Annotated in this window: 206 protein-coding genes, 2 tRNA genes, 1 pseudogene and 2 riboswitches (2 of these 211 running past the window's edge); of the genes and pseudogenes, 74 read left to right on the top strand and 135 right to left on the bottom strand. The window is 63.9% G+C overall.

Annotated features, from left to right (window positions below; translation table 11 throughout):
* Nucleotides 1–1,419, top strand: the 3' portion of a protein-coding gene (gene pepN / locus BJ994_RS07095) for an aminopeptidase N (protein WP_167992878.1). It extends 1,206 nt beyond the left edge of the window; 1,419 of the gene's 2,625 nt are visible here — the last part of the coding sequence; the start codon falls outside the window, past its left edge; it ends in the stop codon at nt 1,417–1,419.
* Between the two features lie 11 nt (nt 1,420–1,430).
* Here the strand turns inward: pepN and lplAB are convergent, their stop codons facing one another.
* The 5 genes from lplAB to BJ994_RS07070 form a co-directional block, all read right to left on the bottom strand.
* Nucleotides 1,431–2,504, bottom strand: a complete 1,074-nt coding sequence (gene lplAB / locus BJ994_RS07090) for a lipoate-protein ligase LplAB (protein ID WP_167992877.1) — start codon at nt 2,502–2,504, stop codon at nt 1,431–1,433.
* Nucleotides 2,505–2,620: 116 nt separating this feature from the next.
* On the bottom strand, nt 2,621–2,875 hold the full coding sequence (locus BJ994_RS07085) for a type B 50S ribosomal protein L31 (RefSeq protein WP_167992875.1): 255 nt from the start codon (nt 2,873–2,875) through the stop codon (nt 2,621–2,623).
* A gap of 133 nt (nt 2,876–3,008) precedes the next feature.
* Nucleotides 3,009–3,818, bottom strand: coding sequence for a TrmH family RNA methyltransferase (locus tag BJ994_RS07080; protein ID WP_167992874.1), 810 nt, complete (start codon nt 3,816–3,818; stop codon nt 3,009–3,011).
* Between the two features lies 1 nt (nt 3,819).
* Nucleotides 3,820–4,596 carry a TSUP family transporter gene (locus tag BJ994_RS07075; RefSeq protein ID WP_167992873.1) on the bottom strand — a complete coding sequence of 259 codons (777 nt, stop codon included), beginning with the start codon at nt 4,594–4,596 and terminating at the stop codon, nt 3,820–3,822.
* Between the two features lie 17 nt (nt 4,597–4,613).
* Nucleotides 4,614–5,402, bottom strand: coding sequence for an ABC transporter ATP-binding protein (locus BJ994_RS07070; protein ID WP_167992872.1), 789 nt, complete (start codon nt 5,400–5,402; stop codon nt 4,614–4,616).
* 167 nt (nt 5,403–5,569) lie between these two features.
* Between BJ994_RS07070 and serB the strand changes: the two genes are divergently transcribed.
* The gene (serB, locus tag BJ994_RS07065) at nt 5,570–6,451 is read left to right on the top strand and encodes a phosphoserine phosphatase SerB (RefSeq protein WP_167992871.1); all 882 of its coding nucleotides are present in this window, start codon (nt 5,570–5,572) and stop codon (nt 6,449–6,451) included.
* Between the two features lie 83 nt (nt 6,452–6,534).
* Here serB and BJ994_RS07060 read toward each other — a convergent pair whose 3' ends face one another.
* Both BJ994_RS07060 and fabG read right to left on the bottom strand, forming a co-directional pair.
* Nucleotides 6,535–7,278: an SDR family oxidoreductase gene (locus BJ994_RS07060; protein ID WP_167992870.1), complete on the bottom strand. Its 744-nt coding sequence runs from the start codon at nt 7,276–7,278 to the stop codon at nt 6,535–6,537.
* 69 nt (nt 7,279–7,347) lie between these two features.
* Complete coding sequence (gene fabG / locus BJ994_RS07055; protein WP_167992868.1) at nt 7,348–8,091, bottom strand: 3-oxoacyl-ACP reductase FabG; 744 nt, start codon at nt 8,089–8,091, stop codon at nt 7,348–7,350.
* A 122-nt stretch (nt 8,092–8,213) separates the two neighbouring features.
* Between fabG and BJ994_RS07050 the strand changes: the two genes are divergently transcribed.
* From BJ994_RS07050 to BJ994_RS07040, 3 genes are read left to right on the top strand one after another with little or no spacing between them, the layout of a single operon-like run.
* Nucleotides 8,214–8,654, top strand: a complete 441-nt coding sequence (locus tag BJ994_RS07050) for a DUF3099 domain-containing protein (RefSeq protein ID WP_167992866.1) — start codon at nt 8,214–8,216, stop codon at nt 8,652–8,654.
* Entirely contained in the window at nt 8,651–8,896 is a 246-nt protein-coding gene (locus tag BJ994_RS07045; protein ID WP_167992864.1) for a hypothetical protein, read from the top strand. Before BJ994_RS07050 ends, BJ994_RS07045 begins: the two co-directional genes overlap by 4 nt.
* Nucleotide 8,897: 1 nt before the next feature.
* Complete coding sequence (locus tag BJ994_RS07040; protein WP_167992863.1) at nt 8,898–9,728, top strand: SURF1 family cytochrome oxidase biogenesis protein; 831 nt, start codon at nt 8,898–8,900, stop codon at nt 9,726–9,728.
* 10 nt (nt 9,729–9,738) lie between these two features.
* Here the strand turns inward: BJ994_RS07040 and BJ994_RS07035 are convergent, their stop codons facing one another.
* The gene (locus tag BJ994_RS07035; protein ID WP_167992862.1) at nt 9,739–11,337 is read right to left on the bottom strand and encodes an ATP-binding cassette domain-containing protein; all 1,599 of its coding nucleotides are present in this window, start codon (nt 11,335–11,337) and stop codon (nt 9,739–9,741) included.
* Nucleotides 11,338–11,513: 176 nt separating this feature from the next.
* On the opposite strand from BJ994_RS07035, the gene BJ994_RS07030 reads away from it, so the two are divergent.
* Genes BJ994_RS07030 through BJ994_RS07020 form a run of 3 tightly spaced genes read left to right on the top strand, consistent with a single transcriptional unit; the run spans nt 11,514 to nt 13,512 of the window.
* A complete protein-coding gene (locus tag BJ994_RS07030) occupies nt 11,514–12,149 on the top strand; it encodes a biotin transporter BioY (protein WP_167992861.1) in 636 nt (211 codons plus the stop codon).
* A complete protein-coding gene (locus tag BJ994_RS07025) occupies nt 12,146–12,856 on the top strand; it encodes an energy-coupling factor ABC transporter ATP-binding protein (RefSeq protein ID WP_167992860.1) in 711 nt (236 codons plus the stop codon). The genes BJ994_RS07030 and BJ994_RS07025 overlap by 4 nt, the downstream gene beginning before the upstream one ends.
* Before the next feature lie 8 nt (nt 12,857–12,864).
* Nucleotides 12,865–13,512, top strand: a complete 648-nt coding sequence (locus tag BJ994_RS07020; protein ID WP_342450313.1) for an energy-coupling factor transporter transmembrane component T family protein — start codon at nt 12,865–12,867, stop codon at nt 13,510–13,512.
* A gap of 12 nt (nt 13,513–13,524) precedes the next feature.
* On the opposite strand, the gene BJ994_RS07015 is transcribed toward BJ994_RS07020, so the two are convergent.
* Nucleotides 13,525–14,697: a thiolase family protein gene (locus BJ994_RS07015; RefSeq protein WP_167992857.1), complete on the bottom strand. Its 1,173-nt coding sequence runs from the start codon at nt 14,695–14,697 to the stop codon at nt 13,525–13,527.
* Nucleotides 14,681–16,072 carry an AMP-binding protein gene (locus tag BJ994_RS07010; RefSeq protein WP_167992855.1) on the bottom strand — a complete coding sequence of 464 codons (1,392 nt, stop codon included), beginning with the start codon at nt 16,070–16,072 and terminating at the stop codon, nt 14,681–14,683. The genes BJ994_RS07015 and BJ994_RS07010 overlap by 17 nt, the downstream gene beginning before the upstream one ends.
* A gap of 103 nt (nt 16,073–16,175) precedes the next feature.
* On the opposite strand from BJ994_RS07010, the gene BJ994_RS07005 reads away from it, so the two are divergent.
* A complete protein-coding gene (locus BJ994_RS07005; protein WP_167992852.1) occupies nt 16,176–16,703 on the top strand; it encodes an O-acetyl-ADP-ribose deacetylase in 528 nt (175 codons plus the stop codon).
* A 55-nt stretch (nt 16,704–16,758) separates the two neighbouring features.
* On the opposite strand, the gene BJ994_RS07000 is transcribed toward BJ994_RS07005, so the two are convergent.
* The 6 genes from BJ994_RS07000 to BJ994_RS06975 all read right to left on the bottom strand — a co-directional run bounded on the left by BJ994_RS07000 (nt 16,759) and on the right by BJ994_RS06975 (nt 21,953).
* Nucleotides 16,759–17,088: a metal-sulfur cluster assembly factor gene (locus BJ994_RS07000; RefSeq protein WP_167992850.1), complete on the bottom strand. Its 330-nt coding sequence runs from the start codon at nt 17,086–17,088 to the stop codon at nt 16,759–16,761.
* 28 nt (nt 17,089–17,116) lie between these two features.
* A complete protein-coding gene (sufC, locus tag BJ994_RS06995; RefSeq protein WP_167992849.1) occupies nt 17,117–17,902 on the bottom strand; it encodes a Fe-S cluster assembly ATPase SufC in 786 nt (261 codons plus the stop codon).
* Nucleotides 17,903–17,981: 79 nt separating this feature from the next.
* Nucleotides 17,982–18,350, bottom strand: coding sequence for a non-heme iron oxygenase ferredoxin subunit (locus BJ994_RS06990; protein WP_167992847.1), 369 nt, complete (start codon nt 18,348–18,350; stop codon nt 17,982–17,984).
* Nucleotides 18,350–19,648 carry a Fe-S cluster assembly protein SufD gene (sufD, locus tag BJ994_RS06985; RefSeq protein ID WP_167992844.1) on the bottom strand — a complete coding sequence of 433 codons (1,299 nt, stop codon included), beginning with the start codon at nt 19,646–19,648 and terminating at the stop codon, nt 18,350–18,352. The genes BJ994_RS06990 and sufD overlap by 1 nt, the downstream gene beginning before the upstream one ends.
* A complete protein-coding gene (gene sufB / locus BJ994_RS06980; protein ID WP_167992842.1) occupies nt 19,648–21,123 on the bottom strand; it encodes a Fe-S cluster assembly protein SufB in 1,476 nt (491 codons plus the stop codon). The genes sufD and sufB overlap by 1 nt, the downstream gene beginning before the upstream one ends.
* A complete protein-coding gene (locus BJ994_RS06975) occupies nt 21,123–21,953 on the bottom strand; it encodes a helix-turn-helix transcriptional regulator (RefSeq protein WP_167992839.1) in 831 nt (276 codons plus the stop codon). The genes sufB and BJ994_RS06975 overlap by 1 nt, the downstream gene beginning before the upstream one ends.
* 215 nt (nt 21,954–22,168) lie before the next feature.
* On the opposite strand from BJ994_RS06975, the gene BJ994_RS06970 reads away from it, so the two are divergent.
* Genes BJ994_RS06970 through BJ994_RS06960 form a run of 3 tightly spaced genes read left to right on the top strand, consistent with a single transcriptional unit; the run spans nt 22,169 to nt 24,796 of the window.
* Nucleotides 22,169–23,116, top strand: a complete 948-nt coding sequence (locus tag BJ994_RS06970; protein WP_342450312.1) for an ABC transporter ATP-binding protein — start codon at nt 22,169–22,171, stop codon at nt 23,114–23,116.
* Nucleotides 23,113–23,853: an ABC transporter permease gene (locus tag BJ994_RS06965; RefSeq protein WP_167992836.1), complete on the top strand. Its 741-nt coding sequence runs from the start codon at nt 23,113–23,115 to the stop codon at nt 23,851–23,853. The genes BJ994_RS06970 and BJ994_RS06965 overlap by 4 nt, the downstream gene beginning before the upstream one ends.
* A gap of 4 nt (nt 23,854–23,857) precedes the next feature.
* Nucleotides 23,858–24,796 carry a COX15/CtaA family protein gene (locus tag BJ994_RS06960; protein ID WP_167992834.1) on the top strand — a complete coding sequence of 313 codons (939 nt, stop codon included), beginning with the start codon at nt 23,858–23,860 and terminating at the stop codon, nt 24,794–24,796.
* Here the strand turns inward: BJ994_RS06960 and BJ994_RS06955 are convergent.
* On the bottom strand, nt 24,789–25,691 hold the full coding sequence (locus BJ994_RS06955; protein ID WP_167992831.1) for a dihydrodipicolinate synthase family protein: 903 nt from the start codon (nt 25,689–25,691) through the stop codon (nt 24,789–24,791). The two genes, BJ994_RS06960 and BJ994_RS06955, sit on opposite strands and share 8 nt — an antisense overlap.
* A gap of 30 nt (nt 25,692–25,721) precedes the next feature.
* Nucleotides 25,722–26,717, bottom strand: coding sequence for a heme o synthase (locus BJ994_RS06950; RefSeq protein WP_167995905.1), 996 nt, complete (start codon nt 26,715–26,717; stop codon nt 25,722–25,724).
* Between the two features lie 360 nt (nt 26,718–27,077).
* Between BJ994_RS06950 and tkt the strand changes: the two genes are divergently transcribed.
* Genes tkt through pgl form a run of 6 tightly spaced genes read left to right on the top strand, consistent with a single transcriptional unit; the run spans nt 27,078 to nt 35,352 of the window.
* Nucleotides 27,078–29,249: a transketolase gene (tkt, locus tag BJ994_RS06945; protein ID WP_167995904.1), complete on the top strand. Its 2,172-nt coding sequence runs from the start codon at nt 27,078–27,080 to the stop codon at nt 29,247–29,249.
* A 47-nt stretch (nt 29,250–29,296) separates the two neighbouring features.
* Nucleotides 29,297–30,409, top strand: coding sequence for a transaldolase (tal, locus tag BJ994_RS06940; RefSeq protein WP_167992829.1), 1,113 nt, complete (start codon nt 29,297–29,299; stop codon nt 30,407–30,409).
* 6 nt (nt 30,410–30,415) lie between these two features.
* Nucleotides 30,416–32,053, top strand: coding sequence for a glucose-6-phosphate isomerase (locus BJ994_RS06935; protein ID WP_167992827.1), 1,638 nt, complete (start codon nt 30,416–30,418; stop codon nt 32,051–32,053).
* Nucleotides 32,053–33,594, top strand: coding sequence for a glucose-6-phosphate dehydrogenase (gene zwf, locus BJ994_RS06930; protein WP_167992825.1), 1,542 nt, complete (start codon nt 32,053–32,055; stop codon nt 33,592–33,594). Before BJ994_RS06935 ends, zwf begins: the two co-directional genes overlap by 1 nt.
* A complete protein-coding gene (locus BJ994_RS06925) occupies nt 33,591–34,532 on the top strand; it encodes a glucose-6-phosphate dehydrogenase assembly protein OpcA (protein ID WP_167992823.1) in 942 nt (313 codons plus the stop codon). Before zwf ends, BJ994_RS06925 begins: the two co-directional genes overlap by 4 nt.
* Nucleotides 34,522–35,352 (top strand): 6-phosphogluconolactonase, encoded by an 831-nt coding sequence (gene pgl / locus BJ994_RS06920; protein WP_167992820.1) that lies wholly within the window; start codon nt 34,522–34,524, stop codon nt 35,350–35,352. Before BJ994_RS06925 ends, pgl begins: the two co-directional genes overlap by 11 nt.
* Nucleotides 35,353–35,378: 26 nt before the next feature.
* Here pgl and BJ994_RS06915 read toward each other — a convergent pair whose 3' ends face one another.
* From BJ994_RS06915 to BJ994_RS06850, 14 genes are all read right to left on the bottom strand, one after another.
* Nucleotides 35,379–35,753, bottom strand: a complete 375-nt coding sequence (locus BJ994_RS06915) for an RNA polymerase-binding protein RbpA (protein WP_167992817.1) — start codon at nt 35,751–35,753, stop codon at nt 35,379–35,381.
* A 116-nt stretch (nt 35,754–35,869) separates the two neighbouring features.
* Nucleotides 35,870–36,121: a preprotein translocase subunit SecG gene (gene secG, locus BJ994_RS06910; RefSeq protein WP_167992815.1), complete on the bottom strand. Its 252-nt coding sequence runs from the start codon at nt 36,119–36,121 to the stop codon at nt 35,870–35,872.
* A gap of 19 nt (nt 36,122–36,140) precedes the next feature.
* Nucleotides 36,141–36,956 carry a triose-phosphate isomerase gene (tpiA, locus tag BJ994_RS06905; RefSeq protein ID WP_167992813.1) on the bottom strand — a complete coding sequence of 272 codons (816 nt, stop codon included), beginning with the start codon at nt 36,954–36,956 and terminating at the stop codon, nt 36,141–36,143.
* A 36-nt stretch (nt 36,957–36,992) separates the two neighbouring features.
* Nucleotides 36,993–38,240, bottom strand: coding sequence for a phosphoglycerate kinase (locus BJ994_RS06900; protein ID WP_167992811.1), 1,248 nt, complete (start codon nt 38,238–38,240; stop codon nt 36,993–36,995).
* A gap of 6 nt (nt 38,241–38,246) precedes the next feature.
* The gene (gene gap / locus BJ994_RS06895) at nt 38,247–39,257 is read right to left on the bottom strand and encodes a type I glyceraldehyde-3-phosphate dehydrogenase (protein ID WP_167992808.1); all 1,011 of its coding nucleotides are present in this window, start codon (nt 39,255–39,257) and stop codon (nt 38,247–38,249) included.
* A gap of 228 nt (nt 39,258–39,485) precedes the next feature.
* Nucleotides 39,486–40,112, bottom strand: coding sequence for a Fe-Mn family superoxide dismutase (locus BJ994_RS06890; RefSeq protein WP_167992805.1), 627 nt, complete (start codon nt 40,110–40,112; stop codon nt 39,486–39,488).
* 135 nt (nt 40,113–40,247) lie between these two features.
* Nucleotides 40,248–41,228 (bottom strand): DNA-binding protein WhiA, encoded by a 981-nt coding sequence (gene whiA, locus BJ994_RS06885; protein WP_167992802.1) that lies wholly within the window; start codon nt 41,226–41,228, stop codon nt 40,248–40,250.
* A 10-nt stretch (nt 41,229–41,238) separates the two neighbouring features.
* Entirely contained in the window at nt 41,239–42,270 is a 1,032-nt protein-coding gene (locus tag BJ994_RS06880) for a uridine diphosphate-N-acetylglucosamine-binding protein YvcK (protein WP_167992799.1), read from the bottom strand.
* On the bottom strand, nt 42,270–43,184 hold the full coding sequence (gene rapZ, locus BJ994_RS06875; RefSeq protein WP_167992798.1) for an RNase adapter RapZ: 915 nt from the start codon (nt 43,182–43,184) through the stop codon (nt 42,270–42,272). Before rapZ ends, BJ994_RS06880 begins: the two co-directional genes overlap by 1 nt.
* A gap of 149 nt (nt 43,185–43,333) precedes the next feature.
* A complete protein-coding gene (gene uvrC / locus BJ994_RS06870) occupies nt 43,334–45,334 on the bottom strand; it encodes an excinuclease ABC subunit UvrC (protein WP_167992797.1) in 2,001 nt (666 codons plus the stop codon).
* A gap of 43 nt (nt 45,335–45,377) precedes the next feature.
* The gene (locus BJ994_RS06865) at nt 45,378–46,043 is read right to left on the bottom strand and encodes a lysophospholipid acyltransferase family protein (protein ID WP_167992796.1); all 666 of its coding nucleotides are present in this window, start codon (nt 46,041–46,043) and stop codon (nt 45,378–45,380) included.
* Complete coding sequence (locus BJ994_RS06860; RefSeq protein WP_342450310.1) at nt 46,030–46,737, bottom strand: HAD hydrolase-like protein; 708 nt, start codon at nt 46,735–46,737, stop codon at nt 46,030–46,032. The genes BJ994_RS06865 and BJ994_RS06860 overlap by 14 nt, the downstream gene beginning before the upstream one ends.
* Before the next feature lie 63 nt (nt 46,738–46,800).
* Nucleotides 46,801–49,707, bottom strand: a complete 2,907-nt coding sequence (uvrA, locus tag BJ994_RS06855) for an excinuclease ABC subunit UvrA (RefSeq protein ID WP_167992795.1) — start codon at nt 49,705–49,707, stop codon at nt 46,801–46,803.
* 71 nt (nt 49,708–49,778) lie between these two features.
* Nucleotides 49,779–50,156: a GntR family transcriptional regulator gene (locus BJ994_RS06850; protein ID WP_167992794.1), complete on the bottom strand. Its 378-nt coding sequence runs from the start codon at nt 50,154–50,156 to the stop codon at nt 49,779–49,781.
* A 109-nt stretch (nt 50,157–50,265) separates the two neighbouring features.
* On the opposite strand from BJ994_RS06850, the gene BJ994_RS06845 reads away from it, so the two are divergent.
* On the top strand, nt 50,266–50,904 hold the full coding sequence (locus tag BJ994_RS06845; protein WP_167992793.1) for an MBL fold metallo-hydrolase: 639 nt from the start codon (nt 50,266–50,268) through the stop codon (nt 50,902–50,904).
* Here BJ994_RS06845 and BJ994_RS06840 read toward each other — a convergent pair.
* A complete protein-coding gene (locus BJ994_RS06840) occupies nt 50,890–51,675 on the bottom strand; it encodes a trans-aconitate 2-methyltransferase (protein WP_167992790.1) in 786 nt (261 codons plus the stop codon). The genes BJ994_RS06845 and BJ994_RS06840 overlap by 15 nt on opposite strands.
* Nucleotides 51,676–51,821: 146 nt before the next feature.
* On the opposite strand from BJ994_RS06840, the gene BJ994_RS06835 reads away from it, so the two are divergent.
* The 3 genes from BJ994_RS06835 to BJ994_RS06825 are packed head-to-tail and all read left to right on the top strand — an operon-like array spanning nt 51,822 to nt 56,167.
* Nucleotides 51,822–54,356 carry a DEAD/DEAH box helicase gene (locus BJ994_RS06835; RefSeq protein WP_167992788.1) on the top strand — a complete coding sequence of 845 codons (2,535 nt, stop codon included), beginning with the start codon at nt 51,822–51,824 and terminating at the stop codon, nt 54,354–54,356.
* A 24-nt stretch (nt 54,357–54,380) separates the two neighbouring features.
* The gene (locus BJ994_RS06830; protein WP_167992786.1) at nt 54,381–54,860 is read left to right on the top strand and encodes a GNAT family N-acetyltransferase; all 480 of its coding nucleotides are present in this window, start codon (nt 54,381–54,383) and stop codon (nt 54,858–54,860) included.
* A gap of 38 nt (nt 54,861–54,898) precedes the next feature.
* Nucleotides 54,899–56,167, top strand: coding sequence for an alpha/beta fold hydrolase (locus BJ994_RS06825; protein WP_425339404.1), 1,269 nt, complete (start codon nt 54,899–54,901; stop codon nt 56,165–56,167).
* 96 nt (nt 56,168–56,263) lie between these two features.
* Here the strand turns inward: BJ994_RS06825 and BJ994_RS06820 are convergent, their stop codons facing one another.
* The 4 genes from BJ994_RS06820 to coaE all read right to left on the bottom strand — a co-directional run bounded on the left by BJ994_RS06820 (nt 56,264) and on the right by coaE (nt 62,625).
* Entirely contained in the window at nt 56,264–57,298 is a 1,035-nt protein-coding gene (locus BJ994_RS06820; RefSeq protein ID WP_167992782.1) for a TerC/Alx family metal homeostasis membrane protein, read from the bottom strand.
* 178 nt (nt 57,299–57,476) lie between these two features.
* On the bottom strand, nt 57,477–59,249 hold the full coding sequence (locus BJ994_RS06815; RefSeq protein ID WP_167992780.1) for a hypothetical protein: 1,773 nt from the start codon (nt 59,247–59,249) through the stop codon (nt 57,477–57,479).
* A gap of 3 nt (nt 59,250–59,252) precedes the next feature.
* On the bottom strand, nt 59,253–61,334 hold the full coding sequence (gene uvrB, locus BJ994_RS06810) for an excinuclease ABC subunit UvrB (protein WP_167992777.1): 2,082 nt from the start codon (nt 61,332–61,334) through the stop codon (nt 59,253–59,255).
* A gap of 76 nt (nt 61,335–61,410) precedes the next feature.
* On the bottom strand, nt 61,411–62,625 hold the full coding sequence (gene coaE, locus BJ994_RS06805; RefSeq protein ID WP_167992775.1) for a dephospho-CoA kinase: 1,215 nt from the start codon (nt 62,623–62,625) through the stop codon (nt 61,411–61,413).
* A gap of 91 nt (nt 62,626–62,716) precedes the next feature.
* On the opposite strand from coaE, the gene BJ994_RS06800 reads away from it, so the two are divergent.
* On the top strand, nt 62,717–63,868 hold the full coding sequence (locus tag BJ994_RS06800; RefSeq protein ID WP_167992772.1) for a methyltransferase: 1,152 nt from the start codon (nt 62,717–62,719) through the stop codon (nt 63,866–63,868).
* Nucleotides 63,869–64,009: 141 nt separating this feature from the next.
* Here the strand turns inward: BJ994_RS06800 and rpsA are convergent, their stop codons facing one another.
* The 3 genes from rpsA to polA all read right to left on the bottom strand — a co-directional run bounded on the left by rpsA (nt 64,010) and on the right by polA (nt 69,785).
* The gene (gene rpsA, locus BJ994_RS06795) at nt 64,010–65,491 is read right to left on the bottom strand and encodes a 30S ribosomal protein S1 (protein WP_167992769.1); all 1,482 of its coding nucleotides are present in this window, start codon (nt 65,489–65,491) and stop codon (nt 64,010–64,012) included.
* Between the two features lie 305 nt (nt 65,492–65,796).
* A complete protein-coding gene (locus BJ994_RS06790) occupies nt 65,797–67,089 on the bottom strand; it encodes a GNAT family N-acetyltransferase (RefSeq protein ID WP_342450309.1) in 1,293 nt (430 codons plus the stop codon).
* A 62-nt stretch (nt 67,090–67,151) separates the two neighbouring features.
* The gene (polA, locus tag BJ994_RS06785; protein WP_245192461.1) at nt 67,152–69,785 is read right to left on the bottom strand and encodes a DNA polymerase I; all 2,634 of its coding nucleotides are present in this window, start codon (nt 69,783–69,785) and stop codon (nt 67,152–67,154) included.
* Nucleotides 69,786–69,921: 136 nt separating this feature from the next.
* Here polA and BJ994_RS06780 point away from each other — a divergent pair, with 136 nt between their 5' ends.
* Together BJ994_RS06780 and BJ994_RS06775 are read left to right on the top strand one after the other, a co-directional pair.
* The gene (locus BJ994_RS06780) at nt 69,922–70,401 is read left to right on the top strand and encodes a PaaI family thioesterase (RefSeq protein ID WP_167992762.1); all 480 of its coding nucleotides are present in this window, start codon (nt 69,922–69,924) and stop codon (nt 70,399–70,401) included.
* A 43-nt stretch (nt 70,402–70,444) separates the two neighbouring features.
* Nucleotides 70,445–71,065 carry an L-threonylcarbamoyladenylate synthase gene (locus BJ994_RS06775; RefSeq protein WP_167992760.1) on the top strand — a complete coding sequence of 207 codons (621 nt, stop codon included), beginning with the start codon at nt 70,445–70,447 and terminating at the stop codon, nt 71,063–71,065.
* Between the two features lie 66 nt (nt 71,066–71,131).
* On the opposite strand, the gene BJ994_RS06770 is transcribed toward BJ994_RS06775, so the two are convergent.
* Nucleotides 71,132–71,213: transfer RNA gene (locus BJ994_RS06770), tRNA-Leu, on the bottom strand.
* A 166-nt stretch (nt 71,214–71,379) separates the two neighbouring features.
* On the opposite strand from BJ994_RS06770, the gene BJ994_RS06765 reads away from it, so the two are divergent.
* Complete coding sequence (locus BJ994_RS06765; RefSeq protein WP_167992757.1) at nt 71,380–71,982, top strand: response regulator; 603 nt, start codon at nt 71,380–71,382, stop codon at nt 71,980–71,982.
* 98 nt (nt 71,983–72,080) lie between these two features.
* Here the strand turns inward: BJ994_RS06765 and pyk are convergent, their stop codons facing one another.
* The 11 genes from pyk to hisI form a co-directional block, all read right to left on the bottom strand.
* The gene (gene pyk / locus BJ994_RS06760; RefSeq protein WP_167992754.1) at nt 72,081–73,574 is read right to left on the bottom strand and encodes a pyruvate kinase; all 1,494 of its coding nucleotides are present in this window, start codon (nt 73,572–73,574) and stop codon (nt 72,081–72,083) included.
* 57 nt (nt 73,575–73,631) lie between these two features.
* A complete protein-coding gene (locus BJ994_RS06755) occupies nt 73,632–75,089 on the bottom strand; it encodes a glutamate synthase small subunit (RefSeq protein ID WP_167992752.1) in 1,458 nt (485 codons plus the stop codon).
* A complete protein-coding gene (gene gltB / locus BJ994_RS06750) occupies nt 75,082–79,695 on the bottom strand; it encodes a glutamate synthase large subunit (RefSeq protein ID WP_167992751.1) in 4,614 nt (1,537 codons plus the stop codon). The genes BJ994_RS06755 and gltB overlap by 8 nt, the downstream gene beginning before the upstream one ends.
* Before the next feature lie 271 nt (nt 79,696–79,966).
* Nucleotides 79,967–81,157: a prolipoprotein diacylglyceryl transferase gene (gene lgt / locus BJ994_RS06745; RefSeq protein ID WP_167992750.1), complete on the bottom strand. Its 1,191-nt coding sequence runs from the start codon at nt 81,155–81,157 to the stop codon at nt 79,967–79,969.
* A 2-nt stretch (nt 81,158–81,159) separates the two neighbouring features.
* Nucleotides 81,160–81,960 (bottom strand): tryptophan synthase subunit alpha, encoded by an 801-nt coding sequence (trpA, locus tag BJ994_RS06740; protein ID WP_342450308.1) that lies wholly within the window; start codon nt 81,958–81,960, stop codon nt 81,160–81,162.
* Nucleotides 81,957–83,285 carry a tryptophan synthase subunit beta gene (gene trpB, locus BJ994_RS06735; RefSeq protein WP_167992748.1) on the bottom strand — a complete coding sequence of 443 codons (1,329 nt, stop codon included), beginning with the start codon at nt 83,283–83,285 and terminating at the stop codon, nt 81,957–81,959. Before trpB ends, trpA begins: the two co-directional genes overlap by 4 nt.
* Nucleotides 83,286–83,335: 50 nt before the next feature.
* Nucleotides 83,336–84,136, bottom strand: a complete 801-nt coding sequence (trpC, locus tag BJ994_RS06730; RefSeq protein ID WP_167992745.1) for an indole-3-glycerol phosphate synthase TrpC — start codon at nt 84,134–84,136, stop codon at nt 83,336–83,338.
* Entirely contained in the window at nt 84,137–84,448 is a 312-nt protein-coding gene (locus tag BJ994_RS06725) for an HGxxPAAW family protein (protein WP_425339370.1), read from the bottom strand. It abuts the gene before it with no gap.
* Between the two features lie 86 nt (nt 84,449–84,534).
* On the bottom strand, nt 84,535–85,146 hold the full coding sequence (locus tag BJ994_RS06720) for a Trp biosynthesis-associated membrane protein (RefSeq protein ID WP_167992743.1): 612 nt from the start codon (nt 85,144–85,146) through the stop codon (nt 84,535–84,537).
* Nucleotides 85,143–86,711: an anthranilate synthase component I gene (locus BJ994_RS06715; protein WP_167992741.1), complete on the bottom strand. Its 1,569-nt coding sequence runs from the start codon at nt 86,709–86,711 to the stop codon at nt 85,143–85,145. The genes BJ994_RS06720 and BJ994_RS06715 overlap by 4 nt, the downstream gene beginning before the upstream one ends.
* A 107-nt stretch (nt 86,712–86,818) precedes the next feature.
* Nucleotides 86,819–87,220, bottom strand: a complete 402-nt coding sequence (gene hisI / locus BJ994_RS06710) for a phosphoribosyl-AMP cyclohydrolase (RefSeq protein ID WP_167992740.1) — start codon at nt 87,218–87,220, stop codon at nt 86,819–86,821.
* A gap of 137 nt (nt 87,221–87,357) precedes the next feature.
* On the opposite strand from hisI, the gene BJ994_RS06705 reads away from it, so the two are divergent.
* Complete coding sequence (locus BJ994_RS06705) at nt 87,358–88,002, top strand: TIGR03085 family metal-binding protein (RefSeq protein ID WP_167995901.1); 645 nt, start codon at nt 87,358–87,360, stop codon at nt 88,000–88,002.
* A 27-nt stretch (nt 88,003–88,029) separates the two neighbouring features.
* Here BJ994_RS06705 and hisF read toward each other — a convergent pair whose 3' ends face one another.
* The 10 genes from hisF to aspS form a co-directional block, all read right to left on the bottom strand.
* Nucleotides 88,030–88,800: an imidazole glycerol phosphate synthase subunit HisF gene (hisF, locus tag BJ994_RS06700; RefSeq protein WP_167992739.1), complete on the bottom strand. Its 771-nt coding sequence runs from the start codon at nt 88,798–88,800 to the stop codon at nt 88,030–88,032.
* A gap of 13 nt (nt 88,801–88,813) precedes the next feature.
* Complete coding sequence (gene hisG, locus BJ994_RS06695; RefSeq protein ID WP_167992738.1) at nt 88,814–89,656, bottom strand: ATP phosphoribosyltransferase; 843 nt, start codon at nt 89,654–89,656, stop codon at nt 88,814–88,816.
* A gap of 83 nt (nt 89,657–89,739) precedes the next feature.
* The gene (locus BJ994_RS06690; RefSeq protein ID WP_167992737.1) at nt 89,740–90,003 is read right to left on the bottom strand and encodes a phosphoribosyl-ATP diphosphatase; all 264 of its coding nucleotides are present in this window, start codon (nt 90,001–90,003) and stop codon (nt 89,740–89,742) included.
* Nucleotides 90,004–90,066: 63 nt separating this feature from the next.
* The gene (ribH, locus tag BJ994_RS06685; protein WP_167992736.1) at nt 90,067–90,555 is read right to left on the bottom strand and encodes a 6,7-dimethyl-8-ribityllumazine synthase; all 489 of its coding nucleotides are present in this window, start codon (nt 90,553–90,555) and stop codon (nt 90,067–90,069) included.
* A gap of 40 nt (nt 90,556–90,595) precedes the next feature.
* On the bottom strand, nt 90,596–91,240 hold the full coding sequence (gene ribA, locus BJ994_RS06680) for a GTP cyclohydrolase II (protein ID WP_167992735.1): 645 nt from the start codon (nt 91,238–91,240) through the stop codon (nt 90,596–90,598).
* Nucleotides 91,237–91,935, bottom strand: a complete 699-nt coding sequence (gene ribB, locus BJ994_RS06675; protein ID WP_167992733.1) for a 3,4-dihydroxy-2-butanone-4-phosphate synthase — start codon at nt 91,933–91,935, stop codon at nt 91,237–91,239. The genes ribA and ribB overlap by 4 nt, the downstream gene beginning before the upstream one ends.
* Nucleotides 91,932–92,555 carry a riboflavin synthase gene (locus BJ994_RS06670; protein ID WP_167992730.1) on the bottom strand — a complete coding sequence of 208 codons (624 nt, stop codon included), beginning with the start codon at nt 92,553–92,555 and terminating at the stop codon, nt 91,932–91,934. The genes ribB and BJ994_RS06670 overlap by 4 nt, the downstream gene beginning before the upstream one ends.
* Nucleotides 92,556–93,629, bottom strand: a complete 1,074-nt coding sequence (gene ribD, locus BJ994_RS06665) for a bifunctional diaminohydroxyphosphoribosylaminopyrimidine deaminase/5-amino-6-(5-phosphoribosylamino)uracil reductase RibD (RefSeq protein ID WP_167992727.1) — start codon at nt 93,627–93,629, stop codon at nt 92,556–92,558.
* Nucleotides 93,626–94,312: a nicotinamide riboside transporter PnuC gene (gene pnuC, locus BJ994_RS06660; RefSeq protein WP_167992725.1), complete on the bottom strand. Its 687-nt coding sequence runs from the start codon at nt 94,310–94,312 to the stop codon at nt 93,626–93,628. The genes ribD and pnuC overlap by 4 nt, the downstream gene beginning before the upstream one ends.
* A 108-nt stretch (nt 94,313–94,420) precedes the next feature.
* A riboswitch (FMN riboswitch) is annotated at nt 94,421–94,557 on the bottom strand.
* Nucleotides 94,558–94,702: 145 nt separating this feature from the next.
* The gene (gene aspS, locus BJ994_RS06655; protein ID WP_167992722.1) at nt 94,703–96,511 is read right to left on the bottom strand and encodes an aspartate--tRNA ligase; all 1,809 of its coding nucleotides are present in this window, start codon (nt 96,509–96,511) and stop codon (nt 94,703–94,705) included.
* Between the two features lie 114 nt (nt 96,512–96,625).
* Here aspS and BJ994_RS06650 point away from each other — a divergent pair, with 114 nt between their 5' ends.
* Nucleotides 96,626–97,873: an APC family permease gene (locus BJ994_RS06650; RefSeq protein ID WP_167992721.1), complete on the top strand. Its 1,248-nt coding sequence runs from the start codon at nt 96,626–96,628 to the stop codon at nt 97,871–97,873.
* Between the two features lie 7 nt (nt 97,874–97,880).
* On the opposite strand, the gene hisS is transcribed toward BJ994_RS06650, so the two are convergent.
* Complete coding sequence (hisS, locus tag BJ994_RS06645) at nt 97,881–99,215, bottom strand: histidine--tRNA ligase (protein WP_167992720.1); 1,335 nt, start codon at nt 99,213–99,215, stop codon at nt 97,881–97,883.
* A 185-nt stretch (nt 99,216–99,400) separates the two neighbouring features.
* Here hisS and BJ994_RS06640 point away from each other — a divergent pair, with 185 nt between their 5' ends.
* The 3 genes from BJ994_RS06640 (at nt 99,401) to BJ994_RS06630 (ending at nt 102,724) form a co-directional block, all read left to right on the top strand.
* Entirely contained in the window at nt 99,401–100,186 is a 786-nt protein-coding gene (locus BJ994_RS06640) for a peptidylprolyl isomerase (RefSeq protein ID WP_342450307.1), read from the top strand.
* A 217-nt stretch (nt 100,187–100,403) separates the two neighbouring features.
* Nucleotides 100,404–101,996 (top strand): DUF349 domain-containing protein, encoded by a 1,593-nt coding sequence (locus BJ994_RS06635; protein WP_425339403.1) that lies wholly within the window; start codon nt 100,404–100,406, stop codon nt 101,994–101,996.
* Between the two features lie 98 nt (nt 101,997–102,094).
* A complete protein-coding gene (locus BJ994_RS06630; protein WP_167992719.1) occupies nt 102,095–102,724 on the top strand; it encodes a hypothetical protein in 630 nt (209 codons plus the stop codon).
* Nucleotide 102,725: 1 nt separating this feature from the next.
* Here BJ994_RS06630 and BJ994_RS06625 read toward each other — a convergent pair whose 3' ends face one another.
* On the bottom strand, nt 102,726–104,945 hold the full coding sequence (locus BJ994_RS06625) for a RelA/SpoT family protein (protein WP_209067674.1): 2,220 nt from the start codon (nt 104,943–104,945) through the stop codon (nt 102,726–102,728).
* A 260-nt stretch (nt 104,946–105,205) separates the two neighbouring features.
* On the opposite strand from BJ994_RS06625, the gene BJ994_RS06620 reads away from it, so the two are divergent.
* The gene (locus BJ994_RS06620) at nt 105,206–105,358 is read left to right on the top strand and encodes a hypothetical protein (RefSeq protein WP_167992718.1); all 153 of its coding nucleotides are present in this window, start codon (nt 105,206–105,208) and stop codon (nt 105,356–105,358) included.
* 13 nt (nt 105,359–105,371) lie between these two features.
* Here BJ994_RS06620 and secF read toward each other — a convergent pair whose 3' ends face one another.
* The 8 genes from secF to pdxT form a co-directional block, all read right to left on the bottom strand.
* On the bottom strand, nt 105,372–106,388 hold the full coding sequence (secF, locus tag BJ994_RS06615) for a protein translocase subunit SecF (RefSeq protein ID WP_167992717.1): 1,017 nt from the start codon (nt 106,386–106,388) through the stop codon (nt 105,372–105,374).
* Complete coding sequence (gene secD, locus BJ994_RS06610) at nt 106,385–108,181, bottom strand: protein translocase subunit SecD (protein WP_167992716.1); 1,797 nt, start codon at nt 108,179–108,181, stop codon at nt 106,385–106,387. Before secD ends, secF begins: the two co-directional genes overlap by 4 nt.
* A 73-nt stretch (nt 108,182–108,254) precedes the next feature.
* Nucleotides 108,255–108,728, bottom strand: coding sequence for a preprotein translocase subunit YajC (locus BJ994_RS06605; RefSeq protein WP_167992713.1), 474 nt, complete (start codon nt 108,726–108,728; stop codon nt 108,255–108,257).
* A 221-nt stretch (nt 108,729–108,949) separates the two neighbouring features.
* Entirely contained in the window at nt 108,950–110,065 is a 1,116-nt protein-coding gene (ruvB, locus tag BJ994_RS06600; RefSeq protein WP_167992711.1) for a Holliday junction branch migration DNA helicase RuvB, read from the bottom strand.
* An 8-nt stretch (nt 110,066–110,073) separates the two neighbouring features.
* Complete coding sequence (gene ruvA / locus BJ994_RS06595) at nt 110,074–110,694, bottom strand: Holliday junction branch migration protein RuvA (protein ID WP_167992708.1); 621 nt, start codon at nt 110,692–110,694, stop codon at nt 110,074–110,076.
* Between the two features lie 110 nt (nt 110,695–110,804).
* Entirely contained in the window at nt 110,805–111,380 is a 576-nt protein-coding gene (gene ruvC, locus BJ994_RS06590) for a crossover junction endodeoxyribonuclease RuvC (RefSeq protein WP_167992706.1), read from the bottom strand.
* 44 nt (nt 111,381–111,424) lie between these two features.
* Nucleotides 111,425–112,183, bottom strand: a complete 759-nt coding sequence (locus tag BJ994_RS06585; RefSeq protein ID WP_167992704.1) for a YebC/PmpR family DNA-binding transcriptional regulator — start codon at nt 112,181–112,183, stop codon at nt 111,425–111,427.
* On the bottom strand, nt 112,167–112,880 hold the full coding sequence (gene pdxT / locus BJ994_RS06580) for a pyridoxal 5'-phosphate synthase glutaminase subunit PdxT (protein ID WP_167992701.1): 714 nt from the start codon (nt 112,878–112,880) through the stop codon (nt 112,167–112,169). The genes BJ994_RS06585 and pdxT overlap by 17 nt, the downstream gene beginning before the upstream one ends.
* A 138-nt stretch (nt 112,881–113,018) precedes the next feature.
* On the opposite strand from pdxT, the gene BJ994_RS06575 reads away from it, so the two are divergent.
* Together BJ994_RS06575 and BJ994_RS06570 are read left to right on the top strand one after the other, a co-directional pair.
* On the top strand, nt 113,019–114,290 hold the full coding sequence (locus BJ994_RS06575; protein WP_209067669.1) for a Mur ligase family protein: 1,272 nt from the start codon (nt 113,019–113,021) through the stop codon (nt 114,288–114,290).
* On the top strand, nt 114,287–115,042 hold the full coding sequence (locus tag BJ994_RS06570; protein WP_167992696.1) for a type 1 glutamine amidotransferase: 756 nt from the start codon (nt 114,287–114,289) through the stop codon (nt 115,040–115,042). Before BJ994_RS06575 ends, BJ994_RS06570 begins: the two co-directional genes overlap by 4 nt.
* A 16-nt stretch (nt 115,043–115,058) precedes the next feature.
* Here BJ994_RS06570 and BJ994_RS06565 read toward each other — a convergent pair whose 3' ends face one another.
* Complete coding sequence (locus tag BJ994_RS06565; RefSeq protein ID WP_245192263.1) at nt 115,059–116,408, bottom strand: CapA family protein; 1,350 nt, start codon at nt 116,406–116,408, stop codon at nt 115,059–115,061.
* On the opposite strand from BJ994_RS06565, the gene BJ994_RS06560 reads away from it, so the two are divergent.
* The gene (locus BJ994_RS06560) at nt 116,407–118,425 is read left to right on the top strand and encodes a M3 family metallopeptidase (protein ID WP_167992694.1); all 2,019 of its coding nucleotides are present in this window, start codon (nt 116,407–116,409) and stop codon (nt 118,423–118,425) included. The two genes, BJ994_RS06565 and BJ994_RS06560, sit on opposite strands and share 2 nt — an antisense overlap.
* Nucleotides 118,422–119,138, top strand: a complete 717-nt coding sequence (locus tag BJ994_RS06555; protein ID WP_167992691.1) for a GNAT family N-acetyltransferase — start codon at nt 118,422–118,424, stop codon at nt 119,136–119,138. Before BJ994_RS06560 ends, BJ994_RS06555 begins: the two co-directional genes overlap by 4 nt.
* Nucleotides 119,139–119,160: 22 nt before the next feature.
* Here BJ994_RS06555 and BJ994_RS06550 read toward each other — a convergent pair whose 3' ends face one another.
* The 6 genes from BJ994_RS06550 to BJ994_RS06525 form a co-directional block, all read right to left on the bottom strand.
* Nucleotides 119,161–120,417 carry a CapA family protein gene (locus BJ994_RS06550; RefSeq protein ID WP_342450306.1) on the bottom strand — a complete coding sequence of 419 codons (1,257 nt, stop codon included), beginning with the start codon at nt 120,415–120,417 and terminating at the stop codon, nt 119,161–119,163.
* A gap of 107 nt (nt 120,418–120,524) precedes the next feature.
* Entirely contained in the window at nt 120,525–121,439 is a 915-nt protein-coding gene (pdxS, locus tag BJ994_RS06545; protein WP_167992689.1) for a pyridoxal 5'-phosphate synthase lyase subunit PdxS, read from the bottom strand.
* Nucleotides 121,440–121,575: 136 nt separating this feature from the next.
* Nucleotides 121,576–122,181, bottom strand: a complete 606-nt coding sequence (gene pgsA, locus BJ994_RS06540) for a phosphatidylinositol phosphate synthase (RefSeq protein ID WP_167992687.1) — start codon at nt 122,179–122,181, stop codon at nt 121,576–121,578.
* The gene (locus BJ994_RS06535; RefSeq protein ID WP_167992686.1) at nt 122,171–122,794 is read right to left on the bottom strand and encodes an HIT family protein; all 624 of its coding nucleotides are present in this window, start codon (nt 122,792–122,794) and stop codon (nt 122,171–122,173) included. The genes pgsA and BJ994_RS06535 overlap by 11 nt, the downstream gene beginning before the upstream one ends.
* 6 nt (nt 122,795–122,800) lie before the next feature.
* Nucleotides 122,801–124,855, bottom strand: coding sequence for a threonine--tRNA ligase (gene thrS / locus BJ994_RS06530; RefSeq protein WP_167992684.1), 2,055 nt, complete (start codon nt 124,853–124,855; stop codon nt 122,801–122,803).
* A gap of 163 nt (nt 124,856–125,018) precedes the next feature.
* Nucleotides 125,019–125,342, bottom strand: coding sequence for a chorismate mutase (locus BJ994_RS06525; protein WP_167992681.1), 324 nt, complete (start codon nt 125,340–125,342; stop codon nt 125,019–125,021).
* Nucleotides 125,343–125,503: 161 nt separating this feature from the next.
* On the opposite strand from BJ994_RS06525, the gene BJ994_RS06520 reads away from it, so the two are divergent.
* From BJ994_RS06520 to BJ994_RS06510, 3 genes are all read left to right on the top strand, one after another.
* Nucleotides 125,504–125,761 (top strand): mycoredoxin, encoded by a 258-nt coding sequence (locus tag BJ994_RS06520; protein ID WP_167992679.1) that lies wholly within the window; start codon nt 125,504–125,506, stop codon nt 125,759–125,761.
* Nucleotides 125,762–125,854: 93 nt separating this feature from the next.
* Nucleotides 125,855–126,940, top strand: a complete 1,086-nt coding sequence (locus BJ994_RS06515) for an S-(hydroxymethyl)mycothiol dehydrogenase (RefSeq protein ID WP_167992677.1) — start codon at nt 125,855–125,857, stop codon at nt 126,938–126,940.
* Nucleotides 126,940–127,569, top strand: a complete 630-nt coding sequence (locus tag BJ994_RS06510) for an MBL fold metallo-hydrolase (RefSeq protein ID WP_167992675.1) — start codon at nt 126,940–126,942, stop codon at nt 127,567–127,569. Before BJ994_RS06515 ends, BJ994_RS06510 begins: the two co-directional genes overlap by 1 nt.
* Nucleotides 127,570–127,584: 15 nt before the next feature.
* On the opposite strand, the gene BJ994_RS06505 is transcribed toward BJ994_RS06510, so the two are convergent.
* The 4 genes from BJ994_RS06505 to BJ994_RS06490 all read right to left on the bottom strand — a co-directional run bounded on the left by BJ994_RS06505 (nt 127,585) and on the right by BJ994_RS06490 (nt 130,603).
* Nucleotides 127,585–128,334 (bottom strand): lipoate--protein ligase family protein, encoded by a 750-nt coding sequence (locus tag BJ994_RS06505; protein WP_245192262.1) that lies wholly within the window; start codon nt 128,332–128,334, stop codon nt 127,585–127,587.
* Nucleotides 128,335–128,384: 50 nt separating this feature from the next.
* Nucleotides 128,385–129,413, bottom strand: a complete 1,029-nt coding sequence (locus BJ994_RS06500) for an aldo/keto reductase (protein WP_167992673.1) — start codon at nt 129,411–129,413, stop codon at nt 128,385–128,387.
* Between the two features lie 24 nt (nt 129,414–129,437).
* Nucleotides 129,438–129,722, bottom strand: coding sequence for a DUF427 domain-containing protein (locus BJ994_RS06495; protein ID WP_167992671.1), 285 nt, complete (start codon nt 129,720–129,722; stop codon nt 129,438–129,440).
* Between the two features lie 101 nt (nt 129,723–129,823).
* Entirely contained in the window at nt 129,824–130,603 is a 780-nt protein-coding gene (locus BJ994_RS06490; RefSeq protein WP_167992669.1) for a thioesterase family protein, read from the bottom strand.
* A 209-nt stretch (nt 130,604–130,812) separates the two neighbouring features.
* On the opposite strand from BJ994_RS06490, the gene BJ994_RS06485 reads away from it, so the two are divergent.
* A complete protein-coding gene (locus BJ994_RS06485) occupies nt 130,813–131,187 on the top strand; it encodes an ArsR/SmtB family transcription factor (RefSeq protein WP_167992667.1) in 375 nt (124 codons plus the stop codon).
* A 3-nt stretch (nt 131,188–131,190) separates the two neighbouring features.
* Here BJ994_RS06485 and BJ994_RS06480 read toward each other — a convergent pair whose 3' ends face one another.
* The 4 genes from BJ994_RS06480 to BJ994_RS06465 all read right to left on the bottom strand — a co-directional run bounded on the left by BJ994_RS06480 (nt 131,191) and on the right by BJ994_RS06465 (nt 136,264).
* Entirely contained in the window at nt 131,191–132,654 is a 1,464-nt protein-coding gene (locus tag BJ994_RS06480; RefSeq protein ID WP_167992665.1) for a protein adenylyltransferase SelO family protein, read from the bottom strand.
* A 107-nt stretch (nt 132,655–132,761) separates the two neighbouring features.
* On the bottom strand, nt 132,762–133,439 hold the full coding sequence (locus tag BJ994_RS06475) for a DUF305 domain-containing protein (protein ID WP_167992662.1): 678 nt from the start codon (nt 133,437–133,439) through the stop codon (nt 132,762–132,764).
* An 81-nt stretch (nt 133,440–133,520) separates the two neighbouring features.
* Nucleotides 133,521–134,024, bottom strand: a complete 504-nt coding sequence (locus BJ994_RS06470) for a hypothetical protein (RefSeq protein WP_167992660.1) — start codon at nt 134,022–134,024, stop codon at nt 133,521–133,523.
* 83 nt (nt 134,025–134,107) lie between these two features.
* Nucleotides 134,108–136,264 carry a heavy metal translocating P-type ATPase gene (locus tag BJ994_RS06465; RefSeq protein ID WP_167992658.1) on the bottom strand — a complete coding sequence of 719 codons (2,157 nt, stop codon included), beginning with the start codon at nt 136,262–136,264 and terminating at the stop codon, nt 134,108–134,110.
* A gap of 286 nt (nt 136,265–136,550) precedes the next feature.
* Here BJ994_RS06465 and BJ994_RS06460 point away from each other — a divergent pair, with 286 nt between their 5' ends.
* Nucleotides 136,551–136,751 carry a hypothetical protein gene (locus BJ994_RS06460; RefSeq protein ID WP_167992656.1) on the top strand — a complete coding sequence of 67 codons (201 nt, stop codon included), beginning with the start codon at nt 136,551–136,553 and terminating at the stop codon, nt 136,749–136,751.
* A gap of 60 nt (nt 136,752–136,811) precedes the next feature.
* Here BJ994_RS06460 and BJ994_RS06455 read toward each other — a convergent pair whose 3' ends face one another.
* Entirely contained in the window at nt 136,812–139,778 is a 2,967-nt protein-coding gene (locus BJ994_RS06455) for a Tn3 family transposase (RefSeq protein WP_167992653.1), read from the bottom strand.
* Nucleotides 139,779–139,850: 72 nt separating this feature from the next.
* Nucleotides 139,851–140,423 carry a recombinase family protein gene (locus BJ994_RS06450; RefSeq protein WP_167992651.1) on the bottom strand — a complete coding sequence of 191 codons (573 nt, stop codon included), beginning with the start codon at nt 140,421–140,423 and terminating at the stop codon, nt 139,851–139,853.
* 601 nt (nt 140,424–141,024) lie between these two features.
* Here BJ994_RS06450 and BJ994_RS06445 point away from each other — a divergent pair.
* Nucleotides 141,025–141,774 (top strand): ABC transporter permease, encoded by a 750-nt coding sequence (locus BJ994_RS06445; protein ID WP_167992649.1) that lies wholly within the window; start codon nt 141,025–141,027, stop codon nt 141,772–141,774.
* A gap of 153 nt (nt 141,775–141,927) precedes the next feature.
* Here the strand turns inward: BJ994_RS06445 and BJ994_RS06440 are convergent, their stop codons facing one another.
* Together BJ994_RS06440 and BJ994_RS06435 are read right to left on the bottom strand one after the other, a co-directional pair.
* Nucleotides 141,928–142,146, bottom strand: coding sequence for a DUF378 domain-containing protein (locus BJ994_RS06440; RefSeq protein WP_167992648.1), 219 nt, complete (start codon nt 142,144–142,146; stop codon nt 141,928–141,930).
* A gap of 21 nt (nt 142,147–142,167) precedes the next feature.
* The gene (locus tag BJ994_RS06435; protein ID WP_209066653.1) at nt 142,168–143,172 is read right to left on the bottom strand and encodes a DUF1259 domain-containing protein; all 1,005 of its coding nucleotides are present in this window, start codon (nt 143,170–143,172) and stop codon (nt 142,168–142,170) included.
* A 138-nt stretch (nt 143,173–143,310) separates the two neighbouring features.
* Here BJ994_RS06435 and BJ994_RS06430 point away from each other — a divergent pair, with 138 nt between their 5' ends.
* From BJ994_RS06430 to BJ994_RS06410, 5 genes are all read left to right on the top strand, one after another.
* Entirely contained in the window at nt 143,311–143,799 is a 489-nt protein-coding gene (locus BJ994_RS06430) for a Chromate resistance protein ChrB (protein WP_342450305.1), read from the top strand.
* On the top strand, nt 143,796–144,227 hold the full coding sequence (locus BJ994_RS06425) for a chromate resistance protein ChrB domain-containing protein (RefSeq protein WP_167992646.1): 432 nt from the start codon (nt 143,796–143,798) through the stop codon (nt 144,225–144,227). The genes BJ994_RS06430 and BJ994_RS06425 overlap by 4 nt, the downstream gene beginning before the upstream one ends.
* Nucleotides 144,224–145,582 (top strand): chromate efflux transporter, encoded by a 1,359-nt coding sequence (gene chrA / locus BJ994_RS06420; RefSeq protein ID WP_167992645.1) that lies wholly within the window; start codon nt 144,224–144,226, stop codon nt 145,580–145,582. The genes BJ994_RS06425 and chrA overlap by 4 nt, the downstream gene beginning before the upstream one ends.
* Before the next feature lie 41 nt (nt 145,583–145,623).
* The gene (locus tag BJ994_RS06415; protein ID WP_167992644.1) at nt 145,624–147,117 is read left to right on the top strand and encodes a malate:quinone oxidoreductase; all 1,494 of its coding nucleotides are present in this window, start codon (nt 145,624–145,626) and stop codon (nt 147,115–147,117) included.
* A 361-nt stretch (nt 147,118–147,478) separates the two neighbouring features.
* Nucleotides 147,479–147,742 carry a hypothetical protein gene (locus BJ994_RS06410; protein ID WP_167992643.1) on the top strand — a complete coding sequence of 88 codons (264 nt, stop codon included), beginning with the start codon at nt 147,479–147,481 and terminating at the stop codon, nt 147,740–147,742.
* A gap of 203 nt (nt 147,743–147,945) precedes the next feature.
* On the opposite strand, the gene BJ994_RS06405 is transcribed toward BJ994_RS06410, so the two are convergent.
* Complete coding sequence (locus BJ994_RS06405) at nt 147,946–148,662, bottom strand: VOC family protein (RefSeq protein ID WP_167992641.1); 717 nt, start codon at nt 148,660–148,662, stop codon at nt 147,946–147,948.
* Between BJ994_RS06405 and BJ994_RS06400 the strand changes: the two genes are divergently transcribed.
* The 4 genes from BJ994_RS06400 to BJ994_RS06385 are packed head-to-tail and all read left to right on the top strand — an operon-like array spanning nt 148,661 to nt 150,871.
* Nucleotides 148,661–148,807, top strand: a complete 147-nt coding sequence (locus BJ994_RS06400; protein ID WP_167992638.1) for a hypothetical protein — start codon at nt 148,661–148,663, stop codon at nt 148,805–148,807. The two genes, BJ994_RS06405 and BJ994_RS06400, sit on opposite strands and share 2 nt — an antisense overlap.
* Before the next feature lie 19 nt (nt 148,808–148,826).
* Nucleotides 148,827–149,546, top strand: coding sequence for an MSMEG_4193 family putative phosphomutase (locus tag BJ994_RS06395; RefSeq protein WP_167992636.1), 720 nt, complete (start codon nt 148,827–148,829; stop codon nt 149,544–149,546).
* Between the two features lie 9 nt (nt 149,547–149,555).
* On the top strand, nt 149,556–150,104 hold the full coding sequence (locus BJ994_RS06390; protein ID WP_167992634.1) for a DUF3090 domain-containing protein: 549 nt from the start codon (nt 149,556–149,558) through the stop codon (nt 150,102–150,104).
* Nucleotides 150,104–150,871, top strand: a complete 768-nt coding sequence (locus BJ994_RS06385; protein ID WP_167992631.1) for an SCO1664 family protein — start codon at nt 150,104–150,106, stop codon at nt 150,869–150,871. Before BJ994_RS06390 ends, BJ994_RS06385 begins: the two co-directional genes overlap by 1 nt.
* 17 nt (nt 150,872–150,888) lie before the next feature.
* Here the strand turns inward: BJ994_RS06385 and nrdF are convergent, their stop codons facing one another.
* The 5 genes from nrdF to nrdH are packed head-to-tail and all read right to left on the bottom strand — an operon-like array spanning nt 150,889 to nt 155,586.
* Nucleotides 150,889–151,863, bottom strand: a complete 975-nt coding sequence (gene nrdF, locus BJ994_RS06380) for a class 1b ribonucleoside-diphosphate reductase subunit beta (protein WP_167992629.1) — start codon at nt 151,861–151,863, stop codon at nt 150,889–150,891.
* Entirely contained in the window at nt 151,863–152,651 is a 789-nt protein-coding gene (locus BJ994_RS06375) for an NUMOD3 domain-containing DNA-binding protein (protein ID WP_167992626.1), read from the bottom strand. Before BJ994_RS06375 ends, nrdF begins: the two co-directional genes overlap by 1 nt.
* Before the next feature lie 37 nt (nt 152,652–152,688).
* The gene (nrdE, locus tag BJ994_RS06370; protein ID WP_167992624.1) at nt 152,689–154,839 is read right to left on the bottom strand and encodes a class 1b ribonucleoside-diphosphate reductase subunit alpha; all 2,151 of its coding nucleotides are present in this window, start codon (nt 154,837–154,839) and stop codon (nt 152,689–152,691) included.
* The gene (nrdI, locus tag BJ994_RS06365; RefSeq protein ID WP_167992621.1) at nt 154,836–155,294 is read right to left on the bottom strand and encodes a class Ib ribonucleoside-diphosphate reductase assembly flavoprotein NrdI; all 459 of its coding nucleotides are present in this window, start codon (nt 155,292–155,294) and stop codon (nt 154,836–154,838) included. Before nrdI ends, nrdE begins: the two co-directional genes overlap by 4 nt.
* Before the next feature lie 46 nt (nt 155,295–155,340).
* Nucleotides 155,341–155,586, bottom strand: a complete 246-nt coding sequence (nrdH, locus tag BJ994_RS06360; protein WP_167992619.1) for a glutaredoxin-like protein NrdH — start codon at nt 155,584–155,586, stop codon at nt 155,341–155,343.
* A gap of 400 nt (nt 155,587–155,986) precedes the next feature.
* Between nrdH and BJ994_RS06355 the strand changes: the two genes are divergently transcribed.
* On the top strand, nt 155,987–156,565 hold the full coding sequence (locus BJ994_RS06355; RefSeq protein WP_342450304.1) for a GIY-YIG nuclease family protein: 579 nt from the start codon (nt 155,987–155,989) through the stop codon (nt 156,563–156,565).
* 26 nt (nt 156,566–156,591) lie between these two features.
* Here the strand turns inward: BJ994_RS06355 and BJ994_RS06350 are convergent, their stop codons facing one another.
* Genes BJ994_RS06350 through BJ994_RS06335 form a run of 4 tightly spaced genes read right to left on the bottom strand, consistent with a single transcriptional unit; the run spans nt 156,592 to nt 161,246 of the window.
* A complete protein-coding gene (locus BJ994_RS06350) occupies nt 156,592–157,827 on the bottom strand; it encodes a class I SAM-dependent methyltransferase (RefSeq protein ID WP_167995892.1) in 1,236 nt (411 codons plus the stop codon).
* 58 nt (nt 157,828–157,885) lie between these two features.
* Nucleotides 157,886–159,181 (bottom strand): SAM-dependent methyltransferase, encoded by a 1,296-nt coding sequence (locus tag BJ994_RS06345; RefSeq protein ID WP_167992616.1) that lies wholly within the window; start codon nt 159,179–159,181, stop codon nt 157,886–157,888.
* Nucleotides 159,178–159,900 (bottom strand): DUF1365 domain-containing protein, encoded by a 723-nt coding sequence (locus BJ994_RS06340; RefSeq protein ID WP_167992614.1) that lies wholly within the window; start codon nt 159,898–159,900, stop codon nt 159,178–159,180. The genes BJ994_RS06345 and BJ994_RS06340 overlap by 4 nt, the downstream gene beginning before the upstream one ends.
* Complete coding sequence (locus BJ994_RS06335) at nt 159,897–161,246, bottom strand: NAD(P)/FAD-dependent oxidoreductase (RefSeq protein ID WP_167992612.1); 1,350 nt, start codon at nt 161,244–161,246, stop codon at nt 159,897–159,899. Before BJ994_RS06335 ends, BJ994_RS06340 begins: the two co-directional genes overlap by 4 nt.
* Before the next feature lie 153 nt (nt 161,247–161,399).
* Between BJ994_RS06335 and BJ994_RS06330 the strand changes: the two genes are divergently transcribed.
* Nucleotides 161,400–162,335, top strand: a complete 936-nt coding sequence (locus BJ994_RS06330) for a LysR substrate-binding domain-containing protein (protein WP_167992609.1) — start codon at nt 161,400–161,402, stop codon at nt 162,333–162,335.
* Nucleotides 162,336–162,422: 87 nt separating this feature from the next.
* On the opposite strand, the gene metE is transcribed toward BJ994_RS06330, so the two are convergent.
* Nucleotides 162,423–164,750 carry a 5-methyltetrahydropteroyltriglutamate--homocysteine S-methyltransferase gene (gene metE, locus BJ994_RS06325; protein WP_167992607.1) on the bottom strand — a complete coding sequence of 776 codons (2,328 nt, stop codon included), beginning with the start codon at nt 164,748–164,750 and terminating at the stop codon, nt 162,423–162,425.
* Nucleotides 164,751–164,786: 36 nt separating this feature from the next.
* Nucleotides 164,787–165,731, bottom strand: coding sequence for a methylenetetrahydrofolate reductase (locus BJ994_RS06320; RefSeq protein ID WP_167992604.1), 945 nt, complete (start codon nt 165,729–165,731; stop codon nt 164,787–164,789).
* Between the two features lie 350 nt (nt 165,732–166,081).
* Between BJ994_RS06320 and BJ994_RS06315 the strand changes: the two genes are divergently transcribed.
* Genes BJ994_RS06315 through BJ994_RS06305 form a run of 3 tightly spaced genes read left to right on the top strand, consistent with a single transcriptional unit; the run spans nt 166,082 to nt 168,852 of the window.
* Nucleotides 166,082–167,167 (top strand): aromatic acid exporter family protein, encoded by a 1,086-nt coding sequence (locus BJ994_RS06315; protein ID WP_167992602.1) that lies wholly within the window; start codon nt 166,082–166,084, stop codon nt 167,165–167,167.
* A 9-nt stretch (nt 167,168–167,176) separates the two neighbouring features.
* Nucleotides 167,177–167,959 carry an oxygenase MpaB family protein gene (locus BJ994_RS06310; protein WP_167992599.1) on the top strand — a complete coding sequence of 261 codons (783 nt, stop codon included), beginning with the start codon at nt 167,177–167,179 and terminating at the stop codon, nt 167,957–167,959.
* Nucleotides 167,956–168,852, top strand: coding sequence for a DUF817 family protein (locus tag BJ994_RS06305; RefSeq protein ID WP_167992597.1), 897 nt, complete (start codon nt 167,956–167,958; stop codon nt 168,850–168,852). Before BJ994_RS06310 ends, BJ994_RS06305 begins: the two co-directional genes overlap by 4 nt.
* Nucleotides 168,853–168,868: 16 nt before the next feature.
* Here BJ994_RS06305 and BJ994_RS06300 read toward each other — a convergent pair whose 3' ends face one another.
* The gene (locus BJ994_RS06300) at nt 168,869–169,978 is read right to left on the bottom strand and encodes an App1 family protein phosphatidate phosphatase (RefSeq protein WP_167992594.1); all 1,110 of its coding nucleotides are present in this window, start codon (nt 169,976–169,978) and stop codon (nt 168,869–168,871) included.
* Nucleotides 169,979–170,347: 369 nt separating this feature from the next.
* Here BJ994_RS06300 and BJ994_RS06295 point away from each other — a divergent pair, with 369 nt between their 5' ends.
* Nucleotides 170,348–171,295, top strand: a complete 948-nt coding sequence (locus BJ994_RS06295; protein ID WP_342450302.1) for a 5'-3' exonuclease — start codon at nt 170,348–170,350, stop codon at nt 171,293–171,295.
* Between the two features lie 4 nt (nt 171,296–171,299).
* Here the strand turns inward: BJ994_RS06295 and BJ994_RS06290 are convergent, their stop codons facing one another.
* Together BJ994_RS06290 and BJ994_RS06285 are read right to left on the bottom strand one after the other, a co-directional pair.
* The gene (locus tag BJ994_RS06290) at nt 171,300–172,001 is read right to left on the bottom strand and encodes a sortase domain-bontaining protein (protein ID WP_167992592.1); all 702 of its coding nucleotides are present in this window, start codon (nt 171,999–172,001) and stop codon (nt 171,300–171,302) included.
* A gap of 97 nt (nt 172,002–172,098) precedes the next feature.
* The gene (locus tag BJ994_RS06285; RefSeq protein WP_167992590.1) at nt 172,099–173,337 is read right to left on the bottom strand and encodes a hypothetical protein; all 1,239 of its coding nucleotides are present in this window, start codon (nt 173,335–173,337) and stop codon (nt 172,099–172,101) included.
* 224 nt (nt 173,338–173,561) lie between these two features.
* Between BJ994_RS06285 and BJ994_RS06280 the strand changes: the two genes are divergently transcribed.
* On the top strand, nt 173,562–174,227 hold the full coding sequence (locus BJ994_RS06280) for a LuxR C-terminal-related transcriptional regulator (RefSeq protein WP_167992587.1): 666 nt from the start codon (nt 173,562–173,564) through the stop codon (nt 174,225–174,227).
* An 86-nt stretch (nt 174,228–174,313) separates the two neighbouring features.
* Nucleotides 174,314–174,715, top strand: coding sequence for a helix-turn-helix domain containing protein (locus BJ994_RS06275; RefSeq protein ID WP_167992584.1), 402 nt, complete (start codon nt 174,314–174,316; stop codon nt 174,713–174,715).
* Here the strand turns inward: BJ994_RS06275 and BJ994_RS06270 are convergent.
* From BJ994_RS06270 to BJ994_RS06260, 3 genes are all read right to left on the bottom strand, one after another.
* On the bottom strand, nt 174,704–175,111 hold the full coding sequence (locus tag BJ994_RS06270) for a hypothetical protein (RefSeq protein WP_167992582.1): 408 nt from the start codon (nt 175,109–175,111) through the stop codon (nt 174,704–174,706). The two genes, BJ994_RS06275 and BJ994_RS06270, sit on opposite strands and share 12 nt — an antisense overlap.
* Nucleotides 175,108–175,308: a hypothetical protein gene (locus tag BJ994_RS06265; protein WP_167992580.1), complete on the bottom strand. Its 201-nt coding sequence runs from the start codon at nt 175,306–175,308 to the stop codon at nt 175,108–175,110. Before BJ994_RS06265 ends, BJ994_RS06270 begins: the two co-directional genes overlap by 4 nt.
* Before the next feature lie 774 nt (nt 175,309–176,082).
* A complete protein-coding gene (locus BJ994_RS06260; protein ID WP_167992577.1) occupies nt 176,083–176,340 on the bottom strand; it encodes a hypothetical protein in 258 nt (85 codons plus the stop codon).
* A gap of 365 nt (nt 176,341–176,705) precedes the next feature.
* Between BJ994_RS06260 and BJ994_RS06255 the strand changes: the two genes are divergently transcribed.
* The 10 genes and pseudogenes from BJ994_RS06255 (at nt 176,706) to BJ994_RS06210 (ending at nt 196,847) form a co-directional block, all read left to right on the top strand.
* A complete protein-coding gene (locus BJ994_RS06255; protein ID WP_167992574.1) occupies nt 176,706–186,134 on the top strand; it encodes a type I polyketide synthase in 9,429 nt (3,142 codons plus the stop codon).
* The gene (locus BJ994_RS06250; RefSeq protein WP_167992572.1) at nt 186,127–189,996 is read left to right on the top strand and encodes a thioester reductase domain-containing protein; all 3,870 of its coding nucleotides are present in this window, start codon (nt 186,127–186,129) and stop codon (nt 189,994–189,996) included. The genes BJ994_RS06255 and BJ994_RS06250 overlap by 8 nt, the downstream gene beginning before the upstream one ends.
* A 23-nt stretch (nt 189,997–190,019) precedes the next feature.
* Nucleotides 190,020–191,234 (top strand): cytochrome P450, encoded by a 1,215-nt coding sequence (locus tag BJ994_RS06245; RefSeq protein WP_167992570.1) that lies wholly within the window; start codon nt 190,020–190,022, stop codon nt 191,232–191,234.
* A complete protein-coding gene (locus tag BJ994_RS06240; protein WP_167992569.1) occupies nt 191,231–192,778 on the top strand; it encodes a GMC family oxidoreductase N-terminal domain-containing protein in 1,548 nt (515 codons plus the stop codon). Before BJ994_RS06245 ends, BJ994_RS06240 begins: the two co-directional genes overlap by 4 nt.
* Before the next feature lie 38 nt (nt 192,779–192,816).
* Entirely contained in the window at nt 192,817–193,731 is a 915-nt protein-coding gene (locus BJ994_RS06235; RefSeq protein WP_167992568.1) for an SDR family NAD(P)-dependent oxidoreductase, read from the top strand.
* Entirely contained in the window at nt 193,724–194,533 is an 810-nt protein-coding gene (locus BJ994_RS06230; RefSeq protein ID WP_167992567.1) for a 4'-phosphopantetheinyl transferase family protein, read from the top strand. The genes BJ994_RS06235 and BJ994_RS06230 overlap by 8 nt, the downstream gene beginning before the upstream one ends.
* Nucleotides 194,530–195,150 carry a TetR/AcrR family transcriptional regulator gene (locus tag BJ994_RS06225; protein WP_167992566.1) on the top strand — a complete coding sequence of 207 codons (621 nt, stop codon included), beginning with the start codon at nt 194,530–194,532 and terminating at the stop codon, nt 195,148–195,150. The genes BJ994_RS06230 and BJ994_RS06225 overlap by 4 nt, the downstream gene beginning before the upstream one ends.
* 232 nt (nt 195,151–195,382) lie before the next feature.
* A complete protein-coding gene (locus BJ994_RS06220) occupies nt 195,383–196,090 on the top strand; it encodes a recombinase family protein (RefSeq protein WP_209066651.1) in 708 nt (235 codons plus the stop codon).
* Between the two features lie 69 nt (nt 196,091–196,159).
* Nucleotides 196,160–196,318 (top strand): annotated as a pseudogene (locus BJ994_RS18530) (recombinase family protein); the annotation flags it as partial.
* A 70-nt stretch (nt 196,319–196,388) separates the two neighbouring features.
* Complete coding sequence (locus tag BJ994_RS06210; protein WP_167995890.1) at nt 196,389–196,847, top strand: hypothetical protein; 459 nt, start codon at nt 196,389–196,391, stop codon at nt 196,845–196,847.
* 164 nt (nt 196,848–197,011) lie between these two features.
* Here the strand turns inward: BJ994_RS06210 and BJ994_RS06205 are convergent.
* The 13 genes from BJ994_RS06205 to BJ994_RS06145 form a co-directional block, all read right to left on the bottom strand.
* A tRNA-Ala gene (locus BJ994_RS06205) sits at nt 197,012–197,087 on the bottom strand.
* A 94-nt stretch (nt 197,088–197,181) separates the two neighbouring features.
* Nucleotides 197,182–197,880, bottom strand: a complete 699-nt coding sequence (locus tag BJ994_RS06200) for a histidine phosphatase family protein (protein ID WP_167992562.1) — start codon at nt 197,878–197,880, stop codon at nt 197,182–197,184.
* Complete coding sequence (gene rsfS / locus BJ994_RS06195; RefSeq protein ID WP_167992559.1) at nt 197,877–198,269, bottom strand: ribosome silencing factor; 393 nt, start codon at nt 198,267–198,269, stop codon at nt 197,877–197,879. The genes BJ994_RS06200 and rsfS overlap by 4 nt, the downstream gene beginning before the upstream one ends.
* Nucleotides 198,270–198,287: 18 nt before the next feature.
* Nucleotides 198,288–199,469 (bottom strand): hypothetical protein, encoded by a 1,182-nt coding sequence (locus BJ994_RS06190; RefSeq protein WP_167992548.1) that lies wholly within the window; start codon nt 199,467–199,469, stop codon nt 198,288–198,290.
* A gap of 21 nt (nt 199,470–199,490) precedes the next feature.
* Nucleotides 199,491–200,150, bottom strand: a complete 660-nt coding sequence (gene nadD / locus BJ994_RS06185) for a nicotinate-nucleotide adenylyltransferase (RefSeq protein ID WP_167995889.1) — start codon at nt 200,148–200,150, stop codon at nt 199,491–199,493.
* A 41-nt stretch (nt 200,151–200,191) separates the two neighbouring features.
* Nucleotides 200,192–200,428, bottom strand: coding sequence for a hypothetical protein (locus tag BJ994_RS06180; protein ID WP_167992546.1), 237 nt, complete (start codon nt 200,426–200,428; stop codon nt 200,192–200,194).
* Between the two features lie 127 nt (nt 200,429–200,555).
* Entirely contained in the window at nt 200,556–201,893 is a 1,338-nt protein-coding gene (locus BJ994_RS06175) for a glutamate-5-semialdehyde dehydrogenase (RefSeq protein WP_167992543.1), read from the bottom strand.
* A 41-nt stretch (nt 201,894–201,934) separates the two neighbouring features.
* Nucleotides 201,935–203,083 carry a glutamate 5-kinase gene (gene proB, locus BJ994_RS06170; RefSeq protein ID WP_167992541.1) on the bottom strand — a complete coding sequence of 383 codons (1,149 nt, stop codon included), beginning with the start codon at nt 203,081–203,083 and terminating at the stop codon, nt 201,935–201,937.
* 53 nt (nt 203,084–203,136) lie between these two features.
* Nucleotides 203,137–204,726, bottom strand: a complete 1,590-nt coding sequence (obgE, locus tag BJ994_RS06165; protein ID WP_167992538.1) for a GTPase ObgE — start codon at nt 204,724–204,726, stop codon at nt 203,137–203,139.
* A gap of 132 nt (nt 204,727–204,858) precedes the next feature.
* A complete protein-coding gene (gene rpmA, locus BJ994_RS06160) occupies nt 204,859–205,119 on the bottom strand; it encodes a 50S ribosomal protein L27 (RefSeq protein WP_026545518.1) in 261 nt (86 codons plus the stop codon).
* Between the two features lie 57 nt (nt 205,120–205,176).
* Complete coding sequence (rplU, locus tag BJ994_RS06155) at nt 205,177–205,485, bottom strand: 50S ribosomal protein L21 (protein WP_167995888.1); 309 nt, start codon at nt 205,483–205,485, stop codon at nt 205,177–205,179.
* A 153-nt stretch (nt 205,486–205,638) separates the two neighbouring features.
* Nucleotides 205,639–207,198, bottom strand: a complete 1,560-nt coding sequence (gene thiD, locus BJ994_RS06150; protein ID WP_425339369.1) for a bifunctional hydroxymethylpyrimidine kinase/phosphomethylpyrimidine kinase — start codon at nt 207,196–207,198, stop codon at nt 205,639–205,641.
* Nucleotides 207,190–207,307, bottom strand: a riboswitch (TPP riboswitch). (Overlaps the previous gene by 9 nt.)
* 131 nt (nt 207,308–207,438) lie before the next feature.
* Nucleotides 207,439–210,876 carry a ribonuclease E/G gene (locus tag BJ994_RS06145; RefSeq protein WP_167992536.1) on the bottom strand — a complete coding sequence of 1,146 codons (3,438 nt, stop codon included), beginning with the start codon at nt 210,874–210,876 and terminating at the stop codon, nt 207,439–207,441.
* Nucleotides 210,877–211,255: 379 nt separating this feature from the next.
* Between BJ994_RS06145 and BJ994_RS06140 the strand changes: the two genes are divergently transcribed.
* On the top strand, nt 211,256–211,489 hold the full coding sequence (locus BJ994_RS06140) for a hypothetical protein (RefSeq protein WP_167992534.1): 234 nt from the start codon (nt 211,256–211,258) through the stop codon (nt 211,487–211,489).
* A gap of 12 nt (nt 211,490–211,501) precedes the next feature.
* Here BJ994_RS06140 and dxs read toward each other — a convergent pair whose 3' ends face one another.
* From dxs to BJ994_RS06120, 4 genes are all read right to left on the bottom strand, one after another.
* The gene (dxs, locus tag BJ994_RS06135; RefSeq protein ID WP_167992532.1) at nt 211,502–213,475 is read right to left on the bottom strand and encodes a 1-deoxy-D-xylulose-5-phosphate synthase; all 1,974 of its coding nucleotides are present in this window, start codon (nt 213,473–213,475) and stop codon (nt 211,502–211,504) included.
* Nucleotides 213,476–213,672: 197 nt separating this feature from the next.
* Complete coding sequence (gene acnA, locus BJ994_RS06130; RefSeq protein WP_167992529.1) at nt 213,673–216,468, bottom strand: aconitate hydratase AcnA; 2,796 nt, start codon at nt 216,466–216,468, stop codon at nt 213,673–213,675.
* Nucleotides 216,469–216,623: 155 nt separating this feature from the next.
* A complete protein-coding gene (locus BJ994_RS06125; RefSeq protein WP_342450301.1) occupies nt 216,624–217,946 on the bottom strand; it encodes a class I SAM-dependent RNA methyltransferase in 1,323 nt (440 codons plus the stop codon).
* Entirely contained in the window at nt 217,943–219,919 is a 1,977-nt protein-coding gene (locus BJ994_RS06120; RefSeq protein WP_167992524.1) for an amino acid permease, read from the bottom strand. Before BJ994_RS06120 ends, BJ994_RS06125 begins: the two co-directional genes overlap by 4 nt.
* 109 nt (nt 219,920–220,028) lie before the next feature.
* Between BJ994_RS06120 and BJ994_RS06115 the strand changes: the two genes are divergently transcribed.
* Both BJ994_RS06115 and BJ994_RS06110 read left to right on the top strand, forming a co-directional pair.
* Nucleotides 220,029–220,703, top strand: a complete 675-nt coding sequence (locus BJ994_RS06115) for an NAD-binding protein (RefSeq protein ID WP_167992521.1) — start codon at nt 220,029–220,031, stop codon at nt 220,701–220,703.
* Nucleotides 220,700–221,413 carry an NAD-binding protein gene (locus tag BJ994_RS06110; RefSeq protein ID WP_167992518.1) on the top strand — a complete coding sequence of 238 codons (714 nt, stop codon included), beginning with the start codon at nt 220,700–220,702 and terminating at the stop codon, nt 221,411–221,413. Before BJ994_RS06115 ends, BJ994_RS06110 begins: the two co-directional genes overlap by 4 nt.
* Before the next feature lie 3 nt (nt 221,414–221,416).
* Here the strand turns inward: BJ994_RS06110 and BJ994_RS06105 are convergent, their stop codons facing one another.
* The 4 genes from BJ994_RS06105 to dut all read right to left on the bottom strand — a co-directional run bounded on the left by BJ994_RS06105 (nt 221,417) and on the right by dut (nt 223,830).
* Nucleotides 221,417–222,079 carry a DUF3159 domain-containing protein gene (locus BJ994_RS06105; RefSeq protein WP_167995886.1) on the bottom strand — a complete coding sequence of 221 codons (663 nt, stop codon included), beginning with the start codon at nt 222,077–222,079 and terminating at the stop codon, nt 221,417–221,419.
* Between the two features lie 77 nt (nt 222,080–222,156).
* On the bottom strand, nt 222,157–222,432 hold the full coding sequence (locus BJ994_RS06100; protein ID WP_167992515.1) for a single stranded DNA-binding domain-containing protein: 276 nt from the start codon (nt 222,430–222,432) through the stop codon (nt 222,157–222,159).
* A gap of 85 nt (nt 222,433–222,517) precedes the next feature.
* Complete coding sequence (locus BJ994_RS06095; protein ID WP_167992513.1) at nt 222,518–223,282, bottom strand: DUF3710 domain-containing protein; 765 nt, start codon at nt 223,280–223,282, stop codon at nt 222,518–222,520.
* A gap of 68 nt (nt 223,283–223,350) precedes the next feature.
* Nucleotides 223,351–223,830, bottom strand: coding sequence for a dUTP diphosphatase (dut, locus tag BJ994_RS06090; protein WP_425339368.1), 480 nt, complete (start codon nt 223,828–223,830; stop codon nt 223,351–223,353).
* Nucleotides 223,831–224,033: 203 nt separating this feature from the next.
* Between dut and BJ994_RS06085 the strand changes: the two genes are divergently transcribed.
* Entirely contained in the window at nt 224,034–224,495 is a 462-nt protein-coding gene (locus BJ994_RS06085) for a DUF3093 domain-containing protein (RefSeq protein WP_167992512.1), read from the top strand.
* Nucleotides 224,496–224,520: 25 nt separating this feature from the next.
* Here the strand turns inward: BJ994_RS06085 and BJ994_RS06080 are convergent, their stop codons facing one another.
* Nucleotides 224,521–224,820 carry a DUF4193 domain-containing protein gene (locus BJ994_RS06080; protein ID WP_167992509.1) on the bottom strand — a complete coding sequence of 100 codons (300 nt, stop codon included), beginning with the start codon at nt 224,818–224,820 and terminating at the stop codon, nt 224,521–224,523.
* A 321-nt stretch (nt 224,821–225,141) separates the two neighbouring features.
* On the opposite strand from BJ994_RS06080, the gene sepH reads away from it, so the two are divergent.
* Nucleotides 225,142–226,389, top strand: a complete 1,248-nt coding sequence (gene sepH, locus BJ994_RS06075; RefSeq protein ID WP_167992507.1) for a septation protein SepH — start codon at nt 225,142–225,144, stop codon at nt 226,387–226,389.
* A gap of 48 nt (nt 226,390–226,437) precedes the next feature.
* Here the strand turns inward: sepH and BJ994_RS06070 are convergent, their stop codons facing one another.
* The 4 genes in view from BJ994_RS06070 to BJ994_RS06055 are tightly spaced (at most 60 nt apart) and all read right to left on the bottom strand, a layout consistent with a single transcriptional unit that may run on beyond the window.
* Nucleotides 226,438–227,169, bottom strand: a complete 732-nt coding sequence (locus BJ994_RS06070) for a thymidine kinase (RefSeq protein ID WP_167992506.1) — start codon at nt 227,167–227,169, stop codon at nt 226,438–226,440.
* A 3-nt stretch (nt 227,170–227,172) separates the two neighbouring features.
* Nucleotides 227,173–228,366, bottom strand: coding sequence for an alkaline phosphatase family protein (locus BJ994_RS06065; protein WP_167992504.1), 1,194 nt, complete (start codon nt 228,364–228,366; stop codon nt 227,173–227,175).
* Nucleotides 228,367–228,374: 8 nt separating this feature from the next.
* Nucleotides 228,375–229,052, bottom strand: a complete 678-nt coding sequence (locus tag BJ994_RS06060) for a DUF5998 family protein (protein WP_167992501.1) — start codon at nt 229,050–229,052, stop codon at nt 228,375–228,377.
* Between the two features lie 60 nt (nt 229,053–229,112).
* Nucleotides 229,113–230,686, bottom strand: the 3' portion of a protein-coding gene (locus BJ994_RS06055; RefSeq protein WP_167992499.1) for a bifunctional acetate--CoA ligase family protein/GNAT family N-acetyltransferase. It continues 1,105 nt past the right edge of the window; 1,574 of the gene's 2,679 nt are visible here — the last part of the coding sequence; its start codon lies beyond the right edge, outside the window; the stop codon is at nt 229,113–229,115.

The following is a 230,686-nucleotide window of genomic DNA, read 5'->3' as shown; positions in this document are numbered from 1 at the left end:
AAGCAACTGGTCGCCTACGCCGGTTTCGACGCCTTTACCACCGCAGCGCGGTCCTACTTCCGCGACCACGCGTTCTCGAACACCACGCTCGACGACCTCCTCGGGGCGCTGACCGCCGCCTCGGGAAGGGACATGTCCGACTGGGCGCAGCGCTGGCTGCAGACCTCCGGTGTGCCGCAGCTGACTGCAGAGGTCACGACCGACGACGACGGCGCCTACACCTCAGTCTCGATCCTCCAGCAGGCGGTCGATCCGGTCACCGGTCACCAGGCTCCCCGGCCGCACAGCATCCGGCTCGGGCTGTACTCTTTCGACGAGAACGGCAGGTTGTTGCGCACGGCTTCCCACGAGCTGGTCGTCGACGGCGACCGCACCAAGGTTCCGGCCCTCACCGGACACGTCCAACCGGATCTTCTGCTCATCAACGACGACGACCTCACCTACGCCAAGCTGGTCTTCGACGAGCGCTCTGTTGCCACCCTGCTTTCATCTGCCGACAGGCTCGAGGAGCCACTCGCACGCGCCATCTGCCTTGCTGCGCTGTGGTCCTCAACCCGCGATGCGCTACTGAACGCCGAAGACTATCTCGGTGCCGTCGAGCGCGTTGCTCCAAGGGAACAGGGCGTGGGCGTCCTCACCCAGCTGCTGCAGAACGCTCGCCACGCCGTCGAGCAGTATGCGCCGGCGCATGACCGTAGTGAGCTGCGCGAGCGGCTTGCTGATTGTCTGGTTCGCGGGCTGGAGGAAGCCGAGCCGGGAACAGATCATCAGCTCGTGTGGGCCCGTGCGCTGGCGTCAACGTCGCGGAAAACCCGTACGCATTCGGGATTGCTGCGCGGACTGCTTGACGGGACGCGCGTCCTCAATGGCCTGGTCATCGACGACGAGCTGGGCTGGCAGCTGTGGCAGGGACTGGCTGCACAGAACCTGGCAACCATCGACGAGCTGGAAGCCGCCCTGCAACGCGACCACACAGCCTCGGGACGAACCGGATTCACTACCGCCTGCACAGCCGTCCCCGATGAGACAGTCAAGGCCAAGGCCTGGAAGGAAGTGATCTTCGGCGACCGCCTGTCAAACGAACTCCTCAGCGCCACCATCTCCGGTTTCCGCGAAGGACCGGCGGAACTGCACGAACCGTATCTACGTCCCTACTTCGATGAGATCCAGCGGGTGTGGACCAGTTTTCCGATCGAGATGTCCGCGCGCATCGTACGAGGTCTTTACCCGGGCGAACAGGATCTGGAGCAGGGCGCTGTTCCTGAGAACAACTCCGTGATTGCGATGACCGATTCATGGCTCAGCGAACACGCCGACGCCCCGCTCTCCCTGCGACGCATCGTGATCGAGGAGCGGGACCACCTGTTGCGCGCGCTGCGCGCGCAAGCCGCCGCCATGAAACCGGCCGAGGTGGGATAAGTGACAGGTTGTCAGGGGACCCGGTAGAGCCACTCGGGCGTTCCGAACTTGCTGCCTACCAGCGCTTCAGCGGCGGATAATTCCTCGGAACTGAACGTTCCATCCACCGCGCCGTAGCGTTCCCGGAACGTATCGCTGAGGACCCGGATGATCTCCTCGCGGGAGAGGCCTGTCTGGCGGCGCAACGGATCCACCCGCTTCTTCGCGCTTTTGATGCCCTTGTCGGAAAGTTTTTCGCGGCCGATCCGCAGCACCTGCAGCATCTTGTCCGCGTCGATGTCGTAGGACATGGTGACGTGGTGAAGCAGGCCGCCATTACTCAGCCGCTTCTGTGCCGCACCACCGATCTTGCCGAGGTCCGTCGCAATGTCGTTCAGCGGCTGATACCAAGCCGTGATGCCGAGCTTCTTCAATCCTTCCATCACCCACTCGTCGAGGAAAGGATACGAATCCGCAAAGCTCAGCCCGTCTACCAGGGACTGCGGAACGTACAGCGAGTAGGTGATGGCGTTGCCGTGTTCCATGAACATCGCTCCCCCGCCGCTGATGCGACGGACCACGCTCACGCCGTGGCGGAGGACGCCGTCGTCGTCGACCTCGTTGCGCACGGACTGGAAACTGCCGATGACGACCGACGGGCTCTCCCACTCCCAGAAGCGCAGGGTGGGACTGCGGCGTCCCTCACCCACCTCGCGGGTGAGGACTTCGTCCATCGCCACGTGCATGGCGGTGGACAAGGGAGTTGGGCCAATGATCTCCCAGCGGTGGTCCGTCCAGGCGGATGCCTTGCCTAACGCGCGCCGGACGGCGGTCGCCACTGATTCCGGCGAAAATCCGAGCATCTGAGCATCCGGGCGCAGCCGGTTCCGGATAGACCCGGTTAGTTCGCTGTGCGACGCCTCGGCAGGCAGACCCTGGATGGCGGCATTGATATCGTCGAGGGCCTCATCGGGTTCAAGGAAGAAATCACCGTTCACCGAAACGTTGGTGAACCTGCCATCAACGACGTCGACGTCGGCCACCACCAACTTTCCTCCCGGCACCTTGTACTCGCCATGACGCTGTGCTGCTGCCTCCTGCTCCATGCGCTACCTCCGTATCCGCTGCGCTGCTTGAACCCGCTCGATCACTCTGTTGCCTTAAACCACTGAACCCGAACCGGCATTCCGGTTCGGGTTCAGCAAAAGAACTGCGGCCTGGACTACTTCTTGCCGAAGCCCTTGAAGCGCTGGTTGAAGCGCTCAACGCGGCCAGCGGAGTCCATGATGCGCTGCTTGCCGGTGTAGAACGGGTGCGACTCCGAAGAGATTTCCACCTCTACCAGCGGGTAGGTGTTGCCGTCTTCCCACTCCACAGTCTTATTCGACGTGACGGTGGACCGGGTGAGGAACGACTTCTCAGAGGCGAGGTCGCGGAAAACGACTGCCGAGTACTTGGGGTGGATATCAGACTTCACAGTATTACCTTCTGTAGTTGCCTGGATTTTGCCAGGCACCGGGAGCTTGAAAGTTTTCGGCCCGCAGGCCAGCAACCAACTCTATCGCAACGATACCGAATGCGCTAAAACTGACGTCCCGGTCCGCTGGCTTTCAGCGGCGTAGTCGGCACTCCCAGAAGGCAACTGCACCGGCGGCCGCGACGTTGAGCGAATCCACTACGGGACTCATCGGAATCCGGACGGTGAGGTCGGCACGCTCCAGGGTGGCCGGCAACAGGCCGTCGCCCTCCGTGCCCAGGATCAGCGCAAGGTGGTCGGGATTCCGCCCGGACAATTCCTGCAGGTCAACACCTCCGGGCTCCAGCGCCAGTGCCGCAACGAGAAATCCGTGCGCCTGAAGTACCCCGATAGCTTCGGGCCAGGACTCCAGCCGGACCCACGGCACTTGGAACACAGTGCCCATGCTCACCCTGATCGACCGCCGGTACAGCGGGTCCGCGCAGCGCGGCGTCACCAGGACGGCGTCAACGCCGAGCGCCGCTGCTGAGCGGAAAACTGCGCCAAGGTTCGTGTGATCAACCATGTCCTCAAGGACAGCAACGCGGCGGGCGCTGCGCAGTACCTCCTCCAGTTGGACCGGCGCGGGTCGGTTCATTGCAGCCAGCGCACCCCTGTGCAGGTGGAACCCTGTTATCTGTTCAAGGACGGCTTCCGTTCCGATGTAGGCGGGGACATCCGGGAAGCGGGCGAAGATGTCCTCAAGGTCCGGTAGCCACTTGTCGGTGAGGAAGAAGGACCGCGGGGTGTGTCCGGCGTCGACCGCCCGGCGGAGGACCTTGGTGCTTTCGGCAATGTACAAACCCTGCGCCGGCTCAAGCCTCCGCCGAAGCTGGGTGTCGGTGAGGCGGGTGTAATCACCCACCCGCGGATCCGCCGCTGTTCTCAGCCACTCAATCGCCACTTCAGCCCACCAGTCGGGCAATCATCGTGTACAAGGCCACCAGTCCAAGAATCACGATCACGGTCCGGAGAACAACCGGGGAGAGGCGCCTGCCCACCGACGACCCGATGAACCCGCCGGCGAGGGAGCCCAGTGCGATCAGCAGGACAACCCACCAGTCGATCCTGTCGAAGGCGAAAATCATGTAGGAGACCGCCGCGATCAGGTTCACCGCAAGCGCCAACACATTCTTCATGGCGTTGGCGGCCTGCATGGAACCGTGAAGGAAGACACCGAGGATTCCGACCAACAGAATCCCCTGGGCCGCAACGAAGTACCCGCCGTACACTCCAGCAAGGAATACAAGGACGGTCAGCGCTATGGGATGGGACCTTGTTGTGGGTTTCTCCTCCGCTCTGCGACGTACCCAGCGCTGGAGCTTCGGCTGAAAGATGACGAACCCGAGGGCGACCACGATGAGGAAGGGCGCCACGATCCCGAAGACGCTTTCGGGCAGATTCAGCAGCAACGCCGCTCCGGCCATGCCGCCAAGAATTGAAGCAGGCAAGAGTCTGGCGAGTGTCCGCCCGTTGCCTTTAAGTTCCTTCCGGTACCCCCAGGCACCCGATACACCGCCTGCCACCAACCCCATTGCATTGCTGATGGTGGCGGTCACGGGTGCATAGCCGAGTGCCAGCAGGATGGGGAAAGTGACAAGGGTTCCGGAGCCGACAATGGTGTTGATCGTTCCAGCCCATAGCCCACCCAGCAGGATGAGCGCATCGCGCAGCAAGTCCACAGTGTTACAGCCGGCGGCTACTGGGCACGTGCGACGGCGCTGTAGCGGCCATCACGCAGCGTTACCTCAAGCGGTGTATCGAAAGCGGCGCTCAGGTGTTCTTCAACGAGTACTTCCCCGATCGGTCCTGCAGCCACCACTGCCCCGTCCTTCAGGAGCATGGCGTGCGTGAAGCCAGGCGGGACTTCCTCAAGGTGGTGGGTCACCAGGACGATCGCCGGCGATTCCTCATCCGCTGCAAGTTCGCTCAACCGCGCGATGAGGTCTTCCCTGCCGGCCAGGTCGAGGCCCGCTGCCGGTTCATCGAGGAGGAGCAGTTCCGGATCCGCCATGAGTGCACGCGCGATCTGCACGCGCTTTCGCTCGCCCTCACTCAGCGACGCGAAGGGCCTGTTCATGAAGGTGGCTACGCCCCAGGCGTCGAGGAGCCGGAAGGCCCGGCGCTCATCAAGCCTTTCGTACTGCTCGCGCCAGCGCCCGGTTACGCCATAGGACGCCGTCACCACTACGTTGAGAACCGTCTCATGCTCAGGAATCTGGGACGCCAGCGACGCCGACGCCAGGCCGATCCGGGGACGCAGCTCGAAAACATCCACAGCGCCCATGACTTCGTCGAGGATGCCCGCTACCCCCTGGGTGGGATGGATGCGCGCCCCGGCGATCTGCAGGAGAGTAGTTTTGCCCGCACCGTTGGGGCCCATGACCACCCAGCGCTCGCCCTCGGCGACTTGCCAGTCAACGCCGTCCAGCAGTGTTTTTCCACCGCGGACGATGCTCACCCCGGAGAGTTCCAGAACATCACTCATGACACTAGACATTAGGCCAAGAGCTGCCTTCGACGTTAACCAGAACATCAGGCGGAAGCGTGCGGCAGCGGACGATGTTGCGGGCCCTGTCACGCGTTTCCCGCGGCGTGGATCGGACACCCATAATGGGCAGGTGACTGGTGGATCGAGGAAAGGCTCAACGGCACGTGACTGAGACATTCAGGGTGGTCAGTTTCGGCGCCCGGTCGGAGGATACCCGCCGTAAGGAAGTTCGCCGCGCACTTGGGGAGGCTGGCGCCGTCGTCGTCCGTGAGGAAACGCACGACGACGACCGCTACTCTGTCGCAAACCTCACCGTCAGCTTTGACGGCGCCTTAGAGGAGCTTCGCCGGGCGGTCGCTCCGCTCGTCAGCGAGCATACGGGGATCGCCGTTGTCCCTCCTTCCCTTCTGGGAAAGGAAACCAAGCTGCTCATCATGGATGTCGACTCAACGTTGATCAAGCAGGAAGTCATTGAGTTGCTGGCTGCCCATGCCGGTCGGGAAGCGGAAGTCGCTGCCGTCACGGAATCAGCGATGCGCGGCGAGCTGGACTTCGCGCAGAGCCTGCATGCGCGAGTCGCCGTGCTGGCGGGACTTGAGGAAGAGGTGATCAGCGATGTGGGGACGCGAATCGAGCTCAGCGACGGAGCGGAGCACCTTGTTGAGGCGTTCCTGGAGTCCGGTCACGTCGTTGCGGTGGTGTCGGGCGGATTCAGCCAGATCCTCGAACCACTGGCGGCGCGGCTGCAGTTGACGCATTCCAAGGCAAACCTTCTCGGTGTCGATGCCGGCACTCTGACGGGAACGGTGATCGGCCCAGTGGTGGACCGGGCTGAGAAGGCGAGGTGCCTGCGGGCCTGGGCGGAAGCCGCCGGGATTCCCCTGGACCGGACGATCGCCGTCGGAGATGGAGCGAATGACCTCGACATGCTGGCCGCGGCCGGCCTCGGTGTTGCGTTCAATGCCAAGCCCGCCGTGCGTTCGGCCGCGGATGTCGCCGTCGACTTTCAGTACCTGGACGTTGTGCGGCACTTCGTCACGCTTTAGCGTTCAGTCAGTGACAGCATTCAGGATCTCGAGCATTCAGGTAGTTTGGGCGCAACCGCGATCGGCCCAACCAGATGAACCCGTCAGCGGGTGAAGTGTTCTGCCCCGCCGACGTACTCGGTGTGGCCCGTCGGTACGTCCGCGCTGACCATCTTGAAGATCTCGGCAGCGAACTCCTCGACGGAATACAGCCGGCCGGCTTCCTGCCTCCGTGCCTCGATGGCGCCCGGAGCAGCACGATCCAGGAGGGTTGCGGTCACGGTTCCCTCGATCATGTCACCCGAGACGACAACGAAGCTGATACCGCGCTCGGTCAGGGCCGGGATCAATTCTCTCAGCGCGTCTTCACCCGCACGCTTGCTTCGCGCGACCGGCTCGTAGGCATCCATGGTTTCCACGGAGTTAATGAAGTGCGCCTGGTGGCTCGTGATGAAGACCACGCGTGAGCCGGCAGGCATTACCTCGATGGCGGCGTTCAGCATGCCGACCTGGGCGTCCCGATTGAGCTTCAGCGCGTAATCGTCACCCAATCCGGCTTCCATCCCGCCGGACGCGTTGAGCACGAGCAGGTTCAGGCCCCCGAAGTTCTCAACGGCCGCGTCCACGAGCGCCTTGGTGCCCTCCGGGGCTGTCAGATCAGCGCCCACGGCGAGCGCTTGCCCACCGGCAGCCTCGATCCCGGCGACCACCCTATTGGCGCGCGGCGCCTTCTGGCGGTAATTGACGACGACGGCGGCGCCGTCCTCCGCCAGTAGACGCGCCACCTCCGCTCCGATTCCGCGCGATGAGCCCGTGACGATTGCCTTTGTGCCATCCAGTGCACCCATAGAAAGTTTTCTCCTCAGATTGTTCTAGCTCAATACCGGGTCAGGACCGGTGATAGGTTGCGGGGCCGGTCAGTGGCCCATGCCGAGGCCGCCGTCGACCGGGATCACGGCTCCCGAGATGTACGCCGCTTCGTCGCTGGCGACCCAGCGCACGACGTTGGCTACCTCGGTGGCTTCTGCGAACCGTCCGGCCGGGATGGACGAGAGGTAGTTTTTCTGCGTCTCCTCCGGGAGGGCAGCCGTCATGTCTGTGTTGATGAACCCAGGAGCCACGACGTTGGCCGTAATACCCCGCGAGCCGAGCTCCCTGGTCAGGGAGCGGGCGATTCCGACCAGTCCTGCCTTGGATGCGGAGTAGTTGATCTGGCCCGGTGAACCATAAAGTCCCGTCACTGACGAGATCAGAATGACCCGTCCCTTGCGCAGGCGGAGCATTCCACGGGATGCCCGCTTGATGACCCTGAAAGATCCGGTCAGGTTCGTGTCGATGACGTCGGTGAAATCTTCTTCGCTCATCCGCAGGAGCAGGGTGTCGCGTGTGATGCCCGCGTTGGCCACGAGTACCTCCACAGGGCCGTGAGCCTCCTCAACCTCACGGAACGCCGTGTCGATCTCTTCGGAACTAGTGACGTCCGCCCGGACACCGAGCATCCCCTCGGGTACCTCGCCGCTGCGGTATGTGATGGCTACCTTGTCGCCCGCAGCAAGGAACGACTGCGCGATGGCAAGACCAATTCCCCGGTTGCCGCCGGTGACCAGGACGCTACGGCCTGCCGTCGTTGTAGGTGTAGCCGCGGTGTTCTGATCCTGCACGAATGTTCCTTTAGTTGTTCCGGTCGTTTCCCCTGTTCGATCCTATCGGTCTTGCCGTGGCAGCCCGTGAACTTTAACAACGGGAGGCTGAGTGAGACAATGGAAGAGTCCCTTGGAGAGTGATGATCAAGCTGAACCATCAGTCGAAACGCCGCCCGGAAATCCATAACATCAGTGATGCCCGTGAGGCGCACAGCGATGAGATGCGCCAGCGGATGATCAAGTACTCACTGTCGATGGGGATCCGCATGGTCTGCCTCATCCTGGTGTTCGTGGTTGAGGGCTGGCTGCAGTGGGTCATGATCGCCGGGGCAGTTTTTCTGCCGTATTTCGCGGTGATCATCGCCAACGGAGGTAGTGACACCAGTAACCTCGCGCACAGCGAAGCTCTGTTGGACCGGGCACCCGCTCCCGAACTGGAAGCGCCCGTCGCCGGGACCCGGGAGGATGGCCCGGTCACGCTGCAGGGCGAGGTAGTCCAGGAGCAGGAGACGCAGGAACCAGACATGCAGCAGACGCAACCCGGAACGCATACCGGACAGGACGGAAAGGAGCAATCGTGAGTATCTTCGACCAGCTCTCTGGTACGGCACCTGCTCCGGGCCCGGAACAACCCATGTGTTCGCGAAAGGCCTGCCGGCAAAACGCCTCCTGGCAACTGCTGTGGAACAATCCCCGAATTCATACGCCTGACCGCCGAAAGGTGTGGCTCGCGTGCGCGGAACACCGCGGCTGGTTGGAGGACTACCTCACTACACGCGGCCTCTGGAAGCAGACCGTGCCGCTGGAAGGTGTCCGGAAGTAACGTGGTACTCCTCAAATATCTCGCGACGCCGCGCTGGTTCGGCTGGTTGGCGCTGGTTCTCGTCCTGGCAGCCGCCTGCTCTGCCCTTGGCTTATGGCAGCTGGACCGCCGCGATCAGGCTGCTGCGACGGTGAACACCGTGCAGGCGAATTACGACCAGCCGCCCATTCCCTACACGCCCGGGTTGTTCAACTCCTTCGAGGAGGCCAGGGAGTGGACGCCTGTCACGCTGACCGGGGTCTACGACTCCGCCAACCAGCGCATCGTCCGCAATCGCCCCCTCAACGGTCGGCCGGGATATGAGGTCCTGGTTCCGCTGATGCTGGGCGACGGGACCGCCGTCGTCATCAATCGCGGGTGGCTTCCCATCGGCAATGAAGAGGCGGGACGCCCGGACACCGTTCCGCCGGCTCCCGAGGGCGAGGTTACGGTCACCGCGCGCATCCGGCCGGGAGAACCGGCTCTGGACCGTTCCGCGCCATCCGGGCAGCTCGCGTCGATCAACCTTCCGGCCTATCAGGAGCAGGTCGGCTATCCCCTCCAGAGTGCTGCCTACGGCCTGCTGGCAAGTGAAACACCCGCGCCGGCAACAGCGCCGGTCGCTCCCGCAAAACCTACGATCGATCTGGGCCCGCACCTGTCCTACTCGATGCAGTGGTTTGCCTTCGGAGTGCTGCTCTTCGTGGGACTCGGGTATGCCGCGCGCCAGCAGTACCGCATTGACCATCTGGAGGAGGGGCAGAGCATCCACGATGCTCGCCCAGAACGCGTGCGCCGTCGCCCAACAGCCGAGCAGGAAGAAGACGCCATCCTCGACGCCCAGGGTCTCTAGGGCGAAGGGGTCAGGCCAGCGTTACCAGTTCCAGGTAATCGTCGTTCCAGAGATCCTCGACGCCATCGGGCAGCAGGACCACACGCTCGGGGTTGAGCGCGTCGACAGCGCCTTCGTCATGGCTGACCAGTACGACGGCGCCGGAGTAGTTCCGGAGCGCGCCCAGGATCTCCTCGCGGCTGGCAGGGTCCAGGTTGTTCGTGGGCTCATCGAGCAGCAGGACGTTGGCCGACGAAGCAACGATCGTCGCCAGGGCAAGCCTCGTCTTCTCGCCGCCGGAGAGGACCCCGGCAGGCTTGTCGACGTCATCCCCCGAGAACAGGAAGGACCCGAGGACGCCACGGACCTCGGCATCGCGCATGTCCGGAGCTGCCGAGCGCATGTTTTCCAGGACTGTGCGCTCCGTGTCCAGTGTTTCGTGTTCCTGGGCGTAGTAACCGACTTTGAGGCCGTGACCGGGAACGATCCGCCCGGTGTCGGGTGAGTCGACTCCCGCCAGCATCCTCAGTAGCGTGGTTTTGCCCGCGCCGTTCAGTCCAAGGATGACAACCTTCGAACCACGATCTATCGCAAGGTCCACATCCGTGAAGATCTCCAGCGATCCATAGGACTTGCTCAGGCCCTCAGCCGTCATCGGGGTACGGCCACACGGGGCAGGTTCCGGGAAACGAAGTGCAGCTACCCTGTCCTGGGCACGCACGGCATCAAGACCCGAAAGCATGCGCTCAGCGCGCTTGGCCATGTTCTGGGCAGCTACTGCTTTAGTGGCCTTCGCCCGCATCTTGTTGGCCTGGTCCATGAGAACCTGGGCCTTCTTCTCGGTGTTCGCGCGCTCGCGCTTGCGGGCCCGTTCGTCGGTCTCGCGCTGCTGAATGTACCGTTTCCAACCCATGTTGTAGAGATCGATGGTGGTCCGGTTGGCGTCCAGGTGGAACACCTTGTTCACGGTCGCCTCGAGGAGCTCTACATCGTGGCTGATGACGATCAGGCCGCCCTGGTGATTCTTCAGGAAGTCCCTCAGCCAGGTGATGGAGTCGGCGTCGAGGTGGTTGGTCGGCTCGTCAAGGAGCATCGTCTCGGCACCGGAGTAGAGGATGCGGGCCAGCTCCACACGCCGCCGCTGGCCCCCGGACAGGGTTTTGAGCGGCTGGTTCAGTATGCGCTCGGGAAGCGCGAGGTTCGAGGAGATGGCTGCCGCCTCGGCTTCCGCGGCGTACCCGCCGTGGGCGAGGAACTCGGCCTCGAGCCGGTCATAGCGGCCCATTGCCTTGTCGCGTACTGCAGGATCATCGCTCGCCATCAGCTCCTGTGTCTCGCGCAGCTTCCCGACGACGACGTCAAGATTGCGTGCGGAGAGAATCCGATCGCGTGCAAGCTGATCCATGTTCGGCGTGCGCGGGTCCTGGGGGAGGTAGCCGATCTCTCCGTTGCTGCTGACCGTGCCGGACGCAGGGAGTCCCTCACCTGCCAGGACGCGGGTCAGCGTCGTCTTACCTGCACCGTTGCGCCCGACGAGCCCTATTTTGTCCCCACGGTCGATCCGGAAGGACACCTCGTCCATAAGCAGCCTCGCGCCCGCGCGCAATTCAAGATTCGACACGGAAATCACGTGGCTCGGCCTTTCCCATTCTTTGGCATCTTCTTCGGATGTGGACGGCACCTGATGCCGAACGTCCCTAACGGAGGTCAATGTTGTAGGAAACCTACAAAGGACTTCACTTCTTTCCGCACTAATCTCGGAAGGTAGCAGCCCACCGTTGTATAGATCTAACAGAAAGCTTCACGATGCAGCAGACGAACCAGATTCCGCGGTCCTCCCCCACCGAGACTGTGAAGTCTGCCCGCAGGTCCTGGAACGCAACCGATCTCTCGCTGATCGCGGTCTTCGCGGCCGTCGTGGCCACCAGTGCCATCCTACCCGCTATCCCAGTGGGTCAGGTCGGGGTGCCCATAACCCTGCAAACGCTGGCGATCATGGTGACCGGAATCGTCCTGGGGCCCTGGCGCGCGGGTGCAGCACTCGGACTCTACGTCGCCGTCGGACTCGCCGGGCTCCCCATCTTCAGCCAGTTTCGTGGCGGCATCGGAATCCTGTTTGGACCGTCGGCCGGATACATCATCGCTTTCCCCCTTGCGGCCATGGCTATAGGTTTCCTGGCCCGCCTCATCTTCCGCAGGATCGGACGCCTGAAGTTCCTCGCCCTTTTTGTAGCTTGCACCGTCACCAGCCTGCTGATCACCCATCCTCTGGGGATCGTCGGAATGATGGTGAACGCGAAACTCGATCTACCGGCTGCCGTCGCCGCCGACGTCGTTTTTCTGCCCGGCGACATCCTCAAGAACCTGGCAGCCGCGGCTATCGGCTTGAGCGTTGTGAAGGCGTTCCCCCGGCTCCAGGGCCGCGCCGCCGGTACGCGATGATCGAGTTTGACGACGCCACCGTTCAGGCCGACGAGCCGGCGTTACGCACTATCCTTCACCCGCTGCAGCTCGCGCTTACCGAACGCCGCATCAGCGTGATCGGGGCCAACGGATCCGGAAAATCCACTCTGTTGAAACTGATCAATGGGCTGGTACTTCCCAGCGCCGGACGGGTCCGCGTTGACGGGCTGGATACGGGCCGTCGCGGCTCGGCTGTGCGCGCCCGGGTTGGGTTCATGTTCACCGATCCCCTCTCCCAGCTGATCATGCCGACCGGGCGGGAAGACATCGAACTCTCCCTTCGCCGTCGTCATCGTCAGCCGGCCGAGCGGCGGGCTGCGGCGGAGGAGGTGTTGGGCAGGTTCAACCTGGGCCATCTTGCCGACCAGAGTGTTTATGACCTCTCCGGCGGTGAACGGCAACTCCTTGGGCTCGCCACGGTGCTTGCATGTGACCCGAGTGTCCTTGTCGCCGATGAACCAACCACCCTGCTCGACCTTCGCAATGAAGACCGCGTGCGGCAGCTTTTCCGCCAGCTCGACCAACAGGTCATTTTCACCACCCATTCGCTCGATTTCGCCCTCGACGCGGATCGGACACTGGTGGTCGACGCCGGACGGATCGTGTACGACGGCGCGCCCTCCGATGCCGTAGCCGCCTACCGGGAACTCAGCCTGAGCAGCTCCGCAGCGGACGGGCGGCAGTGAGGGGGCACGTGAGCCTGCTGGGCTCGTACGTCCAGCGGCGTTCGCTCCTTCATGCTGCCCCGCTCTGGGGCAAGTTCCTTGCCGTTGCCGCGCTGTCCGTAACGGTGCTGGTGCTGAACGCATGGTGGATGACCCTCGCTGCCCTGGGAATCGTAACTGTGGCCTACACAGCGGGCGCGCGCCTCTCGCTCAAACTTATGCTCGGTCCGCTTGCAAGGATGTGGCCGCTGATCCTCATCCTCGGAGCATTCCAGGTGGTCACCGCCGGGGCGCTCGCGGCCTTCCTCGTGGTGGGAAACATCGTTGTCTGCGTACTCGCTGCCCTGCTGATCACCCTTACCACCGAGAGTCACCGCATCCTGGACGGCCTGGTCTCCCTGGCGCGGCCGCTACGGTTCCTCGGCGCGGATCCGGAACGGTTCGGCCTCACCGTCTCCCTGATGCTCCGGAGTATTCCCGTTCTGGTGGGGTCGGCCGGGGACGCCCGCGACGCAGCACGCGCCAGGGGGCTTGAACGAAATCCCCGTGCATTGATCCTGCCCGTTTTCATCGGCGCGGTCGCCTACGCGCAGCAGACCGGCGAGGCGCTGGCGGCGCGCGGTCTTGGCGACGCAAAGTCCGAGTACGACGACGACGACGAAGGCGATACGCGCTAGTTGCCTCCGGTGCTAGAGCCGGACAGTGCGGAACGCCGCAGCGGTTCCCACCCCGCCGGCCGCACTGACAGCGGCGACCGACCAGCCGTCGTCGTACTCGCTCTGGGCTCTCTGGCGCAGGAGGTTGGCGACCAGCATCGCCCCGGACGCTCCGTACGGGTGACCATAAGCGAGCGCCCCTCCATTCCGGTTGAGGAACTGCGGCCCCACCTGCATCAGCTGCGCCGACGCCAGTACCTGCGCGGCGAAAGCCTCATTGAACTCCCACGTTGATACATCCGCCGGTTCCAGTCGGAGGGCAGGGAGCAGCTTCCCTACAGCGTGGGCGCCGGCGGTGCCGAAGAGAGCCGTCTCCCCACCCGCCGCGGCAGACCCGGCGAACTCCAGCACGGTCTCGAACCCGCGAGCCCGTGCCACTTCAAGGGTGGTGACCGTGATGACAACCGCGCCGTCGGCGTCGGCGCAGGAATTGCCCGCGGTTACGCTGCCCACCGGATCGAAAGCGGGCATGAACCGGGACAAAAATGCTGCGGTCATGTTGCGACGGGGCGTTTCGTCAGTGCTGTGGCCCGCCACGGGGACAATTTCCGCCGCCATGGCTCCCCTTGCGGCTGCAGTACGGTTGTGGCTCTGCAGGGCGTAGCGATCCTGGGAGGCGCGGTCGACGCCGTAGCGATTTGCGACATTCTCGGCTGCCTGGCCCGCGTCGGGGTCGCCGTGGGAATCGGGAGCGAGCCGCGCCCGGGCGTAGAAGTCCGGCGCGCCAGCCGCGGACGTCAGACGCCTCGCCCGCAAGGGTGCAGTGCTGCAACTCTCCACGCCGCCGGCCAGGAACCAGGTTCCCGCGCCCGCTTCCACTAACCTGCAGGCGAGCACCACCGCATCCAGGCCGGAGGCACATTGCCGGTCCACGGTGAGTCCGGGAACGCTGGCGGGAAAGCCGGCCGTGAGCGCAGCGAGACGGGCAACGTTCCCGCCGCCGCCGGTTGCGTTCCCGATGATGACGTCATCCACCTCATGCGGCTCCACTCCCGACTCCCGGGCCGATGCAGCCAGCACCGGCGCCAACAGATCATGCGCCTCGAGGTTCCGGAACGCCCCGGCCAGTCGGCCAAACGGTGACCGCCGTGCGAGAACGACGACGGCGCGGCGCGACTCCGGCCGGGCGCTATCGGATGCGTTCAAGGGCACCGTCCCCCGCGAGAATCAGGTTGCGCAGGCCGACACGGTCCGGTTTGCCGGCCGCCGTCACGGGGATGCGGGCGGTTCGGTACAGCGCGCGCGGCACCTTGGCTGCCGAAAGTGTGGCCCGCAGCTGCTCGCGGATCCTCGCGCCGTCGATCGACGTATCGGTGCCCACCTCGATCACTGCGGCAATCGATGAGCCGCGCTGCGGGTCCGGCACTCCGAATGCGACGGCAAGGGGATACCCGGCTGCGGCCAGAGCCAGCTCCACCTCTGTGGGGTAGACATTCGTGCCCGCGCTCACCACCATGTCGGCGCGCCGGCCAGTCAGGTGCAACGCACCGGCGTCATCAATCCAGCCCTGATCGCCTACCGTGACCCAGTCCCCTTTGCGCTGAAAGGCGAGCCCGTCATCACCGGACAGGTAGCCCTCGATCGCCGTATCGGTCCGCACCCACACGGTCCCGTGCTCGTCCGTCCCGCTGTCCTGAATCCTCAGCTGAACGCCGGGAAACGGCATCCCGACGTCATTGGTGCGCAGCGCTCCGAGCCGCTTCGCCGTCACGAGGCTCAGTTCGGAGGCACCGTAATACTCGAAGATTCGGGCTTGCGGCGCGGCCTCGCGGATCAAGGCTGTCTCCGCATCGGACAGCTTGGATCCGCCGGATACGACACACTGCAGGTCAGGAAGGGCACCCGCAGCGCGCTGCAACCCGAGCCGCAGCGCTGCCGGAACGCCCACGAAGTGCTCGATGCGTTCGGACCGGAGTACCTCCCCCATGCGTGCACCGGTCAGCGGCTCCGGTCTGCTGTCCAGTGCGTGAAAAGTGGCACCGGCGAACAGCGACTCGGCCAGTGCGTACAGGCTGAGACTCGCGGACAAGGGACCCGGAGCGAAGACCCGGGAGCCCGGCGCGAGACCGAAGTATGCCACGCTGCGTTCAAGCGAACGCGACCAGGATCCGACCGTCCGGACAAACGCTTTCGGTACACCGGTAGTCCCGGACGTGAACCCGCAGTAGAACAGTGAATCCTCGGCCCCGTCAGCAAGCGCGGTTCCGGCGCTCGCTTGCCCCGGGCCTGCCAGCGAAGCATCGCCAAGCTGCAACTCCGTCAGAATCCGCATACGCACAGCTGCAGGCCACGCCGGGTCAAGGACTACCGCACACCGGCCGCGGCCCACAACGGCGGCCAGCGCAACGGCAAAGACGATGGGGTCAGCAGGTTCCAGGGCGATCATCGGGACCTCGGGCGGGGAATACTCCGCTGCCCTTGCCGCCAGTTCGCCGTAGGAAAGCGTGCGTTCACCCACAACGACGGCGGGACGCACGGGCTCGGCGTCCGCCCAGGACAGGAGGCGGTTGATGAAGGGCATGGCGGCTTTCTCTTCTGGCGGTACGTCCAATGTACTAACCTGTGCGAATGATTTCAGCGCCGGTCCAGTTCTGTTTCCAGCCAGCATCCGGACGGCGGATGCCATGAGCGCGCCCAATATCAGAATCATTGAAGGCGATATCACCGCTATGGACGTGGATGCCATTGTCAACGCCGCCAATTCGTCGCTGCTGGGCGGCGGCGGCGTTGACGGCGCCATTCATGCGGCGGCAGGTCCGGAATTACTGAAGGCGTGCCGGTCAATTCGCGAAGACGCGCTACCGGACGGCCTTCCGGTAGGCGAGGCTGTCGCCACGCCCGGCTTTGAGCTTCGGACAGCCTGGGTCATTCATACCGTCGGACCCAACCGGCACGCCGGGCAGACGGAGCCGGCGCTGCTGGAGTCATGCTTCCGGCGCAGCCTGGCCATCGCGGACGACGTCGGTGCCAGGTCAGTCGCCTTCCCGGCAATCAGCGCGGGGATCTACGGGTGGGACCCGGAGACGGTTGCCCGGCTTGGGCTCGGTGCTGTGCGGAAGTACGACGGCGGCGTCCGGGAGGTCACGTTCGTCCTGTTCTCGGAGCGGTTGGCTGAGATTTTCCAGCGCGTCCATGATGAGATCCGCACGTGAACCCGCACATGGAAAAGGCGGCAGGCACTGTGCCTGCCGCCTTCTCTCGTGAACGCTAGATGTTGAAGCCGAGCGCCCGCATCTGGTCACGGCCGTCTTCGGTGATCTTCTCCGGGCCCCACGGGGGCATCCAGACCCAATTCAGCCGCCAGTCGTCCACGAGGCCGTCGAGCGACTGGCCGACCTGCTCCTCGATCACGTCGGTGAGCGGGCAGGCTGCCGTGGTCAAGGTCATGTCGATCAGGAGCGCGCCGTCGTCGGCGTACTTCAGCCCGTACAGCAGGCCGAGGTCGACGATATTCACGCCGAGCTCCGGGTCGATGACATCCTTCAGCGACTCTTCGACGTCGTCCAGGGACGTCTGCGCTGTGTTTGTATCGCTCATCTCAGGTGCCTCTCTTCCGCCGGAGGTGCTACGCGCCGGCAGCGGCCGGTGCCGACGCCGCGCCGGGGAGGAGGAAGCGGTCGTAACCTTCTTCTTCGAGCCGGTCGGCGAGCTCCGGGCCGCCTTCTTCTGCAATCCGCCCATCGATGAACACATGGACGAAGTCGGGCTTGATGTAGCGGAGGATACGCGTGTAGTGCGTGATGAGCATGGTGCCCATCTCGCCCTTGCTGTGCTCCCGGTTGACGCCCTCGGAAACAACCTTCAACGCATCGACGTCGAGGCCGGAATCGGTCTCGTCGAGGATGGCGAACTTTGGCTTGAACAGCTCGAGCTGCAGGATCTCGACGCGCTTCTTCTCGCCGCCGGAGAAGCCCTCGTTGACGTTGCGCTGTGCGAAGTCAGCGTCGATGCGCAGCTGCGACATCGCTTCCTTCACATCCTTGGTCCAGTGACGGATGCTCGGGGCTTCGCCGTCAAGCGCCGTTTTGGCGGTGCGGAGGAAGTTAGTCATCGTGACGCCGGGTACTTCCACCGGGTACTGCATGGCGAGGAAGAGGCCGGCGCGGGCGCGCTCGTCGACGCTCATGTCGAGAACGTTCTCGCCGTCAAGAGTGATGGAACCGCTGTCGACGGTGTACCGCGGGTGGCCCGCGATGGTGGAGGCCAGCGTCGACTTGCCCGACCCGTTGGGGCCCATGATGGCGTGGGTTTCACCCGTGTTGATGGTCAGGCTGACGCCTTTGAGGATGGGCTTGGTGCCCTGGTCAGTTTCGATGCTGACGTGGAGGTCCTTGATCTCAAGGGTGGACATCTGTGGGTTCTCCTTTTGCATCCTGCCGCTGCAGGTTTGCTTCGTGTGGAATTGGGCGGCTGGGAGTTGTGCTAACTCTCTAGTCCTGGGCGGGTACTGGGGCGGAGTTGGTCACCGTGGTGATGTCCACATAGACCTCCCCGTCATGGATCTCGAGCGCGAAAACCGGAACCGGCTCGTAGGCTGGCAGCTGGAGCGGCATCCCGCTCCGGAGGTCGAACTGGGAGCCGTGTCCCCAGCACTCGATCTTGCAGCCTTCGACATCGCCCTCCGACAACGAGATATCCGCGTGCGAGCAGGTGTCGCCGATAGCGTGGATGCCGCCGTCGGAGTCCTTGACGATAGCAACCGGGTAATCGTCAATCAGGATCCGTAGTGCCTGCTTCACCTCAATATCATTGACATTGCAGACCAGTTCGCCGCGGGGCGCTTCCAATGCTTCGGTCATCAGAGGTTCCCTGCAGCCAGTTCACGCTCCACCGCTTCGGTGAGGCGCTCTTCGAGGACAGGAACCTTGATCTGCTGGATCACCTCGTTGAGGAATCCGCGCACCACCAGACGCCGTGCCGTCTTCTCATCAATTCCGCGGGCCATGAGGTAGAACAGGTGCTCATCGTCAAACCGGCCGGTGGCGCTGGCGTGGCCCGCGCCCTCGATGAGTCCGGTTTCGATCTCAAGGTTCGGAACGGAATCGGACCGGGCGCCGTCGGTCAGCACCAGGTTCCGGTTGACCTCGTAGGTATCCGTTCCTTCGGCTTCCTTGCGGATAAGGACGTCGCCAACCCAGACGGTGTGTGCGTCCTGACCCTGTAGTGCGCCCTTGTAGGTGACCCGTGACTTGCAGTTGGGAACGGCGTGGTCAACGAGCAAGCGCTGCTCCAGGTGCTGTCCGGCGTCAGCGAAGTAAAGACCGTACATCTCCACCTCGGAGCCGGGGGCGGTGAAGAACGACGACGGCGTAAGGCGCACGAGGTCACCGCCAAGGCTGACGACAACGTGCTTGAAGCGCGCGTCGCGGCCCACCTTCGCCTGCTGCGAGGAGACGTGGACGGCGTCGTCGTCCCATTCCTGCACACTCACGACGGTGAGGTCCGCGCCGTCGCCCACGAGAATCTCAACGTTCTGCGCGAGGGTGGTGCTGCCCTGGTGATCGAGGACCACCACCGCCTTCGAGAACCTGCGCGCCTCGATGATGAGGTGCTGCGCCGCCACTGCGCTATCCGTTCCGCGGACGGCTACCGTGACTTCGCAATCAGCGACAGTCTCTTCAGGGATGGTGACGACGGTTGCAGTCCTCACTGCTTCCCACGCTGCGGCCGAGACACGGTCCTCAGGAACCGCGGCGGATCCGAAGCGGGCGTCAGTGCGCTCAACCGTCTCGACCGTGACGTTGGACGCGCCGGACACCGTAACCTCGGGCCCTTCACCGGTCAGCGCATCAGTATGCAATCCGCGGAGGCGCTTCAGCGGAGTGAACCGCCAGTCCTCCTCACGGCCGGTCAGGGGCGCAAAGTCTGCGAGTTTGTAGGACTTGAGGCGTTCGCCGCGGGACGCCTCCGGGACAACGCGCTCGTCGCCGTGGCTATGCCTGCGTGCACCGTGCTGTTCGGTGCCGGTATTCAGCGGGGAAAGGTTCTCGCCTTCCTCGGTGAAACCGTCGATTGCGATTTTCTCTTCGCCGGACGGGGCGCCGAGGCGGGCCTTCTCGTCGGTCAACTCAGGGTTCAACTGTGAGGTTTCGGCCATTAGCCTACGGCTCCTTCCATCTGGAGTTCGATCAAGCGGTTCAGTTCCAGCGCGTACTCCATGGGAAGTTCGCGGGCGATCGGTTCAATGAAGCCGCGCACGATCATTGCCATCGCCTCGTCTTCGGGCATACCGCGCGACATCAGGTAGAACAGCTGCTCTTCACTGACGCGCGAAACGGTGGCCTCGTGGCCCATGGTTACATCGTCCTCGCGGATGTCCACGTAGGGATACGTGTCCGAACGCGAAATGGTGTCGACCAGCAGCGCATCGCAGCGGACCGTGTTCGCCGAGTGCGTTGCCCCTTCCCGCACCTGCACCAGGCCGCGGTAGGCAGCACGCCCTCCCCCGCGTGCCACAGACTTGGAGATGATCGAGGACTTCGTGTTCGGGGCGATGTGAACCATCTTCGAACCGGTGTCCTGATGCTGGCCTTCACCCGCGAAGGCAATGGACAGGGTCTCACCCTTGGCGTGCTCGCCCACCAGGTAGACCGCCGGGTACTTCATAGTCACCTTGGAACCGATGTTGCCGTCGACCCACTCCATGGTGGCGCCCTCATGCGCAATGGCGCGCTTCGTCACCAGGTTGTACACGTTGTTGGACCAGTTCTGGATGGTGGTGTACCGGACGCGGGCGTTCTTCTTGACCACAATTTCCACAACAGCCGAGTGCAGGGAATCCGACGTGTAGATCGGAGCCGTGCAGCCCTCGATGTAGTGAACATAGGAGCCCTCGTCCGCAATGATGAGCGTGCGCTCGAACTGGCCCATGTTCTCGGTGTTGATCCGGAAGTAAGCCTGCAGGGGGATCTCCACGTGGACCCCGGGAGGCACGTAGACGAAAGATCCACCGGACCACACTGCGGTATTCAGGGAAGCGAACTTGTTGTCGCCCACGGGAATGACCGATCCGAAGTACTCTTCGAAGAACTCAGGATGCTCACGCAACGCGGTATCGGTATCCATGAAGATGACACCCTGGCGCTCGAGTTCCTCGTTGATCTGGTGGTACACCACCTCGGACTCGTACTGCGCCGCGACGCCGGAAACCAGGCGGTTCCGCTCAGCCTCGGGGATTCCGAGCTTCTCGTAGGTGTTCTTGATGTCGTCCGGCAGGTCTTCCCAGCTGTTGGCCTGCTTCTCCGTGGAACGCACGAAATACTTAATGTTGTCGAAGTCGATACCCGACAGGTCCGCACCCCACGCAGGCATGGGCTTCCGGTCGAAGTACTTCAGCCCTTTCAGCCGCATGTCCAGCATCCACTCGGGCTCGCTCTTCTTCGCGGAGATGTCGCGGACCACGTCCTCGTCGAGACCGCGCCGCGCATTCGCGCCGACGTCGTTCTTGTCGGCCCAGCCATACTCGTAGGTCCCGATGCCGTGCAGCTCCGGATTCCTCTCGAGGATGTCGCTGATCACTCCTGCCGGCACGGTGTCGGGAACCAATGCCTTCTGATCTGTCTGATCCGTCATCACGGCCTTCCTTGCTGATGGTTGGAGTTCTCTGAAATCTGTAGTGGTTGCGGCAGTTCCGCAGGCAAACTGCGTGATGATGCCGCCTGGCTCCCCCGCCCCACGGGAATGTGGGTGGTGCATACGTGTCCGCCGCTCGCGAGCGTTGAAAGTCTTCGCACATCGACGCCCAGCAGTCTCGCGAACACGTCGGTTTCCTGCTCACAGAAGTCCGGAAACTCCGCGGCGAGTTCTTGAATGGGGCAGTGACCCTGACACAGCTGCACGCTGAGCATAGCGGCTTGAGGGGCGTTACGGCCGACCACCCGGGTTGACCCCACGAAGCCGTCATTGGTGAGGGCGTCAGCCAGTGCAATCGCCTTCTCCTCCAGCCGGTCACCCGCCGCCTCGACCACAGGACGGTACCGCTCCTCCATTGAGGCGAAGCGGCTTGCGGCGAACTGACGAACTGCGTCCGGACCCGCTACCTCCTGCAGCTGCCCGAGCGCCGCCTGCGCGATGTGCAGGTAGTCGTTCCCGAGGCGCGTCTGTCCGCGCTGACTGAGTACGTATCGCCGTGCGGGACGGCCCGCGCCCGCGGATGCGTTGCTGATGAGCTTCACCTCGATCAACCCGTCCCGCGAGAGGGCGTCGAGGTGGCGACGGACTGCTGCCGGCGTGTAACCGAGCCTCTCCCCGAGCTCTGCGGCACTGACGGGACCATGCTCCAGGACGGCGGACAGAACCTTGTCCCGGGTGCGTTCATCTGCGGTGCGCCGCGACTCCGCCTCAGCGCGCTCAGCGTTGATCACAGCGGGTCCGGCAGGACGAGGTGCAGCGGAATGGGACATCGCTGGCCTCCTCTGTCTGGTAGGTACGTGGCGCTGGCTAATGATGTGGCTTGCGGAGCTTCTGGACTAACTTATTTCTGGACTAACTTATGGTGTCTGCCTAATAGAAAACAGAACCATGACCTAATCTATTCCATTGGAGAACCCGCATCCAGTAAGGCGAGGCTATCCACCGCCCATAACGCGCCAGCTACTACGTGTCGTAGAATTGTTCGGTGCCACACTCCCCTGCCGCCCTTGAAGTACGTGGGCTCGTCAAGGATTTCGGCCCGGTTGCAGCCCTGGACGGGAAGATGATCCGGGTCCTCGACGGCGTCGACATTACCGCGCACAAGGGCCGCGTCACCGCATTGCTTGGTGCCAATGGCGCCGGCAAGACCACAACGCTTGAATGTGCCCAAGGTCTGCAGCGGCCAAGCGGAGGCAGCGTCCGCCTGCTTGGCCAGGACCCCTGGCGCGCTGGGGCGGGGCTTCGCAGCAGGGTGGGCATCATGCTGCAGGAAGGCGGTTTGCCGCCGGCGCTCCGCCCGCTCCCCCTGCTCCGGCACGTCGCAAGCATGTATACGGCGGCGCGCGGGCTGGATGACCTTGTCCTGCGCCTGGGCATCGACGGCTTCGCTTCGACCACCATCCGAAGGCTTTCCGGTGGCCAGAAGCAGCGTCTCGCGCTCGCTTGCGCACTGGTCGGAAATCCGGACGTACTGTTTCTCGACGAGCCTAGCGCGGGGCTGGACCCGCAGTCGCGGCACATCGTATTCGACCTGATCAACGAACTTCGCGCCGAGGGCCTCGCGATCATCCTCACCACGCATCTCCTCGACGACGCACAGCGTCTGGCTGACTACGTGTACATCATTGACCAGGGGCGGACGGTCCGGGAAGGTACTGTCGCGGAACTCACCGCTCACGCGAAGGATGCCGTGAGGGAAATTCGCTTCGAGGCTCCGCCTGGCCTTGAATTGCCGGTATCCCGCTTTCCGCACCTCGAGGCCGGTGAGCAGACTCCCGGAAACTACCGCGTGACCGGCCCGCTGACGCCCGAGGATCTCGCAACTATTGCCCGGTGGTGGGCGGATAACAACGTTTTGCCCGCGTCCATTGTCCTTACCGCGCGTTCGTTGGAAGACGTGTTCCTCGACATCTCGGGCAGGGGCGTCCGATGAGCGCAACCCGCTTGCCCTTCAGGGTCCTGCGGCACGGCGGATACGAAACTGCCGCGATGCTCCGCAACGGCGAGCAGCTCGTCCTCGCTATAGCGTTGCCGGTCCTGGCGCTCACCGCAATCGCATTGACCCCGCTCTTTGATGTTCTCGGAGCGCCACGGCTCGAATCGGGCACACCGGGAGTCATCGCCCTATGCGTGCTTTCAACGGCATTCACAGGCCAGGGAATCGCCACCGGCTTCGACCGCCGCTACGGAGTGCTTCGCTTTCTGTCCACAACGCCGCTCGGCCGTGGCGGGCTCATCCTGGGCAAAGTCGTTGCCGTGGGCGCAGTGCTGGTGATCCAGCTCGCTGTGATCGGGACTGCCGCCGTCCTGTTCGGCTGGCAGCCCGCCATGGAAGGGATTCTTCCGGCGCTTGTCATGCTGATTCCAGGCATCGCCGCGTTTACGGCGCTTGGACTTCTCATAGCGGGAACTCTGCGGCCCGAGGCGACACTCGCCGTCACCAACCTCCTCTGGATCCTGCTCGCTGCGGCCGGCGGAACCGTCATCCCGCGCAGCAGCCTTCCCGAAGCAGCGCAACCGCTTGTCGGTCTCCTGCCCTCGTCCGCCCTCGGTGACGGTCTGCGCGCCGCGCTCCAGACAGGCACCTTCGATCCGGCGTCCTTCGCCCTACTATGCGGCTGGGCGGCAGTCGCCGGACTCGCCGCTGTCCGCTGGTTCAAATGGAGTTAGGAACATGACGCAACTCTCCCTCGCCACGATGATGAACCGACTCCCCACCGCCGTCACGCCTGCGGTCCGGGGGCTCGCGTTGGCCTCCCTTGTGTCGCAGATCCTCATTGTTGTCACCGGCGGCGCAGTGCGCCTGACCGCATCCGGCCTTGGTTGTCCTGAGTGGCCCCGCTGCACCGCTGATTCGATGATCGCGACCCAGGAGATGGGGATCCATGGCGTCATCGAGTTCGGAAACCGTCTCCTCACGTTCGTGCTGACGGCGATCGCCGTCGCAATGCTGGCCTCCATCTGGCGCCTGCGCGCCGAACGCCCTGATCTTTTCCTTCCGGCAGTGCTGCTCCTCGCCGGAATCCCGTTGCAGGCGGTGATCGGCGGCATCTCGGTTTGGACCAGGCTCAATCCCTGGGTGGTCGGTTGGCACTTCGTCATCTCGATGCTCCTGATCACGATCGCCACGGTACTTCTCAACCGCACACGGCTCACACCTGCTGAGGCAGCGGCTGATCGCGAACCGCGTGCAACGCCGCTCCTGCGCCAGCTCCTCGTGGCAGCCGCCGCGCTGGTCGCGGTCGCGGTACTGCTCGGCGTCGTCGTGACCGGTTCCGGCCCGCACGCCGGCGATGCGGGTGCCGCCCGGAACAACCTCGACCCTGATCTGATGACGCGGATCCACGCGGCCCCGGTGTACCTTTTGGTTCTTACCGTGCTGATCCTTGTGGTGGTCGCGTACCGCACGGGCGTTGCCCGCCGGCTGCGCATCGCCGTCGTGCTGCTCGCCGTCGTCGTGCTGACGCAAGGGGCAATCGGGTACCTGCAGCATTTCCTGCACCTGCCGGTCGCGCTGGTCGCCCTCCACATGCTCGGTGCGTCCGTCCTGACGGCCGCTGCGGCGCATGCCGTCTACATAGGGTTTACGCGACGATCCGTCCCTACTAGCTGACGGACTCTTCCTGGTCATCAAACGCGTCGGCCAGGCGTGCCAACTCCCGTTGGTCGCTGCCCGCGATGGGCAGCAGCGGCGGCCGGGGATCACCGGCATCAATACCGCATGCTTTGGCGAGGGCGTGCAATCCGCTGAGTTTGCGCAGGCGTTGGACGGCATTGACCACGGGCAGCAGGCGCGAGCGTTCAAGGGCGATCCGGGCGTCGTCTCCGGAAACAACCGCGAGGCGGAAGTTGCGGTAGCTGACCGGTAGAAGTGCGGCCAGTCCGGTGTGCCAGGCATCGCCGGACACTTCACCCGTGACGATGAGGGTGTCGCCGCTGGCACCGTGGCTGAGCGGGGCATCCACCAGGTCCCGCAGCATGCGCACGCGGTCCGCGAACCCGTCCGGCGAAGCGGCGGTGTCCTTGAAACCGGTGACAGTCTCAATGGCAGCGAGCCGTGCCACCAGCTCCAGCCCGAAAGAAAACTGGGTGGTCGTGGGATTGTTATAGAGGCAGATCGGCAGGTTGGTGACTGCGGCAACTTCCTCAACGAGCGCTGCCACTTCATCGTCGGTCAACGGCAGGTAGGAGACCGGCGAGAGTACGAGCCCAGCCGCGCCGTTCCGCTGGGCCGCCTTGGCGCCGACCACCACCTCACGCGTGGCAACCGCGCTGATCCCGGCGGCAACCGGAATACGACCGGCGGCCGCCTCCACTGCCTCAGCGAGCACCCGTTCGCGTTCAGCCGCATCGAGGTAGGCAAAGCTGCCTGAGGAGCCAAGGACAGTTACCGTATCCACACCGGAATCAGCGAGCCCGCCAATGAGGAGCTTCAGTTCAGGAAAGCTGACTGCGCCATCAGCGTCGAACGGGGTCACGGGATAGGCAACAACGCCGGTAAAGACCATGACCACAATCCTAGGTGGTCCGCAAGCCCACTACGCGCCGAAAATCGGCCCGCCCACGAACGGGTCAATGGCAAGCGCAAGGAAAAGTACGGTCAGATAGCTGATGGATCCGTGGAAGACCTTCATGGCTACCTTGCCGGTGACCGCACCGGACCGTGCAGCAGAGTGCAGCTTGTGCGATTCAACGAGGAACCAGCCCCCACCGGCGACCGCCGCGACTGTGTATACCCATCCCGCACCACCGACGGGAACGAGCAGCAGTGAACAGACCACCGTTGCCCACGCGTACAGAACAACCTGGACTGAAACTACTGATGCCCCGGCGATCGCTCCCAGCATGGGCACGTTCGCCGCGTTGTAATCGTCGCTGTACTTCATGGACAGCGGCCAGTAATGCGGTGGCGTCCACAGGAAGATCACCAGGAAGAGTACGACAGCCGGCCACTGCACTGTTTCGGTCACCGCGGCCCACGCGATCAGCACGGGCATGCAACCTGCGGCGCCGCCCCACACGATGTTCTGCGCTGTACGGCGCTTCAGGATGAGCGTGTAGACGACGACGTAGAAGAAGATAGCGGCCACGCCCAGCCATGCCGCGAGCGGGTTTGCGCCGAACCAAAGAATGACGATCGCGGCAACACCCAGTGCCCAGGCGAAAACCAGCGCCTCCCGTGGTGTGACCTCCCCGGTCACGAGCGGCCGGTTTCCGGTGCGGTGCATGACCTTGTCAATATCGCGGTCGATGTAGCAGTTGAATGCCCCTGCGCTGCCCGCCGCGAATGCCCCACCCACCATGGTTGCCAGAACGAGACCCAGTGATGGAAAGCCGCCCTGGGCAAAGATCATCGTGGGAAGCGTTGTCACCAGGAGCAGCTCAATGACCCGTGGTTTGGTCAGCGCCAGGTATGCCCGTAGCTTGCGGGAAAGGCCACTGCCGGCCTGATGCACGCTGGGCGCGGCTGCGGCCTGGTCGATGTTCACTGGAGGATGCTCTGCTTCTGAAGTGAGGATAAAGTCCTTGGCCATCATACCCGCATCCACCGTCACTTTTACAGCGCGTAGAAGAAGCGCGGCCACTTGCGCTGGAACTCACCCGGGCTCTTTCGTTTCGTTGTGTGACCCTTCACAATCTGTCGACCACAGCCCATTCCGGCCTGAAAGCGCTAAGGTTGCATGTATCGCCTGGATCACGCCCGTGTCGACGGATGTTTGCTTCAATCCGTTGTACGCACGGGGATCTAGTCTGGGTCAGACGCAACAGTATTCAAGTTTTCAACGGTGAACGGCCGGCTGGCCTCGGGGACTTTGGCCTCCGCAGCGCAGCCTCACTCGGCGCCGCGGCGCTGGCCGTGACGTAAAGAGAGGGGCCCGGTAAACGTGCCACAGCTGGAAAAGCAGGAACTGGACTGGAACGAACTGGACGACCGCGCGGTTGATGCCGTCCGCGTACTCGCGGCGGACGCCGTGGAGAAAGTGGGGAACGGACATCCGGGTACGGCCATGAGCCTGGCTCCCGCCGCGTACCTGATCTTCCAGAAACTCATGCGGCATGATCCAACTGACCCGGAGTGGACCGGACGGGACCGCTTCGTGCTCTCCCCCGGACACACGTCCCTCACCCTCTACATTCAGCTCTTCCTTTCCGGCTACGGCCTTGAGCTTGATGATCTGAAGGCTCTGCGCACCTGGGGCTCGAAGACTCCCGGCCACCCGGAATACCGGCACACCGCCGGCGTCGAGATCACCACGGGGCCGCTTGGACAGGGGCTGGCGTCCTCTGTCGGCTTCGCGTACGCCCAGCGCCGGATGCGCGGCCTTTTCGATCCCGAAGCGCCCGAGGGACAGAGTCCGTTCGACCACACCGTCTGGGTCATCGCGTCCGACGGCGACCTGCAGGAAGGCGTCACCTCGGAAGCCTCGTCCCTCGCTGGACACCAGGAACTGGGCAACCTCGTTGTTCTTTACGACGAGAACCACATTTCGATCGAGGACAACACCGACATTGCGTTCACCGAGGACGTGCTCAAGCGCTACGAGGCGTATGGCTGGCACACCCAGCGCGTCGACTGGACCAAGACCGGCGAATACGTCGAGGACGTTGCGGAACTGTACCGCGCCCTGACGGCAGCGAAGGCCGAAACGTCTCGGCCGTCGATCGTATCCCTGCGCACCATCATCGGTTGGCCGGCCCCGAACAAGCAGAACACAGGCAAGATCCATGGCTCCGCTCTTGGCAAGGACGAAGTGGCAGCGCTGAAGGAAATCCTCGGCCTCGACCCGGAGAAGCATTTCCAGGTGGACGATGCGGTGCTTGCTCACGCACGCAAGGTCGTTGACCGCGGACAGGACACCCGCAGCGCCTGGGAACAGGGTTTCGAAGCCTGGAAGCAGGCCAATCCGGACAGTGCGGCGACCCTGGACCGCATCGCTGCCCGCGAACTGCCTCAAGGATGGGAAGCCAGTCTTCCTGAGTTCGAGGCGGGCAAGGACGTGTCCACCCGTGCGGCGTCGGGCAAGGTCCTGAGTGCCATCGGCCCGGTTCTTCCCGAGCTGTGGGGCGGCTCCGCGGATCTCGCCGAGTCGAACAACACCACCATCGAGGGATCGCCGTCGTTCGTCCCCGCCTCTAAGCAGACCGAAGCGTGGTCCGGCAACCCTTACGGCCGGGTACTGCACTTCGGTATCCGCGAACATGCGGCAGCCGCCATCGTCAACGGCATCGTGATGCACAGCAGCACGCGGGCCTTTTCCGGCACGTTCCTCATCTTCAGCGATTACCAGCGTCCGGCGATCCGGCTGGGCGCGCTCATGGGCGTACCTGCCATCTATGTCTGGACCCACGATTCAATCGGCCTGGGTGAAGACGGGCCCACCCACCAGCCGGTGGAGCAACTCGCGTCGTTGCGCGCCATTCCAGGGCTCGACGTCGTCCGCCCGGGTGACGCAAATGAGGTCGCCGTGGCGTGGCGCACCATCCTGGAGAACACATCGAATCCGGCGGGCATCGTGCTCACACGGCAGAACATTCCCACGTGGGAACGCGGACCAGGCCAGGCAACAGGTGACACCTTCGGATCGGCGGAGGGTGTTGCGCAGGGTGGCTATGTGCTTGCGGAAGCTCCCGACGGCGAACCCGACGTGATCCTGATCGCGACCGGTTCCGAAGTCCAGCTCGCAGTCGAGGCCCGCTCCACGCTGCAGAAGGAAGGCATCGCGGCGCGCGTCGTATCGCTGCCCTGCCTGGAGTGGTTCAACCAGCAGGACGAGTCTTACCGCGAGGCTGTACTTCCTTCGAACATCCGTGCCCGCGTCTCGGTCGAGGCCGGCGTGGCGCTGGGCTGGCGTGAACTGGTCGGCGACGCCGGCCGGTCCGTCTCCCTGGAGCACTTCGGCGCTTCGGCCGACTACAAGACCCTGTTCCGGGAGTTCGGCATCACCGCGGAGGCAGTGGTCGAGGCAGCACGGGACTCGATTGCGGCAGCCGATACGCGCAACGCTCCGGACGGCACCTCAGCGGCCGCAGGAGCGTCAGCTTCCACCACCGGCGACCGCCGGTAGTCCGCCCACAGATCAGCACAATCCACCTGGTTCAAGGAGAAAAACCAATGACTCCCACCCCCACCGCGGCCCTTTCCGACGCCGGCGTGTCCATCTGGCTGGACGACCTCTCCCGTGAGCGGATCACCTCAGGCACCCTGAAGGCGCTCATCACCGAGCGCGACGTCGTCGGCGTCACGACGAACCCGAGCATCTTCGCAGCAGCCCTGAAGAACGGCGAGTCCTACTCTGCGCAGGTGAAGCAGCTCGCTGCAGCCGGGGCCGACGTCGACACCGCAGTTTTCGAGATCACCACCACCGATGTGGCGCAGGCGTGCGACGTATTCGCGCCAGTTGCCGAGAAGACCGGAGGCGTTGACGGCAGGGTCTCGATCGAGGTCGATCCACGTCTTGCCCGCGACACTCAGGGCACAATCGCGGAGGCACGCCGTCTCTTCGACGCCGTTGAACGCACCAACGTCCACATCAAGATCCCGGCAACCGTTGAGGGTCTCGAAGCCATCTCGACAACTCTCGCCGCGGGAATCAGCGTCAACGTCACGCTGATCTTCTCACTTGAACGCTACCGTGCCGTGATCAACGCCTTCATGCTCGGGCTCGAGCAGGCGAAGGAGAACGGCCACGACCTCTCAACTATCCATTCCGTTGCCTCGTTCTTTGTTTCGCGGGTGGATGCCGAGATCGACAAGCGCCTAGATGCCCTCGGCACCGACGAGGCCGCCGGACTGCGCGGCAAGGCAGGCCTGGCAAATGCACGCCTCGCCTACCAGGTGTACGAGGAAGCCTTCAGCTCTGAGCGGTGGCAGGTCCTTGCCGCCGGGGGTGCCCGCCCGCAGCGTCCGCTCTGGGCTTCGACCGGTGTGAAGGACCCTGCGTACCCCGACACCCTGTACGTAACCGGCCTGGTCGCTGACGGCGTTGTGAATACCATGCCGGAAAAGACACTTGAGGCCACCGCTGACCACGGCGAGGTCACCGGGGACACCATAACCGGCGCGTACGACGAGTCGAACGAACTCCTGAACCGCCTCGAGAACCTCGGGATTTCCTACAAGGAGGTTGTCGAACTGCTCGAGGAAGAGGGCCTGGACAAGTTCGTCGTCAGCTGGAACGAGCTTCTGGAAACCGTCACCACGGCGCTCGAATCGGCGAAGGGCTAGGCGTCCATGGCAACCCTCTACGTCAACGCATCCGGGGCGGCCGCCGAAGCAATTGAACGTGCTACCCCTGAGCTCGTACAGGACCAGGTGGCCTCGCGCATCATGGCCAAGGACCAAACACTCTGGGGTCCCGAAGCAGAAGAGGAAGCAGCGATCCGGCTCGGCTGGGTTGACCTCATCGAAGCCTCCCGCGCCTTGCTGCCTTCCATTGAGCGGCTCCGCACCGACCTCTCAGCCGACGGCGTGAATCACCTGGTGCTGTGCGGCATGGGCGGTTCCTCGCTCGCGCCCGAGGTCATCACCAGGACAGCCGGGGTGGAACTTACGGTCCTGGATTCAACCGATCCGGATCAGATCGTCAAGGTGCTGGCCGACCGGCTGGAAACAACGGCAATCGTGGTTTCGTCGAAGTCCGGTTCCACCGTGGAGACGGACTCCCAGCGGCGGATCTTCGAGCAGGCCTTCACCGACGCCGGCGTGGACGCGCGCAGCCGCATCATTATCGTGACCGATCCAGGTTCACCGCTGGATGAGTCTGCGCGCGCGGCAGGCTATCGGGCTGTGTTCAACGCCGACCCGAACGTTGGCGGCCGTTATTCGGCCCTCACCGCCTTCGGTCTGGTTCCTTCCGGCCTCGCCGGTGCGGATATCTCGGCGTTGCTCGACGACGCTGAGTCCATCAGTGAGTTTCTTGGCGATGACGACGCCGGCAACGTCGGTCTCCGCCTCGGAGCGGTACTGGGCGCAACCCTCCCGCTGCGCGACAAGATCGTCTTCGTAGACGAGGGTTCCGGAATTGCCGGACTCGGTGACTGGGTGGAGCAACTCATCGCCGAGTCCACCGGGAAGCTTGGAACCGGTGTGCTTCCCGTGGTCGTCGAAGAGGATGCACCCGAGCTGTCCTCGGGCGCTCCCGACGTCCTCGCGGTCCACCTGGTCTCGCCGGACGCGAACGCGGAACCGGTTGGTGACGCCGTAGCGGTCGGGGGAAGCCTCGGTAGCCACCTGCTGGTATGGGAGTTCGCGACCGCCGTCGCCGGCCGGCTTCTCGGAATCAACCCGTTCGACCAGCCCGATGTTGAAGCAGCGAAAAAGGCGGCCCGTGGGCTCCTTGATGCCCAACCGGAAGCCGAGGCGCCCAACTTCGTTGACGGCGCCGTCGAGGTTCGTGGCGGTGCGGCGCTGCTCGGAACAGCGCACACGCTGGGCGAAGCGCTTGAGGCGCTGTTCGGCGCGTTGGAGCCCGGCGGCTACCTGGCCGTTCAGGCCTACCTCGACCGGATCGGTGAAGCTGCGCTGGCGGATATTCGTCCGGAGCTCGCAAGGACAACCGGACGCCCGGTGACCTTTGGTTGGGGTCCGCGGTTCCTGCATTCGACCGGCCAATTCCACAAGGGCGGCTCTGCTGTGGGTGCCTATCTCCAGATCACAGGCGCTCCGCAGGAGGATCTTTCTATCCCGGAAAGGCCGTTCACCTTCGGCGAGCTCATTTCCGCACAGGCTGCAGGAGACGCCCAGGTCCTTGAAGATGCCGGACGTCCGGTGCTTCGCCTGCACCTCGCCGATCGTGCTGCCGGAGTGAAGCAGTTGCGCGAGGTCATTGAACACCTGTCCGGTACTGCAGCTAAAGACGGAAACGGGTAATGCCGGAGAACAACAGCAGAATCAGGAATCCCCTCCGCGACCCGAGGGACCGGCGGCTCAACCGGATCGCAGGTCCGTCATCGCTTGTCCTGTTCGGTGTGACGGGCGACCTTGCCCGCAAAAAGCTCATGCCGGCTGTGTATGATCTCGCGAACCGCGGACTGCTTCCACCGAGTTTCGCGCTCGTTGGCTTCGGCCGACGCGACTGGAGCGACGAGCAGTTTGCGGAGGAGGTCCGCTCCTCGGTGAAGCAGTATGCGCGCACGCCCTTCAACGACACCGTCTGGGAGCAGCTGTCCGCCGGTATCCGTTTTGTGCAGGGCAACTTCGACGACGACGACGCCTTCGTCGAGCTGAAGAAGACCGTCGAAGAACTTGACGCCACCAGGGGCACCCGCGGCAATCACGCGTTCTACCTGTCCATCCCGCCCAAGGCGTTCGAACTCGTCTGTCAGAAACTCTCCGAGCACGGCCTCGCGCAGGCCGAGGAGGGTAAGTGGCGCCGGGTTGTCATCGAGAAGCCCTTCGGCCACAACCTGGAATCGGCGCGGGAGCTCAACAGCATCGTCGAGCAGGTCTTTCCACCGGACGCGGTGTTCCGGATTGACCATTATCTGGGCAAGGAAACCGTCCAGAATATCCTTGCGCTCCGGTTCGCGAACCAGCTCTTCGAACCACTCTGGAACGCAAACTATGTTGACCACGTCCAGATCACCATGGCCGAGGACATCGGCATTGGAGGGCGAGCCGGCTATTACGACGGCGTTGGTGCCGCCCGCGACGTCATCCAGAACCACTTGCTGCAGCTACTTGCATTGACGGCCATGGAGGAGCCAATTTCCTTCAATGCCGAGGACCTGCGCGCGGAAAAAGAGAAGGTACTCGCAGCAGTCAAGCTGCCCGAGGACCTCTCGACCCATTCCGCCCGCGGCCAGTACGACGGCGGTTGGCAAGGCGGTGAGCTGGTCAACGCTTTCCTCGACGAGGACGGCATTCCTACCCGGTCCACCACCGAGACCTACGCAGCCATCCGACTCGATATCAATACCAGGCGGTGGAGCGGCGTACCGTTCTACCTGCGCGCGGGAAAGCGCCTGGGACGCAGGGTGACGGAGATCGCCGTCGTCTTCAAGCGCGCACCGAACCTTCTGTTCCGTGACCACGGTGAAGGGGACTTCGGACAGAACGCCGTCGTCATCCGCGTTCAGCCGGATGAGGGCGCGACCATCCGATTCGGGTCAAAGGTGCCCGGCACGCAGATGGAAGTACGCGATGTCACCATGGACTTCGGGTACGGCCATTCGTTTACCGAATCCAGTCCGGAAGCATATGAGCGGCTCATCCTCGACGTGCTGCTCGGCGAGCCGCCCCTCTTCCCGCGTCACCAGGAAGTGGAACTGTCGTGGAAGATTCTCGATCCGTTCGAGGAGTACTGGGCAACACTGGCGTCTGCCCCGGAAAAGTACGTTCCCGGCAGCTGGGGTCCGGCATCGGCTGATGAACTGCTGGAACGCGACGGAAGGACCTGGAGGCGGCCATGATCGTCGATCTTCCTGATACAACAACATCGAAGGTTTCCAAGGAAATCATGACCATGCGCGACAAGGGCGGAGTGGTTGCCCTTGGGCGTGTGCTCACCCTCGTGGTCATCACGCGATCGGGTCATGAGGAGGAAGCGATCCTCGCTGCCAATGAGGCCAGCCGCGAGCACCCATGCCGCATCATCGTCCTGGCTGAGGGAGCCTCGACGGAGCAGACGCGCCTGGATGCACAAATCCGGGTAGGCGGTGACGCCGGAGCTTCGGAAGTAATCGTCCTCAAGGGCTACGGACAGCTCGCGAGTGAAAGTGAGTCGCTTGTCTCGGCGCTCCTGTTGCCCGATGCGCCGATTGTGGCCTGGTGGCCGCATGGTGTTCCGGAAGCCGCGTCGCGAACCTCAATCGGAAGCATCGCCCACCGCAGGATTACCGATTCCGCCAACGAATCAGATCCGACGGCAGCGCTGTTCAACATTCGCCGGACATACGCGGCCGGCGATACCGACCTTGCCTGGACCCGCCTGACCAACTGGCGTATCCAACTGGCCGCGGTGATGGAACAGTTGGATGGTTCGCCGATCACCTCAGTCACTGTGGAAGGTGCGTCAGACTCCCCCAGTACGGTGCTGCTTGCCGCTTGGCTTACGCTGGCCCTCAATACGCCCGTCACCATCGCGGCCGGACCGCCAGGGACCGGACTGCACCGGGTGAGGCTTAGCCGCGCAACGGGCGACGTCGAGTTGAACCGACCCCACCGCTCCGTTGCCGAGCTCTACCAGCCGGATCAGCCGGTGCAACGAATTTCCCTGCCACGTCGCAGCCTGCAAGACTGTCTCGCGGAGGAGCTGCGGAGGCTGGATCCGGACGACGTGTTCGGAGAAGTCATCACCGAGGGGCTCGCACGGACGAACTTAAGGAGCGTACGAACCAGTGAACGCTGAACCGAAAGTCAGTGTCCATCCCGATTCCGGCCTGCTGGCAGCGTCAGTCGCGGCGCGTCTGGTCACCCGCCTCGTGGATGTCCAGAACGAACGGGGTACTGCCACCGTCGTGCTGACGGGTGGAACGCTGGGTATCGGTGCTTTGCGTGCGGTGGCCGAATCCCCCGCACGTTCGGCGGTCAACTGGAGTGCGGTTGACTTTTGGTGGGGAGATGAACGATTCCTCCCAGCTGATCACTCCGACCGAAACGCCGTGCAGGCACGTGCTGCCCTTCTTGATGAGCTGAAGATTTCCCCGAACCGTGTCCACGAATTCGGAGCGGCCGGGGACTTCGAGAACCAGGACGATGCCGCGGTCGATTACGCCAGAAGGCTCCAGGAAGCCGCGGACAAGGATGCCGCAGCAGAGGTCGAGCTTCGCGACCCACGCCTGCCCCGTTTCGACATACTTCTCCTCGGGGTAGGGCCTGACGCGCATATCGCCTCACTGTTCCCGGAAATGGCCGGCATCCGGGCCAAAGGGCAGACCGTCATCGGCGTCACAGGTTCACCGAAACCGCCGCCCGAACGTGTCAGCCTTACTCTTGAGGCGATCAACTCGGCAGAAGAAATCTGGTTGGCAGTGGCCGGACAGGATAAGGCCGGCGCAGTCGGGCTGGCCCTGGCAGGTGCGGGTCCGGTGCAGGTTCCGGCCGCTGGCGCACGCGGCCATAAAAAGACGCTGTGGCTGATTGATCAGGAAGCTGCCAGTCAGCTGCCGGGGCGACTGATCGGTTCGGAAGAAGCTTCCGAAGATGGTTCTGGAAACCCCGAACGCTAACACCAGTCGGCTAGCCTGACCTGCCCTTATAGGGCGTGCCGCTCCCGAAGTTGCCGGAGCGCGTCTTCGAGGACCTTCATCGCTTCGGCTTCTGTCCGCCGCTCCTTCGCGTACTGCAAGTGACTCTTGAAGGGCTCGTCACCGTCAATACTTAGATCCACGCCCGGTGATCTGCCTGCGGGGCGGCCGCACCGACCGCACTCCCAGACCTCCGGAATTTCCGGATCGCTGAGCTTGGCGAAAGTCGGCCTGGTTTCATGACCTTCCATGCACCAATAGCTGACCACGATCCGGTCCACCGAGGCAGACTTCCTCTCGGCATCGAGGTGCCTGCCCGACGCTCCCGAACTGTACTCGGTGCCTATTCTCGTGCCCTTAAAAGCGTGTCCCGCGTTCACCATGGATTACTCCCATCAGTACCGCACACGACCTGCGATGAGGTTCAGTGTACGCCTAACGGTGGTGACGCGGGATGGCTTGGATCGGGTGCGAATCCCGATCCCGTGAAGCGCTGGGGTCAGGAATCGCCGGAAAAACGCTGGATCAGGCCGAGGGCGATAATTACAACGCCCCAGGCCAAGCCGAGCGCGACGGTGAAGCGGTTGAGGTTTCGCTCGGCGACACCGGAGGAGCCCATGCTGGTGGTCATGCCGCCGCCGAACATATCGGACATGCCGCCGCCGCGCCCCTTATGGAGCAGGATCAGCAGCGTGAGCAGCAGGCTGGTGATGCCCAGCAGTACCAACAGGATGATACGGAGAATTTCCACAGTGGCCTTTCAGTGTGACCTAGTCGGTCACCAGATGGTGCTCGAACCTGACAATGTTAGCAAACTCGGACACGTCAAGACTCGCTCCACCGACCAGCACGCCGTCGACATCGCGCTCCTTCAGGATCGACGCGGCGTTCGAGGCCTTCACGGAACCGCCGTAGAGAAGCCGGGTACGAGCCGCTACGGACTCATCAAACAGCGAGGAGAGCTCGGCCCGAATGGCAGCGCACATTTCCTGGGCGTCGTCGGGACCGGCCACTTCTCCGGTACCGATAGCCCACACCGGTTCATACGCGACTACCAGTTCGGCCGCCTGGTCCGCGCTGAGGCCGCGGACGCCCTGTCGGAGCTGGTCGAGGCTGTGCTCCACATGCCGGCCGGACTGTCGAATCTCAAGCCCTTCTCCGACACAGAGAACGGGAACAAGATTGTGCCGGTAGGCTGCCTGCACCTTTTGGTTCAGCACCTCGTCACTTTCCTGGTGGACCGTCCTGCGCTCGGAGTGTCCAACGAGGGCGTAGCTGCAGCCCAATTTCTCCAGGAACTGGCCGGAGATGTCCCCGGTATAGGCGCCGGAATCATGCGGTGAGAGATCCTGGCCCCCATACACCACGTGAAGGTCGTCGCCCTTGACCAGAGTCTGCACTCCACGCAGATCGGTGAACGGCGGGAAAACCGCCACTTCAACGCGACCGTAGTCATGGTTGGCATCGTCAAGCGTCCAAGCAAGTTTCTGCAGGAGTGTGATGCCCTGGACATGATCGAGATTCATTTTCCAGTTGCCGGCGATCAGCGGACGGCGGTCAAACTTACCGTTCGTCGAGGAGGTCATTCGTGCTCCAGTTCTAAAGATGGTGCCAGTGGGTTGTCAGCGCTGCAGGGCGGTAAGCCCGGGAAGTTCCTTGCCTTCCAGGTATTCCAGGCTCGCCCCGCCGCCGGTGGAAATGTGCCCGAAGCTGGCTTCATCGAAGCCGAGCGCACGAACCGCTGCTGCCGAGTCTCCTCCGCCGACTACGGTGAGCGCGCCCGAAGCAGTTGCCTCCGCCAGGGCCTGGGCAACCGCCCGGGTCCCCGCTGCAAAGGCATCGAATTCGAAGACTCCCATGGGCCCGTTCCAGAACACCGTCCGGGCGCTGGAAATCTGCTCGGCGAAGAGTGCCCCGGAGTCAGGTCCAATATCCAGCCCAATACCGGAGTCGCCGAAGCGGGTAGTCTCCATCCGTTCCGCGGTCACCGTTTCATGAGCGGCGTCAGGAGCGAACTTTTCCGCAACCACGATGTCGGTTGGCAGAACAATCTCGGTGCCGGCCTCCGCCGCACGGGCGAGGTAGCCGCGTACAGTGTCCAACTGGTCTTTCTCGAGCAGACTGGACCCTACCGAGTGCCCCTGGGCAGCAAGGAAAGTGAACACCATGCCGCCGCCGATCAGCAACCGGTCGGCGGTACCGATCAGGTTCTCGATGACGGCCAGCTTGTCCGAAACCTTCGAACCGCCGAGAACCACCACGAATGGCCGCTCAGGCTCCTTGGTGAGCCGCTGCAGCACATCCACCTCCGCCTTCACGAGGTCACCCTGGTAGGCAGGCAGACGGTGCGCGATGTCATACACGCTCGCATGCTTCCGGTGGACTGCCCCGAAAGCGTCATCGACATAGGCACCGTCCGGGCCAGCAAGCTGTGCCAACTCGTCTGCGAACAGTCCACGCGCGGCATCGTCCTTGCTGGTTTCCCGTGCATCGAAGCGCACGTTCTCCAGTACGAGGACTTCGCCGCCAACGAGACCCGCCGCGTGTTCGCGGGCGCTGTCGCCCGTGACGTCTCCAGCAAGCGTCACGTTGAAATCCGCAAGCTCCGCGAGACGGTCCACAGCGGGTTTCAGCGAGTACTTCTCCTCCGGAGCGCCCTTGGGACGGCCGAGGTGTGCGAGAACGATCACGCTCGCACCGGCCTGCGTCAGCTTCTCCAGAACGGGAAGCGATGCGCGGATCCGACCGTCGTCCGTGACCCGCAGGTTCGGGACGTCGCCGTCGAGAGGGACGTTCAGGTCCGACCGGACCAGAACACGCCTTCCACTGACGCCGTCAGCCAGCAATTCATCCAGCGATGCGAATCCCATGTTCGCCTAGGAGAGCTTGGCGGCGACGAGCTCGGTGAGGTCTACCAGCCGGTTGGAGTAGCCCCACTCGTTGTCATACCAACCCACAACCTTCACCTGGTTGCCGATGACCTTGGTCAGCCCGGCGTCGAAGATGCACGAAGCGGGATCGGTGGTGATGTCGGAGGATACGATCGGCGCCTCGGTGTACGTGAGGTAACCCTTGAGCACGCCTTCGGCAGCTGCAGCCTTGTACGCGGCGTTGACTTCCTCGGCCGATACCTCCCGGCCCACCGTTACGGTGAGATCGGTGGCGGAGCCGGTGGGGACCGGAACACGGATAGCGTAGCCGTCCAGCTTGCCCTTCAGCTCAGGCAGCACAAGGCCGATCGCCTTGGCAGCTCCGGTGGACGTGGGCACCATGTTGATGGCTGCGGCGCGCGCTCGGCGGAGGTCCTTGTGGGGACCGTCCTGCAGGTTCTGGTCCGCAGTGTAGGCGTGGATCGTGGTCATCAGGCCACGCTCGATTCCAAAGCTGTCGTTCAGAACCTTCGCGAGCGGTCCGAGGCAATTGGTAGTGCACGAAGCATTCGAAATGATGTTGTGGTTCTCGGGGTCATAGAGGTCGTCATTAACACCGAGGACAATCGTGATGTCTTCGTCCGAGGCCGGAGCGGAGATGAGAACTTTCCTGGCACCCGCGTCGATGTGCTTCTGCGCATCAGAGGCTTTGGTGAAGAAGCCGGTGGACTCGACCACGATGTCCACGCCCAGCTCGCCCCAGGGCAGGTTCGCGGGATCACGCTCGGCGAGCACCTTGATGGTCTTTCCATCGACAACCAGGGCGCCGTCGGCGACCTCCACACTTGCGGCCAGGCGGCCCGTGACGGAGTCGTACTTCAACAGGTGCGCCAGGGTTTCGGGGCTTGTGAGGTCATTGACTGCGACGATCTCAAGATCGGCACCCTGTTCCAGGGCTGCGCGGAAGTAGTTGCGTCCAATGCGGCCGAACCCATTGATTCCTACACGAGTAGTCACTGTTGCTATCTCCTTGATAGGGGTTGTTGCCGGCGGCTGTCGTCCTCACGGAAGGCGGACCGTCCGGCGTCTGAAATACATTGCACCGCACTGTGCGCGTTTTGAAGCGTGGGGGAAGTCGCGGGTCCGTGTCTGCTGTGACGCACGCGACAGTGATCATCTTACGCACCGGGAACCTTCCCTGCCCGACTGGGCAGGAAAGGTTACGCCGGGATACGGCGGGCCGGATCAGGAGAGCGTGATGAGTCCGGTCGCGTGGGTGCGTGCAGCGTCGAAGCGCCGGGCGACGTCGGCCCAGTTGACGATATTCCAGAATGCCTTCACGTAGTCGGCCTTGACGTTGACGTAGTCAAGGTAGAAGGCGTGCTCCCACATGTCGAGCATCAGCAGCGGTGTAGTACCGACCGCAACATTGCCCTGCTGATCGTAGAGCTGCTCAATGACGAGGTTGCCGCCGATCGGCTCGTAGGCAAGGAAGGCCCAGCCCGAGCCCTGGAGGCTCAACGCTGCCGCAGTGAATTGGCCGCGGAATGTGTCGAACGAACCGAACGCGTCATCAAGTGCCGCCGCCAGTTCGCCCTCTGGCTTGTCGCCCCCCTCAGGCGAGAGATTGTTCCAGAAGACCGAATGGTTCACATGCCCGCCGGTGTGGAAAGCGAGATCCTTGGACAGCTTGGGGATGTTGGTGAAGTCCCCTTTCTCACGGGCTTCGGCAAGCTGCGCCAGGGCATCATTCGCGCCCTTGACGTAGGCGGCATGGTGCTTGCTGTGGTGCAGCTCCATGATCCGCGCGGAGATGTGCGGCTCCAGGGCCGCGTAGTCATAGTTCAATTCAGGCAATACGTATTCGCTCACGAAATCCTCCATGTCCTGTGTTGCTGTTGCGGGGTTGAATCCCAGCTTGCGCGGTGATCCCAAAGGGACCGTTACCCATCCCGGCGGGTAGCACTGCTTCCTGCGGAGGGCCGCTTCTCCATCCTATGCACGGATTCATTCTTCCAACATGTCGGCGGTCACATTGGCTTCCGTGCCAGGGATACCCAGATCCGCTGCCCGTTTATCAGCCATAGCGAGCAACCGCCGGATCCGGCCGGCAATAGCGTCCTTGGTCATCGGCGGGTCCGCGATCCGCCCGAGTTCATCGAGGCTTGCCTGCTTGTGCGCCACGCGCAACTCCCCCGCATACTTCAAGTGCTCGGGCACCTCTTCACCGAGAATCTCCAGGGCCCGCTCCACGCGTGCTCCTGCCGCAACGGCGGCCTGGGCTGAGCGGCGCAGGTTTGCGTCGTCGAAATTGGCTAGGCGGTTGGCGGTGGCGCGTACTTCCTTTCGCATCCGCCGCTCCTCCCAGACCATGAGCGCATCGTGGGCACCCATCCGGGTCAGCAGGACCGCGATGGTGTCCCCGTCACGGATCACCACGCGGTCGACGCCGCGGACTTCACGCGCCTTGGCAGTAATTCCAAGCCTTCGCGCGGCCCCCACCAGTGCCAGTGCGGATTCAGGGCCGGGACACGTGACTTCCAGGGCCGAGGACCTGCCGGGTTCAGTGAGCGAGCCGTGTGCGAGGAAGGCTCCGCGCCAGACAGCTTCAGCATCCGCGGCGGAGCCGTTGACGACGGCGGAGGGAAGCCCACGAACGGGCCTGCCGCGGTTGTCCAGGAGCCCGGTCTGCCGGGCGAGGGATTCGCCGTCCCGCACGACGCGCACGACGTACCGGTTGCCGCGTCTCAGTCCGTTGCCGGACACCACGATGATTTCGCTGTTGTGTCCGTATACGTCCGCGATGGCGCTCCGCAACCGTCGTGCCGTTGAGGCGAGATCGACCTCTGCCTCTATGACGATGCGCCCCGAAATGATGTGAAGCCCGCCGGCAAAGCGAAGGAGAGAAGAGACTTCGGCTTTACGCACCGACGATTTCTTGACGTCGAGGTGCGAAAGCTCCTCTTTAACATCCGCGGTCAGCGCCACAGACACCCTCCTAGAATTCGCCGAACATGTCGTGGTAAGCCGTTGCCAGACGCAAGGCGTCATGAACGGGTCCGCCGCTTGAAGAGCCTACTTTACCCAAGATCGTCCGGCCGCCCATTTCCTTCACTGCGGCCTCGAACTCTGCCCTGTCAGCCACCACCGACGGATCCGCGATTACCGCGTCCACCCTGAAATCAGGGGCGTAGCGCCGGATTACGCCCAGGTGGTCGACGGCGGTCATGCCCTGGGTTTCCTTTGTGTCATTGCTGAGGTTCATCGTCAGGCAGCGACGCGCCGTGGTGGTGCACAGGGCGTCGCGCAGTTCGGGCAACAGGAGGTGCGGAAGTACGGAGGTGTACCAGGAACCCGGCCCGAGGATGACCCAGTCCGCCAGCTCGATCGCATTCAGCGCATCCACGCACGCCGTCGCGTCCTCGGGCAGGAGACGAACCCTACTGACGTTTCCCGCGCTGCCCGCAACCGCGAGTTCGGCCTGTCCGGAGACCGTACGCAACTGGAGCCGGCCGTCCTTCTCGGAAAGCACATCCCCCTCGATCGTCAAGGGAACACTGGCCATCGGGAGGACCCGTCCGCGGGCACCAAGCAGCGCCCCGGCCCACTGCAGACCTGCGACCGGATCGCCGAGAAGCTCCCAGAGCGTGACGATCAGCAGGTTGCCCAGAGCATGGTTGTTCAGGGAGCCCTCGACGCCGTCGCGCGAGGTGAAGCGGTGCTGCATCACGTCTCGCCAGGTCCTGCCCCAGTCTGTATCGTCACACAGTGCCGCAAGCGCCATCCGGAGGTCTCCGGGGGGAAGCACGCCAAGCTCACGGCGCAGGCGCCCGGAGGAGCCGCCGTCGTCGGCCACTGTCACGACCGCCGTCAACTCCGAGGTGAGCAGGCGCAGCGCCGACAGCGACGCCGACAACCCATGTCCGCCACCCAGTGCAACGACCGACGGCGCGCTGTCCTGCGCGCCGGGACCGGAACGGGAGGTCGACGTAGCCGGAATGAGCGGCAGCGAACCGGTCAGGATTGCCACTATTCCCGCCCGAGATCGCGGTGGTGCGCCATCACCTGCAGCCTCGGCAGTTGTGCCAGGCGCTGGGCAATCTCTTCGGTTACCGCGACCGAGCGATGCTTTCCGCCGGTACAGCCCACGGCGATGGTGGCGTAATGCTTGTTCTCGCGGCGATACCCCTCAAGGACGGGCTCGAGCGCGCTGACATAGCGGTCGACGAACTCGGATGCACCGTTCGCGGTGAGCACGTAATCCCGCACCGGCCCGTCCAAGCCAGTCTGCGGACGGAGAACCGGCACCCAGTGCGGGTTCGGTATGAAGCGGACGTCCGCAACAAAGTTCGCGTCCACCGGCAGCCCGTATTTGAAACCGAAGCTCATGACGTTCAGGCGCAGCACGATAGGCCCTGAATCCGAGAACAGCTCGGTGATCTGGGTCGCCAGAGCGTGGACGTTCAGCTGGGTGGTGTCCACGACCAGGTCCGAAGCGTGCTTGAGCTCCTTCAGGACGTCCCGCTCAGCGGAAATCCCATCGAGGATGCGGCCGTCTCCCTGCAGCGGGTGTGGGCGCCTCCCCTGCTCGAACCGGCGGACAAGCGTGTCATCGGCGGCGTCCAGGAACAGCACCCGATACGTGATACCCGCGGCCCGCAGGGAAGCGAGTGACCCCTGCACATCCTGGAACAACTCCTTGCTGCGCACATCGATGACGACGGCGAGCTTGGGAATCGATTCCGGCGTCCTGGAGACAATCTCGGTCAGGGTGCTGAGCATCTGGGGCGGAAGGTTCTCAACGACGTACCAGCCGTGGTCCTCCAGCGCGTTGGCGGCCGTACTACGCCCGGCACCGGACATGCCGGTGACGACAAGCAGTTCGGATTCGGCAGGTTTGACCGGCGTCAGTCCGTCAGCCTCGTTCATATTCTTCGATTCCATCCCACCGTTGCACCCGAATTACACCGCGCCGTTCTTCGCCCGAGATCCGCTGGGACCGGGCGGTGTGCGGCCGCGCCTCCAGCTTCTACCCTAACGCGTCCGGACGTCCCCAGACTCGCTTCGCTCGTCTGGCGACCCCTCGTTGCCAGCTAGGATTCCAGTATCTCGCCGGTCGTCATATTGACCGCCGTGGGCGGGGCGTCGCTGCCGTTCCCGGAACCTTCCTTCGCAAGCTGGCCGCGGATTACCGCTGCCAATGCCGGCCCCACTCCCTGCACCTGCTGGAGCTCCTCGACGCTCGCGTTACGCAGTTTGCGGACCGAACCGAAGTGCTTCAGTAGTGAACGGCGCTTCGCCGGGCCAAGGCCCGGCACGTCGTCAAGCACAGATACCGTCATGGACTTTCCGCGCTTCTGCCGATGGTAGGCGATCGCGAAACGGTGCGCCTCGTCACGAATCCGCTGCAGCAGGAAGAGCCCTTCCGAGGCCCGCGGCAGAATGACCGGGAACTCACCCTCCGGCAGCCACACCTCCTCCAGGCGCTTGGCAAGCCCGACGACGAACACGTCGTCGATGCCCAGGTCGCCGAGCGCCCGTGCAGCTGCCCGGACCTGGGGTTGGCCGCCGTCTACCACGACGAGGTTAGGCGGGTACGCAAATTTCTGGCGCGCCACCGGACGGGTGGAATCGGCAACCGGCCCGCCGCCGTCGTCGTTCCCTTCTCCCGGCAGGGAATCCAGGGAGTTCTGCTCCGCCAGGTAGTTGCGGAACCTGCGGGAGATGACGTCGTACATGGATGCGGTGTCATCCCGCGCGGCATCCCCGGTGATCGAGAAGCGGCGGTAATCGGCCTTGCGGGGCAGCCCGTCCTCCACCACAACCATGGAAGCGACCACGTTGGTTCCCTGCACATGCGAGATGTCGAAGCATTCGATGCGCATGAGCGGCTGGGGAAGGTCCAGTGCTTCCTGTAGCTGCTGTAGTGCTGCAGAGCGGGTGGTGATGTCCCCGGCGCGGCGGCTCTTGTGCAGCCGCAGGGAATCGGCGGCGTTCTGCTCGACGGTCCCACGCAGAGTTGCCTTGTCACCGCGCTGCGGTACCCGGATGTCCACCCGCGCCCCGCGCAGACCGCGTAGCCATTCACGCATCTGTTCTTCGTTGCTTGGAAGCACGGGCACAAGGACCTCGCGGGGGATGCGGTTGTTGCTGCTGCTTCCCTCGCCGTAAACCTGCTGCAGCAGATGTTCCACCAGGTCTGCGGTGCTCATGTCCTCGACCTTCTCAACCACCCAGCCCCGCTGGCCGCGGATCCGGCCGCCGCGCACGTGAAAAACCTGGGCGGCTGCCTCCAGCTCATCCTCCGCCAGGGCAAATACGTCGGCGTCGGTATCCTCGCTCAGTACCACCGTATTGCGCTCGAAGACCCGCTTGAGCGCGGCGATGTCGTCGCGGATCCTCGCCGCCGCCTCATAATCCAGTTCCGCTACGGCAGCCGCCATCCGCTGCTCCAGGTCCCGGATGAATCGGCCGGCCTGACCGGACATGAAGTCGCAGAACTGTATTGCCAGCTCCCGGTGCTCGTCCGCGGAAACCCGGCCAACACAGGGTGCGGAGCACTTGTCGATGTAACCAAGGAGGCATGGGCGGCCTGAGCGCTCTGCGCGCTTGAACACGCCGGAGCTGCAGGTTCGTACGGGGAATACCCTCAGTAGCGTGTCAACGGTTTCGCGGATTGCCTTGGCCGGATAGAACGGTCCGAAGTACCGGGTGTCCTTCCTCCGGTCCCCACGCATCACCTGGACCCTCGGGTACTTCTCCCCGAGTGTCACCGCCAGATAGGGGTAGGACTTGTCATCCCGGAACATGACGTTGAAACGGGGATTGAACTCCTTGATCCAGGTGTATTCGAGCTGGAGGGCTTCGAGCTCGCTGCCGACGACTGTCCACTCCACGCTTGCGGCGGTGTGCACCATGGCGCGCGTACGCGGCATCAGAGACTGCGGGTTGGCGAAATAGGAGTTCAGCCGTGACCTGAGGTTCTTGGCCTTGCCCACGTAGACGACCCGCTGGTGCTGATCCCGGAACCTGTAGACCCCCGGATCCTGCGGAATCTCGCCGGTTTTGGGCCGGTATGTTGCTGGATCTGCCACCTGTTCATCCTACCGGCGGCAGACGGGCTAACCGTGACGGGGCCTACTCCACCGCGCTCTTGTTGTATCCGGTAGCTCGTTGCTGGCCCGTCAGCTCCGCAATGGCATCCATGATGGCGTCCGTCACCTGACGCCGGGCTGGCAGGGAATGGTTCGGTCCTGTTTTGTCGAAGTACAGCGGTTCACCGATCTTCATGGTGAAATGCTGCGGCCGGATCCACCGCCTGTCCGCAGGCTGCAGCCGGTCAGTTCCGAGAAGGCCGACAGGGACCACCGGAGCTCCGGTGGTCAGCGCGAGCCAGCCGACGCCGGTTCTCCCGCGGTAGAGCAGTCCGTCGCGGGAGCGCGATCCTTCCGGGTAGATTCCGACGCCGTCCCCTGCCTCGAGCATCCCCAGAAGCGTTTTGAGGGCCTGCACACTTGCCGCCTGCTGGCCGCGCTCCACCGGGATGGAACCCACACCCTGGAAGAAGGAGCGCATGAGGGCGCCCTTGAACCCCGTACCGGTGAAGTACTCGGCCTTGGCGAAGAATGCAACGGGCCGTGGCATGAGTGCCTGCACCAGCACGCTGTCCAGAAAGGAAAGATGGTTGGGCGCAACTATAAAGCCGCCGCCGGTCGGCACATTCTGCAACCCGACGACGGTTGGTCTGCACAGTCCCGCGATAAGCCCGCGGGTGCTGCTCCGGGTGAGGTCATAGACGCCCATGGACCACCGTCCCTGAAACCTGCTTCACGCGGGCGTCCAGGTAACGGACAAGACCTTCCGCCGAGTCCACGACGACGGCCGCGTTGGCTGCCGCGAACTCCTCGGCTGTGCCGAATCCCCACGACACCGCCAAGCAATCGAGCCCGTTTGCTGCCGCACCGTGGACGTCATGGGAGCGATCGCCCACCATGATCGCGTGACTGTAGGTCCCGGCATGCGCGGTCAATGCTGCGGCGATGATTGTCCGCTTGCCGTCCAGTTTCGCAGCCTCGCGTTCGTCAGCCGGCGAGCCATGGATTGAAGCGAAAAGCCCTGCCATTTGCTGTACGCCGAGCAGTTCGAGGGCGAGCCATTCGGGCTTCTGCGTGGCAACCGCCAAGAGATGCCCGCGGTCCTTCAGCTGCTGAATAGCGGAAACGATGCCTGGGTAGGGACGGCTCAGAGCCATCCCGGTTGCTCGATATCCCTCGCGATACTTGGCAACAACCTCGTCTACGCGGTGCTCAGGAATTCCAGCAATGTCAATCAGGGACCGAACCAGGGCAGGACCGACCATCTGCCTCAATTGATCCGGCGACGGTACAGGCAACCCACTGTTTCGCAGAGCGTCTGCGATCCCACCCGTGATGGCCCCCTCAGGATCGACCAGCGTGCCATCGAGGTCGAAAAGAATCAGGAACCGTGTATTCGTCACCGGGCAAGTTTCCCATAGCCGAACGCCCGCCCGGTAATTGTATGCCGGATGAGGAATACTTCGCTAGGCGGAAAGGGTTTCCGCGAGGAACTTCCCGGTATGGCTCTCCTCGGTGGCGGCGATCTGTTCGGGAGTACCCGTTGCGATGATCTCGCCGCCCCCCGAACCTCCGTCCGGTCCAAGGTCGATCACCCAGTCGGCGCTCTTGATGACGTCGAGGTTGTGTTCGATCGTGATGACGGTGTTGCCCTTGTCCACCAATCCCTGAAGCACCTGCAGCAATTTCCGGATGTCCTCGAAGTGCAGCCCGGTGGTGGGCTCATCCAGCACATAGATGCTTCGGCCATTTGAGCGCTTCTGCAATTCGCTCGCGAGCTTCACGCGCTGGGCCTCGCCGCCGGACAACGTGGTGGCGGGCTGCCCCAGGCGGACGTAGCCGAGACCGACGTCCACCAGGGTGCTCAGGTGCCGGGCGATAGGCGCAAAGGCGGCGAAGAACTCTGCCGCCTCCTCGATCGGCATGTTGAGGACATCCGCAATGGTTTTGCCTTTGTAGTGCACCTCAAGGGTTTCCCGGTTATACCGCGCACCGTGGCATACCTCGCACGGCACGTAGACGTCCGGCAGGAAGTTCATCTCGATTTTGAGGGTGCCGTCACCCGAGCAGGCTTCGCACCGCCCGCCCTTCACATTGAAGGAGAACCTTCCGGGCAGGTACCCGCGCACCTTTGCCTCTGTGGTTTCTGCGAACAACTTGCGGATGTTGTCAAACACCCCGGTATAGGTTGCCGGGTTGGATCGCGGCGTTCGTCCAATGGGGCCCTGGTCCACGTGGATGACTTTGTCCAGGTGCTGCAACCCGTCGATACGCCGATGACGCCCTGCAACCTGCTTTGCCCCGTTCAGCTTGTTCGCCAGCACTTTGTACAGGATTTCATTGACCAGCGTGGATTTACCCGATCCGCTGACTCCGGTAACGGCGGTGAGGACTCCCAGCGGGAATGTTGCGTCGACGCCCTTCAGGTTGTGCTCGCGTGCCCCGACTACCTTGAGCTGACGCGAGCGATCGATCTTCCTGCGCTTGGCCGGCGGTTCGATCTTCCGCCTACCAGAGAGGTAGTCGCCGGTGATTGACTGCTCATTCCGCAGGAGGTCCTCGAGCAGACCCGAATGGACCACCTGTCCCCCGTGCTCGCCTGCGCCCGGACCGATGTCAACGATCCAGTCGGCCTCGTTGATTGTGTCTTCGTCATGCTCGACGACGATAAGGGTGTTGCCAAGGTTGCGCAGCCGGGTCAGTGTTTCAATAAGGCGCCGGTTGTCACGCTGGTGGAGGCCGATCGACGGTTCGTCGAGCACATAAAGAACGCCTACCAGACCGGAACCGATCTGCGTGGCAAGACGGATGCGCTGCGCTTCACCTCCGGAGAGCGTGCCTGCTGCACGTTCCAGGTTGAGGTATTCGAGCCCCACGTCGAGGAGGAACCGAAGGCGTGCCTGAATCTCCTTCAACACCTGCGACGCAATCTGCGCCTCCCTGCCCGTCAGGACCAGGTTGTTCAGAAAGTCACTGCACTCCCGCATGGGCATCGCGGAGACTTCGGCGATGGAGCGCCCGTTGATCAGCACAGACAGCGAAGCAGGATTGAGGCGCGCTCCGCCGCACTCCGGGCACGGTACCTGCCGCATGTACTCCTCGTAGCGGTCCCGTGCGTAGTCGGATTCAGTTTCAAGGTGCTTGCGGTGAATGTACTGAACAGCACCCTCGAAACCCGTGCTGTACTTGCGCTCCCTGCCGAAACGGTTGCGGTACTGCACAACCACCTTGTGGTCTTTGCCGTACAGCGCCGCGTCCCGCGCGTGCTGGGGGAGCTTGCTCCACGGCTTGTCCATGGAGAAGCTGAGTTCCTTGGACAGCCCTTCGAGAAGCCGCGTCCAGTACTCAAGAGTTGCTGTGCCGAGCGCCCACGGCGCGATGGCGCCCTCGCCAAGGGAAAGATCGGGGTTCGGAACAACCAGTTCCTCATCAACCTCGAGCTTGGTGCCGATGCCGGTGCACGCAGGGCAGGCACCGAACGGGTTATTGAAGGAGAAGGAACGCGGCTCGATCTCGTCGATGGCGAGTGGGTGCTCGTTGGGACAGGCCAGGTTCTCCGAGAACGCCCGGATCCGATGAGTGTCCTCCACCGGAAGATCCACGAAGTCAGCAAGCACCCTGCCCTCGGCCAGTTTGAGGGCGGTTTCGATAGAGTCGGTGAGGCGCTGGCGAACCCCGTCCTTGACCACCAGTCGGTCCACGATGACCTCGATGGTGTGCTTGTACTGCTTGCCCAGCTTCGGAGGGTCAGTGAGCTGGACCAGATCCCCGTCCACCCTTGCGCGCGAGTAACCCTTGGCAGCGAGATCCTGGAAGAGATCTGCGAATTCGCCCTTACGGCCACGTACCACCGGGGCAAGAACCTGGAACCGTGTGCCCTGTTCAAGCTCCATCAGCTGGTCCACAATCTGCTGCGGTGTCTGCTTGGCAACCGCCTCACCGCACACCGGGCAATGTGGCCGCCCCACCCGCGCCCACAGCAGCCGCATGTAGTCATAGATCTCGGTAATGGTGCCCACGGTGGACCGGGGGTTTTTACTGGTGGACTTCTGGTCGATGGATACGGCCGGCGACAGCCCCTCGATGAAGTCGACGTCCGGCTTGTCCACCTGGCCAAGGAACTGGCGCGCGTAGGCCGAGAGCGACTCGACATACCGGCGTTGCCCCTCGGCGAAGATGGTGTCGAACGCCAACGAGGACTTGCCGGAACCGGACAATCCCGTGAAGACAATCATTGCGTCCCGCGGAAGATCGAGATCGACGTTGCGCAGGTTGTGTTCCCGGGCCCCCTTGACGATCAGCCGCGAAAGATCCTGCGGCATCTTGTCAGGATGGGAGATTCCGGAATCCAGGGAGGTTGCAATAGACACCATTTCACTTTAGTGGAAACAGTGTTCGAAAACATATTCGAACGCCGGAATTCACGGCGTGTCCCCGGCGATGTTCACCGACGGCGCAGTGCGGCCCTCAAGTAGGAGACCGCTTCATCCTCGGTGATGCCGTTCGCCTTAACCAGACGTGCATACTCGGCGGCGCCTTCCGCGGCTTTCCGGCGTGCTTCGTCTCCGGCGGCGGCGACCACCGTACCCGCCCGCGAGCGGGTCACGACGATGTGTGCCTGCTCAAGCTCCCTGTAGGCCCGGGCGACGGTGTTTACCGCCACTCCAAGGTGTCCCGCCAGCGTGCGTACGGGTGGGAGCCGGGTTCCGACGGGCAGCGAGCCGTCATTCGCGGCGTCCAGAATCTGCACGCGCAGCTGCTCATACGGCGGAACTGAACTCGCCGGGTCAATCCGCAGCCACGCCGTTACATCAGAGTTCACAGTGCGCGCTCCTGAACGACGTTGGACGGGTGCTCACATTCTGCCACGCACTTCGACGCTTCTCCATCGCCTCTCCCTGTAATGGGACGCCGGGTCTACACTGGCCAGCATGTATGACCTTCGGGATCTGACCATCCGCAGCATCTCAGTGAGCGAGATGGACAACAACGTCTACCTGCTGACCGCCAAGACGAGCGGGGCGCAGGTCCTCATCGACGCGGCCGACGACGCCGCCGCCATCCTGGCGCTCCTCGCCGAGGGCGCCCGGGACACGTCCTCAACAGCAAAGCCGACCCTCCTGATCACGACGCACTCGCATTGGGACCATGTGCGTGCCCTTGCGGAAATCGTCGAGGCAACAGGGATGAAGACCGCGGCCGGAACCGCCGACGTCGAGGCCATCGCCGTACCCACGGACGTGCCGCTCGACCACGGCGATGTCGGGAACTTCGAGGGGTTCGACCTTGAAGCGATCTCGCTGCGGGGCCATACCCCTGGATCTACTGCGCTCCTCTATCGTGACCCGGCCGGACCTCCGCACCTATTCACCGGTGACTCGCTGTTTCCGGGCGGCGTCGGCAACACGGGCGGCGATCCCGCCCGCTTCGATTCCCTCTACACAGACGTCGTCGAACGGGTATTTGATGTCCTTCCGGATGAGACCGTCGTTCATCCCGGCCACGGGAAATCCACCACCCTCGGAGCTGAGAGGCCGGCACTGAATGATTGGCGCTCACGCGGCTGGTAGCTTGACCCCCACAGCGAAAATTCGCCGGAAAGGGAAGACCGTGCCGTCCGCCCCTGCGGGGTAGGCCTCCGCAAGCAGCGCCGCATACGAACGCTCGAACTCGTCCGCGTCGTCTGGTTCGAGTACGGCCAGTACCGGGCGTAGGCCCGTGCCACGGACCCATTCCAGTACCGGGTCCTTCCCCTGCAAAAGGTGCTGGTACGTGGTCTCCCAGGCGTCAACCTCGAGACCTGCCCCGCGCAGCAGGCGAAGATACTCGCCCGGCTCGCTGACGGCGTCGTCGTGCCGCAGGACTCCGTTCAGTTCCGGCTTCCAGCGCGGAGAATCCGCAAGCTCGCGCATCAGCACATGTGAGGGCGAGGAGAAGTTCCCCGGAACCTGCATTGCGAGCCAACCGCCGGCCTCCAGCCCGTTTGCCCACCGTTCCAGCAGTGCCTGATGACCCGGTACCCATTGCAGGAGGGCATTGGAAATAACGACGTCGGTGCCCGCCTCGACCGTGAATTCACGGACGTCCGACACGGTGAAGGTCAGATTGGCGGGCCTATCGGGCAGGGCCCGGGCGCGCTCGACCATCTCCGGCGACGAGTCCATTCCAACCACTTCCGCGTCAGGCCAGCGGCGCGCTAGGACAGAGGTCAGTTCGCCGGGGCCGCAATCGAGATCCACAACCCGGTTGGGAGCGGGATGCTCGATCCGGCCGACAAGGTCGAAGAACGGCCTCGAACGGTGGTCGAAGAAGAGTGCATATTGTGTGGGGTCCCAGCGCATACAACGAGCGTATCGGTGTTCCCCTATAGCGCCCACCGGCCCCCCGAACCTCGCTGCGCTCGCCCCGGGACCCTACCGATAGCGCCCACCGGCCCCCCGAACCTCGCTGCGCTCGCCCCGGGACCCTACCGATAGGCTTAGAGCCCATGAGTATCCAGGAGCACCTCCCCCAGACAGAACCGCCAGGCAGCCCTGACGCTGACGCCGTGTACTCGGCGTTCCAAACGTGGTCGGCGGGCGAGGGCATCACTCTGTACCCGGCGCAGGATGAGGCAGTCCTGGAACTCGTTTCCGGCAACAACGTCATCCTCGCAACGCCTACCGGGTCGGGAAAGTCCCTCGTGGCAGTCGCCGCGCACTTCCACGCCATCTCAGAAGGTCGTCGAAGCTACTACACGGCGCCCATCAAGGCCCTCGTCTCCGAGAAGTTCTTCGCACTGTGCGCCACATTCGGCGCTGAGAACGTCGGCATGGTCACAGGTGACTCGGCGGTCAACCAGGACGCGCCGATCATCTGCTGCACCGCAGAGATCCTCGCCAATATCGCGCTCCGCGAAGGCGCACCGGCCGACGTCGGAACCGTAATCATGGACGAGTTCCACTTCTACTCGGACCCGCAACGCGGCTGGGCCTGGCAGGTCCCCCTGCTGGAACTTCCGCAGGCGCAGTTCCTCCTGATGTCCGCAACTCTCGGCGATGTCGAACGCTTCGAAACCGACCTGACCGCCCGCACCGGGCGTCCGACGGTACTGGTCAGTTCCGCCGACCGGCCAATCCCACTGAACTTCTACTACTCCGAAGACCCTCTGCAGGAAACGCTCGAGGAACTTCTGGGCACGCATCAGGCGCCGGTCTACGTGGTGCATTTCAGCCAGGCGGAGGCAATTGAGCGGGCCCAGAACCTGATGAGCATCAATGTCTGTACAAGGGAGGAGAAGGACCGCATTGCGGAACTGATTGCGTCCTTCCGGTTCTCATCCGGTTTCGGGAAGACCCTGAACCGGCTGGTGCGCCACGGGATCGGCGTGCATCACGCCGGCATGCTTCCGAAGTACCGCCGCCTGGTGGAGCAGTTGGCACAGGCAGGACTGCTCAAGGTGATTTGCGGAACCGACACGCTGGGTGTTGGGATCAATGTTCCGATCCGCACCGTGCTGCTGACTGCGCTGAGCAAGTACGACGGCGTCCGCACCCGCCTGCTCAATGTGCGGGAGTTTCACCAGATTGCCGGGCGCGCAGGCAGGGCGGGCTACGACACGGCGGGCACCGTCGTCGTGCAGGCACCCGATCACGTCGTGGAGAACACCAAGGCGATGGCCAAGGCGGTTGCGAAGTTCGGCGATGACCAGAAGAAACTGCGCCAGGTCGTGAGGAAAAAGCCGCCGCAGGGGTTCGTGTCGTGGGGCAAGCCCACCTATGACCGCCTGGTGGAAGGCACTCCGGAGCCGCTCGGATCCAGCTTCGCCGTCACACACTCCATGCTGCTGAACCTGATGGAACGCCCCGGTGACCCACTGGCCGCGGTGCAGAACCTGCTGCGCGGAAACCACGAACCGCAGGCCAGGCAGTTCGCGCACCTGCGCCGGGCCATCAGCATCTACCGCGAGCTCGTGAACTCCGGGATCGTCGAGCGGTTGGACAAACCCGATGACGAGGGCCGCACCGTACGCCTGAAGGTCCACCTGCAAGCCAACTTCGCACTCAACCAGCCGTTGTCCCCATTTGCGCTCGCCGCGCTCGAGCTGCTCGATCCTGAGGGACCTTCCTACGCACTCGATGTCGTTTCCGTCATTGAAGCGACCCTCGAGAAACCCCGGCAGGTTCTCAGTGCGCAGGAGAAAAAGGCACGCGGCGAGGCCGTAGCGGCGATGAAGGCCGACGGCGTCGAATACGACCAGCGGATGGCACGCCTCGAGGAAATCTCCTATCCCCAGCCTTTGGGTGAACTCCTCTTCCAGGCGTTCGAGACGTACCGGTCCGGTTCGCCGTGGCTGGGAGACTTTGAGTTGAGCCCGAAGTCAGTTGTCCGGGACATGTATGAGCGGGCAATGAACTTCGGTGAATATATTGCCTTCTACAGCCTCGCCCGCTCCGAGGGCATCCTGCTGCGGTACCTCGCGGACTGCTTCAAGGCCCTTCGGCAGACCGTACCGCGCGATGCCCTCCGCGAGGATCTGACCGACATTATCGAATGGCTCGGTGAGTTGATTCGCCAGGTGGATTCCAGCCTCCTCGACGAATGGGAGCAATTGGCCGCCGGCGTGCAGGATCGGGATCCCGACCACGTCGACCTCCCTGCCGAACCGGACTCCGTCACCTCCAATGAGCGCGCCTTCCGGGTCATGGTGCGCAACGAAATGTTCCAGCGCGTGCAACTGTTCGCTTCCGAGGATGAAGAGGCGCTCGGCCGGCTCGACGGCGACTCTGGATGGGACGGCGGCCGCTGGGCCGGGGCCATGGACGGATACTTCGATGCCCACGACGACATCGACGACGGCCCCGAAGCACGCGGCCCGGCACTGCTTATCATCCGGAAACTGCCCGGCAAGTGGGAAGTCAGGCAGATCTTCAAGGACCCGTCCGGGGACCAGGATTGGGGCATCAACGCGGTCATCGACCTCGCGGCGTCCGATGAGGCGGGCGTCCCTGTGGTTGCGGTCACCTCCGTCGGCGCCCCTTAGCCCTCGGCGGCTACATTGGTAGTCATGACTCCCATCCGGAATGCACGTCGTGATGACGTGCCCACCATCCTGCAACTGATTCACGACCTCGCGGTGTACGAGAAGGAACCGGACGCCGTCCGCAACACCGTAGAGGGCCTCGAGGAAGCACTGTTCGGGGAGAACCCCCGCATCTTTGCCTCCATCGCTGAGGACGACGGCGGCATCCAGGGATTCGCACTCTGGTTCCTCAACTACTCCACCTGGGAAGGCGTTCACGGGATTTATTTGGAGGACCTGTACGTGCGGCCGGAAGCGCGTGGATCCGGTTATGGGAAGGCCCTCCTGCAGAATCTGGCCCGCATCGCTGCGGAGCGCGGTTACGCGAGGGTTGAGTGGTCAGTCCTGAACTGGAACGAACCATCGATTGCTTTCTACCGTAGTCTGGGTGCCCTCCCCCAGGATGAATGGTCGACGTTCCGGTTGACGGGTGGTCCGCTGACTCGTTTCGCGGGGGCCAGCTGATGATCGCGGCGCCGCATGAGAGCGAGCCGACCTACCTCATGAGGGGAACGCGGAGTACGGGCCACCGGTTTCAGGTTCCTCTCAATCATGCCAATCCCGACGGCGAATCCATCACCGTCTTCGCACGTGAATACAGTTCAACGGAGCACAGCGACGACGAGGCAGCCCGCCTGCCCTGGCTTCTGTTTCTCCAGGGAGGGCCCGGCGGCCGGGGAAGCCGTGTCACTCAGCTGGCGGGTTGGATGAAGGCCGCAGCGCGTGAGTTCCGGATCCTGATGCTGGACCAGCGGGGTACCGGCCTCTCGACCCCCGCCGATGAACGGACGCTCCCAGCCAAAGGTACTTCTGCTCAGCAGGCCGAGTACCTGCGCCATTTCCGTGCCGATTCGATTGTTGCCGACGCCGAAGCTATCCGGGCAGCGCTGGGCGCGGATCCCTGGACGGTCTTCGGCCAGAGCTTCGGCGGATTCTGCGCACTGACCTACCTCTCGTTCGCACCGGAGGGAATGGCGTGCGCCCTCATCACTGGCGGGCTGGCCCCGCTGTCCGGTCCACCGGAGCGGGTGTACCGGCATACTTTCGGGCGGGTCGCCGCGCGGAATGCCGAGTACTTCGATACGTATCCCGAGGATCGTACGGTCCTCACGCGGATCGCCCGCCACCTGGAGGAGGTGGATGAGCGGCTTCCCACCGGTGAACGTCTCACTGCGCGGCGGTTTCAGTTGGTCGGCTCCTACCTCGGCGGGAACGCGCGGGTTGACGGCCTGCACTACCTGCTGGAAGACGCGTTCATCGCCACCGAAGCCGGCGAACGCCTGTCGCCGGTGTTTCTGGACCAGGTCCAGGCTCTCGTGAGCCGGCGGTCCAACCCGCTCTATGCGGTGCTTCACGAGTCGATCTACTGTCAGGGTGAAGCCTCGCAATGGGCGGCGTGGCGCGTACTTCAGGAGTTCCCGCAGTTTCTTCCCGAGGCCGCTGAGCCGCTCCTGATCGGCGAAATGGTCTATCCGTGGTACTTCGACGAAGACCCCGCCCTGGTTCCGTTGAGGGAAACAGCGCAACAGCTGGCATCAATCAGCAACTGGGGACCACTGTATGATCCGGCTCAGTTGGCCCGCAACACCGTTCCAGCTGCGGCGGCGGTCTACTCGAATGACATCTATGTTGACCGCGACCTGTCACTGGAAACGGCAGCGGCAGTGAAGGGCCTCCACGTGTGGGAGACGGCGGATTTTCATCACGACGGCATCCACGACGACGGCGAGACCATCTTCAACCGCCTCCTCGCCCTGGCACACGGCCGGTAACTGGAACCGCCCGGTCGCTCCGGCCGCCTTAGAACTCCTGACGACAAAAGCGCCGGTTCGGTAGATACCGAACCGGCGCTTTCCGTGCGTACTGGACTAGGCGTCGGGACCACCGGTTCGGGCGCTCTCTGCATCCGCGGCAAGTTCGGCGTCAACCTTCGCCTGCTTGCCCTTGGGGCTGAGCAGGCTGGCGACGACAGCTACGACAATGATGCCCATGATGATCCCGAGGGATACGAAAGTCGGGATCACTGGTGCCCATTCGATGTGTTGGCCGCCGTTGATGAAGGGCAGCTCATTCTCGTGTAGGGCGTGGAGGATCAGCTTCACACCGATGAACGCCAGGATCAACGAGAGTGCGTGCTTGAGGTAGACCAGGCGCGTCATCAGCCCGCCGAGCAGGAAGTACAGCTGGCGGAGACCCATCAGCGCGAACAGGTTCGCGGTGAACACGATGAACGGGCTTTCGGTCAGGCCGAAGATCGCCGGGATGGAGTCAACAGCGAACATCAGGTCGGTCAGGCCGATGGTGATGAACACGATCAGCATCGGGGTGAAGACCTTCTTGCCGTTGACCACGGTGCGAATCTTGTTGCCGTCATAGTGCTCAGACATCGGCAGCACGCCGCGCAGTTTGGCGATGATCTTGTTCTCTTTGTCCTCTTCCTCCTCGCCGGAGTCCTTGGCCTGGTGGTAGGCGGTCCAGAGCAGGAACGCACCGAAGATGTAGAAGATCCAGGAGAAGTTACTGATCAGCGCGGCGCCGAGGAGGATGAAGATTCCGCGCAGGACCAGGGCGATGATGATACCCACCATCAGCACTTCCTGCTGGTACTTCCGAGGCACCGAGAAGCGGGCCATGATGATGATGAACACGAACAGGTTATCGATGCTCAAGCTGTACTCAGTCACCCAACCAGCCACGAACTGGCCGCCGTATTCCGGCCCAGTGAAGGCAAACATCAGGACCGCGAAAATCAGGGCGAGACCAACGTAGAAGGCGACCCAGAGGCCGGCTTCCTTCATGGATGGTTCGTGGGGGCGCTTCACTACGAGCAGCAGGTCGAACAGGAGCACAAGGCCCAGAACGACGAAGGTGCCTATTTCGAAGGCAAGGGGCAGTTCAAGCACTAGGAACCCTTTCGGAGGTACAACGGTAACCGCAAGTCTCTCCACCGCAAGATGCGGCCGCTACGCCCGGCAGAACCTCTGTGATCTGCGTGTTGACGTTCGTAGCGCGAAAGGATACTCCCCTACGTCCGATCCATCCTACCGGTGCGCCAATCCGATCCGGAAATACTCGGCGCCGTCAGTCCGGCCGCCGCGACAGGGCTTCGATATGTTGCATGACAGCGGGTTCGGTCCAGTAGTCACTGTGGCTACGGACAACGCCGTCGTCCCTTGGATCCAGCAGGAGGCGGTTCTCTGCCCCGGGGACGGGAAACGCAACTGGATCTGTTCTCCTCCAGAAATTCGCCCAGCTACCGGTTCTCGCTTCGACATCGGCGAAAAGCTGTGGGCTGAATGCAGCCGGGAAAAATGTGGCGTACAAGGATGCCAGCGGCGAACCGGCGGTCACCAGGTGCGGCCGCTCGCGCGCGGCATTGCGCTCGGATCCGTGGGCAAGGAGCCAGGCGCTGATAACGGATCCCTGGCTGTGGGCAACCAGAACAACTCCGTCACTGTAGCGCGACACGAGTTCGGAAATGCCGGAAACCGCGGCGTCCCGGTAGGACGAACCGGCGAGCGGATGATCACGAACCGGCCAGAAACCGGCAATATCGGCAATCTTGCCCAGGACTTCGCGCACTGGCCGAAGCTGGCCGAGAAGCATCACCAGCACCACCGCCGCGCCGAAAAGCTGCAGCACGAGTATTGCCAGCGCGAGCCAGGGGCCGCCGAGCCTGCCCTCTCCCAGGAGGATCGCCGTCGTCATGCCCGCGGCGGCCAGCAGGACCGCCAGCGGCAGCATGAAGGGAAGCAAGCGCGGCGCGGCTTCAGTGAACTCATGCCACCATCGCCCGCGTGCCGCCTTGCCTCGGAATAGCGGCGGAAGTCCGGGCCCTTTCGCTATCCCGAGCACGACGGCGGCGGCCACCAAAGCCGCTACGGCTGCGATCAGCGCGAGGAAGGGAAAGAGATCGAGGCGGCTGTCGCTGGCGTCGGCGGGGTTGTCGTAGGGAAGGAGAATTCCAACGTGTAAGCGCCGCTGGGCCAGTCCGAAGAGTCCCGTTACGTAGGCGAGAAGGTTGTCAACGATCATGCGTACCAGGGCGGTGAGTGCATGCATGAGGAGGACGGCCACCGGAAGTAGGATGCCGGCCGCAACGAGTGGTACACGCGCTTGCCGTTCCTGCGTCCCTGCAGCGTGATAGTGCGCGGCAAGAGCCAGCGCGGCGAGGAAGGAGGCCGAAATGCTGATCGCGATCCAGAGCGCCATGGCGTCGAGGTGACTCGTCCCCGCCGGGGTTGGAGCCGACGGCCAGCCGCTCCACGGAACCTGCGCAGGACGGACCAGGACGAGAAACAGTGCAACGCACACGACGACGACGCCGTGGACAAGTGCGGGAATGAACGCCTGCCCCCTACGCTCCGACTGGCGCCGGACAACCTTCCGGTACCGGTACAGCAACCAGCCCGCGAGAAGCAGGCCGGCCACTACCGGTACCGCATTCAAAGCCGACGGCGGCAGCGGAATATACCGCAGCAGAGTTTCGCCGAGTACCACCAACCAGGCAAGTTGCGACACCGTGAGGATCACACCCACCGCGAAAACGAGGGCACGCAGCATGCCGTTGCCGCTTCCCTGCCGGTGCACCGCCGAGGATTCCATGCGACCGGCCACGTTGACCAGGGTGAAGGGAAAAGCCAGATACCAAAGGAATCCCGTTCTGCGGCGATGCGAACGGGACCAGTTGACGATCCGGAGTTGATGTTCGGGCAACGGTGGCGGCTCGGCAACCTGCACCCAGGCGTTCAAGCGCTTCTCACGGGGCAACCCGAGACTGGTGTAGTACTCGTGATCCCCAATCCCGTGGACCCGGATTTCCGTGAAAGTGGACGTTCGTTGGTCCTCTGCCATCGGTCAGGCGTGCCCGGCGGACTGCATCTGCCGCAGCTCCTTCTTCAGATCGCCGACCTCGTCACGCAACCGTGCTGCCAGCTCGAACTGCAGTTCTTCGGCCGCAGCATGCATCTGCGCGGTGAGTTGGCTGATGAGATCCGTGAGATCCTCGGCGGGAACCGCTGCCAGCCCGTCCGCCCGAACGGCTCTTCCCTTGCCTTTGCCCTTGGCACCCTTTGAGGTCTTCTCGAGCAGTTCCCGCGTGTCGGCGTCCTCCCTGGCAAGGGAATCGGTGATGTCCGCGATCCGCTTCCGCAATGGCTGCGGATCCACACCGTGTTTCTTGTTGAAGGCAACCTGGATGTCGCGCCGGCGATTGGTCTCGTCAATAGCCTTGGCCATTGAATCGGTGATGCGGTCGGCGTACATGTGTACCTGGCCAGACACGTTACGCGCGGCGCGGCCGATGGTCTGGATGAGCGAGGTGGAGCTGCGGAGGAAGCCCTCCTTGTCGGCGTCGAGAATGCTGACCAGCGAGACCTCCGGAAGGTCCAGGCCCTCCCTCAGCAGGTTGATGCCCACCAGCACATCGAACGTGCCGAGGCGCAGCTCCCGTAGGAGCTCAACGCGGCGCAGCGTATCGACGTCGGAATGGAGGTACTCGACCTTCACGCCGTGCTCAAGCAGGTAGCCCGTGAGGTCCTCAGCCATGCGCTTGGTCAGCGTAGTCACCAGTACGCGTTCGTCGCGCTCCACGCGTGTCTGGATCTCACCGAGCAGGTCATCGATCTGGCCCTTGCTCGGCTTCACTATCACCTCGGGGTCCACGAGCCCGGTGGGGCGGATGATCTGCTGGACGTAACCGTCCGATTTGCTGAGTTCGTACTTGCCCGGAGTAGCCGACAGGTACACGGTTTGCCCGATGCGTTCCAGGAACTCGTCCCACTTCAGCGGCCGGTTATCCATGGCCGATGGCAGACGGAACCCGTGATCCACCAGGGTGCGCTTACGGGACATGTCGCCCTCATACATGGCGCCGATCTGCGGGATGGTCACGTGTGACTCATCCACCACCAGCAGGAAGTCATCCGGGAAATAGTCGAGCAGGCAGTGCGGCGCACTCCCCTGGATCCGCCCGTCGATGTGGCGCGAGTAGTTCTCGATGCCGTTGCAGAACCCCATCTGCTGCATCATCTCGAGGTCATAGGTGGTGCGCATGCGGAGCCGCTGCGCTTCGACCAGCTTGTTCTGCGACTCAAGGTCCTGAAGGCGCTCCCGGAGTTCGTCCTCAATCCGGGTGACCGCCCGTCCCATGCGCTCGGGACCGGCCACGTAGTGGGATGCCGGGAAGACGTACATCTCGGTCTCCTCACGAATCACTTCGCCGGTGAGCGGATGCAGCGTGTAGATGCGTTCCACCTCGTCGCCGAAGAACTCGATGCGGATTGCGTGCTCTTCATACATCGGGATGATCTCGACAGTGTCTCCGCGGACCCGGAAGGTTCCCCGGTGGAAGTCCATGTCGTTGCGCACATACTGCATCGAGACGAACTGGCGCAGGAGATCGTCCCGGTTCATCTCCTGGCCCCGGCGCAGCGTGACCATCGCGGACACGTACTCCTCCGGCGTGCCGAGGCCGTAGATGCAGGACACGGTGGCCACGACGATGACATCACGCCGGGTGAGCAGCGCATTGGTTGCGGAGTGCCGAAGCCTCTCCACTTCCTCATTGATCGATGAATCCTTCTCGATGAAGGTGTCTGTCTGTGGAACGTAGGCCTCGGGCTGGTAGTAGTCGTAGTAGGAGACGAAGTACTCAACGGCGTTGTTGGGCAGCAATTCCCGGAACTCGTTGGCCAACTGCGCGGCGAGGGTCTTGTTCTGCACCATGACCAGTGTTGGCCGCTGCACCTGCTCGATCAGCCAGGCCGTGGTTGCGCTCTTGCCGGTGCCGGTTGCGCCGAGCAGGACAACGTCCTTTTCACCGGCGTTGATCCGCTCCGCGAGTTCCTTGATGGCCGTTGGTTGATCGCCCGCCGGCTGGTATTCGCTGACCACCTCGAACGGTGCCACGACACGGTTGATCTCCTGCGCAAGACTCATAGTCCTACGTTACCGCCAGCCTGCGGACAACGACTGTCCGCAAAGGCCGTTCTTTGCTCGCGGCTGAACGCCGTTCTCACAGGACCGGCGCCCGTTCGGGCGACCAGCTGGCGTCGTCAATCCACGTCTTCAACCGCGGATCCGCACATTCGGCGAGCCAACTGTCCTTGCACACGGAATAGCCGGCAATGCTCGGATCGTTCCGGTGAATTTCGCAGCACCGTTCCTTCTCCGCGAGATAGGCCGCAGCCATGCTGGAATTCGCCCGAAGCCAATCCCGGAAGGCCAACGCAAACCGCCAGCCCGGGGACCCGTGCACACGCACATGCACGTTGACCGGTCGCCCGGGGTCCGCGTTGCAGTGATGCCGCTCCTCCTCCTGCGGCCGGTCGGGAACGGTATCCGGTGAAGGTCCAGACGGCCTAGGGAATCCTGCCGCCGCAAGCGCACTGGACAGCTCATCGGCATCCTGCAGGGAAGAGACGGTGACCTGCAGGTCGATAACGTCGGCGGCCGGGAGCCCTGGCACCGCCGTCGATCCAATGTGATGGACGCCGAGAATGCGGGGGTCCACCCTGCTCAACCGCCGCACCAACAGCCCAGCTTGCCGGGGCCAGTCAGGATTCTCGACCAGCACAGGGCCGCCCCAACGCTTCGCCACACGACCGTCCTGGAGATTTTCCGCAAATGGCAGGAGCCGCTCCGACCACACGCGTTGCACCGCATCCAGCAGATCATCGGGGCCGCCCGAATTATCGAGGACGACGTCGGCGGCTGCATTACGCGTCACGGCGTCGGCCTGGGCTCGGATACGACTGAGAGACTCCTGCTCGGTGAGGCCTCGATTGTCAATCATCCGCCGTACGCGCTCTTCCTCCGGCGCGTCCACCACAAGCACAAGATGAAACCTGTCCTCCTGTCCGGTCTCCACCAGCAGGGGGATGTCATGCACGACGACGACGGCGGCACCCTCCGAAGACGTCTCTGCGGCCGCTTCCGCTTCGGCGGCCTTGTCCCGGACGCGGGGATGGATGATGCCGTTGAGCGTGGAGCGCGCGTTCGGATCGTCAAAAATCCGCGCGCCAAGGGCCGCCCGATCCAGCGCGCCGTCCGGGAGCAACACTCCAGGTCCGAAGGCATCCACCACTTCTCGGAGACCGTCCGTGCCCGGCTGCACAACCGTGCGCGCCAACAGGTCAGCGTCAATGAGGACAGCACCCAGCTCCCGTAGTGCGGAAGCGGCGAGCGATTTTCCCGCCGCGATGCCGCCCGTCAATCCAACCCTCAGCATGAATGTAAGGCTACCGGTGTCGATCTGCCCTTTCCGCTAGAGCGTCTGGCGCAGTGCCGGAGCCGCCGCACCCGGTGTCTAGACTTGGTGGGTGAATGCAAGGAGCGGCACGGCGCCCGGCTTTGACTTCGAAAGCCTGAGACGTTGGCCGGACATAGAGACCGAGAACCTGTTCGCCTCGGACGCGACCGACCGCTTACTCCTGGATACCGTCGCGGACCAACTGCCGTCGACTTTCTCCGGTGAAGTAGTCGTGGTCGGGGATGCCTACGGCGCCCTGACACTAGGGGCCCAGCACCTGGGAGCAACGGAAATCCGTGTCCACCAGGACTCAATCACGGGCGAACGCGCCCTGGCCGCCAACGCCGAGCGCTCTGGCATGGCACACAGCTTCACTTCCCATGCGCTGGACGCGAGCCTCTTCGACGCCGCACGGTACGTCCTGTTGCAACTGCCCCGTTCACTCGATGCGCTCGAAGAAGTTGCATGGCACATTGCCTCGAACGCCGCGAGTGACGTGACGTTGCTGGCGGGCGGACGGGTGAAGCACATGGCGCCTGCGATGTCGCAAGTGCTCGAGAAGTACTTCGGCAGCGTTACGGCCGGCCTGGCACGCCAGAAGTCCAGGGTACTGACGGCGCGGCATCCCTTGGCAGCCGGCCCCAATCCGTTCCCCAAAGGTTCGGCACACGATGTAGGCCTTGAACGTCCACTGCAGCTTCGGGCTTATGGCGCCACCTTCGGCGGAGCGAAGCTGGACCCCGGTACGCGCTTCCTGCTTCCGTACCTCAGCGAGGCCCGTGCAGCCCGGCATGCGATCGATCTGGGGTGCGGCAATGGCACCATCGCGGCCTATCTTGCTCTGGCCCGGCCCGGGCTTTCCGTCACCGCCTCCGACGCTTCGGCGGCGGCCGTGGCGGCAACCCGGGCTAGCGCGGAAGCCAACGGCGTCGGCGGGCGCGTCGCCGTCGTTCGCGATGACGCTCTCTCACAGCAACCCGATGGCAGCGCCGAACTGGTGGCGTTGAACCCGCCCTTCCACTCGGGTCACACGGTACACGCCGGTATTGCGCTGAAGCTGTTCGAGGACGCCGCACGCGTGCTTTGTCCCGGCGGCGAGCTATGGATCGTGTGGAACAGCCACCTCCAGTACCGCGGTGCGCTGGAGAAGCACGTCGGCCCAACCCGTCAGGTGGCGCGCAACCCCAAATTCACCGTGACAGTCTCGGCCCGCCGCTCCTAGTAAACGACTCTCCAAATTTGGTGGTTTAGAAACGATTCAAGCAGCTGGAAAGGCCCATTTGGGGAGAGTCGATGCGGGGCCGGAAAGCAGAGAAGGCCCCTGTCCGAAGCGGACAGGGGCCTTCCTGCACGTAAGGAAACCTTAGTTGCCCGTGAGCTTCTCACGCAGGGCAGCCAGCGCCTCATCCGACGCCAGGGTGCCGGTGCCAGCGCCCGGGTTGGCCTCAACAACCGGCTCCGAGGAGTAGCTGGTGGTGCCGGAGTCAGCAGGCTCGTTGGCCGCAGCTGCATCGTCGTTAGCGTGCTGCTCGACCTGCTTCTTGTGGGACTCCCAACGCGACTGGGCCTCAGCGTACTGAGCTTCCCAGGCGGCGCGCTGGGTCTCGTAACCCTCGAGCCACTCGTTGGACTCGGGGTCGAAGCCCTCGGGGTACTTGTAGTTGCCCTCTTCGTCGTACTCCGCAGCCATACCGTAGAGCGCCGGGTCGAACTCGGTGCTGTCAGCATCGACACCCTCATTAGCCTGCTTGAGGCTGAGGGAGATGCGGCGGCGCTCAAGGTCGATGTCGATGACCTTGACGAACAGTTCGTCGCCAACGGAGACAACCTGCTCGGCCAGCTCAACGTGACGGACAGCCAGCTCGGAGATGTGCACGAGGCCTTCGATGCCGTCTTCGACGCGCACGAACGCACCGAAGGGAACCAGCTTGGTGACCTTGCCGGGTACAACCTGACCCAGTGCGTGCGTACGTGCGAAGGTCTGCCACGGATCTTCCTGCGTAGCCTTCAGCGACAGGGAGACACGCTCGCGGTCCAGATCCACCTCGAGCACCTCGACGGTTACTTCCTGGCCAACCTCGACAACCTCGGACGGGTGGTCGATATGCTTCCAGGACAGCTCGGAAACGTGAACCAGGCCGTCTACACCGCCAAGATCCACGAACGCACCGAAGTTGACGATTGAGGAAACGACACCCGGACGGACCTGGCCCTTCTCAAGCTTGTTGAGGAAGGTGGAGCGGACCTCGGACTGCGTCTGCTCGAGCCAGGCACGGCGGGAAAGCACAACGTTGTTGCGGTTCTTGTCCAGCTCGATGATCTTGGCTTCGATCTGCTGACCGATGTACGGAGCCAAATCGCGTACACGACGCATCTCCACGAGGGATGCGGGAAGGAAGCCACGGAGCCCGATGTCCAGGATGAGGCCACCCTTGACGACCTCGATGACGGTACCGGTAACGACGCCGTCTTCCTCCTTGACCTTCTCGATGTCGCCCCAGGCGCGCTCGTACTGAGCGCGCTTCTTGGAGAGGATCAGACGGCCTTCTTTGTCTTCCTTGGTGAGGACAAGCGCTTCAACCTCATCACCAACGGAGACCACGTCCCCCGGATCGACATCGTGCTTGATGGAAAGCTCGCGGGAAGGAATGACACCTTCGGTCTTGTAACCGATGTCGAGCAGGACTTCGTCACGGTCAACCTTGACTACCGTTCCCTCAACGAGATCTCCGTCGTTGAAGTACTTGATGGTGGCGTCAATGGCTGCGAGGAAGTCCTCAGCAGTGCCGATGTCGTTGATAGCGACCTGGGGGGCACCTGGCTTCTCGGTGGTGGTGATGGTCATGTAGTTGGGGCTCCGTTGTGGATTATGTATTGATCCGGGTGTCGCGGCACTGTATGGCGGGCGCAACTCAATGCACTCGCCATCTGGAGCCTGCCCGGATGTGGGCAATTGGGATGTGAAAATACAGTGGAGTTCCTTGGAACTCCGTAAAGCTTGCGTGCGCCGCATGGCAGTCTCACCGCAGCCTCACTGACCGAGACGGATCACCGTGCGCGCGACACGCCTACTCAGTCTAGCCTCCGGCGGCAAAGCAGGTCAAAGCGCGTCGGTGGATACTCCGGCGCGGCCGGGACGCGCACTTCCGGTTAGAAATGCGTGATGCAGTAAGGCTGTCGGGCAACGCTGAACAGGTGGTCCGCGCGGTCCAAGCCCTCCGGCGAGCCCACCCGGATCTGCCCGGCACTCGCAAGGGTCCGCGCGTCTACGCCACCCAGATAGATCGAACCAAGGGCTGCGACGTCGAGCGCGATATCGGCCGGCGTCCCTTCGTCCACCGTGCGGACCGAACCGACACCGTCCGTTACCGTCAACTCAAAGCTGCCGGCCGCGTACCCCAGACCATCGGCGATCGTCAGGATGAGTGAACCGTCCGCCTCGTAGTGCCGCGCCCGGAGCGCAGCGACCGGATCGAGGATGCGGAGCCACAGCACATCTTCTTCGCCCAACAGACCCCTGCAGCGGCGATCAGAGAGAGCCCAGGGAAGAGGATCCTGCACCGAGGCGAGGTTGAAACTTACCCGCTCCACCAGATCCAGCGATCCGAGGAAACGCCACAGCTCAAGGTAGGCGGCGTCGGAGGTCGCCACGAGGTCCTTCACGCGCATGGTGTAGGGCGTGCTCTCCCAGCCCGCGAACTTGTAGGTGACGTAGCCGTCCGGCCGCCCGTCGTCGTCGTAATGAACTGCCGTCCGCACACCCTTGTCCGGCTGTGGGCGCTCATCGCCCCAGAGCCCTGAGGCCCGCCGCGCATAGGCGAACTGCCGCCCGATCGAACCGAGGGAGCGGCCATGGAAGCCCGCGAAGATTTCCTGCGCCAGCCCGACGACGGCGTCCGGCTCCACGACCTCGACCCTGCCGTAAGCTGGCGCGGTCACCGCGAAGCGTTCCCGAACGTCGACCTCGACACTGGTGGTGAACGTTGCGGCTCCGAACCCGAAGCGTCCGTAGATGGTTGCCTCTGAGGCAGTGAGCGCAGCGATCGCGAGACCGCGATCTGCCGCACCCTGCAGGTCGGAAGTGATCATGCGGCGAAGCAAGCCGCGACGCCGGTGGGTGGGGCGCACCGTCACGGCTGTCACGAGGTGCGCGTCAAGGAGCCGGCCTCCCCCGACGTTGAGGGTGTTCACCATCGTCGCGTACGTCGCCACCGGAACGCGCGGATCCCAGGCATGCGGCCCGGGCTGCTCGTCGTAAACGCCCCACACCGTCCGCCGGTCCGCCGCGAACGCCTCTGCAAGCTTCGGCAGGTCCTCGTTCTCCCTGCGGTTCTCGTGGAAGCCGAAGCTCACGCCCTCGAACCAGGAGGAGAGCTGACCGCCAGCTGTTGTGTCGGTCTCTTCTTCGACTGTGAAGGTTTCGATGCGCAGGCCAGTTGCCACCGTTTCAGTATGTGCAGTCACAATCAGTCAGCCTAGTGCCCTTTGAACGGACCGGGCCAGCGCTAATGCGCGGCTTCATGCCAGCTCATCCCGGTCCCCACGGATACATCCAGCGGCACCGAGAGATCCGCAGCGCCCGCCATTTCGGCACGCACCAGCTGGTCCACTTCGCCCCGCTCGCCGGCTGCGACCTCAAGAACCAGTTCATCGTGCACCTGAAGCAGCATCCGGGAAGCCAGGCCGCGTACTCGCAACTGTTCCTCAACACCGAGCATCGCCTTCTTGATGATGTCCGCGGCGGAACCCTGGATGGGGGCGTTCAACGCTGCCCGCTCAGCCATCTCGCGCAGCTGCCGGTTATCGCTCGCGAGGTCTGGCAGGTAACGGCGGCGGCCCTCAATCGTTGAAGTGAAGCCGTCCTTGCGGGCCTGCTCGACGATCCCCCGCAGGTAATCCCGCACCGCTCCGAAGCGGTCAAAGTAATCCCGCATGAGGTTCCGCGCCTCGTCCACGGAAATAGCCAGCTGCTTTGACAGGCCGAAGGAACTCAAACCGTAAACCAGCCCGTAGGACATGGCCTTCACCTTGGAGCGCATGGCGTTGGTGACGTCCTCGGGCGCTACGCCGAAGATATGCGAACCCACAAAGCGATGCAGGTCCTCACCCTCGTTGAACGCCGCGATGAGACCCTCGTCGCCCGAGAGATGCGCCATGATGCGCATTTCGATCTGTGAGTAGTCCGCCGTCATCAGGCACTCGTAGCCCGGACCAACCACGAAAGCCTCGCGGATCCGGCGTCCTTCATCCGAGCGGATCGGGATGTTCTGCAGGTTCGGGTTCATCGACGAGAGCCGCCCGGTAGCGGCGATGGTCTGCACGTACGTCGTGTGGATACGGCCGTCGTCCGCGATCGACTTGCGCAAACCCTCAACCGTCTGCCGGAGCTTCGAGGCATCACGGTGCGCGAGCAACTGCTCAAGGAACGGGTGCCCCGTCTTCACGATCAGATCGGTCAACGCATCTGCGTCCGTGGAGTAGCCGGTCTTGATCTTCTTGGTCTTCGGCAACTCCAACTCGTCGAAGAGGACAGCCTGCAGCTGCTTGGGCGAGCCAAGATTGATCTCCTTGCCGATGATCCGGAAGGCTTCGGCACTGGTGCTCGCCATAGTGGCGGAGAAGTCCTCATACAGCCGATCAAGGCCGTCCACAGCCACGGCGATTCCGGTGAGCTCCATCTGCGCCAGAACCTCCGAAAGCGGAAGTTCAAGCCCGGCGAGTAACTGATTGGCGCCGCGCTCAACCAGCTGGCCGGAGAAGTGACGGCTGAGCTCCAGGGCCGCGTACGCAGCAGCGACAGCCGGTGTTGCCACGTCTTCCTCCTCGAGGGCTAACGCCTGCTGCCCGCCGGCCGCGCCCGCCGCGGCAGGGACGGCCAGTTTGAGGTGGAACTGGCTGAGATCGGCAAGTTCATAGCTCCGCCGGTCAGGCTGGATCAGGTAGCCGGAAATTGCGGTGTCGTCCACTTCACCCGCAAGGGTGAAGCCGCGATGGTGGAGCAGCTTGTACGCGGCCTTGTAGTCATGGACTACCTTTGGCGCATCCAGGTCTTCCAGCCAGGCGGCGACCACGCGCTCCACCTCGGCGTCGAGCTCCTCGAAGGGTACATATGCAGCCGACGACGCCGTCACGAGGGCAACGCCGATTGCCTCCTCTCCCCCGCTCGTGGAGCGGGTCACCACCTGCACCGCGGCTGTGGCCTGGTTGGTGGCGTTCAGCCAGGACGTGAGTTCTTCAGCACCTGTGAGGATCCGGTGCGGAGGTGGAGCCATTTCGGCGCCTGTCGTCTCGGGCTCATTTTCGCCGACGAGGTCGAACAGGCGCTTCCGGAGTACGTTGAACTGGAGCGCGTCAAAGAGGTCCTCCACGGCGTCGCGGTCCGGATTCTGCGCCTTCATGGCCTGCAGGTCCACCGGCAGCTCAAGGTCGGTGAGCAACCGGTTGAGCCGCCGATTCCGCTTGACGTTCTCAATATTTTCGCGAAGTGCGTCTCCGACCTTGCCGCCGATCGAATCCAGGTTCTCAAGGATTCCGTCCAGCCCGCCGTATTTCAGAATCCATTTGGCAGCGGTCTTCGGACCAACGCCTGGTACACCCGGGAGGTTGTCCGCGGTTTCTCCAACCAGAGCCGCGAGATCCGAGTAGAGATGGGGCGGCACAAAGTACTTCTCTTCAACAGCTTTCGCATCCATCTGCGGAATGTTGGTAACGCCTTGCTTCGGGTACAGCACAGTGACCCGGTCATTCACCAACTGGAACACATCGCGGTCGCCGCTGACCACCTGGACGTCCCAGCCGAGGTCCGCGGCATCGACCGCCAGGGTTGCAAGCACATCATCCGCCTCATAGCCGTCCATGGACAGCGTGGGAATCCGCATGGTCTCCAGCACCTTGATGATGAGGTCCACCTGTCCGTGGAACTCCTCCGGGGTGCGCGAGCGCCCGCCCTTGTACTCCGAGTACTCCGCATCACGGAAGGTGGGTGTGTCCAGGTCAAAGGCGACCGCTACGTGGGTGGGTTCCTGATCCCGCAGGAGGTTGATCAGCATGGCAGTAAACCCGTACACGGCGTTGGTGTGCTGGCCCGTATCGGTGGAGAAATTCTCTGCGGGCAGGGCATAGAATGCGCGGAACGCCATGGAGTGGCCGTCGATCACCAGCAGACGCGAACGCTCCAGTGTGTCTGTGGGCGCTGCGGCACCCGTTGTCGCGTCTGTTTGCTCGCCGGCGTCGGCAGATTGGTTTGTTTGGCTCACAGGTGCCAGCCTAGTTGCCATGAACGACATTTTCATTCCCGGTCCCGGCTCCGACGACGACGCCCACCCGTACCGTCAGGAGCTGCTCGCCGCGGGTGTTCCGGAGTCGATGCACGAATGGCTGCGGGACCACGGCATCGGCCGGCTGGCTGCGAAAATGGGCATTGTGTTCCAGGAAATGGGTGCACGGCGTATGGTGGCGACGATGCCTGTAGAGGGCAACCAGCAAGTGGCCGGAATCCTGCACGGCGGTGCACATCTGGTGCTCGCCGAGACGCTTGGCTCATTCGCCGCGGGCCTCCATGCCGGGCCGGACCGACAGGCTCTCGGTATTGAGATCAGTGCCACCCATCATCGCTCCGCTGCATCCGGCGTGATCACCGGTACCGCCGTCGCAATCCACCTTGGGCGCACGCTCACCACCCATGAAGTGGTCATGACCGACGAAGCGGGCAAACGGCTATCCACCGCGCGGATCACGAACTTGATCCGCGACTGACGTCAGGTAACCGCGGCCTTCCGGACAGACGTAAGCTGTGGACATGGCGAGGTTCTTCGATATCCATCCGCAGGATCCGCAGCCGCGCGCCATCGCGCAGGTGGCCGACATGGTGAGGTCCGGCGGTCTGATCGCCTACCCGACGGACTCCTGCTACGCCCTCGGCGCCCAGATTGGCAACAAAGACGCCCTGGACCGCATCCGCACCATCCGCAAGCTCGACAACAAGCATCACTTCACGCTTGTGTGCCGGGACTTCTCACAGCTGGGTCAGTTCGTCCTCGTCGACAACGACGTGTTCCGTAGCATCAAGGCAGTGACGCCGGGCAGTTACACCTTCATCCTGCGCGCCACCCAAGAAGTGCCCCGCCGGCTGCTTCATCCCAAGAAGAAGACCGTGGGAGTACGCATCCCTGACCACCGAATGGTCAACGCGCTCCTGGAGGAACTCGGGGAACCGCTTCTTTCCAGCACGTTGTTGTTACCCGATCAGGAACAGCCGCCCACCGAAGGCTGGGAGATCAAGGAACTGCTGGACCACCAGGTGGACGGCGTCGTGGATTCCGGCGAATGCGGCGCTGAGCCGACAACCGTTGTCGACTTCTCCAACGGTTTCGCTGAAGTTGTGCGGCACGGCATGGGTGATCCGTCTAGGTTCGAGTAACGCGGTTCCCCTGAGCGAGCTGGAGCGGGACCGCCCTCTGCGGGAAAGCCCGACGATTGAGAAATGTGCCCGAAGTGGGACTCGAACCCACACACCTTTCGATACTGCATTTTGAGTGCAGCGCGTCTGCCAATTCCGCCATTCGGGCCAGGTGGCGCCTGCCTGCAGGATGAACGTGAGATACGTGACTCAGACCGTCCCCAGTGCGCGAATCTACTCTACATGCCGATAGGCTGTTGCAGTGAACCGGGGCACCGGTTGTAAGCGTGCCCCTCGAACAGCCAGAACCATAGACGCATATCAAGGAGCCATCAGTGTCTGAAACCCGCGACTCAACCGCCACGAGCCCGGCACGGCGCGTCATAGTTGCCGAGGATGAGACACTCATCCGCCTCGACATTGTGGAGATCCTGCGCGGTGAGGGCTACGAGGTGGTTGCAGAGGCCGACAACGGTGAGAAAGCCGTTCAGCTGGCGCAGGAGCACAAGCCGGACCTCGTGCTGATGGACGTCAAGATGCCAATCATGGACGGCATCACGGCAGCTGAACATATCGTCAAGGCGCGCATTGCCCCGGTGGTCCTGTTGACCGCATTCAGCCAGAAAGAGCTCGTGGAACGCGCACGCGACGCCGGTGCCATGGCCTACGTCGTCAAGCCTTTTACCCCCGCCGACCTCATGCCGGCAATCGAGATTGCCCTGTCCCGCCACGAGGAGATCAAGGCGCTCGAAAACGAGGTCTCCGACCTTCAGGAACAGTTCGCCACCCGCAAGCTTGTTGAGCGCGCCAAGAGCCTGCTCACCACCAAGATGGGCCTCACCGAGCCCGAGGCGTTCCGCTGGATCCAGAAAACCTCGATGGACCGCCGCCTCAGCATGCGTGAGGTGGCCGAAACCATCATCAACCAGGTCAACTGATTTCGCCGGCGTCGGGCAGGCCGACGCCGGTAAACGACCAGGTCCTTAAACAGGCAGGGCCCCGATCAGCGATCGGGGCCCTGCCTGTTCAGCCGGGACTACTGGCGGGAGTTTTTCACGGGCCAGGGACCGACCTTCTCCTTGCTGGGCGTGTAACCCTCGGGGAGCTGGCCGGCGTCGGCGATGTCGCCCACCTTGTGCACCTTGATTGAGTTAGTCGAGCCGGCCTGTCCGGGAGGCGAGCCGGCAGCGATCACCACAAGGTCATTCAGCTCAACCAGCTTCTGTTCGAACAGGACGCGATCAACCTGTGCGGTCATCTGGTCGGTGTGCTCGGCGAACTCCACGAGCATCGGCTGGACACCCCAGATCAGTGACATGGTATTCAGGGTGGATTGCACTGGCGTGAACGCGAAGACCGGTTTGGTCGGGCGCAGCCTCGAGAGCCGCCGCGCGGAATCACCGGACTGGGTGAAAGTACAAATGTACTTTGCATCAAGCTGGTCGGAGATCTCGACCGCTGCCCGCGTGATTGCTCCACCGCGGGTCTTCGGCTTGCTGCCAAGCGGAGGCACGCGGTCCAGGCCATGCTTCTCAGTCGACTCAATGATGTCCGCCATTGTGCGGACTGTGTCGATCGGGTATTTGCCCACGCTGGTCTCGCCCGACAGCATCACTGCGTCGGCACCGTCAAGCACCGCATTGGCACAATCCGATGCTTCAGCACGCGTGGGACGCGGATTGTCGATCATCGACTCAAGAACCTGGGTGGCCACAATGACCGGCTTCGCCCAGCGGCGTGCCAGTTCAATCGCGCGCTTCTGCACGATCGGGACGTCCTGCAGCGGCAATTCCACGCCCAGGTCCCCACGGGCAACCATGATCGCATCGAACGCGTCGATGATTTCCTCGATCGCGTCCACCGCCTGCGGCTTCTCGATCTTGGCGATCACCGGAACACGGCGTCCTTCCTCGTCCATGATCTCGTGCACGCGTTCGACGTCGGCGGCGTTTCGCACGAAGGACAGCGCCACCATGTCGACGCCGCGCTGGATTGCCCAGCGTAGATCTTCTTCATCCTTGTCGCTCAGCGCCGGAACGTTGACCGCGACTCCGGGGAGATTGATTCCCTTGTTGTTGGAAACCGCACCGCCCACCGTAACTTCGGTCTTGACGCGCGTGTCGTCAACCTCGATCGCACGCAGCGCCACCTTGCCGTCGTCGATCAGGAGCGTGTCCCCGACGTTGACGTCCTTCGGCAGCCCCTTGTGCGTGGTCGAGCACAGCTCAGAGGTTCCTTCGACGTCTTCGGTGGTAATTGTGAAGATGTCGCCGGGCAGGAGCATGTGCGGTCCGTCCGCGAAACGTCCCAGACGGATCTTCGGGCCCTGCAGGTCGGCGAAAATGCCGACCGGACGGCCGAGCTCCTCCGCCGCCTTGCGTACAAACTCATAGGTCTGGTTGTGCACGGAATGATCCCCGTGGCTCATATTCATTCGGGCGACATCCACACCGGCATCAAGCACTGCGAGCGTGTTCTCGTAGCTTGCGATCGCCGGTCCGAATGTGGCAACTATCTTTGCGCGTCTCATAAACCTTGCCTGTCGTCTCGTTATTCGTTGACTGCTGTGCGCTCGTGCTCCCGTGATTTACAGGACGTTGATAGCGCGGTCGGTCGGTGCCACCGGTGCGGGCAGTTTGGTGCGGCCCATCAGCCACTGATCCACCGCGGCGGCGCAGGCGCGCCCCTCGGCGATCGCCCACACGATAAGCGACTGCCCGCGTCCGGCATCTCCAGCGACGAAAATTCCGGGGGTGTTGGTCATGTAATAGCCATCACGCCCAACGTTACCGCGATCATCGAATTCGGCATCAAGCTGCTCTGTAATCCGTGCCGGTTCGGGGCCTGTGAAGCCCAGCGACAGGAACACCAGGTCAGCCGGAATATCCCGCTCAGTGCCGGCCTTGGGTACGCGGCGGCCATTGACGAACTCCGTCTCGGCAACCTTGACCGCCTTGAGCCGGCCATTTTCGCCAACGAACTCGACGGTTGACGCCAGGTAGGTGCGCTCACCGCCTTCCTCGTGGGCGCTGGCAACCTCGAAGAGCGTCGGGAACGTAGGCCAGGGCTGGTGCGCGGCGCGTTCTGCCGGCGGCTGCTGGCCGATCGCAAGGGTGGTGACCGAGGCGGCCTTGTGCCGGTGCGCCGTACCGAGGCAGTCCGCGCCCGTGTCGCCTCCGCCCAGGATGACCACATGCTTTCCCTCGGCGTGGATCTGATCCTCGACCTCATCTCCGGCTACCACGCGGTTCGCCTGGACCAGATAGTCCATGGCGAAGTGCACGCCGTCGAGTTCACGGCCGGGAATGGGCAGGTCGCGTGGGATGGTCGCACCAGTGGCGACAACAACGGCGTCGTACCGGCGGCGCAGCTGGTCCCAGCTGATGTCGCGACCAACGTCGACACCGGCCCGGAAGCGCGTGCCTTCAGCCCTCATCTGTTCAAGACGGCGATCGAGCTGGATTTTCTCCATCTTGAAGTCGGGAATGCCGTAGCGCAGCAGGCCCCCGATCCGGTCATCGCGCTCATACACCGCAACGGTGTGTCCTGCCCGGGTGAGCTGCTGTGCAGCAGCGAGCCCTGCGGGCCCGGACCCGACGACGGCAATAGTCTTGCCGGTGAGCCGCTCCGGCGGGTGGGGATGCACCCAGTCGTTGTCGAAAGCCTCGTCGATGATCGAGACTTCGACCTGCTTGATGGTCACCGGCGGCTGGTTGATGCCCAGCACACAGGAGGCCTCGCAGGGTGCCGGGCACAAGCGCCCGGTGAATTCCGGGAAGTTGTTGGTGGCATGGAGCCGGTCGATGGCTTCGCGGCCCTTGTCCCGCCACGTCAGGTCGTTCCACTCGGGAATGAGGTTGCCCAACGGGCAACCCTGATGGCAGAACGGGATCCCACAGTCCATGCAGCGGCCGGCCTGGCTTTTCAGGACGCCCTTCTCCTGGGCCTCGTACACTTCCTTCCAGTCCATGATCCGGACCGGAACGGGGCGCCGCGGCTGCGTCTGACGCTCGCGCACTTTCATGAATCCACGTGGATCAGCCACCGGTAACCTCCAAAATCCTGTTCCAGACCTCTTCTCCGTCAGGATCGAGACCCTCTTCAATGGCTGCGGCCCGCGCGTCGAGAACCCGTGCATAATCCCGTGGGAGAACCTTCGTCAACCGCGGAACAGTACCTTCGAAGTCGTCAAGCAGCGCAGCGGCGAGCGGGGACTCCGTTTCCTCCAGATGCTTGATAAGGAGCTGGCGGACAATCTCAACGTCTTCGGCGTCCAGCTCCACGAGCGCGAGTTCCCCGCTGCTCAGGGCCTGGGTATTCATTCGGTGCTCTTCAAGGTCCAGCACGTAGGCGGTCCCCCCGGACATGCCAGCTCCGAAGTTCCTGCCGGTTCGCCCAAGGATGAGCGTCTGCCCGCCGGTCATGTATTCGCAGCCATGATCGCCAATGCCTTCGACGACGGCGGTTGCACCCGAATTGCGCACGAGGAACCGCTCCCCCACCTGGCCGCGGAGAAAGATCTCACCGCTCGTGGCGCCGTAGCCGATGACGTTGCCCGCGATGACGTTGCGGTGGGCGGCAAACACGTTCGCCCGGTCAGGACGGACTATGATCCGGCCCCCGGAGAGACCCTTACCCACGTAGTCGTTCGAATCTCCGAACAAACGCAGGGTGATGCCGGCGGGCAGGAATGCGCCGAGGGATTGCCCGGCCTGACCGGTGAGCGTGACGTCGATGGTGTCCGTGGCGAGTGTCTCCACTCCGAAGCACCGCGTCACCTCGTGTCCAAGCATGGTGCCCACGGAGCGGTCCGTATTGACGACGTCCACCGTGATCCGCACGGGCGCACGGTGGTTCAACGCATCGCTGCTCATGTCGATCAGCTTGTTGTCGAAGTGCTGATCCAGCTCGTGATTCTGCGGCAACATGTTCCGCAACGGCGCATCGTCACCGAACTCGTTGCCGCGCAGGATCGGATCGAGGTCCAGGCCGTCGGCCTTCCAGTGGTCCACGGCCTTCTGGACGTCCAGCACCTCGCTGTGCCCAATCGCCTCATTCAGTGTGCGGAAGCCCAGCTCGGCCAGGAGTTCACGGACTTCCTCGGCAATGAACTCGAAGAAGTTCACAACGAACTCAGGCTTCCCGGTGAAACGGCTGCGCAGCTCCGGGTTCTGGGTGGCAACACCTACCGGACAGGTATCAAGGTGGCAGACGCGCATCATGATGCAGCCCGAAACAACGAGCGGCGCAGTCGCAAAGCCGAACTCCTCGCCTCCCAAAAGCGCAGCAATGAGCACGTCGCGGCCGGTCTTCAGTTGCCCGTCAACCTGGACCACCACGCGGTCGCGCAGTCCGTTCATCATGAGCGTCTGTTGGGTTTCGGCGACGCCCAGTTCCCAGGGCACACCGGCATGCTTCAGCGAGTTGAGCGGGCTGGCACCCGTTCCGCCGTCGTGCCCTGAGATGAGAACGACGTCGGCCTTGGCCTTGGTCACGCCTGCGGCAACCGTGCCGATACCCACCTCGGACACAAGCTTCACGTGTACGCGGGCGGAAGTATTGGCTCGCTTGAGGTCGTAGATCAGCTGCGCCAGGTCCTCGATGGAATAGATGTCGTGGTGCGGCGGAGGCGAGATCAGTGCCACGCCGGGCGTCGAATGACGCGTCCGTGCCACCCACGGGTATACCTTCTGGCTCATCAGCTGGCCGCCCTCGCCGGGTTTGGCGCCCTGGGCCATCTTGATCTGGATATCGTCCGCGTTGGTCAGGTAAAGACTCGTAACGCCGAACCGGCCGGAAGCAACCTGCTTGATGGCTGACCGCCGCTCCGGGTCCAGCAGCCGGTCCACATCTTCGCCGCCCTCGCCCGTGTTGGACTTGGCACCGATCCGGTTCATCGCAATGGCGAGTGTCTCGTGTGCTTCCTGCGAGATGGATCCGTAGCTCATCGCACCGGTGGAGAACCGCTTCACGATGCTCGAAACCGGCTCGACCTCTTCCAGCGGAACAGCCGGACGGAGACCCTTCTTGAATCCGAGCAGGCCACGGAGGGTCATGAGCTCGCGGGACTGGTCGTCAACACCGCGCGTGTAGGACTTGAAGATGTCATAGCGGCGTTCACGAGTGGCATGCTGCAGCCGGAAGACAGTCTCGGGATTGAACAGGTGCGGTGGGCCTTCGCGGCGCCACTGGTACTCGCCGCCGTTATCAAGGCTCCGGTACGGGTCCTCGATTCCGTCCTCAGGGTACGCGTTCTCGTGGCGGGCGGCAGCCTCCGCGGCGACGACGTCCAGCCCCACGCCGCCCAGCTGGGTCTGCGTGCCATGGAAGTATTCGTCGACGAGTTCCTGCGAAAGCCCCAGTGCCTCGAACGTCTGGGCGCCGCAATACGAGCTGACCGTTGAAATGCCCATCTTGGACATGATCTTCAGGACGCCCTTGCCGAGTCCCTTGATCAGGTTCGCCACGGCCTGCTCTGCAGTAACTCCGCGGATGTCGCCGTTGCGGACCAGTTCCTCACAGCTCTCCATCGCGAGGTACGGGTTGATGGCGGAGGCGCCGTAACCGATGAGCACAGCAACGTGGTGCACTTCCCGCACATCTCCGGCTTCCACGACCAGGGAGGTCTTGGTGCGGTTTGCGCTCTTGAGCAGGTGGTGATGCACCGCCGAGGTCAGCAGCAGCGACGGAATCGGCGCCCACTGAGCATTTGAATCGCGATCGGAGAGCACCACGAACTGGATTCCGCGGTTGATGGCGCTTGAGACCTGCTCACAAATTTCGGCCAGCCGCGCCCGAAGGGACGCTTCGCCGCCGTCAACCCGGTAGAGCCCGCGGATGCGCACCGTGAGGCGATCGCCGTCGTCGGACTCCAGATTGGCGATCTTCGCCAGTTCATCGTTGTTGATGACTGGAAAGTTCAGGGCGATCTGCTTCGCATGCACCTGGCTTGCGGACAGGAGGTTTCCATCCGGGCCGATCGTGACGCCCATCGAGGTGACCAGTTCCTCGCGGATGGCGTCAAGGGGTGGATTGGTGACCTGCGCGAAGGACTGCACGAAGTAGTCGAACAGAAGCCGTGGGCGCTTCGACAGCACGGCAACCGGCGTATCCGAGCCCATGGCTCCCAGGGGTTCGGCGCCCGCTTTCGCCATCGGGCCGAGCAGGATGCGCAACTCCTCCTGCGTGTACCCGAAGGTGCGCTGACGACGGTTGATGGAGGCTTTGGTGTGAACCACATGCTCGCGCTCGGGCAGGTCCTTCAGGTCGATCAGGTTCTCCTTGACCCACTCGCCCCACGGGTTCGCCGCTGCGATCTCGGCCTTGACCTCCTGGTCCTCGATGATCCGGCCGTCCTCGGTGTCCACCAGGAACATCTTGCCCGGGGAGACACGTCCCTTCCGGACTACCTTCGATGCTTCGACGTCGATAACCCCCACCTCGGAGGCGAGCACCACGAGTCCGTCTTCCATGACCCAGTAACGGGCAGGACGCAGCCCATTGCGGTCAAGCACGGCGCCCACAAGGCGCCCGTCAGTGAACGAGACGGCGGCGGGGCCATCCCAGGGCTCCATCAGCATGGAGTGGTACTGGTAGAAGGCCCGCCGGGCGGGGTCCATGGAGGCGTGGTTTTCCCATGCCTCCGGGATCATCATCATGATCGCGTGCGTGATCGGACGGCCCGCGAGCATGAGCAGCTCGGCTACCTCGTCGAAGGAGGCGGAGTCCGACGCACCGGGCGTGCAGATCGGGAACAGTTCCTCGGGCGACTCGCCCAGAAGCGGGTGCGCCAGCTGGGACTGGCGGGCACGCATCCAGTTGCGGTTGCCCTTGACGGTGTTGATCTCGCCGTTGTGCGCGATGGCACGGAACGGCTGGGCCAGGGGCCAGGACGGGAAGGTATTGGTGGAGAACCGTGAATGCACGATACCGAGCTTGGTCTTGAACCGGGGATCGGACAGGTCCGGGTAGAACGGCTCAAGCTGGGCCGTGGTGAGCATTCCCTTATAGACCATGGTGCGCGAGGACAGGGACGGGAAGTACACACCGTACTTGTTCTGGGCACGCTTCCGGAACCGGAACGCACGCGCGTCGAGGTCCCTGGCGTCGCTGTTCACGGGTGCGAGGAACAACTGGACGAAGTGGGGCATGCACGCCCTGGCCATCGCGCCGATCAGGTCCGCGGTGATAGGTACTTCCCGCCAGCCGAGAACGAGCAGGCCCTCGGATTCGGCGAGGGCCTCAAGCCCTGCACGGGCAGTTGCCTCTTCCTTGGCCTCGGCGGGCAGGAACGCGGTGCCGACCGCGTACATGCCGGCAGCGGGAAGATCGAAGTCGACGACGGCGCGAAAGAACTCGTCAGGGACCTGAGTCAGCAGCCCGGCGCCGTCCCCCGTACCCTCATCGGCACCGACCGCGCCACGGTGCTCGAGGTTGCGCAGGGCGGTGAGTGCGGCGTCGACGATGTCATGGCCGGGTTCGCCGCGCAGCGTCGCGATGACGGCCAGGCCGCAGGCGTCCTTCTCATTCTCCGGGTTGTACAGGCCCGTGGCTTCGGGATAGTCCGCGAAACGGGTGAACGGTGATTCGGCCGCGGAGGAGTTGCCGGCCTTAACGGTGGCTGGTGCAGTGATGCCATTGGGTGCAGTCATAGAAAGAGTCCTTCCCCCATGATGGAGCGTCGGGAGGGGACAGCTCTGGCCCCGGGCGCAGGTGCCTCACTAACTGGCAGCGCCGATTACATGTGCACATTGTATGACCGGTCTGCCAGCCGCCAGCAGGGACTGCGGGCAACGATTTGGGACAGTGCGGCCTGAATCATTTCCTGCCGGTACGGCGCGAAGCCGGTGAGCTAGCCTGTTGTACCGAACAGGGCCACTACGCTGTGACGGACGTCCAAGAGGGCGGTGGCCTGGGTGGACGCTACTTTCGGGAGTCTGATTCCCGGGGTTCCTCAGCGGCTGCGTCCGGCGAGGCGGATGGGCCTGAGGCGTCTTTTGTTTCTGAGAGATTACCATGGTCGGTCCGCATTCCGGCCGATGTGTCCGATGGCTGGACTTCTGTTCCCGTACCGTTACGTCCTTCCACGCCGATGGTTTCAGCCTTGGCGGAATCTTCGCCGGCGGGAATCTCGCCGTCGGCGTGTTTGTCAGGATTTTTACCGGCGGAGCCGGTGCTCCCCGCGATGCCTTCCTCCGAGGACGACGACGGCGCCGCGGATGCCCCGCCGGCAGCATCCCCTTCGGTTGGCTTGGGCGCCCTGCCGGGAAGGTAGACGGACGTCTGGTCCGTTCCCCGCTGCTTCATTGTGAGGTAGACGAAGATGACAAGGGCAGCCACGAGCACGAGGATGCTCGTCCAGACGTTGAGACGCTGCGTGAGGCCGAAGATGGTGATCAGTTCAGCGTCGTCGATCCGCAGTGCCTCAATCCAGACGCGACCCGCCGTGTAGTAAGCGGCGTACAGCCAGAACATGCGGCCGCCGCGCAGTCCGAACCTGCGATCGAGCAGGAGCAGCAGCGCGACCCCGACCAGGTTCCAGAGGGATTCGTACAGGAACGTGGGATGGAACAACGTTCCCGGGTCCGCCTCCGGCGGGAAGTTGGGGTGGTCCGCGTCGATCTCGAGACCCCACGGCAGTTCCGTCGGAGCGCCGAAGAGTTCCTGGTTGAACCAGTTGCCCCAACGCCCGATGGCCTGTGCAAGCAGCACACCCGGGGCAGCAGCGTCAGCGAACGCCGAGAGGCGAACGCCGGCACGGCGGCACCCGATCCACGCACCCACCGCTCCAAGGGCAACTGCTCCCCAGATACCGAGGCCGCCTTCCCAGATGCGCGGAATCCGCGACAGGTCTCCGTCCGGGCCGAAATAGGCATCCGGAGAGGAGAAGACGTGGTAGAGCCGCCCACCGATCAAGCCGAACGGGACCGCCCAAATGGCCACATCCCACACCACGTCAGGGTTGCCGCCGAATCTCTTCCACCGCGCGGACGTGAGCAGAAGAGCGACCACGATGCCGGCGAGGATGCACAGCGCATACAGGTGGATTGTCGCAGGACCAATGGTGAAGCTCGCCCATTCGGCGGGAGGACTCGGGATGCTGGCGGGGATCATGATCAGCCCTTCGGGGAACCGGAGCGCAGGCTCTTGGTCAATTCGGTGACAGCGGAAACGCCGCCGTCGCGGAGCGCCGCAACAAGCGCTGTACCGACAATCACGCCGTCGGCATAGGCTCCGATCTCACGGACATGTTCGGCGGTGGAGACGCCAAGACCTACGCAGGCCCGTTCTGCCCCCGCGCTGTGCGCCGCCGCCACGACTTCCCGCGCCGCGGAACTGACCGAAGCCCGCGCACCGGTGATGCCCATGATCGAGACCGCGTAGACGAACCCCCGCGTGGCCCGCACAGTCATTTCCATGCGTTCAGGCGAGGTGGAGGGCGCCACGAGAAAAACGCGGTCCAGGCCGAATTCGTCGGACGCTGCGATCCATTCTGCGGCCTCGTCGGGAATCAGGTCCGGGGTGATGAGCCCTGCCCCGCCCGCTTCGGCGAGCCTGCCCGCAAACTCGCGGACGCCGAAACGCATGACCGGGTTCCAGTAAGTCATGACCAGCACAGCCACGTCCGCGCGGCTGGTGATACCTGCGACCACATCGAAGATCTGGCGGACAGCGAACCCGTTGGCCAGTGCTTCGACGGTGGCCTCCTGGATGACCCGTCCATCCATGACCGGGTCGGAGTACGGGATGCCTATCTCGATGAGGTCCACGCCGTTCTCCGCCATTGCGATGCCGGCTTCGATCGTGGTTTCGACGTCCGGAAAGCCGGCCGGCAGGTAACCGATCAGTGCGGTACGGCCTTCCGACCGTGCCTTCTCGATTGCTGCCGCAGCTTTGCTGGAAATGGTGGTAGTCACAGCTGCTCCCCTTCCTGCCCGATCTCGGATTCGGCGCTGTCTTCCGGCAGCAGGTCGAACCATTCCGCGGCCGTGGCCACATCCTTGTCGCCGCGCCCGGACAGGTTCACCAGGACAACCTTCTCGGCTGCACTCCCGGTCTCGGCGAGCCGCCTACCCACCTTCAACGCCCCGGCGAGGGCATGTGCCGACTCGATTGCCGGGATGATGCCTTCCGTCCGGCACAGCAGGCTGAACGCTTCCATCGCTTCGGCGTCGGTAATCGGCTCGTAGGTAACCCGCCCGATATCGGCGAGGTAGGAGTGCTCAGGACCGACCCCCGGGTAGTCCAGCCCGGCGGAGATGGAATGCGACTCGATGGTCTGGCCGTCGTCGTCCTGCATCAGGTAGGACCTCGCGCCGTGGAGGACACCCGGCCGACCCAGCGTGATGGTCGCTGCGTGCCGGCCGGTTTCGACGCCGTCGCCGCCGGCCTCGAATCCGTACAACTCGACGCCCTGGTCATCAAGGAAGCCGTGGAAGATCCCGATGGCGTTTGAGCCGCCGCCGATGCAGGCGCAGACGGCGTCGGGCAGTTGGCCGGTCGCTTCGAGGATCTGCTCCCGCGCCTCATCGCCGATCACCTCGTGGAAGTACCGGACCATGGCGGGGAAAGGGTGGGCTCCAGCGGCGGTGCCAAGCAGGTAGTGCGTTGTGTGAACGTTAGCCACCCAGTCGCGCAGGGCGTCGTTGATGGCGTCCTTGAGCGTCTGTGATCCGTTGGTAACCGGTATGACTTCCGCTCCCAGGAGCTGCATGCGCGCCACGTTCAGGGCCTGCCGGCGGCAATCTTCCGCGCCCATGTAGACAACGCACTCGAGTCCGAGCAAGGCGGCAGCGGTAGCGCTGGCAACTCCGTGCTGTCCGGCGCCGGTCTCTGCGATCACGCGGGTTTTGCCCATGCGCTTGGCGAGCAGTGCCTGGCCAAGGACATTATTGATCTTGTGGGACCCGGTGTGGTTCAGGTCCTCGCGCTTGAGGAAAACCCGCACGCCGCCGGCGTGCTCTGAGAACCGGCGCGCCTCCGTCAGCAGGGATGGCCTGCCGGAGTAGCTCCGGTTGAGCTCAGCGACCTGCGCCAGGAAGTCCGGATCCGTTTTCGCGTTGTCGAACGTCTCCTCCAGCTCATCCAGTGCCGCGATCAGCGACTCGGGCATCCAACGCCCGCCGTATGCGCCGAAGTAGGGACCCTGGGCGTGCTGCAGAGAGCCGCCGGCGTTTTCCCCGGAGAGGAACGCTTCGGCAGCGTCTTCGACACCGGGCTGTGGATGTGGCGTGTCGGTCATGAACCTGCTGTCCTGTCGTGATTCGGGTGCTTCGAAGCCGCAGAACGGCGTCAGTTGTGCAGTGCGCTGCCGGCGCGTGTGAAAGTGCGCACGGTCGCTTCCGGGTTCTCATGGCGAACCAGTGCTTCCCCTACCAGGACCGCGTGGGCTCCCTCGGCGACGAACTGCTCGACGTCTGCGATATCCCGCACGCCGGATTCAGCCACTACGACCGCGCCTGCGGGGATAAGGCCCGCCAGAGTCCCGAATACCGATCGGTCGATGTCCAGGGTCTTCAGGTTCCGCACATTCACCCCGATGATCCGTCCCCCGAGGGCGACAGCACGTTCCACTTCCTCCGGGGTGTGTGTCTCCACCAGCGCATTCATTCCCAGCTCGTGCGTGAGCGCGAGAAGGGCACGGAGTTCCTCGTCAGGCAGGGCCGCGACAATAAGGAGAATCAGGTCCGCGCCATGCGCGCGTGCTTCCCAGATCTGGTACTCATCGACGGTGAAATCCTTACGGAGGATCGGCAGGTTCACCGATGCCCTGACGGCGTCCAGGTCAGCCAGCGAACCGCCGAAGCGGCGTTCCTCCGTGAGCACACTGACGACGGCGGCCCCACCGCGTTCGTACGCAGCGGCCAGTTCAGCGGGGTCCTGGATCTCCGAGAGGCTGCCCTTCGAGGGACTCTTTCGTTTGACCTCGGCGATGATGCGGACGCCGCTGTTGGATGCGTTCAGCGCGGCGAAGGCATCACGCGGAGCCGGCGCCTGCTCAGCCAGGGCTCGTACCTCCTCCAGTGCCACCCGCGACCTGCGTGCTGTCAGATCCTCACGGACCCCGTCAATGATGTCGTCCAGAACGCTCACTTAGTGCCCGGAGTTCTTGAGCTTGTGCCCGCCGACTCCGTAGCCGGCCTTCTTCAACACAACACCGAGGACAAGGCCCACGACCATCACGAGGGCACCGATCCAGAACAGGAGGGTTCCGGCGTCGTGATTTCCCTCGGTGCTCGCGAAGATATATGCGAACGAGGAAAGCGCAGCGCCCGCGAGCATGACGAATACGCAGGTCCACGCGGCAGGACTGTTGCCGTGTCCGATGGTTTCATCATGGGAAGCCGAGTGGCCGGCCATGCGGGCGTCGTCGGTGGACTGGGTTTCGGGCGCAGTTCTAGCCATGGTGCATCTCCTTGTGCTGTGTCTGTTGTCCATTCTGCCATTGATTCGCGCAGGTCGTTGATGTCGTGGATACGAAGACCAACGGGTCAGCGGGTGGGGTCGTCTCCCCTGCTCAGGCTGTCCCAACTGTCTATTTCATCCGCGTTGCTGTTCGTCTCCGTTGCGGGCTTTATCCGAACGGACTTCTCGTAGCGGCGCGCGGCGCTCCAACGGCGACCGGCGCCAAGAATCCAGAGTGCGCAAATGATCAGCAGAATGCCGGCGACGACGGCGACCCACGGCATGGGCGTGATTGCCACCGACACGCCCTGCGGTGCGCTTACGCCCAGCGCGTCGCCGATCGCCGGTGCTGCCGCGGGTGCCGGATCCAGGATGACGGCGAAACTGCTCCAGGCGATTCCCGCCCCAGCGACCATTAGGATCAGCGTGATGATCCAGCGTGCAACGGTTCCGGCGATGGAGGCGGCCAGGGCTGCCGCGAGACCGACGAGGGCGAACGCGGTGACTGCCGTGGCGGCGTCGGATCCCGGGACCTGGATTGACGGTGTCTGCACAGCATCCTGCGGGAGCAGAACGGATAGCCAGGTCTGGGTTGTGCTTCCGAACGCCGCCAGCGCTGCAACAACGGTTGCCAGAACCACTATGCCCTTGCGTCGTCTCAGCGGCGCCACAGCCGGTGCCGGTGATTCCTGGGTCATGCTCCATCTCTCCCAACGCTTGCATCGGTGGCCGGGCTAAGACTGGACGCGATCAGCGCCGCCCGAAGGGGCGCAGCGGCCTTGTTCACGCTCTCGAGCGCTTCGGCCTCAAGATCGGAGTCCGCGACGATGCCTCCGCCGGCCTGCACGTACGCCCGGTTGTCGCGGAGCAGTGCCGAGCGGATGGCGATCGCCATATCCATGTCTCCCGCGAAATCGAAGTAGCCGACCACTCCGCCGTAGATTCCGCGCTTGTGGGGCTCAAGTTCGTCGAGCAGGCGTAGCGCGCGCGGCTTGGGAGCCCCGGAGAGGGTGCCGGCGGGGAAGGTTGCAGCCAGGACGTCGTAGGCGGACTTCGATGTGTCAAGCTCACCGACCACGGTGGACACCAGGTGCATGATGTGGCTGAATCGCTCGACCTCCATGAACTGGGTTACGTCCACGGTGCCGGGACGGCACACCTTCGAGATGTCGTTGCGGGCAAGATCCACCAGCATGAGGTGCTCGGCGCGCTCCTTCTCATCCGCGAGCAGTTCTTCGGCCAGCGCGCGGTCCTGTTCACCCGTTTTCCCCCTCGGCCGTGACCCGGCGATGGGGTGTGTGATCACCTCTGCGCCGTTGACCGTCACCAGGGCCTCTGGTGAGGAGCCAACGATGGAGTAGGCCCGTCCGGCGGCGTCCTGCAGGCTGAAGAGGTACATGTAGGGGCTCGGGTTCGTGGTCCGCAGAACCCTGTAGACGTCCAGCGCCGACGCGTCGCAGTCGAGCTCGAAGCGGCGCGAGATCACCACCTGGAAGACTTCACCGTCGACGATCGCCTCCTTGCCTTTGTCGATCGCGGCAAGGTACCGGTCACGGTCCCAGCGCTCGCGGACCAGCGACATCAGGGTGGCGGTATCAACCGGACCTCCGGCAAGCACCGAAACCGGCTGGTCCGAGGCGGTCCCGAGCCTGGAGAGCATGCTGTTCACACGCCCCACGGCCTCGTGCCAGGCCTCGTCCACCCGTTCGGAGGAATCGTCGTAATTGATCGCGTTGGCGACCAGGGTGACCTTTCCGCCCGTGTTGTCATGGACCGCCATGTCAGTCACCAGGTTCATGGCGAGTTCGGGCAGGTCAAGGTCGTCTTCCGGCGGCGAGGTCAGGCGTTCCCAGTGACGCACCGATTCCCAGCCGATGAAACCGACCATGCCCGAGGTGAAGGGCGGAAGGCCCTCGAATCGTGGGGTCTGCAGGGCTTCCACGGTCTTGCGGAGGGCCTCTACCGGGTTCCCGTCCACTGGTACTCCGGCCGGCGGTTCGCCCAGCCAACGCGCCTCTCCGGACTCTGTGGTGAGTGTGGCGCGCGAATTCACTCCGATGAACGAATAGCGGGACCACACGCCGCCCTCCGCAGCCGATTCCATCAGGAAGGTGCCGGGATGAGAGTCCGTGAGCTTGCGGTAGATTCCGATGGGCGTGTGGGCGTCATCGAGCACGGTCAGGTGAACGGGTATGACGCGCCTGTCCTGCGCAAGCGCGCGGAACTCCTCAAGGCTGGGGCTGATCACTCCGAGCTCGTCCATGTGCTGCATCTTCCTTTTTCTGCACACCCAAGAGATGCGCCCACTATGGTTCTACCTGCTTGATTGTTCGGTAGTGCCGTTCTACACATGTAGTAAGCCGCTCCGTGTCATCTGGAGCCGATGACTGCGTCCAGTGACCTGCCCTCGAAGCAGGTTCGCGTGCCGGTGTGGCAAGCGGCGCCCACCTGGTCCACGCGCACCAGCAGGGCATCGCCGTCGCAATCCAGCGCAACCGACTTCACGAACTGCTTGTGGCCGGAGGTGTCCCCCTTGCGCCAGTACTCCCGGCGGGACCGCGAATAGAAGGTCACCCGTCCCGTGGTGAGTGTTCGGCGCAGCGCTTCATCATCCATCCAGCCGAGCATCAGCACCTCGCCGGTGGCGTCGTCCTGGATGATTGCCGCGACGAGGCCGGCGGCATCCCGTTTCAGCGCGCCGGCGACCGCCGGGTCGAGGGTTTGCTGCGAGTCTGCAGAAGCAGGATCCGGGGTGGCAGGGTGAATTGACATCGCCATTGATTCTAGTCGCGTGCGCCAACGAGAATTTGCATGGGGCTGCCCGCCTGAAGGAACCGATGCGGTATGAGCGTGCGAATCGCCCGGACAGCCGCGCAGGAATGCAGGCTGTCATGCTATTTTCAGCAGTGATGCATTTCGTAGATCCCTCACGTGTTGTCCTTGCCGAAACACTCCTTGCGGCCGGGCCTCACTCCCCTACGCTGTGTGACGGGTGGCAGACCAAGGAGCTCGCTGCCCACCTTTATCTGCGCGGCCACCGGCCGAGCGTGGGAATCGGCGCTCTGATCAAGCCCCTGGCCGTCGTTTCCGAGAAGGCTACCCGCAAATTGGCGGCGAAATCCGCAACGGCCGCGGCCTATGAGAAGTTGGTCGACGACTTCCAGAAGGGCCACCCGTTCTACTCGCCGATGCGGATTCCGTCGATCGATGCGAGCACGAACCTCATTGAGTACTTCGTCCATACCGAGGACGTGCGTCGCGCGCGCAGCCGGTGGGCGCCACGCGCGCTCGATGAAGAATATTCGAACGCCCTCTGGGACGAGCTGATCAAACGTGCAGCCATCCTTTACCGCGGGGTGGACCTCGGCATTGTGCTCGTTCGGCCGGACGGCCCGCGGCATGTGGCGAAGCGGGCACCCGTTTCGGTGGCGATCGTCGGTGAGCCCGGGGAACTCCTGATGCACGCACATGGCCGTACACGGCACGCCCTGGTTACTTTCGAAGGCCAACCCGACGCCGTCGCCCTGCTGGACAGCGCGGAAGTAGGACTCTGACGGCCGCCGTGCCGGGGGTGGTCCGGCTTACCTGACCGGGAAACCGGCGTCGCGGATTGCCTTCTTCACCTCGGCGATAGCGTTCACCGGACCGAAGTGAAATACCGACGCGGCGAGCACCGCATCGGCTCCAGCCTCCACCGCGGGCGGGAAGTGCGCAGGCTCGCCCGCGCCGCCGGAAGCAATCAGGGGAACCTTCACCGCTGCGCGGACTGCACGGATCATTGCCAGGTCGAAGCCCTGCTTCGTCCCGTCCGCATCGATCGAGTTCAGGAGGATCTCCCCCACCCCCCGGTCAGCCGCCTCACGCGCCCAGGCAACGGCGTCGATCCCGGTGCCTTTCCGTCCGCCGTGTGTGGTCACTTCGTAACCCGATGGTGTGGAGGCGTCGTGGGTACGGCGCGCATCGAGGCTCAGCACCAGTACCTGCGAGCCGAAGTGCGACGTAATTTCATCGATGACCTGGGGACGCGCTACGGCAGCGGTGTTGATGGACGCCTTGTCCGCGCCGAACCTCAAGAGCCTGTCGACGTCGGAAATCTGCCGCACGCCTCCACCGACTGTGAGTGGGATGAAGACTTCCTCAGCGGTCTGCGCGACAACATCGAAGGTGGTGTCGCGGTTACTCGATGACGCAGTGACATCGAGGAACGTCAGTTCGTCAGCGCCGGCGCGGTCGTAGCGGTGGGCAAGTTCAACCGGATCGCCTGCATCACGGAGGTCTTCGAAGTTGACGCCCTTCACCACCCGTCCGGCGTCGACGTCGAGGCACGGGATAACGCGGATTGCCACGGTCATGACCGTTCCCTTCCTAGATCCGGCAGGCGTGGATGGTGCTGACCAGGATGGCGCGTGCGCCGAGATCGTACAGCTCGTCCATGATCTGGTTGGTGCGGTTCCGTTTCACCATCGAGCGCACGGCAACCCACTCGGAGTCGCGAAGCGGCGACACGGTGGGCGACTCGAGTCCCGGGGTCAGCGCCGCCGCCTGGTCCACCAGCTCCTTGCGGATGTCGTAGTCAAGGAGCACATACTGACGCGCAACCAGCACACCCTGCAGCCGTCGGATGAGGATGTCCAGTCCCTCGGGGGCAGCGCCCTTCCTGCCGATGAGGATAGCCTCGCTGCGAAGAATAGGGTCCCCGAAAATTTCCATCCCCGCCGCTTTGAGCGTGTTACCGGTTTCGACGACGTCGGCAATAGCGTCCGCGACGCCGAGGCGCACGGAGGACTCCACCGCCCCGTCCAGGCGGACCACGGTGGCGCCGACTCCCTGCTCGGCGAGGAAGGCGCGCAGCAGGCCGTCGTAGCTGGTGGCCAGCCGACGTCCGTCGAGCTCCTTTACGGAAGAGAAATGGCCCACCGGACCGGCGAAGCGGAAGGTTGAGCCACCGAAGCCAAGCGGCAGCAGCTCCTCCGCGTTCACTTGAGCGTCCAGGAAGAGGTCGCGGCCGGTGATTCCGACGTCGAGCGTGCCGGCACCGACGTAGACGGCGATGTCACGCGGACGGAGGAAGAAAAACTCGATCTCGTTCTCGGGGTCCACCATAACCAGTTCGCGGGTGTCGCGGCGTTGGCGGTAGCCCGACTCGCCAAGCATGGCGGAAGCTGATTCTGACAGGGATCCCTTGTTGGGGACTGCTACTCGAAGCATTGGGGGTTCCTTCTGGGAGGAGGTTTCCTTGGGGCAAGCTCCTAGGCCGCGCGCGAATTCGTCAAGGAATGCCCGGCGCGCGGCTACAGATGCTTGTAGACGTCCTCAAGTGTGAGTCCCTTGGCAATCATCATCACCTGGAGGTGGTAGAGCAACTGCGAGATTTCCTCCGCTGCTTCCTCATTGGACTGGTACTCCGCGGCCATCCAGACCTCGGCCGCCTCTTCCACGACCTTCTTGCCGATGCCGTGCACCCCTGATTCCAGCTCGGTCACGGTGCGTGACCCGGAAGGACGGGCTGAGGCTTTCTCGCTCAGCTCAGCGAAGAGGGTGTCGAAGGATTTCACTCTGCCTAGGTTACTGGGTGGAGTCGGATACGCCGTATCCGGCCCGATGTATGTGACGAAGCTCTACCGGCGCCAGGGCTCGAGCGCCGCCACCATGGTGAGTGCGGCGACAGTTGCCTCATAACCCTTATCCTCGCTCGAGCCCGCGAGGCCCGCGCGGTCCAGTCCCTGATCCTCCGTGTCACAGGTAAGGACCCCGAAGCCCACCGGCACCCCGGTGCGGACGCTGACCTCGGTGAGTCCCGAGGTCGCGGCCTGGCAAACATAGTCGAAATGCGGGGTGCCACCACGGATCACAACACCGAGGGCGACGACGGCGTCGTAATGAGGTGCCAGCCTCGCGGCGGCGACGGGCAACTCGAAACTGCCGGGTACGTGCAGAACGTCCGGCTCGATTCCAGCCTCCGCGGCTGCGCGCCTGGCGCCGTCGAGCAGCCCGTCCATGATCGCGGTGTGCCAGCTCGCAGCAACGACGGCAAGCCGGACAGGTCTCTGCCGGGCAAATTCAGTGATGGTCGTGAGGTCAATACTGGGTGCGCCGTGGCCGCTCATGGTTCTCCTTATGAAAGTGCCGGTGATGGTTGGTGGGCGTTCAGCTCTGCTGGACGATCTTTTCCTGCGGCTTATCCAGGTGCTCCTGCAGGTGGGAGAGCTGGTGGTTCAATCGGTCGCGCTTGGTTTCGAGGTAACGCCTGTTCTCCAGCCGCGACGGGATCTGCGAAGGCACCATGGATACAACGGCGATCCCATAGCGCTCAAGGTGGTCGCGTTTAAGCGGATTGTTGCTGAGCAGCCGGATCCGGGTCATTCCAAGCTCCTCCAGGATCTCTGCGGCCACCTGGTATTCGCGGGCGTCCACGGGCAGTCCGAGCTGCTCGTTCGCCTCGACTGTGTCCGCTCCGTTCTCCTGCAGCGCGTAGGCCCTCAGCTTGTTCGCGAGCCCAATCCCCCTGCCCTCCTGGCCGCGCAGGTAGAGCACCAATCCACCCTGTTCCTGGATGAGTTCCAGAGCCTGTTCCAGCTGCTCACCGCAGTCGCACCGGTGGGAACCGAAAACGTCTCCGGTCAGGCATTCGGAGTGCAGGCGCACCAATGGGACCTCACCTGGATCGCCGTTCCCGGGCGCGGATATGCTCAAATGTTCAACAGCTGACTCTGACACGGTCCACGCCCGCCCGCGAAAAGTCCCGAACGCCGTCGGGATTGCCACCTCAGGTCCTCCCGTCACCGTGCTCATTCGACGCTCCCAGCTCCAGGCGCAGCAAGGTAGGCAGCCAGGTCCTCGATCGAAATCAGCGGGGCGCCGTGCGTCGTCGCGAACTCGCGGAGCGCCGGCAGGCGCATCATGGCGCCGTCGTCGTGTGTCACTTCGGCGATCACTGCGGCTTGCTCCAGGCCCGCGAGCCGGCACAAGTCAATCGCCGCCTCGGTGTGGCCCCGCCGCACTTGCACGCCGCCTTCCACGGCGCGCAGCGGGAATATGTGCCCGGGCCGGGTGAGGTCGGCGGCCGACGACGACGGCGACGCCAGGGTCCGCGCCGTCAGCGCCCGGTCAGCAGCACTGATCCCGGTGCTCACCCCCTGGGCCGCATCGCAGGACACGGTGTACGCGGTCTGCTTGGCATCCTGGTTATCAGCGACCATGGCGGGCAGGTCGAGGCGATCCGCCGCTTCACCGGTCAGCGGAACGCACAGCACCCCGGACGAGTAGCGGATGGTCCACCCCGTCAGTTCCGGCGTTGCGAACCGTGCGGCGAAGATGATGTCGCCCTCGTTCTCGCGATTCGCATCATCGACGACGACGACGGCCCGCCCCGCGGCGATTGCCGCCACCGCCGCCTCCACCGGGTCAAGGGCGATGGCCTGCACACCGACGTCGACGGTTCCCGCCTGTGCGATCCCCGTACTCCGTGCTGTCTGCGGCGCGCTCATTCCTGGCCTCCGTTTGAAGCGAAGCCCAGCAGCCGCTCAGCATATTTGGCGAGGACGTCCATCTCCAGATTCACACGGTCGCCGGCCTCCTTGGCGCCGAGGCCTGTTTCGCTCAGGGTGGTTGGGATGAGTCCGACTTCGAACCATGGCTCCGCCGCCCCCGCATCACTCACCGCGGTCACAGTGAGGGACACCCCGTCCACCGCGATCGAGCCCTTCTGAGCTGCGTAGCGGTCGAGCGGTGCGGGCACGCTGAAACGGAGCCGTTCCCACGAGCCGAGGTCCTCACGTTCGAGCAGAACACCAACGCCGTCGACGTGCCCCTGGACCACGTGCCCGTCCAACCGCCCTCCGGCCGGGACGCAGCGTTCCAGGTTGACAGAGTCCCCCGGTGCCAGCTCGCCGGTTGTGGTGAGAGTGAGGGTTTCGCCCATAACGTCAACGCGAATACGTGAATCGCTGATTTCGGTCGCAGTGAGGCAGACACCGTTTACAGCGATCGAACCGCCGGACTGCAGGCCAAGCCCGGTTTCCCCGGCATCGAACTCCAGTACCGCGCTGTCCCCGTCCTGCTGGATGGAGACCACAGTGCCCTGTCCGGACACAATTCCTGTGAACACTCACGAGCCTTTCGCTGGGTGCGCCGGAGGAGGCGCAATGGGTTTGAAGTGCAGACGGACGTCGTCGCCCAACTGGGTGAGGGGAGCCGCGCCATCCGGGTCAAGACGCCACACATGCGCGTCGGCCAATGTTGCGACGCCGAGCCGCTGGAACGCCGGGATGCCCGCACCGAGCAGCATCGGTGCAATGTAGGTAAACAGTTCGTCCACCAGGTCGGCCATGAGGAACACACCGGCCAGCTGTGGTCCGCCCTCCACGAGGACATGGCGGACACCGCGGGCATGAAGCTCGTTCAGTGCCGCGTGTGGGTCATGGGTTCGGAGGTGGACGAATCCTTCTCCCCGGATCGCTGCGCCCTCCGGGACATTCCGGAAACCCATTGCCACCCGAAGTGGCTGACGAGGTGCATCAGCGCCGTCGAGTGCACGGGCAGTCAGTTGCGGGTTGTCGGCAAGCACAGTGCCCGTGCCGACCAGCACGGCATCGACACGCGCGCGAATTGCGTGGCCGTCAGCGCGGGCATGCGGACCGGTGATCCACTGGCTTGACCCGTCCGCTGCGGCGGACTGGGAATCCAGGCTCTGCGCGACCTTGACGGTCACAAACGGACGTTGTTCCTGAATTGCGTTCCCCCAGCGCCGGTTCAGTTCCTCGGCGGCTTCGGCAAGAAGTCCACCGACGACGTCGATCCCCTGCCCGGCGAGCCACGCGGCACCTCCCGCTGCCGCTGGGTTCGCATCAGCCGCGGCGTACACCACACGACGGATCCCCGTCCCGGCAATCGCCTGGGTACAGGGGCCGGTGCGGCCGGTATGGTTGCACGGTTCGAGGGTAACCACCATGGTGCAGCCGGACGGATTGATACCCTGCTGGGCGGCGTTCTTGAGGGCGGCGATCTCCGCGTGGTCCGTGCCTGCGCCGAGGTGCGCGCCACTGGCGACCATGGCGCCGTCGTCGTCGAGGATGACCGCCCCGACGAGCGGGTTCGCTCCCCGCACTCCCTGTCCGGCCAGCAGCAGGGCGTTCTCCATAGCCATCATCTCGGCCGCGGAAATGCTGTGCCCGGCGGTCATGGGAGGCTCGGTTCAGGTATCGCGCCGGACTGCTCATCGGTCTGGGACCTGCGCTGCGCGCGCGCCCACACCACGAAGCCCACGAGCGTGAAGATTCCGTAGAACAGGTACATGAAGGCGGACGCGTAGTAGCCGGCGCTGAAAAGTAGCGGGACTCCGACCACGTCGACAGCCACCCAGATGAGCCAGAATTCCACCCACCCCTTCGCCATGCCGAAGGTGGCAAGCAGGGAGCCGACGAAGGTCCAGGCATCCGCCCAGACCGGCTCATAGGAGCCCAACGCCCGAAACAGCGGCGTGAGCGCCACGGTACCGAGGATCATGGCGGCGACAAGGCCGATCCGCGCGCGGCTGGATGCCCAGCGCGGGGTAATCGCGGTCCCAGCGTATGAGCGGGCTTGCCGCCAGCGGCGCCACCCATAGATCGCTACTGCGATGAACATGACCTGCCGGGCGGCCTGTCCGAGCAGGTTGGCCGTGGATACACCGCCAAAAACCGAGCCGAGGAAGACGGTAAGCAGAAGGAGGTTTCCGGCGATACCCACGGGCCAGGCCCAGACTTTCCGGCGCATGCCGCCCAGGGCGCTCAGCAGGCCGAAGACATTCCCGAGAACTTCCCGGACAAGCAGCGGACTGCCTCCGATGAAGATCTGGGCTTCGAAGAGCCACCGCAGAAATTCCATGTCGTTCCCTCAAGCTCGCGATTGCGGCTCCGGGGTCAACAAGACAGCGCCCGGCGGGCACTGGGAATCGACGCGCGAACGCCGACAACGGTGCACAGCCAAGGGCTGCACGTGCTTCTCCCATCCAGACTTTAACTGTCGGTGCCGGAATTTCACCGGCTCAACCGTTTGCTGCTGTCTCCAGCAGCGCGCGGGTCGCGGACTATAACCGCCGGTTCGGACTTACACCGACCCCGGAGCACGTTGTACGAGGGATATTCTTCCACACCTGTGCCAAGCGCGCGCCCCGCGCGTCACGAAGTGAGATCAACCTCTCGCTGAATGCTCAGATGAATACCGTTCCGACGCGCCAAAGCGTCATCATCCGAGCACGCAACGGAGGAACGGGCGTCACTTCGCGGGCTTGGGCTCTGTCTTTGAGTCCGCCTTTGCGTCCGGTTTCGCGACTGGTTTTGCGTCGACGCCTGCCTCCTTGCGCTGCTGCGCGGTGATTGGCGCGGGAGCCGCCGTCAGCGGGTCATAGCCGCCGCCGGACTTCGGGAACGCAATGACGTCGCGGATGGAGTCGGTGCCTGCCAGGAGAGCAACCACGCGGTCCCAACCGAAGGCGATACCGCCATGCGGAGGCGCGCCGTACTTGAAGCCCTCAAGCAGGAAGCCGAACTTCTCCTGGGCGTCCTCCGCGCTCAAGCCCATGACCGCGAAAACGCGTTCCTGGACATCACGCTGGTGAATACGGATGGACCCGCCGCCGATCTCGTTGCCGTTGCACACGATGTCGTATGCATAGGCCAGGGCGCTGCCCGGGTCGGTGTCAAAGCTGTCCACATACTCCGGCTTCGGCGAGGTGAAGGCGTGGTGCACCGCTGTCCATGCTCCGGATCCGACGGCAACGTCACCGGCCGCTACAGCCTCCGACGCAGGCTCGAACATCGGCGCATCCACCACCCAAGCGAACGCCCAGGCGGTGGGGTCGATCAACCCGGTCCTGTGCCCAATCTCGACCCGGGCCGCGCCCAGCAGCGCGCGCGACGATGGCTTCTCACCTGCGGCGAAGAAGATGCAGTCACCCGGTTTCGCTCCCACAGCGGCGGCCAGGCCCTCCCGCTCGATGTCCGTGAGGTTCTTTGCAACGGGACCGCGGAGGCTGCCGTCGTCGTCGATCAGGACGTACGCGAGCCCCTTCGCGCCACGCTGCTTGGCCCACTCCTGCCACGCGTCGAGCTGGCGGCGCGGCTGGGCGGCACCGCCGGGCATGACCACGGCGCCCACGTACCCGGCCTTGAACACGCCGAACTCCGTGTCCTTGAAGTACTCGGTGAGTTCTGTCAGTTCAAGGCCGAAGCGGAGGTCCGGCTTGTCGGAGCCGTAGCGTGCCATCGCGTCGGCGTACGTCATGCGCTGAATGGGCATCGGGATCTCGACGTCGATCAGGCGCCAGAGGGCTTTGACCACCTGCTCGCCGAGGGCGATGATGTCGTCCTGCTCAACGAAGCTCGCCTCGATATCCAGCTGGGTGAACTCGGGCTGCCGGTCGGCGCGGAAGTCTTCATCGCGGTAACAGCGCGCGATCTGATAGTACTTCTCGAACCCGCCCACCTGGAGGAGCTGCTTGAACAACTGCGGCGACTGCGGGAGGGCGTACCAGGAACCGGGTGCAAGACGCGCCGGCACCACGAAGTCGCGAGCGCCTTCCGGAGTGGAACGCGTCAGGGTGGGGGTTTCAATCTCCACATAACCGTCGGCGTGCAACAGCTCGCGGGCAACCCGGTTGGCCTCGGAACGCAGCCGGAGGTTGGCGTTCGGCGCCGGACGCCGAAGGTCGAGATAGCGGTGCTTCAGGCGGGCTTCCTCGCCGACCTCCACGTGCTCATCAATCTGGAAGGGCAGCGGATCCGAGGTGTTGAGGATCTCCACCTTCTCCGCAATGACTTCAATTTCGCCCGTTCCGAGGGCGGGATTCTCGTTTCCCTCCGGACGCTTCTCGACGGTGCCGATAATCTGCAGGACGTATTCGTTGCGCAGGGAAGAGAACACGTCCTCCTCCCGCACCACCACCTGGGCAACACCTGAGGCATCGCGCAGATCCAGGAATGCCACGCCACCGTGATCACGACGGCGGGCCACCCATCCGGCGAGGGTTACGGTTTGTCCAATGTGCCCGGTCCGTAGCGAACCAAGGTCATGTGTGCGCAGCACAGCATTCCTTCCGGTGTGATTGACTCTAGAGAAATTCGATCGATCCGTTCGAGTTTACCGTTGGAAAGCACGCACCTTCGGCCACCTCGAAGTCACCGGAAAGGGAACCGGCGCATGTCGCAGGCACTTAACAGGCAACTCGGCGGCTTCGATGCGACGACGGTGGGCGTTGGATCGATGATCGGCGCCGGCGTCTTCGTGGTGTTCGCACCAGCCGCTGTCGCCGCCGGGCCACTGCTTCCATTGGCCGTTGTCCTCGCCGGCATCGTGGCCTACGCCAACGCCGCCGCGTCCGCCCAGCTCGCCGCAGTCCACCCCTTCAGCGGCGGGGCTTATCTCTACGGTCGGCGCCAGCTCGGCGCCTGGCCGGGATTTCTGGCCGGGTGGAGCTTCGTGACCGGCAAGTCAGCCTCCTGCGCCGCGATGGCGCTGACGTTCGGGCTGTACGCCGCCCCCGGCTGGGAGAAGCCCACCGCAGTCGCAGCCGTAGCCGCCCTGACCGCCGTCAACCTGCTGGGCGTCACCCGCACCGCGCTGATGACCCGCATCATTGTGTCGCTGGTTGTCCCGGTGCTGGCTTTTGTCATCGTCGCTGCTTTTGCACGGCCCGACGCCGGCACCGCCGCAGCCGCCGTCCCTCTCGAAGCATCCCCGTGGGGAGTGCTGCAGGCCGCGGCACTCATCTTCTTCGCGTTCGCCGGTTACGCCCGGATCGCCACCATGGGCGAGGAGGTCCGCGATCCCTCCCGCAATATTCCCAGGGCGATCTTCGGCGCGTTCGGGTTCACGCTCGCGCTCTACCTCCTGCTCGCTTTCGCGCTGCTTCACGCGTTGGGCGCCGGGGCGTTAGCCGAGTCAACGGCACCGCTTACGGAGGTCTTTCCTGCGGGAGAGTCGATTCCAGCAATCGCCGTCACCATAGCGGCGGCCCTGGCCAGCCTGGGGGCCCTGCTCGCGCTGATCAGCGGAATCGCGCGCACGAGCCTGGCAATGGCGCGCGAGGGAGACCTGCCGCGCATGTTCCGCGCGGTGTCTTCCCGCCACGCGACGCCATTCGTCGCCGAGGTGACGACCGCCGTCGTCGTCGTTGTCCTTCTGCTGGTGACGGACATACTGACCGTCGTCGGGTTTTCCAGCTTCGGCGTACTGATCTACTACGCGGTGGCCAACCTGTCTGCGATCACGCTCAGCTCGCGGCCCTGGTATGCGCCGCGGGCGCTGAACGTCATCGGACTGCTCGGATGCCTTGTGCTCGCCTTCACCCTGCCGCCGGTTTCAGTCCTGACGATGGCAGCGGTTCTTGCCCTTGGACTTGGCGGGCGGGCGATCGCCGTCCTCGTGCGTCGCCGGCACGCCTCATAAGCCGGTCCTACTGCGGCGACACAGCGGGCCAGAGATCCTCTGCCGGCGGAGTCCAGGTTGCAGGGTCCGCAGCCACCTGCTCCCCCGACCGGATGTCCTTGACCTCGTGAGAGCCGTCCTCGGAGGTGAACCACACAAACGGGATGCCGCGGCGGTCAGCGAATTTGATCTGCTTGCCGAACTTCTCCGCAGAAGCGGCAACCTCGACGGGAACACCCCGGCTGCGCAGCCCGGCGGCGACGTCCTGCGCCGAAGACCACGAATCGTCGTTCGCGAGGGTCACCAGCACCGCCGTCGGGACCTGCCGGGAAGCTGCGGCGAAGCCCTGGCTCAGGATCCGCGTCACAATGCGGGTGACGCCGATGGAAAGGCCGACACCCGGGAAGGTCCGGTTGCCCTTGCTGGCCAGGGCATCGTAGCGGCCGCCCGAACAGATCGAGCCAAGCGACTCATGCCCCACCAGGACCGTCTCATAGACCGTCCCCGTGTAGTAATCGAGCCCCCGGGCGATACTGAGGTCCGCGAGCACCCTGCCCGGCGCCCGCTTCGATGCCTCGGCGATGACCTGTTCGAGCTCCGCCAGACCCTCGTCCAGAAGCGGGTCAGCGACGCCCAGCCCACGGACCAGCCCGACGAAGGAGGTGTCCTCAGTGCGGATCGAGGCGAGCTTCAGCGCCGCCTCTGCCTGCGCATCAGTAGCCCCGGTTTCCTCCCTGAGCAGCTGGGCGACCTTCTCCGGTCCGATCTTTTCCAGTTTGTCGATGCTTCGCAGAACGCCGGCCGTGTCGGTCAAGCCGATTCCCCGATAGAAGCCTTCGGCAAGCTTGCGGTTGTTGATGCGCAGTTGGAAGTCCGGGATGGGCAGCCCGCCGAGAGCCTCGATGACCACCAGTGCCAGTTCGACGTCGTAGCGGAAAGGCAGCGAACCATCGCCCACAACGTCAATGTCGGCCTGGGTGAACTCGCGGGCCCGCCCCTCCTGCGGACGTTCGCCGCGCCAGGCCTTCTGGATCTGGTAGCGGCGGAACGGAAATGCGAGGTGGCCGGCGTTTTCCACCACGTAGCGCGCGAAGGGCACGGTCAGATCGAAGTGCAGTGCCAGCGCGTCTTCACCGTTCGAGCGGGCGGATTCCTCTTCCTGGAGCCGCGAGACCGCGTAGACCTCTTTGTCGATCTCACCCTTGCGGAGCAGTTGGCCCACCGTCTCGACCGCGCGCGTCTCCACGCTCGAGAACCCGTGCAGTTCGAAAGTCCGCCGCAGGGTGTCCAGGACATGAAGTTCCACAAGGCGCTCCTGCGGGAGCCACTCAGGAAATCCGGACAACGACGACTTTCGTGCCATGTATACAACTCCTAGCGAACGACGCCGGCAAGCATCCGGTTCGGGACGGGAGCCAACGGAAATGGAAGCAGCACAGATCCGACTATGCCTACACTGTGTGCGGCAATCATTTTATGGGCTCGGGGCGGTGCCGTGCTAACCGACGCGGGCGCCGCGCCACCCACCGGCTGAACTTGGGAGGGATCGTGGCCGCCGACAGCCGAGGGCGCGACATGCGCCGCCACATCGCGCAGATCGAAGCGAAGCGCGAACTGAAACGGGCACAGATAGTACGCCGACGAAGGGACAGCCTGTTCGCCGGTGTCGCGGCCGCAGTGGTGCTGGCTCTGGCAATTTCGCTGCAGCTTTTCTGGTTCAGCTCCAACCCGACTGCTGCACAGATGGACGTGCTCGAGGATGCACCCGGCGTTCGTCAGACCGACCCCGTGGAGCCAAGCGCCAACGCCGCTGACATTCCCGATCCTGCCACGGTCGAGGGCGAGGTCTTCACCGGGACCCTCGCCACCAGCGCCGTCGACATCGGCGTGGAACTGGACGCGAACCTCGCACCGCAGGCCGTAGCCGTCTTCAAGTCCCTGGCGGAGGAGAACTTCTTCGCCGGCAAGAGTTGCCATCGACTGACAACAGCGGAGACCATGGGCGTGCTGCAGTGCGGCTCCCCGAACGGTGACGGCGCGTCCGATCCCAACTACCAGTGGGGCCCGGTGGAGAACACTCCGGAAGACGGCACGTACCCGGCCGGCAGCATTGCCGTCGCCCGAGGCCAAAGCACAGACAGTCACGGGACACAGTTCTTCATTGTGCATAAGGACTCCCAGATCCCGCAGGACACCGGGGGCTACACCATCATGGGCAGGGTGACCTCGGGCCTCGAGGTGGTTCAGGAGATCGCGGAGGCCGGAGTTGAGGGCGGCGGCGAGGACGGTCCACCAGCAACCCCTGTGACGATAGACTCATTAACCCTGCGGTAATTCCACAGGACACGGCCTTACAGGCCATCCATCGAGCGAAAGACTTCTAGCGGTGACAAACAGTCAGAAATCCGACGAAACGCCCGTAACCGACGCCGCTGTTGCAGAGGCCGGGAACCACGAGCCGGCCGAAGCAGGCGAGCAGCACGCTGCCCCCGGGACTGAACAGCCCGAACAGCCGCAGGGTGAGGCAGAGCAGGCGGTAGCGCAGGAACCGGTGGCCGGGTCGCCCGAGCCCGATAGTGCGGACTCCCAGGCGGATCCGGCTGAGGCCGCGGTGACTGAACCCGAAGCAGCAACTCAACCGGCCGCACCGGAAGCTGAGCCCGCGCCGGAAGCTGAGCCCGCACCTGTTGGGGCGGACTCCGAAGCAGTAACGGAGCCTGTTGAATCGGCTGCACCGGAACCCGCCCAGCCCGCGCCTGCAGCGACGCCCGCACCAGGCCCCCGCCCGGGGAAGCCCGGCTCCGCCCGCCCCACCCCGGCCGCCATGGCACCGCGCCCCAGCGGACCCGCAACGCCGGCCGCCGTGGTCGCCCCTCCGGTCCACAGCACCCCGTTGGCTGAGGCTGCGAAGTTTGCGCGGGTTGAGGAAGACGGCCACGTCTTCCTCATTGTCGATGGCGAGGAATTCGCGGTAGGCCAGTATCCCGACGCCACGCGCGAGGAGGCGCTCGGCTACTTCGTGCGTAAGTACGACGACGTCGCCGGGCAGGTCACACTGCTGGAGCAGCGGGTACACGCGAAGGCTCCATCCACGGACATGCAGAAGACCGCTGCACACCTCCGCGAGCAGGTCGCTGAACGAAAGATGGTGGGTGACGTCCGGGCACTCGAGGCCCGGTTGGACACCCTCGCCACGCTCATCACCGAACTGGAAGCCGCTGAAAAGGCCGAACAGGACGCGGCGCGTGCCCGCGAACTTGAATCGCGCGAGGCAATCGTCGCGGAGGCTGAGGAAATCTCCGGACGCGATCCGTCCACCGTGCAGTGGAAAGCCAGCAGCACGCGCATGAACGAGTTGTTTGAGCAGTGGAAGTCGGCGCAGAAATCCGGCATGCGGCTCGGACGAGGCACCGAGGACGCGCTGTGGAAGCGTTTCCGATCCGCACGAACCGTGTTTGACCGGCACCGTCGCGCCTACTTCTCCCAGCTCGACAGCGACAATGCGGAGGCGAAGCGCGCCAAGGAAGCTCTGATCCGGCGGGCCGAGGAGCTGTCCACGTCAACGGACTGGGGACACACCGCCGCGGAGTACCGCCGCCTGATGGATGAGTGGAAGGCCTCCAAGCGGGCAAGCCGGAAGGACGACGACGCCCTCTGGGCGCGGTTCCGGGCTGCACAGGACAAATTCTTCTCCGCGCGGAAGAACGCGAACGAAGCCATCGACGAGGAGTACGGTGCCAACCTGGTGGTCAAGGAGCAGCTCCTGGTGGAAGCACGCCAACTGCTCCCCGTGAAGAACGCCACCGCGGCGCGCAAGGCCCTGCAGTCCATCCGCGACCGCTGGGAGGAAGCGGGGAAAGTGCCGCGCGGGGATATGGGCCGGGTAGAAGCGAAACTGCGTGAAGTCGAGGAAGCCGTCAAAGCCGCCGAAGACGAACACTGGCAGCGCACCAACCCCGAGACGAAGGCACGCACCAACAGCGCACTCTCCCAGTTGGAGAACACTATCGCTTCCCTGGAAGAGGATCTGGCTGCAGCAGAGAAGGAAGGCGACGCACGGCGTATCGCCGCTGCACGCGAAGCACTCGATGCCCGCAAACAGTGGCTGGACATGCTCCAGAAATCGGCCCAGGATTTCGCCTAGCCCATTTGCGCACCAGCGGTGAAGTCCCGGTTGCACTGTTATCCACAACGGCGCAACCGGGACTTTCCCTTTTCCCGGCTGTTGGGGAAGCTTGATGCATGTCACTCACGCAAGGTCAGCCCCTGCCGGTCCGGTACCCCCCGCGCCGCAACCTTGCCGTGAACTCCACCGGCGGGGTGCTCTTCCACGGCGGGACCCTCTTCAGCGAAGTGGAACTGCAGGCCATGCAGCTGGACGGCCTGATGGTCCACGTTTGTGGAAACTCCTACGTGCGCACCGATCAGCCCGCCACACCTGCGATCAGGGCGCAGTCCGCCATCAACGTTGTCCCCCGAGCCTTGCAGCACCGGGTAGCGCTGGCCCGCCAAAGCGCAGCGTGGGTTTACGGATGCGCCCCAGCACCGGCCATTGTCAGCCTGGTTACTGACCACCGCCGGCGGACTACAGCTTTACCGCCGTTCAGCGACGCCGTGATGCATCAGGTCACGCTCGGGCCGTGCGACCTGCACGCGATTGGCGGAGTGGATGTCACCTCTCCCCTGCGGACTGCACTGGATACAGCCATTCATGGACAGGACGACTGGGCAGTGGAGGCCCTCCGACGAATCTCTTCGATGCCCGAGTTACGGTGTCCGCTCGAATTGGTGATTCTCTCGCTGGAGAGCTCAGCCAGGGTACCCGGGAAGGCGCGTGCGCTCTCCCGCCTCAGGGAAGCGTTGCGGTGCTAGCTCAGAGCCGGCGCTGCGCACCTGTGGTCCGGTAGACGTCAAAGACACCGTCGATGCGACGTACCGCGCTCAGGATGTGGCTGAGGTATTTCGGATCGCCCATTTCAAACGCGAACCGCGACAATGCCACACGATCGGTTGAGGTATTCACGCTCGCGGCGAGGATGTTGACATGGTTCTCGGAAAGAACGCGGGTGACGTCGGAGAGCAGGCTCTTCCGGTCCAGCGCTTCCACCTGGATCTCCACCAGGAATACACTCGACTGCGTCGGCGCCCACTCAACGTCGACGATCCGGTCCGGCTGGTCGCGCAGTTCCTCCACGTTCCGGCAGTCGGTACGGTGCACCGAAACACCTGAGCCGCGCGTTACGAATCCAACGATGGGGTCCGGCGGCACCGGTGTGCAGCAGCGGGCGAGCTTGACCCAGACATCGCCCACCCCACGCACCGTGACCCCGGAATCGGAAAACTTGGGCCGCCGGGGCTGCGTCGATACAGCGGTTTCAGCAATATCCTCTTCGGCACCCGCATGGCCGCCCATGAGGGCCACTAGATGCTCGATGACGTTCTGGGCGGAGGAGTGGCCATCTCCAACCGCTGCATAAAGAGCGGAGATGTCAGCGTGCCGGAGTTCCTCAGCGACAGCCAGCAGGGCGTCGTGAGTCATCATGCGCTGAAGGGGCAGGTTCTGCTTGCGCATGGCGCGCGTCAGCTGGTCCTTGCCCTTCTCAATGGCTTCTTCCCGACGCTCCTTCGTGAACCACTGCCGGATCTTGTTACGGGCGCGCGGACTCTTGACGAATCCCTGCCAGTCCTGGCTGGGTCCCGCTCCCTCAGCCTTGGAGGTAAAGATTTCCACCCAGTCGCCGTGATTCAGCTCGCTGTTCAGCGGCACCAGCTTGCCGTTGACACGGGCTCCGATGGTCCTATGACCCACTTCGGTGTGTACGGCGTAGGCGAAGTCCACCGGAGTGGATCCGGCAGGCAGGGCCATGACCTCACCCTTCGGGGTGAAGACGAAGACCTCCCGCGCGTTGATCTCGAACCGGAGCGAATCAAGGAATTCATCCGGGTCAGAAGTTTCCTGCTGCCAGTCGACGAGGCTGCGGAGCCAACCCATGTCGCTGTTGTCCGGAGCTTCGCTGCTGCGCGCCCCGCCGGAATTCTTGTACTTCCAGTGTGCTGCGACACCGTACTCCGCACGTCGGTGCATGTCATGGGTACGGATCTGGATCTCGACGGGCCGTCCGCCCGGTCCGATTACCGTGGTGTGCAGAGACTGGTACATGTTGAACTTCGGCATCGCGATGTAATCTTTGAACCGACCCGGAAGCGGGTTCCACCGCGCATGCAGCTGGCCAAGAGTCGCGTAACAGTCGCGAACGCTATCAACCAGGACCCGCACGCCCATGAGGTCATGGATGTCGTCGAAGTCTTTCCCCCGGACAATCATCTTCTGGTAGATGGAGTAGTAGTGCTTGGGCCTGCCGGTGATCATTGCCTTGATCTTCACTGAGCGCAGATCTTCGCCGATCTGATCGCGAACAAGGTTGAGGTGTTTCTCCCGCTCCGGTGTGCGGTCCCCCACCATTCGCACGATCTCTTCATAGACCTTTGGGTGAAGCGCCGCGAATGAAAGATCCTCAAGTTCCCACTTGATGGTGTTCATACCAAGCCGATGCGCCAGCGGTGCGAAGATCTCAAGGGTTTCGCGCGCCTTCCGCGCGGATGACTCCGGGGAGACGAACCGCCATGTGCGGGCGTTGTGCAGGCGGTCGGCGAGCTTGATGACCAACACCCGGATGTCCTTGGCCATCGCAACGACCATCTTCCGGACCGTCTCGGCCTGTGCGGCGTCGCCGAATGAAACCTTGTCCAGTTTGGTCACACCGTCAACGAGCATCGCCACTTCCTGGCCGAAGTCGCGGCGGATGTCATCGAGGGTACAGCTGGTGTCCTCCACGGTGTCATGCAGCAGCGCCGCAGCAAGCGTAGTGCCCGTCATGCCGAGCTCGGCGAGGATGGTCGCGACCGCTACCGGGTGGGTGATGTAGGGGTCCCCGCTTTTGCGCTTCTGCCCCTCATGGCTGCGCTCGGCTACCTCATAGGCACGCTTGATGAACTCAAGGTCTTCCTTGGGGTTGCTGGCCCGCACCGTACGCAGTAGAGGTTCAAGGACGGGCGAGTAATCGGTACTCCCCCGGCCTGCCAGACGAGCCAAACGGGCACGCGTGCGCTCTCGGCGTCCCGGAGTACTTGCCTGATCGCCGTCCTGTACGGGCTGAGTGGACGCGGGCGGGGCCGTAGTGGCCGCGGCCGGCCGAGCTGTTTCCGCGCGCGAGTCCACGCCCGGACCGGCGGTGGATCCGGTACCGGACGGGCGTCCGGGACCCCTGGCTTCAGCCACCCATAACCCCTCTTCGTCTATGCCCTGACAGTTCCAGCTAGAACCGGCGATGCTTCAACATCCCATATTCCTGCTTGACTATCCAAGTTTATCCACCCACCGCACCACCGGTGCCCACTTTCACCGTCCGCGCACAGTCCTTCGAAGTCGACCCGGGCGCCGAACGCTTCGGATACGACGTTGCCCGGCACTTTGGTGAAGTACCGGGCAACATGGTTGAGGGGTAAGCCGCGCACCTTGTCAGGCTGGGACTGCGCTCTCTTCGCCCTTCGCCTCAAGGGAACGGCGGTGCAGCACCTTCTTCTCCTGCTTGCGGATCTCGGGCTCGTTCATCCGCAGCATCGCGTACATGGGAGCTGCCACGAAGACCGTAGTCAGCGTTCCGATGATGATTCCGACAAACAGTGCGAGGGACAGGTCCCTGAGCGTGCCCGCTCCGAGCAGCATGGCGCCGATAAACAGGATGGCAGCAACCGGAAGGACCGCCACCACTGAGGTATTGATGGATCGGACCAGTGTCTGGTTCACCGCAAGGTTTACCTGCTCACCGAAGGTCCGCTTGACGGACACGTCCTGATCCGCCGTGTTCTCCCGAATCTTGTCAAAGACCACCACTGTGTCATACAGGGAGTAACTCAAGATTGTGAGGAACCCGATGATCGCAGAGGGCGTCACCTCGAAATCGCTCAGGGCATAGATCCCCGCGCTGGTGACCATGACTACGAAGAGAGCGGCCATCGCCGCTACGGACATCTTCCAGGTCCGGAAGTAGATCGCCATCAGGGCCGCCGCCAGCACTACGAATACGATCAGGCCGATGATTGCCTGGCGGCTCACATCCTCGCCCCAGGTGGGCCCAACGAAGTTGGATGTGACATCTTCGCCGGTCACACCATAGGCGCCGATGAGCGCGTCCCTGACCTCCAGGGTCTGGTCATCGCTCAGGCGCTCGGTCTGGATGCGCATTGTTTCCGGAGCGATATTCGTGACTCGCGGAATGGCCTCCGGCACGACGCCGGTCACCGCTTCTTCGCCGGCAGCGACGTTGGTGTCCTGCACATTTGAGACCGTGAATTCCGATCCGCCGCGGAAGTCGATTCCGAGATTGAACCCACCCTTGATGACGGGAATCAACAGGGAAATCAGCACCGCAGCGCCGGCGATGATGAACCACAGCTTGCGCTTGCCGACGAAGGGATAGGATCGCTTACCGGAGTAGAGTTCGTTGCCGAACTCCGCAAAACTGAACCGGCTCATCGGTTGTCCCCTTCCTGGGATCCGCGCCCTCGGGCGGCGACAGCCTCGTGGTCGTTCGTTGTTTCGGGTTGCTGTGCATCTTTGTCCCGTCCGGCAGCCTTCTGTTGCTCGGCGAGCCGGCGTTCAGCGATAGTCGTGCGGCGTTCCGCCTCACCGGCGGCCGCCTTGTTGCGTCCGCGGAGCTCGACTGCAGGCTTCTCGACCGGCTTGTGGCGTACCCGTCCAGCACCGCGGTACAGCGGCAGTACGCCAAGCCGTGATGGGTCAAGACCGGACCAGCGGTGTCCTTCACCGAAGAAACGGGTCATCGCCAGCAACCGCATCATCGGGTGCGTGAAGAGGAAAACGACGATGAGGTCCGCGATAGCTGTCAGGCCCAGGGTGAAGGCGAAGCCGCGCACGTTTCCAACTGCCACGAAGTACAGGACGACGGCAGCGAGAAGGTTCATCGCCTTGGATGCAAGGACCGTCCTCTTGGCGCGCCGCCACCCGTTCTCCACGGCGGACACCAGCCCGCGTCCGTCGCGGAGTTCGTCCCTGATTCGTTCGAAGTAAACGATGAAGGAATCCGCCGTCTGGCCGATCGCCACAATCAGGCCCGCCACACCTGCGAGGGATAGACGATAGTTCTCGGTCCAACCGAGGATGCAGATGGCCAGGTAGGTAAGACCGCCCGCCACGACGAGCGAGGCGATCGTGACCAGCCCGAGCATCCGGTATTGGAACAACGAGTAAACGGCGACCAGCACCAACCCGATGATGCCCGCGATCATTCCGAGGCGAAGCTGGTCGGCACCAAGCGTGGCCGAGATCTGCTGCTCGCTCTGGATCTCGAAGCTAATGGGCAGCGCGCCGTACTTCAACTGCTCGGCGAGAGCCGCAGCGGACTCCTCGGTGAAACTGCCGCTGATCTGCGGGCGGCCGTCCGGGATGACCGCGTTGGTGGTCGGCGCCGAGACGATGACGCCGTCGAGCACGATTGCGAACTGGTTCCTAGGGTCGCCCTGGCCGATCGCGAATAGCCGCTCGGTTACAGCACGGAACTTTTCCGTTCCCTCATCATTGAAGTCGATGTTCACAACCCACTGGTTGAGGGACTGACCTCCTTGTCCGGTGGCGATCCCAAAGTCCGCAGATTCGATATCGGTCCCTTTGACCTCAACCGGACCAAGGATGTACTTGCCCATGGTGTTGGGTTCACACGCGACCATCGGCTGGTCCGCCGGTGCTGGCTCCACCGCCGGCTCCAGCGCCTCCGGACTGGTGCAATCGGTCGATTCGAACTCCTGCATGAGCTCCGGGGTGATCCAGTTGGGATCGCTTGCGCCGGTGGGTTCGGCCGACGGTGTGGGCAGCTGGTCCTCCGGAGTCGGTGTTTCTGCCGCCGGGGCCTGGCCCGCTCCGCCGAACAACACCGGCCGGAACTCCATCTGGGCGGAGGCCTGGATGAGCTCCCTGGTTTCCGGATCAGGGATGCCCGGAAGCGCAACAATGACGTTCTGGCCGGATTGGGTGCTGATTTCCGCTTCAGCTACGCCACTGCCGTCCACGCGCTGCCGAATGATCTCGACCGCCTGGTCAAGCTGCTCTGGGGTGATTTCCTCGCTGCCGCCCTGTACCTGGGGCGCAAGGATCATCTGCGTGCCGCCTTCGAGGTCGAGGGCGAGCTTGGGGGTCCAGCTGGCGTTACTCCACAGCGAGCCGCCGCCAAGCAACAGCGCAAGGAGTGCAAAGACTACGCCGAGCCAAACGAGTGTTCGTTTGGCCGCCGAGCCCGGTCCGGATGGTGCCATGGTGGGTGAATCCTTCGTGTTGGAAACGTGAGACTTCGAATACCGCCGCAGCAGCTGCGACGGGCGTCGGCTATTACTGCTCTTTGTCGTTCCGATCGCGGGCGTTCTCGCGGTTCAGCCGCTCAGCGGTTTCCTCGGGTGTCTCGGGTTTGACCGAGCGATCCGTGTCGTTGGGTGAATCGGTGAGCGAGGAGGCGTCGTCGGGCACTGTCTCCGTGTGCTCCGCTTCGGCTACAGGCTCAGGTGTGACCACTTTGCTGAGCGTCTGGGAGTGCACCGTAGCCGTCACACCCGGAGAAATCTCGATGAGCGCTTTGTTGTTGTCCTCATCCAACGAGACGATGGTTCCGAATAGGCCGAAGTTGGTCATGACGTCCGTACCCGGGATCATCTGCGTGCGCTGCTCGGCAACCTGCTTCTTCATCTTCCGCTGCTTCCGGAACATGGTGAAGATCAGGAAGGCGAGGGCCAGGGGAAGAAGCAGGGTGAAGATATCGAATCCGCCACCGGTCTGTTCGGTGGACTGGGCAACTACATTTGCGAGCACAGAAAAGTTCCGTTCCTATATTTGGTCAGCGCAGTCAGGCCGCAGCGGGTGCGATTCCGACGCCGATTTCCGCGGCCCTGTGCGGCCGGTCCGGATGGTGATTCCACAACGATGGCCGCACGGTGTGCCGCACGTCATATCAGTGTAAGCCGTATAGCCCAGAACATGCGCACCCGCCCTCGTGCAGCACTTTCGGCCAATGCTTTACCCGGGCGTTGCTTCTATCCGGCACTGTTGTCGAGGTAATTGCCGGATGCGGTGTCGCTGACCTCCTGGTACACCGAGAAAAGGTCCTCCGGCATGGCCGCCGCCACTGTCGCCGGCATAGCCAGGCCGAGGTGTTCCCAGGCCGCTGCAGTGGCGATCCGTCCGCGTGGCGTACGCCCGAGCATTCCCTCGCGCACGAGGTACGGCTCGGCGACCGTCTCCACCGTTTCAGGTTCCTCCCCCACCGCAATGGCAAGGGTGGACAGGCCCACCGGCCCCCCGTTGAACTTGGTGACCAACGCGGTCAGCACCGAGCGGTCGAGACGATCAAGGCCCTTTGCATCAACCTCGTACATATCCAGGGCCGCTGAAGCGCAACGGGCGTCGACGACATCAACCGCGTGAACCAGCGCCCAGTCACGAACACGGCGCAGCAACCGGTTAGCGATGCGCGGCGTGCCCCGCGAGCGACCGGCAATCTCCGCGAACGCCGCCGAGTTGACGCGCATGTCCATCATCATCGCCGAACGTCGCAGAACAAGCTCAAGTTCCTGGGTGGAGTAGAACTCCAGGTGCCCCGTGAATCCGAAGCGGTCGCGCAATGGTCCCGGCAGGAGGCCAGCACGGGTAGTGGCGCCAACCAGTGTGAACGGCGGCAGTTCCAACGGGATGGCTGTTGCGCCCGGGCCTTTACCGACGATGATGTCCACCCGGAAATCCTCCATTGCCATGTAGAGCATTTCCTCGGCGGGACGGGACATCCGGTGGATCTCGTCAAGGAACAGCACCTCGCCGTCGGTCAGCGACGAGAGGATCGCCGCAAGGTCTCCGGCGTGCTGGATGGCCGGGCCGGAACTGATGCGCAGCGGTGCGTTCATCTCCGCCGCGATGATCATTGCCAGCGTAGTCTTGCCAAGTCCGGGTGGCCCTGAAAGGAGCACGTGGTCGGCACTCCGGCCGCGCAGTCTGGATGCTTCCAGTACCAGGGAAAGCTGACGCCGGACCCGGGCCTGGCCCACAAAGTCATCGAGGTTCTTCGGGCGCAGTGCCGCTTCGACAGCCCGATCCTCCGGATCTACTGCTGCAGAAACGAGCGGCTGCTCGTTGCGGTCTTCGGTGTTCTCTGCCATGGGAACTCCTACGACCGCACGGACGCGCGCGCGCCGTCCTGACCGAGCCGCCGCAGAGTGAGTTTCAGGATGGATCCCACGTTGCCGCCGGCGGCAACCTCCGGCGAATCCTGGACGGCCGCGTCAATGGCGGCTCCGGCGTCTTTCTCGGACCAGCCAAGGCCCATCATCGCCGCGAGCACCTGCCCCTGCCAGGGATTCGACGTCGTAGCGGCTGGACCTGATTCCAGCGGCACAAGTTTGTCCGCCAGTTCCAGCACGATACGCCGCGCTCCCTTCGGTCCGATCCCCGGTACCTTGCTGAACGCCTTATCATCGCCCGAGGACGCAGCAACACGGATGGCCTCCGGAGTGTGTACGGCGAGTACTGCCAGGGCCAGCCGCGGACCCACGCCGCTGACACCAAGCAGGGTTTCGAATACTTCGCGCTCCTCCGGCTCCGAGAATCCGAACAATGTCATGGAATCCTCGCGGACGATCAGCGCGGTAAAGACCCTGGCCTGATTACCGACACGCAGGTTGGCGAGCGTTTGAGGCGTTGCCTGGACCAGCATTCCAAACCCGCTTACATCCAGGACTGCGGAATGCAGGCCGACATGGCTGACGGTTCCGGTCAGAGAGCTAATCATGCGCTGCGGCTCCAAGCTGGTCGAAGGGGAATATCACCGAACATATCTACGAATCAGCGTACGGCCCGCCCTGGACATTCCTGCAACCGCCACACCGAAGGAGCGCTACCTCACCGCCGTCGTCGTGCCTTTGCTTCCGCTTCAGCCCACAGACGCTGGGCCGCCGTCAGCCCCGTGCTTCCCGACTGCAACTGTGCCGGCGACGACGCCCCCGTGCGCCACGCGTGGGTGATGGCGAGCGCCAGCGCGTCTGCGGCGTCGGCCGGTGTCGGTGCCGTGGAGAGCCGCAGGATCTTCGTCACCATCTTGGTAACGGCCGTTTTGTCCGACTGGCCGTTACCTGTGACCGCTGCCTTGACCTCGGTCGGCGTGTGAAGAGCCACCGGAATGCCGCGCCGCGCCGCCGCGACGATCACCACTCCCGAGGCCTGCGCCGTACCCATGACCGTGCTGACATTGAGCTGGCTGAAGACGCGTTCGACGGCGAGGACCGCCGGTGCGTGGGCGTCCAGCCAAATATCCACCGACTCCGCGATCTTCAGCAACCGTTTGTCGAGGCTCTGATCTGCCGGCGTGCCCACCACCCCGACGGCGACGAGCGTGGCGCGGCGGTTCGGCTCAACGTCGACGACGGCGAGTCCACAGCGCGTCAGTCCGGGATCCACTCCCATCACGCGCACGGTCATCCCGGGGTGCTCCCTGTCATGCGGCGGTGCCTGCGGTGGAAGGACTAATCGTCGCTGTCCAGTTCGGCAAGGACGTCCTCATTGAGGTCAGCGTTGGAGTACACGTTCTGCACATCGTCGAGCTCTTCGAGGGCGTCGACCAGTTTGAGGAATTTGCGCGCGGCGTCGGCATCCAGTTCCACCTGCATCGAGGGAACGAACTCAACCTCATCGGTTTCATACTCGATGCCGGCCTCTTCCAGTCCCGCAACGACGGCGCGCAGATCCGACGGCTCCGAGTGCACGTCGAAGGAATCACCGGATTCCATGACTTCTTCGGCGCCGGCGTCGAGGACCGCCATCAGGACGTCCTCCTCGCTCAGCTCCTTCCGGGGAAGGGTGACAACGCCCTTGCGGGAGAACAGGTACGCCACAGACCCGGGGTCGGCGATGGTGCCGCCGTTGCGCGTAATCGCAACGCGGACTTCCGAGGCAGCGCGGTTCTTGTTGTCGGTCAGGCACTCGATCAGCAGGGCTGAACCCTGCGGGCCGCGTGCTTCGTAAATGATTTCCGAGTAGTCAATCACCTCGCCGGTGAGGCCCGCGCCACGCTTGATTGCGCGGTCGATGTTGTCATTGGGCACCGATGTCTTCTTGGCCTTTTGCACGGCGAGTTCCAGCGCCGGGTTGCCGGCCATGTCCGCACCGCCGGCGCGCGCGGCAACCTCGATGTTCTTGATCAGCTTCGCGAAGGACTTGGCGCGTTTGGCATCGATCACGGCCTTCTTGTGTTTAGTGGTAGCCCATTTAGAGTGCCCCGACATGCTCTGCCCTTCTCTTCGCGATCATGGATAGAAATAGCTCATGGATCCGGTGCTCACCGGTGACCTCCGGATGGAAGCTCGTTGCGAGCAGGTTTCCAGAGCGAACTGCAACAATTCTAGCTACCGCCCTTGCCCCGGCCTGTTCAGCGCCGTGTTCGGCAGGCGGAGTATCCGGCGCGTCGACCTGCGCGAGGGTCTGAACGGACTCCCCCACTTTCTCCACCCAGGGGGCGCGGATGAACACCGCCCGGACCGGCCCTCCGTTCCCCGGGAGCTGGGCGAAGTCGAGGTCCGTTTCGAAGGATTCGCGCTGCCGGCCGAACGCGTTCCGGCGCACCACGATGTCCAGTCCGCCGAGTGTCTGCTGCGGGTTTCCGCGCAGGTCGCGTGCTGCGTCCGCAATGGTATCCGCCAACATGATCATGCCCGCGCAGGATCCGTAGACGGGGAACCCTCCGCGGATCATCTCCTGCAGGGGTTCGGCGAGTTCGAAAGCGCGGGTCAGTTTGTCCATGGTGGTGGATTCACCGCCCGGGATGATGAGCCCGTCGAGGTCCGCCAGCTCACCGGGCCGACGCACTGCCGCTGCACTCCCGCCGAGCTTTTCGACCACACGGATGTGTTCACGGACGTCGCCCTGCACGGCCAGGACGCCGACGCGCACGGGCGAGCCGGGCAGTGGGTTGGTGGAAGTCACCGCTCCATTCTAGGTTGGGACACCTCTCCTGCGCCGAATCGACGTCATGAACCACCATGCCAACGACGACGGCGGCATCCCTCAGGCGCCATGCCCGGGCAGGTTCCAAACCGCGATAAGTTAGGACCTATGTCTGGCCTGTCTAGCTTGAGCGTCCCCCTGGGAAAAGCGGTTCGCGCCGCTTCCCGGCTGCGGGGCGGTGGCTCCGCGTTTCCCGGCCTCGTTGTTGAGCGGATCGACCCCGGGTTCATGGCCAGGGCGCTACGGAACCTGCCAAGGGGTGTTGTCGTCGTCAGCGGCACCAACGGGAAAACCACCACCACCAAGATGGTGGTCGAGCTGCTGCAGGGCCAGGGTCTGAAGGTCTTCACCAACCGGACCGGCAGCAACTTCACACGGGGTGTGGCTGCGGCCCTCCTCGGCGAGGTGGACTGGCGCGGTCGCCTCGACGCCGACGTCGCGGTGCTCGAACTGGATGAAGCCCACGCAGTGCACTTCGTCAACCTCGTTCCGCCCACGCACTGCCTGCTGCTGAACGTGCTGCGCGACCAGCTGGACCGCTTCGGCGAGATCGACAAAACCACGCGGCTACTGGAGCAGATAGCACGCAAGACAACGGGCACCGTGGTCCTGAACCGGGAGGACCCGCGGGTCGCATCGATCGCCTCGGCCATCCCCCGGACAGCGATCACCTACTTCGGCCTGGACGAGTCTCTCCGGGGAACCTTCCCCAGCGACGACGAACTGCGCGGCGCCACCGGTACGGCCCCCGCCTCGGACCTGCCCGCCGACGTCGTGCTGGAGACGGTGGACGGGAACACTGCCTCATTCACGATGGACGGTGAAACCAGCACGGTGAACCTCAGCCTGCGCGGGGTCTACAACATCTTCAATGCCGCCGCTGCGCTCGCAATGGCCCGGGTGATCATGGGCGGTGATGTCAGGCGCGCACCGCTGCTGGCATCCCTTGCCGCTGTGGAGCCGGCATTCGGGCGCGGCGAATCGCTCGTGGTGGACGGGCAGCCGCTGGAACTGGTTCTGGTGAAGAACCCGAGCGGATTCCGGCTTGGCCTAAAATCCTTCGACGCAGCCGGTTACGCCACCATGATCGCGATCAATGACAATTACGCTGACGGCCGTGACATGTCCTGGCTGTGGGACGTGGACTTCGACAGCCTGAAAGACGGCGGCGTGGACATGGTCAGCGGTGTGCGCGCCTACGACATGGCGCTCCGGCTGAAGTACGACGACGTCCCCGCCCGGGCGGTCGATACCGACACCGGGCCGGCACTGCGAACATTCATCCGCAGCGCCCAGGGGCGTCCGAAGCGGATCTTCTGCACCTACACCGCGATGCTCGCCATCCGGCGGGACCTTTCCAGAATCACCGACGTGAAAGTGGTGTCATGACTCCCGGCAACACTTCGAATGAACAGCTCCCAAGCAAGGGAACTGTGCGCATCCTGCAGCTCTATCCGCGGGACATGAACATCTACGGCGACTGGGGCAACGTCCTGGTGCTCAAACAGCGTCTCGCCTGGCACGGCTATGACGCCATGCTCCTCGAACACAACGCCGGTGATACCTTCCCGGACGAGGTGGACCTCCTGATCGGCGGCGGCGGTCAGGACAGCGGGCAAGTGGTCATCCAGCAGGACCTGCAGTCCAACGCCGCACACTTGCGCGCCCTCGCTGAGGACGGAACCCCGATGCTTGCGATCTGCGGGCTGTACCAGTTGTTCGGCAGGTTCTTCAAGACACACGACGGCACACTGATTCCCGGCATCGGCATCCTGGACATCGAAACGCACGGCGGCGATGAACGCCTGATCGGCAACGTGGTGGCCCGCAGCGAGGAATTCGGCGACGTTCACGGCTATGAGAACCACAGTGGCCAGACGTTCCTCGGTCCGGGCGTGAGGCCGCTGGCAACAGTGACCAAGGGTGAGGGTAACAACTCCACCGACAACCACGAGGGCGCGCGCCACCTCAATATCGTGGCGAGCTACCTGCACGGTTCCCTGCTACCGAAGAACCCCGCTGTCGCAGACTTCCTGATCGAACAGGCAGTAACGCGCAAATACGGATCCTTCGAACCCGGCGAGGTTGACGACAGCCTGGCCGAACTCGCACGGCAGCATGCGGGCACACGCCCGCGCTGAGCGTCTTCTCCACCGGTCAGTCCTCCTCGGACACCGACCACTGGTGCGCGCCGTCCTCGGACGCGCCATACGTTTCAACCGTCGCCAGGGTGCGTGCCTTGACGGCCTCCTCGTGCTCCACCGTTGAGCAGGAGCCCGGCTCCTGGTCGGGGGCGAGCGAGCACCAGCGGTAGGGATCCCGGACGATCACCGAAGGCACCCACGCGAGGTCGCTGACTGTCCACTCGCCATCCTCCTCCGCAAACTGCGCGCGCACGGTAAGGCCCTCGTTGTTGACGTCGTACACAGGAGAGAGTTCCGTGACCCCGTTCCCGAGTCCATAGACGATCCAGGTGTCGTTGTAGTACTCGATCGGCAGCACGGAGTGGGTGTGGTGCCCGTAGATGAAATCAACTGCCCCGCTGTCCGCGAGCGCGTGAGCCAAGTCAATTTGCTGCTGGTTGGGCAGCGACGCGTACTCATCCCCGGCGTGAATTGCCGCGATAACGACGTCGGCGCCCTCCTGTCGAGCGCGTTCCGCCTTGGCGATCATCGTCGGGGCGTCCAGCATGTCCACCTGCCAGTCAAACTCCGGGATGAGCCCGTTCAGTCCATAGGTCGCTTCGATGACCGCCACCTTCGCTGCGGGAGCATCAAGGATCATCAGCTCCTGCGCGTCCTGCTCAGTACGGTAGGAACCCGTGTGCTCAAGGCCCAGGCGGTCGAGCGTGTCGAGTGTTCGCACGAGCCCCTCGGTTCCGGCGTCGATCGTGTGGTTGCTGGCAGTGGTGCAGGCCTGGTAGCCAGCTGCCGTGGCCGCATCCAGGATCTGGGGCGGCACGTTGAACTGGGGGTAGCCGCTGAACGGCCCATCCGGGGTGGCAACAGGGGTTTCCATGTGGCACACCGCGAGGTCGCTGTTCTCGATATAGGGACGCTGGCCCGCCAGCAGGGGCTCGAAGTCGAGGGTTCCGTTTCCGGTTCTCTGGGCGTCGACCGCCGCCTGGTCCCAGAGCTGGGGATGAACCAGAAGGTCACCGGAGGCCATGAGCGTGAAACACCGGTCAGTGGGACAGTCGGGGCCTTTGCCCGGGGTCGGTTCGGGGGTTGGCTCGGCAGACGGCTCGGGTTCGGTGCTGGCGGAAGGCTGCGGCGCCGTCGTCGTCGTCGTTTGCTGTGTTCCCTCGGTGGTGCGCCCCTCGCCCACCCCCATGCAACCCGAGCATGCCAGCGCCACTACGATTCCCAACCCCGACATCCCTGCGGTTCGCCAGCGAACAGCCACTACGTCCTCCTCGATCGTGAACTTCCATGATAGGTCGGGGGTACTCGAAGAAGCGGTATTCGCTGGAGAGGTGACGCCCGTTGTGCAAAGGTTGGTTCTCATGAGCAACCCTTTTTCGACCACGAGTACACTGCCGTACCAGCTGCCGCCTTTCGCACAGATCCGCGAGGAACATTTCCTGCCCGCCTTCGAGGCCGGATTCAGCGAGCATCTCGCTGAATTGGATTCAATTGCCGGCAACACCGAGCCTCCGACGTTCGAAAACACGATCGTCGCCCTTGAGCGCGCCGGGCAGGCGCTTCGCAGGGTGGCGCTGGTGTTCTACAACAACTCCTCGTCCCACTCGACGGAGGGCATTCAGGCGATCGAGCAGGAGATCGCGCCGAAAATGGCTGCCCACGAAGACAACATCTACCTCAACGGATCGCTGTTCGAACGGGTCAACGCAGTGCCGGTGGAAGGCCTTGACGCAGAATCGGCCCGGTTGGTCCAGGAGTACCGGCAGCACTTCGTCCGTGCCGGTGCACAGCTCGAGCCTGCGGCCCAGCAACGCCTGCGGGAGCTGAACGGTGAACTCTCGCGCCTGAGCACTGACTTCTCGCAGCGCCTCCTCAGGGAGATGAACGATTCCGCTGTGCTGGTCACGGATCCCGCTGAGCTGGACGGGCTAACCGATGACGACCTGGAAGCGGCGGGCAATGCCGCAAAGGCTGCCGGACACCCCGACGGGTATCTGCTGACCCTGATCCTTCCCACCGCCCAGCCGGCGCTGGAGACAATTACCAATCGCGAGACCCGTCAGCGTCTGTACGAAGCATCGGTCAACAGGGGATTCCGGGACAACGACAACAACACCACCGGGGTAGCCGCCCGCATGGCCGCACTGCGGGCCGAACGCGCGGCACTGCTCGGCTTCGAGAACCACGCCGCGCTGGCAACGGATGATCAGACGGCGCCGTCGCTGGATGCCATTCACCAGATGCTCGACCGGCTCGCGAAGCCGGCCGTACTGAATGCCCGCGCCGAGGCGCAGGAACTCGAGGCGGCGGCCGGTCACCCGATCGAAGCGTGGGACTGGGCGTTCTACTCGGAGAAGGTCCGAACCGAACGGTTCGATGTTGACCTCGCTGCCCTCCGCCCCTACTTCGAATTGGAGCGCGTACTCAAGGACGGTGTCTTCTTCGCAGCCAACAAACTGTACGGACTCACCTTCCATGAGCGGGATGATCTTCAGGGTTACCACCCGGATGTGAGGGTCTGGGAGGTTCGTGAGGAAGACGGCACCGAGCTTGGTTTGTTCCTGGGCGACTACTACACCCGTGACACCAAGAACGGCGGCGCCTGGATGAACTCCTTCGTGGAGCAGGCCCGGCTCACCGGAACGCGCGCCGTCGTCGTGAACAACCTGAACGTGTCCAAGCCGCCGGCAGGGGAACCGACGCTCCTGACCTACGACCAGATGCGCACCACCTTCCACGAGTTCGGCCACGCCCTGCACGGCCTGTTCTCAGACGTCACCTACCCGTTGTTCTCGGGGACATCGGTGCCGCGTGACTTCGTCGAATATCCCTCGCAGGTCAACGAGATGTGGATCCTGTGGCCGGAGGTGGTGAACAACTACGCGCGCCACTACCGGACCGGAGAACCGCTCCCTGCGGAAACAATCGACAAGCTTCTGGCCGCCCAGCAGTGGGGCGAGGGGTTCGCAACCACTGAGTACCTTGGGGCAGCGCTGCTCGACCTCGCCTGGCACGAACTGACGCCGGGGGCCACGGTGGAGGATCCGCTCGCCTTCGAGCAGCAGGCGTTGCGGGAGGCTGGTGTGGACTACACGCCAGTGCCGCCGCGCTACCGTACCGGATACTTCAAGCACATCTTCGGCGGCGGATACTCGGCCGCGTACTACGCCTACATCTGGAGTGAAGTGCTGGACGCGGACACCGTCGAGTGGTTCAAGGAAGCCGGCGGCCTGACCCGGGCAAACGGAGAACACTTCCGCAAGGAGCTGCTCTCACGCGGATACAGTGTTGATCCGCTCGAAGCGTTCAGGACCTTCCGCGGACGCGCTGCGAGCATTGAGCCCCTTCTTGAGCGCAGGGGCCTGGCCGAACAGGCATGACGACGATCGCCGGTTGCCAACGTCTCCAGCGGTCCTGGTACGCCGCGCTGGCACAGGCAACCGGCGGCCGCACGTTCTCCACCCACGAGTGCGACTGGATCTGGCTGCCTGCGCGCTCAGAACTCATGCTGATGTTCCCCGCAAGAATCTCCACGGCGGGGTTGAGGCCGGGCCTGGCCGAGGGGGTCCGCCTGGGCGCGCGGACAGTCGGCGTCTGGCTGAACGGCGCTGTGCGTGCAACCGGTCTGGCGGAGTTCGGATTCACACCCGGGTGGCAGCCCTGGTGGATGAGCGCGCCAGCCGACGCGCTCTCCACATTCCGCACGGACGGCGTGGAGCTTACGTCGGAAGTACCTGAGTACTCCGGTGTTCTCGCCGCCGAACTGGCGGTGGTCAGCGCTGCACCGGCGCGGGCATGGCACGCGCTTGCCCGCGTGGATGGTGCGGCCGCCGGTGCTGCTTATTCCTTCTTCGACCGTTCCGCGGGCGGCTCCAGCACTCTGGGAGGTATCTTCAACATGGAGGTGCTTCCCCAGCACCGCCGTCGCGGACTCGGGACAGCGCTGCTGGCCGCTGCCGGGGGTCAGGCTGCAGCGGCTGGCGCGAAGGAGTTGGCGCTCAATGCGACCCCGGCGGGATATGAGCTGTACTCCCGGCGGGGTTTTGACCTGATTGGGCGCGGGCAGACGTGGTGGCTGCACCTCGACCGGTGAGAGCGTTCTGCCCTTAGTGCTTTCAGGGTTGCTCCAGCAACCATTCCCGGGCGCCCTGCTCAGCGGCGCCCATTGACTCCACAGTCACCCTGGTCCGCTCCCTGCTGGCGGCGTCTTCAGCGGCGCTCACGCAGGCGGTACCCTCTGCCGCCATCTTCTCGAGCTGATCGGCGGCGACCGGGCACCAGCGGTGTTCGGGACCGTTCCAGGTGGCTGGGAGCCAGCGAAGTTCCTCAACGTGCCACACGCCGTCGTCGTTTTGTTGGAAGTCTGCCCGGGCCAGGATGCCCTCGGTGTTCCGGATGTCCGGGGTCACGTGGGCGGCGAGGGTATTGCCCAGTCCGTAGACGATCCAGACGCCGTTGTACTTCTCGATCGGCAGCACGGAGTGGCTGTGATGACCGTAGATGAGGTCGAACTCGCCGCTGTCCGCCAGTGCGTGCGCAACCTGTTGCTGCTGTGCGTTGGCGTAGTCGGCGTACTCATCACCCGCGTGGACTGCGGCGAGGACAAGGTCGGCGCCCGCGGCACGCGCCTGACGCGCCTTCTCAATCATGGCCGCCGGATCCAGCAGGTCCACCTGCCAGGGGAACTCGGGAACGAGTCCGTTGAGTGCGTAGGTTCCGATGATGACGGCGATGCGCGCATCCCCCGCATCCACGATCAACGGTGCGACGGCGTCGGGGCTGCGGTATGAGCCGGTGTGCTCCAGGCCTGCGCTGTCCAGTGTGTCCAGCGTGCGGTCGACTCCTGCGGTCCCGGCATCGATTGTGTGGTTGCTCGCCGTGGTGCACGCGTCATAGCCCACCTCAACGACGGCATCCGCGATCTGCGGCGGCACATTGAAGGCCGGAAAACCCGAGAAGGGTCCGTCCGGCGCAGCGAGCGGAGTTTCCTGGTGGCAGATGGCCAGACTCGCCGGCCCCACGTACTCCTCCTGGGCAGCAAGGAGTGCTCCGAAATCGAGGGTGCCTCCGCCGTCTGCGCGTGCCTGCTCCCATAGGGCCTCGTGCAGGAGCAGGTCACCCGAGACGACGACGCTGGTGCACGCAGCCGCCGGGCACGCAGGACCGCTCGGAACAGGGGTTTCGGCCGCTCCCTCGGACTCGGCGGGGATCGACGGCGACGGGTCGGGCGGAGATTGAAGCGTACTCGTGCTGGTTGCCAGCGCGCTTCCGTCGGCACTGCCCGCAGGGTCCTGGTCCGCACCGACGCAGGCCGACAGTGCCAGCAGCACCGCCAGCGCCGCCGCTCCCCCGCGAAATCTTCGCCCATCCACGCTTTCAGGATAGGCCGTTACGTTTCTCCCCCGGGAATTCTCCGTCTGGGAACGGCGAAAGGGGCCGGATTTTCATCCGACCCCTTCCGCCCACCGATCGCTATGGGTTACCAGCCGCGCTCAGCGAGGCGGTGCGGCTGCGGAATTTCATCCACGTTGATGCCGACCATCGCTTCGCCAAGGCCGCGGGAAACCTTGGCCACCATGTCGGGATCATCGTGGAAAGTGGTTGCCTTTACGATGGCAGCGGCACGCTCCGCCGGGTTCCCCGCCTTGAAGATGCCGGAGCCCACAAAGACGCCGTCAGCACCAAGCTGCATCATCATCGCAGCGTCAGCCGGGGTAGCGATGCCGCCTGCGGTGAAGAGCACCACCGGAAGCTTGCCTGCGGCTGCAACTTCCTTCACCAGCTCGAACGGAGCCTGCAGTTCCTTTGCGGCAACGTACAGCTCATCCTCAGCCATGGAGCTCAGGCGCGAGATTTCCGACCGGATCTTACGCATGTGCATTGTGGCGTTCGAGACGTCGCCGGTTCCCGCCTCACCCTTGGAACGGATCATCGCCGCACCCTCGTTGATGCGCCTCAGCGCTTCACCGAGATTGGTTGCGCCGCACACGAAGGGAACCGTGAACTTCCACTTGTCGATGTGGTTCGTGTAGTCGGCCGGGGTCAGCACCTCGGACTCGTCGATGTAGTCCACGCCAAGGGCCTGCAGCACCTGCGCCTCGACGAAGTGGCCGATCCGGGCCTTGGCCATCACCGGGATGGAAACGGCTTCGATGATGCCGTCGATCATGTCGGGATCGGACATCCGGGAGACGCCGCCCTGCGCGCGGATGTCCGCGGGCACCCGCTCAAGCGCCATGACAGCCACGGCACCGGCATCCTCAGCGATGCGTGCCTGCTCCGGGGTGACAACATCCATGATGACGCCGCCCTTGAGCATTTCCGCCATCCCGCGCTTGACCCGGCTGCTGCCGGTCACTGGCGCGGTGGTCGAAGCTTCTTCAACAGTGGACACAGTTTGGCCCCTCGGGGTAGAGAAAAGATGACATTCCATGATACGTCCGTGCGGGACTGATAAGCGCCAGTCAGCAAGTGCGCGTAACGGCGATCCGGTTGTGCACCCGGACAGCAGACCGACAGGCGGATTTCGGTCAGGCTGTCGCCTGCAGCCTGACCGCCCGGATGCGCTGAATGATGGTGATGACGCTGGCCAGCGCGAGCAGGATCAGGACGGCGAGCAGCACCACCTCCGGCAGCCCGAGTCCCGTCAGGCCCGTCACGACAAGTACCGAGACGAGACGCTCAGCGCGTTCAGCGATTCCCACGTTCGCTGTATAGCCGAGTGACTCCGCCTTGGCTCGAGCATAGGACACGATCATCCCGAGTACGAGGCAGGCCAGGGCGGCCAACGCTACGGCGCTGTTGCTCCCACCCAGGAAGAACCAGATCGCGACGCCGGCGAACAGGGCGCCGTCCGCGATCCGGTCCAGAGTGGAATCCAGGAAGCTGCCCCACGATCCGCTGCGGCCCTGCGTGCGGGCCATGATGCCGTCCACAATGTCGGAGAACACGAACAGCGTGATGAACACGGTGCCCCAGAACAGCTGCCCAAGCGGATAGAACACCAGGGCTCCGCCGGCTACCCCGAGTGTCCCTACGACGGTGACGGCGTCGGGCGTTACCTTCCACTTCAACAGCAGTGTGGCCAACGGCGTGAAGAGCGCAGTGAAGAACGTGCGTGTGTACTTATTCAGCATGGGCTGCCCCCGGCGCCTTGGAGCAGGCAGCACTGGCCTCATCCCATGCAGCGGCAAGCTGCCCGCGCACTTCGTCAAGGGTCTGCGTGATCGCCTTCGTCTGCGCGATGATCGGAAAGAAGTTACCGTCGCCGCTCCAGCGCGGAACCACATGCTGGTGCAGGTGGGCTGCGATACCCGCGCCGCCAGTGACGCCCTGATTCATCCCGAGATTGAAACCAGTGGGGCGCGCGACGCTCCTCAGCGCGTGCATTGCCGTCTGGGTAAGCTCCGCGACCTCGACCGTTTCCTGGCTCGTGATGTCCGTGTAGTCCGGAACGTGGCGGTACGGACACACCAGCAGGTGACCTGGGTTGTAGGGGAACAGGTTCAGGACCACATACGCCGTCTGCCCACGATGCACGATGAGTGAATCAACATCGGCACGCTCAGGCGCCGCACAGAACGGACAATCCTCCTGCCGGCTGGACTGCCCCTGGCCCCCCTTGATGTACGCCATCCGATGTGGCGTCCAGAGTCGCTGAAAGGAATCCGGCACTCCGGGCAGCTCGAAACCGTCCGTCAGGTTTCCGTCGTCGGCGTCCTGCCCGCCGGCGCCTGCGTCCTCATGCATCGGCGGCTACTGTTCCCTGTTGCGGACGGCTTCCACGATCCGCTTCACCGCTTCATCGACCGGCACCTGGTTATCCTGGCTGCCGTCACGGAAGCGGAAGGAAACGGCGCCGGCCTCGACGTCGTCGCCTCCGGCGATCAGCACAAACGGCACCTTCTGCTTACTGGCAGTACGGATTTTCTTCGGGAACCGGTCCGAGGTGATATCCACTTCCGCACGGATCCCCTCAGCCTTGAGCTTGTCGACGACGTCGAACAGGTAGTCGTTGAAGGCATCCGCAACCGGGATTGCCAACACCTGAACGGGCGCCAGCCAGGCAGGAAATGCACCGGCGTAGTGCTCGGTGAGCACGCCAAGGAAGCGTTCAATGGAGCCGAACAGTGCACGGTGGATCATGACCGGGCGTTGGCGGGTTCCGTCCGCCGCCTGATATTCAAGCTCGAAGCGCTCCGGCAGGTTGAAGTCCAGCTGGATGGTGGACATCTGCCACGTCCGGCCAATAGCGTCGCGGGCCTGCACTGAGATCTTCGGGCCATAGAACGCAGCGCCACCCGGATCCGGCACCAGCTCAAGCCCGGACGCCTCTGCCACCTCCGCGAGGGTGCGGGTCGCCTCGTCCCACGCAGCGTCGCCGCCCACATACTTCTCGGGGTCCTTCGTGGAGAGCTCGAGGTAGAAATCGTCGAGCCCGTAGTCCTTCAGCAGCCCCAGCACGAAGTTGAGCGTTGTGGTGAGCTCGTCCTTCATCTGCTCGCGGGTGCAGTAGATGTGGGCGTCGTCCTGGGTCATCCCCCGAACCCTCGTGAGACCATGCACAACGCCGGACTTCTCGTAGCGGTACACGGAGCCGAATTCAAACAACCGGAGTGGCAGTTCGCGGTAGGACCGTCCGCGGGACCGGAACACCAGGCTGTGCATGGGGCAGTTCATCGGCTTCAGGTAATAGTCCTGGCCGGGCTTGCGCACGTTGCCGTCCTCATCGAGTTCCGCGTCCACGTGCATGGGCGGGAACATCCCGTCCCGGTACCAGTCGAGGTGGCCCGAAACCTCGTAGAGATGCCCCTTGGTGATGTGCGGCGTGTACACGAACTCGTAACCCGCGTCCACATGACGCTGGCGGGAGTAGTCCTCCATCGCCTTGCGGATGATGCCGCCCCTGGGATGGAACACGGGCAGACCCGAACCAAGCTCATCCGGGAAAGAGAAGAGGTCGAGCTCGCTGCCGAGCTTGCGGTGATCGCGGCGTTCCGCTTCGGCAAGGCGTTCCTGGTACGCCTTCAGCGCATCCTTGGTGGGCCAGGCCGTTCCGTAGATCCGCTGCAGCTGCTTGTTCTTTTCGCTCCCACGCCAGTACGCGGCGGCGGAGCGCGTCAATGCGTACGCGTTGGAGATGAGCTTGGTGTTCGGCAGGTGGGGTCCGCGGCAGAGGTCCTTCCAGACGGTCTCTCCCGACTTGCGGTCCACGTTGTCGTAAATGGTCAGTTCGCCGGCGCCGACCTCGACGGAAGCGCCGTCGTCGTCGGTGATGTCCCCGCTGCTGCCACCCTTGAGGTCGATCAGCTCAAGCTTGTAGGGCTCATCCACCATCACCTCGCGCGCCTCGGCTTCGCTTACCTCGCGGCGGGCAAACAACTGGTTGGCGTTCACGATCTTCAGCATCATTTTCTCGAGCTGCTTCAGGTCTTCCGGCGTGAAGGGCTCAACGACGTCGAAATCGAAATAGAAGCCGTCCGTGATGTACGGACCGATACCCAGCTTCGCGTCCGGGCGTAGCTGCTGCACCGCCTGTGCCATGACGTGGGCAGCGGAGTGACGCAGAACTTCGAGGCCCTGCGGCGAATCGATCGTGACCGGTTCCACCTCTGCGCCGTCCTCGAGCGCACGGCTGAGGTCCCACAGTTCGCCGTTCACCCGAACGACGACGACGTCCCGCTGCTCGCCGAAGAGGTCCGCGCCGGTGGTCCCGGTGGTCACCCGCTGCTCTTCGCCGTTGACGATGAGGGTGACTGATGGGGGCGCTGACACGTGGGGTCTCCTTGGTAGGGGCGAACTGGTTAACATCCAATAGGTCAAACAACCGTACCGGCGGGTGGCGCAGAGCCTGAAGCACAACACTCCCGCCGCGGTCCCTTGATGGTATCGGTTGCGTCCGTGGCCAACCAATGCGAATCAGCAGTCGCCTTCCCGCGCCCGCGGGAGGGTCCAACTGATGTTATTCGAGGGTCTAGGGTTCCCTGCGGACCTTCAGCTCGTATTCGATGAAGGCATCGATCATTGCCCGGTAGGTCTGTTCCACCACAGTTGGATCAACGTCCAGCTTCTCGGCATAAGCACGTACGTTCGCGATGACCTGCTCCACCCGTGCGGGGGCGCGCACCGAGGCGTCGTCGTGCTTGAGTGATCCCGCGCGGCGAACGAGGCGTTCCCGCCGGGAGATCAGCCCCACCATCTGCTCATCCACCTCGTTGATCGCGATCCGCACTGCGTTCAACTGTTCGGCATTGGCCGCATCGGGCTTCTTGGAGTCAGGCGTTTGAGGGCTCGGCATAGTCCGAGACTACGTGAGTGCACTGCCCTCGGCACTGCTGTTACGCAGCAGGCGCGCTGCCCGGACCAACCAGCTGTGGGAATGCCAGGGCTGCGAGGCGCGTTGTGCATGCCGACGCAAGACATCCAGACAGCAAACAAACCCAGAACAAGAGGAGCACCGTGGACTACACTCCCGCCGCCGGTACCATCACCATGTTTTCGACCTCCTGGTGCGGTTACTGCCGCCGCCTGAAGTCCCAGCTCGATGCGCAGGGCATCGGCTACCAGGAAATCAACATCGAGGAGGTCGAAGGCACCGCGGAGCTCGTGGCTTCCCTCAATGGCGGGAACCAGACCGTTCCGACCGTCATCTTTCCCGACGGCAGCACGGCCACCAACCCCTCGGTCTCGGAGGTCAAGGCCCGCGTCGCCGCCTGACTGGCCCAGGGCACTGAGTTGCCCAAGACAATAGTCGCCGACAATGCCTAAGCTGGGAGCGTCCGAGACAACCCAGCGATAGGACAGTATTCAATGGCACACAGCGTCAAGGGCGTAGTGGTAATGGAAAAAGACGGGCCAGCTTCGGTCGTCACCATCAACGTTCCGGACCCCGGCCCCGGTGAAGCCCTGGTGGACATACTGACCTGCGGGGTCTGCCACACGGACCTGCACTACAAGCAGGGCGGCATCAGTGATGACTATCCGTTCCTGTTGGGCCACGAAGCCACCGGCGTTGTCAGTGCCGTGGGTGAGGGCGTTACGAACGTCCAGCCCGGTGATCGAGTGATTCTCAATTGGCGCGCCGTATGCGGGCAGTGCCGTGCGTGCCTGCGCGGACGGCCCCAGTACTGCTTCAACACGCACAATGCCGCCCAGAAGATGACCCTGAAGGACGGCACCGAGCTCTCCCCCGCTCTGGGCATTGGAGCGTTTGCTGAGAAAACGCTTGTGGCGGCAGGGCAGTGCACCAAGGTGGATGTCTCAGCCGATCCGGCCGCCGTCGGACTTCTGGGGTGCGGCATCATGGCGGGAATCGGAGCCGCAATCAATACCGGTAATGTGCAGCGCGGAGATTCGGTGGCAGTGATTGGATGCGGCGGCGTCGGCATTGCCGCGATTGCCGGATCGAAACTTGCCGGCGCAACCCGGATTATCGCGGTGGACATCGACAACCGGAAACTTGAGCTGGCGCGCGGGCTTGGCGCCACGGATGTCATCAACTCCACCGAGACCGATCCGGTGGAGGAGATCCGCAGGCTTACGGACGGTAACGGAGCGGACGTGGTGATTGACGCCGTCGGGCGTCCGGAGACGTACCGGCAGGCATTCTACGCCCGCGATCTCGCCGGTACAGTTGTGCTGGTTGGCGTTCCCACACCCGAGATGAAGCTTGAACTGCCGCTGCTTGACGTGTTTGGACGAGGCGGCTCGCTTAAGTCTTCCTGGTACGGCGATTGCCTGCCGTCCAGGGATTTCCCGATGCTGGTGAGTCATTACCAGCAGGGCAACCTGGACCTCGATGCCTTCGTCACGGAACGGATTTCCATCGACGAGGTCGAGGACGCCTTCGCGAAGATGCACGACGGCGTGGTGCTGCGTTCGGTGGTGGAGCTCTGATGGGCGCGCGAATCGATCACCTGGTCACCTCGGGCAGCTTCTCGCTCGACGGCGGCACCTGGGAAGTGGACAACAACGTCTGGATCGTCGGGGATGACAGCGAGTGCATCGTCATTGACGCCCCGCACAATGCTGATGCCATCGTTGAGGAGATCAACGGCCGGCAGGTCCGCGCCATTTTGCTGACACACGGTCACGACGATCATATTCGTGCCGTCGGAGACCTCTTCGACGCGGTACGGGCCCCGATCTATCTGCACCCCGCGGACCGGATGCTCTGGGACACCGTGTACTCGGACTCCGCTCCGGCGCGCGAGATCGCCGACGGCGACACCTTCAACATCGCGGGCGTCACGCTCCAGGCGATCCACACCCCCGGGCACTCCCCCGGGTCGGTCTGCTTCTACCTGCCCGACGCCGGCACCCTCTTCAGCGGAGACACGCTGTTCCGCGGCGGCCCGGGCGCCACAGGCCGCTCCTACAGCGACTTCCCGACCATCATCGACTCAATCCGCGACAGGCTGCTGACCCTCCCTGCCGGCACGGTGGTGAGGACGGGTCACGGCGACTCCACGAGCATCGGCGAGGAAGCGCCGCACCTGCAGGAGTGGATCGCGCGCGGACACTGAGCTGAGCTGACGAGCTCACGGGCGGGAGGCTGGACTCCAGCCTCCCGCTGCTGCCTCCTGGTAGACGGCGACGACGGCGTCTGCCACTTTCTCAACGGTGGTTCCAGGAACGAGATCTTCGGCTGCTCCTGCTGTGGCGGGGTCCCAGTCCAGGCCGAGCGCCGAGTATGCGGCTTCCAACACCCGGCGGATCGGCGACGAACCCTCGACAACGATCACAGATGAAAAGAGCCACGCACCCGCAATGACGCGCTGGGCGGTCCCGACCAGCTTGACCTGTTGCGCGCCGTTTCCGTGGACGCTGAACTCGCCTGCGCAGTACTCGCCGGGAATCTCGCCGACAGCGGCGTCCACGCCAACCCGTCGCAGCGCATCGGCCAGCAACTCGCCGAACAGCTTGAAGCGCGTCCGGGAGCCGGCGACGGCGTCTGGATGCGGCTCAATGTGGTCGACGATCAGGCATCCCTGATGATAGGCGGCAGCGCGCCCACCGGCCTTGCGGATGAGCGGCGTAAAATCCTGTGCGCGAACTGCCGCTTCGGCGGCTGCGTACCCCGCTAAGCGGGCATCGCGCTGGCCGAAGGCAACGGTGGGCGAAGGCCGGTACAGCCGCAGGGTGGGCGGGAGCCGGCCGTCGGCGGCGGCCCGAAGCAGCGTAAGTCCGCGCTCCAGGTCCACGGCCGCTCCAGCCGAGGGTTCAGAGCACACCTGTAGAGGCTGCACGGGCCATGCCGGGGCGCTCGCGCCCGTCAATTCCTGTGTCATGGTTCCTGTGCAGTCTCCAACCGGTTCCGCTTTATATGGCCGGAACCAGCTTAACGGCCGCCGTCGATATTCCGGCTCCGCTGCTCGACTCCGGGCGTACCGTACGGATAGTCGGCAAGATCCGGCGCACTGGCTTTCGAGAGCCGAGCGACCTCTTCGGGGGTCAGTTCCAACGTTGCCGCGCCGAGATTATCTGCCAGCTGCCCGGGCGTTCGCGCGCCAAGGATCACTGATGTGACCGCCGGCTGCTGCGCCACCCACGCCAGCGCCACCTGGGACGCACTGACTCCGCGTGCCTCGGCAGTCCGGACTACGACGTCGATAATCGCCCACGTTTTCTCCTGCTGGTTGCGCTTCTCCCACCCTTCCATGCCGCGTTCGGGGTTTTCGCCCAGCCGCGTGGCGCCTTCGGGCACCGTATCCCGGCGGTATTTGCCGGTGAGCCAACCGCCGCCCAGCGGAGACCACGGCAGGAGCCCGATGCCGGCGTCGAGCGCTGCCGGCACTATTTCGGTCTCGATGCCGCGCACCAACAGGCTGTACTGGGGTTGGAGCGTAACCGCCTGATCCCAGCCGCGCGCCTTCGCGAGGTGCACGGCCTTTGTGAGCTGCCAGCCGGTGTAGTTGGAGAAGCCGTAATAGCTGATCTTGCCGGCGCTCACGGCGTCGTCGAGGAATCCCAGTGTTTCCTCGAGCGGGGTCAGCGGATCCCAGGAATGCATCTGGTAGAGGTCGATGTGGTCCACATTCAGCCGTGCCAACGACGCATCGAGTGCCAGGCGCAAGTGCCTGCGCGAGAGTCCCAGGTCATTGGCTCCCTTGCCCATCGGGAAGCGGCCCTTGGTGGCGAGCACCATGTCCGGCGCAGCCGAGCTTTTGGCAAGCCACCGTCCGATGATTTCCTCGGAGGCGCCCGCCGTGTAGACGTCGGCCGTGTCGATGAAGTTTCCGCCGGCGTCGGCGTAGTCGTCGAGGATGGTGTGGGAGGTAGCTTCGTCGGCTTCCGCACCGAAGGTCATGGTGCCCAGGGCGTACGCAGACACTGCTGTCCCGCTGTTGCCGAGATTTCGATACTGCATATATGGACTCCTCGTCGTTACTGATCAGACGGTTACGGTCACTCCACGCCAGAACGCGACGTGATCCGTGATGTTCGCTGCCGCGTCCTTGGGTTGCGGGTAGGTCCAGGCGGCATCCTCGTTGAGCTCGCCGTCGACTTCGAGGCTGTAGTAGCTTGCCTCGCCTTTCCAGGGGCAGGTGGTGTGCGTGTCGCTGGGCCGGAGAAACTCTGTCTTCACGCTGTCTTTGGGGAAGTAGTGGTTTCCTTCCACCATTTCCGTGTGCTCGGACTCAGCGATGACCTGGTTGTTCCAGATTGCCTTGGCCATGATGTCCTTCTTCCTCTTGCACCGGCCAGCGCCGGACGCGCTGGAATGGCCGGTACCGGGAAGTAACGACGGCGCCGCCCGGCACATTCCCTGACGATCGGTCAGGAAAGCTTGCGAAGCGTCAGGATCTGCTCGGTCCGGCCAAAGGGCCCTTCCAGGTCATGCAGTACGGATGAGGTCAGGCCGATCCCGTTACCGCCGAATGTGACGCGCGTGTCCAGGCCCAACCACTCGCCCCGAGGCTGCCGGTGAAGGTGAACCTGGAGGTCCACGTTAGGGAACGCCCAGCTTCCAGGGCCCGGCGGCACACGTGTGGCGATCCCGTTCGCCGTATCCATGAGTCCAATGAGGCGGACCAGATCCGACGACGCCTCGCCCTCTATCAAGGGATGCGGCGTACGCAGCCAGACCCTGCCGCGGCCGGGCCGGTGGCCGGGCAGCCTGCGTGCCTCGATGGACTGGATGTAGCCGCCGGGCCACTCTGCGACGGCGTCATGCTCTACGCCTTCGTCGGGTCCAGGCAACGGCTCTTCCTCCGTAGCGGCGACCGACGCCGTATCGCTTGCCGCCAACCGCCAGGCACGGGCGCGGATCGCTGTTCTGCCACCGTGGTTCATTTCGGCTTCCAGCAGTTCGATGGTGCGCCCAGGCCTGACCATCCGCACCGAGACCTCCACGGTGTCCAGCGGGATCAGACCGAGAATCTCGTAGGAGATCCGGGCCATGAGCAGATTCTCACGGGGCTCGAAGTGCTCAAGGCAGTGCGCCAGCAGGCCGGACCCCGGAGCCATGTGCTGCTCGTGGTCATTCCAGGCTCCCTGTGCGTGGATGGTTGCTTCGTATCGCCCGTTTCCGAGGTTTCGATAATAGGAATCCGCCATAGTCCTGATGCACTCGCTCCTGCTGGAAATGAACGGCCGCTTATGAGGGCCCTGCTGCGACAATACTCAACCACAGCGGCGCAACCGGCCCGAAATCCAGAGGGGCGCGCAGTGCTCCCTACCCGGAGCGGGTCCGAGTTCACATTGTCTATCGGTTCGGGTATGGGCGAGCGTATCGATGATTATCAATGTCAGTGCATAATGGTGACATGACCACCACATCCGAGCCCCGCTTGAACGGGTCCTCCGCCCTGACGGCGGACACGACGCCGTGCTGTACTCCGACCGGAGCTCCGGCGATGAGCGCGGCACGCGCGGCGGAACTTTCGAAGCAACTCAAGGCCATCGCGGATCCCAACCGGCTGCGGCTGCTCTCACTGGTCTCCTCCAGCGAGAATAACGAGGCGTGCGTCTGCGACCTGACCGAACCCCTTGGCCTTGGTCAGCCCACTGTTTCGCACCACCTGAAGATCCTGGTCGACGCCGGGATCCTTCACCGCGACAAGCGCGGCGTGTGGGCCTACTACTCCCTGGTCCCAGGCGCCCTGGATTCGCTCGCCGGAGCTCTGGTAAAGCCGGTCTAGCGATCAGGTGCCACAGAACGTGCGATAGGTCCCGAAGTCCAGCGGCGCAGGTTCGGCGTAGCGCTCAAAACCCTCCCGCTCGTCGAAGGGCGCTGTCACGGCCTTGAGCAACCCGCCAACGGGACCGAGGTCGCCTCGTCCAGCGGCGGCCAGGGCTTCCTCCACGAGATGGTTCCGCGGAATGTAGGCGGGATTCACGCGATCCATGGCATCGGCGTCGGGCGACAGCGCAAGCCAACGGTTGGCCCAGGCATCGAAGGCGGCCGGATCCGGGAAGAACGCCCGGGCCGGCGCAGCGTCGCCCCGCGCCGCTGCGTTGAGTGCACGGAAGAAGGACGTGAAGTCAGCCCGACTCTCGTCAAGCAGGGCAAGGAGTTCACCGGGCAGGTCCGCGGATACGGCTGCGTCGCTATGGCCCGTCAAGCCAAGCTTGGCACGCATGCCCGCCGTCCAGGCCGCACTGTACAACCCGGGGAATCTGGTCAGCGATTCTTCGGCGAGCCTGATCGCCTGATCCTGGTCTTCGTCGAGCAGGGGCAGGAGCGCTTCAGCGAACCGTGCGAGATTCCAGTGGGCTGCGACCGGTTGATTGGCGTAGGCGTAGCGTCCAGCGTCGTCGATGGAACTGTAGACGGCGGATGGATCGAACCCCTCCATGAATGCGCACGGCCCGTAATCGATGGTCTCGCCGGAGATCGTCATATTGTCGGTGTTCATTACCCCGTGTACGAAGCCCACCAGCATCCACTGTGCCACCAGGGAGGCCTGGGCTGCGATGACGGAATCGAGCAGCGCGAGGTATGGGTTCGCCGCCTGTGCTGCATCCGGGTAGTGACGGTTGATGGCATAGTCGGCAGCACGCCGGAGCAGGTCAGATTGGCCGGTGGCGTTTGCATACTGGAAGGTACCCACCCGCAGGTGGCTGTCGGCCACCCGGACCAGGACCGCTCCGGGAAGCAGTGTCTCGCGGCGCACTGAATTGCCGGTACCGACGACGGCGAGGGAGCGCGTGGTCGGAATCCCAAGGGCGTGCATCGCTTCGCTGACGATGTACTCGCGCAGCATCGGGCCGAGCGCGGCCAGCCCGTCTCCACCCCGCGCGAAGGGTGTACGGCCTGAGCCCTTGAGGTGAATGTCCCGGAGGCGGCCATCAGCGTGGGTCACCTCGCCCAACAGCAGCGCCCGCCCGTCGCCGAGGCGCGGACTGTAGCCGCCGAACTGGTGTCCTGCGTAGGCTTGCGCGACCGGTGTGGAGCCCTCCGGAACCACTTCGCCGACCAGCAGGCGCACACCGTCCGCGCTGCGCAGGAAATCCGCGTCCAAGCCAAGCTCGGCTGAGAGCTGTTCGTTGAGGAGAAGCAGCTGTGGGTCGCTGCACTCCGCGGCCCGCCAGGAAGCTCCCAACTCGGGGAGTTCGCGGGCGAAGCTGTTGCCGAAGACCAAGGTAGGTGCTGTTGATGCGCTCACGCCTTGAATAACAGCCGCGGCCACACCCTTTGTTCCCTGACACTTCGCCGTTCCCCTACTGCGCCGTGGAGGGAAGGGGCTGTCTCCCCTCCACGGCAGTGGTGATCCTAAAGGTCGGCGAGCATCTCATCCATCTGCTGGATCTCCGCCTGTTGCGTTTCCACGATCGCCTCCGCGAGGGCGATCGCTTCAGGGTTCTTACCATTTTCGATCTCATTCTGCGCCATGTCGACGGCGCCGTTATGGTGTGCAATCATCGATTCGAGGAAGATCCGGACTGCTTCGTTGCCTGTCGCAGCCTCAAGCTCGGCCAGCTGGTCTTCGCTCAACATCCCGGCCATTCCGTCCGCTCCATCTGCTCCATCTGCTCCATCCGCGGAATCCATGTCGTGGCCCTCCATGCTGTGGTCATCGGCGGCATCCATGTCTTCAGGTTGGGCTGGTTCGCCCCAGGCCTGCAGCCATTCCGTCATGGTCTCGATCTCCGGCGCCTGTGCGTCCTTGATCCGGGTGGCGAGGACAGTTACCTCAGCGCTGATGTCTTGCTTGGCCAGCATGAGCTCGCTCATCTCCACTGCCTGCTGGTGGTGCGGGATCATCATCTGCGCGAACATGACATCCGCGTCGTTGTGCTCGGTTGCGGTTTCGGAGTCGGTTACGGGCGTCTCCTGGCTGAACGATGAACCATCGCCTTCGGGCGCGGAGGTGCCGGTGTCGCTACCGCAGCCGCTAAGCGTGATGGCGGCCGCGAGAGTCAGGGCTGAGAGGGAAAGGTATTGCTTCATGGTGATCTGATCCTTCTGTTCTACGTCGGGTGTCTGTCGTGATGCGCGCCGGCCGGGGCCGTGGGCGCGCTCAGGCCGACGTCAGGTGCGGCTGATACAGAGTCGAATCAGGGACGGAGCCGGGATTGCGAGCGGCAGTATGCGGACGCGCCGGTCGACTCGCAGCAGGACAGCGCCGGGAAGCGGTCTGGACGCCGGGAGCAGGAAGGACAGCAGGGTTACGACGAGGAGCGCCAGCACGCACATTCCCACCGCCATGCCGTCCACGCAGGGGCCTGTGCAGCTGTGCGCTATACCGCTGTCAGGTGGGTCTGCGACGGCGGCGGTGGTGGTGTCGATGCTTGCGAAGCCGGCGTCCTCGTGGTGTAGATGGCCGTCGTCGTGCGAGCCGCTACTGGAGGTGGGGAGCCCGGTCATGACCGACGTCGAAGCAGCGCTAGACCCATGGGCCGCCGTCGGACCGTGTCCGCCCATCCAGACGTGCATTGCAAGGATCCCGACGATCACGGCGGTGAGGCCAACGAAAGTCAGGGCAAAGCGCGGGAGCTCTGGAAGCCGCGTCGTCTTATAACTGCCGCTCAACATGGCCGGCCTCCCTTCCCTGGCTTCAAGGTTCGAACGGACGGTGACCTCCACCAATCCGGAAGGAGGTCGCCGCCGTCGTATGGTTACTGCGCTGTCGAAGTGGTGATGCGATTCGGGTCGAGGTTCATCCTTCGGAGCAGTTGCGCGTTCAGCGCCACTACGATCGTCGACACGCTCATGAGAACTGCGCCCGCCGCAGGTGATAGAACGATACCTGCGAAAGCAAGCACCCCGGCCGCCAGTGGGACGGCCAGGACGTTGTAGCCCGTCGCCCAGATGAGGTTCTGGATCATCTTCCGGTAGCTGGCCCTGGACAGGTCGATCAGCGCAAGGACTGACCGCGGGTCATTTCCTGCCAGCACGACGCCGGCCGATTCCATAGCGACGTCGGTGCCCGCACCGATGGCGATTCCCACCTCCGAGCGGGCCAGCGCCGGGGCGTCGTTCACGCCGTCGCCCACCATTGCTACCTTGAGTCCGCGGGACTGCAGTTCAGCGACCTTCGAGTCCTTGTCCTGCGGCAGGACGTCAGCGAAGACTTCGTCAATACCGAGCTCCGCACCGACGGCTTCGGCGACCTGGCGCGCGTCTCCGGTGATCATCGCAACCTTCACGCCCCGGCCCTGCAGCGCTTTGACCGCTGCCCGGGACTCCTCACGGACACGATCCTCAAGGCGGAGCGCCCCGACGACGGTCCCATCGCGCACGACATGCAGAACGGATGCTCCCCTGCCCACCCATTCGGTGACCGTGGCGCTCATCTCCGTGGGCGTCTGTTGGTCAAGGTGCTTGAGCATGTTGGGGCCACCGACAATCACCGCAGAACCGTTCACGATTGCCTGTATGCCGCGTCCGGTCATTGAGGAGAACCCGCTCCCCCGGTATCCGAGCGCTCCCGCATCCCGGTTCTCGGCCGCAGCCTTGACGATCGCCCTGGCAACAGGGTGTTCGCTGTCCGCTTCTGCTGCTGCCGCGAGGGCCAAAAGCTCCGCCTCGCTGACGCCTCCCGCTGAGGTGACGGCGGTGACGGCCGGGCGTCCTTCGGTGAGGGTGCCGGTCTTGTCGAACAGCACGACGTCGATGGTGCGCATCCGCTCCAAAGCCATCCGGTTCTTGATCAGCACACCGGCTTTCGCCGCCCGCTCCGTGGAAATGGCAATGACCAATGGAATTGCAAGGCCCAGTGCGTGGGGGCACGCTATGACCAGGACCGTGACGGTACGGATGACGGCGTCATCCGGGCTGCCGAGCAGAAGCCATGCTCCGAAGGTGAGAATGCCCGCGATGAGCGCGAAGTAGAAGAGCAGTGCTGCGGCTCGATCAGCAAGGGCCTGCGCCCTGGATGATGATGCCTGCGCTTCCGCAACCAATCGCTGGATGCCTGCCAGCGTGGTATCCGATCCGACTGCCGTGACCTTCACCCGTACCGCGTTATCGGTTGCTACCGTTCCAGCAACCACCGCCTCGCCGGTTCCGCGGGAGACCGTGCGGGATTCGCCGGTGATCATGGATTCATCGAATTCGGCCGCACCGTCGATGATGGTGCCGTCTGCCGGCACCCGGGCGCCGGAGCGGATGAGCACAATATCACCGGTAGCGAGGGTGCTCACGGGGACGGATTCGGTTCCGTCCCCGGTAACTTTCTCCGCTTCATCCGGCAGCAGAGCGGCCAGGGCGTCCAGGGCGCCGGCGGCCGAGCCGAGGGCGCGCATCTCCATCCAGTGACCCAGCAGCATGATCACCACCAGCAGCGCGAGTTCCCACCAAAAGTCGAGGTTGAAGCTGCCGATCCCAAGGGTGGTGATCCAGGAGGCGATGAAGGCCACGCTGATTGCCATCGCGATCAGGAGCATCATTCCTGGCTGACGGGATTTCAGTTCCGCGATGCCGCCTTTGAGGAAGGGTGCACCGCCGTAGATGAAGATGACAGTGCCGAGGATCGGTGAGATCCACAGTGAGCCGGGGAACTCGGGCAGGGTGTAGCCGACAATCATGGCGAACATGTGGCTGAACAGGACGACAGGGATGGCCAGTATCAGGCTGATCCAGAACTTGTTCCTGAACATTGCCGTTGAGTGCCCTGCGTGTTCACCGTGGCTATGCACTTCATGATCGGCGTGCGCGTCATGCCCACCCTGCTTGTCTGCGCCGGGAGCTGTCCGGCTTGTCGTGCTGGTATTGCCATGGACGTGGTGATCCGCTTCGACGGATGCCGGTTGGTCATTCGAGGGATGTTTCATGGTCAATCTCCTCCGGAGGTCGACTTGATTGCCGTATGAGGTGACCTTCAAGGAGTAAGCGGCCCATTGGAAGGGCTCGGACTTCCCGCTCCGGTGTTTGAAACATATACCCCCTAGGGGTATATGTCAAGCATGTCGTACCAAGATGGTGATCACCTCAACTCATGCGTCAACGCCATCCGCCATCTATCGCTTTCCTCCCCCAGCCGAGCGTATTTTTGATTTATGTCGGCGATGGGCCTTCCGCCTGGCGCCGTTGGAACTGCGGGACCGAAAGGAGCCAGGTATGTCCATTTTCCGGCGCAAGAACAGCACGTTCGAGCGCAAGCAAGCCGCTGCTGCATCTGCCCAACAAAAAGACTTCCGGGAGGGGTACGTCCACATCCAGGGAAGCGAGAAGAAGGCCGACGAATTGGCGATGAGGGCTTACGGGGACAAGGACGGCGACGGCAAGCCGGACGTACCCTTCATGCCCTTCCCCGGATAGCCCCTTAGCAACCCTTGCGGACAAGCTGGGGTGGCTTGTGAAAAAGTGAAATATCAGACGCTAAGGTTTTGCCGGGCGCCGTAGCGGCCTGTATTTGCCGGGTTTGATCTGGTTGGCGCGGGGCCAGGTGTAGTCGCCGGTCAGGTTGATGTGTTCCCATCCCAGGGGTGAGAGGAACCGCAGTAGCTCAGGGTCTGTGGCGTTCTCGTCCTTGTTGAGGGTGGTGATGGTGCGGTCGAGGTAGACCGTGTTCCATAGCACGATGGCGGCCGTGAGGAGGTTCAGCCCGCTGGCGCGGTAGCGCTGCTGCTCGAAGGACCGGTCGCGGATTTCGCCGAGCCGGTTGAAGAAGACGGCCCGGGCTAGGGTGTTCCGGGCTTCGCCCTTGTTCAGGCCGGCGGTGACTTTGCGGCGCAGGCCGGGGTTTTGGAGCCAGTCCAGCAGAAAGAGGGTCCGTTCCAGTCTGCCCAGTTCTCGCAGAGCGGTGGCGAGCCCGTTTTGGCGCGGGTAGGCGCCGAGTTTTCGCATCATCAGGGACGCGGTCACGGTGCCGGTCTTGATGGACGCGGCGAGGCGGAGGATTTCATCCCAGTGCGCGGCTATCGTTTTGGTGTTGAGGCTCCCGCCGATCAGCGGCGCCAACGTGGCATGGCCCGGACCGTTGGTGGGTGTGTAGAGGCGGGTATCGCCGATGTTGCGGATCCGGGGTGCGAACCGGTATCCGAGCAGGTGCATGAGAGCGAAGAGATGATCGGTGAATCCGGCCGTATCCGTGTAATGCTCCTGAATCGCGAGGTCAGACTCGTGGTACAGCAGCCCGTCCAGGACATAGGTCGCGTCGCGGTCCCCGACGTTGATGAGCTTGCTGTGGAAGGGCGAGTACTGGTCCGAGACATGCGTGTAGATCAGCCGTCCGGGCTCGGCACCGTATTTGGGGTTCACGTGCCCGGTGGATTCGGCTTTGCTGCCGGCACGGAACCGCTGCCCGTCCGAGGACGAGGTGGTGCCATCACCCCAGTGCGTGGCGAAGGGGTGGACGTGCTGGGTGTTCACCAGCTCCGCCAGGGCGGCACTATATGTTTCGTCACGAATGTACGAGGCTTGGTGGCGGTCCAGCTGGGCATAGCTGACGCCGGTGCAGGACTCGGACATTTTCGTCAGGCCCAGGTTGATTCCGTCGGCCAGGATAGCGGTGAGGAGAAGTTGTTTGTCCTTGGACGGCTGGCCGGATTTGAGGTTGGTGAAGTGGCGGGTGAATCCGGTCCAGGTATCGACTTCCATCAGCAGGTCGGTGATCCGGATGCGTGGGAACATGGCGCTTGCCTGGTCGATCAGGGGCTGGGCGTGTTGGGGAACGATCGTCTCCAGCGGGGTGATTTTCACGCCCTTGCCGGTGATCAGCACCCCGGGGAGTTCATCGCGGGACGCCAGGTCGTTGACTTCCTTCAGTCGTTCCTGAAGGAGGGCCAGCCGGTCGTCGAGGTATCGGGTATTTCCGTCGGTCGTGACCAGGGGCAGTTTCCCGGTGGTTTTCATGCCGGTGTAGTCAACGCTGGCGAGAAGGTAGTCATCGAAGTCGCGGAACTGGCGGGATCCGGTGACCCACATGTCTCCGGAGCGCAGCGCGTTCTTTAGTTCCGTGAGGGCGCAGAACTCGTAGAAGCCCCGGTCCAGGCCGGTGTCGGTGAAGACCAGTGGTTTCCATCGGGGCCGGATGAACGAGGTGGGTGCATCGTCCGGGAGCCTCCTGGCGCCGGTGCTGTTCAGGGATCGGATGACATTGATCGCGGCCAGCAGGTCCTGTGCTGCGGGCGCTGCGTGGAGGTCAAGGACGGCAAGAAACGCCGGCGTGTAGCGGCGCAGGGTGGTGAAGTGGGTGCTGACGAGAGCCAAGTGGTCTTCAAGGCCTGGCCGGGTCAGTTCCTTGGCGTGGGCGATGCTTGTCGCCAGGGATTCCCAGCCGATGGCCGTTTCGATCGCGGCGAAGGGATCTTCGCCGTTTTCCTTGGCCTCAAAGAGGGCATCACCGAGCCTGGAGTGCATGCGCATCATGGCGGCGACGGTGGAACGGGACGCCAGGGTGGCCTGGTTTTGCTTGTTCTGCGCGGTCCGGATGAGCCGGCCAATGATCCGGTCGTGCAGATCGATGATTTCGTCGGTGACGGTTGCCATGCTTTCGGTGGCCATGGCGAAGAGGGTCGCGTACCGGCGTGCGGGTTCAAATTTGGCCAGATCGGCCGCGGTCATGGAGGCACCTTCACGGGCAAGCTTCAACAGCCTGTTCCGGTGCACCAGCCGGCCCGCCGCCCAGGGCAGTTCCAGCGCACGCCAGGTAGTGAGCCGGTCGATGTGCTCATTCATCGCCCGCGCGTTCGGTCGCAGCGGCGCCTGCCGCAGCCAGCCGATTTCCGTCACGGAACGATCGGGGCGGCGGCGCAGCAGCCCGTCGAGCCGTTGCCGGTGGCCCACGGACAGTTGCTCACCCAAGGTGGCATAGATTCGCCGATTCGCCCTGGTCAGCGCCTGTGCACAGGCCCTTTCAATAATCCCGATCCCGGGCAACGCGATCTTCTGTGCCTGTAGGAAGTCCATGGCGCTTTCGACCAGGAGCAGGCCCTTGTCCGTGTGCGCGGCCACATCACTGACGTGCTCCACGAGCCGGCGGAAGTCCGCGATGCCGAACGCAGATATGCCCAGATACGCGCGGATCTCACGTCCGTGCTCCTGCCGCGTTTCCTCACGTGTTCCGTACTCGTCCCACGCATCAATGGAAACGGCCAGACGGGAGGCCATCCATGAAACCAGCTCAGGAGCCACCTCAGTGTCCTCGGCCAGCGCGATTCCCGGGTGGCGCAGCAGGCACAGTTGGATGGCAAAGCCCAACCTGTTCGCGTCCCCACGGCGTTGCCTAATCAGCGACATATCCCCATCGCTGGGGGTGTAGTGGGCTTCAAGGTCCTCCGGCCCGGTGGGCATTGCCAGGATCTGGCCGCGCTCGGCCACCGTGAGCAAGGAACGCAAGGCCACCTCAGATCTCCTGTGCCGCTACGTTGCCGCCCCACGGGGCCACCATCTCTACCTGCAGCGGACGGGCACCGCTCATGGTTTCGCCAGATGCCGGTAGATGGTGGGCCGGGTGACACCGAATTCCTGGGCAATGTGCTCTACCGTGTGGGTCCGCTTCCCATCTGGGCCCTTCTCTTCATACATTTCGCGGGCCAGCTTGACCTGGCGCGGACCGAGTTTTGGCTTCTGCCCGCCGGTCCGGCCCCGCGCACGGGCCGCGGCCAGCCCGTCACGGGTCCGTTCGGACATGAGGGCGTGTTCGAACTCGGCGATCGAGCCGAGGATCTGGAAGAACATCCGACCGATGGCTGTGGAGGTATCGATGCCCTGATCCAGAACGACCAAGTCCACACCGCGTTCCTGCAGCGTCTTGGACAGGTCGATGAGGTTCTCCAGCGACCGGCCGAGCCGGTCTAGCTTGGTGACGACAAGCTGATCACCCGCCCTGTTGGCCGAGAGCAGTGCCTTGTCCAGTTCAGGCCTGCGTGCCAGTTTCCCTGAGGCCATGTCGAGGAAGATCTGCTCGCAGCCGGCCGCAGTCAGGGCGTCGTGCTGGGCTTCGGGGTGCTGATCGCGGGTGGAGACCCGTCCGTATCCGACTCGCATCACCAAAACGTATCATCAAACCGGGTACTCGTTACATAGAAGAGTACACGGGAAACATTACAGAATGAGTCCCAAGCTTCCGCCACTCTGCATAGACCCCTGGGAGAGTCTCGCGAACGAACGTTTTTCAGACGCCGACGGGATGTCACTTTCCGAAGTCGACTGGCACAGATTTCCGTAGTCCACTGCACTCGTTGCCTCAGGCATCGGGGGCAAGCGATCGGTACAGGGTTGATCAGTCGACATTGAGGCATCGGGTGTCCTCCTTCTTAAGCCTTAGGCGCCCCGATGGCAATCAGTTCGTTGACAGAACCAGCTGCTCGATGGTGAGTTTGCAGGCTCTGCCACAGCCAGGGCAGCGGCGCCGATGATCATGCCGATGCTGGTTCCTTGGTTCTCGCTGGCCGGTGCCGCTTCAACGGTTTGGGGCCGCCAGTTGCTGCCCCGGAATCTTCTGTGGCTTCTTTGGAATGCGTAATGCTCTGAGCATTAGCCACGCTAGTTGAGTTTCAGGATGACGAGGGATTTCTTACCAGGATTTGTGTCGGGCCCGCTGTTCAGCTGCGTTCTGTCGTTCGGACCCGGCCGCTAGAGTGGCCTGATGGTTGAGCTTGCTGACCTGGTTCCCACTCTGCTTGGTGTGGGGCTGTTAATGGCGTTGACGGTAGCGACTCTATCGGTTTTTGGTGCACCACACGGGGTCGCGCCGATGCTGGCTATCCTCCGCGGGGCGACGCAGCTTGCCGCGATTAGCTTGATTTTGAGCGGAGTGATCACTAGCCCGGCTTGGGTCACTCTTGCCCTGTTGGTCATGTTTGCTGTCGCGGCAATGACTGCAGCACATCGTATCGGCTGGAGCTGGAGCCGTCTCGCGCTGGTCGGCGGCTCCATGGCTGCGGGTATTACAGTAACCCTCGTCATTATTTTCATCACCGGTTCGATCGCCCTTACTCCCCGTTATGCGCTGGCTATCGGCGGCATAGTGATCGGCAACTCGATGATGATCGCGGTCTTGGCCGGTCGACGGTTCAGTGAGTTGCTGAATGAGCGATGGGAACAGGTCGAGGGCTGGCTCGCCCTTGGTGCTTCGCCGCGGCGAGCAACTCTGGATCTCGCGCGCGTCGCTGTTTATTCCGCTCTGATCCCCTCGACTGATCAGACCAAGACCACCGGTTTGGTCGCATTGCCGGGAGCCTTCGTCGGCGCCATCTTCGGAGGCATTTCTCCGTTAGAGGCGGGGCGTTTCCAGGTCGTTGTGCTTGCAGCGATCTTGGCTGCCGGTTCAATCACCGCAGTCATGGTCATCGGCATGCTTGCACCTGTGCGTGTGCGGCCAGCCCCGCCCAGGTGACGCCGGATCCCAGCCGGATTTCGTCGAGAAAACCAGGGGGAACAGAAGCGGAAAGCCTCCGGTGCCAGCAGGCGGCTCATTGACGCCTCGCACAACTTGGATTTGGGCTTCCGGTGGGCTGCCGCGACCGTCGGCTGCCGTCATCTTGAAATCTTAGCGGTCGGGCTCTTTCGGGCCCGCGCCGAGGACTCGGATGATCCAGTAAAGACCGGCGACAGCGATCAGCACGAACGCTACGTCATCCAGTGGATCGGCGATGGGTTCAAGGGCACGGTCGAGGATGTTGACGTCGGTGACGAACGCACCCCAGGAGAACGCGCCCACCAGTAAGAGCACGAAAGCAATCCAGTCCAATGCGTTGCGCGGTTTCATGGGTACTCCTTTCTGTTCCGGTCAGTCGGCCGGCTTGACGTTGTGGGCTTTGACCGCTTCGCTGAGCGCTTGCGCGAGCTGGACGGCGTCATCGTTGGCCCAGAAGTGCAGGTAGAACAACCGTGGTTCGTCTTCCAGGGCGTGGTTGTGCAGCTCAACGATTTCGATCCCTCCGGCGCGCAATGCCTGGATGACCGGCTGGACTTCTTCCTGGGTCATCGCGAAGTCACCGTTGATCGCTGCCTTGCCTCCGCCGGTGGGCTGGAAGTTGATGGCGGTGGTGACGCCCATCGCCGGTTCCAGCACCCGGTCGTCCATCGTCACTTCATCGGCGCGGGCGAAGGAGAACTTGTAAATGCCGCCATCGTTGCGCCCCTCGGTGCCCAAGGCTGCATCGATTCCGGCCGTGTCGAGGTCCATTCCAGGTGCCGCCGCCGCCGGTTTCGCGGGCGGCGTGCCGGTCTCATCCAAAGCAGCACGCACGCCGGTGGCCAACTGTGCAGCGTCCTCGTTGGTGCCGTGGAAGTGTACCCACCACACTGCTGGGCTGTGCTCCAGCAGGTGCTTATGCACCGCTGTTTGACCCAGCCCGTTGCGTTGCAGTGCATCGGTCACCTTCGGCAATTCGTCCTCGGTGACCACCAGGTCGCCCATCACCATCGTGGTCCCATCAGGGTAGCGGCTGAACGCCGCGTACGACCCAAGCGCCAGCCCGGGCTCGATCGCCACACCCTCGGATATCACGTTGAGGTCGCGCCGGGGAAAAGTGACGCGGTAGACCGTCTCACCGGATAGCTTTCCTTCAGACTCGAGTGTGTCGGCGACGGCTTCCCAATCCGTCTCGGTCGTCATTTCCGGGGGCGCTGCGGCGGCGTCGGGCTGATTTGCTTGTTCGGAGTGAACGCCGCTGCTGGCAGTCGCCGCTGGCCCTGCGTCTTGGCTTACTGTGCAGCCCGTCAACAGCACCATGCTGCTCGCCAGAGAAACAGCTACCCACTTCATTTCCCGCGTCTCGATAGTAACCATGGTTACACTCTAAACATCCGCAATCCGCCTTTGTCAAAAGACAAAGATCGACCTCCGGCCTCTGATCCATGACGGGACAGGACGCCTTGTTTTGCAGTGGTGCTGTAACCGTGGTTACATGGTTTTATGGTTGATGGTGTGCCTGCCCCGGGCGAGTGGGTGTTTCTGACTTATCGGTTGCCGCGTGAGCCCTCGGCTCCGCGGCTGGCGTTGTGGCGCAAGTTCAAGCGGTTGGGTGTGGCGCAGCTGGCTGACGGGTTGGTGGCGCTTCCTGCCGATGTACGCACCCAGGAGCATTTGGAGTGGGCGGCTGAAGAAATCGAGGAAGCTGGCGGAACAGCGGGGGTGTGGGTCGCACGTCCCTTGACGCGAACGTTGGAGCGTTCAGTTATTGAGCCGATGAATGCGGCCCGGGCGGGTGAGTATGCCGACATTGCCAGGCAGGTTCAGTTAGCGCGTGATGCCCCTGAAGCTGAACGGACGCGCGGCCTGCGGAGACTGCGGGCGCAGATGCGCCGGGTCGAACGCCGCGATTTTTTCCGCCCACCCCAGCGTGAGCAGGCCCGCCAGGCACTCAAAGACCTTGCCGGCCAAAAAACAACGGTTCGACCGGAGGTTTCATTATGAAATGGGCGACCCGCGCTGGAGTGCATATTGACCGGTCGGCGTGTGCGTGGCTGATCCTGCGCCATGTCGACCCGCAGGCGCAGTTCGTCTTTGTCTCCGGGCCTGATGAGGTCCCCGACAATGCCACGGCCTTCGATATGCGCGGAGTAGATCTTGGGCATCACGGAAGTGATTGCACATTCGAGACGATCCTGCGTCGCTATGACCTGGCCGATCCGGTGCTGTGGCGGATTGCCGCGATCGTGCACGAGGCAGACCTGGAAGATGATCACTACGACGCACCGGAGGCAGCCGGTTTCGACCTGATCCTGCGCGCGCTGGCGCTGGCACACACTGATGAGGAAGTCCTGTCCATGACAACCCCGATCTTCGACGCCGTCTACGCTTACATCCGCCGCAGCGTCATCGCTGGAGGAACCCCCGCATGAGCGCCACACCCCGTATCCACGACATGGTGCCCCTGAGGGAAGCCACCAAAGCGTGGTTCAAAATATCCCTGCAAACCTTCGGCGGCCCAGCCGGGCAGATCGCGGTCATGCAGCGCAGCCTGGTTGACGAGCACCGCTGGATCGGTGAACGCCGGTTCCTGCACGCCCTGTCCTACTGCATGCTGCTGCCAGGACCGGAGGCCCAACAGTTGGCGGTCTACGTCGGATGGCTGCTCAACGGTGCGCGGGGCGGGCTGATCGCCGGCGTGCTCTTCGTGCTCCCCGGTGCAGTGGCTCTACTGGCGCTGTCCGCGGTCTACGTCACGTTCGGGGAGACCACGCTGATCTCGGCACTGTTTGTCGGGCTGGCTGCAGCGGTATTGGCCATTGTCGCCCAAGCCGTCATCAAGGTCGCCAAACGGGCCCTGCACCACCCCGCCCTCGTGGCCATGGCCGTGGCCGCCTTCGCAGCCCTGACCATCTTCGGTGTGCCGTTCCCGGTAGTCGTCGCGGCAGCCGCGCTCACCGGATGGGCGCTGGGGCGAGCTCGTCCCGGCCTGATGGCCGCGCCCGCGAGGAAGATCGCCACGGACGGGACCGAACCGTTGATTTCCGACGACGCCTTGCACCACGCCCAACCCTCCTGGCGGAGGGGAACCCTGGTCCTGGGTCTCGGAGTCCTTTTGTGGCTGGCGCCGGTCGGGGTAGCTTTCGCCCTGACTGGTTCCCAAAGCGTTTACACCCAGCAGGGACTGTTCTTTTCCGGCTCCGCCCTGGTCACTTTCGGCGGAGCCTACGCGGTGCTGGCCTATGTGGCGCAGCAGGCCGTAACCACCTACGGATGGTTGGCGCCAGGTGAGATGGTCCGTGGTCTCGCTCTTGCCGAGACCACCCCCGGACCGCTGATCATGGTGGTGCAGTTCGTAGCCTTCCTCGGGGCCTTCCGCGATCCCGGCTCTCTTGACCCGTGGACGGCAGCCATACTTGCCTCACTGCTGGCCACCTGGGTGACATTCGTCCCGAGTTTCCTGTTCATCTTCCTCGGCGCCCCCTACGTCGAACGCCTGCGCGGGAACCGCTCCCTCTCGGCTGCTCTGACCGGGATCACCGCAGCTGTCGTCGGGGTGATCGCGAACCTGGGCGTGTACTTCGCCATCCATACCCTCTTCGCCGAATCCAGCCCCATCAAATGGGGGCCCGTCAGCATGGAGATACCGGTCCTCGCCAGCCTGCAGCCCTGGGCGCTGCTGCTAACGATCGCGGCAATGGTGATGATCTTCAAACTGCGCTGGAGCGTGCTACGAACGCTTGGTGTCTGCGCCGCCGCAAGCCTGCTGCTAACGCTCCTGCCCTAACTGACCGACCCCACACCATTCGAGACAACAGAGGGAGAACTTTGACCGCCCGAACCCATGCCGTTTATTCGCATAAAACGGCCGATGTTGTTCTCATCGGCGGCGGCATCATGAGTGCCACGCTAGGCTCCATCATCCTGCAACTGGAACCGGGCTGGGACATTTGCCTGTATGAGCGCCTGGACCGGGCAGGGATGGAAGCCTCGGATTCCTGGAACAACGCCGGCACCGGCCACTCCGCCCTCTGCGAGTTGAACTACAGTCCTGCATCGGCGGACGGCTCAGTCGAGCCCACCAAGGCCATCAAAATCAACGAGCAGTTCCAGGTCTCACGGCAGTTCTGGTCACACATGGTCGTTGCCGGCCACATCGGCGCGCCCCGCAAATTCATCAACCCGATTCCGCACATGAGCTTCGTCTGGGGTGACGGCCCGGCGGATTACCTGCGCCGCCGGTACGAGGCCCTGAAGCCACAGCCGCTGTTCGAGACCATGGAACACACCGAAGACCACGCCACGCTGTCTGAATGGGCCCCGCTGGTGATGGGGGGCCGTGACCCGAAGCAGCGCGTCGCCGCTTCCCGGGTGGAAGGCGGCACCGACATCGACTTCGGCTCCCTGACCCGTGAGCTCACCGAATTCATGGAGAAAAACGACGTCGACCTCAACTTCGGCATGGAGGTCACCAACGTCGTGCGCGGCAGTGATGGCCGCTGGGAAGTCTCGGTCAAGGACCGGGCGACCGGCGAGGAAGCGACCGTCCGGGCGCGTTTCGTCTTCATCGGCGCCGGCGGCGGTGCGCTGCACCTGTTGCAGCGGACCGGCATTCCCGAGGGCAAAGGTTTCGGCGGATTCCCGGTCGGCGGGCAGTTTCTGCGCTGCGGCAATGAGGAAGTCGTCGACCAGCATAATGCGAAGGTCTACGGCCAGGCCTCCGTCGGGGCACCGCCAATGTCCGTTCCACACCTGGACACCCGGTTCGTCAACGGCAAGCGATCCCTGCTCTTTGGTCCCTACGCCGGGTTCTCTACGAAGTTCCTCAAACGCGGTTCCCTGCTGGACCTTCCGTTGTCCTTGCGGCCCAGCAACCTGATTCCGATGCTCGCCGTCGGAAAGGACAACATGGACCTGGCCAAGTATCTGATCACCGAGGTGCTCAAGAGCCGCGAGTCCAAGAACGAAGGCCTACGCGAGTACTACCCGCAGGCCGACGGCCACGCCTGGGAACTGATCACCGCCGGCCAGCGCGTGCAGGTCATCAAGAAGCACCCCACGAAGGGAGGCATCCTGCAGTTCGGCACGGAAATGATCACCTCATCCGATGGATCCATCGGCGCCTTGCTCGGGGCTTCCCCCGGAGCTTCCACCGCCGCACCGATCATGTTCGAAATGCTGGAACGTTGTTTCCCGCAGCAGGCCACCGCATGGCAACAAAAGATCAAGGAAATGATCCCCGGCTACGGCGTGAAGCTAAACGAGAATCCACAGCTGGCCCGAGAAATCCTGTCCGAAACCGCCAAGACCCTCCAGCTCTAGAAGACCAGAGAACATCCCAAACTTGCCCTGAAAAGAGCTAATGGCAGGCCAATACCTGCCCTCTGCATTTTGCGAAACATCCGGTGCGGTCCGCGGGGCGGGGTGGATACGTACATGTAACCACGGTTACCCATAAACTAGAGTACCCGGCGGAACAGAGGGTCTCACCCTGACCTCCGACGGGGCCACGGCCTACACCCACGCCGGGAACGAAGTCGCCAAGATCGACGTCAAAGCGCGCACTGTCGCCGCGCGCTGGGCCAGTGGTTGCAAGGCGACCCATGGATTCCCGCGGGTCGATGAGGATGACGGTGTCCTGCTGGCTAGTTGCACGGAAAACGGCAAGGTCACGCTGCTGGATGTGAAGGACGGCCACATAATCGATGAGTACGAGGTCGGCGGCGGGGAATCCCTGCCAGCGTATTCTCCAGGCCCCGACCACTTCTACGTCCGAAGCGACCCCGGCACCACGATCGCCACACTGACGGACTCACCCCAGGGCCTGGAACTCATCCGAAAGGTTCAGGTGCCCAAAGTCGGACACTGCCTGGGTGCCGACGAGCAGGGCCACTACTGGACCTGCGACGCCGACACCGGACAGGTACTGCTCTTCGAAGACCGCTGAGCTCACCGGAGCACCGTAACAACGATCCTGCCCACCCAGGTGAACACCACGGCCCCGGACCACGCTTACCCTCAAAACCGCCAGAGCACCCATGTCATCGGTATCACCAGCTGACGCGGCCACCACAAAGCGCTGGCTTAGCGTCGGATATTTGCCTAATTCACAAGCCGCCCCAAGCTGTGTCAGCGAGTAGCGGGTCGCAATTACGGGCTAGCCGGCAGCACGCAAAACTCGTTGCCGGACGGGTCCGCGTAGGTCCGCCACGGCAGCCCGTTCGGCTGCGCAGTCACTTCTCGGCCGCCGCGCTTTGCGATGGCCACCGCGATGTCATCGGGGTCTTCCCCGGGATCGAGCCGAACGTCGAGGTGCATCCGGTTCTTCACGCTTCCCTTCGGGCTCAGTTCGTCACACAGCTCGAGGACCGGACCCCGCCGGGAAGAATGCCGGAGGGAACGCGGTGCTTGGGTGGAGGGCGTCCACCCAGTCAGCCACGACCAGAAGGTTGCGTCCCGGTCAGGATCAGCGGAGTCGAGCGGAATCCCCGCGATCGGACCGGTGTCCTCATAGGCTGCCCGCTCCCCCATCATGCAGCAGGGATTCCCTTCCGGATCTGCCAGCACCACCCAGGGAACCTCGCCCTGCCCGATGTCGAACCGGCGCGCACCCAATCCGATGAGCCGTTCAACTTCGTTTTCTTGGCGCTGCCCGCCATAGAGGTCGAGGTGGATTCGCGGTTCGGCTGACGGTGGCTCGGGTACTCGCTGGAAACACAGGTCCAGTGTTGGTCCGTCCGGTATCGCGAGCCTGGTCTCGAACCCGGCATGTTCGTCTGTGAGCCTCTCTCCGCCGACCGCTGCTTCCCAGAACCGGCCGACGCGTTGCGGGTCAAGGGCGTCGAAGACCAAATTCTCCAGGTACATGGACCTCACGGTAGGCCAGTCGCAGCCCACTGCTCAACGCATCGTGGCTTCAAGGGCTGTAAAGATCCAACACGACGACGACGACCGGCGGCCACCCGCCTCACTACCGCCGGAGGTGACTCCTGCCGTCGGGCTGGGCGGGTGAGCATCGCTAGGCTGGGTGGATGGCAACAGCGATCCTTGTGCGGCATGGCCGCACCACAGCGAATGCTTCCGGTCTGCTGGCCGGTCGGGCCGACGGCATCACCCTGGATCAGACCGGCCGTGAACAGGCGGCCGCAGCGGCTGACCGGCTCGCGGCAGTACCGATCGTTGACGTAGTGTCGAGCCCCCTGGAGCGTTGCCAGGAAACCGCCCAGTTCATCCTCGAACGCCAGACGGGCGCCCGGCACGCGCCGCCTCACATCACCCTCGATTCGGATCTCACTGAGTGTGATTACGGCCAGTGGCAGGGCCGCACTCTCAGTGATCTCGCCATGGAAAATTTGTGGTCGGTCGTGCAGTCGCAACCGTCCGCCGTCACTTTTCCCGACGGCGAGTCGATGGCTGCGATGCAGGCCCGGTCGGTAGCGGCGATCCGACGCCACGATGCGGCCATCGAGGCGGAGCATGGGCCAGGGGCGGTGTGGGTGGCGGTGAGTCACGGCGACATCATCAAGTCCATTCTCGCCGACGCGCTCGGGATGCACCTCGACCTGTTCCAGCGCATCAGCGTGGGTCCGGCTTCGGTCTCAATCGTGCACTACGGCACGAATCGGCCGACTGTCCACGCAACCAACACCGAAGCCGGGGATCTGTCGTGGCTGGCGAACACTGTCAGCTCCGACGATGCGCCGGTGGGCGGTGGTGCAGGGCACACGCCGTCATCAGCCCGATCAGCCTAAAATAGTCCTATGCCTACAACTGTTTATGAGTTCGCCTGGCCTGACCGCGTCGTTGTTGGCACCATCGGTGTTCCGGGGCAGCGTACGTTCTACTTGCAGGTGCGCACCGGAAAGCAGATCGTAAGTATCGCGCTGGAGAAGCAGCAGTCGGCTCAGCTTGCCGAGAAGATCGACGAGATCCTCGATCAGCTCATCACCCTCGAGGGCAACCCTTTCAGCGTTCCCACGAGCACACCGATCGAGTTGGTCGACAATGACCAGCTCGAGGCGGTCGAGGAGCAGTTCCGCACCGGCGTGATGAGCCTGGGGTGGGATCCAACGACGGCTCAGCTCGTCATCGAGGCCTACCCGCTTCCCGACGTCGATGCTGAGGGCGACGCGCTTGTCGAGGACGATACTGATGCGTCCGAGGTGCTGCGGGTGCGGATGCCGGTCGGTACCGCCCGTGCCTTCGCCAAGCGCACGCGGGAAGTTGTGGGCGCCGGGCGTCCGATCTGCGCGCTCTGCGGTGAGCCCATCGACGCCGACGGTCACACCTGCGCCATCCCCGAGGCCTGATGCCGGCGCCCGACCTCGCGACTGCCGAGCTGACGCTTACCGGCCGCATCACGACGGCGTCGAACGCCACGTTCCTGGGCAGTATCGGTGACACGAACGTCGTCTACAAGCCGATTGCAGGCGAACGCCCGCTCTGGGATTTTCCCGATGGCGCCCTGGCTCATCGGGAGGTTGCCGCTTATCTCGTCTCGGAGGCTTTCGGCTGGAACGTAGTGCCGCGCACCTGGCTGCGTGACGGCCCGTTCGGCGAGGGAATGGTGCAGCTTTGGCAGGAGACGGACCCTGGCCAGAACGCGGTGGACCTCGTCGCGGCAGACGAGGTACCGGAGACCGGATGGAAGCAGGTCCTGGAAGGTCAGGACGAGCAGGGCCGGATGGTCGCCCTCGTCCACGAGGATACTCCGGCGCTGCGACGCATGGCCGTGTTCGACGTGATCGTCAACAACGCCGACCGCAAAGGCGACCACGTCCTTCCCATGAGCGACGGACACCGGCACGGAGTTGACCACGGGCTCACTTTCCACAGCGAGCCCAAACTGCGCACGGTGCTGTGGGGTTGGCTGGGAGACCCGCTGACCACCGAAGAGCTCGACGGCGTCAAACGTGTGAGCGAGGCATTGCAGCGTGAACTGGGCCAAGACCTTGCGGATTTGCTCACCGTCGACGAAATTGCTGCGCTCGCCGCGCGCTGCGCCAGGTTGCGCTCAGTTGGACGGTTCCCGGCACCGAGTGGACGGATGTCAGCGGTGCCCTGGCCATTGTTCTGAGACCGGACCTGCAGTCCCTAGAAGTTCCAGTCCTCATCCTCGGTGTTGACGGCTTTGCCGATCACGTAGGACGAGCCCGAGCCCGAGAAGAAGTCATGGTTCTCATCCGCGTTCGGTGACAGTGCCGACAGGATGGCCGGATTCACATCGGTGACCGAGGACGGGAACATCGCCTCGTAGCCCAGGTTCATCAGTGCTTTGTTGGCGTTGTAGTGCAGGAACTTCTTAACGTCCTCGGCCAGGCCGACGCCGTCGTACAGGTCGTGCGTGTACTGGACTTCGTTCTCATACAGCTCGAACAAGAGCTCGAACGTGTAGTCCTTGATTTCCTCGCGCTTCTCGGCCGAGACCTTCTCCAGCCCGCGCTGGAACTTATACCCGATGTAATAGCCATGCACCGCCTCGTCGCGGATGATCAGACGAATCAGGTCTGCGGTGTTCGTCAGCTTGGCCCGCGAGGACCAGTACATCGGCAGGTAGAAACCGGAGTAGAACAGGAAGCTCTCCAGCAGCGTCGAGGCGACCTTGCGCTTCAGCGGATCGTCACCGCGGTAGTAATCCATGACAATCTGAGCCTTCTTCTGAAGGTACTCATTCTCGGTGGACCACCGGAACGCGTCGTCGATCTCCTTGGTGGAGCACAGCGTCGAGAAGATGGACGAGTAGCTCTTTGCGTGCACCGCCTCCATGAACGCGATGTTGGTGTACACCGCTTCCTCATGCGGCGTCACGGCGTCGGGAATCAGCGAGACGGCGCCCACGGTGCCCTGGATCGTATCCAGCAGGGTCAGACCCGTAAACACGCGCATGGTGAGCTGCTGCTCGTCATGCGTCAGCGTGTTCCACGACTGCACGTCATTGGACAGCGGCACCTTTTCGGGCAGCCAGAAGTTGTTGACCAGCCGGTTCCAGACCTCGACATCCTTGTCGTCCTGGATACGGTTCCAGTTGATCGCCTCAACGTGACTCAACAACTTGACCTTTTCTGTCATCACTCCGACTCGCTTTCTAAGAAGAGATCTGGTTTGGCTGAATCTTCGACGCAGTATTTGCAGTCGACTTTCTCGATGCCCTTATTCGTGTGATGCCTGGTATGTGCGCTACGACGACTAGACGGCATCGGCTGCCCTTTTCGTACCGCAGACATCTTCGCACGCGTTTCCGCGCTAGCCTGCTTCCCGTAATTCGGGTTCCCGGGGCCTCTCCTTGCCTCTGACAGCGCTCGGCGGGATTCATCGTCCATTGAGCGGCCGAAGCTTGGGTGCGCTTCGCCGAACTTGCCGAAGTTAGGATTAGCCGTCCCGCTGAAGGTGCCTTTCCGCTCGGCTGACCATTTCGCTCTTTGCTCTGCGCTGTGTTTCTTCGCGTAGAAGGGATTAGCGGCACCCGGTCGACTCACACCTTTCCTACCGGTGCTTCGAACTCGTGCCGCTTCGCGCATTCCCTCTGTCCAGGTGACCCCGGTGGGCCCCAATCCCCCGTCGGACAGGTTCAGGAGGCGGTAGCCTTCCCCCCGAAAATAGCTGATCCAATCCATCTCGGCATGGCCGAGATTTCGGGCGCCACCGACATGCTCCAACTCGTCGACAGTCAGGGCTGAGGATTGCTGCTTTCTCAGCCAATCATAGAAAGGCGTCTTCCTGCCCTCAGAGGCAACTTTCAAGTGCTGACGGAACCGATGCTGCACAGACTTAGTGGTGATTCCGACATAGCGATACTCGGAGTCGCCAGCGAGCCGAATCCCATATACCCAGCCAGCCGCCGCCGTCGTCGTCTGCATCAAAACGCCTTTCAGAGGTTGAAACTGTGTTAGTAAGTCACAGCATGCAGCTGACGCAGTTTTCCACCTCCGTGCCCTCCAGCGCGAGCTGGCGGAGACGGATGTAGTAGAGCGTCTTGATGCCCTTGCGCCAGGCGTAGATCTGAGCCTTGTTGATGTCACGGGTGGTGGCGGTGTCCTTGAAGAACAGCGTCAGCGACAGCCCCTGGTCCACATGCTGGGTGGCAGCGGCGTAGGTGTCGATGATCTTCTCAAAGCCGATCTCGTACGCGTCCTGGTAGTAGTCCAGGTTGTCGTTCGTCAGGTAGGGGGCCGGGTAGTAGACGCGCCCGATCTTGCCTTCCTTGCGGATCTCGACCTTCGCGGCCACCGGGTGGATCGAGGATGTCGAGTTGTTGATGTAACTGATCGACCCCGTGGGCGGCACGGCCTGCAGGTTCTGGTTGTAGATGCCGTGCTCCATGACGGAGGCCTTCAGTTCACGCCAGTCCTCCTGCGTGGGGATGTGGACCTTGGCGAACAACTCCTCGACCCGCTCAGTCTGCGGAACCCATTCCTGCTCGGTGTACTTGTCGAAGAACTCACCACTGGCGTACTTGGACTTCTCGAAGCCGCCGAACGTCTGCCCGGTCTCCTTAGCCAGCAGGTTCGAGGCCCGCACGGCGTGGTAGACCACCGAGTAGAAGTAGATATTGGTGAAGTCCAGGCCCTCTTCGGAGCCGTAGTGGACGCGCTCCCGGGCGAGGTAGCCGTGCAGGTTCATCTGGCCAAGCCCGATGGCGTGCGAGGAATCATTGCCCTTGGCAATGGACGGCACCGAGCTGATGTGGGACATGTCGGAAACTGCCGACAGGGCACGGATGGCCGTCTCGATGGTATTGCCGAAGTCAGGCGAGTCCATGGTCTTCGCGATGTTCAGCGAGCCCAGATTGCAGGAGATGTCCTTGCCGGTATCTGCATAGGAAAGATCATCGTTGTACGTTGTGGGCTGAGAGACCTGCAGGATCTCCGAGCATAGATTGGACATGATGATCTTGCCGTCAATCGGGTTGGCCCGGTTCACGGTGTCCTCGAACATGATGTACGGGTAGCCGGATTCGAACTGGATTTCCGCGAGGGTCTGGAAGAACTCGCGGGCCTTGATCTTGGTCTTCTTGATCCGCGAATCGTCCACCATCTCGTAGTACTTCTCGGTGACCGAGACATCCGAGAACGGCATACCGTACACGCGCTCTACGTCGTAGGGCGAGAACAGGTACATGTCCTCATCCTTCTTCGCCAGCTCGAACGTGATATCCGGGATCACAACGCCAAGGGACAGCGTCTTGATACGGATCTTCTCGTCCGCGTTCTCACGCTTGGTGTCGAGGAAGCGGTTGATGTCCGGGTGGTGAGCGTGCAGGTAGACAGCCCCGGCACCCTGGCGGGCACCGAGCTGGTTGGCGTAGGAGAAGCTGTCTTCGAGGAGCTTCATCACCGGGATGACACCGGAGGACTGGTTCTCGATCTGCTTGATCGGTGCTCCGACCTCACGGATGTTGGTCAGTGCGAAAGCCACACCGCCGCCGCGCTTGGACAGCTGGAGCGCCGAGTTGATGGAGCGCCCGATCGACTCCATGTTGTCCTCGATGCGAAGCAGGAAGCAGGAAACCAATTCGCCGCGCTGACGCTTGCCGGCGTTGAGGAACGTCGGGGTGGCCGGCTGGAAACGGCCCTCGATGATCTCGTCCACCATGCGGCCGGCAAGTTCCTCGTTGCCCCGCGCAAGGTGCATGGCGACCATGCACACGCGGTCCTCGTAGCGCTCCAGGTAGCGCTTGCCGTCGAAGGTCTTCAGTGTGTACGAGGTGTAGAACTTGAACGCGCCGAGGAACGTCTCGAACCGGAACTTCTTGGAGTAGGCGCGGTCGAAGAGCCCACGGATGAAGTTCATCGTGTACTGGTCGAGCGTTTCGCGCTCGTAGTACTCGTTCTTCACGAGGTAATCGAGGCGTTCCTCGAGGTCGTGGAAGAACACTGTGTTCTGGTTGACGTGCTGCAGGAAGTACTGGTGCGCCGCTTCCCTGTCCGCCTCGAACTGGATCTCCCCGTTCGGTCCGTACAGGTTGAGCATCGCGTTCAGCTCGTGGTAGCCGAGCCCGTTGAAACGCTCGGGAAGTGCGGGGGCTTCTGTTTCAGCGACGGTCATGTCCAAAACTCTTCCAATCCTTGGGTTACCCGGTCAACGTCCTCGGACGTTCCCATGAGCTCAAATCGATACAAAACGGGAACACCGCACTTGGCAGCAACGATGTCCGCAGCCAGGCAGTAGGTGTCCCCGAAGTTGGTGTTTCCGGCGCCGATGACGCCTCGAAGCAGCGCGCGGTTCTCCTCGACGTTGAGGAATTTGATGACCTGCTTGGGCACCGCACCGTTTCCGTTGACCCCACCGTAGGTCGGCAGGATCAGGACGTACGGGCTGTGTGCGCACAGCGTGTCATCTTTGGTGAGGAGCGGAATGCGGGCCGACCGGACAGGCAGTCTGCTGACGAATCGATGCGTGTTATCCGACGTCGACGAGAAATAGATCAACGCTGCGTCAGTGTCCACCGCGCCCCCAGTTGCCTGTGCGCTTGTGCCTCGATCGATGGTTGACGTTGTCATACCGACCGCATCCGCCCCTCGCGAGTAGGTGTGGCTTCAGTGGGCTCTAGGCGACTGAAGTAACAGCGCCCTGGGCGATCTCGCTGATCTTGTCAGGGCGGAATCCGGACCAGTGGTCCTTGTCAGTGATGACGACGGGAGCCTGCATGTACCCGAGTGAGCGAACCCGCTCCAGCGCCGCCGGATCCTGCGAGATGTCGACGCTCTGGTAGGCGATGCCCTTCTTGTCCAGAGCCCGGTAGGTGGCGTTGCACTGTACGCATGCTGGCTTGGTGTAAACCGTGACGGTCATGTCCCTAACTCCCCTTGTGAAGTGCTGCTATTCGGCCAATGTTGGTGGGCTTCAAGCCGCGCATCTTCCGAAGATTTTCAGGTGATGCGCCAGACTGCCTCGCCAGCAAGTTTTCGATATCTAGATACTACATCTAGTGCAACGCAGTGGCGCCGACCCCAAGATGATGTATTACAAGTATGTCATTTACCTCGCTGTTAGTCCACAGGTAATCCACACCTTCCAGGCCTGCAGAAGCGCTCAAATCCGCGGTTCCACCCATCCCGGTCCACAGCCTGTGGAGCGTTCAGTGCACAGAAACTTTGTGAGCGTGTCGCGCAACTTCGGCGTGTCGCGAGGATGGAGTCCAGCCCGCGGCACCCATTGCGAGGTCCGCCAAGTGTAGGGCAGAATCGAACCTGTGTTCGAACACGATAAGGAGCAGGCCACCTGCGTTATTCCCGACGACGGCGGGCATCCCTGCGGCCGGACAGCGGTCGATTCGCGGTTCGCATTGTGCGCGGCGCATGTCGCCGTCGTCGTTGAATGGGCGGGTGCCGAGGTGGGCACGGCAGACTCACTGCCGTCCGCTTGTCCTGCATGCGGATCGCGGATCGGTGTGCGCTATCCCTCGGCCTGGGTCTGTGGGACCTGCGAGTGGAAGCTGGGCGATGTCCTTGACGAAGGGCTGCCTCCTCCCAGGGTGGATGTGGTCTACTACATCCGCTTCCGGAACCGGATCAAGATCGGCACTACCGCCAACCCTCGCCAGCGGCTCGCCAGGCTGTGGCACGATGACGTACTCGCGTTCGAGCGCGGGGACAGGCTGGTGGAACGACGGCGGCATCAGCAGTTTGCGCAATTGCGGCTGGAACGCTCTGAATGGTTCAGCTCTACGCCGGTCCTTGAAGAGCACATCGCCGAGCTCGCGGCGGGCGTTGACGACCCGTGGGCACGCTACGCCCGCTGGCTCGGCGAAGCCGCCGCACTCCGCGGCTGATCTGGGGAATCGAAGGCCCGGACTGTCTACTCCGGGCGCTGGGCAAGGATCTGGTCAACGCCCATGCGCCCGTCCCGGAAGGTCATCATTCCACCCACCAGGTAGAGCCGCCACACCCGGGCCACTTCCTCGCCCATCATCGTGACGGCCTCATCCCAGTTGGATTCAAAGGTGTCCAACCAGGCGGCGATGGTGCGGACGTAGTGTTCCCGCATAGCCTCGACGCCCCGGATTTCGAACCCGGCTCCTTCGATCAGGTTGACGGTGTCCCCGATCGGGCGCATGTGCATGTCCGGTGCGATGAAGGACTCAATGAACGGTCCCCCGCCGGGATGCCGGCCGGAGCGCGACATCTGCTGGATCAGTACCTTCCCGCCCGGCCTCACGTTCCGGAAAAGCGTGGACGTGTAGACGCCGTAGTTCGACTCCCCCACGTGCTCCCCCATCTCCAGGGACGCGACGGCGTCGTACGGACCGTCTGCCACGTCGCGGTAGTCCTGCAAGCGGATCTCCACACGGTCCTCGAGTCCCCGCTCAGCGATGCGCCGGTCAATGAAGGCCTTCTGCTCCTTCGCGATGGTCACCCCCGTGACCTTCGCGCCGAAATGCTCCGCAGCGTACAGGCTGAGTGAGCCCCAGCCGCAACCCACGTCGAGGAATCGCTGGTTGGACATTGTGTCGAGGCCCACCTTGCGGCACACGAGGTCCAGCTTGTCCCGCTGTGCGTCTTCCAGCGTGTAGTCGGGTGCCTCGGAGCGCCAGTAGGCGCAGGAGTATGCCATGTGGCGGTCCAGGATCAACTGGTAGAAGTCGTTGGAGAGGTCATAGTGGTGGCTGATGGCCTCGCGGTCGCGCAGCAGGCTGTGCAGTTTCCCCGTGATCTTCGCCTGCGATCGCGGGGCGGGAAGGGGTCCGGCCAGGACGCCGAGGTCCCGGGCGAGCTTCCCGAGTTGGAGCAGCAGCTGGGGAGTCAGCTTCGGCATTGAGAGGCCGCGGTTTCCCACCACTGTCCACAGGTGGGTGAGGGCGCCCTCAAGTGAGCCCGGAACGTCGAGTTCTCCCGTGACGTAAGCCTGGGACGCCCCAAGTTCTCCCGGGCTCCAGAGGATGCGTCGCAGTGCGTTGGCGCTGTTCAGCTGGACTTCGGGCGCTCCAGCCGGACCTGCAACGCTCCCGTCCCATGCGCTCAGGCGTACGGGAAGCTCTCCGCCCACTATCGGTTCCAGGATGCGTGCGATGGCCGGCGCCACGTTCCGGTTGATGCCTGCGGACTGCCGGTCCTGCTGCTGTACCTGCTGGGTATTGGTCACTGGGAACTCCTCATGAGGGACGGCGGTCGAAGATCAGCTGTTGGACATCGAGGTAGCCGGCCTGGAAACCGGCGCGCGAGTAGCAAAGGTAGAACAACCACATGCGCTGGAATACCTCGTCGAAACCCAGATCCTCAACCTCCGGGCTGTTGGCCAGGAACCGCTCCTCCCACAGCCGGAGGGTCTGTGCGTAGTGGTCTCCCATCGACAGCCGCTCGCGCACGCGCAGGCTGGTGGAGCGGTCCGTGATGTCCTCGATAGCGCGCACGGAGGGTATGAAACCGCCCGGGAAGATGTACTTGTGGATCCAGGTGTAGGAACGGCGGGTAGCCATCATCCGCTCGTGCGGCATCGTGATTGCCTGGATGGCTACGCGCCCTCCGGGAGCGAGAAGCCGGTCGATCGTCTGGAAGTAGACACCCCAGTACTCGTGCCCGACGGCTTCGATCATCTCCACCGACACGATGGCGTCGTACTCTCCCTCCACCGCCCGGTAGTCCTTCAGTTCCACCCTGACCTGCCCGGAGAACCCGGCCTCTGCGATGCGCTCTTCCGCCAGTTGCTTCTGTTCACTGGACAGGGTCACTGAGACGACGTGCGCTCCGCGGCGGGCTGCCCTGATGGCCAGCTCTCCCCAGCCCGTACCGATCTCGAGCACGCGTGTCCCCGCACCGACCGAAGCCTGATCCAGCAGGCGGTCGATCTTGCGCTGCTGTGCCTCGGCGAAGTCCTGCCACCGGACGTCGAGGAGCCGCGGACCAGAGGCGTCAAACAGGGCGCTTGAATAGGACATGGTGTTGTCCAGGAACAGCGCGAAGAGCTCATTGGAGAGGTCGTAATGCCGTGAGATGTTTGACCGGGTGTTGGCTGTGCTGTTGCGTTCCTTCCGCGGCGGCTTCGGCAGGTAGAGCCCGCGCAGCTTCTGGAGGGGAACGGGAACGAGGTGCGCCGCCTGCGCCGCAAACACCTCCATGACGGATGTGAGGTCCGACGCCGTCCAGTCCTGCGCCATGAATGACTCGCCCAACCCGATGAGCCCGTTGTCTCCCAACCTCGCGAAGAAGTCCCCCTGCCGGTGGATCCGCATTTCAGGGGTGTTGTCTTCCAGGGTGCGGCGGCGCGCGCCGCCCAGCACGGTCCCGTCGTCGTACACCACCCGCAGCGGCAGCCGGTTCACGGCCGCGGTGAAGATCTTCTCGGCGAGCGCCGCGGCTATGCGGGTCCGCGGGCCGGAGGGAACGTATGCGATCCCCGGCCAGATCTGCGGATCGACGTTGGCGCGGGACCGGGTGACGGTGGTGCTCATCTCACTGGCTCCTGTTGTTCATGGTGTTCTCTGGCGTGGACGGGAAGTCGGCGCAGCCAGAGTCTAATTCCCTGCCACCGTATCTGCACGGCCGCCCGGAGCGGCGCCATCGGTATGGCGGCGGTCATGCGGATGATGTTCCACGTTGTGGCGGGCATCCGGCGTCCGGTCATGGTGGCGATGAAGGGCGAGTGGTCCGGCCGGTGGAGGGTGATGGCGATGGCCAGTTGCTCGTCCGGTTGCGGCACGCGCATGTCGTAGGTGCCGGAGACGTCGTTGAAAGGTGATACGTAGAACTCCTTGGCCACCTCGGCGCGGCCGGCGTGGTCAGGCTGGAGGAGGTAGCAGTGCCGCTCACCGTAGGTGTTGTGCACTTCGGCGATGACGACGCTTGGCTCACCGTTTCTGCCGTGGCACCAGAAGAGGGTCAACGGGTTGAAGACGTGGCCGAGCACCCGGGCGCTGCCCAGCATGGTGACGGTGCCGCCGTCGTCGATTCCCTGGGAGGCAAGGAAGGCCAACACATTGGACCGGAGCGACGACGCCGGGTCCCCCAGATGGTCCGCCGCTGAAAATACCGCGAATGGACGCAACCACCGGGGCAACTGCGGCAGCTCGTCGAGGTCCACGAACCAGCTGAAGCTGCGGTACGTGAATTCGTTGCGGAGCGGACTTCGCCGGACGTGGCGGATGCTGGTCGCATAGAGGCTTGGTTTCATACCGGCGAGTCCACGAGGTCACCGTAGTCGGCATCGGCATCGAGGAGCCACGATCCGCCGAGGCGTTCAGCGGCCCGGCGCCCTGAGAGCGCACCATCCTCGTGGAATCCCCACCCATGGTAGGCGCCCGCGAAGGCAACAAGGTCATCGCTCAACTCTGCCAACCTGCCCTGGGCCGCAAACGAGGTGGGTGTGTACTGGGGGTGGTCGTAGGTCATGGTTTCGATCACCTTTGACTGATCGATCCGGTCCTCGCCGAGGCTGACGAGGAACCGCCGACCTGCGCTGGCGTCAAGGCGCTGCAGCCGGCTCAGGTCGTAGGTGACCAGGACGCGGTCGGGCGGCGTGTGGCAGGAGGGCAGGCGGTAGTTCCAGGAGGAGCGTGCGTTTTCGCTGCGCGGCAGCACGGATTCGTCGGTGTGGAAGAGTGCGTGGTTACGCGAATACGGCAGGAAACCGAGGACCGCTTCCTCGAGCGGGGTAGGTTCTCCCAGCATCGCCAGCGCCTGTTCGGGGTGGGCGGCAATCACCGCACCGTCAAAGAGCCGCGATTCACCGTCCGCGGTCACGACGACGCCGTCAGCCACCTTCCGGACGCCCGTCACCGGGGTGCCGAGCAGGACCTCGTCGAGGCTGTCGGTGATCTTCCGCACGTACTCGCCGGACCCCCCTGTCACGGTCCGCCACTGCGGCGAATTCCGGATGGTGAGCATGCCGTGGTGGTCAAGGAAGGTGAACAGGTAACGCGCGGGATACTGAAGCGCTGTCCGCGGGTCACAGGACCAGACCGCCGAGACGACGGGTGTCATGAAGTGGGCGGTGAAGTAGTCGCTGAACTTCCCCCTGCTGAGGAACTCGCCCAGCGTGGCGCCGTCGTCGTCGGCCGTTTCTGTTTCCCGCAGCAGCGCCCGGGCGCTTGCCTGGAAGCGCAGGATCTCCACCAGCATGCGCAGGTAGCGTCCGCGGGTGAAGGACCGCGGCTGCGCGAACACGCCCTGTCCGCCCTTGGCGCCGGCGTACTCCAGCCCGCACCCGTCGCAGCGCACCGACATGGTCATGTCCGATTCCTGCGTTTGGACACCGAGCTCTTCGAACAGGCGCGTGAGGGTGGGATAGGTGCGGTCGTTGTGGACGATGAATCCTGTGTCGACGCCTGTGATGCTGCCGTCCGCGAGTTCCATCGGGTGGGTGTGGGCATGTCCGCCGGCACGGTTGTCCGACTCGTACAGGGTCACCGAGTGGTCACGTTTGAGGATCCAGGCGGCGGTAAGCCCTGCGACACCGCTCCCCACAACCGCGATACGACGCCGTCCGGGAATCTGGGTGTCGTGGGCACTGCCTGTCATCTAAGCTCCTCTTTCGCGGGCAGCAGGAGCCGACGACATGTCGTGCGAAGCTAGCCCTGCTGCTTGAGATAGTTCGGATATTGTTCGGAGACGAAACGAACCCGGATTGGTCAGGTGACTCTTACCGGCCTGGTGCAGTGGAAGGATGGGGACGTGGTCAATCCTGTTCACCTTCGAACGCTGCTTGAAGTCATCCGGCACGGCTCCTTCGCCTCGGCCGCCGCACGCCTGGGATACACGGCGTCAGCTGTGTCGCAGCAGATGTCCGCCCTGGAACGGGATACCGGTGTCACGTTGTTCACGCGGTCCGCACGGAGCGCCGTGCCTACGGAAGCCGCCGTCGTGATGTCCCGGCATGCCACCAAAGTGCTCACGGACATCGATACGCTGATGGCCTCCACGGCCAAAGCCGGGGCTGCGACGTCACAGGAACTGCGGCTTGGGATCTTCCCCAGCCTCGCCACCTTCGCCCTGCCGCGGCTCCTGCGCACGCCACAGTGGCAGCAACTCGGGATCAGCCTGAAGGTCTTCGTCGGGGAACCGGCGCAGACCATCCACGGACTGCGGACGGGCGGGGAACTGGACCTCGCGCTGGTGTTCCAGGTGGGGCAGGGCGGCTTGGCGTGGCCGTCGACCGTGAACCGGCAGTGGATCGGGGACGACAACTTCCGGGTGGTGCTTCCCGCCGCGTGGGGAATCCCCGAAGGCTCGGCCGTATCCGCGGAGCAGCTGGCTGACATGCCCTGGATCATGCATCATCCCGGCACGGCCGATGCCACAGTGATCGAGCGGCTCTTCGCGAGCTGCAACCTGCACCCCCGCATCGCTGCGTACTGCGACGACTTCAACGCCAGCCTGGAGATGAGCGCCGCAGGATTGGGTGCGGCGCTGGTCCCCGAACTGGCGATGCTGCACGCACCGCAGGGCATCGTGGCCCTCGACGTGCCGGAGATCCGCCTCGCCCGCAGTATCTTCGCCCTGCAGATCGCCGGAAAGCAGACCACGCCGGTGCGACTGTTCATGGATCAGCTGGCGGACATCCTGAAGGACCGCAGCATTGCCCCGCGGATCACCCGCCGTCCGGCCTGAGGCCCGTTAAACGACGCTGAGCGCGCAGATCATCACCGCTTCGCCGAAGCGAAAGGTGGTGATCCGCGCACTCAGCGGGCAGCGGAACTAGGAAACCGGCGCCTCAAGCTGCGCACGCACAGCAACTGTGGCGTTCACCAGGTTCCGCAGCGACTCCTCGGTCTCTGCGTAACCGCGGGTCTTCAGGCCGCAGTCCGGGTTGACCCACAGTTGACGGGCCGGTACGTGCTGGACGGCCTTCTCGAGCAGCTCGGAAACCTCGTCCTGACCGGGAACCCGCGGTGAGTGGATGTCGTAGACGCCCGGGCCGACGCCGCGCTTGAAGCCATGGGACTCAAGGTCATGCACAACCTCCATCCGGGACCGGGCAGCCTCGATCGAGGTGACGTCAGCATCCAGGCCGTCGATGGCATCGATGATGGCACCGAACTCGGAGTAGCACAGGTGCGTGTGAATCTGTGTGGAGGGCGCCGCGGATGCGGTGGAGAGCTTGAACGAGTCAACGGACCATACAAGGTACTCGGGCTGGTCCGCCTTCCGCAGCGGCAGCAGCTCGCGCAGAGCCGGCTCATCCACCTGAATAACCTTGATGCCGGCGGCTTCGAGGTCGGAGACCTCGTCGCGGAGGGCGAGCGCAACCTGGTTGGCGGTTTCACCCAACGGAAGGTCGTCACGGACGAAGGACCACGCGAGGATGGTCACCGGCCCTGTCAGCATGCCCTTCACGGGCTTCTCGGTCAGCGACTGAGCGAACTGGGCCCACGGCACCGTGATCGGCGCCGGGCGGCTGACATCACCCCACAGGATTGAGGGGCGGGTGCAGCGCGAACCGTAGGACTGGACCCAACCGTGCACCGTGACGTCGAAGCCATCGAGGTTCTCGGCGAAGTACTGGACCATGTCGTTGCGCTCGGGCTCACCATGAACCAGGACGTCGAAGCCGAGGTCCTCCTGCAGGTCGATGACGCGCTTGATCTCGTCCTTCATCAGCTGCTCGTACTGCTCGGCCGTAAGGTCACCCTTGTTGGCGCGGGCACGGGCCGAGCGCACCTCGGCCGTCTGCGGGAAGGAACCGATCGTGGTGGTCGGCAGTGCCGGCAGCCCGAGAGCCTCGTCCTGTGCAGCAAGCCGTGCGTTGTAGTCTCCACGGGAGAAGTCCGACGACGAGAGCGCGGCGGCGCGGTCCCGGACCTCCTTGCGGTTCACTCCGGCGGCGCCGGCCCGTGAGGACAGGACCTCGGCGGCGGAGGTGATTTCCGCGTCGATCGCACCCGGGTTGCCGATCAGCTTCGAGAGGGTGACAACCTCAACGACCTTCTGTTCCGCGAAGGCGAGCCAGCTGCGGAGCTGGGCATCGAGCTGCTGCTCGTCCTCGACGTCGTGTGGCACGTGCTGCAGCGAGGTGGAGGTGGAAACCGCGAGCGAGCCAACAGTTGCCTCAAGCTCGGTCAGCTTCTGTGCGGCTACGCCGAGATCCGCTTTCCAGATGTTGTGACCGTCAACCACACCTGCAACCAAGGTGGTATTGCCCAGCTTGGCGAGCTCCGAAGCAGTCGGCACGCTGCCCTTGAAGGCGTCGATGTGCAGGGCGTCGATCTCTGTTCCGGCCAGCACGGGCAGCAGCGATCCGAGGGAGCCGTACTGCGTCGTGACCAGGATTGCCGGACGCTTGGAGGTTTCTGTGGCCAGCACCGCGTAGGAACGCTCGACGGCGGCAGCCACCTCCGCCTCGTCGATCGCCTGGTCTGCCACGAGCGAGGGCTCTTCCAGCTGGACCCACTTCACACCCGCATCTGCGAGCTTGCCGAGCAGCTCGACGTAGAGCGGGAGGATGTCCTCGAGGCGGGTCAGCGGGTTGAAGCCGGCCGGCGCCTCGTCGGCGGCCTTGCTGAGCAGCAGGAACGTGACCGGGCCAATCAGGGTGGGACGCACGCTGTACCCGGCCTCGGCGGCCTCAGCGACGTCGCGGAGGATCCAGTCGTTGGCCAGCGAGAGCGCGGTGTCGGGCCCGATTTCTGGAACCAGGTAGTGGTAGTTGGTGTCGAACCACTTCGTCATCTCAAGCGGCTGGCGTTCCTTGTCGCCGCGGGCCAGCGTGAAGTAGGCGTCGAGACCGAGCGAGCCCTCGGCGTCGTACAGGTCCTTGAAACGGTCCGAGACGGCACCGAAGGTGACGGCAGTATCCAGAACCTGGTCATAGAGCGAGAACGACGCCGGGATCGAGTAGTTGCCTGCGTCGAGGCCGAGCGCGGACAGGCGCCCATAGGTTGTTGTGCGCAGCTCGCGGGCGGTCGCTTCAAGTTCAGCGGCGGTTATCCGGCCGGCCCAGTATGCTTCTACCGCTTTCTTCAACTCGCGGCGGCGGCCGATGCGAGGGTAACCGACGATGGTTGCCTTGGGGAATTCAGTGCTCATTTCTTAGTTCCTGTTCTGTTCATTCGTGAGGTTTTATCAAGCGGTGCGGCCGAGCCCGCCCCGGACGGGCGGTCGGCGCAGGTCAAGGTGTTCGAGCACGTCCAGCGCGGCAGCGTGCTCGTTGAAGGTGTAGAGGTGGATGCCGGGGGCACCGGCGTCGAGCGCTGCATTGGCGAGGTCCACCGTGGCCTGCACGCCGATGCGGCGGCGGGCGGCGTCGTCGTCGGCGGCTGCTAGCCGGTCCCGCAGCCGGTGATCCATCTCGAGGCCGGCCAGTTCGCTTGCGCGGTCCAGGCGACGGACGCTGGTGGGTGGCATGAGGCCCGGAATGATAGGGATTTCGACGCCGGCGCGCCTCGCTGCGGCAACCAGGCGCTGGAACTGGTCGGGGAAGAAGAACAACTGGGTGATGGCGAAGTCAGCGCCGGCCGCCTGCTTGGCAAGGAGGGCTTCGACGTCGTGGTCGAAGCTCGGCGACTCGGGGTGCTTCGTGGCATAGGCAGCGACCCCTACGGCGAGACGGCCCGCACACAGGTGCGCCGTCCGTCTGCGTTCGGTTTCGCGCACCAACCGCACGAGGTCGCTGGCATAGGAGAGGTCGCCCGGTGGGAGGGTTGTATCTTTCGGGGCATCGCCGCGCAGCGCGAGGATCCCCCGTATCCCCCGGGTGATGAGTTCGTCGACCAGGTTTTCCAGATTTTCACGGGAGTGGCCCACGCACGTGAGGTGCGCGAGCGGACGGAGCGAGGTTTCCCCCAGCAGCCGGCCGAGGAGTTCGAAGGCGGTATCCCGGTTGGAGCCGGACGCGCCGTAGGTGACTGACACGTAATCGGGGCTGGTCTGCTCGAGCTCGCGGATGGTGCGCCAGAGCGTCTCTGCGGCGTTGGGGGTGCGCGGCGGCCAGAGCTCGTAGGACAGCGCATGGTAGGGCTCAAGCGACGGGGGGCCGACGGAATGTGCGGACTTGGACGGTGGGGACATTCGTATCCTCGGTCGATAGGACATCCGTGCACGCCGCTTCGACGGCGGCTGCACAGGTATGTAATAAGGAAGGGGAACGCAAAAATAGCCCTATCAGCGCGTAATTGCGCCAGGGAACTCCTGCGAAACAAATGTCAGGCCCACATGGGGGCACCCACACTCCCCTTGAGGGGAGTCGCTGACCCGTTACGGAAGTAACTTGGCGCTCACGTTACGGCACTGCCACGCGGCCCATCAAGAATTGTTGCGCCCGTCCGCAACAATTCCGACGCCGACGAACGAGAACACACTGAACTCTCATTTTCGGTTGTAATACTGGGCGGATGCCAAGCATGCTTAGGAGTTCTACCGTGCGCACTCGTGCACAGCACCTCATCACACACGAACGTCTGCTTCTGGCTGTCAAGACGGCCCTTGCGGCCGCCATCGCCTGGTGGATCGCGCTGCGCGTCCCGGGCGTCGCTGCGCAGTACCCGTACTACGCGCCGCTGGGAGCAGTGGCCTGTATGTATCCGACGGTGGCCGGTTCAGCCCGTCAGGGAATGCAGACGCTGCTCGGACTCGCAGTGGGGTTCGCCCTGGCGATTCCGGTCATTCTGCTCTGGAGCGTATCCGTGCTGAGCGTCGCCGTCGTCGTCGGTGTGGGCGTGATTGCAGCCGGACTACCGAAACTCGGTGCGGGCAGGGACTGGATCCCCATCGCCTCCCTCTTTGTCCTGCTCCTCGGCGGCGACGATCCCGAGGCGTACTCTTTCGGCTACCTCATCCAGATGCTGGTGGGTGTGGTTGTGGGCCTTGCGGTCAACATGCTCGTGTTCCCACCCCTGCACCTCAATGGCGCCATCCGCGGTTTGGAGAACTTCCGTGGGATGCTTTCGCGTCAGTTGTCCGACATGGCGACGGCCCTGAACGAGACCTGGCCGCCCGAACACGAGGAGTGGGCACAGCGTGAAAGCCGGCTGACGGAGCTTGGGCAGCAGGTGCGCTCCGCTGTACAGCTTGCGGACTCGAGCAAGCGTGGCAACGTACGACGACGGCGCCACGACCGCGACCTCAACGCCGACTATCATTCGCTTCAGGCGATGGAACGCATCGCTTTCCACCTGCAGGACATGACCGAAGTTCTGGCCGGTGCCATCTGGCGCAGCCCCGAGGCCACTCCCCTGGCACCTGCCCTGGTCAAGCCGCTTGGGGACGCGATGAGCCGCACTGCCAAAGCCATCGAGGACTGGGACCCGGAGGGGCAGGCGATGACGGACGCCGAGGCAACGCTCGAGGAATTGATGCGCAGCATCGACACTGAGGCCAGCGCCCAGAGCCGCGTGCAGGCGACAGCCAGTTTGGGGATGAGCCTGCGCCGCATCCTCCTCACGGTGCGGGCCGAATCGGGCAGGGCCGGCGAAGCCGCTCACAGCGCGTCCAAGTCCAACCAGTAGGGTGAGGTGATGGTTCGGGGACTCGCCGATATCGGCGCAGAGGGGGTGCTGCTCGCGGGTGCGGGCCGCGCAATACTGCTGCAGTTGGCGAACCCAGCTATCGGCCGCGGCATTGCAGCCCACAGCGACTTCGCCGCTCGTCCACTGGACCGGCTGCGCGGCACCATGACCTACGTGTACGCCGTCGTGTACGGAACCGATGCCCAGCGGGCCGAAGTCCGGAGGCGGGTGAATCGGGCGCATGCTCCGGTGCGAACCGCAGCCACCGCCAGCACCCCTGGCTACAGTGCCTACGACCCGGACCTGCAGCTCTGGGTGGTTGCCACACTGTATGACACTGCTGTCACCGTGCATGAACGGGTATACGGTCCCCTCGATGAGGACGCCGCGGACCGCGTCTATTCCGACTACGCGGCCATCGGCACCGCCCTGCAGTTGCCTGCGGACCAGTGGCCACCGGACCGGTCCGCATTCGAGGACTACTTTGAGGCGGGCCTTACCCGGCTGAGCGTGGACCCGGCCGCGCGGAAACTGGCGCAGGACCTGCTTTACCCCGAGAACGGGCCGGGCTGGTTGCGCTTCAGCATGCCGTTGGCCCGTTTCCTCACCGCCGGGCTCCTGCCCCCTCGTGTACGGGAAGAGTTCCGGCTCGAATGGAGTAACCGCCGCGAGCGGCGCTTCGAAGTCCTGATGCGAATGACCGCCGTCGTCTACCCGCGGCTGCCGGAACGGATGCGGCACGGCTTCAGGAACTACTGCCTCACCCAGTTGGACGCCAAGGCGACGGCGTGAAGAAGTTCACCGCCCTCGAGCAGGGGATCGATGACTGGGCGCACGGGTTCCTGGACCGCGCCCCGGCCAACGGCGGCCGCGCCAGGCTCGCGGAGTTCCTCGTCTTCGGACTCAAGCAGGGCTGGGCCTGCATCTTCGGAGCCGCGCTCCTCATCGTAATTGTGGGTGCGCGGCTCTGGTACCCGGCGGACGCGGTGCTCGCCCGCAACGACTTCCTGACCATCGCCGCGATCATCATCCAGGTTTTGATGATCACCACCAGGCTGGAGACGGCCCGCGAGCTACGCGTCATCATCCTGTTTCACCTTGTCGGGACCGTCATGGAACTCTTCAAGACAGACGTGGGGTCCTGGTCCTACGAGGCGGACGGCGTTCTGCGCCTGGGAGCCGTGCCCCTATTCAGCGGTTTCATGTACGCGGCGGTGGGTTCTTATATGGTGCGCGTGTACCGGCTGTTCGACCTGAAGTTCGCCCGGTATCCACGCCGCTGGATCACTGCGGTCGTTGCGGCCGCCATCTACACGAACTTCTTCACCCACCACTTCATCTTCGACGCCCGTTGGATCCTGCTCGCCGCGGTGTTGGTCATCTACGGTCCGTGCATCATGCACTTCCGCGTGTTCCGCAGGCACTATCGAATGCCGCTGATCCTGGCCTTCCTGCTTGTTGCCGCCTTCATCTGGCTGGCAGAGAACATCGGAACCTTGTCCGGTGCCTGGCTGTACCCGGATCAGGTGGACGGCTGGCATCCCGTCTCACCGGACAAGCTGGGTTCGTGGTTCCTGCTCATGATCACTTCCGTGGTGCTCGTGGCCTGGGTCTACAAACCCCTGCCGCCTGTTGCCCCCGCGAAGGCAGCGAAGGCAAGCGACGGCGTCGTCCGGTCACCCTGAGCCCTATTCGGCTACCTTAGGCTTCGTCTTCGGGATCAATGCGCACAACGTCCTCCACGATGCCCAGGGCGCTCAGCTGCTCCGACATCCCGGCTCCATCCCGCGCGTAGATCCATGGAACCCCGGGCGTGGACTCCGTCGGGTGTGACTTCGACCGTCCACCGGCGAGAACCGCCTCACCGGCCGAAAGCTGGCGGATCGCGATCGCCGCGACGTTGTCCGGGTGATTACTGGCGAACTCGGCGTAGATCGCTTCATCATGCTGGCCGTCGTCGCCGATCAGGAGCCATTTGACCTCGGGGAACTCCTTCGCCAGCCGCTCCAGCGATGAGCGTTTGTGCTCCTGCCCGCTACGGAACCACCTGTCACGGGTAGGCCCCCAGTCCGTCAGCAGTTTGGGTCCGGCCGGGTACAGGTTCCGGGACAGGAAGCGGGTCAGCGCAGGGGCTACATTCCAGGCGCCGGTGGACAGATACAGGACCGGTGCATCTGGGTTCTTGCGGACAATCCGCTCCATCAGGACCGACATCCCCGGAGTGGGTGTGCGGGCATGTTCGTCCAGCACGAAGGTGTTCCAGGCGGCGAGGAACGGCCGCGGGAGCGCGGTGACCATGACGGTGTCATCAATGTCGGACACAACACCGAAGGTCACATTGTCCTCGACGACGCGGACCGGTGCGTCCGCCACCACGGAGTCGCCCGACCGCAGGCGGACGTTGTGCCACCCGGGCTCCAGATCGGCTTCAATGTGGACGTCTATCACTCCGCCGCGATCAGCATGCACGACGGCGCTGGAGCCGTTAAATTCCAGCGTCACCTCCGCATAGCGGACCGGAGCGCTGGTGAAGTTCCGCCAGCCCCGCAGCCCTTCCTTCAGCGGCTTCATCATTTCCTTGCCGGCTATCGGCTTCAAGTCGCGGGGGTTGGACAGCACCACGCGGCCGAGGACCCGGATCCACTGGGTGGTTCCGTAGCCGGTGTAGGGGATGATCGTTTCGACACGTCCGCGGTGCTCGGCCACGCGGGTTTGGAGTGAATGCCAGGTATCGCCGATCAGAAGGCCGAGGTGGGTGCGTTCCCGCACACCTTCCTTGGGAGACGGGGCGGGTGAGCTTTCGGTTGCCATGCAAATAGTCTTTCACGGCCGGGTATCGCCGCCGGCACGTGGGCTCTCCCGCTTGTTCGAATGGGGAATCAGGCGTAAGCGCCGGCAGGCTCCGCGGACGGCTTCCAGACGGTCACAGTCTTGTGGCCCGGATTAAGGAAGGCGTGGTTCTGCGAGGTGACCGTTTCAGCGGTTTTGCTCTCCACAATCCAGGTCCTCTGGCAGTGGCGGCACCGCATCATTCCACTCATGATTTCCCCAACATTCGTTTAGGTGTGAGTTGCCCGATCACTAGTTTGTACCGAAATGCTCGAAGGTTCAAGAGTTTTTTTCAATCGAGTGGATAAATTGAGGTGCGACGCTTCGCGCCTGTCATGGCAGGATCTAGGTGTGGCCGACCGATTGATGCTTCTGGATACTCCCTCCCTCTACTTCCGCGCGTTCTACGGGCTGCCGGACAGCCTGAAGGCGCCAGACGGTACGCCCGTGAACGCTGCGCGCGGCCTGCTCGACATGATCGCCCGCCTCGTCACCGACTACGAACCAACGCACCTGGTGGCTTGCTGGGACAACAATTGGCGGCCGGGGTGGCGCGTCGACCTGATTCCCAGTTACAAGGAGCACCGCGTCGCGAAAGTCGTGGATGGCGGCGTCGACGTGGAGGAGACCCCGCCCGGGCTGATCAGTCAGCTCCCACTGATCCGGGAAGTGCTGGCCGCCCTCAGGATCCCGGTGATCGGCGCTGCCGACCACGAGGCCGACGACGTCATCGGCAGCCTCGCGAGCCAGGCGGAAATTCCCGTTGACATAGTCACCGGAGACAGGGACCTCTTCCAACTGGTCGATGATGACAGTGGCGTGCGCGTGCTCTACACGGCACGCGGGATGAGCAAGCTTGAGTCAGTGACGGATGTGACGGTCGTTGGGAAGTACGGTGTTCTGCCCGGACAGTATGCGGATTTCGCTGCACTGCGGGGTGATACGTCCGACGGGCTGCCCGGCGTCTCCGGAATTGGCGAGAAGACTGCGGCAAGCCTGCTGAAGGAGTTTGTTGACCTGGACGGGATCATCGAGGCAAGTGTTGATGAGTCCGCGTCCATGTCCGCGTCCATCCGGCAGAAGCTCAGCGCAGCGGCGGACTACCTCGCTGTGGCCCCCGTCGTCGTCGGGGTCGTAAGGGACCTGGACCTTGGGCCCTTCGAGTCCCGCATCCAACCCCTTGATGCGTCCGCTCACGGCGAGCTTAAGCGGCTAGCCGTCGAGTGGAACCTCGGCGGCGCGGCTGACCGTGTCCTGAAGGCCTACGGGAACGATCCAAAGGAAGCGCCCTCTACCTGAGCGTTCATTGGCTCGGCATCGCCGTGACAACAATGTTCCGACCCCATAGATCCTCGGTGTAGCAGCTGATCAGGACCAGCCGATGCGGTGAGATCGCCCAGATGTCGCTGGTGCGCAGTGTGTCCTTGTCATGGGTGGTGACCGAATCCACCGTGTATTCAACCGTCCCGGCCTCAGTGCGCACAGTGATGGTGTCACCGACGGCCGCCTGCGTGCTCAAACTGTTCATCGGCGCAGCCTGATCATCCCAGCTGTGCCCGGTGAGGTAGGTGGTGTCGTCCGAGCCCTCCCCCGGCGCACCGAACGGTGTGAGCCAATAGAGGTCCTTGGTGAGCGGAGGGACAAGCGACTGGCTCTCGACCTCGGCCGGTGTTGGAGTCAGGGGCGTGATGGCCATGTCGATTCCTGCTGCCGGGTAGGTCAACCAGGTCGGTGCGCTCGCCGGCGCCTCGGTGTCCGGCTGGTCGGAGGATACGGCTGTCGGCGTGGCTGATGGCGCGGGAGCCTGCGCCGCAAGGCCAGGCTCGCCAGATTGCTCGCTCGCCTCAAGTGAGGCGACGCCGGTTGGATCGTCTGGTGATAGTGCGTCCGCAGCGCGTTCGGTTGGCAGTCCGAGGAACAGCACCGAAAGGCTGAGCGCCGCCACCAGGAAGGCAACGACGACGACAATCACCCGCGCGCCCTTCCGCGCGGAAATTCTACTCACTATGGTGTCTTCCTGATCCATGCGTGCCTCTTCGCTGGTCGATCCGCAAAACAAAAGGAGGGTGCGGGCGCAGGTTACTGCGTCCGCACCCCACCCGTTATGCCTGGTTGGAGGACTTCCGGGAGTGCAGCCGGAGTGCTGCAGCCGTCAGTAGGACTCCGACGCCGGCTACGCCTGCAAGCCCGGCGAGGTTTGCAGGCTCAGCGGTTGTGGAAGCAGCCGCCGTCTGGATGTTCATCCCGCGGTTGCTTGACCGGTAGGTTCCGCCCGCAGCGGTGGCTTTGTCATCGTCATCATCGTAGGAGGACCCTCCGCCACCGGCTCCACCTCCATCGTGGTCATCGTCATCGTCATCGTCATCCGATCCGTTCACGTTGACATCAGAGCCGTCTACGTTGACATCGACGATGATGTCAATATCGATGCCGGCGTCCGCTCCGCTGCACGCAGCGATCGCCGCGGCGAAGAGTGCTTCGAGTTCGGCGTCGTCAACGTCGATGTCCCCGACGATGATCCGAAGGTCATCCAGCAGGCCTAGTGCGATGTCCAGGTCCAGCTGTGCTGCAAGGATCTCGTCGAGGTTGAGGTTCAGAGCGGCGTCCAAAGCAGCCTGGAGATCCAGGATGTCGAGCTCGAGCTGGGCCAAAACGTCCAAGGCGGCATCGAGATCAAGCAGCGCCTGCAGCTCGTCAGCGGTCAACAGCGCGCTGAGGTCTGCTGCGAGGATGGCGTCCAGATCACCGCCCTGCAGGAGCGAAACCACGGCTTGAATGTCGAGGACCTCGCCTTCTGCCTCGTCAAGGAGATCAAGTGCTAGGTCGAGCTGAGTTTCAAGTGCAAGCAGATCAGGGTCTCCGGGGAGTATCCCAAGATCAAGGAGGGCTTGGATTTGCGCTTCCAGTCCGTCCACGAGCCCTTCCGCATCTTCCCGGTCGGAAATTGCAGCGTCGAGATCAATCAAGAGATCCGCCAGCAATCCGTCAAGGATCACCTGAACATCGGCTTCCAGGTCATCGACAGTCAGCTGCGCGTCCGCGAGAAGCTGCAACGCGGCATCAAGGTTGGCCCGTGCCTCCTCTACTGCAAGGTCAACTTCCAGCTCAAGCCCGTCCAGCACGGCCTGTGCATCCAGAACCGCCTGGAGCGCTATGCCAAGCTGTGCGACAACTTCAGCGCTCAGGTCAGCGTCGGCAAGTGCGGCCTCGAACTGTGCCTGCGCTGAGAGGCATTCAGGCGAATCGACGTCCGCCTGTGCCGGGGCAGCGGCCAGGAAAAAGCTCCCTGACGTAAGCGCGGCCGTGGCACCGACAGCGAGCAATCTTTTGCGAGTATTCATGTCCAACTCCACCTCATAAAAAGACCCTGGTCCCCCAGGGGGTGCGCAGTTCCCTAGTATGTTGCGCCTCCTGTAGCCCATGTCACACGGCCGATCGGACTCTTGGAAGGCCCGATGGGTCCGTGAATGGTGATCCTTTCGTTACAAAGCATGCTTACAAAGTCCTGTAGATTGGCTGAAAGTCACTGGGGGGTGACCAATGAGGCATATGGGGGCACATCGCCGTGAATCTTAATAGCTCGGACGCGAGCCGATTGACTGTCCATGTTGCTGGCGGGGACTACCTGAGCGGGCTCGGGCTGGTTCAATTGCTCAGCACGTCCACCTTCGTCGAGCTGACCGGCTACAGCAGCCGCGGCCGCGACGCGGTGGCCAGCGCGCGCGAAGAGAGTCCGGACATTCTTCTTCTCGACTCGCAAATCACTGACCACGGGGCACTAGAGGCCATTCCGGAGATTCGACGGGTTGCCCCGTCCGTCAAGGTTGTCGTGTTGGCGCCGCGCTCGGACCGAACGGTCGAGCAGATGGAAGCCGCGCTCCTGGCCGGCGCATGCAGCTTCCTGGTCCGGGACTTCACTCTGGAGGACATTGCGGCCGCGTTGCGTATCGCCCACCGTGGCGGCTTCGTCGCGGGAGTATTTCCCCGCCGGAGGGAGGCAGAAGCCGCTAGCGGGGCCGATTCCGCCGTGCTGGCCCGGCTACAGCTGCTCAATACCCGGGACCAGCGTATTGTGCGGGCGATTGCGAAGGGCCGGACGAATGCCCAGATCTCGCGCGAAGTGCATCTGAGCGAGACCGCCATCAAAGCCAGGCTCACTCGAGTGATGCACCAGCTTGGTGTCGAGAACCGGGTACAGCTCGCCGTCGCCGCTGTCCAGGCCGGTATTTAGACCGGCCAAAAGCACTCCGGTTCCTTGAACCGGGGTGCTTTTGTTTGGGTGGGGGTCCTACATGCCTATTTTAAAAGGACAACAGTTTGTCTCTGTCGAGACTACGAAAATTCATTGAACGTGTGCGGGAAAATCCAGGCACTGGGCGGATCGAGACACCCATTCCGCTTCGCTTTAGTAGGATCACTGCCGAGCAGTCCACGCACCTCATAGCTGAGTACCAAGAAGGGGTGCCGGTCCAGGTGCTTGCAGGGAAGTATCGGATCCACCGCGGCAGCGCCAGTCAGCATCTGCGAGACAAAGGTATCCCGGTGCGGCAACGCGGGATGCCGGAAGGTCTGGTCGAAGAAGATATCCGACTCTACGAGCAAGGCTGTTCGCTGGAGGCAATTGGCCGACACATGGATGTCAGCGCCAACACGGTGCGCAAGCGGCTGATTGAAGCCGGGGTGAAGATGAGAAGTTCGTATGATCATCTACTGTCGTAGTTGACTCTGCGCCCAAGTGTTCAGCCCAGCGGCCGTCTGTGTGATGCAGACATCCAGTTTCGCAGCGAGATCCCCTGCAGCCAGGCCGTTGTAGCAGAGCGGCACCAAGCTGCCGATGAGATCATCTTCATCGACTTGCGAGAGATTGATACGTCGGTCCGGACCATAATGCATGAGTGTGTTGCGAAACGGCTTAGCCGATGGATCGACATTCATCTGCGCCTCGGTGGTATCTACAATGCCAGCTATAGCCGCGAGGGATTCAGCACTCAAGTCAGAGGATCGTTCGGCCCGCAGCATCTGAAGACTGCGCAGCACTTGGTAGACCGTGAGGAAGCGGATCTTGAAAAGGCTGTATTCCAGGCTTGATGGCACGAGCACATCAACGAAGTTCAACTGGCCTGAAAGACCGCAATCATGGCGTTGATACCCGGCGTTGCCTCACCATTGAAGACTTGCTGGTAGTAGGGTTCGCTGTGGACGTCATCGCCCAGTTCTCCGAACTGCGACACATCAACTTCATCCAGGAACCAGCTTGCCTTGGCGTCGAGCGTGGCGCCAAGTGCACCGAAATACTGACCGTATTCCGTCATGATTCGAACAATCTCGGGACCTGCGTCCTCGTTAAACATCGTCTGCGGATCAAGCCTCAGACCGAAAGTCGCCGCATGTGTCGTTGACACAAGCCGACCCGCATAACGGTAGAAGCCGAGATCCGTCTCCCAGCGACGCGCAAGCGGCAACTAAGTATTGCCGAGAGACCGCCGGGCATGCGCAGGAAAAATCTCGTCCTCGAAGTAGTCAATCTGGCCGTCGATGCCCCGACGAGTATCTTCGAAGAACTTCAAACTATGCCGTGACCGGGCAGTCACACTTTTTGCTACCGGGACAAGGGCGCGAAAAGTTGGGGCGCCACTTCAGGCAGGCGCGCATAACCTTCATGCACGAAAAGTGAGAAATACCTACCGAGGCAAAACGAAACCACAGGAGCAATCCCAGCCAGCTCCGGCCGGCGAAACGCACTAATGACACGCCCGACAAACTCGGCGTCCGCCCGCATTGCATGATCGATGACTGTTGCGCGTCTATTCATTCATAGTTTCCTTTCTAGGTCTTACGCATCGTGCAGCATGAACCCTGCGCTTCGCCATAGCCGCTATGGCCGCTATGGCCGAGGCCGACCAAAGTAGAGGTTAAATGCGGAGTTCGCTTACTGACTGCATTCGCGGCAATAGTGACGCTCATCCTGTCCTTCTTTTATCACGAGCATGATTTCGCGCTTAGCCAAAGAATGCTTCTTATTGCTCCTGCATGAGTGCTGCTTGCCAGACTCGCGCACCGACATGCTTTTTAAGAGTGACTTCTGACTACCCATTGAAGTACTCAGCTTCCACTTGCTCGATTAGCTTATTCAGACCGGAGATCAAGATATCCAGATCGTGATTGGAGAGTTCCGCACGCTTCGTTGCGCCACTTGGGGATGCGCCCTTGATCTTCTTATCGATCGCTCCCTTGAGGACCTCAAAATTGTTCTTGCCGCGTCGCGCCTTGTCGAGCTCGTGTCCTGGATAGGGAAGTTTGTGAGAAGAGAGCACCCGGCGCGCGGAAACGACAATTACTCGCATTAAATAGCCTCGAAAGCGTAGCGGGTCAAGTCTCGATTATGATCAGCACAACCAGTGACCAAATAGCGACTTTCGATATCTGGGCTACTAAAGACGGGAACGGCAATGTCGATTCAGAGCGGAACCCAACGTCCCCCGAACAACCAATCATTGAACCACCGAACTGCGCGCTGCGGTGTTGCGGTGTTGCGGTGTTGCGTAAGTGTGAACGGAGTGTAACTTTTCTGCGAACAGTGGTCGACGTCCGCGAATAATGCGTTTAGTCTCCGCATCCACTAGACCTAGCGGGTTTGATCTAGCGGGTTTGATACTGCTAGGTTGACAACGTCAAGTTGTGATTTGCACGTTTTTTTGGGGGAGCAACAGTGCTATTAGGAGAAGTTCTGGCTGAGCGCGCGGCGCAGCAGCCCATGCGGGTCGCGTACTCGTTCTCGGACTCCCTCGGGGTTCGCACAAGTCTGACCTATGCACAGCTTTGGAGTGAGGTTCGAGCGATGGCCGCCGAGCTACAGGCGGACACAACTCCAGGTGACCGCGTCTTGCTCCTGTGTGACCCTTCCCTCGGCTACATCAAGTCATTCTGCGCAATTGTCGCTGCCGGCCTGGTGGCGGTGCCGGCTTATCCGGTCTCGGCGACGCGGCACTCGGATCGTGTCCGCCGCATCATCGAAGACTGCAACCCTGCGCTGGTCGTTGCCGACGCGCCAGCACCCCTGGGCGACGGCGATCTCGGGCTCCCGCTTACCTGCCGCTGGATCGATCTCACACAAGCAGTCCTTTCCTCGGGTACTACCGTCCCGGAATCCCCATTTGTGCACCCGGACCTGCCCGATGACGCGCTCGCGTTCCTGCAATACACGTCAGGCTCCACCGGATCGCCCAAGGGCGTGATGGTGAGCCATGCAAATCTGCTGCACAATGCGGAGTCAGCCGCAGCGACGTTTGGCTTCCGACCCGAATCGATCATGGTCAGCTGGCTGCCTCCGTTCCACGACATGGGCCTCATCGGCTGCATCATCACGCCACTGGTCGTTGGGTTCCCGACCCATCTAATGTCACCGTCTACGTTTCTGCGCCGCCCGTTGAAATGGCTGGAGACGATCTCCGAGCTACGCGCCACCGATAGCACGGCGCCGAACTTCGCCTACCGGCTGTGTGCCGAGCGCGTCGATCAAGCTGACCTCACCGCGCTCGACCTGTCGAGTTGGACCAAGGCAATGAACGGCGCGGAGCCGGTAAGCGTGCAGGCTTTGAACGCGTTCGCGCAGGCCTACGCAAGCACGGGCTTCCTCGCGACCTCATACCGCCCGTGTTACGGCATGGCCGAGGCAACATTGCTGATATCCGGCGGGCATGACGCGACCCAGCCGCCACGCACTGCCACCCCGGTCCGCGAGACGGGTGGAACCGACGCGGGCATGTTCGTCTCGTGCGGCACGGTTGAGCCGAACGCCGTCGTGCGCATCGTCGATCCAGCCACGCGGGTCCCTGCCACCGATGGGCGAGAAGGAGAAATCTGGGTGAGCTCGCCCTCAGTCGCACAGGGGTACTGGAACCGCTCGGACGTGACCCGAGATACTTTCGAAGCGACCATGGTGGACGGCACGGGTCCGTTCCTGCGCACCGGCGACCTCGGTTTCCTTGACGACGGGGAGCTATTCGTCACCGGCCGGATCAAGGACGTCCTGATCATCAACGGACGCAACATTTATCCTCAAGATCTCGAGGACGCGGTGCGCAGTGTCCACGCCGCATTCCGCGGGCGAGAGTCTGCGGCGTTCGAGATCGACAAGCGCGTGATCGTGACCGTTGAAGCGGTGCCTGGCCGGGAGGCGACCATAGCGGAGCTCGCCGATGAAGCGCGCGCAGCCGCCTTCCAGCTGGCCCGGACGTTCGAGATTGCAGCGCCGACTGTGATTGTGCTGCGCCGCGGCACGCTGACTACCACGTCGAGCGGCAAGATCCAACGGTCGGCTGCGAAGGCGACATTCAGCGGCGACGGCCACGCGGACCGGACAATCGCGCGATCGGACGCGGACGTCGTGGTTCAGGACGCGCCAGCCCAGTCGGATCCGACGGTGAGCAGCAACCTTTTCGAGCCTCTTGAGACCACCTCCGCGGAAAGGAACCAAGTGCGCGACGTCGTCGTAGCAGAGCTTGCGCGCGCGGCCGGACGCCCGGGGACGCTCGCCGGTACCACTCCCCTCGCCGAACTCGGCCTCGACTCCGTGAAAGTCGCCTCCGTCGCCACCGCGATCGAAGACCGCACCGGGATCACTGTCCCGCTGTCACTCGCGTGGGAGGTCGACACCGTCGCGTCGTTCGCCGCCGCGGTCACGCGTTCGGCCGAACCGACCGAACGCGCCGCCCCTGAACCTGCCATGTCCGACAGCGTCGCGATCCTGCGCGGTGCGGCATGCCGATTGCCGGGCGGCGTCACGGAGTCCATGTCGTATGCAGAGCTACTGAACGCTGGCCCGCGCCGATCCGGCATCGCAGGCGGTGAGCGGCGCACGAGCGGGATCCGTTCCGGGCTCACGCCGTCTCTTGCGGAGTTCTCGCCGGCTCGCTTCGGGATCGGCGACGAAGAGGCTGCCGCGATGGATCCTCGGCAGCGGCTCGCCCTGACGCTCGCGTGGGAGGCTCTCGAAGACTCGGGCCGGGACCCGCGGCGCCTACGCGGCGCGAGCATCGGCGTGTTCATGGGCGCGTCAGACAGTGAGATGATCGGAGACGCAGCGGCTCCGGCCGGGTATCGTACGACCGGAGCGGCCGCCGCCCTTATCGCGAACCGCATCTCTTACGTGCTCGGCCTAAGTGGCCCGTCACTGGTTGTCGACTCAGCATGTTCATCGTCCCTCGTCGCGGTACACCTCGCACTGCAGGCGCTGCGCTCGGGCGAAATCGACGGCGCGCTCGTGGGAGGCGTCAACGCGCTGCTCGACGGCCGTGTCAGCGAGACTCTCGCTCAGGCGGGGATGCTCTCGCCCAGCGGCGCTTGCCGCACGTTCGACGACGGGGCCGACGGATACGTGCGCGGCGAAGGTGGAGTGGTACTGTTCCTCACCCGCGACGACGTGCTCGCGAGCGACCGCAACGAGCCCGAGCCCTACTGCGTCGTGCGCGGATCGGCAGTCGGGCAGGACGGTCGCAGCAATGGGCTCACCGCGCCGTCGGGTCCCGCGCAGCAGGATGTCGTGCGGAAGGCACTCGCCGCCGCGCGCCGTACCCCACAGGATGTCGGGTACATCGAGGCGCACGGCACCGGGACTCCGCTGGGTGACCCTGTCGAGGTGCACGCCCTGCACCAGGTATTCGGCGACGCCTCCGAGCCAGGGGCCCGGCCGCTCTGGATCGGATCAACGAAGCCTCAGATCGGCCACCTTGAGGCAGGAGCGGGCGTCGCGGGCCTGCTGCGCGCCGCGCTGATCGTCCGAAACGGCGTCATACCACCGCAGGCCGAGTTCGACACACCCTCGGGGCGCATCGATTGGGCCGGGTCCCGGCTGCGCGTGCCGACGACGTCGACGGAGTGGGATGAAGCCCGTCGCACCGCGGGCGTCTCGTCCTTTGGGTTTGGTGGAACCAACGCGCACGTGGTAATCGAATCCGTCACCATGGGCACGACTGGATCGGCCGGTGATGGACCAGTCCTGGTCCGGATCGCAGCCGAGTCCGAGATGGATCTGAAGCAGCAGATCCAAGCGGTTCGAGTTCACGAGAGCACTGAGCCCACCGCGGCTTTGGCCGCAGCGACCGAGCAATCCCGTGTTACAGCCTCCACACGCGCCTGGGTAGTCGCAGAGGGTTCGGCACCTGCGGCGGCGACGCTCGACCGGCTGGCATCGGCCCCCGTTGCGTCCGTGCCAGCAATTGGTATCGCGACCGTCCACCGGAGCGTCGCGTTCCTCGCCGCTGGCCACGGCGCACCAGTCGCCGGCGTCCTCGCCGGTATCTACGGCGTCGACCCGGTGGTAACAGCTGTGCTCGACGAACTAGGCGGTGTTCGGGAGTTGCCCTTGCGGGCGCTCGTAGTAGACGACGACAAGTCAAGGAAGGCGATGCGTGACACGGCTGTGGCTCAGCCCGCCCACTTCGCCGTCGCGGTCGCGCTCGGAGAGCGACTCCGGAAATGGGGCGTCGAGCCGGTCGCAATTGCCGGACACAGCGTCGGCGCGTTCGCCGCAGCGACGCTGGCGGGGGTGTTCGGGGTACGAGAGGGGTTCGCGCTTATCTCGCGTCGCGGCGCGCTGATGCAGGCTAGTCCTGAGGGTGGGATGATAAATTGTCAGGCCGATCTCGAGACCGCGCGCGCGATCGCCACCGACGCAGGGCTTGACGTAGCGGTCTCGAATTCCCGGAGCCGTACCGTGCTGTCGGGCTCGCTCGACGCGCTCGAGCGAGCGGAGCGGCTCGCCGAAGGCCGCGGAGTGCGCACGTCTCGGCTTCCTGTAACCCGTGGCTTCCACTCGCGGCTCATGCGTGACATCGAGGCCGATCTCAACGCTGCAGTCGCAGCTGCATGCCCGGTACGGGCCGTGGATGGCCTGTTCGTCTCGGACATCGATGGCTCCCTCTCCGCCCCGGTCGATGATCCAGCATACTGGGTACGCCACGCGTGCGCGGCCATCGACTTCGGCGCCGCGGCGCGGCAGATCGCCCAGTGCGACCTCGTTATCGAGCTAGGTCCCAACTATCTGTTGCCGCTCGTTTCGAGCGACGTCAACGGCCGGATGCCTGCGACCGTCGCCGCGCTGAGCGGCGCTAACGGGATCACCTCGCTACTCGAGGGCACCGGCGACGCCTGGGCGGCGGGGGCCGATGTCGGATCGATCACCGAGTGGTCGGGGCCGGTACCCCGACTAGCCCGGTCGGTCTTCGCGACGCATACCTTCCCACTTGCGCCGACCGACGTGGACGCCCCCATCGGCGGCACGGTCACCTGGCCTGGCGTCGCGGCGTGCACGGTAGCGCCGGATCGCGTCGCAGTGGCCGCCTCGGTGGATGCCGACGAGCACGCAGTAAGGACTTCTGCAGTACTGTGGGAGGACTACCTCTGTGACCGACTTTCCGTCCCGCTCGGCGTTTCCCCCGCGAACATCTCTCGGAACGCTGGTCTGTTCGACCTCGGTCTCACGTCGGTGATCGCAAACGAACTGCGCGAAGACATCACAGCGATCGTCGGTCGCCCCCTCTCGTCGACGATCGTGTTCGACTACCCGACCATCACCCATCTCGCTAGTCACCTCGCGACCGTAGCGTCCGCAACCACGGGTATTACAAAAGCACCTGCGACCAGCGCATCCACTGTCAGCCCGGACGACAACGACAAGGCACACTCGCGCCAGCATACTGCGGAATCGCCAGGCGCGGGACCCGTTTCGGTCATCGGCATGTCATGTCGTCTGCCCGGCGCCGAGAGCTTGACGGAGTTTTGGTCACTGATCACTTCAGGCTCACCTGCGATGGGCGAGCCCCCTGCGGGACGCTGGCCAGATCCGGCGACATCAAGTGCAGGCGCTGCATGGTCCCCTCGCGCAGGCTTCCTCGCTTCCGATCCAGCCATGTTCGAAGCGGAGCGGTTCGGGATTTCGCCGCGCGAGGCACGTAGCATGGACCCCCAGCACCGGCTTCTGCTTGAACTCGCCGACGACGCCCTGACTGACGCCGGCGTGCCACGCGGTGAGCTGCGGGGTATGCGCGCTGGAGTATGGATGGGACTGTCGACCACGGACTATGCCAGTCTGCGGCCCCGCAGCACGACGGCCGATGCGTACGCAGTGACGGGCAACTCACCCGCACTCGCGTCTGGGCGCATCGCGCACTACCTCGGCGTTGAGGGACCAGCCGTCACAATCGACACTGCCTGCTCGTCATCGCTCGTCGCGTGCCATGAGGCGATCCGCGCCCTGCGGGACGGATCTGTAGATCTCGCGCTGGTCGGCGGTGTGAATCTCATGCTCTCCGCCCGCACCACCGCTGCTCTGGGTGACATGGGCGCGCTATCCTCCGCGGGCCGCTGCGCGACCTTCGGCGAGAATGCCGACGGCTACGCTCGCGGTGAGGGTGGTGGCGTCATTGTGTTGCGTCGCAGTGCAGACGCCCATGCCCGTGGGGAGCGGATCCACGCAGACCTGCTCGGCAGTGCAGTGAACCATGACGGCATCTCGGCCGGGCTAACTGTGCCGAATGGGCAAGCGCAGACCCGCCTCATCATGGCGGCCCTGCTCGCCGCCGGCATCGGATCAGAGGAAGTCGACTACATCGAGGCCCATGGCACCGGCACCCCACTCGGAGACCCAATCGAACTGGAAGCACTGGCGCGCGTGTTCGACCACGGTCGGGACCGCCCCCTCCCTGTTGGATCCGTGAAGGCGCAAATCGGTCATCTCGAGGCCGCCGCCGGCATAGCCGCGCTGATCAAATCGGTGCTCGTTGCCGCCCGCGGCGTCTTCCCCCCGCACCCACACGACATTGAGCCCACAAGTCGGTTCGACTGGAGATCAAGCCGTCTCGAGCTAACGACACGTCCGCGCCCGCTCGTCGGCGCCGCGCGCATTGGTGGCGTAAGCTCTTTCGGCTTTTCCGGGACTAACGCACATGTGGTCACTGCCAGTTCCGGTGCCGTGACCTGCGAACCGCGTCCGTCCGAAATAGATCACCCCCACGACGCCCCCGCCCCCGGTCCGCACCTGCTGCTCGTCTCGGGCGACTCCGATTCTGAGCTATGCCGAGCACGCATGGCTCTAGCCGAACGCCTGAGTGACCCCGCGAACCGCCTCGACATTGCATCCCGTACCTCCGTATCCCCAGGACATGGAGCACACCGCCTCGCGATGGTCGCGGACGACGCTGAGGAAGCGGTCCGCATGCTGCGCGCGGATGACCACGCGCAGGAACAGAAGGATCCCGACAGACGGGACGCTCAGATTGGATCAACACGCCCCGGCCGACGTGCCACGTGGCTGTTCTCGGGTGTCGGGTCGGAATGGAGCGGCATGGTGACCCACCTTGCCGCGGCCCCCGGGCTCCGCTCACGCCTAAACGAGGCGGACGACCTGCTGCGTGCCATGGACCATCCCGGCCTGTTCGGCGACATATGGAGCGCGAACGACCGCCAAGAGCACCTACACCCTGCCTTGACGGCCATACAGGTTGCCCTCGCGGCGGAACTTCGTGCGCACGGCGCTCGCCGCGCCGACGTGATCGGCTACAGCGCCGGTACCATTGCAGCCCTCATAGATACAGGCCGGCTCGACCTAGAGATGGGCCTGCGGATCGGTGCCTGGCGCGGCCGAGCAGTCGACGCCGCTGTCGGTCACGGGGCAACCGCGGCGTGCGGGCTGTCTCCCAACGCGGCTCTGGAGTCCTTCCTGCAACTCGGTCTCGACGACCTTGTGATCGCGAGCATCACAGGTCCCGCCAACAGCACGGTAAGCGGGGACGAAGAACAGCTGGCACGACTCAGGGAATTCTGCCAGTCCACAGGCAAGTGGTGGGTCCCAGTCTCCAACCGGATCCCGTTCCACCACCCGCGGCTGCGCGACCTACTCGCACCGGGAAGCGGTGGCGCCGTTTCTGCGCCGCCGCAGATCAGCTGGCACGCGGGCGACGGCATCCCGGTGTACCTCGCCAGCGGTACACCGGTCGAATCTCTCACATCCGACCCACAAAACCTACTAGCCGAGCTCTGGTTGCCGATGGATCTCGCCGCCACGCGCACCCTAGTAATGTCGGCCAATCAAGCCCGAACGGTGGTCGAGATTGCTCCTCGGCCGTCCCTCGGCACCGCTATGTGCGAGAATGCCGATAACTCTCAACTCACTCATATTTCCGTCGCAGTACCCGGCCGGGCACCGGCACGGCAGCTGCTTCGCGCAGCCGCGACGCTGTGGGCGTCTCAGCCGGAATCCGGCTGCGAGACCAACAGCTCGGCGCCGTCACGGCCAGGCGCACAGCGCTATTGGTGGGATGAAGACGCCGATGCCAAGATCCCCCCTAGCAGCTCCTCAAACCGGTACCGGCTGCGCTGGACAACTGCCGCACGACCACCCCAGAGAGTGGCCGCGGTGCCGCTCTCGTGGACGGCGATATCAGGCGATCGGGCTTCCGCAACCGCCCTAGCTGACGCCCTTGCGGCGCACGGCGACGACGTCGCGGTCAGCGGCTGGAACACCGCCGTGGATCGGTTGCGGCCCACAGGATCGCAAGATGCTCGGCGTGGTGCCATCATCGACGCGACCGGTGCGCCCGACCCGGCAACAGACCCGGAGTGGCACGCGCGGCTGCTGACGCTGGTACAGACCCTCGGTGCCGCAGGTACAGAGGTATGGGTCGTCACCCGCAGCGCAACCACCGCAGGCGGACCGGTGGGTCTCGGCGGTGCGGCCGTCTGGGGTATCGCGCGGGCCGTCAGCGCCGAGCACCCCGACTGGTGGGGCGGAGCCATTGATCTTGACCACAGCGCCCCACTCGCATCTCAGGCGGCGCGCATCGTCCAAGAGGTACTGCAAGGTGGGGTCGAGGATCAGGTCGCCTACCGCGGCGGCGCTCGCCGGGTGCCGCGGCTGACCCCCGCAGGCTCTGACACGGCGATGCCGATCACACTTGACAGCGACGCCTCCTATCTCGTGACAGGTGGATCCGGCACACTTGGGCAGCGCATGGTGCGCTGGCTGGTCGCGCGTGGGGCACGCCATATCGTCGTGGCATCACGATCTGACGTGACCGCACAGCGCGAACGGATGGCCGGGCTTGTGAAAGAGATCACCGGCAAGGGCATCACGGTATCGTTCGTGCAGGCCGATGTAGGACGGCATGCCGACCTTGAGCAGATCTTCGCAGGCAGCGCACACCCCTGGCCTCCAGTTCGAGGCGTGCTGCATCTCGCCGGTCACATGACATCAGCGCCATTCGCCGACACCACGCCCGACGACATCCGCACCTCGTGGGCGGCGAAGGCCGCCGGCGCAGTCGCCTTGGAGGAGATCGCCAAGCAGTATCCGCTCGACTTCGTCGCCCTGTTCTCCTCTGCATCCTCAGTCTGGGGATCAGCGCTCGCCACCGCCTACGTCGCGGCTAACTACGCACTCGACGTCATCGCAGAGCGCGCCGGACGCCAGGGCCTGCCGTTCGTGTCAGCGAACTGGAGTTGGTGGCCCGACACCGCCATGGCGGAAGGCGTACACGAGTACTTCACACGGATGGGACTCGGCCCGGTCGATGAAACGAGCGGATGGTCGGCGATGGACCGGATCATCGGCGGAGGTGAGACTGGCGTGGTCGTCGCACCGATCGATTGGGCCGCGTTCCGGCCGGTCATGACGGCCCGTCGCCCGCGACCATTGTTCGACGCGATGTCTGCCGTTGCTGTCGGCGACACGTCTCATACCGTCGAGCGCACGAGCCCGTGGACACGCCACGAGATCGCAGCCCGCGCCGAGTCGTCACTGCAGGGCGTCCTGCATACCGACAACCCGATCGATCCGCAACGAGGCTTCTTCGACATGGGCGTCGACTCGATTATGACGCTCGAACTGAAGCGCAACATCGAGCGATGGACCGGACTGTGCCTCGACGACACGTTCCTCTTTGAGCACCCGCGACTGAGCGAACTTACCGACGCGTTAGCATCCAAGCTCCTTGAGCCGGTCGAGACCGGGGATACCGTTGCAGCCGCACCGCGCACCGCCAACAAAAACGACGTCAATGCCCTCGACGACCTGGCCACGGACGAGCTAATCCGCCTGCTGGAGCAGGAACTGGGTTCCACGAAAGGACCTCGATATGTCTGATGTAATTTCGCTGGCCGAGGCCGACACCACGCGTACGACGATCACGAACGCGCTGAAGGAGATCCGCTCGCTGCGCGCCGAACTCGCCGGCCGCCCTCCCGCACGCACGGAGATCACAGTCACCTCGGCAGCCTGCCGCCTGCCAGGTGCCGTCACACCGGAAGCGTTCTGGGACCTCCTGAACGCCGGAAACGCAACCACTGCCCCGATCCCTGCGGATCGCTGGGACAACGATGCTGTGTTCTCTCCTCACCCGGGTTCGCCCGGACGGTCCTACGTGACAGATGGATCGTTCATCGAAAACCCGTTCGCATTCGATCCAGAGCCGTTCAGAATGTCACCCCGTGAGGCGGCGTCGACAGACCCTCACCACCGGCTGATCCTGATGTGCACGTGGGAGGCGCTCGAGCGTGCCGGCATCGCTCCGGACTCCCTGCGTGGCAGCCGAACGGGCGTGTTCGTCGGGATGAGCGGGAACGACTTCGAGCGCAGCCGACTGGCAGGCGGAGCGAACATCGACGGACTCGCGTCGCTCGGCAGCGCGGCGAACTTCGCAGCGAACCGCGTCTCATATGCGCTCGGCCTGCACGGCCCTAGTCTCGTCCTCGACACCGCCTGCTCATCATCGCTGGTGGCCTTGCACCAAGCACGTCACGCACTCAACGAAGGCGAGTGCGACCTTGCGATCGTCGCCGGCGTGAATGTAATGCTGTCGGCCGAGGCAATGATCGCACTCAGCCAGAGTCGGATGCTCTCGCCGACGGGCCGGTGCCACACATTCTCGGATCAGGCCGACGGCTATGCACGCGGCGAAGGGTGCGTCGTCGTGGTGCTCCGTCGTGCCGCTGACCAGCCTGCCGACGCTGTGCCCCCGCTCGGCACGCTGCTAGGGACGGCCGTCAATCAGGACGGCCCAACCTCAGGTATCACGGTGCCGAACGGCAGCGCGCAGGCTGACCTGATCCGGTGCGCGCTCAAGGATGCAGGTATCGCCCCCACCGATGTCGACTATGTCGAGGCTCACGGCACAGGCACACCTCTCGGCGACCCCATCGAGTTGCGCGCGCTCGCTACTGTGCACGCCGGACGTACGTCCAACCTGCCCGTGGGATCGTCCAAACCAATCACCGGTCACCTCGAGGGCGCCGCCGGTCTAGTGGGATTCTTGAAGGCACTGCTCGTCGTAGCCCACGGTACGATTCCCGCCCAGCCCGTGGACGGGACACTCACTAGGGGTGTCGACTGGAACGCACTGCCCCTCACTGTACCCACAGAAACCTTCACGATCTCCGCGTCGAACCCCGTTGCGGGCGTCTCATCATTCGGTTACGGCGGAACGAACGCACACGCGATTGTCCGGCGGTCAGGAGCCGCTCCGCTGTCTGAGGCCGTACCGGTGCACTCGACCTACCCGTGGAAGCTCGCCAACCTTCGCCCGTCACAGGGCACTCGCAGCGTGGCAGCTGCGCAGATGTCCGGATTGCATCTTCGTGTGCTGCGCACCGGCCATGCCTCCGCCGAAGGACGCACAAGGCTCAACGCCCGTTCGGTACCGCTGTTGACCGAGCACATTGTGCACGGTCAGCTCGTCGTACCCGGCGTAGTATTCATGGAGCTAGTCCTGAGGCTCGCCGAGGCGGCGATCGGCGCCGAGGCCAGGGTTGTCGCCCTCGACATTTCCCGGCCGTGCGTGATAGCGGACGACGAAACCTTATCGCTTGTCGTCGCGTGGCAAGAGTCGACAGACCTGGTCGTGTCAGGCACACACACCATAACGGTCTCGTCGATGCGCGATGACGGAATGCTCCGGCACGCGATTGCTTCCCTGACAACGGAGCCTGTGACCGCTCCTCTGATGTCGGGGGTCGCGGATGCCAAGGACGCAGGCGTATCGATTGACCACGAGACGTTCTACGGGGAGCTATGGCCAAACGAGTTTCACATCGGCCGCAGCCTGACCCTAGTGGATTCGGCACACCGCCTCAGTGACGGCGAACTCCGGGGCCGGATCGCTGCCCCGCCCATAGGTTGCGCCGCGCTCACGAGCGGAATTCGGCCGGCCTTGCTCGTGCTCGACGCCGCGGTCCAGGTCGCCGGGGCGTTGCGCCATGACCGCGCGGATGGAATTGTCACTCTCGGCACAGGATTTGCCGAGCTCACGATGGGTAATGGCATCGATTTCACCGATGGCGCGGAAGTCCATGCCATCGCAACCAGCGAAGGGCGTGCAGACCTCATCGTCTCTTCGCCTGGTGGACCCACGCGCGCAATGATCGTGGGCGTTACGAATCTACCGGTCACCGCGGAGCAGCTGACAGCAGCGCTTGGCACGCGATCACGTTCGTCCGTTGAGCTTGACATCGATGGCGTCGAAGATCCGAAGGTCCTGGCTCGCCGTGCAGTCGCCGCATCTCTCGGGATCGACGAGGCCGTAGTCGACGGACGGGCCCGCCTCGAGGACTTGATGGATTCGATCCTTCTAGTGGAGCTCGCTGAGACTCTCACACCTCACGCTAAACGCGAGCTCGCTGTGTCCGACTTACTGGAGGCCGAGACCGTCGACGGTCTCGCATCGTGGCTGCAAGAGCTCGGCGCTTATTCCAAGAGCCGCGGGCCGGTTCCGGCCGTGCCCGTGGCAAGCACCGCATCTCCCTCCGGCTCCGCGGCTCACCTCCCGCTCCGCAAACGTGAACTTACCGTCGAGACGATGACCGCCCTCGCCGCCGAATACGACCTGCCCGGCGTTACAAGTACCCCACGCGATGCCCTCCCGGACGGGATTCTGCTGACCGGTGCGACCGGCTTCGTCGGTTCCTTCCTGCTACGCGAGTTGCTCGCGACTACGGACCGGCCCATCTTCTGTCTCGTCCGTGCCGACGATCAAGCGCAGGCCAAGATGCGGCTGCGTACAGCAGCCGCGGCGCACGGACTGCGCGTCGACGGTTTCGATGAGCGCGTGACGGCTATTGTCGGCGACCTCGCGCAGGAGCGCTTCGGCCTTGACACCTCCGCGTACCAGGATCTACATGAGCATGTGGGCGATGTGTTCCACAACGCCGGTGCGGTGAAGTGGACGGCATCGTACGACCAGCTCGCGCCGCACAACGTTGCAGGCACCGCTGAAGTTCTGAAGTTCGCCTCGAAAGGCAACGCGCGCCCAGTGCACTTCACGTCCACAGTCGGAGTGTTCTCGTCGGACCGGATCGATCTCGGCACGATAGACGAGACCGTGCCACTCACCGACAGCGACGCGCTTGTCGTCGGCTATGCCCAGACGAAATGGGTGTCTGAGATGATGATCCGCCGAGCCGGCGCGCTGGGGCTGCCGTTCACGATCCACCGCATCAACAGCGGCCCGTCCACCACTTCGGCGGGATTCAATCGGCTCGATCACCTCTCGCTGATCGTGAAGGGCTGTATCGAGTCGGGCCTCGCACCCCTCGATGGGCCGTTCCCGGTGCAGGCAGCGCCGATCGATCACATCGCGCGGGCATACGTTCGGCTAGCGCTTGACCCGGACTTCGAAGGCAGCACCTCCCATCTAGTCGGCGAGGCGATCATGCCGTGGTCCGACTTCTTCGCTCACGTCGAGAGGTACGGATACCCGGTGACCCGGCTGCCTTTCGAGGAGTGGCGCGCGGCCGTCACCAATCGGCGGTCCGGCACCCTTGCCCTGCTCGGCCTGGCACCCTTCCTCACCCGCACGATCGACGACGTGCACCTCGCCGACTTCTGCGCTCCGTTGACGCGTGCGGCCTTAGGCGCCGATGGGCCGTGGTGTCCAGTGCTCGACCAACAGCTCGTCCATACGTTCCTCGACGGCTTCGTCGCGGGACGGTTCATCAACCCGCCCACCGCTTAGTTGCCCAGACCTGGAGGATCCCCATGGACACCCGCTCGCTCGACCTCGCCGACAAGACCTACCGCACGGATCCGTTTCCAACCTATCGCATGCTGCGCACCGAGCATCCCGTGCACTTTCTCCCCGAATACACCTCTGAGGGCGAGGACGTGTACATGCTTAGCCGGTATCACGACGTGAACAACGCCCTAAAAAACACCAATATGTATTCGTCGCATGTGCGCCGCGACGACTACCTCGACCTGCCGATGATGGTGAACCGCGATGCCCCCGATCACCGCCGGATGCGCCACTACACAAACCAGGCTCTCAACGCCCGTCGCATCACGTCAATGGCTCCGTGGATCCGTGAGCTCGTCGGCGAGCTGGTCGGCGAGGTGCTCTCCTCAGACCGCGTCGAGTTCGTCGAAGGCTATTCGACGATGCTGCCGCTACGTGTGATCAGCGTACTGCTCGGGGTTCCCCTCGACCGCCGGCGCGACCTGCGGCGCTGGTCGCAGGCAGTAATGGACTTCTTCTCGGTCGCAGCTGGCCTCAATCCTGACGAGGTGCCAGGGTTCTTCGAAGACCTTGTCGAGTTCGGCAACTACATCGAGGAGCAAGCGCAGGCCCGCGAGAACAACCTCACCGACGATGTGCTCTCCAAGCTCGTCGAAGGACAACTCGCCGGTGAGCTCACCAAGGACGAGCTGATCGCGACAGGCTGGTCGTTTGTCGCCGCTGGCCATGAGACCACGATGAACCTACTAGGCGGTGGGATCCTGCTGCTCACACAACGTCATGATCTGCGCGCTGCCCTGAGGAACGACCCGTCGCAGCTCGGCGACTTCATCGAGGAGTACCTGCGTCTTTACTCCCCTACCCAGTGGACCGCGCGCCGAGCCGTTGTGTCCCACACCCTGCATGGAATCGACATCCCCGAGGGGGCACTCGTACACGTCCTGCTCGGCTCCGCCGACCGCGACGAAACCGTGTTCCACGACCCGGACGAGTTCAAGCTCGGTCGCAGCACAGAGGAGAAGCACCTCGCTTTCGGCGGCGGACCACACTTCTGCCCCGGTGCAGCGCTGTCACGGGTGATGGCCGAGGAAACCTTCGCGCAGTGGCTGCCGCACCTCGACCGGCTCCATGTCGACCCCGCTGACCCTCCCAGACTGCGTGAGCGGCAGGGCTCTTTCGGCTACGCGTACCTGCCCTTCGTTGTCTCGCACGCCACTGCCGATGAGGTCTCGGTATGAGAGCCACCTTCTCGCGTCGCGGGTTCCTGTCCGCCGCGGCCGCATCAGCGGCCGCGGCAATGATTCCAGGGGGTTCGGCATCGGCCGCCGAGGCCGCCGACGTGGTGATCATTGGCAGCGGATACGCCGGCGCAGTGGCAGCCCTGCGCCTTAGCCAAGCCGGAGTCTCAAACCTCGTGCTCGAGCGCGGCCGCCGCTGGGAAATCACCAGTGCTGGCAACACATTTTGCACTGGAGCAGCCCCCGACGGTCGCGCACTCTGGCTCGGCACATCGGCGCCGTTCCTGGACCGCAGCGTCCCCCGCTACACGGGCGTCCTCGAAGCGGTCGTGGGCGCGGGGATCGTGTGCCTCGCCGGATCCGGTGTGGGTGGCGGGTCGCTGGTCAACAACGCAGTCATGATGCAACCCCAGGAGGCAGACTTCCAACGGTCATTCGGCGACCGTTTGTCATACGCGGAAATGGCGACGACCTGGTATCCGCGCGCCCGAACTCTCAACGGCGCGAGCCCCATCCCGGACGACATCCTTGCGAGTCCCGAGTACGCCAACGCCCGGCAGACCGAGGCCGAGCTGCAGGCTACCGGCATCACGGCGATCCGACCCGACATCGCCGTGGACTGGTCGGTCGTGCGCGACGAAATAGCTGGCAGGGCCACCCCATCACTGATCGCTGGTCAATGCATCTTCGGCGTAAACAGCGGTGCCAAGCGCAGCGTCGATCACACGATCCTCGCCAATGCGGAGGCCACAGGGCGAACGACGGTCCGCCAACTCTCATCGGTCAGCAACATCCGCAAAACCGTCGGAGGCTTCCAGATCTCGGTGCAGGAGTTGGCCACAGACGGCAGTGTGCTGAAGGAATACAAGATCAGCGCTCGCTCAGTGATCCTCGCCGCAGGATCACTCAATACGACCAGGCTACTGTTGAAAGCACGGGATGAAGGCTCGATCCCGCAGCTGCCGCCGGGACTTGGCACCGGCTGGGGTACAGGCGGCGACGGGATTGTTCTGTTCCGGGGATCCCCCTCGCCGCAACCAGCCATCGGTGGCCCTGCACACATCGTGGGAAGCTACCGGTCGCAGAGCGGCCTTCCGGTCTCGCTGCTCAACTTTCCGCTCGGGGTGCCAACGGTCGACGCCGTCGCGCGCGAGGCGCTCGCTGTTGGCCACGTACCAGCTGTCGGGAGCCTGTTACGGGAATCGGTCTCTGGCGCAATCGTCCCCATCTGGCCCGTATGGAATACCAGGGTACTCGCCGCGGCCCGGGCCATGAACGAGCTCGTCGTTACTATCGAAAACGCAGTCCCAGGCCGTACCGCGTTGCTCAGCTCGCAGTTGATGACTTCGCACTCGCTCGGTGGCGTGGTCCTCTCCGACCTCACAAGCGACTCAGGAGAAGTCAAGGGCGTCGACGGCCTCTATGTCATGGACGCAAGTCTCATCCCCGGTTCGACGGGCGGAGTCCCACCAGCGCTAACGGTCACGGCCCTCGCCGACCGATGCGTCACGATCGCTTTGCAGAAAGGAGAGTTTGGAGCGTGATCACTGAACACAGACAGCAAGATTTCGGACACTTTGACATGACCAAATCAGTCCTCATAACGGGAGCGACAGGTGGCCTCGGACGCGCCACATCCTTCGCGCTGGCACGCCAGGGCGTGCCTCTCATCCTCGTGGCCCGCAACCAAGCTCGCGGCAAGGATCTTGCCCAGGAAATCCTCAGTGAGGTGCCGAGAGCGTCCGTCGTTATACGTGCCGCCGATCTCTCCGACCTCTCGAGCGTCAGCGCACTGGCTTCGGGTCTGGTCGCGGAGGAGATTGTCCCTCGCACGGTGATCTGCAACGCCGGGCTTCAGGTCGTGGACCGCATCCAACGGTCCATCGACGGCTTCGAGCTTACGATGGCCACTAACGTGCTCGGACACGTCGCGCTGCTCGCACCGCTGCTGGACCACCTGCGTCCGGGCACCCGGATCATTACGCTTGGCAGCGAGACGCACCGCGGCGGGATGAAGGCATTCGGATTCCCGGCAGCGCGGTGGTCGGACATGTCGACGCTACTTCAGCCACATGTGGGCACACCTACGACCTCGCACGCAGGCCAGGTGCGCTATTCAACGTCCAAGCTGGCTTGCATCGCGATGGCATACGAACTCGACCGTCGGCTCCGCGGCCGAGGGGTGCGCGCAGTGAGCTTCGACCCCGGGATGATGCCTGCCACCGGCCTCGCGCGGGAATATCACCCGATCGCGCGCGCGATCTATACAGCCCTCACACCTCTGCTGGTGCGGATGCCTGGAGCCAAGACTGTGCCTGAGTCGGCGGCCGACCTCGCGTGGCTCGCGACCGCCCCGGAGGCAGAGTCCCTGATGGGCGGTTATGTCTCAGGACAGCGCGAATGCCGAAGCTCGGAGGTGTCCTATCGCGAGGGGCTCGGAGCCGAGATCTGGAACACTTGCCTCGAGCAGGCAAGGATCCCGGCCGCTGATGACTGACCCGGTCCATCCGCGGATCGCAGGAGCCGTCGTCCTCTCAGACGCCACAGCTTCGGCCCAATACATCCCATCGGGGGCACAGGAGGTCGAGGAGCAGACTAAGTTCCGCGAGCGGATGAGCGCCGAGCGGCACGCTGCATACCGGTCGGGTCGCGGTGCCGCGCATCACGCGCTTGAGGCCTGGCGTCCCGGCGAAACTGCGGCACATACCGAGGTGCTGCGAGGGCCACTTGGTGGGCCAATCGCGCTGCGCTCCTATGGCCAGGATCGTGGCGAAATCGCCCGCGTATCAATCGCCCACTGTCCAGGATGGGCGGCCGCGGCTGTCTCCGAATGCGGACGCCCCATTGGGGTCGATGTAGAGCCGCGCCCGTCAACATCCCAGGCTGCGCTGATACGGGCCCTGTCCGCGCGCGAAACGGAGGCTGCAACCGCGGCCAACCTCGCACCCGCGGACGCCGCCCTCATAGTGTGGACAGCGCGAGAGGCCGCGGGGAAGACACTGAGGACGGGGCTGGTGGTCGCCTCCGGCGTCCTCGAAGTCGCCGAGATCGGCCTCATAGCCGACGACACGTACGAGGTGCGCTACGCTCGGCTACCCGCGATATCGGGCATCGCTCACCTAGGTGACGAGGTCGTCCTCGCCGCGGCCACACCCTGTCGACGCAGCGACCGCGTCAACATGATTGAGACCGACGCAACTAGTTCAATGCAGCGTTTGTGGTGGGTCGGGATCAGTCGAAGAGATGTACCGTGGAGCAATGGGGCCGAACCACGGCTCCGGGAACGGATGAAGTCATGAACCTACGTGAACCACTCTTGGAAGCTGCAATCACGCTGCTCGACAAGGGTGGACCCGAGAACGTGACGCTCCGTGAAGTGGGCCGGATAGCGGGCGTGTCACGCACTGCGCCGTACCTATACTTCGCCAGCAAATCTGCGCTGCTCGCAGCCATCGCGACGCAGGAACTGCGCGCTCTAGAGCGGACAGTGGAGGACCTACCCCGCGAAACCCTCACTGCATGGGACATGCTGTGGCACGCGATTCGGCATTATGTCTCGTGGGCGCAAGAAAGACCGGAACGTTTCAAGCTCGTGTTCAGCACCTGGGAGAGCGAGAGCGATGAGCTTCGACGAGCGGCCGACCGGGCCGCCGAGCTGCTTGTCGAGCTGATAGTCCGCTGCCAGGACGAGGCTTCCCTCCCCAAAGGTGACCCGTGGGTCCTCGCAGCCGCCATCCGCGCATTCGCACACGGTGCCGCCACGCTGGAGCTGTCGGGGCATCTGCTCGTTCAGGACCGGCAGCCGCTCAACGCCGTGTACCTTGTCGAGAATTACCTCGCGGCGATCCCGTTCCTGGCGCCCGGCAACGATGCACCGGCGGGCCCCCAGCGGGACCTCGCACGCAAAGTTGGCTGACGATATTGCCCACTGGAATTCGATCGATCGTGTATCAGGGAAAGATACAAGGAAGCATGGGAAATCATCGAGACCAGAAATGGTGCCGTCCATGTATTCAATAATTAGTTATCCACGGCACTACCCGATGCCTGCCCACGAAGGATCGGAATAACGTTGCAGAATATACATTCTTCGTTCCATTCCCGGGCCATTCGAGCTATTGTCTAAGACGCCTAACTGGAGATCTGCAATGAATTCAATAGCCCCAATGAGCGCCTACCGCGACACTGACACCATGGTCCAGGACATCGTCGACCGGACAGGCGCCGAAGATCTGGACTTCATGGCGCTCAACCACGACGCGCCGCCGGGGACCAGGGCAGTCCTCTACCTTAGGGTTTCGTCAAAGGGGCAGGTCAACACCGACTACGATCCGGAAGGCATCTCGATTCCCGTCCAACGGGAAGCCTGCCTGCGCAAAGTCGTGCAAATGGGCCTGACGGTCGTCACCGAATACATCGAACCTGGCCGAAGCGCCACCGAGATGACCAAACGCGTCGCCTTCCAGGAAATGCTGCGCCGTGTCCGCGCAGACAGGGACGTAGACTACGTCGTCGTCTATAAACTTTCCCGCTTCGCACGCAATCGCACCGATGACGCGATCGTCATGGCCGACCTCAAGAAGCGCGGAGTCACCCTGATCAGCGCCACCGAGTCGATTGACGCCAGCCCTGTCGGCCAGCTCATGCACGGCCTCCTCGCCGCCTTCAACGAATACCGCTCCGCCGAAGACGGCGCCGACATCAAATACAAGATGGCCCAAAAGGCGAAGAAAGGTGGCACGATCGGGCGGGCACCCGTCGGGTACCTCAACGTCAGGGAGTACTTCGAAGGACGCGAGGTCCGCTCGGTGGCCGTCGACGAAATCCGGGGCCCCGCTCATCCGGCAAGCCTTTGAGCTCTACGCCACCGGCGACTACACCTTTATCGACCTGTCCGAGACGATGGAGGACAGTGGCTCACCACCAAACCAACTGCTAAGCGTCCATCCAAGGCGATCGCTCCCACATACTTCTCGCGCCTGCTCCGAGACCGCTACTACTGCGGAATCATCACCTTGGACGGAGCCGAACATCCCGGACGCCACGAAGCCCTCGTCTCCGACGAACTCTTCGATAAGGTCCAGCGGTTACTGGACAGCCCGCGGGGTGGCCGGGGAACGCCGACGCGTGCACGAGCACTAACTCAAGGGCACGCTGTTCTGCGACAACTGCCACAAGCGCGGCATCGTCCATCGCATGGTCATCCAACGCTCGATCGGCCGCAGCGGCAACGAATACTTGTATTTCTTCTGCGCCGGCCGAACAGTCAAAGACTGCTCCAGCAGCCACATCAGCACCGCCCGGCTTGAAGACGCCGTGATACGTGAATATGGCAAACTCCAGTTCACGCCAGACTTCCTCGACCTCGCCCGGACACGCATCCGGGAGGCCCTTCGCGAGAAGGAGGCGGCCAATCTGCTCCTCCAAAAGCAGCTTGCCGCGACGCTGAAGGAATGCGCTTCCAAGGAAGAGAACCTGCTCGATCTCGCCGCCGACGGCACCATCGCCAAAGAAAAAATCCGCATCCGGCTGACCGACATTGAGCGCCAGCGCACCAGGGTCCGCGACCAGCTGGAAAGCGTCGAATCCAATCACGCAATTGCCTTCAGCTAGAGTTAAACCACCTTCTCCTCCAGAGGACTTTCACCTCCAAGCAAATGTCCATGCTGGGCGTACCACCAAAAAGGGAACCACCAGATCTGGTGATTCCCTTTTGGTATACGTTGAAGACCTACTCGACGGTATCCATGATGTCGATGGTTCGAATAAGGTCAATATGGTGGAGCTGAGGGGACTCGAACCCCTGACCCCCTGCATGCCATGCAGGTGCGCTACCAGCTGCGCCACAGCCCCAAAATCAGTTGTCACATTGAGCCGAAAGCGGCCGAAGCAACTTGTTCAGTGTAGTAAATTTTCGAGCCCCCGCAAAATCGGCAACGGCGCTTTCCTAGCCTTCCAGGGGTGTGGAAGGCATCGACGCCAACCCGACATTGTGCTCGGTCAATTGCCAACTTGAAGATCGGATGTACGCGGGACTGAGCTCCTCAAGCACGGTCCAGTGGCAGTTCGCCACCCCGCTGAGCGATCCCCAGATTTCCGGTGCAATGCCCATGAGCGCGGCAACCCCTGCACGGATGGCACCACCGTGGCTCACGATGATCGCCGTCTGTCCGGATTCGAGGCGGGACACGGCGTCGTTAGTGCCGTCGGTCATGCGCGTGCCGACCTCAACCCGGCTCTCCCCACCGCCTGCACCAATCGTGGGGTCGCCCTCGTGCCAGAGCTGCTGCTCCTCGGGAAATCGTCTATTGATCTCATCGAAGGCTAGTCCCTGCCACCGGCCCGCATACGTTTCCCTGAACCGGGCATCAGCCTCAACGGACAGCCCGGTGAGCGCACCCAACTCGGCCGCCGTGTCGTAGGCACGGGTCAAATCCGAAGAAACGATGAGTGACGGGGAGAAATGCTTCAACTCGGCGGCGGCCTCAGCAGCCTGCCTGCGTCCGAGATCATCGAGCGGGATATCTTCCTGCCCCTGAAACAGACGCCGGGCGTTCCATTCCGTACGTCCGTGCCGCCAGAAGATGATTCGCCGTGCTGTTGGCCGTGAGTCCCCGGCTGCCGTGTCGGCAGTCTGTGAACTCACTCAGTCTCTCCGACGCCGGTACGCACGGCGTCGTCAAGCTGGAGATCCACGGCCGGGCAGTCGCCCCATAGGCGCTCAAGCGCATAGAACACGCGGTCTTCCTGATGCTGCACGTGGATCACCACTTCGGCGTAGTCGAGCAGCACCCAGCGTCCTTCGCTTCGCCCTTCCCGACGGACCGGTTTGAGGTCCTGCTTGGCCAGCTCCTCCTCGATGCCGTCAACGATGGCGTTTACCTGTCGCTCACTCGGCGCCGAGGCAACGAGAAATACGTCGGTGATAGCCAGGCGCTCACTGACGTCCATGGCCACGATGTCCTGGGCAATTTTCTCCGACGCCGCGCGTGCTGCGGTGCGGGCAATCGCGATGGACGATTCCGATGCGCTCACTGATCTCCTAAAGTGTGGTCAGCCGCCAAAGCCGCCAACAATCATCATGATTCCGGTAATGAGCGCCAGGGCGCCCAAACCAACAACTGAATACTGCACTATCCGCATGCGTTGCACACGGGCCAGCCCTGCGGTCATTGCATCGAGCGGCTCGAGTCCGTAAGCGCTGCGGGCTCGGATGGGTGTTGCGCCGTCGGAGCCTGGCCGACGCTGCTCGCGGACCATAGCCTCTGCCTGCGCAAGCACACGGGACCGCCCTGCGGAATCGGGGGACAGTGCGGACAGCGGCTCCTGGCTGGGCACGGCCGGGGCGGTGACCACCGGCTGGACCACCCGCTCATGCGGGGCAGGACTCTTCGGTACGACGGCGGGAGCCACCGTTCCGCCGGGCCCTTCGTGAAGCTTCGGCATGGCACCGGTGACCACTGGGATGTGCGACGTTGACGGTGCGGGTGAGGACGGATCCTCCGACCGCGGACCACGCGCGAACTCCACCGGGGAAACGATCGAAAGGTTGTGCGCCGTTGTGGGGTCATTCAGCACCGGCTTGCGCTGCCGGTTCTCCTGCGTAAGCTGCTGGATCTTCTGCGCACGGGTGTTGAGGATCGCGGCGCGTTCAGCAAGCGCCTTCTGTTGCGCGAGTATTTCCAGATCTACGGAGAACGGATCGTCCTTCGCCGCCGCTTCCATCATCGCGACCTGGTTCTGAGCCTGCCCGATGATCGCCTGGCGCGCAGCAAGCGCCTGTTCGACCGTCATCTCGCCGAGCTCAGCCGCATCGGTGTCCGGCGGACCTGCAGCGGTGGGAGCCTCGGAGGGAGACGCTTGCTGATCTTGTGCACGGGCAGCCGCCTGCTGCTGGAGACGAAGCTGACGCCGGGTGGGGACGTTCTGCTCCCGTTCCTGCTGCTGGTCGGCCAGGGCCCGGTAGCTACGAAGAGTTTCGCGGTTGCGGGCACGCGCCTGGGAAACACGTTCCCCCGGCTGCGTTGGCGACGGGGCGTCCACGGGCGCATTAGCTGCCCGACGGCTTCGGCGTTCGGTTGTTGTGCCTACCGGTCCCGGTGCGCTGTCCGAACCGGAAGAACCGCGTTGCTCCAGTCCCCGCACGTCCGGGGACTGCGACTGATCCTCGGCAGGCCTCTCGCGCGCTTGCCGGAGGGACCTCCGGCTTCGTGCGGACTCGTGACCATTGCTCATTACTTCTTCACCCGATGGTTGTCATGTAGTTACGGACTTGCCAATTTGGAACGAATCCTCCGAGATGGATCCCTCTTTCCGGTAGAGCCCGTGCTTGGCGATGTATTGGACCACACCATCCGGTACCAAATACCACACCGGTTCTCCGGCGGAGACCCGTCGGCGGCAGTCTGTCGAGGAGATCGCCATTGCAGGCACCTCCATGAGACTTACGTCCTTGCCGCGACTGGTTAATTCGTGACCCGGCCTGGTGACCCCCACGAAATGAGCCAGCGACCACAGCTCGTCGACATTCTTCCAGGACAGGATCTGCGCCATGGCGTCCGCTCCCGTAATGAAGAAAAGCTCCGCATCCGGACGTGTTGCCCTAAGGTCCCGGAGAGTATCGATCGTGTAGGTTGGCCCCGGACGATCGATGTCCACCCTGCTCACTGTGAAACTCGGGTTCGAAGCCGTGGCGACCACCGTCATGAGATAGCGGTGCTCAGCCGGGCTGACCTCCTTGGCGTTCTTCTGCCAGGGCTGCCCGGTAGGCACGAAGACAACCTCATCCAGATTGAACGCGGCCGCTACTTCGCTTGCTGCGACCAGGTGTCCGTGGTGAATGGGATCGAACGTTCCACCCATGACACCCAACCGCCAGCGGGAAGACCCCTTGCGCGCCGGGGCGTTCGGGCTGATCCCATGCCCGGCGGTGGTTTCGGAAGGAACAGTCAAGGAAATCAGTGCTGTGAGGCTTCGCCGTGATCGTGCTTGTTCGGGTGCTGGCGATGAGGGTCGGCGTGTTCTTCTACGGCCTCGTGACGGTGGCCCAGACTCGTGAAGGCAATGGTTGCGAACATCAGCAGCAGAAGCGCACCCATGATGATACCGCCGTACGCGATGGCCGGCATGGGAAGCTCTGTGTGATGTTCAGCGGTCTCGCCTGCAACGACTGCGACGTTGAGGATGGTCAGCATTCTTCTCCCCTTGACAATCATAGATGGGCCCGCCTACCGGGCGCGGGCCAGCGCTTGGTTCCCTACTATGGTACGCGCTAACTTTCCGGCGCTCGAACCGCCCACGCCCCGCCCGGCAGGCCGGCGGCTACCGGCGGATGTGACCGTCGCCCTGGATGATCCACTTGGTGGTGGTCAATTCACGTAGGCCCATCGGTCCGCGTGCGTGCATTTTCTGTGTGGAGATTCCCACCTCGGCGCCGAGTCCCAGCTCACCGCCGTCGGTAAAGCGTGTAGAGGCGTTCACTATGACCGCAGCTGAATCAACCCCCGCAATGAATTGCTCCGAGCGGGCCAGGTTGTTGGTGATGATGGCCTCAGTGTGGCCGCTGCTCCAGGTCCTGATGTGCTCAAGCGCATCATCCACGGAATCGACCATTGCCACCGCGATATCGAGGTCCATGTATTCACGCGCCCAGTCGTCGTCGTTGGCAGTTTCCGCGCTCACGCCGCTGGGTAGGACTTCCTGGATCCGTGGGTCTGCATGAATTCGTACCCCCGCTTCCGCCAGGGCCTTGAGTACTGCGGGCGCTGCCTGCGCGTCCTTATGAACCAGGAGCGTCTCGACCGTGTTGCAGACACTGGGACGCTGCGTCTTGGCGTTGAGGAGGATCTCAACTGCCATCTCCTCGTCAGCGCCTTCATCGAGGTAGATGTGGACGTTGCCCTCACCCGTTTCGATGACGGGAACCGCGGCATTCGTGACCACGGTCTGGATGAGGTCGTGGCCACCGCGCGGGATCAGGACATCCACGCGGCCGCGTGCCTTCATAAGGACGTTGGCCCCCTCCCGCCCGTACTCGTCGACGGTCTGCACGGCGTCGGCCGGCAGTCCGGTGCGGTCAAGGGCATCACGGATGATCCCAAGCAGCGCGGCGTTGGTATTCGCGGCAGCGCTTCCACCCCGAAGGATTACGGCGTTGCCGCTCTTCAGCGCCAGTCCGGCGATATCAACTGTGACGTTGGGGCGCGCCTCATAGATGGCCGCGACGACGCCGAGGGGTACGTGTACCTGACGCAGGCGCACGCCGTTGGGCAGGGTCTGCCCACGGGCAACAGTTCCTACGGGATCCGGCAGGCCGGCAAGGTTCTCCAGGGCAGCGGCGAGGCCCGCGATCCGTTCCTCGGTGAGGCTTAGCCGGTCAAGCAGGGCCTTGGATGTGCCATTCGCTTCTCCGGCCTCGAGGTCCACCTCGTTTGCGCGGAGGATGACGTCCCGGCGGGCTACCAAAGCTTCGCCGATTGCCTGCAATGCCTTGTCCTTGTGGGCACGGTTTGCCCGCGCTATCAGCCGTGAGGCAGTCCTGGCGCGATCCGCAACGGCGTGCACAGCCTGCTCAACGTTTCCAGCTGGTTCCGGCTGCTTCGTTGAAGCGGTGTCGGTGGTGGTCGGATGGGCAGTCTGCTGTGTTGTCACGTCAGTCATCAGGCAATTCTATCGAGCGGCGCCCCGGAACCCCAGCGGGCTCAGGACGGCGCAACAGTATTCAGGACCACGAGGTCGTTCACATGGACTACCGACCGCTCGTATTCCCTGCCCAGTTCGCGGGCCAGTTCACGCGTGGATCTGCCAAGCATCCGGGGCAGTTCGAAGGAACTGTAATTGACGAGTCCGCGCGCGATCGGAGCGCCGCTACGGTCCACCATCTCCACCGGATCTCCCGCCTCGAACTCGCCTCTGACCGAGATGATGCCTGCTGGCAGTAGTGATCGCCGCCGCTCCCCCACAGCCTTCGCGGCGCCGTCGTCGAGCGTAAGCGTCCCCTGGATGCGCGCCAGGTGGGCAAGCCACAGGAGCCGGATCGGCTGGCGGCGGCCGGCTGTGCTGAACCAGGTGCCGACGTCTTCCCCTGCCAGCGCCGGCCCAGCGTTCGCAGCCGAGGTTACCAGGGCCGGGATACCGGAGGCGGCCGCGATGGTTGCTGCCTCGACCTTGGTGACCATGCCGCCGGTACCGACCCCGGCTTTACCCGTCCGGCCGATGCTCACCCCTTCCAGGTCCTCTGGACCGCGGACCTCCGGGATCCGCTTGGCGCCTTCCTTGGGCGGTCCGTCATACAGGGAGTCGACGTCGGACAGCAGAACCAGCGCATCAGCCTTCACCAGGTGGGCAACGAGCGCCGCTAACCGGTCATTGTCGCCGAACCGGATCTCCGAACTGGCGACGGTGTCGTTCTCGTTGACAATGGGGACGACGTCGAAATTCAGCAGCCGCTCCATGGCGCGGTGGGCGTTCGCGTAGTGGCTTCGCCGCATCAGGTCATCCAGGGTCAGGAGCACCTGACTCACGGTCACGCCGTGGGCACCGAACGCATGGGTGTAGCGGGCCATGAGGAGGCCCTGGCCAACACTGGCCGCGGCCTGCTGGGACGAGAGCTGGTTGGGCCGCCTGGCCAGGCCGAGGGGCGCCAGACCTGCCGCAATCGCACCGGAAGATACGAGGATGACTTCGGTGCCTTCATTGTGGCGCGCGGCAAGCACATCAGAGAGTGCAAACAGCGCTTCGTCGGAGAGTCCTCCGGAGAGTGAAGTGAGTGAGGATGAACCTACTTTGACAACAATTCTCTTGGCTTTGGCCAGTCCGGATCGGGTCTTGAGAGAGCGCTTTGCGGTCATCTATTCCTTCTGTCGGGGTCTTGCTTTCAGGTTTCGGCCGATTCGCGCGCCTGTCAGTCTTCGTCGGCAGGAGCGTCCTTGTCAGCCGATGCTGCGGCTGCTCGGGAGTTCTTGTAGTTCACCGATTCGGTCCAGATCCCGGCTTTCCGCTCGGCTTCGAGTTCGTCGCGGGCTGCTGCGCGCGCGTCCTTGCGGCTCTGGTAGTCATCGCGTTTCGCTTCACGTGTTGGACGCACGAACTCCGCGAGACGGAGGTCAGTTCCGCGAGGTGAAGCGAGGAGTTCAGCCCCGCCCATCATGGTTGGCTCCCAGTCGAAGACGACGCCGTCACCCTCGCCGATCACCACCGTGTCCCCCGGCTTGGCTCCGCTCTTGAAGAGCTGTTCCTCGACACCCAATTTAGCGAGCCGGTCGGCAAGATAGCCAACGGCTTCGTCATTTGTGAAGTCGGTCTGCTTCACCCAACGTTCAGGCTTTTCGCCCAATACACGGAAAAGGGGTTCCAGGTTCTTTTCCTCACGCCGGATGGTGAAGCCCTTTTCGTTGACTGCGCGGGGACGCAGGACGGGAGGGACGACGACGGGCGGCAAGGCTTCGAGCTTTTCCCGGGCGTCGCGCACGATCTCGGCCATGGCGAAGCCGAGTTGGCGCAGTCCCTCATGGCTGGACGCTGACACCTCGAACACGCGGTAACCCCGGGATTCCAGTTCCGGACGCACAAACTGTGCCATGTCGCGCCCGTCCGGGACGTCTACCTTGTTCAGGGCAACGAGGCGCGGACGTTCGTTCAACGGGATGACTTCGCCACCGGGTCCGGCGTAGCTCATGTCCACCGCGTAACGCTCCAGTTCGCGTTCGATGATCTCCAGGTCGCTGAGCGGATCCCGCTCCGATTCGAGCGTGGCGCAGTCGAGGACGTGCACCAGGGCGGCGCAGCGTTCCACGTGCCGGAGAAAGTCGTGGCCGAGCCCCCGGCCTTCACTCGCGCCCTCGATCAGCCCGGGAACGTCCGCGATGGTGAACCGCACCTCGCCGGCTTCAACGACACCCAGATTCGGCCGAAGCGTGGTGAAGGGGTAATCGGCGATCTTCGGACGGGCAGCCGACATGGCGGCGATCAGGCTCGATTTTCCGGCTGACGGGAATCCAACGAGGGCGATGTCTGCGATGGATTTGAGCTCCAGGACAACGTCCCGTGCATCACCGGGAATGCCAAGCAGCGCGAATCCCGGAGCCTTTCGCTTCTGGGAGGAAAGCGAAGAGTTCCCGAGACCCCCTTGGCCGCCGGCAGCTGCAACGTATTCGGTCCCCGCCCCGACCAGGTCGGCGAGAACTTTGCCGTCGCGCGTCTTGACCACGGTGCCGTCCGGCACGGGAAGGATCAGCGTTTCGCCCTTCCGGCCTTCGCGCCAGTCACCCATTCCGTTGCCGCCGTTGGTGGCATGGCGGTGCGGTGCGTGGTGATAGTCGAGGAGGGTGGTGGTCTGCGGATTCACGCGGAGGATCACCCCACCGCCGTCGCCGCCGTTACCGCCGTCGGGACCGCCCAGTGGCTTGAATTTCTCCCGCTTGACCGAGACGCAGCCATGTCCGCCGGTACCGCCGGAGACATGCAGAACCACCCGGTCAACGAAGCTTGCCACGGTGTACTCCTCTTGGAAATGTCACATCGATGCCGATTCTATCCGGCTTAAAAGAAGGTGGGGCGAGCCTTGCTGGCTCACCCCACCGATAAATCTGAGCTGGTGCTCACGCGCGGTGTGCGGTTGCGGGTACTACTCCGCTGCCGCACCCACGATATTGACGACGCGGCGCCCGCGGCGGGTACCGAACTCAACGGCTCCGGCCTCGAGGGCGAACAGCGTGTCATCTCCGCCACGTCCAACGTTGGCGCCGGGGTGGAAGTGGGTTCCGCGCTGGCGGACGATGATTTCGCCTGCCTTGACGACCTGACCGCCGAAGCGCTTCACGCCGAGGTACTGGGCGTTGGAGTCGCGACCGTTGCGAGTGGAACTCGCACCCTTCTTGTGTGCCATCTGTTATGCCTGCCTTCTACTGAAACTGAAAACCAGTGGATGAGTAACCGGTAACGGCTACTTGATCCCCGTGATCTTGACCTTGGTTAGTTCTGAACGGTAGCCCTGGCGCTTCTTGTAGCCGGTCTTGTTCTTGAACTTCTGGATGACAATCTTGGGACCGCGGAGGTTCTCCACGATCTCGGCAGTAACAGTGACCTTCGCAAGGTCTTTTGCTGCTGACGTTACCTTTTCGCCGTCGACCAGAAGGAGAGCAGGCAGCTGGAAGCTGGTGCCGGCCTCACCGGGGACGCGGTCAAGGGTAACGAGGTCTCCCACGGAAACCTTTTCTTGGCGGCCGCCTGCGCGGACAATCGCGTACACCACTTGGGAACTCACTTCTCTCGACGATCAAAACTGTTTGCATACTGTCTCCGGGACCGTACGCTGAAAATGAGCGTAGCCGGAGGTGCTTGTGCACTTGCGGTGTCCCGGCGCCCGGAATTAGTCATACGAGGGCGCCTGCACCGAAGATCAAGATTACGGCAATTTCGCGGATTCCCGCAAATCAAGGCGAGTCGGCGCGTCGAAGAACTCGTGTTCGTACCAGGCGGACGCTTCGAAAGCGGCCAGCATGGCGCGCCGATCGTGCCCGGAAGCACCGGCAAAGGCCGCGTCCGCGTAGGCGATTGCCTGCGATGTCGCCTCGGCAAACGCCGGGTCGGCGTAGGTTTCCATCCAGGTTGCGTAGGCGTGCTCCCGCCCGGCTCCCGCCGCCGTCCATTGCGCGTGGAGCGTGTTGCCCACGTGCGCATACAGCCAGTAGCAGGGAAGTACAGCAGCAACCACAACCGGGTAGCTCCCGTTGGCGGATGCCGCGAGGAGGTGATCTACATAGGCCTTGGTGACCGGGCCCTGTTCGGGCATGGTCTCGCGACCGGACAGCCAGGTCCGGTGCAACTCGGATTCCACTTCAAGGCAGTTCTTCGCCCCGCTTGCCCAGAACAATTGTTCAGCCTCAGTGGGAGCGAGGGAACTTGCGCGGGCCAATACCCGCGAATAGTCCCGCAAATACAGCGCGTCCTGCGCGAGGTAGTAGGCGAACTGGTCCGCTGGCAGCGTTCCATCTCCCAGCGATGTCACGAACCCCAGGGTGCCGATGGCCGCACGGTGTTGCGCGGTGAGTTCCCAGGCCTGCTCGCTGAAGGGCCGGGAATTCGCTGTGTCGGAGATGCCCATTGCGTGGAAGTGGTGAATCGGCCCGTTGCCCTGGCCGACTTCGAGTTCGTCCGCATGTTCCAGGGCACCACGTAGCCAGTCCTTCACCAGCACCAGCGACCTGTGCCAGTTGTGGGTACGAACCTGCACGGTCGCCAACGCGGCGGACAGGGAGCAGCCGGTGCCATGGGTATTTCGCGTTGCCACCCGTGGACCGCCGACCTCAGTCACCACCAGGGTGCCGTCCGAGGGCTCAACCAGTGCGTCAGGACAGCCCGTACCTCCAAGGTGCCCACCCTTCACCAGCACAACCGTGCCCGTGGCGGCAGCGAGCCGTTTTCCCTGCTCGAGCGCGTCTTCCCACGTTGTCGCGACCGGTTCGTTCAGCAGAACCGCGAGTTCAGGAACATTCGGCGTTACCAGCGCAGCAAGCGGTACCAACGCCCGCAGGGCGTCTTCCGCGTCAGTGGCCAACAGTCGGTCACCGCTGGTAGCGACCATCACCGGGTCAAGAACGACGACGGCGCCGCCCGCTTGCGGCAGCCACTCCCGGACCGTCTGAATGGTTTGTGTGTCCCCCAGCATGCCGATCTTGACGGCATCGATCACGACGTCGTCACTCACCGCAGTGAGCTGCTCACGAAGGAACGAGGACGGCGGGGTGTGCACGCTGCGCACGCCCCGGGTGTTCTGTGCCACGAGGGAAGTGACGGCAGCCATGCCGTACCCGCCGTGGGCGCCGATGCTTTTGAGGTCCGCCTGGATCCCTGCACCGCCGGTGGGATCGGTGCCTGCGATGCTGAGCACGCGGGGAACGGTCCGTACCCCGGGTACGGTGGACTGGAAATCTACTGTGTGCTGCATGAGCGTGCGAATACTCATTCGCGACATCCCTCCGCTAGGCCAAGGACCACCGGACGGCGGCCATCTCTAGATCAGGTTCAACGCGTTTCATCTCAGCCGGCAGGTGCCGGCACCGCGTGTCACTGCGTCTACCCTATCCCAGCGCCGGAGGCGTGCGAACCTGCCTGCCGTGAGGCTGCGGCAACGGGCTGACCGTCCTACACAGCGCAGGGCGCGCCTTCCCTCGCGGAACGGCGCGCCCTGTAGCCGCTGTGGGACTTAGAGGTCGGAGGCCGGCACACCGACCCCGAGGATCATCGGCTCCTCAGCAGGGGTTTCTTTGGGCGCATCCCTGTGCACCTTGGCTACGTACTGCGCGCCCGCTGCAGCGTTGGACTCTGCGGCCCTGCGTTCGATCGTGGCGTCCGAGGCAGAGCCCTGAGCGCTGCTGGCGGACCGGTGGCGCCTTGCGCGGCGTCCGCGGGAACCAGGTTGTGCTTCCTGTGCCGGAGCGACGGACTGTTCCTGGCCACGCGGAGCCTCGACTGATGCCTCCGGCCGAGCCACAGGTTCGGCCGACGGGTACCGGTTGAAGGCTTCCGTAAGGCTTTCCAGCGTCAGTCGCGGCTCTTCCCTGGTGGAGACAGGCGCCGATTCCGCCCGTGGCAGGATTACCTTCTCACCGTTGATCGTGAGCACGGCGCCCGATGCCGCCACCTGTTCGGTGTGTCCCTCGTGCTCGTGCTCATGTTCGTGCGCGGCATGAGTGGCAGCAGCAATGTTCGCCAATGCGGCACGTGCTGCTTCGGCACGTGCCTGGCGTTCGGCGTCGTCGGCCTTTGGCTCGGCAGCCTGCGGCTGCTCCTCCTGCGGCTGGTTCTTGACGCGGTTCCGCTTGCGTTCGCTGCGGGACATCTTTTCCTGGCGCAGATGCTGCTGGTGATTCTCGGAAGACACAGCGTGACGGCGGTGTTCCACCGGCTCGTCGTGCGTGACGACGCCGCGGCCGGCACAGTGCTCACAGTTCTCACCGAAGACCTCGAGGAGGCCTGTGCCCATCCGCTTGCGCGTCATCTGCACGAGCCCGAGCGAGGTAACCTCGGCTACCTGATGCTTGGTGCGGTCCCTGCCGAGGCATTCGACCAGTCGCCGCAGCACCAGATCGCGGTTCGCTTCGAGAACCATATCGATGAAGTCGATGACGATGATGCCGCCGATGTCCCGGAGACGAAGCTGCCGGACAACTTCTTCGGCCGCCTCAAGGTTGTTCTTGGTGACTGTCTCTTCCAGATTGCCGCCGCTCCCGGTGAACTTGCCGGTGTTCACATCCACAACGGTCATTGCTTCTGTCCGGTCGATGACCAGTGATCCGCCCGAGGGCAGGAACACCTTGCGCTCCAGTGCCTTATGGATCTGCTCATCGATCCGGCGTGCGGCGAAGATGTCTTCGTTCTGGGTCCACTTCTCAAGCCGGCCAACCAGATCCGGGGCAACGTACATGACGTATGCCTCTATGGTGTCCCACGCTTCCTCACCGGAAACGATGAGTTTCGAGAAGTCCTCGTTGAAGACGTCGCGGACAACCTTGATTGTCAGGTCCGGCTCCCCATAGAGCAGTTCCGGGGCAAGCGTCTTGGTTGACGATGCCTTACCCTCGATCGTCTCCCACTGGGACCTGAGCCGGTTGATGTCGTGGGTGAGTTCCTCTTCGCTGGCACCTTCGGCGGCGGTCCGCACAATGACTCCGGCGTTCTCCGGGAGCCGGTCCTTCAGGATCCGTTTGAGGCGATTGCGCTCGACATCCGGGAGTTTCCGCGAGATACCCGTCATCGAGCCTCCCGGTACATAGACCAGGTACCTGCCCGGCAACGAGATCTGGCTGGTCAGACGGGCACCCTTATGACCGACGGGATCCTTGGTGACCTGAACGAGCACCGAATCCCCCGACTTAAGCGCAAGCTCGATCCGCCGTGGCTGTCCGTCAAGGCCTGCAGCATCCCAGTTGACCTCGCCTGCGTACAGCACGGCGTTGCGCCCGCGTCCGATGTCGATGAACGCCGCTTCCATGCTGGGTAGCACGTTCTGGACCTTGCCGAGGTACACGTTGCCGATAAGTGAGTCCTGCTGCGTCTTGGAAACGAAGTGTTCGGCGAGCACGCCGTCCTCCATGACGGCGATCTGGATCCTGTCGTCGCGCTGGCGCACCACCATCTGCCGGTCGACCGACTCCCGGCGGGCGAGGAACTCCGCCTCGGTGATGACATGGCGGCGCCGGCCCGAATCCCGTGATTCACGGCGGCGCTGCTTCTTGGCTTCCAGACGGGTTGAGCCCTTGACGCTGGTAACGCGGTCCGACGGCGCATCAGAGCTCTGCCGCGGCGCCCGGACGCGGGTCACGGTGTTGGGCGGATCGTCATCCTGGCCGCCGGTGAGCTCAAGATCTTCCTCACCGCGCCGCCTGCGACGACGACGGCGGGATGTCACCGCCTCGGAAGCGTCAGCGGATTCATCCGGACCCTGTGATTTCGACTCGGATTCTCCCGCGACACCATCCCCGGCACGGTTCCGGCTCCGGCTCCGACGGTTGCGTCGCCGGCCACGCCCGCTCTCGTCGTCGCCCTCGTCATCAGTGGCGGTCTCGGTGGGGGGCGCGTCCTTGGCGGTGTTTCGAGGCACGACCGTAGTGAGGTCCGGCGCATGGAAAAGCAGCGACATCGGTGAGTCCGGTACCGCGAACGGGTCCAGTCCGGCATCCGGTGCGGGTTCACCGGACTCGGCGGTCGTTTCCTCCGCAGGGGCACCCCCTGCAGTCGGAACGACGGCGGTCGGATCGGCCGGCGTTGGAGTTTCGGCTGCCGTGGCCGGGTCTTCGGATGGCTTCTTGCTCCTTGAGCGCGTTGCACGTGCGCGGCGGGGCGCCTTGGCGGGCGCCTCTTCCTCAGCCGGTGGCTGCTCGGGCGCCTGCTCAGGGGTGGGTGTCTGTCCAGCCGCCGTCTCTGAACCGGACGATCCGGCGTCGGTTGCAGCCTCGCCGGACTCTGCGTCCGCGGATTGAGTGCCCTTGCCCTGGGCCGGCTCTGCGTCCCCAGCTGTGGGCGCCGCTACCTTGGTTCCTGCACGGCGCCTGCGAACAGGTGCCTTCGGTTCGCTGTACGACGTTTCCGGAGTCCCCGCCGTTTCCGGCGCCTGGACTGCCGATTCCCCGGCGTCCTCCCTCGGGGCGGAAGCCGTTCCGGTCTTGGCCGTTCGGCGCGCACGTGCCGGCTTCCGTGTCACGGGTTCCGTCCCCGTCCCGGCGCTCTCCTGCCCGGCAGCAGCATCGACATCGGCGTGGTCGGAGGCAGAAACACCGGTGGCAGGAAGATCAGTGGCAGGAACACCAGCGGCTGGAACGTCGGCGGCATCCGCGCCGATGGACGGCTGCTCTGAAGGCGCGGCCGGGAGTGAAATTTCAGTCTGGGCGTCGGCTTTCTTGCTGCGGGTGGTACGCCGCCGCGGGGAGGAAGCTGCGGCTTTGCCCTGCTCCGACAAGGTACCCGGGGCGGCTTCCGACTGAGGCTCCGCTTCGGCTTCCGGCTTGGTCTCCGATGCCGACGTATTCGCTGCCGCGGAGCCCTCCGCTTTCTTGCGTCGGGTTCGTGCCGGCTTGCGCTCGACGATTGCCTGCTCGTTGCCTACCTCGGTTGCCTCTGAGGTATCTGATGCGTTTGTATCCATATTCGGCTGTGCTCCACCCTCGCGGGGCACCGTCCACATTCCGGCGCCCGCAAGGCGCTTGGTCGGCTGTACGCGGCCCGTGTGCTCGCGTCAACCGGAAGTCCTTATGGTGTCATTCGAGGTCGCGCCAACCATGGGGCGCGGCATCACTCGAAGACCAGTGGCGCTTTTCCTGCCCGATCGCTGAAATCAGTACGGGGTCTGCCCGGCGGATTCTGCGGCGTTCACCAATACAAGTGCCAAAATCCGCAGGAGCGTCGCCGGCAGAACCGGAAGCTGTGTCACTGGACCGATACGGGAATGTGGTTCCCGAACCAGCCACGTTCATTGTCTCACACGCCCGTCAATCTCCCCGCCCGCCGCGGTCTAAGCTGGGCTGATGAGCGGAGAGTCTTTCCTGGGTCTGGAAGTAAAGGGGTACACCTTCAAGTGTCTGGTATGCCAGAACCCCGAATTCACGCAGCGGGACATCCTGCTGAACACGGCCGGCCTGACCGCCTTTGACATGGATTGGGCGAACAAGTCCTCGGACGGCGCAATCTGCACCGACTGCGGCTATATCCATGAGTTCGCCTACGGGAGCAACTACCGCTGGGTCCGCTGGAAGCGGTAGCCCGCTTCAGCGTCAGAGTTTGGGCAGTTGACCCGTCGCGGTAGGTACCTGGCCCGGAAGCGGCCGCGCCACCGGGACCTTGGTTCCCAGCACCTGTTCCACGATGTCCTGGGCCACCTTGCGTGCCGTAAGCCCAACCCGCTCCATGACCTCGCTTCGCGACCCGTGGTCGAGGAACTCCACCGGCAGCCCCACTTCATTGAGTGCGGTATCAACGCCGGCAGAGCGCATCTCCTGCCGGATCCGGGAGCCCACACCGCCGGCACGCACGCCGTCCTCGATGACGACGACGATCCGGTGTTCGGCCGCCATCCGGATGACCGAGCGCGCAACCGGGAGAACCCAGCGGGGATCGATGACCGTTGAACTGATGCCCTGGGCGCCGAGCCGGTTGGACACGTCCAGGGCCATCTCGCTCATGGCGCCAACGCTGACGATCAGGACATCGTTCTGACGTGACCCTGCCGGGCGCCTGCAGAGGACATCCACGCCGTCCACTAGCCGTTCGACAGCTTCCACTTCAGGACCGACGTTCCCCTTCGAGTAGCGCACCACGGAAGGAGCGGCGTCGATCGCGACGGCCTCACGCAGCTCCTCGCGCAGACGGGTTGCATCCCGCGGCGCAGCCAGATGCAGCCCCGGCACGATCTGCAGCATCGACAGATCCCACATGCCGTGGTGACTCGCGCCGTCGGGCCCTGTCACCCCGGACCGGTCCAAAACAATGGTCACACCCGCCCGATGGAGCGCGATGTCCATCAGCAGCTGGTCGAAGGCGCGGTTCAGGAAGGTGGCGTACAACGCCACAACGGGATGCAGTCCACCGAATGCCATCCCTGCGGCGCTGGTGAGCGCGTGCTGCTCGGCGATGCCGACGTCGAACACACGGTCGGGGTGCTTGGCAGCGAACCGGTGCAGGCCAACCGGAATGAGCATGGCTCCGGTGATGCCCACGATGTCTTCGCGCTCATCGGCTATGTCCGCGATCTCCTCGGCGAACACGGACGTCCAGGACTGCACTCCCCCGGCCTCGACCGGCTCACCCGTCTCCGGGTCGATGATGCCCACCGCGTGGAACTGGTCGGCCTCATGGGCACGCGCGGGCGCGTAGCCATGACCCTTCTCCGTCATCGCGTGGACGATCACCGGCCCGCCGTAGTTCTTCGCCTGCGTCAGGGCATGCTCGACGGCGGTGAGGTCGTGGCCGTTGATGGGTCCGATGTACTTCATGCCAAGGTCCTCGAAGAGACCCTGGGGAGCCCACCAGTCCTTGATGCCCTTCTTCGTCGCATGCAGGCTCTTGTAGGTGAACTGCCCCACCGGCCCGCCGTTCTGCAGCTTCCCCTTCAGCCAGTCGAGTGTCCGCTCATAGACCCGGTGGGTTCGTACGGTGTCCAGTGTGGGCCGCAGCGACGCCAGATAGTCGGCAACACCGCCGATGGTCGGCGCGTAGGAACGGCCGTTGTCATTCACGACAATCACCACGCGGCGCCGCTTGTCAGCGGCGATGTTATTGATGGCCTCCCAGGCCATTCCGCCCGTCAGCGCGCCGTCTCCGATAACCACGACGGCGGTGCGGTCCGGCTCGCCCTTCAGGACTCTCGCGCGGGAAATACCGTCTGCCCAGGAAAGCGAGGACGAGGCATGCGAGCTTTCAACGACGTCGTGCACTGATTCCGCCCGGGAGGGGTAGCCGGAAAGTCCGCCCTCCTGGCGCAGCGAAGCGAAGTCCTGGCGGCCGGTTACGAGCTTGTGGACGTACGACTGGTGGCCGGTATCGAAGACTATGCTGTCCCGTGGTGAGTCGAATACGCGGTGAATCCCGAGGGTCAGCTCCACGACGCCAAGGTTCGGGCCCAGATGCCCGCCGGTCCGGGAGACATTGCTGATCAGGAAGGCGCGAATTTCGGCAGCCAGTCGGGAGAGCTGCTGCCCCGATAACCGGCTCAAGTCCTGTGGGCCGTGGATGGTCTCCAGGAGTCCCATCGTGCCTCCTTCTGATACTTCTTGATTCGAGCCACCGGCGTCAAAGTGTAACGGCCCGGTGCATGGTCACTGGCTGTTAACTCTAACGCGGCGGGTCTTCAGTCCGTGCCGGTTCGTCCTGTTCCGGGAGAGGCAGAACAAAAGCACGCCGCGCCCCATGGCAGGGACGCGGCGTGCTCGTGACAGTGCTCAGGTGGTCAGGAAGCCGCCGTCAACTGGCGCAGAACGTAGTGCAGGATACCGCCGTTACGGTAGTAATCTGCCTCACCAGGAGTGTCGATGCGGAGCACCGCGTCGAAGGAGACGGGCTCACCGCCCTCCTCCGGCGTGGCCGTTACCTTCACCGTTGACGGCGTGTTGCCGTCATTCAGTTCGGTAACGCCCTCGATGGAGAAGGTTTCGGTGCCGGTCAGGCCCAGCGTCGCGGCGCTCTCACCGGCGGGGTACTGCAGCGGCAGGACTCCCATTCCGATCAGGTTGGAGCGGTGGATACGCTCGTAGCTTTCGGCGATGACCGCCTTCACCCCAAGCAGTGCGGTTCCCTTGGCGGCCCAGTCACGTGACGAACCGGATCCGTACTCCTTGCCTGCGAGTACAACCAGCGGAGTGCCTGAGGCCTGGTAGTTCATGGCGGCGTCGTAAATGTAGGTCTGCGGCCCGCCGGTCTGGGTGAAGTCGCGAGTGAAGCCGCCTTCCACGCCGTCGAGCAGCATGTTGCGCAGACGGATGTTTGCAAAGGTACCGCGGATCATCACCTCGTGGTTACCACGACGTGAGCCATAGGAGTTGAAATCCTTTCGGGCGACGCCATGCTCCAGCAGGTAGCGACCGGCCGGGCTGTCCGACTTGAAGGAACCAGCCGGGCTGATGTGGTCGGTGGTCACCGAATCGCCGAGCTTGGCGAGCACGCGGGCACCGTCAATGTCCGCAACCGGCTCCGGCTGCGCCTGCATGCCCTCGAAGTATGGCGGCTTCCGCACGTAGGTGGAGTCCTCACTCCAGGCGAAGGTGTTGCCCTCAGGAGTATCGAGAGCCTTCCAGCGATCGTCGCCGTCGAAAACGCCCTCATAGCCCTTGGAGAACATCGCCTCATCGATTGAGGAGTCGATGACCTGCTGGACCTCTGAAGGGCTCGGCCAGATATCGCGCAGAAATACATCGGCGCCGGACTCGTCCTGGCCCAGCGGATCATTCTCGAAGTCGAAGTCCATGGTTCCGGCGAGTGCGTACGCAATCACGAGCGGTGGCGACGCGAGGTAGTTCATCTTCACGTCCGGGTTGATCCGGCCTTCGAAGTTGCGGTTTCCGGACAACACAGCAGCCACGGAGAGGTCGTTGCTCTGGATCGCGCTGGAGATTTCCTCTTCGAGCGGCCCTGAGTTTCCGATGCAGGTGGCGCAGCCATAGCCGACGATGAAGAAGCCGAGCTTCTCCAGGTACGGCGTGAGCCCCGACTTGTCGTAGTAGTCGGTCACGACCTTGGAACCTGGGGCTACCGAAGTCTTCACCCACGGCTTGGACGCCAGTCCCTTGTCCACCGCGTTCCGGGCAAGGATCGCGGCGGCAAGCATCACCGACGGGTTCGAAGTGTTGGTGCAGGAGGTGATCGACGCGATCGTGACCGCACCATGGTCCAGGATGAACTCGCGCCCATCCGGCATCTTCACCTCGACGGGACGCGAGGGGCGGCCATCAGCCGATGCTGCGGCGGACGCCGTGAGTGTGGAGGTCATTGCGGGGACATCAGAGGCCGGGAAGGACTCCTCGAGCGCTTCATCCAGTGCAGCTTCGTCGGCGTTGCTGACGTAGTTGTGGATGTCCTTGCGGAAGTGTTCCTTGGCGTCGGTCAGTTCTATGCGGTCCTGCGGCCGCTTGGGGCCGGCGATGGAGGGAACCACCGTGGACAGGTCCAATTCGAGGTACTCGGAGAAGCGAATCTCCCGCGACGGATCGTGCCAGAGGCCCTGTTCCTTGGCATAAGCCTCGACGAGTGCGACGTTCTCCTCGGAGCGACCCGTCAGGCGCAGGTACTCGAGGGTTACCGCGTCGATGGGGAACATGGCGGCGGTGGAGCCGAACTCGGGGCTCATGTTGCCGATGGTCGCGCGGTTCGCCAGCGGCACCGCTGCAACACCATCGCCGTAGAACTCGACGAACTTGCCCACGACGCCATGCTTGCGCAGCTGTTCGGTGATGGTCAGAACCACGTCGGTTGCGGTCGCGCCGGCGGGGATCTCACCGGTGAGCTTGAAGCCGACAACGCGCGGGATCAGCATCGACACGGGCTGGCCAAGCATCGCTGCCTCGGCCTCGATGCCGCCGACGCCCCAGCCAAGAACACCAAGGCCGTTAACCATCGTGGTGTGGGAGTCAGTGCCCACACAGGTGTCCGGGTAGGCGCGCAGCTTGCCCTCGACCTCACGGGTCATGACGGTCCGCGCCAGGTATTCGATGTTGACCTGGTGCACAATGCCGGTGCCCGGCGGAACAACCTTGAAGTCATCGAAGGCCGTCTGGCCCCAGCGCAGGAACTGGTAGCGTTCGCCGTTGCGCTCGTATTCGATCTCCATGTTGCGCTCGATCGCATCGGAGTTACCGAAGACGTCGATCTGCACCGAGTGGTCGATCACCATTTCGGCTGGCGCGAGGGGGTTGACCCGTGAGGGGTCTCCGCCCAGTTCCTTCACGGCCTCCCGCATGGTCGCAAGGTCCACGACGCACGGCACACCGGTGAAGTCCTGCATGATCACCCGGGCGGGCGTGAACTGGATTTCGGTGCTCGGCTGCGCGTCAGCGTCCCAGCCGGCGAGGGCGCGCACATGGTCGGCGGTGATGTTCGCGCCGTCCTCGGTGCGCAGCAGGTTTTCAAGCAACACTTTGAGGCTGTAGGGAAGGTTCATGGCACCTTCAACCGCATTCAACCGGAAAATCTCGTATTCGGCCCCGGCGACATCTAGTACGCCTTTGGAACCGAAGCTGTCCACACCACTCATGTCAGGACTCCTCTCGCCGTCTTCTATCCTTGTTCCGGCAGGCGCCAGCTGCTAGTTAGGAAGACCTAAGACAAGAGCCGGCAGCGGCACAGGTATCGGCTCAGAGCCGAAGGCTGCGCGTAGACCACGCGGAACAACCAGATTCATCCTATCCGTTACCGGCCGACGGGTGCCGCTGTGTGCGGGCGCAGCACAGCCACCGACTCCATGTGGTGTGTGTGCGGATAAAGGTCGAAGACCCTCAGCGTGTCCAGGCTCCAACCCGCGTCGGCGAAGTAGCTGACGTCGCGTGCGAACGACGCCGGGTCACAGGACACGTAGAGAACACACTTTGCGCCCGCTCCGGTGATGGCCCGGACGACTTCCCTGCCGGTCCCGGCCCTGGGCGGATCAAGGACGACCGCGTCGAGGTGCGGGCGGCGTTCCCGCAGCACCTTCTCGACCTTGCCCTGGACGATGTCCACGTGGGCGCGGCCATGGAGGTTGCGCCGGGCGTCCTTGCTCGCCGCGGGAGAGCCTTCCACGGACAGCACCATCCCTGACTCCCCTACCCGGTCTGCCAGCGCCGCAGTGAACAACCCGGCACCGGCGTACAGATCGGCAACCCGTTGGCCGGGCTCCGGCTGGAGTCCGTCCAGGACTGCGTCGGTGAGGACTTGAGGGGCGCTGCGGTGGATCTGCCAGAAACCCTCCCCGGTCACCCGGAACCGGTTCTCACCGACGATCTCCTGGACCCAGGTGCGGCCCTGCAACCGCTGGAGGGATCCGCTTTCCGGATTCCAGGCGGCCACGGAGGCTCCCGGGATGCCCTCGGCGAGCGACCGCACGGTACGGCTCAACGTATCCCCGGATACGGTCAGGAGCACCAGCGGCTCCCCCTCACCTGAGCCTGCTGCTACCTCTACGGCGTCCACACCGGTGAAATCGACGTTCCACAGCCCAAGCCCGTTGATGGCCGGGACGGCCAGGGGCATATCGGCAACCGGCACCAACTCCGTGGAACGGTGTCCGTGCATCGCCAGGTGGCCGGAAGAATCCACGGCGAATCCCACCCGGGTGCGCCATCCCAGACCGTCCGGGGACTCATCCGGCACCGCTTCCACGGATACGCTCCGCTCCACCTTGCTGAGCCTGGCCAACTGCTCCTCGAAGATATCTGCCTTCACCCTTCGCTGCACCGCGAGGTCCATGTGCCCGAACTCCGCACCGCCCACCGGGCGGGTTCCCCGCGTTCCCGCCAACACCGCATCGGCCAGCGGCCAGGGGTGGTTCACCCGATCACCGGAAGGGCGCAGAATGTCGGTGGCGTCCGCGCGCCAGAAGCGGGCGTCGTCGTCGTACTCGGTCAGGCGCACCTTCACCACTTCGCCCGGCAGCGCATGCCGGACGAAGATGACGCGGCCCTCGTGGCGGGCGACGCAGTGCCCGCCGTGGGCGGGTGGACCGATGGTCAGTTCGAGTTCTGGAGTTTGAGTCACCTGAGGTCCTGAAATTTGCGGGCGGCGTCGGACGACGCGAGCTGCCATGGGACGCTGGCCACCATGACACCGGGTTCGAAATGGAGCCTGGTCTTGATGCGCAGCGCCGTCTGGTTGTGGACGAGCTGTTCCCACCACTTCCCCACCACGTACTCGGGAATATAGACCACGATGAGGTCCCGCGGGGAGTCGCGGCGCATGGATTTGATGTAGTCCATGATCGGCTGGATGGTATCCCGGTAAGGCGAGGCGAGAACAGTGATGGGAACCGGAACCTCGAGCCTGTCCCAGTCTTCGAGGGTACGGCGTGTCTCCTCCGGATCCACGTCGACCACAATCGCGTCCAGCTTCGACGGGCGTGATGCCCGGGCGAAGGCCAGTGCGCGCAGCACAGGCTTGCGCACGTGCGACACAAGAATGATCGCGTGCACCCTCGAAGGCAGGGCACGGACCGCCGAGGGGTCCTCGATCGCCAGCTCCCGGGCAACCTGGTCATAGTGGGCCTTGATGCTGAGCATGATCGCGAAGAGCACCACCATGGCCAGCACCGCTATCCATGCACCGAACTCGAACTTCGTGACCAGCACCACCGCGAGTACCGCCGCGGTCAGGACGAACCCGATGGAGTTGATGGCCCGTGACTTGTTCATCTGCCAGCGCCGCTTCTTGTCGACTGCGCTCCGGAGCTCGCGGGTCCAGTGCTTGATCAGGGCAAGCTGGGTGGCCGTGAAGGACACGAAGACACCCACGATGTAGAGCTGCACCAGCTGAGTGACATCGGCGCGGAACACAAGGATCAACAAGACCGCGCCTGCGCCAAGCGCCATGATCCCGTTGCTGAACGTCAAACGGTCGCCGCGGGTGCTGAGCTGGCGCGGGAGGTAGCCGTCCTTCGCCAGGATGGACGCGAGGACCGGGAAGCCATTGAACGCCGCATGGCCGGCCAGCAGGAGAATGAGGGCAGTAGCGAAGACGACGATGACGAAGGGCAGGGTTCCGCCGTCGAACACGGTCCCCGCCAGCTGGCTGATCACCGGGTTCTGAACGTAGGAATCGGGCACCGGCCGGCCGTCCAGCAGCAGCTGGTCGGCCGGATTCTGGACCACGTGGACCCTGGTTGCATTCGCCAGGTAGATGATCCCCGCCGTCAGCAGACTCGCTACAACACCCAGGATCAGCAGCGTACTTGCGGCGTTCCTGGCCCGCGGTGGTTTGAAGCTCGGCACATTGGCGCTCGGCGCCTCCACGCCGGTGAGCGCGGCGGCCCCGGCGGAGAACGCGCGCAGGATGAGCAGGGCACCGGCAAGGCCCACGAGCCCGGAATCGAACGCTGAATCCGGGATGATCTCGAAGCGTGCGCTGGGTGCCTCATCGAGCGTGCCGGCCAGTTGCTGGACCATACCCGTGATGCATAGGGCAGCAATGGCTGCCATGAAGATGTAGGTGGGCACTGCCAGTACCCGTGCGTCGCGGGTGAATCCACGCAGGTTGACCAGGACCAGGACGACGACGGCGCCGACCGCCAGGGTGGCCTGCGTCCCCGCGAGCGCCGGCGCGAGTGAAATCAGGTAGTGCGCCGCAGCGGAGACCGACACAGCGACAGTGAGGACGTAGTCAACCATGAGCGCTGCCGCGACGGTCACGCCCGCTCCGTTGCCGAGGTTGCGGCGGGCAATCTCGTAGTCGCCTCCGCCGGAAGGGTAGGCATGGACAGACTGGCGATAGGACGCAATGACCACCAGCAGCACTACGATCACCGCCAGGCCGACCCACGGCGACACCGCGACGGCGGCTACACCGGCAAGGGCGAGGGTGAGCAGGATCTCGTCCGGCGAGTACGCCGTCGAGGACAGCGCGTTCGCCGAGAACAGCGGCATGGCGATCTTCTTCGGCAGGGTTTCGTGCCGCAGCCGGTCGTTGCGGAACGGCTTGCCCACCAGCACCCGTTTGGCGGCCTCGAAGAATGTCAGCACAGCCCACAGACTAGCGCGTTAGGCTTGGTGGAGTATTCAGTGGCGGCAGGAACAGCGTGCAACAAAAGTTCGTGCAGGGCAGCTCTCGAGGACAACCAGGGGTGGCGCAGTGGCGCATTTCGTAATCATGGGCTGCGGCCGGGTGGGCGTCAGCCTGGCGCACACGCTGGATGAGTCAGGCCACAGCGTGGCCATCATCGACCAGGATGAGCGCGCTTTCCGCAGGCTGCGGGGATCGTTCGGCGGACGCAAGGTGACCGGCGTCGGCTTCGACCGCGACACGCTGAAGAACGCCGAGATCGAGAACGCCTATGCCTTCGCGGCGGTGTCCAGCGGCGACAACTCGAACATCCTCGCAACACGCGTTGCCCGGGAGATCTTCCACGTCCCCCACGTCGTCGCGCGGATCTATGATCCGGGCAGGGCCGAGATCTACCAGCGGCTCGGCATCCCCACCGTTGCCGCCGTGCGGTGGAGCGCGGACCAGGTGCTTCGGCGCATCCTGCCGGAGCAAAGCATCAACGGCGATTTCCGGGAATCCTCAGGAAGGCTCATCCTGGGTGAACTGGCCCTGCATGGCGGCTGGCTTGGCAGGTCCATCAAGGACATCGAAGCGGCTTCCGGCGTCCGGGTTGCCTACATCACGCGCTTCGGCGAGGGGATGCTTCCGGTCAGGGGCACCAACTATCAGGAAGGCGACGTTGTGCACGCCATGATGGAAACGGCGGCGACGGACGAGGTCGCGCGGATCCTGTCCAAGAAGCCGCAGGAGGAGTCGGAGTGAAAGTTGTCATTGCGGGAGCAGGCAGCGTTGGTTCGTCCATTGCGCGGGAGCTGCTTTCGAACAACCACGACATCCTCCTGATCGACCAGAAGCCCGAGGTCATTGGGCGCAGCGGGCTCAAGGGAGCCCGGTGGCTCATCGGGGACGCCTGTGAACTGACCACGCTGAAGGACGCCAAGCTGGACGAGGCCGACGTCGTCGTTTCGGCCACCGGGGACGACAAGGTGAACCTGGTGGTTTCCCTGCTGGCCAAGAGCGAGTTCGGGGTCGGGCGCACCGTCGGCCGGGTCAATAACCCGAAGAACGACTGGATGTTCGACGACTCCTGGGGGGTGGACGTAGCGGTGAACACACCGCGGCTCATGACCGCTTTGGTGGAGGAAGCGGTGGAGATCGGCGACCTTGTCCGCCTGCTGACGCTTCAGACCGGCGTTTCGGCGATCGTCGAATTCACGGTTCCGCAGGACTCGCTCCTGATCGGGCGGACACTGGGTTCGATCGAACTGCCTATGGACTGCACCATCGTGGCGATCCTGCGAGACGACGCACCCATCACTCCCAGCCAGGATGACGTGGTGGAAGCCGGAGACGAACTCTTCTTCGTCTCCGCGATCGCTGCAGAGGACGCTCTGCGCGACGCCCTCTCTCCAACGGAGCCGGAGGAACCGGACACCCCGGACCAGGAACCGGCCGACGACGACGGCGCCTGAAGCCTAGGCGGGCGGGTCCTGTTCCTTCTGGGCTGCCGGCCGCGATACCAGCCAGGCGAACCACAGCCCGAGCGCGTAGAGCGGGACACCCATTGCCACCCTCGTTGCACCGAGGGCAGCGATGTTGTCCGCCAGGTAAAGCGGCACCTGGACGATCAGCCGCAGGGCAAGAACCGCGACGATCAGCCAGGTAGCGAGAACGTAGGCCCGAACCCGTGAAGCGTTCTTCCGCCAGTCAGTGCCCTCGCCCCGGATGAATCCGAACAGCAGTCCGGCCAAGGGCCACCGGATGGCGATTGAAATGACCATTCCGACGATGTACGCCGCATTGGTGATGAAGCCCGGCAGGAAGAAGTCCTCCGCGTTGCCGGTCTGGTTGGCCACGAAGGCGCAGATCGCCACGCCAACCAGGCCCGAGAGCGCCTGCGTGAGGGGCGTCCTTGAGAACAGCCGCACAACGGTGAACACGGCCGCCACGGCGAGAGCGACAATCAGGGATAGCGATAAGTCGCGGCTGACCGTGAAGACGATGGTGAACAACAGGCCGGGAAGGATACTCTCTGCGAGGCCGCGTACGCCGCCGATGGACTGCAGGACATCGATTCGTCCGCTGGCATCCTGGCGGACGCCTGCCTTCGCGGCGTATTGATTGGCGAAGGCGCCCATGCCTGACTCGGCCCCGGCTGCATCCGCCGCCGGAACCTCGTTGTCTGCGGGGTGCGTCCGGTCTTTCGCGGGCTCGTTCACAGTGTCTCCTCCGGACGGCCGATGATCTCGTACCGCGGGTTGTAGATGGTGGGTACCCCGTCGACGATGCTGAGCATCCCCTCGAATGCCAGTTCAACGCCGGGATCGATTCCGGAAATCTTCCGCTGCCCCGTCCAGACCAGCCGGACACTGGTGCCGGAGTAACGCGTCGCAGCCGCCCTTGGTTCCCCGGTGGCGGGGCCGGAGCTGTGGGCGGCGTCCGAGATGAAAGCGGCGAAGCGCGGCGCGGAGCTCCGGGGAAGGATGGTCACCCGGTCAACGAAACCCCGACCGGTAGAGCGCCCGCGGCGCTCTCCCGCGTGGGAACCGGCCGGGAGCTCCCCGTGCCCGGCAGGATCAGCCAATGTGGGTGATCTCGGGGCCCCTGCGGAGGGGGTTGTCGAGGGAGTCCTTCGCATCCTGCGGCTGTTTGGCTTGCGCTCCGGCATCCTTCGGCAGTCTCAGCGGGAGGAGCTCACGCGGCGGCAGGGGATGATCCCCGCGCACGACGACGACGCTTCTGAACAGCTGCTCCATGGGTTCTGCCGCGGCCTTGTCCACCGCGGCAGCGCCGCCGAAGACTCCGCGCAGGAACCATCGTGGTCCGTCGACGCCGACGAACCGGGCTACCCGGAAACCGGACCGGCCGTCGGGTGTCTGGGCTGGAAGTTTCGCCACCAGTTCGGTGCCGAACTCACCGTCGCGTTCTTCGATGGTTCCGCCCTGCGAACCGACCGATCCACCGATCTGGCCGCGGATCTCTTCCCACAGACCTTCAGAACGCGGCGCGGCGAATGCCTGCAGTTGCAGGTTCGAGCCGTTCATGTCGAGGGTGACCGCAATGACGCGTTTGGTGCGTTCCTCCACCTCGAGGCGCAACTGCAGGTTCTCCGCGGCTCCGATCCGCAAAGCACCCAGATCGATATACCCGGTGTCGGTGTCCTTTTCCGATACGTCGAACGGCCCTGCAGCCGCGCGGTCGGTTGCATCCGGGCTCTCCGCGACAACATCGGTGTCGTCGCGGACCTCCGCGGTCTCCTGAGCGGACTCCTCAACGGTTTCCTGAGCGGATTCCTCAACTGCTTCGGTTGGACTTGATTTCTTTCGGCGTCCGAATACCATGACCGGGTTCCTCCTTCATGTCGTTGGCGGCTGTTGCCCCGCCTGTCGATTCCCTCTGCTGCGTGCGCCTAGGCCGGCGCGAATCCCCCGGTCGAGCCGAAGCCACCGGCACCGCGGACCGACTCAGGCAGTACGTCCACGGCAATGAACCGCGCATACTCAACCTTCTGGATCACCAGCTGCGCGATGCGGTCCCCCCTGGCGAAGGCCAGCGTTTGCGAGGCATCGGTATTGAGCAGCGTGACAGCAATTTCTCCACGATATCCAGCGTCCACGGTTCCCGGTGCGTTGACAACAGTGATCCCGTGCTTAGCGGCGAGGCCCGAGCGCGGGTGCACGAACGCGGCGTACCCTGTGGGCAGGGCGATGGCCACTCCCGTGGGGATGAGTGCGCGCTCCCCCGGACCGAGCTCAAAGTCGATGCGGCTGCGGAGGTCGGCCCCGGCGTCGTCGGGGTGGGCGTAGGCGGGAGGCTCCAGGCCGTCGTCGAGCATCTTGATTTGCACGGACAGTGCCTCCGCGGTCTCCAGCACGTCTATCTCCTGCACGTTATTCCTGCACGGTGGATGGATCTCGATGATTCTCCAGGGCCCCGTGGACGGTTGGCCGGCGCCGATCGCACCGCTGCCCTGATGCTTCCCTTACTGTATCGCTTCCCTACCAGCTGCGGACGCGGTGAGAACCTATGCAGGACTGCAGGTGCGAAGCGGGCAGGATGAAAAGCCGCCCGAAAGGTGCTTAGCTAACAATCATGTCTACAGGATCCCCCACCGGCGCTGTCATCTACGAAGAGAAGTTGTGGCCGGCGCCGTGGATCTGGGTGGTAGTGGCCGGCGCTGCGGTTGCCTCTGTGTTCACGTTCATTCCCATCAGCGTCGAAGCTGGAATCATCGCAGCGATTGTCGTCGCAGTGATCCTCACCACCCTGTTGGTTCTCTCCACGCCCCGCATCCGCGTCACCGCCAGCGACGTTCAGGTTGGACGGGCGCAGATTGAACGGAAATATATTGGAGCCGTTGCTGCCTTCTCGGGCGCGGAGGCAACAGCCCAGCGCGGGCCGCAACTGCATGGCAAGGCATACCTGTGCATTCGGGGCTGGATCTCCCCCGTCGTCAGGATCGAAATTGAGGACGCCGAAGACCCCACGCCTTACTGGTTAACGTCAACGAGGCGGCCTGAGCAGCTGAAAGCCGCACTGACCGCCTCATCGTGAGGACCACAATCCCTTAGCGGGTTTCCTAGCCCTCGCAGTCCTTGCAGTAGGCGAGTCCATCCTTTTCCTTGGCTATCTGGGAACGGTGACGCACCAGAAAGCAGGACGCACAGGTGAATTCATCTGCCTGGGCGGGCAGGACCCGAACCAGCAATTCCTCACCGGAGAGGTCTGCGCCGGGGAGTTCGAACCCTTCCGCTGCATCAGCCTCATCCTCATCGACAACCGCGGACTGCTTGTCAGTGCGACGCGACTTCAGCTCCTCAATGGAGTCTTCGCTGAGCTCATCGTCGGTCTTGCGCGGCGCATCGTAATCAGTCGCCATAGTTAGTTGTTCACGCTCCGGTGGATAGTGGTCACAGTCGTATTCGATGGACAGGTCTTCCTGGGCTGGGAGCCCACGTCGTCCTGTCCGTTTCACAACGTCGAGAGGGCCAGATTTGTGCCCGTACCGCAGAGATTGTTGCTGATCATCCCCCGAAAAGCCAATCGGGAGGCACAATATTCACTCAATGGCGGGGCGTCCAGGTGTTATCGTCCGCTAAACCTGCAGAACTTCCGCGCCACACCAAGGAAGAAGTAGGAACCAGACCTCATGGATGGCAGAGTTTCACCGAAAGCAAAGAACGTCGGCTGGAGGGTTTTGATGCAGGAGCTACGGCTGGTGGGAGTGGATGAGGACGGGGGTCATCTGCTGTTGAGCGGCGAAGGTGGTGCCGCCTTCCGTCTACCCGTCAACGAGGCGCTGCGGATGGCGAGTACCAGGCCGTCCACACGTCCCGTGCGCCAGGAGGTTTCCGACGGCGCACAGAATCGCCCAACACTCAGCCCCAGGGACATCCAGGCGAGAATCCGGTCCGGTGCCACGGCGCAGGAGATCGTGGATGAAACCGGGGTGGACCGGGCGCATGTCCTTCGGTATGAGGGTCCGGTGCGCGCTGAACGGGACTACATGGCGCAGCTTGCCCGGCGCGTCGAGGTTGCCTCGCCCGTGCCGTCCCACGACGGCTACCGCTCAGCATTCGGAGACAATCCGGCGCAGCTGGAAGACATGGTCCGCTTCCGCCTGCAGGCATTCGGTGTGGATCCGGACGCCGTCGAGTGGGATGCCTGGCGCAAGCCGGACGGACTATGGACGGTGGTCGCCCGGTTCGGCCTGCCAAGCGCTTCCACTGCTTCCGTTGGCGAGGAGCCGCCCGCAGAATGGACGTTCAATCCTTCCCGGCGTGCGGTGCTGAACGCAAACCGGTGGGCGCAGGTGCTCAGCGAACTCGAGCCGCTCGACGGCCCGCTGCCGTCCCGCCGGCTCAGTGCGGTCGCGGACAAGGTCTTCGACTTCGAGACCGACACGGGCAAAGCAGATCCGGACGCCCAATCCGATGACGAGTCCGACGAACTGCTGGATGTGCTGCGGTCCCGCCGCGGGCAGCGGCTCGGTGCCGATGAAGACGGCGACGACGCGCTCGCGCTCATGCTCGCGAAGGGCCACATTCCCGCCGCTCACCCCCGCACGGGCCACACAGAACCGGATACCGGTCATCAGGACGCGGAGCCGCGTCCCTTCCCGGGTCTGAGCCTGGCGCCGTCCATCTTCGATGACGAAGATACCCAGGACACGTACGACGACGGCACGCCACGTCTCTTCGAGGGCGTCAGCACCCACACGAGAGAGATCAGCATGATCGCTGGTCCGTCCAGCCGAATGGATGACGACGCCGCCACCGCACCGGACCATGCGCGGGACCAGAACACGCCCAGCGCTGAAAGCACCCCTGAAACAGCTGCGAACTCCGAGTCGAAATCCGCTGAAAGCAATGCAGACCGGAAGATCCGTCCGCGGCGCTCAAGCGTGCCGAGCTGGGACGAGATTGTTTTCGGCACTAAGGGAGACTGATTCGGCGCTCAACGCGCTATTCTCAGCAACCCAACGCGAGTCCGTCCGTCAGAGCAGTGCTGCAGCGGGATCGAACGGTAGCGGGGTATCGCTGCCGGCAAGGGTGCGCGCCGTACGCGCCGTGACCTCACGCATGTGGTGCCGGCGGCACAGCGTCTCGTAACCGACCACCGGCGCGCCCGATGCGTCCAGCGCATCCAGTCCCCCGCCGGTGAGCTTCTCCTGCCGGGAATCATCCTCGGCGGCCATAGCCCCAACGTCCCCAACGACCATCTGTTCGCCCTCGATCACCATGATGCCGTCCACGGTGCGCGCATTGTGCGTGGCGCGACGGCCGCACCAGCACAGAGCCTCGACCTGGAGAACCTGCGTGCGGTCGGCCAGCTCGATGAGCCGTTGCGAGCCGGGGAACAGTTGGGTCCTGAAATCGGACGTGATGCCGAAGGCGAAGACGTCAATGTCCATGTCGTCGACGATCCGGGCGAGCTGCTCGATCTGCTCCGGCACGTAGAACTGCGCCTCGTCGCAAATGAGGTAGTCCACCCGCGTGCCGTGCGTGCGCCTCGCAACTATTTCATCCCAGAAATTGGTGTCAGCACGGACCTCGATGGCCGGAGTCTGTAGGCCCAGGCGGCTCGAGATGACCGACTCTCCAGCGCGGTCATGCGAACTGAAGAGCAGACCGCCCCGACCACGGGCACTGTGGTTATGGTCCATCTGCAGCGCAAGGGTGGATTTGCCGCAGTCCATGGTTCCCGAGAAGAAGACAAGCTCGGCCACGGTTCAGCGCCCCACGATGCGCGAAGGGGCGGGACCGGGCTTCTTGAGTGTCAGGAGCGGGACTTCCCGTTCCGCCCGGGTCACCGATCCATGTTGACCCACCACGTCAAGCGCGGACGCGGCTACCCGGCGGGTGTCGTAGAAAGCTACGGGTTCCCGTGCCGCGACAAGGACGTCCCCGATCCGTGCTTCCACTCCTGGGTCCACGCTGCCGAACAGTCCTGCGCTGATCGCCTCGGCGCGGGTTAAGATCCAGGCCCGGGAACCATATGTTTCCCGCCACGTCTGAACCAAATGCTCCCTTTCGGACGGCGACAGATCGGGATCGGTGTAGAGGTGCACCATACGGGGCTCACCGGCCGTGTGGGTGACGCCATCGGTCAGGCGCGGCTCTGCCGAGTAGTCGATGCGGTGACGGCGTTCGACATCCACCATGCCGTGGTCGGCCGTCAGGAGAAGCAGGGTGTGCGGTGGGAGTTTCGCGGCGAGACTACGCATGCTGCGGTCCAGGTCCTCCAACCGCTCGCCCCACTCAGGCGAGGCAGAACCCGAGCGGTGTCCGGTCTTGTCCAGGTCATTGAGGTAGAGGTAGACAAGTGCCTGTTCGCTGGCTGCAAGGGCCGAGCATACGGCTTCCACGCGGGCCTGCGGCGTGCTGCCGGCGACGTAGGTGCTCCCGCGCAGGGCAGCGCGCGTCAGCCCCGAATTGTCGAACCGCGGCAGCCCGACGCTGGTGACCGGCACGTCCGCAGCGATACGTTCGAAGACTGTGCTGTGCGGCTGCCAACGGGCGGGTTCCACCTCCGCGTCCCAGCCGCCGAGCATGTTGACTACCTTTCCCTGCGCCGGATCAAGCACGTCATAACCCACAAGCCCGTGCTGCCCGGGCGGCAGGCCGGTGCCCAGGGAGGCGAGCGCGGCCGCCGTCGTGCTGGGAAAGACCGAGCCGATCTTGCGCGCGGAGTCGAGGAAGCCGCGCAGGAAGGGGGCATGCCCCGACCGCTGCCTCAGGAGGCCCGCGCCCAGGCCGTCGACGAGTACAACGCAGACCCGGCGGGCAATGGGCAGATCCAGTGCGTTGACGAAGCCCGGCAGGCCCAGTGCGGCAGCGGAGCTGGTAAATACTTCACCGATGGTCCCGCGGCCGTACGCGGGTGCTGCCGGGAGCGGTTCCCGGTGGAGGATAGCGCCTGTCACGTGTGGCTTTACCGCCCGTGGTGCGCCCGGCTGAAGCGCGTTGCCAGGCCCGGCTGGCGGCGGCCGGGCTGCGGCTGGTTAACGACGACGCCGGCCACCGATGGGTTGGCCGTGCTCACTGTACGCAGCGCACGCGCGAAGGACTTGGCATTCTGGACGGCCTGCAGGCCGTCTGCCTCCGCGCTCACGCGCAGAACGATGTCTTCCTGGGCAATGGTTCCGGTATAGCCGTGGTCGGCGTCGCACTGCGGGTCCCCACAGCTTGCCGGCCCCATGTCCAGCCGCTGACCGCCGGACCAGGCGATCCCCAGCGTGAGTTCGCGCGCGGGATCCGAGGGCTTGTAATCCTGCGGTTGCGCGTAGAGGTAGCTGAGCACCACCGAGCGGATCTGGCTCACCGGTACCGATTCGGTGGACACCTGCGCCGAGACCAGCTCGCCGGCGTCGTCAAGCTGTTGGTCATCGACGTGGGTGACCACAAGCATGTCCTCGGTGAGGACGAGGACGGTGATGTGCCTGCGCACCTCAGTGCGTTCGAAGTGAGTCTCAAGGTGGACCACATGCGAGAGGGGCTCACGGCCATCCAGTGCATCATGAACAACGTCGGCCACGAGCCTTGGGTAGAAGCCCGCACGTTCGAGGGAGGCATCCAGGTCGCGGCGCTCAGCCGACAGCGATGGAGTCATGGTTCCAGTGTGACCTATCGCAGCGGCGCCCGCATAACCGGGAGCACCCTTTGTGGAGGGTCAGTCACGCAGCGCGCGGCGGGCGCTGTCGGTGCGCTGCTGCGGGTTGCCGACGCTGACGTCCGCACTCAGGACGGCCAGGCCGACCGCAGAGACAAGGACCGGATTGAATGACAGCAGGGCGATCTCAGGATGCCGCTCCTTGAGGTGCGCCACCCGCAAAAGCAGGTCTTCCAGCGCGGGAACGTTGACCGGCGGCAAGCCCTGGTAGCCGAACAGCCGTCTGCCGGCACGCGGCGTCCTCACCAGTTCCGCAGCGTCCAGGGTGGTCAGCGGCGGGATGGCGTGTGCCCAGTCGTCGAGCAGGTTCACCGCGTCACCGGCCATGCCGAAGGAGATGACCGGGCCTAGGAGCGGGTCCTCGATCGCCCGGATCACGCACGCCTGGCCCGGGGGCACCATTCTCTGGACTTCGAGCCCCGGATTACCGAAGGGGGCAAGTTCCCGGCGCATGCTTCCGATCGCTGTCCGCAGTTCCTCGGCGCCTGCAAGGTTGAGCCGTACGCCCCCGAAGTCCAGGCGGTGCCGCAGGTGCTCGTCGACCGTCTTCAGCGCGACCGGCCAGCCGAGCTCTCCGGCCGCCTCAACCGCTTCGACGTCCGTTTCGAAGGACACCGAGGGCACCAGCCCGATACCGTAGCTTGCCAGCAGCCGCCCGGTCTCCCCGCCGTCCAGCCGTGCAAGCCCGACGTCGCTGACCCGGTCGAGGGCGCCGGTCAGGTGAGCGGCGGCGTCGTCCTCGGCGATATCCGCAAGCTCCGCGAACTCGCCGTGATCCCCTGCCCGCCACCGACTGTAACGCGCAACCACGCCGAGCGCGGCCAGCGCCGCCCCCGGGCTCCCGAAACACGGTACGCCGAGCCCGGCGTCGTCCAGCGCGCCCAGCCCCTCTACCTGTTCCGCCGCGTCCAGCGCACCGGTGAAGCAGGCAACAACCGGCTTGCCGGCGTTGTCGCCGCACTCCCGCAGGACCGGCAGAATGGCGCCCGGGGTAAGTCCGGCTGCCGGCAGGAGCGTCACGACGGCGGAGTGCACGGCGGCGTCGCCGAGGGCCGCCTGCAGTGCGGCCTTGAATGCGGGAAGGGCTATGGATTGCCCGGTCTCAAGATCGAGTGCGGCGTTCAGGTGGACAACGTCGAGGCCCTGTGCCCCTGCGCCGTCTGCCACCACCTTCCCGAGAGCCAGCGAGTTGCTGAATACCGCCACCCCCGGCCCGGCCGGAAGCGGTTGGCCGACCACGATCTGGGCGACGTCCATCAGTTGTTCTGTGGTTTCAACCCGGATGACGCCGGACTGCCGCAACATGGCGTCCAGCGCTCCGCCCGGCGCCTGGGTGGTGCGCACGGCGTGCCCGGGCGGGAGCTGCAGTCCCATCACCTCCGACTTCGCGACGAGCACCGGCTTCATCCTGGACAGCCTGCGCGCAATGCGGGAAAACTTTCGCGGGTTCCCGATCGATTCGAGGTAGAGCGCCACAGCCCGGGTCCGCGGATCGTCCTCCCAGTACTGCATTGCGTCGTTACCGGAGACATCGGCGCGGTTACCCGCCGAGAGCGCTGATGAGGGGCCAAGGT

Source organism: Arthrobacter pigmenti, from assembly GCF_011927905.1.
Lineage (GTDB): Bacteria > Actinomycetota > Actinomycetes > Actinomycetales > Micrococcaceae > Arthrobacter_D > Arthrobacter_D pigmenti.
Note: the sequence above shows the minus strand (reverse complement) of the source record. Positions and strands in the feature narration are given on the sequence as shown.

What these genes read in the sequence shown, in the direction of transcription:
- BJ994_RS06180 (WP_167992546.1), bottom strand. Translation starts at nt 200,428, where the DNA reads ATGCTGACCATCCTCAACGTCGCAGTCGTTGCAGGCGAGACCGCTGAA.
- BJ994_RS06525 (WP_167992681.1), bottom strand. Translation starts at nt 125,342, where the DNA reads ATGCCGAGCCCTCAAACGCCTGACTCCAAGAAGCCCGATGCGGCCAAT.
- trpB (WP_167992748.1), bottom strand. Translation starts at nt 83,285, where the DNA reads ATGACCGACACGCCACATCCACAGCCCGGTGTCGAAGACGCTGCCGAA.
- acnA (WP_167992529.1), bottom strand. Translation starts at nt 216,468, where the DNA reads ATGAGTGGTGTGGACAGCTTCGGTTCCAAAGGCGTACTAGATGTCGCC.
- BJ994_RS06725 (WP_425339370.1), bottom strand. Translation starts at nt 84,448, where the DNA reads ATGGCTAGAACTGCGCCCGAAACCCAGTCCACCGACGACGCCCGCATG.
- BJ994_RS07000 (WP_167992850.1), bottom strand. Translation starts at nt 17,088, where the DNA reads ATGAGCGATACAAACACAGCGCAGACGTCCCTGGACGACGTCGAAGAG.
- BJ994_RS06720 (WP_167992743.1), bottom strand. Translation starts at nt 85,146, where the DNA reads ATGACCCAGGAATCACCGGCACCGGCTGTGGCGCCGCTGAGACGACGC.
- BJ994_RS06630 (WP_167992719.1), top strand. Translation starts at nt 102,095, where the DNA reads ATGTCACTCACGCAAGGTCAGCCCCTGCCGGTCCGGTACCCCCCGCGC.
- BJ994_RS06865 (WP_167992796.1), bottom strand. Translation starts at nt 46,043, where the DNA reads ATGGGCGTCTATGACCTCACCCGGAGCAGCACCCGCGGGCTTATCGCG.
- ribD (WP_167992727.1), bottom strand. Translation starts at nt 93,629, where the DNA reads ATGACCGCCGGGCACAGCATTTCCGCGGCCGAGATGATGGCTATGGAG.
- BJ994_RS07050 (WP_167992866.1), top strand. Translation starts at nt 8,214, where the DNA reads ATGATCAAGCTGAACCATCAGTCGAAACGCCGCCCGGAAATCCATAAC.
- uvrB (WP_167992777.1), bottom strand. Translation starts at nt 61,334, where the DNA reads ATGAGTCTTGCGCAGGAGATCAACCGTGTCGTGGCACCGTTCGAGGTG.
- BJ994_RS06335 (WP_167992612.1), bottom strand. Translation starts at nt 161,246, where the DNA reads ATGACAGGCAGTGCCCACGACACCCAGATTCCCGGACGGCGTCGTATC.
- pnuC (WP_167992725.1), bottom strand. Translation starts at nt 94,312, where the DNA reads ATGGAATTTCTGCGGTGGCTCTTCGAAGCCCAGATCTTCATCGGAGGC.
- BJ994_RS07010 (WP_167992855.1), bottom strand. Translation starts at nt 16,072, where the DNA reads ATGCCCTTCATCAACCGCCTCCTGTCCTGGGCGGACGCCGAGCCCGTG.
- BJ994_RS06445 (WP_167992649.1), top strand. Translation starts at nt 141,025, where the DNA reads ATGGTTGAGCTTGCTGACCTGGTTCCCACTCTGCTTGGTGTGGGGCTG.
- ribH (WP_167992736.1), bottom strand. Translation starts at nt 90,555, where the DNA reads ATGAGCGGCCACGGCGCACCCAGTATTGACCTCACGACCATCACTGAA.
- BJ994_RS06825 (WP_425339404.1), top strand. Translation starts at nt 54,899, where the DNA reads ATGAGGGGAACGCGGAGTACGGGCCACCGGTTTCAGGTTCCTCTCAAT.
- lplAB (WP_167992877.1), bottom strand. Translation starts at nt 2,504, where the DNA reads ATGGAGCAGGAGGCAGCAGCACAGCGTCATGGCGAGTACAAGGTGCCG.
- BJ994_RS06220 (WP_209066651.1), top strand. Translation starts at nt 195,383, where the DNA reads ATGAATTCAATAGCCCCAATGAGCGCCTACCGCGACACTGACACCATG.
- BJ994_RS06320 (WP_167992604.1), bottom strand. Translation starts at nt 165,731, where the DNA reads ATGTCCCCACCGTCCAAGTCCGCACATTCCGTCGGCCCCCCGTCGCTT.
- BJ994_RS06960 (WP_167992834.1), top strand. Translation starts at nt 23,858, where the DNA reads ATGACGCAACTCTCCCTCGCCACGATGATGAACCGACTCCCCACCGCC.
- ruvA (WP_167992708.1), bottom strand. Translation starts at nt 110,694, where the DNA reads ATGATTAGCTCTCTGACCGGAACCGTCAGCCATGTCGGCCTGCATTCC.
- BJ994_RS06650 (WP_167992721.1), top strand. Translation starts at nt 96,626, where the DNA reads ATGTCGCAGGCACTTAACAGGCAACTCGGCGGCTTCGATGCGACGACG.
- BJ994_RS06955 (WP_167992831.1), bottom strand. Translation starts at nt 25,691, where the DNA reads ATGGTCTTTACCGGCGTTGTTGCCTATCCCGTGACCCCGTTCGACGCT.
- BJ994_RS06245 (WP_167992570.1), top strand. Translation starts at nt 190,020, where the DNA reads ATGGACACCCGCTCGCTCGACCTCGCCGACAAGACCTACCGCACGGAT.
- BJ994_RS06095 (WP_167992513.1), bottom strand. Translation starts at nt 223,282, where the DNA reads ATGGTATTCGGACGCCGAAAGAAATCAAGTCCAACCGAAGCAGTTGAG.
- BJ994_RS06175 (WP_167992543.1), bottom strand. Translation starts at nt 201,893, where the DNA reads ATGACTGACGTGACAACACAGCAGACTGCCCATCCGACCACCACCGAC.
- secF (WP_167992717.1), bottom strand. Translation starts at nt 106,388, where the DNA reads ATGAGCCGGTTCAGTTTTGCGGAGTTCGGCAACGAACTCTACTCCGGT.
- hisI (WP_167992740.1), bottom strand. Translation starts at nt 87,220, where the DNA reads ATGTCAATTCACCCTGCCACCCCGGATCCTGCTTCTGCAGACTCGCAG.
- BJ994_RS06535 (WP_167992686.1), bottom strand. Translation starts at nt 122,794, where the DNA reads ATGCATGAGGACGCAGGCGCCGGCGGGCAGGACGCCGACGACGGAAAC.
- BJ994_RS06465 (WP_167992658.1), bottom strand. Translation starts at nt 136,264, where the DNA reads ATGAAACATCCCTCGAATGACCAACCGGCATCCGTCGAAGCGGATCAC.
- BJ994_RS06105 (WP_167995886.1), bottom strand. Translation starts at nt 222,079, where the DNA reads ATGGGCGCCTTCGCCAATCAATACGCCGCGAAGGCAGGCGTCCGCCAG.
- BJ994_RS06965 (WP_167992836.1), top strand. Translation starts at nt 23,113, where the DNA reads ATGAGCGCAACCCGCTTGCCCTTCAGGGTCCTGCGGCACGGCGGATAC.
- BJ994_RS06585 (WP_167992704.1), bottom strand. Translation starts at nt 112,183, where the DNA reads ATGTCGGGGCACTCTAAATGGGCTACCACTAAACACAAGAAGGCCGTG.
- chrA (WP_167992645.1), top strand. Translation starts at nt 144,224, where the DNA reads ATGAGCGCCACACCCCGTATCCACGACATGGTGCCCCTGAGGGAAGCC.
- BJ994_RS06285 (WP_167992590.1), bottom strand. Translation starts at nt 173,337, where the DNA reads ATGAATACTCGCAAAAGATTGCTCGCTGTCGGTGCCACGGCCGCGCTT.
- BJ994_RS07030 (WP_167992861.1), top strand. Translation starts at nt 11,514, where the DNA reads ATGCAGCAGACGAACCAGATTCCGCGGTCCTCCCCCACCGAGACTGTG.
- BJ994_RS06830 (WP_167992786.1), top strand. Translation starts at nt 54,381, where the DNA reads ATGACTCCCATCCGGAATGCACGTCGTGATGACGTGCCCACCATCCTG.
- BJ994_RS06845 (WP_167992793.1), top strand. Translation starts at nt 50,266, where the DNA reads ATGTATGACCTTCGGGATCTGACCATCCGCAGCATCTCAGTGAGCGAG.
- BJ994_RS06300 (WP_167992594.1), bottom strand. Translation starts at nt 169,978, where the DNA reads ATGGCAACCGAAAGCTCACCCGCCCCGTCTCCCAAGGAAGGTGTGCGG.
- BJ994_RS06510 (WP_167992675.1), top strand. Translation starts at nt 126,940, where the DNA reads ATGGGCGCGCGAATCGATCACCTGGTCACCTCGGGCAGCTTCTCGCTC.
- rpsA (WP_167992769.1), bottom strand. Translation starts at nt 65,491, where the DNA reads ATGACCATCACCACCACCGAGAAGCCAGGTGCCCCCCAGGTCGCTATC.
- BJ994_RS06990 (WP_167992847.1), bottom strand. Translation starts at nt 18,350, where the DNA reads ATGACCGAAGCATTGGAAGCGCCCCGCGGCGAACTGGTCTGCAATGTC.
- BJ994_RS06490 (WP_167992669.1), bottom strand. Translation starts at nt 130,603, where the DNA reads ATGGCGGATTCCTATTATCGAAACCTCGGAAACGGGCGATACGAAGCA.
- ribB (WP_167992733.1), bottom strand. Translation starts at nt 91,935, where the DNA reads ATGAGCGCGCCGCAGACAGCACGGAGTACGGGGATCGCACAGGCGGGA.
- BJ994_RS06900 (WP_167992811.1), bottom strand. Translation starts at nt 38,240, where the DNA reads ATGGGATTCGCATCGCTGGATGAATTGCTGGCTGACGGCGTCAGTGGA.
- BJ994_RS07025 (WP_167992860.1), top strand. Translation starts at nt 12,146, where the DNA reads ATGATCGAGTTTGACGACGCCACCGTTCAGGCCGACGAGCCGGCGTTA.
- BJ994_RS06225 (WP_167992566.1), top strand. Translation starts at nt 194,530, where the DNA reads ATGAACCTACGTGAACCACTCTTGGAAGCTGCAATCACGCTGCTCGAC.
- nrdE (WP_167992624.1), bottom strand. Translation starts at nt 154,839, where the DNA reads ATGACCGTCGCTGAAACAGAAGCCCCCGCACTTCCCGAGCGTTTCAAC.
- sufD (WP_167992844.1), bottom strand. Translation starts at nt 19,648, where the DNA reads ATGGCCGAAACCTCACAGTTGAACCCTGAGTTGACCGACGAGAAGGCC.
- ruvB (WP_167992711.1), bottom strand. Translation starts at nt 110,065, where the DNA reads ATGGCAGAGAACACCGAAGACCGCAACGAGCAGCCGCTCGTTTCTGCA.
- BJ994_RS06385 (WP_167992631.1), top strand. Translation starts at nt 150,104, where the DNA reads ATGCCGGCGCCCGACCTCGCGACTGCCGAGCTGACGCTTACCGGCCGC.
- BJ994_RS06375 (WP_167992626.1), bottom strand. Translation starts at nt 152,651, where the DNA reads ATGCAGACGACGACGGCGGCGGCTGGCTGGGTATATGGGATTCGGCTC.
- BJ994_RS06840 (WP_167992790.1), bottom strand. Translation starts at nt 51,675, where the DNA reads ATGCGCTGGGACCCCACACAATATGCACTCTTCTTCGACCACCGTTCG.
- metE (WP_167992607.1), bottom strand. Translation starts at nt 164,750, where the DNA reads ATGAGCACTGAATTCCCCAAGGCAACCATCGTCGGTTACCCTCGCATC.
- BJ994_RS06715 (WP_167992741.1), bottom strand. Translation starts at nt 86,711, where the DNA reads ATGGACGAGCTCGGAGTGATCAGCCCCAGCCTTGAGGAGTTCCGCGCG.
- polA (WP_245192461.1), bottom strand. Translation starts at nt 69,785, where the DNA reads ATGGCGTTCCGCGCATTCTATGCCCTGCCCGCAGAGAATTTCTCCACC.
- BJ994_RS06515 (WP_167992677.1), top strand. Translation starts at nt 125,855, where the DNA reads ATGGCACACAGCGTCAAGGGCGTAGTGGTAATGGAAAAAGACGGGCCA.
- secD (WP_167992716.1), bottom strand. Translation starts at nt 108,181, where the DNA reads ATGGCACCATCCGGACCGGGCTCGGCGGCCAAACGAACACTCGTTTGG.
- BJ994_RS06975 (WP_167992839.1), bottom strand. Translation starts at nt 21,953, where the DNA reads ATGTCCCATTCCGCTGCACCTCGTCCTGCCGGACCCGCTGTGATCAAC.
- BJ994_RS06935 (WP_167992827.1), top strand. Translation starts at nt 30,416, where the DNA reads ATGGCAACCCTCTACGTCAACGCATCCGGGGCGGCCGCCGAAGCAATT.
- BJ994_RS06570 (WP_167992696.1), top strand. Translation starts at nt 114,287, where the DNA reads ATGACTCCCGGCAACACTTCGAATGAACAGCTCCCAAGCAAGGGAACT.
- BJ994_RS06250 (WP_167992572.1), top strand. Translation starts at nt 186,127, where the DNA reads ATGTCTGATGTAATTTCGCTGGCCGAGGCCGACACCACGCGTACGACG.
- BJ994_RS06460 (WP_167992656.1), top strand. Translation starts at nt 136,551, where the DNA reads ATGTCCATTTTCCGGCGCAAGAACAGCACGTTCGAGCGCAAGCAAGCC.
- BJ994_RS06145 (WP_167992536.1), bottom strand. Translation starts at nt 210,876, where the DNA reads ATGGATACAAACGCATCAGATACCTCAGAGGCAACCGAGGTAGGCAAC.
- thrS (WP_167992684.1), bottom strand. Translation starts at nt 124,855, where the DNA reads ATGTTAACCAGTTCGCCCCTACCAAGGAGACCCCACGTGTCAGCGCCC.
- nrdH (WP_167992619.1), bottom strand. Translation starts at nt 155,586, where the DNA reads ATGACCGTCACGGTTTACACCAAGCCAGCATGCGTACAGTGCAACGCC.
- BJ994_RS06435 (WP_209066653.1), bottom strand. Translation starts at nt 143,172, where the DNA reads ATGGTTACTATCGAGACGCGGGAAATGAAGTGGGTAGCTGTTTCTCTG.
- BJ994_RS06260 (WP_167992577.1), bottom strand. Translation starts at nt 176,340, where the DNA reads ATGCGAGTAATTGTCGTTTCCGCGCGCCGGGTGCTCTCTTCTCACAAA.
- BJ994_RS06450 (WP_167992651.1), bottom strand. Translation starts at nt 140,423, where the DNA reads ATGCGAGTCGGATACGGACGGGTCTCCACCCGCGATCAGCACCCCGAA.
- BJ994_RS06440 (WP_167992648.1), bottom strand. Translation starts at nt 142,146, where the DNA reads ATGAAACCGCGCAACGCATTGGACTGGATTGCTTTCGTGCTCTTACTG.
- nrdI (WP_167992621.1), bottom strand. Translation starts at nt 155,294, where the DNA reads ATGACAACGTCAACCATCGATCGAGGCACAAGCGCACAGGCAACTGGG.
- hisG (WP_167992738.1), bottom strand. Translation starts at nt 89,656, where the DNA reads ATGCTTCGAGTAGCAGTCCCCAACAAGGGATCCCTGTCAGAATCAGCT.
- BJ994_RS06505 (WP_245192262.1), bottom strand. Translation starts at nt 128,334, where the DNA reads ATGACACAGGAATTGACGGGCGCGAGCGCCCCGGCATGGCCCGTGCAG.
- BJ994_RS06485 (WP_167992667.1), top strand. Translation starts at nt 130,813, where the DNA reads ATGACCACCACATCCGAGCCCCGCTTGAACGGGTCCTCCGCCCTGACG.
- BJ994_RS06400 (WP_167992638.1), top strand. Translation starts at nt 148,661, where the DNA reads ATGGACCTCACGGTAGGCCAGTCGCAGCCCACTGCTCAACGCATCGTG.
- BJ994_RS06345 (WP_167992616.1), bottom strand. Translation starts at nt 159,181, where the DNA reads ATGAGCACCACCGTCACCCGGTCCCGCGCCAACGTCGATCCGCAGATC.
- hisF (WP_167992739.1), bottom strand. Translation starts at nt 88,800, where the DNA reads ATGACCGTGGCAATCCGCGTTATCCCGTGCCTCGACGTCGACGCCGGA.
- rapZ (WP_167992798.1), bottom strand. Translation starts at nt 43,184, where the DNA reads ATGGAATCGAAGAATATGAACGAGGCTGACGGACTGACGCCGGTCAAA.
- BJ994_RS06835 (WP_167992788.1), top strand. Translation starts at nt 51,822, where the DNA reads ATGAGTATCCAGGAGCACCTCCCCCAGACAGAACCGCCAGGCAGCCCT.
- ribA (WP_167992735.1), bottom strand. Translation starts at nt 91,240, where the DNA reads ATGAGCACGGTGACGGGAGGACCTGAGGTGGCAATCCCGACGGCGTTC.
- BJ994_RS06555 (WP_167992691.1), top strand. Translation starts at nt 118,422, where the DNA reads ATGACGACGATCGCCGGTTGCCAACGTCTCCAGCGGTCCTGGTACGCC.
- BJ994_RS06565 (WP_245192263.1), bottom strand. Translation starts at nt 116,408, where the DNA reads ATGAGAACCAACCTTTGCACAACGGGCGTCACCTCTCCAGCGAATACC.
- BJ994_RS07005 (WP_167992852.1), top strand. Translation starts at nt 16,176, where the DNA reads ATGAGCGCGCCCAATATCAGAATCATTGAAGGCGATATCACCGCTATG.
- BJ994_RS06775 (WP_167992760.1), top strand. Translation starts at nt 70,445, where the DNA reads ATGGCGAGGTTCTTCGATATCCATCCGCAGGATCCGCAGCCGCGCGCC.
- gltB (WP_167992751.1), bottom strand. Translation starts at nt 79,695, where the DNA reads ATGACTGCACCCAATGGCATCACTGCACCAGCCACCGTTAAGGCCGGC.
- BJ994_RS06340 (WP_167992614.1), bottom strand. Translation starts at nt 159,900, where the DNA reads ATGAAACCAAGCCTCTATGCGACCAGCATCCGCCACGTCCGGCGAAGT.
- BJ994_RS06240 (WP_167992569.1), top strand. Translation starts at nt 191,231, where the DNA reads ATGAGAGCCACCTTCTCGCGTCGCGGGTTCCTGTCCGCCGCGGCCGCA.
- BJ994_RS06500 (WP_167992673.1), bottom strand. Translation starts at nt 129,413, where the DNA reads ATGCAGTATCGAAATCTCGGCAACAGCGGGACAGCAGTGTCTGCGTAC.
- BJ994_RS06950 (WP_167995905.1), bottom strand. Translation starts at nt 26,717, where the DNA reads ATGGCCAAGGACTTTATCCTCACTTCAGAAGCAGAGCATCCTCCAGTG.
- BJ994_RS06190 (WP_167992548.1), bottom strand. Translation starts at nt 199,469, where the DNA reads ATGAGCAATGGTCACGAGTCCGCACGAAGCCGGAGGTCCCTCCGGCAA.
- BJ994_RS06705 (WP_167995901.1), top strand. Translation starts at nt 87,358, where the DNA reads ATGCATTTCGTAGATCCCTCACGTGTTGTCCTTGCCGAAACACTCCTT.
- coaE (WP_167992775.1), bottom strand. Translation starts at nt 62,625, where the DNA reads ATGCTGAGGGTTGGATTGACGGGCGGCATCGCGGCGGGAAAATCGCTC.
- BJ994_RS06310 (WP_167992599.1), top strand. Translation starts at nt 167,177, where the DNA reads ATGGTTCGGGGACTCGCCGATATCGGCGCAGAGGGGGTGCTGCTCGCG.
- lgt (WP_167992750.1), bottom strand. Translation starts at nt 81,157, where the DNA reads ATGATCCCCGCCAGCATCCCGAGTCCTCCCGCCGAATGGGCGAGCTTC.
- BJ994_RS06085 (WP_167992512.1), top strand. Translation starts at nt 224,034, where the DNA reads ATGTCTACAGGATCCCCCACCGGCGCTGTCATCTACGAAGAGAAGTTG.
- thiD (WP_425339369.1), bottom strand. Translation starts at nt 207,198, where the DNA reads ATGAGTATTCGCACGCTCATGCAGCACACAGTAGATTTCCAGTCCACC.
- BJ994_RS07060 (WP_167992870.1), bottom strand. Translation starts at nt 7,278, where the DNA reads ATGGGTGCACTGGATGGCACAAAGGCAATCGTCACGGGCTCATCGCGC.
- BJ994_RS06815 (WP_167992780.1), bottom strand. Translation starts at nt 59,249, where the DNA reads ATGGCAGAGGACCAACGAACGTCCACTTTCACGGAAATCCGGGTCCAC.
- sufB (WP_167992842.1), bottom strand. Translation starts at nt 21,123, where the DNA reads ATGACGGATCAGACAGATCAGAAGGCATTGGTTCCCGACACCGTGCCG.
- BJ994_RS06425 (WP_167992646.1), top strand. Translation starts at nt 143,796, where the DNA reads ATGAAATGGGCGACCCGCGCTGGAGTGCATATTGACCGGTCGGCGTGT.
- BJ994_RS06915 (WP_167992817.1), bottom strand. Translation starts at nt 35,753, where the DNA reads ATGGTGAACGCGGGACACGCTTTTAAGGGCACGAGAATAGGCACCGAG.
- BJ994_RS07070 (WP_167992872.1), bottom strand. Translation starts at nt 5,402, where the DNA reads ATGAGTGATGTTCTGGAACTCTCCGGGGTGAGCATCGTCCGCGGTGGA.
- BJ994_RS06405 (WP_167992641.1), bottom strand. Translation starts at nt 148,662, where the DNA reads ATGTACCTGGAGAATTTGGTCTTCGACGCCCTTGACCCGCAACGCGTC.
- BJ994_RS06265 (WP_167992580.1), bottom strand. Translation starts at nt 175,308, where the DNA reads ATGACGGAATACGGTCAGTATTTCGGTGCACTTGGCGCCACGCTCGAC.
- BJ994_RS06230 (WP_167992567.1), top strand. Translation starts at nt 193,724, where the DNA reads ATGACTGACCCGGTCCATCCGCGGATCGCAGGAGCCGTCGTCCTCTCA.
- BJ994_RS06140 (WP_167992534.1), top strand. Translation starts at nt 211,256, where the DNA reads ATGAGCGGAGAGTCTTTCCTGGGTCTGGAAGTAAAGGGGTACACCTTC.
- BJ994_RS06080 (WP_167992509.1), bottom strand. Translation starts at nt 224,820, where the DNA reads ATGGCGACTGATTACGATGCGCCGCGCAAGACCGACGATGAGCTCAGC.
- tpiA (WP_167992813.1), bottom strand. Translation starts at nt 36,956, where the DNA reads ATGACCTCCTCGACGAACGGTAAGTTTGACCGCCGTCCGCTGATCGCC.
- BJ994_RS06495 (WP_167992671.1), bottom strand. Translation starts at nt 129,722, where the DNA reads ATGGCCAAGGCAATCTGGAACAACCAGGTCATCGCTGAGTCCGAGCAC.
- rpmA (WP_026545518.1), bottom strand. Translation starts at nt 205,119, where the DNA reads ATGGCACACAAGAAGGGTGCGAGTTCCACTCGCAACGGTCGCGACTCC.
- tal (WP_167992829.1), top strand. Translation starts at nt 29,297, where the DNA reads ATGACTCCCACCCCCACCGCGGCCCTTTCCGACGCCGGCGTGTCCATC.
- uvrA (WP_167992795.1), bottom strand. Translation starts at nt 49,707, where the DNA reads ATGGTGTCTATTGCAACCTCCCTGGATTCCGGAATCTCCCATCCTGAC.
- BJ994_RS06925 (WP_167992823.1), top strand. Translation starts at nt 33,591, where the DNA reads ATGATCGTCGATCTTCCTGATACAACAACATCGAAGGTTTCCAAGGAA.
- BJ994_RS06060 (WP_167992501.1), bottom strand. Translation starts at nt 229,052, where the DNA reads ATGACTCCATCGCTGTCGGCTGAGCGCCGCGACCTGGATGCCTCCCTC.
- hisS (WP_167992720.1), bottom strand. Translation starts at nt 99,215, where the DNA reads ATGGCACGAAAGTCGTCGTTGTCCGGATTTCCTGAGTGGCTCCCGCAG.
- dxs (WP_167992532.1), bottom strand. Translation starts at nt 213,475, where the DNA reads ATGGGACTCCTGGAGACCATCCACGGCCCACAGGACTTGAGCCGGTTA.
- BJ994_RS06470 (WP_167992660.1), bottom strand. Translation starts at nt 134,024, where the DNA reads ATGTTGAGCGGCAGTTATAAGACGACGCGGCTTCCAGAGCTCCCGCGC.
- BJ994_RS06235 (WP_167992568.1), top strand. Translation starts at nt 192,817, where the DNA reads ATGACCAAATCAGTCCTCATAACGGGAGCGACAGGTGGCCTCGGACGC.
- sepH (WP_167992507.1), top strand. Translation starts at nt 225,142, where the DNA reads ATGCAGGAGCTACGGCTGGTGGGAGTGGATGAGGACGGGGGTCATCTG.
- zwf (WP_167992825.1), top strand. Translation starts at nt 32,053, where the DNA reads ATGCCGGAGAACAACAGCAGAATCAGGAATCCCCTCCGCGACCCGAGG.
- proB (WP_167992541.1), bottom strand. Translation starts at nt 203,083, where the DNA reads ATGACCGCAAAGCGCTCTCTCAAGACCCGATCCGGACTGGCCAAAGCC.
- BJ994_RS06780 (WP_167992762.1), top strand. Translation starts at nt 69,922, where the DNA reads ATGAACGACATTTTCATTCCCGGTCCCGGCTCCGACGACGACGCCCAC.
- BJ994_RS06475 (WP_167992662.1), bottom strand. Translation starts at nt 133,439, where the DNA reads ATGAAGCAATACCTTTCCCTCTCAGCCCTGACTCTCGCGGCCGCCATC.
- nrdF (WP_167992629.1), bottom strand. Translation starts at nt 151,863, where the DNA reads ATGACAGAAAAGGTCAAGTTGTTGAGTCACGTTGAGGCGATCAACTGG.
- sufC (WP_167992849.1), bottom strand. Translation starts at nt 17,902, where the DNA reads ATGTCCACCCTTGAGATCAAGGACCTCCACGTCAGCATCGAAACTGAC.
- pyk (WP_167992754.1), bottom strand. Translation starts at nt 73,574, where the DNA reads ATGAGACGCGCAAAGATAGTTGCCACATTCGGACCGGCGATCGCAAGC.
- pgsA (WP_167992687.1), bottom strand. Translation starts at nt 122,181, where the DNA reads ATGCTGAATAAGTACACACGCACGTTCTTCACTGCGCTCTTCACGCCG.
- BJ994_RS06390 (WP_167992634.1), top strand. Translation starts at nt 149,556, where the DNA reads ATGCCTACAACTGTTTATGAGTTCGCCTGGCCTGACCGCGTCGTTGTT.
- BJ994_RS06395 (WP_167992636.1), top strand. Translation starts at nt 148,827, where the DNA reads ATGGCAACAGCGATCCTTGTGCGGCATGGCCGCACCACAGCGAATGCT.
- ruvC (WP_167992706.1), bottom strand. Translation starts at nt 111,380, where the DNA reads ATGACCGTGCGCGTGATGGGAGTGGATCCCGGACTGACGCGCTGTGGA.
- BJ994_RS06560 (WP_167992694.1), top strand. Translation starts at nt 116,407, where the DNA reads ATGAGCAACCCTTTTTCGACCACGAGTACACTGCCGTACCAGCTGCCG.